The sequence below is a fragment of the Cohnella endophytica genome (assembly GCF_003628305.1).
In the GTDB taxonomy this organism is placed as follows: domain Bacteria; phylum Bacillota; class Bacilli; order Paenibacillales; family Paenibacillaceae; genus Cohnella; species Cohnella endophytica.
This window is the reverse complement of record NZ_RBZM01000002.1, coordinates 403,136-633,821: the sequence shown is the minus strand read 5'-3', so window position 1 is coordinate 633,821 and position 230,686 is coordinate 403,136. Positions and strand designations below refer to the sequence as shown.

General features: G+C 53.0%; 195 protein-coding genes (1 of these 195 only partly in view). 157 read left to right on the top strand and 38 right to left on the bottom strand.

Going from position 1 to position 230,686, the window contains the following annotated elements; all coding sequences use genetic code 11:
* Positions 1-570 carry the 5' portion of an AraC family transcriptional regulator gene (locus D7Z26_RS04990; protein ID WP_120974947.1) on the bottom strand. Its footprint begins 315 nt before the window's first position, so 570 of the gene's 885 nt are visible here — the first part of the coding sequence; it begins with the start codon at positions 568-570; the stop codon falls past the left edge of the window.
* An 88-nt stretch (positions 571-658) separates the two neighbouring features.
* Here D7Z26_RS04990 and D7Z26_RS04985 point away from each other — a divergent pair, with 88 nt between their 5' ends.
* The 9 genes from D7Z26_RS04985 to D7Z26_RS04945 all read left to right on the top strand — a co-directional run bounded on the left by D7Z26_RS04985 (position 659) and on the right by D7Z26_RS04945 (position 14,840).
* Positions 659-2,485 carry a sensor histidine kinase gene (locus D7Z26_RS04985; RefSeq protein WP_120974946.1) on the top strand — a complete coding sequence of 609 codons (1,827 nt, stop codon included), beginning with the start codon at positions 659-661 and terminating at the stop codon, positions 2,483-2,485.
* Positions 2,478-4,073, top strand: coding sequence for a response regulator (locus D7Z26_RS04980; RefSeq protein WP_120974945.1), 1,596 nt, complete (start codon positions 2,478-2,480; stop codon positions 4,071-4,073). The genes D7Z26_RS04985 and D7Z26_RS04980 overlap by 8 nt, the downstream gene beginning before the upstream one ends.
* Positions 4,074-4,102: 29 nt before the next feature.
* A complete protein-coding gene (locus tag D7Z26_RS04975; protein ID WP_120974944.1) occupies positions 4,103-6,487 on the top strand; it encodes a glycoside hydrolase family 95 protein in 2,385 nt (794 codons plus the stop codon).
* A 225-nt stretch (positions 6,488-6,712) separates the two neighbouring features.
* Entirely contained in the window at positions 6,713-8,095 is a 1,383-nt protein-coding gene (locus tag D7Z26_RS04970; protein ID WP_158602196.1) for an ABC transporter substrate-binding protein, read from the top strand.
* 91 nt (positions 8,096-8,186) lie between these two features.
* Entirely contained in the window at positions 8,187-9,071 is an 885-nt protein-coding gene (locus D7Z26_RS04965; protein WP_120975035.1) for a carbohydrate ABC transporter permease, read from the top strand.
* A 6-nt stretch (positions 9,072-9,077) separates the two neighbouring features.
* Complete coding sequence (locus D7Z26_RS04960; RefSeq protein ID WP_407643485.1) at positions 9,078-9,923, top strand: carbohydrate ABC transporter permease; 846 nt, start codon at positions 9,078-9,080, stop codon at positions 9,921-9,923.
* Between the two features lie 23 nt (positions 9,924-9,946).
* A complete protein-coding gene (locus tag D7Z26_RS04955) occupies positions 9,947-11,995 on the top strand; it encodes a methyl-accepting chemotaxis protein (protein ID WP_158602195.1) in 2,049 nt (682 codons plus the stop codon).
* A 70-nt stretch (positions 11,996-12,065) separates the two neighbouring features.
* Entirely contained in the window at positions 12,066-13,007 is a 942-nt protein-coding gene (locus tag D7Z26_RS04950; RefSeq protein ID WP_158602194.1) for a peptidylprolyl isomerase, read from the top strand.
* A 93-nt stretch (positions 13,008-13,100) separates the two neighbouring features.
* The gene (locus tag D7Z26_RS04945) at positions 13,101-14,840 is read left to right on the top strand and encodes an RICIN domain-containing protein (RefSeq protein ID WP_120974939.1); all 1,740 of its coding nucleotides are present in this window, start codon (positions 13,101-13,103) and stop codon (positions 14,838-14,840) included.
* A 69-nt stretch (positions 14,841-14,909) separates the two neighbouring features.
* Here the strand turns inward: D7Z26_RS04945 and D7Z26_RS04940 are convergent, their stop codons facing one another.
* Both D7Z26_RS04940 and D7Z26_RS04935 read right to left on the bottom strand, forming a co-directional pair.
* Positions 14,910-15,362, bottom strand: coding sequence for a hypothetical protein (locus tag D7Z26_RS04940; protein WP_120974938.1), 453 nt, complete (start codon positions 15,360-15,362; stop codon positions 14,910-14,912).
* A gap of 189 nt (positions 15,363-15,551) precedes the next feature.
* Positions 15,552-16,229: a CAP domain-containing protein gene (locus D7Z26_RS04935; protein ID WP_120974937.1), complete on the bottom strand. Its 678-nt coding sequence runs from the start codon at positions 16,227-16,229 to the stop codon at positions 15,552-15,554.
* A gap of 193 nt (positions 16,230-16,422) precedes the next feature.
* Here D7Z26_RS04935 and D7Z26_RS04930 point away from each other — a divergent pair, with 193 nt between their 5' ends.
* The 4 genes from D7Z26_RS04930 (at position 16,423) to D7Z26_RS27675 (ending at position 23,542) form a co-directional block, all read left to right on the top strand.
* The gene (locus tag D7Z26_RS04930; protein ID WP_120975034.1) at positions 16,423-16,719 is read left to right on the top strand and encodes a transposase; all 297 of its coding nucleotides are present in this window, start codon (positions 16,423-16,425) and stop codon (positions 16,717-16,719) included.
* 172 nt (positions 16,720-16,891) lie between these two features.
* A complete protein-coding gene (locus D7Z26_RS04925) occupies positions 16,892-18,784 on the top strand; it encodes a StlD/DarB family beta-ketosynthase (RefSeq protein WP_120974936.1) in 1,893 nt (630 codons plus the stop codon).
* A gap of 32 nt (positions 18,785-18,816) precedes the next feature.
* Positions 18,817-19,698 (top strand): DUF6999 family protein, encoded by an 882-nt coding sequence (locus D7Z26_RS04920; protein WP_120974935.1) that lies wholly within the window; start codon positions 18,817-18,819, stop codon positions 19,696-19,698.
* A gap of 439 nt (positions 19,699-20,137) precedes the next feature.
* Positions 20,138-23,542, top strand: a complete 3,405-nt coding sequence (locus D7Z26_RS27675) for a fibronectin type III domain-containing protein (protein WP_233566620.1) — start codon at positions 20,138-20,140, stop codon at positions 23,540-23,542.
* A 64-nt stretch (positions 23,543-23,606) separates the two neighbouring features.
* On the opposite strand, the gene D7Z26_RS04900 is transcribed toward D7Z26_RS27675, so the two are convergent.
* Positions 23,607-24,461 carry an AraC family transcriptional regulator gene (locus tag D7Z26_RS04900; protein WP_120974934.1) on the bottom strand — a complete coding sequence of 285 codons (855 nt, stop codon included), beginning with the start codon at positions 24,459-24,461 and terminating at the stop codon, positions 23,607-23,609.
* A gap of 123 nt (positions 24,462-24,584) precedes the next feature.
* Between D7Z26_RS04900 and uxaC the strand changes: the two genes are divergently transcribed.
* The 10 genes from uxaC to D7Z26_RS04850 all read left to right on the top strand — a co-directional run bounded on the left by uxaC (position 24,585) and on the right by D7Z26_RS04850 (position 38,263).
* Positions 24,585-26,021, top strand: a complete 1,437-nt coding sequence (gene uxaC / locus D7Z26_RS04895; RefSeq protein WP_120974933.1) for a glucuronate isomerase — start codon at positions 24,585-24,587, stop codon at positions 26,019-26,021.
* Positions 26,018-27,538, top strand: coding sequence for a tagaturonate reductase (locus tag D7Z26_RS04890; RefSeq protein WP_158602193.1), 1,521 nt, complete (start codon positions 26,018-26,020; stop codon positions 27,536-27,538). The genes uxaC and D7Z26_RS04890 overlap by 4 nt, the downstream gene beginning before the upstream one ends.
* Positions 27,539-27,607: 69 nt before the next feature.
* Positions 27,608-28,900, top strand: coding sequence for a Gfo/Idh/MocA family oxidoreductase (locus D7Z26_RS04885; protein ID WP_120974931.1), 1,293 nt, complete (start codon positions 27,608-27,610; stop codon positions 28,898-28,900).
* A 224-nt stretch (positions 28,901-29,124) separates the two neighbouring features.
* On the top strand, positions 29,125-30,459 hold the full coding sequence (locus tag D7Z26_RS04880; RefSeq protein WP_158602192.1) for an ABC transporter substrate-binding protein: 1,335 nt from the start codon (positions 29,125-29,127) through the stop codon (positions 30,457-30,459).
* A 75-nt stretch (positions 30,460-30,534) separates the two neighbouring features.
* Positions 30,535-31,425, top strand: coding sequence for a carbohydrate ABC transporter permease (locus tag D7Z26_RS04875; protein WP_120974929.1), 891 nt, complete (start codon positions 30,535-30,537; stop codon positions 31,423-31,425).
* Positions 31,426-31,428: 3 nt separating this feature from the next.
* Positions 31,429-32,271 (top strand): carbohydrate ABC transporter permease, encoded by an 843-nt coding sequence (locus tag D7Z26_RS04870; RefSeq protein ID WP_120974928.1) that lies wholly within the window; start codon positions 31,429-31,431, stop codon positions 32,269-32,271.
* A 40-nt stretch (positions 32,272-32,311) separates the two neighbouring features.
* Positions 32,312-34,084: a cache domain-containing sensor histidine kinase gene (locus D7Z26_RS04865; protein ID WP_120974927.1), complete on the top strand. Its 1,773-nt coding sequence runs from the start codon at positions 32,312-32,314 to the stop codon at positions 34,082-34,084.
* Complete coding sequence (locus D7Z26_RS04860) at positions 34,059-35,681, top strand: response regulator transcription factor (RefSeq protein WP_120974926.1); 1,623 nt, start codon at positions 34,059-34,061, stop codon at positions 35,679-35,681. Before D7Z26_RS04865 ends, D7Z26_RS04860 begins: the two co-directional genes overlap by 26 nt.
* Before the next feature lie 26 nt (positions 35,682-35,707).
* Positions 35,708-37,360, top strand: a complete 1,653-nt coding sequence (locus D7Z26_RS04855; RefSeq protein ID WP_199731652.1) for an MGH1-like glycoside hydrolase domain-containing protein — start codon at positions 35,708-35,710, stop codon at positions 37,358-37,360.
* A 27-nt stretch (positions 37,361-37,387) separates the two neighbouring features.
* A complete protein-coding gene (locus D7Z26_RS04850; RefSeq protein ID WP_120974925.1) occupies positions 37,388-38,263 on the top strand; it encodes a glycoside hydrolase family 43 protein in 876 nt (291 codons plus the stop codon).
* A 69-nt stretch (positions 38,264-38,332) separates the two neighbouring features.
* Here D7Z26_RS04850 and D7Z26_RS04845 read toward each other — a convergent pair whose 3' ends face one another.
* Complete coding sequence (locus D7Z26_RS04845; RefSeq protein ID WP_120974924.1) at positions 38,333-39,262, bottom strand: DMT family transporter; 930 nt, start codon at positions 39,260-39,262, stop codon at positions 38,333-38,335.
* Positions 39,263-39,378: 116 nt separating this feature from the next.
* Here D7Z26_RS04845 and D7Z26_RS04840 point away from each other — a divergent pair, with 116 nt between their 5' ends.
* Positions 39,379-40,809: an aminotransferase-like domain-containing protein gene (locus tag D7Z26_RS04840; protein ID WP_120974923.1), complete on the top strand. Its 1,431-nt coding sequence runs from the start codon at positions 39,379-39,381 to the stop codon at positions 40,807-40,809.
* A gap of 6 nt (positions 40,810-40,815) precedes the next feature.
* Here the strand turns inward: D7Z26_RS04840 and D7Z26_RS04835 are convergent, their stop codons facing one another.
* Complete coding sequence (locus D7Z26_RS04835) at positions 40,816-41,520, bottom strand: FadR/GntR family transcriptional regulator (RefSeq protein WP_120974922.1); 705 nt, start codon at positions 41,518-41,520, stop codon at positions 40,816-40,818.
* 116 nt (positions 41,521-41,636) lie between these two features.
* Between D7Z26_RS04835 and D7Z26_RS04830 the strand changes: the two genes are divergently transcribed.
* The gene (locus D7Z26_RS04830; protein ID WP_120974921.1) at positions 41,637-43,052 is read left to right on the top strand and encodes an FAD-binding oxidoreductase; all 1,416 of its coding nucleotides are present in this window, start codon (positions 41,637-41,639) and stop codon (positions 43,050-43,052) included.
* A gap of 67 nt (positions 43,053-43,119) precedes the next feature.
* Positions 43,120-44,430 (top strand): (Fe-S)-binding protein, encoded by a 1,311-nt coding sequence (locus D7Z26_RS04825; RefSeq protein WP_120975033.1) that lies wholly within the window; start codon positions 43,120-43,122, stop codon positions 44,428-44,430.
* A 74-nt stretch (positions 44,431-44,504) separates the two neighbouring features.
* On the opposite strand, the gene D7Z26_RS04820 is transcribed toward D7Z26_RS04825, so the two are convergent.
* Positions 44,505-44,900 carry a DUF2500 domain-containing protein gene (locus D7Z26_RS04820; RefSeq protein ID WP_120974920.1) on the bottom strand — a complete coding sequence of 132 codons (396 nt, stop codon included), beginning with the start codon at positions 44,898-44,900 and terminating at the stop codon, positions 44,505-44,507.
* A gap of 219 nt (positions 44,901-45,119) precedes the next feature.
* On the opposite strand from D7Z26_RS04820, the gene D7Z26_RS04815 reads away from it, so the two are divergent.
* The 3 genes from D7Z26_RS04815 (at position 45,120) to D7Z26_RS04805 (ending at position 49,995) form a co-directional block, all read left to right on the top strand.
* Positions 45,120-45,746 carry a thioredoxin family protein gene (locus D7Z26_RS04815; protein WP_120974919.1) on the top strand — a complete coding sequence of 209 codons (627 nt, stop codon included), beginning with the start codon at positions 45,120-45,122 and terminating at the stop codon, positions 45,744-45,746.
* 27 nt (positions 45,747-45,773) lie between these two features.
* Positions 45,774-46,832: an LLM class flavin-dependent oxidoreductase gene (locus D7Z26_RS04810; protein ID WP_120974918.1), complete on the top strand. Its 1,059-nt coding sequence runs from the start codon at positions 45,774-45,776 to the stop codon at positions 46,830-46,832.
* A 259-nt stretch (positions 46,833-47,091) separates the two neighbouring features.
* A complete protein-coding gene (locus D7Z26_RS04805) occupies positions 47,092-49,995 on the top strand; it encodes a discoidin domain-containing protein (RefSeq protein WP_120974917.1) in 2,904 nt (967 codons plus the stop codon).
* A 64-nt stretch (positions 49,996-50,059) separates the two neighbouring features.
* Here the strand turns inward: D7Z26_RS04805 and D7Z26_RS04800 are convergent, their stop codons facing one another.
* Together D7Z26_RS04800 and D7Z26_RS04795 are read right to left on the bottom strand one after the other, a co-directional pair.
* A complete protein-coding gene (locus tag D7Z26_RS04800; RefSeq protein ID WP_120974916.1) occupies positions 50,060-51,640 on the bottom strand; it encodes a response regulator transcription factor in 1,581 nt (526 codons plus the stop codon).
* A complete protein-coding gene (locus tag D7Z26_RS04795; RefSeq protein ID WP_158602191.1) occupies positions 51,637-53,412 on the bottom strand; it encodes a cache domain-containing sensor histidine kinase in 1,776 nt (591 codons plus the stop codon). The genes D7Z26_RS04800 and D7Z26_RS04795 overlap by 4 nt, the downstream gene beginning before the upstream one ends.
* Positions 53,413-53,528: 116 nt before the next feature.
* Between D7Z26_RS04795 and D7Z26_RS04790 the strand changes: the two genes are divergently transcribed.
* Positions 53,529-54,857: an ABC transporter substrate-binding protein gene (locus tag D7Z26_RS04790; protein ID WP_120974914.1), complete on the top strand. Its 1,329-nt coding sequence runs from the start codon at positions 53,529-53,531 to the stop codon at positions 54,855-54,857.
* A 22-nt stretch (positions 54,858-54,879) separates the two neighbouring features.
* Positions 54,880-55,392, top strand: coding sequence for a hypothetical protein (locus D7Z26_RS04785; RefSeq protein WP_120974913.1), 513 nt, complete (start codon positions 54,880-54,882; stop codon positions 55,390-55,392).
* Positions 55,393-55,407: 15 nt separating this feature from the next.
* On the opposite strand, the gene D7Z26_RS04780 is transcribed toward D7Z26_RS04785, so the two are convergent.
* Positions 55,408-56,616 (bottom strand): MFS transporter, encoded by a 1,209-nt coding sequence (locus D7Z26_RS04780; protein WP_120974912.1) that lies wholly within the window; start codon positions 56,614-56,616, stop codon positions 55,408-55,410.
* 195 nt (positions 56,617-56,811) lie between these two features.
* Between D7Z26_RS04780 and D7Z26_RS04775 the strand changes: the two genes are divergently transcribed.
* The 9 genes from D7Z26_RS04775 to D7Z26_RS04735 all read left to right on the top strand — a co-directional run bounded on the left by D7Z26_RS04775 (position 56,812) and on the right by D7Z26_RS04735 (position 66,610).
* Positions 56,812-57,129, top strand: coding sequence for a winged helix-turn-helix transcriptional regulator (locus D7Z26_RS04775; protein ID WP_120974911.1), 318 nt, complete (start codon positions 56,812-56,814; stop codon positions 57,127-57,129).
* Positions 57,130-57,303: 174 nt separating this feature from the next.
* The gene (locus D7Z26_RS04770) at positions 57,304-58,146 is read left to right on the top strand and encodes an aldo/keto reductase (RefSeq protein ID WP_120974910.1); all 843 of its coding nucleotides are present in this window, start codon (positions 57,304-57,306) and stop codon (positions 58,144-58,146) included.
* Positions 58,147-58,303: 157 nt separating this feature from the next.
* Positions 58,304-58,999 (top strand): TerC family protein, encoded by a 696-nt coding sequence (locus D7Z26_RS04765; RefSeq protein WP_120974909.1) that lies wholly within the window; start codon positions 58,304-58,306, stop codon positions 58,997-58,999.
* 190 nt (positions 59,000-59,189) lie between these two features.
* Entirely contained in the window at positions 59,190-60,707 is a 1,518-nt protein-coding gene (locus D7Z26_RS04760; protein WP_158602190.1) for an FTR1 family iron permease, read from the top strand.
* 27 nt (positions 60,708-60,734) lie between these two features.
* Positions 60,735-61,934: an iron uptake system protein EfeO gene (gene efeO / locus D7Z26_RS04755; RefSeq protein WP_120974907.1), complete on the top strand. Its 1,200-nt coding sequence runs from the start codon at positions 60,735-60,737 to the stop codon at positions 61,932-61,934.
* 23 nt (positions 61,935-61,957) lie between these two features.
* A complete protein-coding gene (gene efeB / locus D7Z26_RS04750) occupies positions 61,958-63,193 on the top strand; it encodes an iron uptake transporter deferrochelatase/peroxidase subunit (RefSeq protein ID WP_120974906.1) in 1,236 nt (411 codons plus the stop codon).
* Positions 63,194-63,348: 155 nt separating this feature from the next.
* The gene (gene nadE, locus D7Z26_RS04745; RefSeq protein WP_120974905.1) at positions 63,349-64,188 is read left to right on the top strand and encodes an ammonia-dependent NAD(+) synthetase; all 840 of its coding nucleotides are present in this window, start codon (positions 63,349-63,351) and stop codon (positions 64,186-64,188) included.
* The gene (locus tag D7Z26_RS04740; RefSeq protein WP_233566615.1) at positions 64,185-65,624 is read left to right on the top strand and encodes a nicotinate phosphoribosyltransferase; all 1,440 of its coding nucleotides are present in this window, start codon (positions 64,185-64,187) and stop codon (positions 65,622-65,624) included. The genes nadE and D7Z26_RS04740 overlap by 4 nt, the downstream gene beginning before the upstream one ends.
* Positions 65,625-65,767: 143 nt before the next feature.
* Complete coding sequence (locus D7Z26_RS04735; protein ID WP_120974903.1) at positions 65,768-66,610, top strand: DegV family protein; 843 nt, start codon at positions 65,768-65,770, stop codon at positions 66,608-66,610.
* Positions 66,611-66,695: 85 nt separating this feature from the next.
* On the opposite strand, the gene D7Z26_RS04730 is transcribed toward D7Z26_RS04735, so the two are convergent.
* The 3 genes from D7Z26_RS04730 to D7Z26_RS04720 all read right to left on the bottom strand — a co-directional run bounded on the left by D7Z26_RS04730 (position 66,696) and on the right by D7Z26_RS04720 (position 70,763).
* Positions 66,696-67,178 carry a hypothetical protein gene (locus D7Z26_RS04730; protein WP_120974902.1) on the bottom strand — a complete coding sequence of 161 codons (483 nt, stop codon included), beginning with the start codon at positions 67,176-67,178 and terminating at the stop codon, positions 66,696-66,698.
* A gap of 143 nt (positions 67,179-67,321) precedes the next feature.
* On the bottom strand, positions 67,322-68,977 hold the full coding sequence (locus D7Z26_RS04725; RefSeq protein WP_120974901.1) for a response regulator: 1,656 nt from the start codon (positions 68,975-68,977) through the stop codon (positions 67,322-67,324).
* A gap of 4 nt (positions 68,978-68,981) precedes the next feature.
* Positions 68,982-70,763 (bottom strand): sensor histidine kinase, encoded by a 1,782-nt coding sequence (locus D7Z26_RS04720; protein ID WP_120974900.1) that lies wholly within the window; start codon positions 70,761-70,763, stop codon positions 68,982-68,984.
* A 289-nt stretch (positions 70,764-71,052) separates the two neighbouring features.
* Here D7Z26_RS04720 and D7Z26_RS04715 point away from each other — a divergent pair, with 289 nt between their 5' ends.
* From D7Z26_RS04715 to D7Z26_RS04695, 5 genes are all read left to right on the top strand, one after another.
* Positions 71,053-72,468: an ABC transporter substrate-binding protein gene (locus tag D7Z26_RS04715; protein WP_120974899.1), complete on the top strand. Its 1,416-nt coding sequence runs from the start codon at positions 71,053-71,055 to the stop codon at positions 72,466-72,468.
* Between the two features lie 69 nt (positions 72,469-72,537).
* Positions 72,538-73,422: a carbohydrate ABC transporter permease gene (locus tag D7Z26_RS04710; RefSeq protein WP_120974898.1), complete on the top strand. Its 885-nt coding sequence runs from the start codon at positions 72,538-72,540 to the stop codon at positions 73,420-73,422.
* Complete coding sequence (locus D7Z26_RS04705; protein ID WP_233566613.1) at positions 73,412-74,260, top strand: carbohydrate ABC transporter permease; 849 nt, start codon at positions 73,412-73,414, stop codon at positions 74,258-74,260. Before D7Z26_RS04710 ends, D7Z26_RS04705 begins: the two co-directional genes overlap by 11 nt.
* A 256-nt stretch (positions 74,261-74,516) precedes the next feature.
* Entirely contained in the window at positions 74,517-75,617 is a 1,101-nt protein-coding gene (locus tag D7Z26_RS04700; protein ID WP_120974897.1) for a Gfo/Idh/MocA family protein, read from the top strand.
* Between the two features lie 139 nt (positions 75,618-75,756).
* Positions 75,757-76,422: an SOS response-associated peptidase gene (locus D7Z26_RS04695; protein WP_158602189.1), complete on the top strand. Its 666-nt coding sequence runs from the start codon at positions 75,757-75,759 to the stop codon at positions 76,420-76,422.
* Between the two features lie 300 nt (positions 76,423-76,722).
* Here the strand turns inward: D7Z26_RS04695 and D7Z26_RS04690 are convergent, their stop codons facing one another.
* Entirely contained in the window at positions 76,723-77,322 is a 600-nt protein-coding gene (locus D7Z26_RS04690) for a hypothetical protein (RefSeq protein WP_147423826.1), read from the bottom strand.
* Between the two features lie 209 nt (positions 77,323-77,531).
* On the opposite strand from D7Z26_RS04690, the gene D7Z26_RS04685 reads away from it, so the two are divergent.
* From D7Z26_RS04685 to D7Z26_RS04645, 8 genes are all read left to right on the top strand, one after another.
* Positions 77,532-78,527, top strand: a complete 996-nt coding sequence (locus tag D7Z26_RS04685) for a Gfo/Idh/MocA family protein (RefSeq protein ID WP_407643484.1) — start codon at positions 77,532-77,534, stop codon at positions 78,525-78,527.
* A 96-nt stretch (positions 78,528-78,623) separates the two neighbouring features.
* Entirely contained in the window at positions 78,624-79,208 is a 585-nt protein-coding gene (locus D7Z26_RS04680; RefSeq protein ID WP_120974893.1) for a thymidine kinase, read from the top strand.
* A 669-nt stretch (positions 79,209-79,877) separates the two neighbouring features.
* Positions 79,878-80,684 carry an alpha/beta hydrolase gene (locus D7Z26_RS04670; protein ID WP_120974891.1) on the top strand — a complete coding sequence of 269 codons (807 nt, stop codon included), beginning with the start codon at positions 79,878-79,880 and terminating at the stop codon, positions 80,682-80,684.
* Positions 80,685-80,699: 15 nt separating this feature from the next.
* Positions 80,700-82,109: a sensor histidine kinase gene (locus D7Z26_RS04665; RefSeq protein ID WP_120974890.1), complete on the top strand. Its 1,410-nt coding sequence runs from the start codon at positions 80,700-80,702 to the stop codon at positions 82,107-82,109.
* The gene (locus tag D7Z26_RS04660; RefSeq protein ID WP_120974889.1) at positions 82,102-82,761 is read left to right on the top strand and encodes a response regulator transcription factor; all 660 of its coding nucleotides are present in this window, start codon (positions 82,102-82,104) and stop codon (positions 82,759-82,761) included. The genes D7Z26_RS04665 and D7Z26_RS04660 overlap by 8 nt, the downstream gene beginning before the upstream one ends.
* A gap of 184 nt (positions 82,762-82,945) precedes the next feature.
* Positions 82,946-83,668 (top strand): YwaF family protein, encoded by a 723-nt coding sequence (locus tag D7Z26_RS04655; protein WP_120974888.1) that lies wholly within the window; start codon positions 82,946-82,948, stop codon positions 83,666-83,668.
* Between the two features lie 6 nt (positions 83,669-83,674).
* Positions 83,675-85,297 (top strand): DUF2339 domain-containing protein, encoded by a 1,623-nt coding sequence (locus D7Z26_RS04650; protein WP_120974887.1) that lies wholly within the window; start codon positions 83,675-83,677, stop codon positions 85,295-85,297.
* A gap of 92 nt (positions 85,298-85,389) precedes the next feature.
* Positions 85,390-86,046, top strand: a complete 657-nt coding sequence (locus tag D7Z26_RS04645) for an SGNH/GDSL hydrolase family protein (protein WP_120974886.1) — start codon at positions 85,390-85,392, stop codon at positions 86,044-86,046.
* Between the two features lie 88 nt (positions 86,047-86,134).
* Here D7Z26_RS04645 and D7Z26_RS04640 read toward each other — a convergent pair whose 3' ends face one another.
* The gene (locus D7Z26_RS04640) at positions 86,135-86,440 is read right to left on the bottom strand and encodes a hypothetical protein (protein WP_120974885.1); all 306 of its coding nucleotides are present in this window, start codon (positions 86,438-86,440) and stop codon (positions 86,135-86,137) included.
* A gap of 128 nt (positions 86,441-86,568) precedes the next feature.
* Between D7Z26_RS04640 and D7Z26_RS04635 the strand changes: the two genes are divergently transcribed.
* From D7Z26_RS04635 to D7Z26_RS04610, 6 genes are all read left to right on the top strand, one after another.
* Positions 86,569-87,498: an AEC family transporter gene (locus tag D7Z26_RS04635; RefSeq protein ID WP_120975031.1), complete on the top strand. Its 930-nt coding sequence runs from the start codon at positions 86,569-86,571 to the stop codon at positions 87,496-87,498.
* Between the two features lie 261 nt (positions 87,499-87,759).
* A complete protein-coding gene (locus D7Z26_RS04630; protein ID WP_120974884.1) occupies positions 87,760-88,890 on the top strand; it encodes a Gfo/Idh/MocA family protein in 1,131 nt (376 codons plus the stop codon).
* Positions 88,891-88,904: 14 nt separating this feature from the next.
* Positions 88,905-89,777 carry a sugar phosphate isomerase/epimerase family protein gene (locus D7Z26_RS04625; protein WP_120974883.1) on the top strand — a complete coding sequence of 291 codons (873 nt, stop codon included), beginning with the start codon at positions 88,905-88,907 and terminating at the stop codon, positions 89,775-89,777.
* The gene (locus tag D7Z26_RS04620) at positions 89,770-90,606 is read left to right on the top strand and encodes an AraC family transcriptional regulator (protein WP_120974882.1); all 837 of its coding nucleotides are present in this window, start codon (positions 89,770-89,772) and stop codon (positions 90,604-90,606) included. The genes D7Z26_RS04625 and D7Z26_RS04620 overlap by 8 nt, the downstream gene beginning before the upstream one ends.
* A 145-nt stretch (positions 90,607-90,751) precedes the next feature.
* Positions 90,752-91,396: a bifunctional 4-hydroxy-2-oxoglutarate aldolase/2-dehydro-3-deoxy-phosphogluconate aldolase gene (locus tag D7Z26_RS04615; RefSeq protein WP_120974881.1), complete on the top strand. Its 645-nt coding sequence runs from the start codon at positions 90,752-90,754 to the stop codon at positions 91,394-91,396.
* Positions 91,393-92,376 (top strand): sugar kinase, encoded by a 984-nt coding sequence (locus tag D7Z26_RS04610; protein ID WP_120974880.1) that lies wholly within the window; start codon positions 91,393-91,395, stop codon positions 92,374-92,376. Before D7Z26_RS04615 ends, D7Z26_RS04610 begins: the two co-directional genes overlap by 4 nt.
* A 94-nt stretch (positions 92,377-92,470) precedes the next feature.
* Here the strand turns inward: D7Z26_RS04610 and D7Z26_RS04605 are convergent, their stop codons facing one another.
* A complete protein-coding gene (locus D7Z26_RS04605) occupies positions 92,471-93,700 on the bottom strand; it encodes an aminopeptidase (RefSeq protein ID WP_120975030.1) in 1,230 nt (409 codons plus the stop codon).
* Positions 93,701-93,829: 129 nt separating this feature from the next.
* Complete coding sequence (add, locus tag D7Z26_RS04600) at positions 93,830-94,885, bottom strand: adenosine deaminase (RefSeq protein WP_120974879.1); 1,056 nt, start codon at positions 94,883-94,885, stop codon at positions 93,830-93,832.
* 230 nt (positions 94,886-95,115) lie between these two features.
* Here add and D7Z26_RS04595 point away from each other — a divergent pair, with 230 nt between their 5' ends.
* From D7Z26_RS04595 to D7Z26_RS04560, 8 genes are all read left to right on the top strand, one after another.
* Positions 95,116-96,036, top strand: a complete 921-nt coding sequence (locus D7Z26_RS04595) for an AraC family transcriptional regulator (protein ID WP_120974878.1) — start codon at positions 95,116-95,118, stop codon at positions 96,034-96,036.
* 118 nt (positions 96,037-96,154) lie between these two features.
* The gene (gene melA, locus D7Z26_RS04590) at positions 96,155-97,663 is read left to right on the top strand and encodes an alpha-glucosidase/alpha-galactosidase (protein WP_120974877.1); all 1,509 of its coding nucleotides are present in this window, start codon (positions 96,155-96,157) and stop codon (positions 97,661-97,663) included.
* 213 nt (positions 97,664-97,876) lie between these two features.
* The gene (locus D7Z26_RS04585) at positions 97,877-98,500 is read left to right on the top strand and encodes a helix-turn-helix transcriptional regulator (protein WP_120974876.1); all 624 of its coding nucleotides are present in this window, start codon (positions 97,877-97,879) and stop codon (positions 98,498-98,500) included.
* Positions 98,501-98,511: 11 nt separating this feature from the next.
* A complete protein-coding gene (locus tag D7Z26_RS04580) occupies positions 98,512-99,321 on the top strand; it encodes a pyruvate, water dikinase regulatory protein (protein WP_120974875.1) in 810 nt (269 codons plus the stop codon).
* 243 nt (positions 99,322-99,564) lie between these two features.
* The gene (locus D7Z26_RS04575; protein ID WP_120975029.1) at positions 99,565-100,587 is read left to right on the top strand and encodes a LacI family DNA-binding transcriptional regulator; all 1,023 of its coding nucleotides are present in this window, start codon (positions 99,565-99,567) and stop codon (positions 100,585-100,587) included.
* A gap of 177 nt (positions 100,588-100,764) precedes the next feature.
* On the top strand, positions 100,765-102,168 hold the full coding sequence (locus tag D7Z26_RS04570; protein ID WP_120975028.1) for an ABC transporter substrate-binding protein: 1,404 nt from the start codon (positions 100,765-100,767) through the stop codon (positions 102,166-102,168).
* A gap of 36 nt (positions 102,169-102,204) precedes the next feature.
* Positions 102,205-103,317, top strand: a complete 1,113-nt coding sequence (locus D7Z26_RS04565) for a carbohydrate ABC transporter permease (RefSeq protein ID WP_120974874.1) — start codon at positions 102,205-102,207, stop codon at positions 103,315-103,317.
* The gene (locus D7Z26_RS04560) at positions 103,317-104,411 is read left to right on the top strand and encodes a carbohydrate ABC transporter permease (RefSeq protein ID WP_120974873.1); all 1,095 of its coding nucleotides are present in this window, start codon (positions 103,317-103,319) and stop codon (positions 104,409-104,411) included. The genes D7Z26_RS04565 and D7Z26_RS04560 overlap by 1 nt, the downstream gene beginning before the upstream one ends.
* Before the next feature lie 98 nt (positions 104,412-104,509).
* Here D7Z26_RS04560 and D7Z26_RS04555 read toward each other — a convergent pair whose 3' ends face one another.
* Both D7Z26_RS04555 and arfA read right to left on the bottom strand, forming a co-directional pair.
* Positions 104,510-104,830, bottom strand: a complete 321-nt coding sequence (locus tag D7Z26_RS04555; protein WP_120974872.1) for a hypothetical protein — start codon at positions 104,828-104,830, stop codon at positions 104,510-104,512.
* A 178-nt stretch (positions 104,831-105,008) separates the two neighbouring features.
* Positions 105,009-106,499, bottom strand: coding sequence for an arabinosylfuranosidase ArfA (arfA, locus tag D7Z26_RS04550; RefSeq protein WP_120975027.1), 1,491 nt, complete (start codon positions 106,497-106,499; stop codon positions 105,009-105,011).
* 193 nt (positions 106,500-106,692) lie between these two features.
* Here arfA and D7Z26_RS04545 point away from each other — a divergent pair, with 193 nt between their 5' ends.
* From D7Z26_RS04545 to D7Z26_RS04500, 10 genes are all read left to right on the top strand, one after another.
* Complete coding sequence (locus D7Z26_RS04545; protein ID WP_120974871.1) at positions 106,693-107,610, top strand: ArsR/SmtB family transcription factor; 918 nt, start codon at positions 106,693-106,695, stop codon at positions 107,608-107,610.
* Positions 107,611-107,616: 6 nt separating this feature from the next.
* Positions 107,617-108,573: an RluA family pseudouridine synthase gene (locus D7Z26_RS04540; RefSeq protein WP_120974870.1), complete on the top strand. Its 957-nt coding sequence runs from the start codon at positions 107,617-107,619 to the stop codon at positions 108,571-108,573.
* 10 nt (positions 108,574-108,583) lie between these two features.
* Positions 108,584-109,267 (top strand): DNA alkylation repair protein, encoded by a 684-nt coding sequence (locus D7Z26_RS04535; protein ID WP_233566611.1) that lies wholly within the window; start codon positions 108,584-108,586, stop codon positions 109,265-109,267.
* Between the two features lie 102 nt (positions 109,268-109,369).
* Positions 109,370-111,133 (top strand): ABC transporter ATP-binding protein, encoded by a 1,764-nt coding sequence (locus D7Z26_RS04530; RefSeq protein ID WP_120974869.1) that lies wholly within the window; start codon positions 109,370-109,372, stop codon positions 111,131-111,133.
* Complete coding sequence (locus D7Z26_RS04525; protein WP_120974868.1) at positions 111,130-113,049, top strand: ABC transporter ATP-binding protein; 1,920 nt, start codon at positions 111,130-111,132, stop codon at positions 113,047-113,049. Before D7Z26_RS04530 ends, D7Z26_RS04525 begins: the two co-directional genes overlap by 4 nt.
* 33 nt (positions 113,050-113,082) lie before the next feature.
* Positions 113,083-113,661 carry a nitroreductase family protein gene (locus D7Z26_RS04520; protein WP_120974867.1) on the top strand — a complete coding sequence of 193 codons (579 nt, stop codon included), beginning with the start codon at positions 113,083-113,085 and terminating at the stop codon, positions 113,659-113,661.
* Between the two features lie 1,740 nt (positions 113,662-115,401).
* Positions 115,402-116,898: an amidase family protein gene (locus D7Z26_RS04515; protein ID WP_120975025.1), complete on the top strand. Its 1,497-nt coding sequence runs from the start codon at positions 115,402-115,404 to the stop codon at positions 116,896-116,898.
* 64 nt (positions 116,899-116,962) lie between these two features.
* Positions 116,963-117,535, top strand: coding sequence for a hypothetical protein (locus tag D7Z26_RS04510; protein ID WP_120974866.1), 573 nt, complete (start codon positions 116,963-116,965; stop codon positions 117,533-117,535).
* Between the two features lie 14 nt (positions 117,536-117,549).
* A complete protein-coding gene (locus D7Z26_RS04505; RefSeq protein WP_120974865.1) occupies positions 117,550-118,311 on the top strand; it encodes an AAA family ATPase in 762 nt (253 codons plus the stop codon).
* A gap of 96 nt (positions 118,312-118,407) precedes the next feature.
* Positions 118,408-119,232: a hypothetical protein gene (locus D7Z26_RS04500; protein ID WP_147423825.1), complete on the top strand. Its 825-nt coding sequence runs from the start codon at positions 118,408-118,410 to the stop codon at positions 119,230-119,232.
* A 71-nt stretch (positions 119,233-119,303) separates the two neighbouring features.
* Here the strand turns inward: D7Z26_RS04500 and D7Z26_RS04495 are convergent, their stop codons facing one another.
* Positions 119,304-120,320, bottom strand: a complete 1,017-nt coding sequence (locus D7Z26_RS04495) for a LacI family DNA-binding transcriptional regulator (RefSeq protein ID WP_120974863.1) — start codon at positions 120,318-120,320, stop codon at positions 119,304-119,306.
* A gap of 126 nt (positions 120,321-120,446) precedes the next feature.
* Here D7Z26_RS04495 and D7Z26_RS04490 point away from each other — a divergent pair, with 126 nt between their 5' ends.
* The 14 genes from D7Z26_RS04490 (at position 120,447) to D7Z26_RS04420 (ending at position 143,920) form a co-directional block, all read left to right on the top strand.
* Complete coding sequence (locus D7Z26_RS04490; protein WP_120974862.1) at positions 120,447-122,237, top strand: L-fucose isomerase; 1,791 nt, start codon at positions 120,447-120,449, stop codon at positions 122,235-122,237.
* Between the two features lie 78 nt (positions 122,238-122,315).
* On the top strand, positions 122,316-122,972 hold the full coding sequence (locus D7Z26_RS04485; protein ID WP_120974861.1) for a class II aldolase/adducin family protein: 657 nt from the start codon (positions 122,316-122,318) through the stop codon (positions 122,970-122,972).
* A gap of 33 nt (positions 122,973-123,005) precedes the next feature.
* The gene (locus tag D7Z26_RS04480) at positions 123,006-124,499 is read left to right on the top strand and encodes a rhamnulokinase (RefSeq protein ID WP_120974860.1); all 1,494 of its coding nucleotides are present in this window, start codon (positions 123,006-123,008) and stop codon (positions 124,497-124,499) included.
* Positions 124,500-124,553: 54 nt separating this feature from the next.
* Positions 124,554-124,988 (top strand): L-fucose mutarotase, encoded by a 435-nt coding sequence (gene fucU, locus D7Z26_RS04475; protein ID WP_120974859.1) that lies wholly within the window; start codon positions 124,554-124,556, stop codon positions 124,986-124,988.
* Positions 124,989-125,700: 712 nt separating this feature from the next.
* On the top strand, positions 125,701-128,004 hold the full coding sequence (locus D7Z26_RS27980) for a beta-1,3-glucanase family protein (protein ID WP_120974858.1): 2,304 nt from the start codon (positions 125,701-125,703) through the stop codon (positions 128,002-128,004).
* A gap of 54 nt (positions 128,005-128,058) precedes the next feature.
* A complete protein-coding gene (locus tag D7Z26_RS04465; RefSeq protein WP_120974857.1) occupies positions 128,059-132,489 on the top strand; it encodes a chitobiase/beta-hexosaminidase C-terminal domain-containing protein in 4,431 nt (1,476 codons plus the stop codon).
* A 106-nt stretch (positions 132,490-132,595) separates the two neighbouring features.
* On the top strand, positions 132,596-134,665 hold the full coding sequence (locus D7Z26_RS04460) for a methyl-accepting chemotaxis protein (protein WP_120974856.1): 2,070 nt from the start codon (positions 132,596-132,598) through the stop codon (positions 134,663-134,665).
* A 19-nt stretch (positions 134,666-134,684) separates the two neighbouring features.
* The gene (locus D7Z26_RS04455) at positions 134,685-136,304 is read left to right on the top strand and encodes a response regulator (RefSeq protein ID WP_120974855.1); all 1,620 of its coding nucleotides are present in this window, start codon (positions 134,685-134,687) and stop codon (positions 136,302-136,304) included.
* Positions 136,305-136,314: 10 nt separating this feature from the next.
* Complete coding sequence (locus tag D7Z26_RS04450) at positions 136,315-138,093, top strand: cache domain-containing sensor histidine kinase (RefSeq protein ID WP_120974854.1); 1,779 nt, start codon at positions 136,315-136,317, stop codon at positions 138,091-138,093.
* Positions 138,090-139,076, top strand: a complete 987-nt coding sequence (locus tag D7Z26_RS04445; protein ID WP_120974853.1) for a substrate-binding domain-containing protein — start codon at positions 138,090-138,092, stop codon at positions 139,074-139,076. Before D7Z26_RS04450 ends, D7Z26_RS04445 begins: the two co-directional genes overlap by 4 nt.
* Positions 139,077-139,707: 631 nt before the next feature.
* A complete protein-coding gene (locus D7Z26_RS04435) occupies positions 139,708-141,216 on the top strand; it encodes a sugar ABC transporter ATP-binding protein (protein WP_120974851.1) in 1,509 nt (502 codons plus the stop codon).
* A 28-nt stretch (positions 141,217-141,244) separates the two neighbouring features.
* Complete coding sequence (locus D7Z26_RS04430; protein WP_120974850.1) at positions 141,245-142,258, top strand: ABC transporter permease; 1,014 nt, start codon at positions 141,245-141,247, stop codon at positions 142,256-142,258.
* A gap of 66 nt (positions 142,259-142,324) precedes the next feature.
* A complete protein-coding gene (locus D7Z26_RS04425) occupies positions 142,325-143,329 on the top strand; it encodes an ABC transporter substrate-binding protein (RefSeq protein WP_120974849.1) in 1,005 nt (334 codons plus the stop codon).
* A gap of 177 nt (positions 143,330-143,506) precedes the next feature.
* Entirely contained in the window at positions 143,507-143,920 is a 414-nt protein-coding gene (locus D7Z26_RS04420) for a DUF6232 family protein (protein WP_120974848.1), read from the top strand.
* Here D7Z26_RS04420 and D7Z26_RS04415 read toward each other — a convergent pair.
* The 4 genes from D7Z26_RS04415 to D7Z26_RS04400 all read right to left on the bottom strand — a co-directional run bounded on the left by D7Z26_RS04415 (position 143,913) and on the right by D7Z26_RS04400 (position 147,521).
* Entirely contained in the window at positions 143,913-144,959 is a 1,047-nt protein-coding gene (locus D7Z26_RS04415; protein WP_120974847.1) for an LLM class flavin-dependent oxidoreductase, read from the bottom strand. The two genes, D7Z26_RS04420 and D7Z26_RS04415, sit on opposite strands and share 8 nt — an antisense overlap.
* 80 nt (positions 144,960-145,039) lie before the next feature.
* Positions 145,040-145,477: a MarR family winged helix-turn-helix transcriptional regulator gene (locus D7Z26_RS04410; protein ID WP_158602188.1), complete on the bottom strand. Its 438-nt coding sequence runs from the start codon at positions 145,475-145,477 to the stop codon at positions 145,040-145,042.
* A 110-nt stretch (positions 145,478-145,587) separates the two neighbouring features.
* Positions 145,588-146,625, bottom strand: coding sequence for a hypothetical protein (locus D7Z26_RS04405; RefSeq protein WP_120974845.1), 1,038 nt, complete (start codon positions 146,623-146,625; stop codon positions 145,588-145,590).
* Positions 146,626-146,690: 65 nt separating this feature from the next.
* Positions 146,691-147,521, bottom strand: a complete 831-nt coding sequence (locus D7Z26_RS04400) for a helix-turn-helix transcriptional regulator (RefSeq protein WP_120974844.1) — start codon at positions 147,519-147,521, stop codon at positions 146,691-146,693.
* Between the two features lie 113 nt (positions 147,522-147,634).
* On the opposite strand from D7Z26_RS04400, the gene D7Z26_RS04395 reads away from it, so the two are divergent.
* The 4 genes from D7Z26_RS04395 (at position 147,635) to araA (ending at position 156,163) form a co-directional block, all read left to right on the top strand.
* Positions 147,635-150,760, top strand: coding sequence for a glycoside hydrolase family 2 TIM barrel-domain containing protein (locus D7Z26_RS04395; protein ID WP_233566609.1), 3,126 nt, complete (start codon positions 147,635-147,637; stop codon positions 150,758-150,760).
* A 40-nt stretch (positions 150,761-150,800) separates the two neighbouring features.
* On the top strand, positions 150,801-152,990 hold the full coding sequence (locus D7Z26_RS04390) for an alpha-galactosidase (protein ID WP_120974842.1): 2,190 nt from the start codon (positions 150,801-150,803) through the stop codon (positions 152,988-152,990).
* Positions 152,991-153,135: 145 nt separating this feature from the next.
* Positions 153,136-153,375, top strand: coding sequence for a DUF3892 domain-containing protein (locus D7Z26_RS04385; RefSeq protein ID WP_120974841.1), 240 nt, complete (start codon positions 153,136-153,138; stop codon positions 153,373-153,375).
* A 1,303-nt stretch (positions 153,376-154,678) separates the two neighbouring features.
* Positions 154,679-156,163: an L-arabinose isomerase gene (gene araA / locus D7Z26_RS04380; RefSeq protein WP_120974840.1), complete on the top strand. Its 1,485-nt coding sequence runs from the start codon at positions 154,679-154,681 to the stop codon at positions 156,161-156,163.
* Between the two features lie 267 nt (positions 156,164-156,430).
* On the opposite strand, the gene D7Z26_RS04375 is transcribed toward araA, so the two are convergent.
* Positions 156,431-157,543: an AI-2E family transporter gene (locus tag D7Z26_RS04375; RefSeq protein WP_158602187.1), complete on the bottom strand. Its 1,113-nt coding sequence runs from the start codon at positions 157,541-157,543 to the stop codon at positions 156,431-156,433.
* A gap of 333 nt (positions 157,544-157,876) precedes the next feature.
* Between D7Z26_RS04375 and glgB the strand changes: the two genes are divergently transcribed.
* The 9 genes from glgB to D7Z26_RS04330 all read left to right on the top strand — a co-directional run bounded on the left by glgB (position 157,877) and on the right by D7Z26_RS04330 (position 169,977).
* Entirely contained in the window at positions 157,877-159,790 is a 1,914-nt protein-coding gene (gene glgB, locus D7Z26_RS04370; RefSeq protein ID WP_120974838.1) for a 1,4-alpha-glucan branching protein GlgB, read from the top strand.
* A 60-nt stretch (positions 159,791-159,850) separates the two neighbouring features.
* Positions 159,851-161,017 carry a glucose-1-phosphate adenylyltransferase gene (locus tag D7Z26_RS04365; RefSeq protein ID WP_120974837.1) on the top strand — a complete coding sequence of 389 codons (1,167 nt, stop codon included), beginning with the start codon at positions 159,851-159,853 and terminating at the stop codon, positions 161,015-161,017.
* On the top strand, positions 161,014-162,126 hold the full coding sequence (glgD, locus tag D7Z26_RS04360) for a glucose-1-phosphate adenylyltransferase subunit GlgD (RefSeq protein WP_120974836.1): 1,113 nt from the start codon (positions 161,014-161,016) through the stop codon (positions 162,124-162,126). The genes D7Z26_RS04365 and glgD overlap by 4 nt, the downstream gene beginning before the upstream one ends.
* 13 nt (positions 162,127-162,139) lie before the next feature.
* Entirely contained in the window at positions 162,140-163,567 is a 1,428-nt protein-coding gene (glgA, locus tag D7Z26_RS04355) for a glycogen synthase GlgA (protein WP_120974835.1), read from the top strand.
* A 17-nt stretch (positions 163,568-163,584) separates the two neighbouring features.
* On the top strand, positions 163,585-165,594 hold the full coding sequence (locus D7Z26_RS04350) for a glycoside hydrolase family 15 protein (protein ID WP_120974834.1): 2,010 nt from the start codon (positions 163,585-163,587) through the stop codon (positions 165,592-165,594).
* A gap of 170 nt (positions 165,595-165,764) precedes the next feature.
* Positions 165,765-166,748: an aldo/keto reductase gene (locus D7Z26_RS04345; protein WP_120975024.1), complete on the top strand. Its 984-nt coding sequence runs from the start codon at positions 165,765-165,767 to the stop codon at positions 166,746-166,748.
* A gap of 304 nt (positions 166,749-167,052) precedes the next feature.
* Positions 167,053-167,655 carry a type II secretion system protein gene (locus D7Z26_RS04340; RefSeq protein ID WP_120974833.1) on the top strand — a complete coding sequence of 201 codons (603 nt, stop codon included), beginning with the start codon at positions 167,053-167,055 and terminating at the stop codon, positions 167,653-167,655.
* Positions 167,624-168,139, top strand: coding sequence for a PulJ/GspJ family protein (locus tag D7Z26_RS04335; protein ID WP_120974832.1), 516 nt, complete (start codon positions 167,624-167,626; stop codon positions 168,137-168,139). Before D7Z26_RS04340 ends, D7Z26_RS04335 begins: the two co-directional genes overlap by 32 nt.
* Before the next feature lie 11 nt (positions 168,140-168,150).
* Entirely contained in the window at positions 168,151-169,977 is a 1,827-nt protein-coding gene (locus D7Z26_RS04330; protein WP_120974831.1) for a hypothetical protein, read from the top strand.
* Between the two features lie 77 nt (positions 169,978-170,054).
* Here D7Z26_RS04330 and D7Z26_RS04325 read toward each other — a convergent pair whose 3' ends face one another.
* Positions 170,055-174,014 (bottom strand): DUF5057 domain-containing protein, encoded by a 3,960-nt coding sequence (locus tag D7Z26_RS04325; RefSeq protein ID WP_158602186.1) that lies wholly within the window; start codon positions 174,012-174,014, stop codon positions 170,055-170,057.
* 329 nt (positions 174,015-174,343) lie between these two features.
* Here D7Z26_RS04325 and D7Z26_RS04320 point away from each other — a divergent pair, with 329 nt between their 5' ends.
* From D7Z26_RS04320 to D7Z26_RS04285, 8 genes are all read left to right on the top strand, one after another.
* A complete protein-coding gene (locus D7Z26_RS04320) occupies positions 174,344-176,008 on the top strand; it encodes a GspE/PulE family protein (RefSeq protein ID WP_120974829.1) in 1,665 nt (554 codons plus the stop codon).
* A gap of 16 nt (positions 176,009-176,024) precedes the next feature.
* Positions 176,025-177,074 (top strand): type IV pilus twitching motility protein PilT, encoded by a 1,050-nt coding sequence (locus D7Z26_RS04315; RefSeq protein ID WP_120974828.1) that lies wholly within the window; start codon positions 176,025-176,027, stop codon positions 177,072-177,074.
* Positions 177,074-178,282, top strand: coding sequence for a type II secretion system F family protein (locus tag D7Z26_RS04310; protein ID WP_120974827.1), 1,209 nt, complete (start codon positions 177,074-177,076; stop codon positions 178,280-178,282). The genes D7Z26_RS04315 and D7Z26_RS04310 overlap by 1 nt, the downstream gene beginning before the upstream one ends.
* Before the next feature lie 32 nt (positions 178,283-178,314).
* Positions 178,315-178,803 (top strand): type II secretion system protein, encoded by a 489-nt coding sequence (locus D7Z26_RS04305; protein ID WP_120974826.1) that lies wholly within the window; start codon positions 178,315-178,317, stop codon positions 178,801-178,803.
* 70 nt (positions 178,804-178,873) lie between these two features.
* Positions 178,874-179,638: a prepilin peptidase gene (locus tag D7Z26_RS04300; protein WP_120974825.1), complete on the top strand. Its 765-nt coding sequence runs from the start codon at positions 178,874-178,876 to the stop codon at positions 179,636-179,638.
* Between the two features lie 7 nt (positions 179,639-179,645).
* Positions 179,646-181,208: a pilus assembly protein PilM gene (gene pilM, locus D7Z26_RS04295; RefSeq protein WP_120974824.1), complete on the top strand. Its 1,563-nt coding sequence runs from the start codon at positions 179,646-179,648 to the stop codon at positions 181,206-181,208.
* Positions 181,192-181,824 (top strand): type II secretion system protein GspM, encoded by a 633-nt coding sequence (gene gspM / locus D7Z26_RS04290; protein WP_120974823.1) that lies wholly within the window; start codon positions 181,192-181,194, stop codon positions 181,822-181,824. The genes pilM and gspM overlap by 17 nt, the downstream gene beginning before the upstream one ends.
* A gap of 151 nt (positions 181,825-181,975) precedes the next feature.
* The gene (locus D7Z26_RS04285; RefSeq protein ID WP_158602185.1) at positions 181,976-182,728 is read left to right on the top strand and encodes a DUF1361 domain-containing protein; all 753 of its coding nucleotides are present in this window, start codon (positions 181,976-181,978) and stop codon (positions 182,726-182,728) included.
* Here D7Z26_RS04285 and D7Z26_RS04280 read toward each other — a convergent pair.
* Entirely contained in the window at positions 182,707-183,543 is an 837-nt protein-coding gene (locus tag D7Z26_RS04280) for an AraC family transcriptional regulator (protein ID WP_120974821.1), read from the bottom strand. The two genes, D7Z26_RS04285 and D7Z26_RS04280, sit on opposite strands and share 22 nt — an antisense overlap.
* A gap of 129 nt (positions 183,544-183,672) precedes the next feature.
* Between D7Z26_RS04280 and D7Z26_RS04275 the strand changes: the two genes are divergently transcribed.
* From D7Z26_RS04275 to D7Z26_RS04265, 3 genes are all read left to right on the top strand, one after another.
* Complete coding sequence (locus D7Z26_RS04275; protein ID WP_120974820.1) at positions 183,673-185,718, top strand: beta-galactosidase; 2,046 nt, start codon at positions 183,673-183,675, stop codon at positions 185,716-185,718.
* A gap of 128 nt (positions 185,719-185,846) precedes the next feature.
* The gene (locus tag D7Z26_RS04270) at positions 185,847-186,398 is read left to right on the top strand and encodes a double zinc ribbon domain-containing protein (protein WP_120974819.1); all 552 of its coding nucleotides are present in this window, start codon (positions 185,847-185,849) and stop codon (positions 186,396-186,398) included.
* A gap of 274 nt (positions 186,399-186,672) precedes the next feature.
* Positions 186,673-188,337, top strand: coding sequence for a PucR family transcriptional regulator (locus D7Z26_RS04265; RefSeq protein ID WP_120974818.1), 1,665 nt, complete (start codon positions 186,673-186,675; stop codon positions 188,335-188,337).
* Between the two features lie 23 nt (positions 188,338-188,360).
* Here D7Z26_RS04265 and D7Z26_RS04260 read toward each other — a convergent pair whose 3' ends face one another.
* From D7Z26_RS04260 to D7Z26_RS04240, 5 genes are read right to left on the bottom strand one after another with little or no spacing between them, the layout of a single operon-like run.
* Positions 188,361-188,744, bottom strand: a complete 384-nt coding sequence (locus tag D7Z26_RS04260; protein WP_120974817.1) for a spore germination protein GerPE — start codon at positions 188,742-188,744, stop codon at positions 188,361-188,363.
* Positions 188,741-188,947: a spore gernimation protein GerPD gene (locus D7Z26_RS04255; RefSeq protein WP_120974816.1), complete on the bottom strand. Its 207-nt coding sequence runs from the start codon at positions 188,945-188,947 to the stop codon at positions 188,741-188,743. The genes D7Z26_RS04260 and D7Z26_RS04255 overlap by 4 nt, the downstream gene beginning before the upstream one ends.
* A gap of 9 nt (positions 188,948-188,956) precedes the next feature.
* Positions 188,957-189,634 (bottom strand): spore germination protein GerPC, encoded by a 678-nt coding sequence (gene gerPC / locus D7Z26_RS04250; protein ID WP_158602184.1) that lies wholly within the window; start codon positions 189,632-189,634, stop codon positions 188,957-188,959.
* Between the two features lie 14 nt (positions 189,635-189,648).
* Positions 189,649-189,864 (bottom strand): spore germination protein GerPB, encoded by a 216-nt coding sequence (locus D7Z26_RS04245; RefSeq protein ID WP_120974814.1) that lies wholly within the window; start codon positions 189,862-189,864, stop codon positions 189,649-189,651.
* Positions 189,861-190,100, bottom strand: a complete 240-nt coding sequence (locus D7Z26_RS04240) for a spore germination protein (protein WP_120974813.1) — start codon at positions 190,098-190,100, stop codon at positions 189,861-189,863. The genes D7Z26_RS04245 and D7Z26_RS04240 overlap by 4 nt, the downstream gene beginning before the upstream one ends.
* Positions 190,101-190,303: 203 nt before the next feature.
* Between D7Z26_RS04240 and D7Z26_RS04235 the strand changes: the two genes are divergently transcribed.
* Together D7Z26_RS04235 and D7Z26_RS04230 are read left to right on the top strand one after the other, a co-directional pair.
* Complete coding sequence (locus D7Z26_RS04235) at positions 190,304-190,765, top strand: hypothetical protein (protein WP_120974812.1); 462 nt, start codon at positions 190,304-190,306, stop codon at positions 190,763-190,765.
* A 73-nt stretch (positions 190,766-190,838) separates the two neighbouring features.
* Positions 190,839-191,039, top strand: a complete 201-nt coding sequence (locus D7Z26_RS04230) for a hypothetical protein (protein ID WP_120974811.1) — start codon at positions 190,839-190,841, stop codon at positions 191,037-191,039.
* A 149-nt stretch (positions 191,040-191,188) separates the two neighbouring features.
* Here D7Z26_RS04230 and D7Z26_RS04225 read toward each other — a convergent pair whose 3' ends face one another.
* A complete protein-coding gene (locus D7Z26_RS04225) occupies positions 191,189-191,437 on the bottom strand; it encodes a hypothetical protein (RefSeq protein WP_120974810.1) in 249 nt (82 codons plus the stop codon).
* A 178-nt stretch (positions 191,438-191,615) separates the two neighbouring features.
* On the opposite strand from D7Z26_RS04225, the gene yidD reads away from it, so the two are divergent.
* The 6 genes from yidD (at position 191,616) to D7Z26_RS04195 (ending at position 197,791) form a co-directional block, all read left to right on the top strand.
* Positions 191,616-191,852, top strand: a complete 237-nt coding sequence (yidD, locus tag D7Z26_RS27660; protein ID WP_233566607.1) for a membrane protein insertion efficiency factor YidD — start codon at positions 191,616-191,618, stop codon at positions 191,850-191,852.
* A gap of 378 nt (positions 191,853-192,230) precedes the next feature.
* Complete coding sequence (gene metG / locus D7Z26_RS04215; RefSeq protein ID WP_120975023.1) at positions 192,231-194,252, top strand: methionine--tRNA ligase; 2,022 nt, start codon at positions 192,231-192,233, stop codon at positions 194,250-194,252.
* 225 nt (positions 194,253-194,477) lie between these two features.
* Positions 194,478-195,428 (top strand): metal ABC transporter substrate-binding protein, encoded by a 951-nt coding sequence (locus D7Z26_RS04210; RefSeq protein WP_120974808.1) that lies wholly within the window; start codon positions 194,478-194,480, stop codon positions 195,426-195,428.
* Positions 195,429-195,479: 51 nt separating this feature from the next.
* Positions 195,480-196,250 (top strand): metal ABC transporter ATP-binding protein, encoded by a 771-nt coding sequence (locus tag D7Z26_RS04205; RefSeq protein WP_120974807.1) that lies wholly within the window; start codon positions 195,480-195,482, stop codon positions 196,248-196,250.
* 5 nt (positions 196,251-196,255) lie between these two features.
* Positions 196,256-197,059 (top strand): metal ABC transporter permease, encoded by an 804-nt coding sequence (locus tag D7Z26_RS04200; protein ID WP_120974806.1) that lies wholly within the window; start codon positions 196,256-196,258, stop codon positions 197,057-197,059.
* A gap of 21 nt (positions 197,060-197,080) precedes the next feature.
* Positions 197,081-197,791 carry a cytochrome c biogenesis CcdA family protein gene (locus tag D7Z26_RS04195; protein ID WP_120974805.1) on the top strand — a complete coding sequence of 237 codons (711 nt, stop codon included), beginning with the start codon at positions 197,081-197,083 and terminating at the stop codon, positions 197,789-197,791.
* A gap of 9 nt (positions 197,792-197,800) precedes the next feature.
* On the opposite strand, the gene splB is transcribed toward D7Z26_RS04195, so the two are convergent.
* Positions 197,801-198,871 (bottom strand): spore photoproduct lyase, encoded by a 1,071-nt coding sequence (gene splB / locus D7Z26_RS04190; protein ID WP_199731651.1) that lies wholly within the window; start codon positions 198,869-198,871, stop codon positions 197,801-197,803.
* Positions 198,872-199,020: 149 nt separating this feature from the next.
* Here splB and mntR point away from each other — a divergent pair, with 149 nt between their 5' ends.
* Complete coding sequence (gene mntR / locus D7Z26_RS04185; protein WP_120974803.1) at positions 199,021-199,443, top strand: transcriptional regulator MntR; 423 nt, start codon at positions 199,021-199,023, stop codon at positions 199,441-199,443.
* A gap of 154 nt (positions 199,444-199,597) precedes the next feature.
* On the top strand, positions 199,598-200,560 hold the full coding sequence (locus D7Z26_RS04180; RefSeq protein ID WP_120974802.1) for a patatin-like phospholipase family protein: 963 nt from the start codon (positions 199,598-199,600) through the stop codon (positions 200,558-200,560).
* 67 nt (positions 200,561-200,627) lie between these two features.
* Here the strand turns inward: D7Z26_RS04180 and D7Z26_RS04175 are convergent, their stop codons facing one another.
* Positions 200,628-200,942 carry a cation:proton antiporter gene (locus D7Z26_RS04175; RefSeq protein WP_233566605.1) on the bottom strand — a complete coding sequence of 105 codons (315 nt, stop codon included), beginning with the start codon at positions 200,940-200,942 and terminating at the stop codon, positions 200,628-200,630.
* Between the two features lie 26 nt (positions 200,943-200,968).
* Entirely contained in the window at positions 200,969-201,901 is a 933-nt protein-coding gene (locus D7Z26_RS04170) for a DUF1385 domain-containing protein (protein WP_120974801.1), read from the bottom strand.
* Positions 201,902-202,087: 186 nt separating this feature from the next.
* On the opposite strand from D7Z26_RS04170, the gene D7Z26_RS04165 reads away from it, so the two are divergent.
* The 5 genes from D7Z26_RS04165 (at position 202,088) to D7Z26_RS04145 (ending at position 206,308) form a co-directional block, all read left to right on the top strand.
* A complete protein-coding gene (locus tag D7Z26_RS04165) occupies positions 202,088-202,633 on the top strand; it encodes a YqhR family membrane protein (RefSeq protein WP_158602183.1) in 546 nt (181 codons plus the stop codon).
* Positions 202,634-202,756: 123 nt separating this feature from the next.
* The gene (aroQ, locus tag D7Z26_RS04160; RefSeq protein WP_120974799.1) at positions 202,757-203,209 is read left to right on the top strand and encodes a type II 3-dehydroquinate dehydratase; all 453 of its coding nucleotides are present in this window, start codon (positions 202,757-202,759) and stop codon (positions 203,207-203,209) included.
* A gap of 46 nt (positions 203,210-203,255) precedes the next feature.
* Positions 203,256-204,329 (top strand): M24 family metallopeptidase, encoded by a 1,074-nt coding sequence (locus tag D7Z26_RS04155; RefSeq protein WP_120974798.1) that lies wholly within the window; start codon positions 203,256-203,258, stop codon positions 204,327-204,329.
* A 35-nt stretch (positions 204,330-204,364) separates the two neighbouring features.
* The gene (gene efp, locus D7Z26_RS04150) at positions 204,365-204,922 is read left to right on the top strand and encodes an elongation factor P (RefSeq protein WP_120974797.1); all 558 of its coding nucleotides are present in this window, start codon (positions 204,365-204,367) and stop codon (positions 204,920-204,922) included.
* Between the two features lie 132 nt (positions 204,923-205,054).
* Positions 205,055-206,308, top strand: coding sequence for an aspartate kinase (locus tag D7Z26_RS04145; RefSeq protein WP_120974796.1), 1,254 nt, complete (start codon positions 205,055-205,057; stop codon positions 206,306-206,308).
* Between the two features lie 85 nt (positions 206,309-206,393).
* Here D7Z26_RS04145 and D7Z26_RS04140 read toward each other — a convergent pair whose 3' ends face one another.
* Positions 206,394-206,852 carry a DUF441 domain-containing protein gene (locus D7Z26_RS04140; protein WP_120974795.1) on the bottom strand — a complete coding sequence of 153 codons (459 nt, stop codon included), beginning with the start codon at positions 206,850-206,852 and terminating at the stop codon, positions 206,394-206,396.
* 116 nt (positions 206,853-206,968) lie between these two features.
* On the bottom strand, positions 206,969-207,793 hold the full coding sequence (gene comA / locus D7Z26_RS04135; RefSeq protein ID WP_120974794.1) for a phosphosulfolactate synthase: 825 nt from the start codon (positions 207,791-207,793) through the stop codon (positions 206,969-206,971).
* Between the two features lie 180 nt (positions 207,794-207,973).
* On the opposite strand from comA, the gene D7Z26_RS04130 reads away from it, so the two are divergent.
* From D7Z26_RS04130 to D7Z26_RS04000, 27 genes are all read left to right on the top strand, one after another.
* Positions 207,974-208,237: a YqhV family protein gene (locus D7Z26_RS04130; RefSeq protein WP_120974793.1), complete on the top strand. Its 264-nt coding sequence runs from the start codon at positions 207,974-207,976 to the stop codon at positions 208,235-208,237.
* 98 nt (positions 208,238-208,335) lie between these two features.
* On the top strand, positions 208,336-209,493 hold the full coding sequence (gene spoIIIAA, locus D7Z26_RS04125; protein ID WP_325050421.1) for a stage III sporulation protein AA: 1,158 nt from the start codon (positions 208,336-208,338) through the stop codon (positions 209,491-209,493).
* Positions 209,486-210,013 (top strand): stage III sporulation protein SpoIIIAB, encoded by a 528-nt coding sequence (gene spoIIIAB, locus D7Z26_RS04120; RefSeq protein WP_120974791.1) that lies wholly within the window; start codon positions 209,486-209,488, stop codon positions 210,011-210,013. The genes spoIIIAA and spoIIIAB overlap by 8 nt, the downstream gene beginning before the upstream one ends.
* Positions 210,014-210,077: 64 nt before the next feature.
* Entirely contained in the window at positions 210,078-210,281 is a 204-nt protein-coding gene (gene spoIIIAC / locus D7Z26_RS04115; protein WP_120974790.1) for a stage III sporulation protein AC, read from the top strand.
* Between the two features lie 9 nt (positions 210,282-210,290).
* Positions 210,291-210,680, top strand: coding sequence for a stage III sporulation protein AD (spoIIIAD, locus tag D7Z26_RS04110; RefSeq protein ID WP_120975021.1), 390 nt, complete (start codon positions 210,291-210,293; stop codon positions 210,678-210,680).
* A gap of 24 nt (positions 210,681-210,704) precedes the next feature.
* Positions 210,705-211,976: a stage III sporulation protein AE gene (gene spoIIIAE, locus D7Z26_RS04105; RefSeq protein WP_120974789.1), complete on the top strand. Its 1,272-nt coding sequence runs from the start codon at positions 210,705-210,707 to the stop codon at positions 211,974-211,976.
* A gap of 18 nt (positions 211,977-211,994) precedes the next feature.
* Complete coding sequence (gene spoIIIAF, locus D7Z26_RS04100; RefSeq protein ID WP_120974788.1) at positions 211,995-212,753, top strand: stage III sporulation protein AF; 759 nt, start codon at positions 211,995-211,997, stop codon at positions 212,751-212,753.
* A gap of 22 nt (positions 212,754-212,775) precedes the next feature.
* Entirely contained in the window at positions 212,776-213,426 is a 651-nt protein-coding gene (spoIIIAG, locus tag D7Z26_RS04095; protein WP_120974787.1) for a stage III sporulation protein AG, read from the top strand.
* A gap of 39 nt (positions 213,427-213,465) precedes the next feature.
* Complete coding sequence (locus D7Z26_RS04090) at positions 213,466-214,155, top strand: SpoIIIAH-like family protein (protein WP_158602182.1); 690 nt, start codon at positions 213,466-213,468, stop codon at positions 214,153-214,155.
* 219 nt (positions 214,156-214,374) lie between these two features.
* Positions 214,375-214,857 carry an acetyl-CoA carboxylase biotin carboxyl carrier protein gene (accB, locus tag D7Z26_RS04085; RefSeq protein WP_120974785.1) on the top strand — a complete coding sequence of 161 codons (483 nt, stop codon included), beginning with the start codon at positions 214,375-214,377 and terminating at the stop codon, positions 214,855-214,857.
* Positions 214,858-214,876: 19 nt separating this feature from the next.
* The gene (gene accC, locus D7Z26_RS04080; RefSeq protein ID WP_120974784.1) at positions 214,877-216,232 is read left to right on the top strand and encodes an acetyl-CoA carboxylase biotin carboxylase subunit; all 1,356 of its coding nucleotides are present in this window, start codon (positions 214,877-214,879) and stop codon (positions 216,230-216,232) included.
* Between the two features lie 143 nt (positions 216,233-216,375).
* Complete coding sequence (locus D7Z26_RS04075) at positions 216,376-216,783, top strand: Asp23/Gls24 family envelope stress response protein (RefSeq protein ID WP_120974783.1); 408 nt, start codon at positions 216,376-216,378, stop codon at positions 216,781-216,783.
* Between the two features lie 155 nt (positions 216,784-216,938).
* Positions 216,939-217,502, top strand: a complete 564-nt coding sequence (gene amaP / locus D7Z26_RS04070) for an alkaline shock response membrane anchor protein AmaP (RefSeq protein WP_120974782.1) — start codon at positions 216,939-216,941, stop codon at positions 217,500-217,502.
* A 14-nt stretch (positions 217,503-217,516) separates the two neighbouring features.
* Entirely contained in the window at positions 217,517-217,747 is a 231-nt protein-coding gene (locus tag D7Z26_RS04065; RefSeq protein ID WP_120974781.1) for a DUF2273 domain-containing protein, read from the top strand.
* A 150-nt stretch (positions 217,748-217,897) separates the two neighbouring features.
* Positions 217,898-218,359, top strand: a complete 462-nt coding sequence (gene nusB, locus D7Z26_RS04060; RefSeq protein WP_120974780.1) for a transcription antitermination factor NusB — start codon at positions 217,898-217,900, stop codon at positions 218,357-218,359.
* The gene (gene folD, locus D7Z26_RS04055; protein WP_120974779.1) at positions 218,356-219,207 is read left to right on the top strand and encodes a bifunctional methylenetetrahydrofolate dehydrogenase/methenyltetrahydrofolate cyclohydrolase FolD; all 852 of its coding nucleotides are present in this window, start codon (positions 218,356-218,358) and stop codon (positions 219,205-219,207) included. Before nusB ends, folD begins: the two co-directional genes overlap by 4 nt.
* Before the next feature lie 14 nt (positions 219,208-219,221).
* Complete coding sequence (gene xseA, locus D7Z26_RS04050) at positions 219,222-220,583, top strand: exodeoxyribonuclease VII large subunit (protein WP_120974778.1); 1,362 nt, start codon at positions 219,222-219,224, stop codon at positions 220,581-220,583.
* The gene (gene xseB / locus D7Z26_RS04045) at positions 220,576-220,857 is read left to right on the top strand and encodes an exodeoxyribonuclease VII small subunit (RefSeq protein WP_120974777.1); all 282 of its coding nucleotides are present in this window, start codon (positions 220,576-220,578) and stop codon (positions 220,855-220,857) included. Before xseA ends, xseB begins: the two co-directional genes overlap by 8 nt.
* Positions 220,858-220,918: 61 nt before the next feature.
* Entirely contained in the window at positions 220,919-221,833 is a 915-nt protein-coding gene (locus D7Z26_RS04040) for a polyprenyl synthetase family protein (RefSeq protein WP_233566603.1), read from the top strand.
* Positions 221,834-222,043: 210 nt separating this feature from the next.
* Positions 222,044-223,939, top strand: coding sequence for a 1-deoxy-D-xylulose-5-phosphate synthase (gene dxs / locus D7Z26_RS04035; protein ID WP_120974775.1), 1,896 nt, complete (start codon positions 222,044-222,046; stop codon positions 223,937-223,939).
* On the top strand, positions 223,939-224,808 hold the full coding sequence (locus tag D7Z26_RS04030; RefSeq protein ID WP_120974774.1) for a TlyA family RNA methyltransferase: 870 nt from the start codon (positions 223,939-223,941) through the stop codon (positions 224,806-224,808). Before dxs ends, D7Z26_RS04030 begins: the two co-directional genes overlap by 1 nt.
* Before the next feature lie 210 nt (positions 224,809-225,018).
* Positions 225,019-225,486 carry a hypothetical protein gene (locus tag D7Z26_RS04025; protein ID WP_120974773.1) on the top strand — a complete coding sequence of 156 codons (468 nt, stop codon included), beginning with the start codon at positions 225,019-225,021 and terminating at the stop codon, positions 225,484-225,486.
* Positions 225,483-225,932 carry a transcriptional regulator AhrC/ArgR gene (ahrC, locus tag D7Z26_RS04020; protein WP_120974772.1) on the top strand — a complete coding sequence of 150 codons (450 nt, stop codon included), beginning with the start codon at positions 225,483-225,485 and terminating at the stop codon, positions 225,930-225,932. The genes D7Z26_RS04025 and ahrC overlap by 4 nt, the downstream gene beginning before the upstream one ends.
* 36 nt (positions 225,933-225,968) lie before the next feature.
* Positions 225,969-227,654 (top strand): DNA repair protein RecN, encoded by a 1,686-nt coding sequence (gene recN / locus D7Z26_RS04015; RefSeq protein ID WP_120974771.1) that lies wholly within the window; start codon positions 225,969-225,971, stop codon positions 227,652-227,654.
* 127 nt (positions 227,655-227,781) lie between these two features.
* Entirely contained in the window at positions 227,782-229,110 is a 1,329-nt protein-coding gene (gene spoIVB, locus D7Z26_RS04010; RefSeq protein ID WP_120974770.1) for a SpoIVB peptidase, read from the top strand.
* Positions 229,111-229,350: 240 nt separating this feature from the next.
* Complete coding sequence (gene spo0A / locus D7Z26_RS04005; protein WP_120974769.1) at positions 229,351-230,157, top strand: sporulation transcription factor Spo0A; 807 nt, start codon at positions 229,351-229,353, stop codon at positions 230,155-230,157.
* A gap of 158 nt (positions 230,158-230,315) precedes the next feature.
* Entirely contained in the window at positions 230,316-230,570 is a 255-nt protein-coding gene (locus D7Z26_RS04000) for a hypothetical protein (RefSeq protein ID WP_120974768.1), read from the top strand.
* Positions 230,571-230,686: the final 116 nt, after the last annotated feature.

Here is a 230,686-nt window from a genome sequence, read left to right as displayed (position 1 = left end):
CATGAATTGCACGGCTTCTTGGATGGAGTCGGGCCATCCATCCTTGTTTCTGTTCGTTGTCGCGGACGCTCTACTGAGCTCCGTAATGAATTGATAGACGTAAGAGGATGCGAGATAAGGATCCGTGATCCTTCCGGCTTGGGCTTCGGCGAATATATCACGCAGCATGCGAATGGGAATGCTTCCGGAATCCAAGAAAGGGACAGGTCCCTTGCTTGCTTTAATTTGCTCCCATAACGGAAGGATTAACCCGGGTCGAATGAGCAAGAAATAAAACTCCCAAGGCTGCTTGCCTCCCGGATGATAATAGCGATGGTTGTCGGGGATTTCCGCTAAGAATGCTCTCCCCTGAGGAACCCGATAGCTGTCTTCCCCCGTTTCAAAAACGCCTTCGCCGCTCGTCGTGTATTGAAAGAGCAAGAGAGGACCATCCGAACGGACGAGGCCATCCCAGTGATAGGAGCAGTCATGGACGCATTCGTTCCCTACGGCGAATAAATAGCATAACGGAAGATGGGGCTGCTCGTTAAATCGAAAGCCGAAGGTTCCTCTATTCTGGTCGGTTTTCATAGGGTCAACTCCTAATCGCTAGCCATTCAACTCATAAGTCTATGTTAATCTCAAAACGGCAAACCGCATAGAGGAAGAGGTGGCAAGCATGAACAGATTTTTCGAGAAGTACCGGAACATGCTCATACGCAAAAAGATCAACGTTGTATTCATTCCCATCGTGATATTGCCTCTCTTGGTCGTCATATTTACGTCGAACTCTATTTTCACGCAATCGTCGATGCAAAGAACGGAAGATAATATCGCAGGCGAGTCGAGCATTATCGCGACGCGAATTCAAAGCATACTCAAGACGGGGGAAACCAGTACGTTATTGCTGGTTAAGAACATTAATTTGATCTACGAGGACCTTGGAATCGGGGAGCCCCGATCGGAGGAACCGGGAAGTGGCTCCCAAGAAGCTTATCCGAACGTAAGGTTAGGAAATAAGCTGGTCTACGAGTTCGACTACAATCTAAGGGCGTTTAAGGATATCGAGTCCATCGCCTACATCGATAATCAGAATAATGTATACGTTTCCAACACCCGGCTCGGTGACAATTTCGACAAAGCGTTGGAAAGCGATATGGTTCGAAAACTGCAGGGTCCGGGCATTCCCGATACGATGTGGTTTCCGATGACGACGAGGGATTACTTGGTTACTGGCCCTAATCCGGTATTAACCGTTGGCAAACGAGTCGTGGACTTCCAGACGGGGCAGACCCTAGGGGTTCTGATCATGAATATTAAGGAAAGCACGATATCCTCGATCTTCCCGGAAGAGAGAAAACAAGGCAAGGGCGGATTTTATATCGCCGACCGGACGGGGAAAATCATTGCCACGAAAAACGCAGCGAAGTTGCTAAAGCAGATATCGGAACCTCGAATGAGCGACTGGATTCTGGGCAAGGATCAGTCTACCTCCGTTCGATTGAACGAGGGCGGCGACGATTACTTGATCATGAAGAAGGAAATTCCCGAGCGGGATTGGATCTTGTATAAGCAAGTGCTTGTAAACGACATCACGAAAGACAAATACACGAACTCCATCACGATCATTATCGTCGGCTTGATCTGCATCGCGATTGCTTTGATTGTTTCGAATTTTCTATCCAGGCATATCGCCAAGCCGATCGTGCAGTTGACCAAAGTGGCCAAGCAAATTCGCGAAGGCAATTTGAATACGTCGAGCCAGATCAGATCCAATGACGAAGCGGGTATTCTTTCCGTTACCTTTAACGAAATGATCGGGAAAATCAAAAATCTATTACATGAAGTTACGGCCGAGCAGAAAAAGAAGAGAGAGTACGAGCTTGCGTTAATTCAAGCCCAGATCAAGCCTCACTTTTTCTACAATACGCTGGATCTGATTTTCGTTCTATGCGAACAAGGCAAGACTTCCTTGGCGGCCGATACGACCAAAGCGCTGGCCGATTATTATCGGATATCCCTGAGTAACGGCAAGGAAATCATAAGCATCCGGGAGGAACTGAAAAACGCCGAAGACTATTTGTTTATCCAGAAAACCCGTTACTCGGATATCTTAGATTTCCGCATCGAGGCGGATAACGATATTCTGGATTATTCCATCATGAAGCTAACGCTTCAGCCTCTCGTCGAGAATTCGATTTACCACGGTCTTAAGCCGCGCATGCGTTCGGGCCAAATCGTAATTAAAGGTTATTTGGAAGAAGGCAACGTCATTCTGAAAGTCATCGATAACGGCGTAGGCTTCCAGAGAGAGAAACTGGAGCAGATGGGGAACGATCCGGCGAGCGTTACGTCGGAACGATCATTCGGCCTTAGAAGCGTGAGCGAGAGGATCAAGCTTTATTACGGAGACCAATTCGGCATTCATATTCGCAGCCAGCCGGACGTAAGCACGGAAATTACGCTTACGATCCCTCAGAAGGAAGGAGCGGTGGACCATGATTAAAGTATTGATCGCAGATGACGAGCCGGTTTTCCGGGATTATCTCTACCATCTCGTGGACTGGGGGGAGCATGGCTTCGAAATTTGCGGGCAAGCCAGGAACGGAGAGGAAGCGCTGGAGTTAGCCGACTCCTTGCGTCCTCAAATTGCGCTCCTCGACATCAATATGCCGATTATGGACGGAATTCGCGTCGCCGAGCAATTAAAGATGAAGTACCCGGAGATGATGATCGCGCTCGTCACGGGGTACGGCGAATTCGAATATGCGCGCAAGGCCATTAGGCTAGGGGTCGAAGACTATGTTCTGAAGCCGTTCAAGAAAGAAGAAATGCTGTCGACCTTGCTGAAATTCAAATTCATCTTGCAGAAGAAACAAGAGGAAACCGCCAGGGCTAAGGACGATTCCTTCTATGCGCAGGAACGGCTGCTTAACGCGTTGCTGGAAGGGGAGTTCGAAGCGAAGGAAGAAGAATTCGTCCGGCATTTCCAGGGACAGGGAACGCTGCTTAACGAGCAATATTATTCGGTGGCGTCCATCGACATCGATCATCTTTATCAGCTTTGGACGAAGCATCGGGAAATTTCCCTATGGAAATTCGCTGTGGCCAACGTGATGGGCGATATCCTGCAGGACAAAAGCGACAAATGGATTTTTAACGGTCCGGAAGGCCGCATCGTTTGCATTCAAAGATTCAATCGCGCGGACGAGGCTGAGGAGTTCGATCATTCTAGTTACGCTACGCTTTGCGATTACGTGGCGAAGTATTTCCGGTTTACGGTATCCGTAGGTGTCTCCCGGATCGTTCACCGGCTTGCGGAAATCAGAGACGCGTATTCGGAGTCGGCGATCGCGCTGCAGAACAAGCTCATCCTTGGTAACGGAAGGGTCATCGAATACGGCGCGATTATGGAGAGCAATAAGGGATCGGGCTTTTACCCGATGATCTTGAACGAGCAACTGTTGTCGGCGCTTCGCAGGCATGAGCACGACGAAGCTCATCAGGCGTTATATCGAATGAAGGCGCACATCCAATCCCATCAGCTTCCGGTCGATTTCACGTATGCGATCATTATGAGCGTGGTTTCCATGTGTTTGTCGTACATTACGGAAATGGGCGGCAATATCGAAACGATTCTGGGGGACGATTTCCGCCCCTACCAGCAGATCAAGAAAATCGCGTCGTTGGACGAATCTTTCCAATGGCTGTCGCAGCTCTTCGGACAAACGATAAGCCATTACCGGGAGCAGAAAGTATCGAGGGTACAGAAGATCGCCCGCAACGTCCAAGAATTCATCGAAGAACATTATGTGGATAGCGAGCTTAGCGTCGAGAATATCGCCAAACATTTGCATCTGGATTCCAGTTATATTCGTAAAGTTTTTTCCAAGGAATTCAACATGAATATCGCCGAGTTCATTACGCAAGTGAGGATGAAGCAAGCAAAGCTGCTCATGGATACGGACAACATGAAAATGCAGGAACTGTCCGAGAGGGTCGGTTACAGCGACGCGGGCTACTTCAGTAAAGTATTCAAAAAATACTGCGGAATTCTTCCTAGCGAGTACGTGGCCAAAAAAGTAAAACATTGAACGATATCCACTCCAAAGGAGAGATTACATTGAAATTGCAATATGATCGGCCGTCGCGCCGATGGACGGAAGCATTGCCGGTCGGTAACGGTCGCTTAGGGGCTATGGTCTTCGGGGGTCCGGAAGTCGAGCGCATTCAATTGAACGAAGATACGTTATGGTCCGGATCGCCCCATAACCGCGACAACGTTAACGCGCTGGAAGTTCTCCCTGAGGTCCGACGGTTGCTGGCAGAAGGGAAATTCGCGGAGGCCGATCAAGCAAGCAAAAAAATGATGGGCCCTTATACGCAGTCTTATATGCCGCTTGGAGATTTGTTCTTGAAGTTCGACCATGGCGGACTGGTTAAGTCTTATCGCAGGTCGCTACATCTTGACGAGGCGATCGCCAGAGTTGAATATCGAGTCGGAAACGTGACCTATACGCGGGAACTGTTCGCCTCGTTTCCCGATCAAGCGATCGTGCTACGGCTTGAGGCAAGCCAACCCGGCATGTTGAACCTACATGCCAGGCTGGAAAGTCCGCTGCGTTATGAAACCGGAGTCGAGCTCGATCAGATCGTCTTAAAGGGCTTCGCGCCGGAACGAGTCGATCCCAATTATTATGAAACCGATCGTCCGATCGTCTACGGCAATCCCGAGACGACGGAAACGATGAGATTCGAAGGGAGATTGGGGGCAAGGTTAGAGGGTGGCCGTATCGAATGTAACCGGGACGGAATGCATATCTTGGGAGCTACGGCCGTAACCTTGTGTTTCAGCGCGGCAACGAGCTTCAACGGTTACGATCGCTCTCCGGGGAGAGAAGGCAAGAATCCGACCATCGAAGCCGCCTCTCACCTGGAGAAAGCGTTGCGCCTTCCCTATGAGGTTTTGCTTCAACGGCATGTTCAAGATCATCAGGCGCTATTTAATCGCATGGAGCTTCGCTTGGGAAAGGCAATAGCTCCTTCGGATTTGTCTACGGACACGCGTATTCGAGAATTCGGCGCTCGTGATCCCGGTCTCGTGGAGCTGCTTTTTCATTACGGCCGTTATCTGATGATCGGCAGTTCGCGACCCGGAACTCAACCCGCGAATCTGCAGGGCATATGGAACCAAGAAACGCGCCCGCCTTGGAGCAGCAATTGGACGTTGAATATTAACGCGGAAATGAACTATTGGCCGGCCGAAACTTGTAATCTCGCGGAATGTCATACGCCGTTACTAGATTTAATCGGAAGGCTGGCGATCAACGGCAAGAAAACCGCGGAAGTCCATTACGGAGCCAAGGGATGGACGGCGCACCACAACTCCGATATTTGGTGTCAGACATCGCCAGTCGGAGACTACGGGCACGGCGATGCGGTTTGGGCGCTTTGGCCGATGGGCGGAGTATGGTTATGTCAGCATCTCTGGGAACATTACGCCTTCGGCAGGAACGAGACGTTCTTGCGCGAGCAGGCTTATCCGGTTATGAAAGAAGCTGCGTTATTTTGCCTGGATTGGTTGCACGACGACGGTACGGGACGGTTGATCACGTCGCCTTCCACGTCTCCGGAGCATAAATTCCGTACGGCCGACGGCTTGTCGGGAGTCAGTATCGCTTCGACGATGGACATGTCCTTGATGTGGGATTTATTCACCAATCTGATCGAAGCCGGAGGCATTCTCGGCGTAGATGAAAGTTTCCGAGAGGAATTGGAGAGTACGCGTAGCCGATTATATCCGATGCAGATCGGAAGCTACGGACAATTGCAGGAATGGTCCGAGGATTTCGAGGATGAAGACCGGCACCATCGGCATGTCTCCCATCTTTTCGGCGTATATCCCGGCCGTCAATTGACCCGGCGGCAAACGCCCGAGCTCATGGCCGCTGCCGAAAGCTCGCTTGACCGTCGCGGAGACGGAGGGACGGGCTGGAGCCTCGGATGGAAAGTCGGACTATGGGCTCGTTTCGGCAACGGCAACCGGGCGCTTGGGCTCCTATCCAACCTGCTCCAACTGGTGGAAGACGATACGGAAGAAAACTATCATATGGGAGGCGTTTATGCCAATCTTTTCGATGCGCATCCTCCATTCCAGATCGACGGTAATTTTGCCGCGACTTCAGGGATCGCGGAACTTCTCTTGCAATCGCATCAAGGATACATTCATTTGCTTCCTGCTTTGCCGGAACAGTGGTCGACCGGTTTCGTTAAAGGCGCTCGTGCTAGGGGCGGATTCGAGGTTTCGATCGTTTGGGAACATGGCAAGGTGAAGGAGGCGGAAGTAGAGGCGAGTTCAGGAGGCTTATGCCAAGTTCTGGCGGACTCTCCTTTGGAGGTAGAGATTGAGGGTCGACTTGTCCAGACGCATACGGACTCTAGCGGTATCATTCGATTCGATACCGTCCGGGGCGGCATATATAAGCTAAGGAGCAAGGAACAACCATAAGCTTGATGGAATAACGGGCGCCGACCAGCTCCTCCGCGAAGGGGGCGGCATGGTCGGCGTTCTCTTATGAGGGGAGTTTCGATGTCTTTGCGGGACCGTTTTGCGCCGTTTTGTCCTGAAAAGTGCCTGCTAATGCCCGGATATTACCTTCAAGGCGATAAATTCAAAATCTATAATGAAAACAGATTCAAAATAACCTTACCAAATCAAGGGGGAAGTCAGAACATGTCGAAAAACGTTAAAAAATCGATTTCCGCAATTCTTTCCGTCATGCTTGTTGTCCTGTTAGCGGCTTGCGGAAGCAATAAGAACAATGCTTCTTCTCCGCCTGCGCAATCCAGCGAACCTCCGGCAAGCTCGGCATCCGCCAAGCCATCCGAATCCGCTTCCCCGGAAGCCGAGCCGATCACTTATTCTCTTCAAATCCATTACTCGACGGATGACGAGAAAGCTCCTGCGGATTGGGCGATCGCGGAGTTGAAAAAGCTTTATCCGAACGTTACTTTCGAAATCACGCCGCAATTGAACGATAACGGCGAAGCTTTGAAAGCTCGAATCGCAACCGGCGACTTGCCCGATTTCTTCAACATCCAGCCGCAGCATTTCGACTCCGCTATCCAGACGGGTTCGATTCTGGATTTAACGTCGGCATGGGAGGCGTCTGATTCGAAAACTAAAATGACGCAGAATGCGATCGACACGCAATTGAAATATACGGACGGCAAAATCTGGGCCATTCCATACAATGGCGCCGGTATCGATCCGCTCTACTATAACAAAAAAGTATTCCAGGATAACGGAGTGAAAATTCCGACGAACTATCCGGAATTGCTCGAAGCCGTTAAAGCGTTCAAAGCGAAAGGCATCGTGACGATTCCGATCTTCGCCAAAGAAGCTTGGCCGATCGGCGCGTTCTTCGATATGTTCGCCATGAGAGCTCATCCGAAAGGCATGCTCGCTCTGAGCAACGGAGAGATCAAGGCATCCGATCCGGCGATGGCTGACGCCATAGGCAAAATGGCGGAGCTCATCAAAGCGGGTATTTTCCAAAAAGGCGCGACATCCGCCGACTACGATACTGCCCGCGCCATGTTCCATCAAGGGAAAACGGCCATGCTGATTAACGGTGAATGGGATATCGGCGAAATGGTCAAAGATTTCGGAGCCGATATCGGCAATATCGATTTCATGGACGTGTATCCGACTACAGATGCCGGCAAGGAAGATATGAACAAAGACTACAGACCGGGCGCAGCCGAGATGGGCGGTATCGCCGTATCCGCAAAAGTGAAAAATCCGGAGCTCGCAGGTCAAATCGCGATCGCTCTTACCGAGAAAATCGCTCAAGGCAACTTCGTCAAAGCGGGACGCATCGACTCGACGTTCAGCGTGGAAGGGTTGACTTCGGAAATTGAAATGCCCGAAATGACGAAGAAGCTGCTGGCTAACAAACCAAGCTACAAAGTGGAAGGCACGGTAGAACATTCCTTGCCTAACAAGAAATTCGCGACGGGCTTCGGCGAATTGCTGCAGAAGCTGGTTGCAGGGGAAAGCGCTGCCGACTTCATTAAAGAAGTAGATAAGCTCCAAGCAGAGACGAAGCAATAACATAGTGGGTTTGCATGAAGGGGACGCGCTCAGTTCGTTTATCGGGCGCGTTCCCTAATCAGCTAGAAGACGATTTGAGGTGTATGGCGAGATGAGAAACTTTAAGAATAACCCTGTAGCTACATCTATCTTCGTACTGCCGGCCGTACTTACTTTCAGCATGATCGTTGCTTACCCGCTCATCAGCACGTTGCTTAAGAGCTTCTATGAATGGGATGGCATAACGGCCGGAACGTTTATCGGCTTTGGAAACTTCTCGCGACTGTTTAAGGACGATTTGTTCTATACCTCGTTGCGTAACGGATTTATTTTCGCGCTAATATTGACCGTATTTCAGCTAGGATTGGGAACGGTAATGGCGTTAACGATTCTTAACGGTAAGACCTTCGGCAGAAATACCCTACGCAGAGCGTATTTTATTCCCGTCGTATTATCGGTAACCGTCGTGTGCCAGTTGTGGCTGTCGATGTATAACCCGGAATACGGTCTGTTTAACAAATTATTCGAGTTGCTGGGCATTTCTTATCGGCAAGACTGGTTATCCAGCATGAGCGTCACCTCGATTATAGCCGTGACGATGGTTTCTTCCTGGCAATCGATGGGCTATCAGATGGCGTTGATCTATGCGGGCGCCAAGTCCATTCCTGAACACTTCTACGAAGCGGCCAAAATCGACGGGGCTACGACTTTCCAAACCCATATGAAAATAACGATTCCTCTTCTTGCGGAAACCTATAAAATATGTCTGATCTTCTGCATTAACGCCGGATTAAACGCCTTTGCCCACATGCAAATCATGACGAAGGGCGGACCGGGGACGTCAACCTACACATTGACATACATGATGACCCGTTCGGCATTCCGATTGGACGAGTATGGTTACGGGTGCGCGATCGCCGTTACTCTCGTCTTGCAATGTCTTCTGGTTACGCTGATCATCAACAAATTTATCGCCCGCGAACGACTCACTTATTGATTGAAGGTGGACGTATTGAAAATACTAGGCAAATCTAGAAGCGTACTGTTCCAGTCGTTCCTATGGATTTATTTCCTTATCTCTCTGTACCCGTTGGTGTATCTATTATTTTTCTCGCTGAAGAATAACGACGAAATCTTCTATACGAATCCGCTAGGCTTTCCCATGCACCTGCGTTTCCATAACTACGTTCAAGCCATTACGCAATTCGATATCGCGCGTTATTTCAAGAACAGCCTTATCGTTTCCGTCGCCTCGATCGTTTTCATTCTGGCGTTCTCACTCATGTTCGCTTATGCGGCAGCCCGATTGGAATGGCGCTTAAAAGGCGCGACGTATTCATATTTGTTGCTCGGTCTTTTCATTCCTACGCAAGTCATTTTGATCCCGCTAGCCGTCCTGATGAGGGATATCGGGATCGCGAATAGCTATAGCGCTTTGATTGTACCTTACGTTGCGTTTAATTTGAGCTTCTCTAGCTTAATTTTCTACGGCTTCTTTCGGACGATTCCGGTGGAAATCGAGGAATCGGCTTATATGGACGGCGCGAATATTTATCGCATATTCATGCAAATCATGCTGCCCTTGGTCAAGCCTGCAGTTGCGACCGTTACGATCTTCGCTTTCTTGAGCGTGTGGAACGAATTTCCGCTGGCGTTAATCTTGATTACCGATCAGGCGCACAAAACTTTGCCGACAGGCTTATTATCCTTCTCGGGACAGTTTTCGACGGAATGGGGCCCTATGGGTGCCGCGATGGTTCTATCGAGTATTCCGATGATTGTCCTTTATCTTGTACTCGGCGATCAAGTAGAGAAAGCCTTGACCGTAGGCTCTGCCGTGAAAGGTTAAGTATGCTCAGGGGGTATGACGACGTGAACTTTCTAAGACTCGTTAGCATTCGGACGCGGCTCATCGTATCCTTCATGTGCATTGCATTAATTCCTCTCGTGTTTACCGGTTATCTTTCCATTCACAAGTCAAGCGCCGCGATCAAGTCGAAAATGACCTCTTATTCTTTGGAGCTGGTCAATCAAATCGGTAACAATTTGAGCTCGGAAGTGCTTAAATTCGACTCGATTATGAAAGAGATCTATATTTCCAACGACGTTCAGAAGGGAATCGGACAATCCGCCGATGTCGACGAGCTTAAGCAGTTGGAACGGAATAAGCGGATCGCAGGTTTACTGTCGGAGAAAATGACCGCTAGTCCCTATATTTCAAATATTCTCATTGCGATCAGCGACGGCGAGACCATCGGGCAGACGCAAGCCCGGTCGCAGACGATATCGGAAGAAGGCGCCGCGACGATCAAGTCCCGGCTGGACGATTCCAAGGGACAAATGATTATGGCGCTCATTAAAGCCGCGGATGGATCCGACCAGTTGGTATCAGCCAGAAATATCGTATCTTTGGATGACGGAAGCAAGCTTGGACAAGTCATCTTATTCATTAATCCGGGACTTTTCTCGGAAGCGATCCGCGACGTGAGCATCGGCGAGGGATCGTCCATGATCCTATTGGACGGGCAAGGGATCGTCATTGCGAGCAATGATTCGGAATCGCTGTTCGGACAAATCTTCAGAAGCGACGAGCTCGTTGGCAAGCTTAAGGACTCCGAGCTTTTATTCGATTCTTTGATCGATCATCGTAAGCAGCTCGTAGCCGCGGCCGCGATCACGGGCTCTGATTGGAAAATCGTAGCCGCTATTCCATACTCTTTTCTTCAATCGGAATCCAACAGTATTCGGAACGCAATCGTATGGAGCGTTGCGATCTGCGCCGTTATTGCGGTGTTATTGGCGTTCGCCATAACGAATAGCCTTTCGTCTCCGTTAGGGAAATTGGTGAGGCTGATGAAAGGGGCGAAGGGCGGCAACTTAGCCCTCAGGGTAGCGGACTCCGGCAAAGACGAGATCGCCGACGTGATCTCGAATTTCAACGATATGCTCGGGAATATTAGCGTGCTCGTTAGGCAAGTCAATGCGTCCGCCTCGAACGTGCTACATAGCTCGGAAGAAATCGCGACTTCGGTCAAGCGTTCCCATGCAAGCTCCTTGCAACTAGGGGAGACCATTCAAGACATCGCCATCGGCTCGACGAAACAAGCGGACGACATATCCGAAGGCGTCCAATTATTAGAGCTGCTATCCGACAATATTACCAGGGTCGAGGAACAGAATGTCCAAGTAGACCATATCGTGGCGGACACGAAGCAGCTTAGCGAAGAAGCGCTCGTATCCGTAAATACGTTAAACGAGAAAACGAAAGAAACGTACGCGGTATCTTCGAAGATCATTGCGGACATTAATGATCTCGATCAAGACATGAACGAGATCCAGAAGATCACGAAAATCATGTTCGAGATATCCGCTCAGACGAATATTCTGGCGCTCAATGCTTCGATCGAGGCAGCTCGGGCAGGGCAGGCAGGCAAGGGGTTCGCGGTCGTCGCGAACGAAGTGAAGAGATTGGCGCAACAGTCGATCGAATCCGCCAAAATGATTAACGATATCGTAAACGCCATAAAAGGAAAAACGGAAGCTACCGTAAGAGACGCGAACGATGCGAGCGCGATTCTCGCGCAGCAACTAGAAGCCGTCCGGAATACGGAACAATCTTTCAAGACGATCTTTCATTCGATGGCCAACGTATCCGAAAGCTTAGGGGGCGTAAACGAATCGCTAAGGCGCGTGCTGCGCTCCAAGGAGGACACGATTTCGACGATCGGGAATATATCCGCGATCGCGGAAGAGACGGCGGCGACGACCGAAGAAGTATCGGCTAACATCGATGAACAAGTATCGGAATCGGGCCGACTTCAAGAGCTGGCGGTAAGATTGCAACGTTTAGCGTCCGACTTGGATGCGGAAATCTCCGAATTTACGATCGAGGACGAGGTGCAGTCTCGTTCTCGTAGGTAGAATAGCAAATAACAGAGAAGCTAACTATTGTACGAATATAATAAATGCTTTCCTGAAGGGGGAGGATTCAGTGAAGCTACGGCAAGTCGGAATCGTTGTCGGTTTTTGCGCGATAGCGGTAGTCGGGATTTTTTCTCTTTCGATAGGGTTGCCCAAGGATGACAAGACGATAGCCGAATATGAAGGGGGCACGATCGGGAAGAAGGAGCATGATGCTTACCTCAGGATCATGCAGCTCTATACGCCGGGGATTGCCGGTCAACTCGAAGATCCCAAATTCAATAGGACGGCAGTGCTTCAAAATATCGCATTCGAGATACTGGCGGCACGGGGCAGAAACATGGAGAGGGGGGACCAACGAGCGAATGCGGAAAAACAATGGGAAGAGTTCAAAAAGCAATATGCGTCAATCTTCAGTTCGAACGGAGAAAGCTTGCAAGATCGTATGCTTGCTTTACGCCTGACGGAAGCCGAGGCGATCCGATTTTACGAGAATCAAATTTATGGAGATCTGTATTTGAAAAGCACCTTAAAAATCGAGGATCTGAAGCGGGATTATAAGTTGAACGCCGACCGGCATTACTTCGATAGATTCGATCTGAACCGAATCTTCATTGCAAATGTGCCGAAAGATTCGCAAATCCGTACGAAAGCGGAAGCCTTGGCGCGTGCGGAAGAAGTCGCCGAGAAGTTGAGGGACGGAGGAAGCTTCGCGGATCTCGCCGCAGAATATTCGGATCTGCCCGTAACCCGTGGTGAAAAAGGACTCCTTACCGATGTTCCCCTATATGAGATCGACTCGGATATTCACGACGACATTCTTATGCTGCCCTTGAATGAAATAAGCAAGCCTCTCGAAGCGGAAGGGGGCTATTACGTGATTAGGATTAACCGAAAATCCACGATTACTTATGACGAAGCCACAGAAATGCTCAAGGAAAGTTACGTCCGGAGCATAGAGGCCAAGTTTATGTCCGAAGAGCTGCCCGGCTTGATTATTAATCTCGATTAATAAGAGAGTTTGAAAGGGGGTGAGGCATGGGAGAGGAGCGTTGATAGGCTTCGACGAAAGGCAATTCATTAATTAAGAAGCGGAGGTTTTCTAATGAAGAAAAGATTGTTGGTATTTACGCTGGCGCTTTTCACCTGTTTGTTGTTTGTATTGCCGTCGGCAAGCTTCGCGGCTAATCCCGTCATGACCGCCGATCTAGGCTCGTCCACCGGTGCCCCGCTCCATGGCGCAACCGGCTTCCTCTATGGGCTCGCTGACAATTCGACCCCTTCGGATTCCAACTTGACCGGGCTTAATTCACTTGACATGACCGGACAGATGGCTCCCGGAGGCTTGCAGCATTCCGGAGGCGATGCGTTCGTCGTGGCAGACAAATGGTTCAGAACGGGCGGTAAATACGTTCAGATTTACATGCAGGATATTTATGCGCAGTGGCCTTATCCGAATACTTTCTCGGATTACTTGAACAAAGTGACGACGATCGCCAATCAAGTGAAAAATAACGCGAACAGGACGAAATTTCTCTACGTGCCGTTTAACGAACCGGATTGGATCTGGTATGGCAACTCCGGTACCAAGCTTACGAATTTCCAGAACGACTGGAAGACGGTATTTCAATTGATTCGTTCGATCGATCCCAGTGCGAAGATCGTAGGTCCGAACTTCGAACATTACAATAGCGCGGCTTACCGTTCTTTCTTCACGTTCGCCAAAGCGAATAACGTGCTACCGGATTATACGAGTTGGCACGAACTGGACGATACGACGAGCACCTGGTATTACAGCTACAATGATTATCGGAGCATCGAGAACTCCCTTGGCATCTCCGCCCGCCCGATTACGATTAACGAATACGGGAAAAGCACCGAGCTCGGCAACCCGGGAAAAATGACGCAATACATGGCGCGGTTCGAGAACAGCAAAGTTCACGCCGGCCTAGCCTATTGGTTCATGGAAGGGCAACTGGACGAATTGCTGACACCTTCCCAGACGAGATCGGGCGCTTGGTACCTGTACCAATGGTACGGAGGATTCTCCGGGAATACGATCAACGTCACGCCTCCTTCGGAGAACGGAGCCATGCAAGGGCTAGGTTATTATGATAGCGGCAAGAAGCTATCCGCGGTCATCTTCGGAGGCGGAAGCGGTAGCTTGGACTTTAACCTCACAAGAATTCCTTCCGCGTTGCAGACGAGCGGAGTTACCAAGGTTGAAGTATGGGGCGTAGATAATTCGAACAAAACTACGTCCTCCGGAACTTATTTGATCTCGAGCAACAACTACACGGTATCGGGCGGCTCCGTTCAATTAACGGTGAATAACTTAAATGCGAATTCCGCATATCAGCTGGTAATCAAACCTGGAGATGGCTCGGGTGGCAGCGGCGGCAGTTGGGATCCGAATACTTATTACAAGATCATCGCCCGCCACAGCGGCAAAGCGCTTGACGTAAGCGGAGGTTCGACCGCGGACGGAGGCGATGTCATCCAATGGACGACGAGCGGAAACGCGAATCAGCAATGGAAAATAGAATCGGTAGGAAGCGGTTATTACAAGATCACGAATCGAAACAGCGGAAAAGTGTTGGACGTCTACCAAGCTTCCACCGCTGATGGAGGAGATGTCGTGCAATGGACGGCATCGGGGTCTTCCGGCAGTTCGAACCAGCAATGGAGCATCGAACAGGTCGGTAGCTACTATAAGATCGTTAACCGCAACAGCGGTAAGGCGTTAGACGTCTATCAAGCCTCGACCGCGGATGGGGCGAACGTCGTGCAATGGATGACTTCGAGCAGTCCCGCCACCAATCAGCAGTGGACGATAACGCCATAAGCAAGCACATGGGAAAGGCTGTCTCAAAAGTGAATACTTTTGAGACAGCCTCTTCGTTCTATTATATGATTAAGCTTCTATTAGCTCTTTGGATTCTCTGGACTCTGAGTTCCACTCTAACGATTGATGCAAGACTTGGGTGAATATCGGTTCGTACGATGTCGGGAGTACCCAGATCGGTTTCTCTTGAATAGTAGACCGCGGGAGCCGATAGGCGGTTTTCGTGAGGTTGCCCTTATTTGTATCCTTACGGAGCATTAAGCGAATCGACCCGGCCACCTTGAATTGATTGCTATATTCGGTAGAATAAACTTGAGTCCAAAGGATAGATTCAATGCATTCGACTTTAAGTATTTCTTTAATGCCTTGGATGTTCTCCAACTGAATCCAATCCAAAAGAATATTCTCCTTATTAACTTGGAATGCCGCCATCTCCAAAGCGTGCGTTTTACTTCTGGCCGTAATCCGGAAAGAAACATTCAATGTCAGCGTTGCTTGCGCATAAATATCGTTTTTAATCATTCCGCGGATAACATACTCCTTCAGGTTCCTTTATTTTGATCCGGTATCCATTCTAAATAAAGTGTATTGAAAAGTTTGTTATACTATGAGTGATTTTTATGAGTGTTTTTGTAAAAAAAATGTGCGATACTCGAAAAAAAGGGAAGCCTTCATCTCCAAGTTGGAACCGGGGAGAGAAGGCTTCTTTGTTTATCCGATGAATTCTTGTACCCATTCGCCTTTATAGTAGGCGACGCCGATGGCGGTGTAATTTGCGTTCAGGATGTTCGCACGGTGTCCCGAGCTGTTCATCCAAGCGTTCATAACCTCTTGCGCCGTCTTCTGGCCCATAGCGATATTTTCGCCCGCGTAGCCGTAAGAGATTTTGTAAGATTTCATCATCTGGAACGGAGAGCCGTACGTCGGCGAGGTGTGGTCAAAGTAATTATTCGTGTACATATCGATCGCTTTGTCCTTGGCCATGGCCGCAAGCGGTGCCGAAACCTTAAGCGTCGTTAATCCGTTTTTGACGCGGTATTGGTTAACCAGGTTGACGACTTGTTGTTCAAAGCTGCTCTTCGCTGGAGTGGCAGGTTTGGCAGCAGGTTTGACAGCCCCATTCCCCGTGCTTTTCAGCTTGATGACTTGGCCTACATATAGTTTATTAGGGTTGATCCCCGGGTTTAAGTGTATGAGCGTATTAACGGTTACTCCGTATCTTTTGCCGATGAAGTAAAGGGTGTCACCCGCGCTGGCTTTATAAAAGGTGAAGGGAGGCGACGAATAGGTTTTGATCGGCTGCGCAGCTGCGTGAGCTTGTCCTCCTGCCGCAAAACCAATCGACAATGACAACGATAACGCCATAGTGGCTAATAACGATTTCCTCATGATGTCCTCCTTGCCGTGATGTGCGCAATCCGTACGGATTGCTTACCTGCATGGTAACAGCAAATTATGACGAGGTGTCGTTTATGAAGGAAACCTAATGTTCAAGCTTAGGCTTCTTGCTATTAGGACGGAAAAACGAATTTTTCCGCGATAAGAAGTCAAGACTGGGGAAGAGGTGAATTCCGTGTCGGTCATGATATTTCTAGCGAGCATAGCGGTTCCAGTGCTGATGATTTACGTACAAAACAAATGGGCTCATTATCGTGCGGCGTTTAATGCTGCCGCTCTTATTGCCGGGCTTATATTCGGGAATATCGCCGCGATATCCGTGTATAAGATCATCAGGGACCACATCGTATTCATGACGACGATCCATGCTGTCTTTCTTAATCCGTTCTTTCTAGCAACGGGCGCTTACCTTGGCGTATTTTTCCTTTATCGGCTTCTGTTGCTGACAATTCCCGAGTTTGCGGAGGAAAAGGTGAAGTAAAAACTCCATTATTAGACGCATTTGCCGATCCGGCGAGTCGTCTTTTTTTTTGGAACGAATAGCTGTCACGCCACGGTACTATAAATTGTTGGTACTTTTCGCATCGTTCCGCTCGCCCTATGATGACTCTAAAGTCGGAAACAAATCATCGAGGGTGAGAGGAAGGGTTGAAATGTCGGAAGAAAGCTGCAAGCAAGCATACATTACGGCGGCAGGGGCGTTCCTCCCGGGAGAACCGATCGGGAACGACGAGATGGAGGAATACCTCGGTTATGTTGGGGGCAAACCTTCGAGAACGAAAACGAGAATTTTAAGGGAGAACGGGATCAAGACTCGGCATTACGCGATCGATCGCGGGCAGAATACTACGTATAGCAATACGCAGATGGCCGCGTTAGCCATTCGCGACGCGATCGGCCATTCCGGCGTTAACGCAGAGGACATCGACTATTTGTCCACCGCCACCACGCATGGCGACGTCATTATTCCGGGCTTCTCCAGCATGGTGCAAGCGGAAGCGAAGCTGCCGGCGATGGAAATCGCAAGCCTTCACGGTGTATGCGGAAGCGGCGTCGCGGCGATTCAGTCGGCGTTCCTACAGATTAAAGCGGGAGGCAAGAAAAACGCGATCGCATGCGCCAGCGAATTCCCGAGCCGGATTTTCAAAAGCAGCCGCTACGAGAGCCAACGGGCGTGGCAGGAGAGAGGAGCCTTGCCTTTCGACACGGACTTCCTTCGCTTCATGCTATCGGACGGTGCGGGCGCTTTCCTTATTCAAGATAAGCCGGCGCCGAACGGGCTATCCCTTCGTATCGAGTGGATCGAGATCAAGTCTTATGCCAATCAATACGAGACTTGCATGTATGCCGGCGCGAACAAGGAAGTCGGCGAGCCGATAGAGAAATCTTGGCTGGATTACGCGACTTACCAGGAAGCCGCAGACGACGGCGCGATTAATATGAAGCAGGATATCCGTCTCGTGAAAGAGATGCCCAAGCTCGGCGTGAACGACTTCTTTAAGCTAGTGGACGAAGGGAAAGTGAAAGCATCGGACGTCGATTGGATGGCTTGCCACTATTCCTCGCATTTTTTCCGGGACGAAGTTTTTCGGTTGCTTGAGCTGGGAGGCGCATCTATTCCGGAAGAGAAGTGGTTCACGAATCTCTATGAGAAAGGAAATACCGGATCCGCATCGATTTTCATCCTGCTTGAGGAGCTGCTGAACGGAGGGCGGCTAAAGGAAAACGAGAAAATCCTCTGCATGGTACCGGAAAGCGGCAGGTTCCTGACTACGTTCATGTATTTAACGGTCGTTCGAGGCGGATCGGACACTGGCCATAGAGCGCATGCGGCGGCAATCAGGCAGCCGAAAGCTCCGGCATTAGCCTACGACGAGGCGAATTCGCTGCAGGAATGGCTTGTCCGCCAGCTCGTGCAGGTTTGGTTGGATTTCGAGAACCGGTTAAACCATGTACCGCTCATCGAGAAGCTGAACCGTGGCAGGTTTACGTTAGAGGACTACAAGCGACTTCTGTTTAATCTCCGGCAGCAGGTGGTGGACGGCTCGCAATGGATCGCGCGGGCGGCTTCCAACATCTCGATCGACCGAATCGACCTTCGTTCGGCTTTTATCGCCCACGCGAGCGACGAACACAAGGATTATCAGATTCTGGAGCGAGACTATCTCGCGATCGGGGGGACGAAGGAACGTATTCAATCCGGTTCGAAAAATATCGGAAGCGAGGCGTTATCCGCCTACATGTTCCAACGGGCAAGCCGGGAAAATCCATTCGACTTGCTCGGCGCGATGTGGATCATCGAAGGACTCGGCTGTCGGATGGCTCGGCATTGGGGCGAACTTATCCGGGACCAATTAAGGCTGCCTGACGAGAAAGTGTCGTTCCTGCTCTACCATAGCGAAAGCGACGTGAATCATTTCGAGAGGCTGGAAAAGGGGATACGATCGGAGATGTTAACGGAGGAGATCGCCCGGAGCGTCGTCAAAACCGCCAAAGTAACGGCCAGACTATACCTCTTGCAGCTCGAGGAACTTGAAAATGAGTAGGCAGCGTTCAAGGAAGGAGGTCGGCAAGTCTTATGAGCACGCCTGAATACTTCTATGACATGGAACATAATCCGAAGGATCCCAACCCGTTCCTTGCGATTTTCCTGGATCGGAGCATTCCGTTCGACGAGTCGGCCAAAGCGGCGTTCCTCAAAGATTCGTCGACGAAGTCCAGGCAATTTTTACTTCCTTTGCTTCGCCCTTTTGCCCGTTTGTCCATCATACTGATCAAGTTGATCCGAACCGCGTTGCCGAATGCTTTTGCCTCATCGAAGTTATTGCACCGAATATTATATCGTGGCTTAAAAACGTTCGTCAGCCCGGAAGCGAACACGATGATTCTTAGGCATTTCACGCTCGGCTCGGAAATCCTTCAATTCATCCGCGACAACGTGCCCGGTGCCGACGTGAAGCTCAACCCGTTGCGTCCTTACAATTTGGAAGCGGTGAAGGATGATTTATTCCTCATTCACGATATTAATATTTACAACTTTATCATCAACCTGAACAAAGAGCTGCAAAGCAAAGATCTGACCATTTCCCATCTGGAAAAGCCGAACATGGACGCGATCACGATTGGCCCGCAACCGATCGAGCGGATGCCTCGTCGATGGACGAACAAGATCGATTTGTTGACGGCTATCGAATGTTTTACGCCCATCTACCAGATGTTCCTCACGGACAACGACTTCTGGCGGGCATCCAATTCCTTGCAGTTGGACGAGATTATCGGCATATACGCATCGACGATCGTCAACGAACCTCAGCGGCTGGCGCTCGTCAACAACAAACACCCGATGGTTCCCATGCATACGCTGCAAGCCGGTTACCGGCTCGTTCTTCACGGGTTAGCCACCGAACAGCTTCATGCGATGCTCGTTCAGAAGAAATTGGAGATGGGGAAGTCGGAATAGATCGAAACAACGATTAATTTGGCTGATCTTACGGTGTTTCATCGTATCGTGACCGGTTTCGAAGAATGTACCAGCTGTAGTTATATTTTTCAGCAATATTTTTCGGATTTTCGTCGATTCAGCTTCGTGTCATCACTTTCCCGACAATCAAAAGACCCCTTGCGGGTCTTTTTTTATTTCTTTACTGTAAACATTCTATCAATTTTGGATTTTAATTGGGGCAACGGGTGTTGGGAGTGTAGGATTTCGCATTTATGACAGTCTTATTGTACGGTTTTTCGAATTTGTTACAGTTTACGCGGCGAAAAGCGGTGTGTCAGGATGAAGTTGAGAGGAGGCGGGTGGTTTCAATTCACGAGTTTTATTAGAGTCGATGTATGATTGGCAATTGGCGAAACATGCAGCGCAAACAACAAAAAGAAGCGAGGGAACTATGACGATGAAATTAAAAGCCACTGGAAAGCTGAAAATGAAGGTGCTTAGCCTATTCTGCGCGCTATCGGTTATTTTGCCGGTCATTCCGGCAACTACGGCATTTGCCGCGACGATTAATGTAACCGCTTTCGGGGCGAATGGAAGCGATACGACGGACGATTTGACGGCCATTCAGAACGCCGTTAACTCGGCGGCGGTCGGCGACACGGTATTGCTCCCGGCGGGAACGTATTATTTGTCCGCGAACGTCAACGGCAAGTCCGGCGTTAAGATCGCGGGCGCCGGACGCGATTCGACGACCGTGAAAATGACTTCGGGTTCGGCATCGACTATGTTCTTCTACCTTCATAACGTAAACAACGCGGAAGTATCGGATATGACGCTCGACGGTAACGGTAGCACGGTTTTATTGTCCGCCGTAACGTCTGAATCGGGAAACGGCAACAAAATGCGTCATCTCAGGGTCAAGGATTTGGCTGCCTCGGCGGGTTTCGGTCCGTTCGCGCTCTACGCTATCGGATCCACGAACCTCGAAATTTCCGACAATATCGTCAACAATAGCGGCATTAATTCCGATTGGGGCGCAGGTGTTCGAGCCGGTTGGGGATCAAGCCATGTCTTGATCGAGAACAACACGATCAGCAATACCGGACGAGGCGGTATATTCGTTAACGACGATAGTCCATACGCGATCGTTCGCGGCAATACGATTACCGGCACGGGCAAGAAAATGGAAGGTCTCGGAATAGAGCTTCACACCAATGTCGATTACTCTCTGGTCGAGAATAACAACGTCGATCACTGGATTAGCGCGGTTCGATCCAAATACATTGCCGTACGGAACAATATCGTAAAAGCAAACGACGGCTCCGTAGGCAACATGGGCCTCGAAGTCATGGTCGACCATGGCATTACGTCGGGCAACTTAGTCGATGGAGGCCAACAAGTCGGCATGCAACAGTCGCCCGGCACGGGGTATCAACTATGGAACTATAATACAGTCCAGAATATCGTCATGTGGGGCATGCAACTACAAGGGGCAGGAACTGGTTTCACCGAACAATATCAATACTTCTACAAAAACACTTGGAAGAACGGAGCATCGGGCAATCCTGCCGCGGCTTATCCGGGTTACGACGGCAACGCCGTTCGGATTCACGGCGATACGAAGAACATCATCTTCGATAGCAACCAAATTCTCAATAACGGCCGTAAAGCGATCGAGATCACGACAGCTAGCGGTACCGACAGCCTTAGCTTCGTTAATAACACGATCACCGGCAACGGCGGCCCTTCCATCGACCAGTATCCTTCCTCCGCGGCGAACTTGGAGTGGAGCGGGAATACGGTTAGCGGCAACGGCACGAACACGCAGCTGACGAGCCGCGGATTCAGCGATCCCAAACCGGTCGCGAACTTCACGGCGCCGCTCACGGTGCAACTTGGCCAGCCGGTCACTTTCACGAACACGTCGACCGACAACGGCACGATCGTGGAAACGCTTTGGGATCTTGGCGAAGGTATTCCGGTTACTACCGCAAGTCCGACGTATACGTACTTGAAGGCCGGGACCTACAAAGTCATACTGGGCGTATGGGACAACGGCGGACGAGCGAGCGTAAAGGAACAGTCGATCACCGTATTCACGGGACCGCCGGATACGACGGCGCCTACCGCTCCGACAAACCTGATTGCTTCATCGAAGTCGAACGTGACGGTAAATTTATCTTGGGCGGCATCGACGGACAACGTCGCCGTAATCGGCTATGATGTGTATAAGAACGGCACGCTGGCAGGATCTACGTCCGGGGCCAACGCAACGACGTTCACCGTCACCAGCCTAACGCCAAGCACGGCGTACAGTTTTACGGTCAAAGCAAAAGACGCCGCAGGTAACGTTTCCGCTGCTAGCAATACGTTGAACGTAACGACGGACGCGGGCGATACGCAAGCTCCGACGGCACCTTCCAACTTGATCTCTCCGGCAAAGACCGACACGAGCATAAGCCTGTCTTGGTCGGCATCTACGGACAACGTCGGCGTAACCGGTTATAACATTTATAACGGTACTACGTTGGCAGGTACGACAACGGGAGCGAACGCCACTTCCGCTACGTTAACCGGCTTGTCGGCCAATACGGCGTATACTTACACGGTCAAAGCGAAGGATGCCTCGAATAACTTGTCGGCCGCCAGCAACGCGGTGACCGTGACGACGGATCCTGCTGCGAACTGGACCAATTGCGCGGGCGAGAACAACCTGTGTTCTTTCACGGGCACCAAACAAGTGCGTTACGGCGTGACGAGCAGCTACGCGTACGGAACTTTCACGAATTCCGTCATGTGCTCGAATAATGCTTTCGGAACCGACCCGGCCGTCGGCCAATACAAAACCTGCGACGTCAACTTAGCGGGAGGCGGCGATACTCAAGCACCTACCGCGCCGACGAATTTGACTTCGCCATCGAAGACTTCTACAAGCGTCAACTTAAGCTGGACTGCGTCGACGGATAATGTAGGAGTAACAGGATATGACATCTATAAAGGAGGCGCGTTGGCCGGCTCGACGACTGGCGCGACGACCTTCACGGTAAGCGGCCTTACGGCTAACACGGTCTATACGTTCACGGTTAAGGCGAAAGACGCGGCCGGCAACGTATCGGCAGCCAGCGGCTCGCTTAATGTGACGACGAATGCGAGTACCGATACGCAAGCGCCGACCGCGCCTACGGGACTGATTTCGCCATCCAAAACGAGCAGCAGCGTGAACCTCTCTTGGACCGCTTCGACGGATAATGTCGGAGTAACGGGTTACGACATTTATAACGGAACGAATTTAGCCGGATCCACGACGGGTGCGACGACTTTCACGGTTAACGGCTTATCTGCTAGTACCGCGTATACGTTCACGGTTAAGGCGAAAGATGAGGCAGGAAACGTATCGGCTGCAAGCAATGCACTTAACTTGACGACGGACGCAGCGACAACGCCTTCGAACGGACTTAACGGTACTTATTATTCCGGAGATTTCGGAACGCTGGCATTAAGTCGCATCGATGCGACCATTGACTTCGATTGGGGCGGCGACCGGCCTACACCAGACGTTCCGGGGGAATGGTTCTCTGCGCGGTGGACAGGCAAGGTACAGTCTCAATATACAGAGACATACACTTTCTATACGCATACGGATGACGGAGTGCGCCTATGGGTAAACGGTCAGTTATTGATCAGCAACTGGGTGGCCATGAACGGCGAACTCAGCGCGACGATTTCCCTTACCGCCGGCGAGAAGTACGATATCAAAATGGAATACATCGAGCTTGGTGGCAACGCGCACGCTCAGCTTTCCTGGTCGAGCGCATCGCAGGCGAAGCAGATCGTTCCTACGGGCCGATTGTTCACGAGTTAAGCCTGAATCGAAAAGAAGAACCCGCCCTCGCAAGGCGGGTTCTTCCCTTATCCAGTCCTCGAACTTAGACGTTCCACTTCCTGTAACGGGTAGGGTTCGTTCCCGTAATCTTCTTGAACGTCCGATTGAAATGGGCGAATTGTTCGAAGCCGACACGATCGGCGATATCCGCAACTTTGGCGTCCGAATGGGCCAATAGGGACTGCGCTTCGCGCACGCGCGTCAAGTTCTGGTAACCCACGACGGTGAAGCCGGTTACTTTCTTGAACGTGCGGCTTAAATAGGATGGACTCATTCCGAAGCGTTCGGACAACTCCGCAAGCGGAAGTTTGTCCGCGTAATGCGCGTTGATGAACTTAACCACTTCTGCGATTCTGCGATGCGTCGGACTGAGCGGGTCTTCGGTAACCGGGAAGTCGTTTTCCTTCATTCGCGAGGCGAACAATAGCAACTGCGTAACAAGTAGGCGGATCGATAATTCGAATCCGTCTTCTTGGCGTTGGGACTCTTCCGCCAACTTGCGGAACAAGTCTTCGACGAACCATTGCGCTTGGGGCTTCAAGCGGTACAAATGGTTTTCCCGACTGAATATTCGCAGCAGTTCGGGCATGAAGAGAGGATGGCCGGAGCCGAGAAAGTCGTCGCTGAAGTTCATGACGATTCGTTCATGTTGAGGAGATCCGAGCACGGAAGTTTTGTGAACGTCGTATTTGTTGATGAAAACGAGATCTCCGGCAGCGACCGAATAAGCGGAATCCTTAATGAAATAATGGCGTCTTCCCGACAGTAGGTAGTAAATTTCGTAAGTACCGTGATAATGGTTATCTTGATCGAACGGACTCGAGCGCATGACTTGGTGCAAATAAAAATCGCCCTCTTCGTGACCGTAATCGACGGTAATGGTATCCTTGGCTATCATCTCGTCACCTCAGAGCAAAAAAGATCATACTTCATGCCATTATAACAAAAAAGAGCAATACAACGGATATAAATTGTCCTATGATAAGTTCATATTTAAGCTCTAGGAGGCCTTGCTAAGCTTATGAAGCCATTCATGGACGAACATTTCTTGTTGCATAACGACACCGCGATCCGGCTCTATCACGATTATGCCGCCGGTTTGCCGATTATCGACTATCATTGCCACTTGGATCCCCGGGAGATCGCCGAGAACAAAAGATTCGCGAATTTGACGGAAGCTTGGTTATATGGCGACCATTACAAATGGAGGGCTATGCGAGCTAATGGAGTAGAGGAAAAATACGTGACGGGCGGACAGGGAGCGGAAGACTACGACCGTTTTCTCGCTTGGACGCGTACGGTGCCCGCTGCCATTGGCAATCCGCTCTACCATTGGTCGCATCTGGAGCTACGCCGAATGTTCGGTGTCGATGATTTGATTCACGAAGGAAACGCCCGGATCATCTGGGACAAAACAAAAGCCTGCTTCGACGGGGAAGGTTATTCCGTTCGCGACCTGATTCGCAACAATAACGTAGCCGTTATCTGTACGACAGACGATCCGGCCGACTCTCTCGAGCACCATGAAGCGATTCGGTCAGACGAGGGCTTCGATACCCTCGTGTTGCCTTCGTTCCGTCCCGACAAAGCGCTGAATATCGGCCAAGGCACCTTTCTTCCTTGGATTCGCCGAATGGAAGAAGCGATAGGTTCGCCGATCGGCGATTACGGAGCGTTGTTGGAAGCGTTAGAATCCCGAATCTCGTATTTCCACGAGCGGGGATGTCGCATCTCGGATCACGCGTTGGACGAAGTTCCTTACGCGCCTGCAACGCTAGAAGAAGCGTCCGCGATCTTCGCTAAAGCGCTCAAAGGGGAACGCGTAAGCAAAGAAGAGGAGAACGGCTATAAGACGGCAACGTTGCTTCAGCTCGGAAGGTGGTATTCCCAGCGGGAATGGGCCATGCAATTACACCTCCATGCAAGCCGTAACAATAACGGGCGCATGTTCGCGGCACTCGGACCGGATACCGGCTACGATTCGATCGGCGACGGACGGCTGGCGGGAGCGATCGTCGGTTTGCTAGACGCTTGGGACAGAGAAGGAGCGTTGCCGCGCACGATTTTGTACTCCCTGAATCCGAAGGACAACGACGTGCTCGCTTCCATTATCGGCTCGTTCCAAGGGGGCGGTATCCCCGGGAAAATCCAGCTCGGCTCCGCTTGGTGGTTTAACGATACGAAAGACGGCATGGTCTCTCAGATGACTTCGCTTGCCAATATGGGATTGCTTGGCCGATTCGTCGGGATGCTAACGGACTCTCGCAGTTTCCTCTCTTTCACGAGGCACGAATATTTCAGAAGAATATTATGCAACATGCTCGGCGAATGGGTAGAGCGGGGCGAAGCTCCGCACGATCTCGCGTGGCTTGGCGGTATCGTGCAAGATATCGGTTACCGAAACGCGGAACGTTATTTCAGATTCGGTTCCGGATCAGCCGAAGGAAGTGCGAAATGAAGCCGGAAGCGACTGCTTCGGAGACTTTGCCGCTCATCGGTCCGGATATTCTCCAACCCGACGGCCTTGCTCGATTTCGCCGTTCGGGGGAGTTGCCCGTCAAAGTATTGCAATTCGGAGAAGGCAACTTCCTGAGAGGGTTCGCGGATTGGATGCTGGAAACCTGCAATCGCAAACAACTGTTTAACGGCGCCGTAGCCGTGACTCAACCGCGGCCGTCCGGCAAGACGAAGCTGGATCAGCTTAAAGCCCAGAACGGAATCTATACTTTGTTGGTACGCGGATTGAGGGAAGGGCAGCGACTGGAAGAAAAAGAGACCGTGACCGTGTTATCGAGAATGATCGATCCGTACGGGGAATGGGAGTCTTTCCTGGAGCTGGCCGAAGGACCGGAATTGGAGTTCGTCATCTCGAATACGACGGAAGCGGGAATCGCCTACCGGCATTCGGAATGGAATCCACGCGAACCCGTCTCCTCGTTTCCGGGCAAGCTGACTGCGTTCCTGTATCGCAGATTCGAACGATTCTCGGGGGATCCGGGCAAAGGATTGATTCACCTTCCCTGCGAACTGATCGAGCAAAATGGGGATAGGCTGTTGGAGACGGTGCTCCGACATGCGGATGATTGGCGTTTACCGGATGCTTTCAAAAGCTGGGTTCGCGAATCCAATCGTTTTCTCAATACGCTGGTCGACCGGATCGTAACCGGATTCCCCGCCGAAGAGGCGGAGGGGTTATTCTCGGAATGGGGTTATGCCGACCCGCTGCTCGTGACGTCCGAGCCCTATTATCTCTGGGCGATCCAAGCGGGGCGCGAACTAGAGGAACGTCTGCCGTTGGAGACGGCAGGCTTAAACGTCCGTTGGGTGGACGATTTGACCCCTTTCCGGATGCGTAAAGTTCGCATTTTGAACGGTACGCACACCCTAATGGCTACAATAGGCCTGATGAACGGTCTGCGGGAAGTGCGGGAGGCTCTCGAGCATCCGGCATGGGGACCCAAATTCATACAAGGGCTGTTCGATGAAATCCTGCCTGGAATACCGCTCGACCGCGGCGAGTTGCTGGCATACGCGAACGAAACGCTGGAGCGTTTCCGCAATCCGTACATTCGTCACCGTTTGGCGGATATCGCGATGAACGGCATCGCCAAATGGAAGGTACGACTACTTCCTTCCGTGAAGGCGTACATCGGCGCTACGGGGAAGACGCCTCCGATTCTCGCGGAGTCGCTCGCGTCGATGATTCGATTGTGTCTCCCGGAACCTCATTCCGAGTCGGACGACAATCAATCGCAGAAAGGGACCCCATTGCAGACGCGCGACGATCCGCTACTTCTCGATCTCATCCGGAAAACTTGGCAATCGCCCACTACCGGAGACGGTGATGGCGCCAAAGATAGTGCGAGACGTATTCTAGCGCTAACCGAGTTATGGGGCGAAGACTTGACGGAATTGCCGGGGTTGGCCGACAAGGTCTCCGGACACTTCGCTAAGTGGGAGAAGTCTAGCCGTTGAAGGAAACGGTATTGCAATAAGGTAATCATGCATTCATTAATTCATTCCAAATAAAGAGGAGAGCTTAACATGGCTAGAAAAAAATACGTATTGGTCGGAGCAGGAGGCAGAGCGGAGTTTTTCTACGGCGCGATCGCTTCGCAATTCAAGGAAACGTCGGAGTTGACCGCGATCTGCGATACGAATCAAACGAGAATGAACTATGCGAACAAGCTGCTGGAGGAGAAATACGACTATCCACGCGTCAACACTTACCGGGCGAACGAATTCGATCTCATGATCGAAAAAGAAAAGCCGGACGCGGTCATCGTAACGAGCGTCGACCGCACGCACCATACTTATATTATTCGCGCGATGGAACTCGGCTGCGACGTCATTACGGAGAAACCGATGACGGTGGACGAGAACAAATGCCAGGAAATTCTCGACGCGGTAGATCGGACGGGGCGGGAAGTACGGGTAACGTTTAACTATCGTTACGCTCCGCATCATACGAAAGCCAGGGAATTGATCATGCAAGGGGCGATCGGCCAAGTGACCTCGGTCCATTTCGAATGGCTGCTCAACACGATGCACGGAGCCGACTATTTCCGCAGGTGGCATCGCGATAAGCGCAATGGCGGCGGACTTCTCGTGCACAAGTCGACGCATCATTTCGACCTGGTCAATTATTGGATCGGCTCGCAGCCGGAGGAAGTATTCGCTTACGGCGACTTGCTTTTCTACGGAAAGGAAAACGCGGAACAACGGGGAGTCACGGATTTCTACGAACGGGCCACGGGTAATCCTCTCGCCAAAGACGATCCGTTCGCGTTGCATTTGGACGAGAACGAGCATCTTAAAGAGATGTATTTGAATGCCGAGCAAGAGGATGGATATCGCCGCGACCAAAGCGTATTCGGAGACGGCATCAGCATTGAGGACACGATGGGCGTTATCGTTAAATATCGCAACAAAGCGATTCTGACGTATTCTTTGAACGCGTACATGCCTTGGGAAGGGTATCGGATCGCTTTCAACGGGACTAAAGGGCGTCTGGAAATGACGATCGTGGAACAGTCCTACGTGAATTCCGGCGGCGATAAAGCGCTGGAGGGAGCGCTCAAGGATAAACGCATCATTCTCTTCCCGATGTGGGAACCTCCGGTAGAGATCGAACTGGAGGAAGGCGAGGGCGGTCACGGCGGCGGCGATCCGGTTCTGTTGAACGACATTTTCGGTACGCCGATCGAAGATCCTTATCAACGCAAGGCCAATCACGTAGACGGTGCACGGTCGATCTTGACCGGCATCGCGGCCAATCGCTCGATCCGTACGGGCATGCCGGTCAAGGTTGCCGACTTGGTGAAGTTTCACGATTGAACGTTAAGCTAAAGCTCTGCGAACTATTATACGATCAAGCATGACCGAAACCCTCCCTCGCTACCGCGCAGGGAGGGTTTCGGTTTACGCCGACGCGGACAAATTATCGCCATGCCGAGGCAATATCTGATTTTTGTTAACGTTTCTCTTACTTTTCTTTATGTCCTTTGTCGCACGCCTCTTCTACAATGGAAAAGCAGTCAACTTCAAGGAGGGTCAGATTCATGTTAAACAGAAAAGCAATTACTGCGTCCATGCTTTCCGCAGTCTTACTCCTTTCCGCTTGTTCCAAAGGCAATAACGATGCTGGAACCGATTCGGCTTCGCAACCGGCCGGAAACGCATCGGCGCCGGCGGGCAAAAAAGTAGAGCTTCGTATGTCGTGGTGGGGCTCCGACGAGAGACACGAGAGAACGCAAAAAGCGATCGAGCTATTCGAACAGAAAAATCCCGGCATTACGATTACGGGAGAATATTCCGGATTCGACGGATACATGGACAAGCTGAATACCCAGATCGCGGCAGGCAACGCGCCCGATTTGATCCAGATGGGCGGCAATATCAAGGAATACGTTGATAAAAACGCTTTGCTTGATCTGAAGCCTTATGTAGGCGGCATTCTGAACTTGGACGATTTTAACGAAGGTTTAGTGAAATCGGCCACGTTTAACGATAAATTGTACGGAGTTACGCTGGGCGTAAGCTCGTCCTCCTTGCTCTACAACGCAAGCATGTTCGAGAAAGCCGGCGTAGCGCTTCCGACGGATCAATGGACTTATGAAGATTTCAAATCGAGCGCCATCGAAATTGCCGCGAAGTTAGGCAAAGGCCATTACGGCTCGTATGATCTTTCCAGCGACGTAGCAACGCTAGCCTCTTATCTAGGCGGCGTGGGCAAAGAATTATACCGCGACGGAGATCGCCGTTTCGAGAAACAAGACATCGTAGGCTGGTTCGCGATTTGGGACGAGTTGCGCAAAGCCGGAGCCATCGTACCGGCGGACGTTCAAGTCGCCAACCCGCCGACGGCTGTCGACAAATCCTTGCTCGTTAATGGTCAAGTCGCGATTCAAGGTGCGTCAGCTTCCCAGATTTTCGGTTTCCAAGAACTTACGCAAGACCGTCTGGCTCTAGCCTTGTTCCCGAACGGCCCCGCTGGAAGCGGAATGGTTCAGCCGATCTCGGGTCAGTATCTCACGGCGTACGAAGGCACGGAACATCCGGAAGAAGTCGCCAAGTTCATTAACTTCTTCGTGAACGATCCGGAAGCCGGAGTTATTTTGGGCAGCACGAGAGGCGTGCCTCCGTCCGGCAAGATTCGCGACACGTTAGCCGCGCAATCCACTCCAGTCGACAAAGTGCTGTACGATTACATTTCGTTGGTCAGCGACACGGCTCCGCCGGTAGTTTATCAACAATTCCCGCTAGATAACGAATTTACGAAGCTGCTGCAAGTGACGAGCGAGAAAATCGCGTTCAAAGCCAAGTCGATCGATTCTGCAGTTGACGAATTCATGACGGAAGTGGACAAACTGCTCCTCAAAGCAAAAGCGCAATAAACGTTCACATCAAGAGAAAGCGGGATAACGGGGAGCCTTCGCGGCTCCCTTTCCCAAAGATAAGGAGCTAATCAAATGCAGAAATACAAAACCTACGCGGCCGGGTATTTGTTTCTGTTGCCATGGTTGATCGGATTTGTTTTCCTTTATTTAAGCCCGATCATTGCATCGTTATATTTGTCCTTCACGAAGTATGACTTGCTGACGGCACCGAAATGGATAGGTCTAGACAACTATAAAGCGATGTTTACCGACGATTACCGTCTTGGCGATTCGATTAAAGTGACGTTCAAATACGTATTGCTTTCCGTGCCTTTCCGCCTGGCTTTCGCGCTAGGATTAGCCATGCTGCTTAATCAGGGCATGAAGTTTCTCGGTCTCTATAGGACGATCTACTACATTCCCTCCTTGCTCGGAGGAAGCGTGGCGATTTCCGTTCTCTGGAAACAAGTTTTCGATAAAGAGGGAATATTCAACCAAGCTATCGGGTTTTTCGGAATCGAGGGTCCTAACTGGATCGCGGATCCGAGGTATGCGATTTATTCGTTGATCGGCTTATCGGTATGGCAATTCGGATCGGTCATGATCATTTTCTTGGCCGGACTCAAGCAGATTCCCCAAGAGCTGTACGAGGCGGCGACCGTAGACGGAGCCGGGATCTTCCGGAAATTCGCGCGGATCACCATGCCTTTGCTCACGCCCGTTATTTTCTTCAATTTGACAATTACGTTGATACAGTCGTTCCAAACGTTTACCAAAGCTTTCATTATCAGCGGAGGCTCGGGCGGTCCGATCAACTCGACGTTACTCTATTCCTTATACTTGTATATCAAAGGCTTCACTTTCCTTGACATGGGTTATGCTTCGGCGATGGCGTGGCTGTTGCTGATCATCGTTGCCGCCGTCACGGGGGTTATGTTCCTGACATCCCGCTACTGGGTGTATTATTCGGATGGGAGGGACTAAACGATGGTTATTAACGGCAAAATGTTTCGTTCCGTCGTCTTTCATGCGCTAGTGCTCGGATGCGGGCTCATCATGCTTTATCCCGTGTTCTGGCTGCTCAGCAGCTCGGTGAAGCCGACGACGGAAATCTTTACGTCGAAAAGCTTATGGCCCACGGAGTTTACTTTTCAGCATTATTCGAAGGGTTGGTTCGGATTGCGCAACATCCAATTCGGGCGATTTTTCCTGAATTCGATCTATTTATGTTTGGTTGCCGTTATCGGAACCGTTATCAGTTCGTCCATGGCCGCATTTGCTTTTGCCCGGATCCAATTTCCGCTGAGAAATTTGTTTTTCGCGCTGATGTTGGGTACGATCATGCTTCCCGGACACGTGACGCTCATTCCGCAATATATCATGTTCCACAAAATCGGATGGGTGGATACGTTCCTCCCGCTCATCGCTCCGAAATTCGTCGGAGACGCGTTTTTCGTATTCTTGATCGTTCAGTTTATCCGGGGCATTCCTAAGGAACTTGACGAGAGCGCGAAAATAGACGGATGCGGTTGGTTTACCTTGTTTTTCCGGATTATTTTACCGCTTAGTTTCCCCGCGCTCATTACGGCCGCTATTTTTACGTTCATGGGGACTTGGGACGATTTCTTCGGCCAGCTGATCTATTTGAGCGATATAAAGAAATTCACGGTGCCGCTCGGTTTGCGCCTATTCTTGGACTCTAGCGGAAGCTCCAACTGGGGTGCGGTATTCGCTATGTCGGTATTGTCCATTCTTCCGAGCCTAATCATTTTCTTCCTCGGACAGAAATACTTTACCCAAGGGATCGCGACAACCGGCTTGAAGGGTTAAAATGGTCAAATACGATCATTTATGAAGAGGATTGGACCCCATGCGGAAACTAGCGAAATACCCGACTAAATTATTTACGCTTATGGTGCTTTGTTTCATCGGATTCAGCAGTTTGCTCTTGCTGATCTCGGGCATCGTGTATTACGAGACTTATTCGGAGATCGCTTATCGGGAAATCCGGACGACCAAGAAGGAATTGCTCGACGAGACGTCCCGAAAGCTATCGAATTACGTGGCCGGTATTCAGGATACGGCCAAGTTTCTCGTGACGAATACGATGGTTCAGCAATACCTGTCGTCCGCGCCCGACAGCGAGTACGATTTCGTGTTCAAGAGTAGGCAACTTTTCGAGGAGTTCCGGAAGCTGGCTACTGTCAAAGAAGGATTGTTTTCGATCGAATTGTATACCGATTGGTTGATCGGGTTCCCGACGTTTCAGGATGAATTCATGCATCCGATGGCCGAAGCCCAAGCGCAAGGCTGGTTGGGAAGAATGGAGAAGGCGGACGGGTATTGGATCGAGTCCCATGAGTATCCGACTTCCGGTTCCGCGGTTCGCATGGTCAGTTACGTTCACCGGATCATCGGCAACCGCGGAGAGATTCTCGGCGTCGTAAAGATCAATATTCCCGACATTAAGCTGCTCGAAATTCTGAGCAAAGGCACGGTCGACGATAGAAAAGAAGAGTACTACGTGGTTATGGATTCCCGCGGGCATTATATCGCTTCCGTATTGCCTCCGGGCATGGAAGCGCCGAAACAAGCGGAAGATATCGCCCGGGAAGTATCGGGTACGAAGTTCAGCGTCATTCAATCGGACTCGAACTCGCAATATTGGATGCTCCAGCAGTTGATCTCCAAAGACGTGCTTAAGCAAAGCGGCAAAGAGATCCGGTTGCTGATCATCGGATTGTTATCCGCGCTCATCATCGTTTCGATACCGTTGGCGCTCTGGTTATCCCGAAAATTGACTTCACCCATTTACGGTATCGTAGAAGGAATGCGTACGGTCGAAAAAGGGGATTTCAACGTTCGGATGAAGGCGTCCAACATCCAGGAATATCTCTATCTCACGACGCATTTCAATCGTATGGTAGACCGGTTGAAGGCGTTAATCGGCCGTTTGAACCAGGAGCACCGCAATCGCAGGGAAGCGGAGATCCACTTATTGCATGCCCAGATCAAACCTCATTTTTTGTACAATACGCTGGATTTGATTCATTGGAGAGCTTTGGATTATAATGCGCAGGAAATTAGCCAAATGGTCCAGCAGTTATCCAAGCTGTTCCGGATCGGACTCAGCAACGACAATTGGTACGTTACGGTGCGGGACGAGCTTGCCCATGCCCGTTGTTATATGGCGATTCAGGAATACAGGCAAAACTTCAGCATCGAATACGTGGATAGCGTACCCAGCGATTTACTCGACGCTTTCATTCCCAAGATCATCTTGCAACCTTTTCTAGAGAATGCCGTCATGCACGGCTTCCGAAACCGGGACGACAAAGCGGTCATCACGGTAAGCTTGGCGCACCAAGAAGAGGCAGGAGACCGGCAATTGATCGTAACGATCGAAGATAACGGAAGCGGATTGCCCGAAGGCTTCGACGTCCAGAAGACGGGGGGAATCGGGATCCGCAACGTGATGGACCGAATTCACCTTTATTGCGGCCCGAAATACGGCGTGATCGTCGTTCCGCGGGAGCATGGAGGAACGAAAGTAATCGTGAAATTGCCGCTTATTCGGCACGAGGAGGAAATGGAACTACTGACGAGGAGCTTTGCCCATGAATACGATTCTTTTGGTGGATGACGACGAATATGTAATTAACGGGCTGCTCAAGCACATCCCTTGGACAGATATGGGCGTCCGTATCGTCGGTACGGCCGCGGACGGCGCGGACGGGTTGGAAAAGTATCGCGAGCTTCGGCCGGACTTCGTCATAACCGATATTTATATGCCGGTCATGGACGGATTCCAGTTAACCGAGGAGATTCACGCGATCGATCCGGGAGTACCTATCGTGATCTTGAGCGGCTACGACGATTTGGCCAACGCGAGGAAAGCCGTCTCCAAGGGCGTGCATCATTTCCTTCTCAAGCCGCCGAGCATCGTGGAAATCGAGTTCGTCGTGCGAGAAGTGTTGCAATTGTTGAACGAATCGCACGAGCGCGACGAGCTATTGGCGAGTTACTTGCAACAGCAGGATATCGTTCAGCGGTCGATGAAGGACGCGTTTTTCCGCGACTTGTTATCGACCAGTTACCGGATGGATGAGCTGCCAAGCACGCGTATCGCTTTTATGGGTTTGCCGGTAATGTCGACGGTACAGGTATTGACGCTTAGTCTCGTTCGTCCCGACGCTTCCGCTAGAAGGGAAGAACGGGATTGGCAGCTGCTTCGATTCGGAACGGGGAATATCATTCGCGAAATGCTGAGCGAGAGCTTGGGAGACGTTCCGCACCTCACAGCGGAGGTGCTGGAGTATTCGGACCAAGAATTCGTCGTCGTATTTCTGGGGGACCCCGTTCAAGGCGAGTGTTCGCAGAAATTCATCCTCGAGCTATCGGATGGAATGCTGGACAACATCCTTCAGTATATGAAGCTTTCCGTGCTGGCCGGGCTCGGCACCGTAAGAGACGGGTACGAACATTTGATGGATTCTTATTTGGAAAGCCGCAACGCGGTGGAAATCGCGGAAATGAACGGTTGGAACCGCGTGTATGCCTATTCGGGTTCCGATTCGTCGGAGCCGGAGAAAAGCGTTTCGATGGACGAAGTTCGTCATCTGCACGACGCGATCTTCCAGAAGCAATGGCAGCATGCGATCGAACTCTGGAGCCGGTTGAGAAGCGGGATGACGGGGGGTGGCGTGCCTTTTCCCGTATGTAAGGGAGTTTGCTCCGGAATCGTCAGCACGCTGTGGACCTCCTCGATGGCGTCCGATCCTCAATCGGATTCTCCTGGCTTCGGCTTGGAGGAGTCGTTGCTTCAATTGAACCGTTTCGGCTCCGTTCGGCAAATGCTGGAGTGGATGGACGATACGGTCGCACGGACAATCGCTCAAATTCGAGAGGATCAAGTCGGCAAAAAAAGCCATGCATTGGTCGATCGGGTCATCACGGAGTACATCGAGAAATGTTACCACGAGGAAATCTCGTTGGAGAAAATCGCGGCGAATCTTCACGTGAACCGTAACTATTTGAGCCAACTGTTCAAACGGGTTACCGGCGAACCTTTCGTAACTTATTTCAATAAATATCGAATCCGCAAGGCGATCGAATTGATCGGCACGGGCAAATACATGGTCTATGAAATCAGCGAGAAAGTAGGCTTTCAGAACTCGACTTATTTCAGCCAAGTATTCAAATCGATTACCGGATACAGCCCGTCCGAATACGATCGTTGATTGATCGGACAAAGGAGCGGGCACGCATGGGAACATTGTTGGACAGATTGCGGGATTTGGATGTCGGCGAAAAGGCTGCGCCAAGTACGACCGAGGCCGGACAAGCCTTGCAAGCGGAATTTGCCGGATCGGGAGTTAAGTTCGCCGCGTCTCCGAATCGCTTGGAGAACGTGTATTACAACGCGGTCGGCAAGCTGGCGGACTGCGTAAAGCCGGACGGCAAGGGCGGTTTAATCTTGCAGGAAGGCGGAGTTTACGACGGCTGCTGGCTGGAGAGCACGGGGACGATCAACGCGGAAATCTTATCGAGGTTTTGTCCGGGAACGGCGCAAACGACGTTCGGAAGATTTGCCGAACTTCAGAGGGAAGACGGATTGATTCCGTACAAGGTGACCGGAAACGGTCCCGTATTTAAGCAAATCCAGTTAGTCACGCCTCCCGCGAGAAGCGTGTGGAACCATTATCGGATGAACGGGCGCGACCGCGTCTTCCTAAGAAAGATGTACGACGCCCTGGCGGGTTACGACGAGTGGCTTGCGAAGTATCGCGATACGCGCGGGACGGGCTGCGTGGAAGCTTTCTGCGCGTTCGATACCGGGCACGACTTGTCCCCGAGATTCTGGCACGTGCCGGATACGCCGGAACAGGACGATCCGTCGCGCTACGATCCGAACAACCCGGCATTGCCGTTTCTGGCGCCGGATTTGACGGCCAGCGTCTATTGCGGGCGCGTATATTTAGCGAGAATGGCCGAAGAGCTCGGCCTGGGCGAGATGAGCTCGGAGTGGAAAAATAAAGCGGAACAGTCCATGAGCAGCTTGATCGAGCATTGTTTCTGCGAAGAGGACGGGTTTTTCTACGACTTGGATAGCGGCGGAAGGTTCAACCGCATTCAAACGGACGTCATGCTGCGGGTGCTTGCCTGCGAAGTCGGAGATGACCGGTTTTTCGCGTCGTCGCTCGAACGTTACTTGTTGAATTCTCGCAAATTTTTCTCCAAGTATCCTTTTACCTCCATTGCCATGGACGATCCGCGATTCGACCCGTTCACGAGCTATAATACGTGGGGCGGCGCGGTCAACTTCCTCAGTCTCATTCGCGCTCCGCACGCCTTCGAACGGCATGGGCGCCACGTCGAGCTGACTTGGGTTTTGCAGCCGATTGTCTCCGCGATGTCCCGGATGGAGAGATTCGGACAATGCTTGAGTCCGTGGACGGGGGAGGAAGGTTACACCGAGACGTACTCCCCGGCCATATTGGGCGTGCTCGATTATATCGAGCGGCTGTGCGGAATAGTGCCGACGCCGGAAGATGAGCTATGGTTTACCGGATTGCTTCCTCAGACATTGGACCACGGCGCGAAATTGGCGGACGAGACGGCATACGCCCGTCGGGTGGACGGTATCGAATACGAGCTTCACAATACGCGCGAGGAATGCGCGATCTATCGGGACGGACGGTTGCTTTGCGGGTTTCCCTACGGCGTTCGCGTCGTGACGGATCGTTCGGGAACTTTAACCAAGCTGGTCGGAATGTCTTTCCGGCCTTTGGAAGGGAATATTCGGCTCGACGATCGGGATATCCCTTTCCGGATCGAAGGCAACGAGACATTACGGTTGATCGGAGATCGTTTCGAAACCGAATCTTCTCCCGGTATCGTCCTTCCGGCGTATGCCTAATTCATAATCAAAGGGAGTGCCGATGCGATGTTGACCTTGGAACAAATTCAGATGCGCGACCCTTTCGTGCTCAAGCGGGAAGACGAAGACTGCTATTATTTGTACGGTTCGACCGATCCCGATATCTGGAAGAGCAAAGGGATCGGCTTCGACGTTTACCGAAGCCGGGATTTACTTGCTTGGGAGGGACCTTTTCCGGCTTTTCGTCCGGAACCGGACTTCTGGTCCGATAAGAATTACTGGGCGCCGGAAGTTCATGCCTATCTGGGCAAATTTTATATGTTCGCCACGTTTAAGGCGGACGGCGTATGCAGAGGCACGCAGATTCTCGTTGCCGACCAGCCGCTCGGGCCGTTTCGTCCTCATAGCGATGGGCCTGTAACGCCTAAAGATTGGGAATGCTTGGACGGTACGTTATGGGTAGACGCGGAAGGTGAACCTTGGATCGTGTTCTGCCACGAATGGGTGCAGATCAAGAACGGAACCGTCTGCGCTTCGAGACTGTCTCCGGAATTGGATCGAGCGATCGGAGAGCCGATATTGCTGTTCTCCGCGCAAGATGCGCCTTGGGTAGATCCGGTCAAGGGCGGCGCGGGATACGTAACGGATGGACCGTACGCGTATGTCTGCGAGAATGGCGATTTACTAATGCTATGGTCGAGCTTCAGGGAAGGGCGGTACGCGCAAGGGATCGCCCGCTCCGAGTCGGGCAACATTCTCGGTCCGTGGGTTCAGGAGTCGATGCCGATCTTCGAGAACGACGGAGGTCACGGCATGATCTTCCGCACGTTCGAAGGGAAGATATTGCTGGCGCTGCATTCTCCGAACAATACGCCGGACGAGCGTCCGTTATTTATCGAGCTTGAGGAAAAAGAGGGACGAATAAGCGCGATCGAATCGTAAAGATAGACAAAGAAGAAGCATCCTGCGGAAGGATTCCGAGGATGCTTCTTTTTTGTCGTTCCATGGAGTTTACTTAGCCGGGGCGGTATCCGTTATTGTCCGGGAACGCCTCCGGACGAGTTGCTTCAAGCTGCTATAATTGGCAACCAATGTACCCAAGATTATGGTCACGACGCCTAGGATGGATAGTGCATTGATCGATTCCCCGTAGAAGGTCGCGCCGATCGCTAGGGCGATAAGCGGCGAAACGTATAGCCACGTCGTCGGAAACACGGGATTCGTCTTGGCGACGAGCCAGTAGAACAAGCTGTGTCCGACCATCGAGCCGACGACGATTAAATAGAGCATCGAGCCGATCGCTCCCGATGTTAGCATATCGCTCGCATGGACGCGTTCGGTCGTAGCGGACAGAATGAGCAGCAACAGACCGCCGTACATCATCTGGACGGCATTAAGCGCGATGGGGGAAGTATCGGGAAGCCGTTGGACGACCCGCTTGGAGTACAACGCCCCGGACGCATAGAACAGCTCTCCGATCAGAATGACGCCGGCACCGATCAACCAATTCTGGTCTGCGGAAACGGATAGACTCGGCAGGAGCAACAGGACGACTCCGGTAAAACCGACGATACAGCCTAACGCCGAGATCGAGGACGTCCGCTGCCGCAGGAAGAGAACCTGAAGCACGAGGATCATGAGCGGGCCGGTCGCGGATAGGATGGCGGCGATGCCGGAGGAGACGTATTGTTCTCCCCAATACAATCCGGAGAAGGTGCCGAACGTGAGACATATTCCTGTCAAAAGCGTCTCTTTTCGCAATAGCAAAGCGAAGGTCGCTTTTTTCCTCCACATCATGACTGAAAACAAGATTAACCCGGCAACGAAAAATCGAACCCCCGCAGAGAAGAACGGAGGGGCCGAAGCGTCGATCCCGACCTTGATCGCGAGAAAGGTAGTTCCGAAGATCAAGCAGACGAGCAAATAGTTGATGAGAATCATATCTGTTCACTCCTTATTTGAATATCATACCGATAAGGGAATAGAACAGATATAATGGAGTAGAACAGATGGGTGAAACCTATTGTACAATGGAATCAGCGAGAGGGGAGTTTGCCATGGGGAAAACGCAGGGAATAGCGGATGGCGGCAACCCGTTATTCAAGCAAGTATACGACTATATCGTCGACCGCATCGAGCGCGGAGAGTGGAAAGCCCATGATAAGCTTCCGTCCGTACGGCTGCTGGCCGCTCAATTCAAGATGAATCGGTTAACTGTGTTTAAAGCATACGGAATGCTGAAGGAGCAGGGGATCGCCTATGTCAAAGAAAAATCCGGTTATTACGTCAGCGCCGGAAACAAGAGCAACGTTAGGCAGCTCCCGGCGTATCGTTCGGAGGACGCCCGGCTCTCCGCATCCGTTCATTTGAAAAATAGTTTAAACGACATTCAGCAAATTCCGGTCGACTATCAATTTTCCCAAGCGCTGATCGATCCGAATTTGTTGCCTAATTTATTTCTGTCGGACTACGTGAAAAGGGTGTTCGATCTTTACCCCAAACTGATGGGAACTTACTCTACTCCGCAAGGGGACGCTGAGCTTCGGCAATCGCTTAGCCGCTATTTGGGCGGGGAATTGCGCGTCGAATTGAGCGCTTCCGATCTTCTGATCACTTCGGGGTCTCAGCAAGCGATCGATTTGATCTCGCGCACGTTCGTTCGTCCGATGGACGCGATCTTGATCGAACGTCCGACTTACAGCGCGGGAATGGACATTTTCCGCCAACAGGGCGCGAGGTTCTTGCCGGTCGATATCCATCCCCACGGGTACGATCTCGAGCATGTCGAATCTTTGATGATGAACCATCGGCCGCGTCTGTTTTACTTGAATCCGACCTTTCATAATCCGACGGGATATACGGTGCCCGCGTCTCAGCGCAAACGGCTTGTCGAGCTGGCCGAACGCTATAAGTGCCTGTTGGTCGAGGACGATGCGTTTCACGATATGTATTTCGACGTTCCTCCGCCTCCGCCGTTGTTCGCGTTCGATACGGACGGATGGGTCGTCCATTTGCGAGGATTTAGCAAATACGTGGCACCGGGTTTGCGAATATGCGCGATCGCGGCACGTCCTAACGTGCTGGAACCGCTCATTACGGCCAAGTCGCTGGCCGATAACGGAACGCCGCTCGTCAATCAGAAAATTTTCCTCCACTACTTCGAATCGGTGCGAATGAGGCAGCATATCGGCAAGCTCCGGACCGCGCTTCAAATGAGAAAAGACGTTATGGAACGGGAATTGGCCGAAACCGGCTGGTCGTGGGTCAGTCCTCAAGGGGGCTTGAATTTGTGGCTTCGGTTGCCGGACACGGTAACCGCGGACGAGTTGCTGAAGTTAAGCATCCGGCAATCCGTGTCCTTCGTTCCGGGGGACATCTGCGATCCGCTCGGCGAGATGGAGTCCCGAATACGATTAAGTTATTCCTTCGTTAACGAGGCGACGATTAAAGAGGGGATTAAACGCTTGACGGACATCGCCAGAGGATAGCTGCGGCTAATCCAAGGCATTCCTTAGTACTTCGATTACTTTCGTAAGATGCAACGAGATTAAATCCTCTGCCGACTTCTTGTCTTGCCCTTCGATGGCTTCATAGATCATCCGATGTTCTTGAAGCAAACGCGTCGCGGTCGCATTCTCCCTGTAAAACCACAGCTCTCGGGTTTGACGGATGGATTCCGCGAAACGATCGGACAACGATTCCATCAGCTTCATCATCAGAGAGTTACCGGATGCGGCAACAATCTCCATATGGAAATCGGCATCGGCACGTTCCCCTACCGAAGTCTCGTTTCCGGCCAAACTCTTCTCCATAACGGATAATTGCTCCTGCATGCGGAGTAAATGCTGCGGGCCGCGTCGCTGCGCTGCAAGCGAGGCGGCGCCGACTTCCAGGGATTTGCGGACTTCCAGCAGTTCGATCAAGGAGCTCGCGTTCCGGAACAAGTCGTCCGTTCCGTTCTTCGGCTCGTTGGGAAGCTCTTTGCTGACGAATGTGCCGCCGCCATGACGCACGTCAAGCCAGCCCATCGCTTTCAGAGCGCTGGCCGCTTCCCGTATCGTGGATCGGCCGACTCCGTACGATTCCGCCAACTCCACGACGGAAGGCAGTCGGTGACCCGGACTCCATTCTCCGGACTTGATTTGTTGCAGGATATGTTCCGCCACGAGCTCGTGGCCTTTCGCGGTCGCGATTTTCATGCGTCGGCCTCCCGGGGCACGTTCATTTTTGAACTCTATACAATAAATATAGTATAGCCTATAATAGAATCAAAGTCATCAGATGACCTGACTAATTACGGGAACGAGGAATGATGATGCTGGATGCGAATCTTACGAAGCAACTCCGACAAATCGTCGGCGAGAAACATTACCGGGATGATCAAGAAGCATTGGTGTCCCATTCCTATGACGGCACTCCCATGCTCCAGAGTTTGCCGGATGGGGTAATCTATCCGGAGAATACGGATCAGGTGTCGCAAATCATGAAAGCATTGGCCGCATACAAAGTTCCTGTCGTGTCGCGCGGATCCGGATCCAACCTGTGCGGAGGCACGGTGCCCGTTCAGGGCGGAGTCGTGATGGTCATGCATCGCATGAACAAGATTATAGAAGTGGACATGGAAAATTTAACGGCGACGGTGCAGACGGGAAAGATTACGGCGGAATTCACGGCGCATATCGAGTCCCTCGGCCTTTTCTACCCGCCCGATCCGAGCAGCATGAAGATTTCCACGATCGGCGGCAATATCGCGGAATGTTCGGGCGGGTTGCGCGGTTTAAAATACGGAACGACCAAAGATTACGTCATCGGTCTGGAAGCCGTCCTCGCAAGCGGAGAAATTATCCGGACCGGCGGCAAATTGATGAAGGACGTCGCGGGTTACGACCTGACCAAGCTGCTTGTCGGCTCGGAGGGTACGCTAGCTATTATCACCGAAGCGACCCTGAAGCTGGTGCCTCCTCCGGCATTCAAGAAAACGATGCTTGCGATGTTCAAGGATCTGTACGGAGCCGCGAGAACCGTGTCGCGAATTATCGAGATGAAAATCATTCCGGCTACGCTTGAATTCATGGACAACCCGACGATTCGAGTCGTGGACGACTTCGCGAAGCTCGGATTGCCGCTCGATATGGAAGCGATATTGTTGATCGAACAAGACGGCGATCCTGAGGCGGTCGAACGGGATATCGCGAAAATCAGGGAAATTTGCGAGCTCGAGAAGGCGGATCGCGTGGAAGTCGCCGAAACGAGGGAGCACGCCGAGAAGCTGTTGACGGCAAGACGAAGCGCCTTCACCGCGCTGGCTCGCCTTCGTCCGACCACGATACTGGAGGACGCTACGGTTCCCCGTTCGCGGATCGCCGATATGGTGCTGCGGATCAACGAGATCGCTCTCAAGTATAAGGTTTCGATCGCGACGTTCGGGCATGCGGGGGACGGGAATCTTCATCCGACCGCCACGACGGACGCCAGGGATAAGGAGGAAGTTCATCGCGTCGAGCAGGCATTCGAGGAAATATTCGAAGCGGCCATCGAGCTGGGCGGAACGATTACCGGGGAGCATGGAGTCGGGCTCGTCAAAGCGCCGTTCCTGGAATGGAAAGTCGGCAGGGCGGGCATGGACGTCATGCGCGGTATCAAGCTGGCTTTCGATCCGCACAACCTGCTTAATCCGGGTAAAATGTTCGCCAAGGAAACGCGCAAAAGGGTGGTGATCGAACGTGGTTAATCCGGACACCTTGCTGACGATACCGAAGAAACCGGACATCGAGCACGCCAACCCGTTATCCAGAACGATGCTGGCTAAGCTCGATTACGATCAGCTTACGAACTGCATGCGTTGCGGTTTTTGTTTGCCGGCATGTCCTACGTTCCGGGAAACCGGACTCGAACCGGAGTCGCCTCGCGGACGCATCGCGCTCATGAAAGCCGTGGTGGACGGGGTTATGGACCCCGACCAGGCTTTCGAGGATCAAATGAATCACTGTCTCGGCTGCCGCGCATGCGAGCCGGCTTGTCCCGCGGACGTCAAATACGGACAATTGATCGAGCAAACCCGCGATGCCATCGAGGATCATGCCGAACACAGCGCTCCAGTGAAAGGGCTGCGCAAATTGTTCTTCAAAGGCGTTTTCCCGCACAGGGGCAGCCTGAAATGGATGGGAAGATCGCTGGCGCTTTATCAGAAATCAGGTTTGCGCCGCGTGGCCAGAGGTACCGGCCTCATGAAGCTGTTCCCCGAACATCTGCGCGAAATGGAAAGCATCCTTCCGGATGCGACCGGCAAGGGCGTCGTGGAACGTATCGGTACGGTATATCCAGCGAAAGGCGAGAAGATCGCCCGCGTCGCGTTGTTCCGGGGCTGCATCATGGACGTCATGTTCGCGGACACGAACGTCAATACCGTGAAGCTGCTCTCCGAAGCGGGATTCGAAGTGGTCATTCCGAATGACCAAGTGTGCTGCGGGGCTCTGCATGCTCATAGCGGAGAGATGGATCAGGCGAGGGGCCTTGCCCGCACGAATCTGAAGGTATTCAAGGAAGCCGGCGTTGAGCATATCGTCTCTAACGCAGGTGGATGCGGTGCATTATTGGTGGAATACGACCATTTGCTGCACGAGGATCCGGAGCATGCGGAGCTTGCCGTTTGGTTCGCCGAAAGCGTGATCGACGTTAGCAGGCTATTGGTCGAGCGGGGACGGTTGCCGGAGTTCGCCGACGCTGACGTACATTCAGGGCAATCCGTGAAGATTACTTACCAGGATTCCTGCCATTTGCGTAACGTTATGAAGAGCTCGGACGCGCCTAGGCGGTTGATGAAGCAAGTGGCCAACGTCAGCTTCGTCGAGATGAAGGAAGCGGATCGTTGCTGCGGCTCCGCCGGTATCTACAACGTCACGCAACCCGAGATGGCCGGACAAATTCTGGAGCATAAAATGGCGCATGCGAACGAGACCGAAGCGCGTTATTTGCTGACGAGCAATCCGGGTTGTCTGCTTCAGATGAAGTTAGGCGTCGAGAAGCACGGGGTAAGCGATCGGATGGAAGTGAAGCACGTCGTCGATTTCCTCTACGAGAGAATTGCCGGCCGAACGGACGATAAGTAAATAGCGAGAAGGCTTCCTATCAGGTCCGATAAGACCTTGTAGGAAGCCTTTTTGGGTTGCGACCTGAATCGCGCCTATTGACGCTCGAAGGCGACGATCCAATCTCCTTGAATAGCCGCATAACCCGCGTCTCCTTCGACGAGCAGACCATATAGCTTTTTCACGTCGAGAAATTCCCGGCGCGATCCGTCCTCGAACTCGAGCGTAATGTAATAATCCGTTCGGGAAGAGTGGGTATGATGCATGGCGGCGTCCCCGACATTGTGAAGGTTCGAGCTTCCGCTCACTTCCGTTCGTTTCGCGACGACTCTCGCGAATATGGATTCTTGCTGCGAGCTCGCGTTCTTAACGTAACGCGCCCCTCTAAAAATAATACTGACGATGACAATAATGAATCCGATCGCAATAATGATCGGAACGATCGTAAACATTGCGCCGAATCCTCCGCCCACATTCGGTTCGTCGAACATTCGAGTCACCCCTTTGCATCGTTTGCTAATTATATTTACGTAAATTATCCCAAATTTGTTTCTATAGTGTCAATTGAATTCGTGCAGCCTATAGAACGATTCGATTCATAAATAGAAGAAGTCGATTAGACCTTGCAAGAGTCCGGTGGTAGATTAGTTACAAACGCAATAATTCCGACAGATTTAATGTGAATTATTTGAAAATAGGGAGGAATTATCATGACGACAGCTAGACCGAATTCCCGCTTGTCTAGAGACAGAAGAGATCGCGCCTTGCGCGAAGGAGTATCGTTCCGGCAGTTCGTGGAACTCGCGGAAGTCAACCAGGAATCGTTGTCCGCGAATTACGATGCTTACGAGGTAACCGCCGACGGATTAGCGTTCCTTGAACGTCTGAGCCAACCGGTAGACGTTCTCGTATTGGTACATGATTGGTGCGGTGACGTGGTTGCGAATTTGCCCCTGTTCGGGAAAATAGCCTCGACTACGGATAAGCTGAAGCTGACCGTCTTAAACAGGGATCCGGACAACAGAGATATTGCGGACGCCTATCTTCATCCGGACGGCAAAAGCCACATTCCGACTTATATTTTCTTCGATGCGTCGGGCGAGGAATTAGGCGTGTTCATCGAACGCCCTGAGGAGATCACGGTGCGCTTCGGCGGATGGATCGACGAATTCTGGTCCGATCATCCGGAGCTGGAGGGCCGAGGGAAACCGATCGGCGAGTTGGAAGAAACGTCGAAGAAAGGGCTGCTTGCGCATCTGAAAACGAGGAGATCCGAAGTGAGAGCCCTGGAGCAGGAAGCGATTTTAAAGAAGATTAGCGAGATCGTCGGCCATTAATCGGGCTTGGGGAAGGGGATTACGGCAATGAAGTTCGCGCTCTTCAGCTTAATCATGAATATGCCGAATCCCGTTACCGGAGAAACATGGAGCGACCAACAGAAGTTTCTTAACGTGCTAAAGCAAGCGGAACTGGCCGAAGCGCTCGGCTTCGAAGCGTACGGCGTCGGAGAACGGCACGGTTCCCCGTTTCTTTCTTCGTCGCCTCCCGTTATCCTGGCGTCGATCGCGGCCCGAACGAAGAGCATTCGATTGCTCACGACCGTTACGGTGCTTAGCGTGCTCGATCCGGTAAGAGTGGCGGAAGATTACGCGACGCTGGACCATCTGTCCGGCGGCAGGCTAGAGCTCATAATCGGCAAGGGCAACGATCCTAGACATTATCCGTTATTCGGAATCCATGAGGAAGAGCAGTGGGAGTCCATGGCCGAAAGGTATGCGTTGCTCAGAAGGCTATGGGACGAGGAGAACGTGACGTGGGAAGGCCAATACCGGCCTCCGCTTCAAGATGTCACCGTATTTCCAAGACCGCTTCAGGAACGTATTCCCGTCTGGCACGGGAGCGCTTCGAGCACGCTTTCCACGGAGCTTGCCGCGAAATACGGCGATCCTCTATTCTCGTCGAACACGTTCCATCCGAAGGCGCAATATAAAGCGCTGATCGATCATTACCGGGAAAGGCTCGCCTATTACGGCCATGATCCGCGCAAAGCGCTCGTAGGGGCTGGAGCCGGAAGCCTATATTTGGCCGCTACGAAGGAAGAGGCGATCCGCAGGTTTAAGCCTTATTACGACGCCTTCTTCTCCACGCCGGCGTCGCGGCATAACCAATCTCCGTTTACCGGTCTCGAGGACCATATCGCGAGAGGCTCATTGCTCGTCGGAAGCGCGGAGAGCGTAATCGAGAAAATCCTCGATTACCATGAAGCATTCGGCAACGAAGTACTCAGCATCAGCGTGGACGGGTTGTCCGAAACGGAACAGCGGGAGCAGCTCGAACGGTTCGCCGACGAAGTCGCGCCGACGCTTCGCAAGGAAATTCCGAGTATCCTATGGGAGAAATCGATCGCGAGCACCGCGAACTAACTAAACGATTTAAAGGACGAACTAGGATGCAATGCGCCCGGTTCGTCTTTTTTGCGCGCCTTGATCTTTATTTTCGCAAAAATGACGCTATCCATCTTAATTATCAGACGTACGAAAAAGCTCCCGATTTTAATATGATTATTCCGCAAGGGTGGATTATTCCGTTCTTATCCAAGTTAGAAAGGGGCTGAGGCCGAACGTCATATACGCATGGACGAATATAAGATCGCAAATTCAACCGAATGGGAGGCAATCATTTATGTTTAGAAAAATCGGCTCGGCAGTGTCCGCGCTCGCCATCGCGTTCAGCTTGATCGCGGTTACTCCAAACTTAGCGGCAGCGGCGACGATCGGAGATGCCAATACGACGATTTTCGGTCCTAATGTATATGTATTCGATCCAACGATGCCGGCGGCGGACATTCAGAACATAACGAACTCCGTGTTCGCCTCGATGGAGAGCGCCGAGTTCAGCAGCCAACGCACCGCGCTGTTATTCAAGCCGGGCTCTTACAACGTGAACTTCAATGTCGGATTCTATACGCAAGTAGGCGGGTTGGGACAAAACCCCGGCGACGTGAATATTAACGGCGGCTTGAACGTCAACGCGAAATGGGACAACGGCAACGCGACGCGCAACTTCTGGCGGACGATCGAGAATTTGACGATAAATCCGTCCAATGGCAAAACTCAATTCGCGGTATCGCAAGCCGCGCCGATGAGACGCGTTCATATTAAAGGCGGATTGGATCTGTTCGACTTCGATTCCAACTGGAACGCCGGATGGGCAAGCGGCGGATTCCTCGCCGATTCCATCGTGGACGGCGCCGTTCTTCCCGCCTCGCAGCAACAATGGTTTTCCCGTAACAGCCAATGGGCGAGCTGGGCGAACGGCGTCTGGAATATGGTGTTCGTGGGAGACACGAATACGCCGGCGGGAGTGTTCCCCGATCCGCCATACACGGTCGTTCCCCAAACGCCGGTCATTCGCGAGAAGCCTTATCTCTACGTAGATAACGCCGGACAATATAACGTATTCGTGCCCGCGTTGCAGACGAATACGCAGGGCGCCAGTTGGGCGAACGGCCCGACTCCCGGCACCGCCATTCCGATCAGTCAATTTTACATCGCGCAACCGAATACGGCGACTTCCGCGAGCATCAACGCGGCGCTCGGCCAAGGGAAGCATCTCTTATTCACGCCGGGTATTTATCATCTGAGCAGCACGATCCAGATCAACAACCCGAACACCGTCGTGCTCGGCATCGGCTTGCCTACGTTGATTCCGGATAACGGGCAAGCGGCCATGAGCGTTGCCGACGTGGACGGCGTAAAAATCGCCGGCCTCGTGTTCGACGCCGGTCCGAACAATACGCCTTCGTTGCTCGAAGTCGGTCCGACGGGCAGCTCCGCGAGCCACGCGGCGAATCCGACTTTCTTATACGACCTGACGTTCAGAACGGGCGGCGCTACTGCTGGCAAAACGGATACTAACTTGAAGATCAACAGTAATAACGTCGTCGGCGACCAGCTGTGGATTTGGCGCGCCGACCACGGCGCGGGAGCGGGCTGGACGACCAACGTGTCCAAGAACGGACTTGTAGTCAACGGCGCTAACGTCACGATGTACGGCTTGTTCGTCGAACACCATACGGAATATCAGACGTTATGGAACGGCAACGGCGGACGGGTTTATTTCTACCAATCCGAAATTCCGTACGACGTGCCGAACCAGGCGGGCTGGATGAGTCAGAACGGCACCGTTAACGGCTACGCTTCTTATAAGGTAGCGAACAATGTGTCGAGTCACGAGCTATGGGGAAGCGGCGTATACTCCTTCTTCCGCGATGCGGCAGTCAAGCTGAACAGCGGCATCGAGGTTCCGAACAGCCAAGGAGTGAAAATTCATCACGCGACGTCGATCTGGCTCTCGGGTACGGCCGGAAGCGAGATCACCCACGTCATCAACAATACGGGCGGCCGGGTATACGCGAACTCTCCAGCGGATGCGATGCGGCAGACGGTATCCGAGTTCCAAGGCACCGGCGCCGTAGATACCCAAGCGCCGACGGCTCCCGCCGGACTGACGGCGACCGCTGCGTCTAGCAGCCAGATCAACTTGAGCTGGAGCGCTTCGACGGACAACGTGGGCGTAACCGGATACGACGTTTATCGGAACGGTTCGGTCGTCGGCACTTCGACTTCGACCGCTTACAACGATACGGGACTGACGGCATCTACGGCTTACAGCTATACGGTGAAAGCGAAGGATGCCGCGGGCAACGTTTCTGCCGCAAGCAATACGGCGACGGCGACGACGCAAGCTTCCGGCGGAGGCGGTACCGGAACGGCGCTCGATCGTACGGGATGGACGGCGACGTCGAACCCGACGAGCGGCGATGTGCCGGCGAACTTGTTGGACGGCAACATGGCGACGAGATGGAGTACCGGTACCCCGATGGCGGCCGGACAGTATTTCGTCATCGATATGAAATCGGCGAAGTCGTTCAATAAGCTGACGATGGACTCGACGGGCAGCAATAGCGATTATGCGCGCGGCTACGAAGTCTACGTGTCCAACGACGGCACGACATGGGGAAGCGCCGTGGCGAGCGGCACGGGAACGGGTCCTGTCGTTACGGCGAACTTCGCGACGCAAAGCGCGCGTTACATTAAAGTCGTGCAAACCGGAACCTCTACAAGCTGGTGGTCGATCCGCGAAGTCAACGTTTATTCGCCTAGCGGCACTGGCGGCAGCGGCGGTACGGGAGCGACGCTCGACCGGACGGGATGGACGGCAACTTCTAATCCGACGAGCGGGGACGTGCCGGCGAATTTACTGGACGGCAGCATGGTGACAAGATGGAGCACGGGAGCGGCGATGACGGCAGGTCAATATTTCATTATCGACATGAAATCGGCCAAGACGTTCAACAAGTTGACGATGGACTCGACGGGTAGCGATAGCGACTACGCGCGGGGATACGAAGTGTACGTTTCGAACGATGGAACGACCTGGGGGACCGCAGTCGCAAGCGGCGCGGGCACGGGGCCGGTCGTTACGGCGACGTTCGCCGCGCAATCCGCCCGTTACATCAAAGTCGTGCAGACGGGGACGGCTACAAGCTGGTGGTCGATCCGCGAAGTGAACGTGTTCTACTAAAAGGTTTCTCGCGCGAAAGAAGGGTCGAGCAGAAGTTATTTTCTGCTCGACCCTTTTACGTCGTTTAATGCGATTTCTGAAATTGCGTCGGCGTTAAGCCGGTCCATTTTTTGAAAGTCGCGCTGAAATGCCGTTCTTCGTGGTATCCGACCATCTTGGCGATCGCGAATATTTTGTAATTCCGTTTCAGCAGCGGCTTGGCTTGCTCGATCCGGTATTGGTGAAGGTAATCGAGAAAATTAACGCCGAGCTCTTGCTTGAACAAGGAACTGAGATACGTGTTGGAGACGTACACTTCCTTGGCTACCGCGTCCAGCGCAATATTCGTATTGTATTTGGAATGGATGACGTCGAGCGCGGCTTGAACCGTGCGGTGAATGGGCGCATGCGATCTCAGTACGGCAACTAGGCTGCGGATGAGGGTTTTGACGAGAGTAGCCACGTCCTCTAGCGTCTCCAGCGTAGGAAGCTGTTGCAGCCAGTCGATCATCCGCAGCTTCCATTCGATCGCGCCCGCATCTTGTTCTTGCGCGAGTTTCTGCAGCTCGAGCAGGAAGGCTGTCGTCTTCAGATTCGCTCCGGACTGACCGAAATGCGGATTCCCGCGTAACAGTTCCAGCCACGTTTCAGTCTGATCAAGCGCTTCTTCGAACTTTAACGTGCGCAAGTTAAGAAGGATGTCGTCTTGCAACAGTTCCATCTCATGGTCGTCCCTAAGCCCTTTCGGATAGGAGAGCTGCCCTTCGGATAATTCGGCGTGAAAGACGATGCTCCCCCTGCCTTCATAGAAACGCGCGCCTAGCGCTTCCGTGGCTTGCTCGCACGAAAGGTGGAGCAGGTCTACGGAGTCGACGAGCCTGCCGATCCCGATGCTGGCCGATACGCGCAAGTACTTATCCAGGTTATCGCGAAGCCCGAGCAGTTTCGTTCTGTGCGCCTCGTTGTCCGATAAGTTCAATCGAGTGCTTGAGGGTTCGTTCGCGACCCAGACGAAGTCGAGAGCTTGACGGATGACGATAACCGGGGTTTTATAGATTTCCTCAAGCGTTTCTTGCATGATGTTCTCCGCGGCATAACGGATCAGCTCGATCGCTTGGTCATCGAATCGGACGACTCCGACGAACAGGTTGGTCGGCCGGAGATCGCTGTTCCAGCCCGCGAGCAGATCTGCCCGTTTTTCCAACGGCTGCTTCGGGGAGCGAAGCCATCGGCCAAGGGACACTTCCATAACGGCGGCCATGCTCAGGTTATAAGTGTGTTCGGTCTCCCGGGTTTTGACGATCTTTCGTTTCGTGCGAAGCAGGATGTCGAGCAACTCTTCCGGCTTGCAGGGTTTCAACAAATAATCGTTGACGCCGAACCGAAGCGCGCTCTTCGCGTAAGAGAAGTCGTTATGCCCGGACAGGATGATGAATTCCAACTGCGGACAGGTACGTTTCGCCGATTCGATCAGATCCAATCCCGTCATGCGGGGCATTCGAATGTCCGTGATGACGATATCCGGCTTGAATCTGTCGATCAATGACAACGCCTCTAAACCGTCGCCTGCTTGACCGCATAATTCGAATCCGTAGTCTCGCCATTCGATCGCGGCGGAGATGCCTTCGCGAATCGTAATTTCGTCTTCGGCGAGTAAAATTTTCACGATTTCGCCCCCGTTCTAGGTATTCGTAACGTTACTAAAGTTCCTCTGCCTTCCGTGCTCTCGATGAGAAGGGCGGCCTCGTCGCCGTAAGCGAGCAACAGGCGCTCCTGAATGTTCTTAAGGGCGAACCCCGGTTTAGCATCTTGATTATCGCCGTTCAGTAATTGCAACCTGCGGGCAGAAATCCCCGAGCCGTTGTCAATGACTTGGATACGCAGACAAGAATCGTCCATATCGCACGCGACTTGTATTAATCCGCCTTCGTTAAGAGGCTCGATCCCGTGCAAGAACGCGTTCTCCACGAGCGGTTGGATGAGCAGTTTCGGGATGAGCAGTTCCAGTTGCTCGGGGGAGGCGCGGATTTCGTAGGCGAAGCGATCTTTGAACCGGTACCGTTGAAGATGCAAATAGTGGCGAACCAATTCCAACTCCTGTTCCAGCGTAATCATGGATTGGCCGTTGTTTAACCGCAGCCGGAACATTCTCGATAGCGCATATACCATCTCGGATAGCTCGTTTTCTTGTTGCTTGCGGGCCGACCAGTAAATCATGTCCAAAGTATTGTACAGAAAATGCGGGTTGATCTGTTCCTGCAGCGTTTTAAGCTCCGCTTCCTTCTGCTTCAGCTTGGTGTCGTAGACGTCGTTGATTAACTCTTCGATTCGTCGGACCATCACGTTATAACCGTGTCCGAGTTGTCCGATTTCATCTCTCGTGGCGAATTGTACCCGTTGGGTAAAGTCGCCGTTCTGCAGCAGGCGCATCGACTTGAGCAGCTTGCGCATCGGTTTCGTAATCAAGGTCGTGCCGAACCAAGAGAGGAAAATGGCCGCGATCAAGCATAGGCTCACGAAAGCGATCGTAATGATGCTGATCTGATCCAATTCTTTCAGCAGCAGACGCTTGGGTTGAACGACGAAGACGTGCCAGCCCGTGAAAGGGGAGAAGTCATGGGAGATGAGCCGTTTATCGGAACCGATATTCATAGGCAGCCGTTCCAGAGGGGCGTGTAGTTCCGGGTAGGGGATAGCGCCGTAAGGGCGTCCGATCCATTCGGGCTCGGTTCCGGTCATGACGGTTCCGCCCTTATCGATGACGATGATGTCCGTGTTGTCTTCCAGCGTGTCCATTAATCGGGCTCTCAGGCGTTTCTCTTGTATTCCCATGACCAGAATCGCTTGGCTGCTCAGATCGTTCGCGTTTTTGATCACTTTGACGAGCACGATTTTGTCTTCGCGATCTCCGATGAACAGCTGGTCGCGGGCATGCGAGTAGCCCCAGGCTTCTGTACCCCTGCCCTGCAAGGCGGCCGTGTAGAGAGTCGTCAATTTGAACCTTTCGAAGGGCATGGCGCTCGTCAATCCGCTCTGATCGATGGCGAACGGCTCGCCGGTGGCAACGTTGTCTTTATTCATCGGGTAGATAATCAGGGATTGGATCGTATTGCGCGTAACCATTAGGGTCGAGAGGGAGGAGAACGTCCTCCTCCATACGTTCGGGGCGGTCGGTTCTTGCAGCAGGTCTTGCACGGATTCGGAGAGAAACAGGAAGTTGGAGAAATCGAGAGCGTCTTGCGCGATATAGTTGAATTCGTCGACGATCTTGCGGGTGAAGTGTTGGTGGGTCAGACTGGCTTTGCTAAGCGCTTGTCTGGAGGCGATGTAATACGAGAACGCGCCCGTGAGGCCGATCGTGACGACGAGAAGAGGGATGATCCAGCCCATGAGCTTAATATGGATCGGCCAATTCCGATAAAATCCGGGCAGCTGCATCGGGCATCTCCCTTCATCGTTGTAAACGTTTCCTATGTCAATTAGTATAAAGGAAGACACAAATTTAGGCATCTCTTCTTTATATAAGAAATTTTATTGCGAAGGCGGTCGGTGGGATGAGGAAAATAGGCTTGCGCCTTGTCGCGGTCGCGATTGTTCTGGCATTGGCCGCTTGCAGCGGCGACGACGAATCCGGCGCGATCGGCAACCCGAAGAAAGGTTCGGCGGACATTGCCCAGAAAGCTTCGGTAACGTTGAAATTTTTCACCGCGCTTCCCGATCGTACCAACGGGGCGGGCAAGGTCGAGCAGGATCTCATAGACGCCTACATGGCCGAGAACCCGAACGTAAAAATCGAAGTCGAAACTCTCCAGGACGAGCCGTATAAGTCGAAAATCAAAATCTATGCAGCCACCAATGCGCTTCCGGATATTATGCAGACCTGGGGCCAGCCTTCATTCATAAAATCTCTCATCGATAACGACCTGCTTCTGGAATTGAATCCCGCTAGCTTCATGGAGAGCGAATTCGTGCCCGGTTCCACGGAAGGCTTCTCGAAGGACGGGAAACTCTACGGGCTGCCCAGAAGCACGGATTTTCTCGTTATCTACTACAATCGCCGGATTTTCGCCGACAGCGGGGTCCAAGTACCTCGGACGATGGAAGAGCTGAAGGCGGCGATCAAGACGTTCCGGAATCACCGAATTAATCCGATCGCGGTTAACGGAATGGATCTGTGGACGCTCCCGATCTGGTTCGAGTACGAGCAGCAACGGCAAAGCGGGGATTTCGGGAAGATGGACGAGGCTTTGGATCGCCGAATCCGCTTTACGGACGGTAATTTTCTGGCTGCGGCCGAGGGAATGCAACAGCTCGCGGCGATGGGCGCGTTCGCGGACGGATATCTGAATGCGGACTACGGCGCGGCGCGTAATCTATTCGGACAAGGTCAAGCCGCCATGTATTTAATGGGTAACTGGGAATCCGGCCTGGCCACGGACGGTAACTTCTCCGAGGACTTCCGCCGCAACGTCGGCGCATTCCCGTACCCGGCCTCCGGCAAAGGGAAGAATACGGACACGGCGCTCTGGTTCGGAGGCGGTTACTCGATTTCCAAGACGAGTAAATATCCGGATGAAGCGATCGCTTTCCTGAAATACTTCTTTAGTCCGGATCATTGGGCTAAACTGGAATGGGAGAGCGGCGCGGGAATGCCAGCCTCCAGCTTCGAGATGACAGGCAAGGAAACCAAGCTGCAGCAGCAGCTCGTCGCGATACTCCGCGCGGTTACGTCGTCCAGCGGGACGCCGATCCTCGATGAAGGTACTCCGGAGTGGAAAGACGCCATCATGAATCTTCATTCGCAGCTGTTGACGGGTCAATTGACCCCGGTACAATTCGCGGAGGCGCTTGATTCGGCGGCGGAGCGGACGAATAAACCCTAACGAAGAGGAGCAATCCAAACCTATGCAAACGCAGAACGTTCCATACGGATACGAGCCCCGCCCGGAACGGAACACGGGCACGTTGATTTATTACGATATATTCGAGGATACTTCGAATGAAGAACTGGACGCGGTCGCGGATACCGCGGATGGACGAACCTTCGCCAAGCTCGTGCTGTATCCGATCCATGAGGAAACCGCGAAACGAATGTTCAAATTTCCCGTAAGTCCCTATTATAAGCGGGAGAAGCACCTTCGGGAATGGATGTTAGATCGCGCAAGCGATAAAACGACGATCGACGGGTGGGAGGGGAAGCGGAAAAAATATACGCCGATAGATGCCGCTCTTCGCCATCTAACGGAAACTTTGCCTTCCCCCCATTTTCTGTACCTCACGCCGGAGATGGCGAATACGTTTGCTTCTTTTTCCTCCTTCGAGGAATGGATCGTCCGCATCCGCATGTTGCTGACCGCGGAGCCGGTTGCGCTCCATCCGCGTTTAGAACGTTTCCGGAACCGTTGGGACGTGCGTTGAACGACAACGCCTGTCTTATTTCCCTTCCAGCTTGGTGGATAAACCGGTAAGCCCTACGGCCACGACGACCATGAGAGCGCCGATCCAAGGCGTATGGACAAGTCCGATCGAATTGACGACGGCTCCTCCGATCAAGGCTCCGATCGCGATGCCGAGGTTAAAAGCCGCGATATTAAGCGCGGAAGCGACATCCACGGCAGCCGGCACGTATTTCTCGGCGAGCTGCACGATGTATAGTTGAAGGCCGGGAACGTTCATGAACGCGAGCAACCCCATTAAGAACACGCCGAGCAAGCCGACTGCGGGGGAAGCAAGCATGAAGGATAGGGCGAATAAGATAGCTGCCTGAAGGATGAACATGATGAATAATGCCCTTACGGGATTGCGATTCGCCCATCTTCCGCCCACTTCGTTACCGATCGCGACCGCAACTCCGTATACGAGCAGGACGATTCCAACCGTTCCTGAGCTCAGATGGACGACATCCTCGAGAATCGGAGTCAAATAGGTGAAGGCTACGAAAGTTCCGCCATAACCGAGCGCGGTTATCGACAGTCCGAGCAGTATGCGAACGTTCGTTACGAGCCGAAGCATATCGGAGAATTTGGCCGGCTGCGCTTGCTTAAGATTTCTGGGGATGAGGAATGCGATGGCGACGATCGCCACGACTCCAAGAAAAGCGACGCCCCAGAAAGTCGCCCGCCAGCCGAACGATTGACCGATGAACGTTCCCAGAGGCACGCCGGTGACTGTAGCGACGGTAAGTCCCGTGAACATGAAGGCGATGGCGCTCGCCTTCTTCTCTTGAGGGACGAGTTGGACCGCGATCGTAGCGCCGATAGAGAAGAACACGCCATGAGAAAATGCGGTAATGAACCTTGATAGCAACAGCAATTCGTAGGATGACGATAAAGCGGCGACGGAATTGCCGACAATGAAAAGCACCATCAAAGACATAAGCAAAGTCTTGCGGTTGATTCGGTTCGTAAGCGCGGTGAGCGTTGGGGCCCCTACCGCGACTCCGATCGCATAGCCGGATATCAACAAACCGGCGAGCGTAATGCGGATGTGCAGATCGTCCGCGATCGAAGAGAGCAAGCCGACGGGAACGAATTCGGTCGTACCGATACCGAAGGCGCTTATGGCAAGCGCGAGCAGCGCCCATTTTCCAGACTGTGATCTATCGTTAGATCGCGATGCCGATCCGGCAAGCGAATGATTCATATGGTAAGCCTCCCAAGAAGTTAATTGAATCCGAACGGCGATGCGGTTCGCTTTACTTTCGGTCCATGGGTGCTATTATAGAACCGTAAAGTCAAGGTTGATAAGTACGCACTTATAAGTGCTATAGGTACCTGCAGGTACGTTAGGCAGGTACAAGCCTTGACCCTGCCCAAGGAGAGGAGGCGAACGATCGCCATGCCTTATAACATTCCGGTCGAAGCTACGCTTGAAGTCATCGGCGGCAAATGGAAAGTCGTAATCCTTTGTCATCTTGATAAAGGCGAGAAGAGGACGAGCGAGCTTAAGCGATTAATGCCGGGCATCGCCCAGAAGATGCTTACGCAACAATTGCGAGAGTTGGAAGAGGCACGCGTCGTTAAGCGACACGTCTATGAACAAGTTCCGCCCAAAGTCGTTTATTCTCTAACGGAGTACGGCTGGTCGCTGAAGCCGGTTCTCGACGCCATGTGCGCATGGGGCGAGCGGCATATCGATGAAGTCGAGGAGTCTTAGGCAATGAGATCCGCGTTCTTATGACAGGTACCTGGCGGTGCCTACGGTACCGGGAAGTACGTACTATCCATTTCGGAACATCAGTTGTATCATTTGGTCTCTAGGGCCTCGCCGGTACTTAAGCCGCAATTTTTGAGGCAACCTATTGCAACAAAGGAATGGAGGAACACGGAAATGGATAATCATTTGCAAGCTACGACGACGCTAAGTAACGGCGTTCGCATGCCCTGGTTCGGACTGGGCGTTTATAAAGTCGAAGAAGGGCAGGAAGTCGAGTTCGCGGTTCGAACGGCGATCAAGCACGGCTACCGGAGCATCGACACGGCCGCAATTTATCAGAACGAGGAGGGCGTCGGACGCAGTATCCGTCAAGGCCTGGAGGAAGCGGGCATCGGACGGGACGAGCTGTTCGTCACCTCGAAAGTATGGAATGCCGACTTAGGCTACGAGTCCGCGTTAGCGGCTTACGATACAAGCTTGAAAAAGCTGGGGCTGGAATCGCTCGATCTGTATTTGATTCACTGGCCCGTCAAAGGTAAGTTCAAAGAAGCGTGGCGGGCGCTCGAGACTCTCTATAAAGAAGGCCGCGTCAAAGCGATCGGCGTCAGCAACTTCCACGTACATCACCTGGAGGAGTTGCTGAGGGATGCGGAAATCGTGCCAATGGTCAACCAAGTAGAGTTCCATCCGCGCCTGTCGCAGAAAGAGCTTCGCCAATATTGCCAAGATAAAGGCATCCAATTCGAAGCCTGGTCTCCGCTCATGCAAGGCCAATTGCTTAACGACCCGGTCCTAGAAGAAATCGCCGGCCGCCACGGCAAATCGGTCGCTCAAGTCATTTTGCGTTGGGATTTGCAGAACGGCGTAGTAACGATCCCGAAATCGATCAACGAGAATCGGATCGTCGAGAACGCTTCGATCTACGACTTTGAATTATCGGGAGAAGAGATGGCACGTATCGACGGATTAAACCTCGACCAGCGCGTCGGACCCGATCCGGATAACTTCAACTTTTAAGTTGCACATGAACACCGTTGCAGGCTGATCCTAACCGGGTCAGCCTGCTCTTTTTCGTCCGAGGTCTACATCGACTCTATATCGGGGAATACTAAATCCGTTACGATCGCGAATAGGTTCGTATAAGCGGAACATTTCGGACAATGAGGAGACGAACATGCTCGAGAGCTTGATTCTGTTGCTGGAGATTTTACTGGTCAACATCGTGTTGAGCGGAGACAATGCCGTCGTGATCGCGATGGCCAGCCGCAATTTACCCGAGAAAATGAGAAATCGCGCGGTTTGGCTGGGAGCGACGGCGGCGGTCCTGCTTCGGATTGCGCTTTCGGTAGCCGCGGTTGCGTTGCTGGAAATACCGGCCGTGCAAATCGTAAGCGGACTGCTTTTAATGTACATCGCCATCCATTTGATCCTCGATGACGGAGGTTCGAAAGAAGTGCGGGGAGTCGCTTCCCTAGGCAAGGCTATCGGGATTATCCTCGTCTCGGATTTGGTCATGAGCTTGGATAACGTGCTTGCCATCGCTTCGATCGCGCAGAACGATCTCTGGCTAATGGCCGTCGGTATCGCCCTAAGCATTCCATTGCTAGTCTGGGGGAGCCAACTGATCCTTCGGGTGATGGCCCGATTTCCCGCTCTTGTCTGGATCGGCTCCGCGATTCTTGGTTATACGGCTGGAGAAATGCTTTCCGAAGTGGAAGCCGTACGCCAAAATATTCCGGGATGGGGATCGTGGGGCTATAGTTGGTTTCCTGTATTTACGACGTTCATCGTCTTGTTATTGGCGTTTTTGTGGCGCAGAATGTCGCTTGTGTTGACCGACAAGCCCAAAGAAGAGAAAAGATTGCAATAAACCTCGAAGCAAATAAAGCCTCCCGATTACGGGAGGCTTTATTTGGCATTGCGACAGGGCTAAAGTCTGCGAATTTAGACAATTGTTTCAATTGACACCCCGGGTGGGGATGACTATAATTATTTTGAGATTGAGAATTGTTATCATCGCAATGAGAACTTATTTCACCCGCAGCAAGGAGGCAGTCAGAATGAAAAGCACGGACCGGAGCAGGCGGAACGCTTGGAATGCCCATTCGTTTCTCACCGCGGTTTGTGCGTTTATTTTGGTCGCGACATTATTGTTAACCTATTGCCCAGCTGCTTATGCAGAATCGGCTACGCCAGACAATGAAACGGGGCTTGTCCTCGCCAACGCAGAAAAAATGAACGCCCTCTTGGAAGCAGGCAATATGGAGCAAGGCTCCGAAACGTTCGGTCTCGTTAAAAGATGGTGGAACGCGAACAAAGCAACGGTCAAGCAGCAATCTCTCGACATGGCGCTTGAGATCGACAGTAAAATCGCGGATCTTTCCTTGGCAATCGTGAGCAAAGACGTCAAACTCGCGGCCGAGACTTCTTCGGCGCTTCGCTTCTCGTTACAGGTTTACGAGGAAGGCGCCTACGCGGATAACGACGGTAAACAGCAGTTAACGCTTAGCGCTTACGTAATGAAGCTCCGGAGAGCGGGCGACCTGATGGACAGGCGTAATTGGCCCGAAGCCCTGAACGAAGTGAAGCTGCTGCAACGTCAATGGTTAACCGTCGAAGGGGACATCGTAAGCCAATCCCAGACGACGTACAATAATTCGGAACGCGATCTCGTTCTGCTCGACGCTTACTTATCCAGCGATAGCGACGACAAGAAAGAACAAGCCAAACCGATCATCGATCGGATGATCGAGTCGCTTACCCCCTTGATCGACGCTCAATATTCTTGGTGGGACGCGGCCTTGATTCCGATTCGCGAAGGAATCGAAGGTTTGCTTGTCGTCGGGACTTTGTTGATGTACGCCAAAAAATCGAATTCTAGGCCGGCTAGGCGGTGGATTATCGGAGGAACTTCCGTCGGCGCGACTTTGTGCATCGTGATCGGTTTTATCGTGGCGTTCCTGTTGTCCTCCAGCGCTTTCGGGCGCAATAATTCGCTGATCAACGGCTGGACGGGCTTGTTCGCCAGCGTAATGCTGCTTTACGTTAGCTACTGGTTGCACCGTAACTCCGACGTGAAGCGCTGGAACAAGTTTCTCGAAACGAAAAGCGCAATGGCTCTCTCCGGAGGCAAAATGATCTCGATGGCGCTTATCGCTTTCTTCGCGGTCATTCGGGAAGGGCTCGAGACGGTGATCTTCCTGATCGGAATGGTCGGCAAGATGCCTGGAAGCGAATTGGCCGCGGGAATTGCCGCCGGATTCGGGGTATTGATCGCGGCGGCTTTCGTCGTCATCAAAGCGGGAACCAAGCTGCCCGTGCGTCCCGTCTTTCTAGTATCTAGCGTCATCGTTTTCTACTTATGCTTCAAATTCATGGGTTCCGGCATACACAGCCTGCAGATGGCGGGCGTCATTCCGTCCACGGTAACGGAATACTTACCGGAACGCGTGTCCTTCAGCTTGTATCCGTCGTGGTACAGCACGCTTCCGCAGCTGCTATTCCTCATCGCCGGGGTGTCTGCTATCGTTGCACAGGCGATGTTCGTTAAACGCAAAAACAAAAAAATAATGGCTTAAGGGTCTATTAATCGGGGGAACTTTGCAATGTTTAAAGGAAAATCGAAACTCGTATCCGGTATTATCGCAACATCACTTCTGTTACTCGTTCTTTCCGCATGCGGCAAAGACAACAACGAGGGGGCCGCGGCCGCTACGAGCCCGGCTTCGTCGAGCGCGGCATCGACTACCGATGCTTCTTCCGAAGGCAACAGCGCGATTCAAGAAGGAACATCCAAGCTGCAAGATGAGACGAGCAAGCTGCAGGAAGCGGTTAAGAACAAAGACGCCGCCGAAGTTAAACGTCTCGGCAAATCGGTTAACGATGCATGGCTCGCTTACGAGAACTCGGTTCGTCAATTGTTCCCGCTCGAATACACGGAAATCGAGAAGTATGTTATGCCGATTTTCTCGGCCTCGGCATTCGATAAAGTAGATTTCGAAGCGTTAACGGGTACGGCTGCCAAACTTCAGGATGCGCTGACGGCGCTTAAGAACGCCAAGCCTACGACGGGAACGACCTCCGAGCTGCTGACCAAGGCGGTTGCCAATTACAAGGTATATGTTCAAGAGCAAGCGGACGGACTAGTCAGCCATACGAAGCTGTTCGTCGATGCGGTTAAAGCGGGTAACATTGAGGAAGCAAAATCGTTATATTCGAAAGCGCGCGTGTATTTCGAGACGATCGAACCGATCGCGGAGAGCTTCGGCGATCTTGATCCAAGAATCGATGCGCGTCTGGCGGACGCAGAAGATCCGAACACTTGGGGCGGGTTCCACCGTATCGAGAAAGCGCTATGGGTAGATAACAACTTGCAGGGCATGGATGTCTACGCGGATCAACTTCTGAAAGACACGCAAGAATTAAGCGAAAAAATCAAATCGATCGAGCTCGAGCCGAAAACGGTCGTCGCGGGTGCGATAGAGCTGCTGAACGAAGCTGCGACTTCCAAGATTACGGGCGAAGAGGAACTTTATTCCCATACGGATCTCGTCGACTTCGCTGCGAACGTGAGCGGCTCCAAAAGCGTGTACTTGTCCATTATCCCAGCGCTTAACGAGAAAAATCCGGAGCTTGGCGCACAGTTGGATAAACAATTCCAACAGCTCGAGCAAACGCTTCTCGGTCATCAAGAAAACGGCCAATATATCTCTTACGATAAATTGACTACGGAACAGATCCGTAAGATCAGCGATGAGCTAAGCGTGCTTTCTAGCTTGATGACCCAGACGGCTAGCATCCTGTAAGTCAACTGGAGGGGGATCGAGCAATGGAATCGAATGAGAAAAAACAGGGGATGTCGCGCCTCGACTTTCTGAAAATGTCGGCGGTTGCCGGCGTGAGCTTAGCCATCGGAGGAGCGGGAGTCGCGGCGATCGAGAATGCGATCTCCCCTTCGAAGACGGAAGCGGCGGGCAAAGACCCTAAGGATGAGCAAATTCAGCTGTACGGCGTGCATCAACCGGGCATTATAACTCCGCAGCAGACGTATATGTACCTGGCGAGCTTCCGGATGACATCCGATAAGGCAAGCGTCGTGCGTTTGTTCAGGGATTGGACGAAGTTCGCCGATCTGAGTATGTCCGGAGGTACGATGCGTACGGGCGACAATCCACTTTTGCCGCCTAGCGATACGGGTGAAACTCTGGATCTGCCGGCATCGCGGTTAACGGTGACGTTCGGATTCGGCCCTACCTTTTTCAGGCTTGACGGAAAAGATCGTTTCGGGATCGCCAATCAGCTTCCTTCCTATTTGAAGGACATTCCCCGTATGCCTCGGGAGAACTTGGATCCTCTTCAATCGGGCGGAGACGTGTGCGTTCAAGTGTGCGCGGACGATCAGCAAGTAGCCTTTCATGCGGTACGTAACTTTATCCGGCTCTCTACCGGTTATGCCAGCGTCAATTGGATGCAGGAAGGCTTTATTAGCGGCCGACCGGGCCAGACGCCGCGCAATCTGTTCGGGTTCAAGGACGGGACGGCCAATAATCTCCATCAGACTCCGGCGGGTTATGATAGCGTCGTGTGGGCAGGAGATGGCGAACCTGCCTGGATGCAGGGCGGCAGCTATATGGCCTATCGGAAAATTCGCATGCTTCTCGAAGTGTGGGATCGATCGTCGCTCTCGGATCAGCAAGATACTTTCGGACGACATAAGGAATCCGGAGCCGCATACGGCAAGAAAGGCGAATTCGATACCGTGGATGCCGCCCAGATGCCGAATACCGCTCACGTACGACTAGCCAAGGAATCCAAGCAGATGATTCATCGCCGGGGCTATTCGTATACGGATGCCGTGGATCCGCGCACAGGCAACGTGAACGCGGGCCTTCTTTTCGTCAGCTATCAGCGCAATCCGGAAGAACAGTTTATTCCGATGCTTAAGCTCATGCAGAGCAAGGATAAGCTGAACGAGTATACTTCCCACATCGCGAGCGGAATGTTCGCTTGTCCCAGCGGAATTCGGGAAGGCGAATATATCGGCCAGAAATTATTGGAATCATAAAATCATAAGCAAGGAACGATTGAAGGGTAGCTCCATGCTTGAGCTACCCTTCAATCGTTTACATACGCACAATGCATGGGAACGCATCCGCCTTCAAATGCTAACGATGACGACGGCCGCCGGCTCGTCATTCCAAAGTCGGGAGGAGCGAGACGATGACAACGAAACAAGAGGAAATCGGGAAGCAGCTTAAGGTACGCCCGCGGATCGACGCAGAGACGGAAATACGGGCTCGAGTGAAGTTTCTAAAACGCTACCTCCTGCATACCGGCGCCAAAGGGTACGTACTGGGGCAATCGGGAGGGCAAGATTCCACGTTGGCGGGCAAACTCGCGCAGCTCGCGGTTAACGAGCTGAATAGCGAGACAAACGCCGCCGGTTACTCGTATTTGGCCGTGAGACTGCCGTACGGGATTCAATTGGACGAATCGGATGCCCAGGATGCTCTTCGGTTCATTCAGCCGACGCGTACGGTAACCGTAGACATTAAACCGGCCGTCGAGGCGTCACTTCGATCGTTCGAGACGGCTACGGGCGAGAAACTTAGCGATTTTCACAAAGGGAACGTCAAGGCGCGCGAGCGAATGAAGGCGCAATATGATCTTGGAGCGCATTACGGGCTTCTGGTGCTCGGTACCGATCACGCGGCGGAAGCGATAACGGGGTTCTATACGAAGCATGGAGACGGGGCTTGCGACGTAGCGCCGATCTACGGTCTAAATAAGCGTCAGGGCAGACAGCTTCTGCAAGCGCTCGGCTGCCCGGAGCATCTGTTCACGAAACTTCCGACTGCGGATTTGGAAGACTTGAAGCCGGGATTGCCGGATGAAGACGCGCTTGGTCTCAGCTATGAAGAGCTGGACGATTATCTGGAGGGCAAAGCCGTACAAGAAGAGACGGCCGACATGATCGTTCGGCGCTACGAGGCGACGGAGCATAAGCGGCGAGGACCGGTGACGATCTACGACGAATGGTGGAAGGCGGGATCGGAATGACCGATAGCTTGGCTCTCCATACCGACAAATATCAGATCAACATGATGTACGCGCATTGGAAGCGCGGCACCGCCGACGAGGTCGCGGTTTTCGAGGCTTACTTTCGCAAGCTGCCGTTCGGCAACGGATATGCGGTGTTCGCCGGGTTAGAACGAATAGTCGGTTACATAAAGGGTTTGGCGTTCGCGGAGGAAGATATCGCGTACTTGAGGACGCAGGAGGAAGGATACGAGGAGGCTTTTCTGGAGCGGCTTCGGGAGTTCCGTTTCACGGGCAATCTCTATTCCATGCTTGAAGGAACGCTTGTTTTTCCGAATCAGCCTCTTATCCGAGTCGAGGCTAGAATTTTCGAGGCGCAATTGGTCGAGACCGCGCTGTTGAATTTCCTGAACTATCAGACGCTAATCGCAACCAAGGCTTCGCGAATCAAACGAGTTGCGCCGGACGAGCTGTTGCTTGAATTCGGCACGAGAAGGGCGCAGGAGGCCGATGCCGCGGTTTGGGGAGCGCGCGCGACTTACATCGCGGGTTTCCACGCTACGTCGAACCTGAGGGCGGGCAAGCTTTTCGGAATACAGACTTCGGGTACGCACGCTCACTCTTGGGTTCAGGGACACGATAGCGAGGAGGATGCCTTCCGGCAGTACGCGGAGGCGCTGCCTGATCATGTTACGCTGCTCGTTGACACGTACGATACGCTCAAGAGCGGCGTTCCCAACGCGATCAAGACGGCAAGATGGCTAGCGGATCGGGGTAAACGGCTGCACGGGATCCGTCTGGATAGCGGCGATCTGGCGTACTTATCGAAGCGCGCCCGCGCGATGCTGGATGACGCCGGTTTCCCCGAAGTTCGAATCGTAGCTTCGAACGATCTGGATGAGAACATAATATCCGAGCTCAAAGCGCAAGGAGCGAGAATCGATGTCTGGGGCGTGGGCACCCAACTGATTACGGCGTTCGATCAACCGTCCTTAGGGGGCGTATACAAGCTCGTAGCCCGTCAGAAAGACGGTGAACTCATTCCGGTTATTAAGATTTCGGGAAATCCCGAGAAAATCTCGACGCCCGGCGCGAAAGACGTCTATCGCATCGTTAGCAGACGTACGGGTAAAGCGGAGGCTGATTATATTTGCCTGCCGGAAGAGCAGGAAGCCGTCGTGACAGGCGAATCGATCCGCCTGCCGGATCCGCTTCATCCTCATCAATCCAAGCTCGTTACCGATTATGAGGCGTTACCGTTACTTCATCCAATTTTCAAAGACGGGGATCTTATTCTCGAGCTTCCGACGCTTGACGGAATCAGAAGTTATCATGAAGAGCAGTTATCCCTCTTCTGGCCTGAAGTGTTACGCAAGCTGAATCCCGAGACGTATCGCGTCAACGTCAGCCAAGATTTATGGGAGCTTCGGGCAGCGCTAATCGAGCGGTATCATTAACAGGAGACCGGACGAAACGTGCGTTGATTAGCAGGATAGGCAGCTTGCAGAAGTTGAAATTCTATGGCTCGTAATGATAGACTACACAAATATGTTCAGGTTAGGTCAATACTTATCACAACACGCGAAAGCAGGATGACCCCGTGGGCTCAATTAGAATCGTGACGGACTCAACCGTCGATCTATCGGAACGAATCATAAGCGAATACGGCATCGAAATCGTTCCTTTATCCTTCAGTATCGACAATCAAACTTACGTGGATCGCGTAGACATTACACCGGTCGAGTTCATGGTGAAGATGAAACAAGCCAAGGAGCTTCCGAAGAGCTCGCAGCCTCCGGCCGGCGCGTTCCTCGAAGCGTTCGACCGACTGGGCGCGGATGGCGGGGAAGTATTGTCCATCCACATGACGGGCGGATTAAGCGGGACGGTTCGCTCCGCGGAAATGGCGGCCGAGATGACGAAGGCGAAGGTTACGGTCATCGATTCCCATTACATTACGAAGGCGCTCGGGTTTCAAGTAATTGAGGCGGCCAAAATGGCCAAGGAAGGGCGAAGCGTCGAGGAAATCGTGGAACGTCTTCAAGCGATCCGGGAGCAAACCCGGTTGTTCGTCGTCGTCGACACGTTGGATAACCTCGTTAAAGGCGGAAGAATCGGCAAAGCCCAAGCTTGGATCGGTTCTCTATTGAAGATTAAACTAATCGCCTCGCTGGAAGACGGTTCGCTTAACCCGGTCGCCAAAGTGAGAAGCCGTGCCCACGTGATCGAGTATTTGGCGAAACGCTTCGCCGAGGACACTGAGGGGAAGACGATTCGCGGCGTCGGCCTAGTGCATGCGGACGGCTTCGAGCTCGCTTCGAAGCTGAAGGACGTCATCGTCGAGAACTTCGGATATCGCGACATCGACATCGAGGATACGACGCCTATTATCAGCACGCATACCGGCGCCGGAGCAATCGGATTTACGTACTACTGCGATTGACGAACATACCATTAAAACCAATGCGTTCCTTCTTATTCGTCGAAGGAGGCATTGGTTTTTTTGATGGCATCGTATTTCTTTTAGGTTATTTCGTGTAGGAAATCGTAATGGCCGTTTCTCCCTTGACCTCGCTCGATTTGGATATGGTCAGGTAAAACATCCATGCGGGGGTGCTTCCGGAAATCGATACGCTTTCGGCAACGGGTTCATCGACGAAATCGAATTTGTCGTCCTTAAGAATCTGGCGGTAACGCGCTGCGGCATCCTGCAAGCTCGCGGACACTCGGTAAGAAAGTTGGTAGTAGCCATTGCCTTTCGTTACCCCGTCGCCCGTCTTGATCGCGGATAACGCTTTGGCGCCTTCCAAGATGCGTATATCCCTCGGTACTTCGGCGGGCAAATCGGCTTCGGTCCGCAAGGCGATGACCGCTTGGTCGGAAGGAGGAGCTCCCGAGGCGGACGACGGGTTGCCTTCCCACAGTTCGTTTAGGTCTCCGCAACCGGCTATACACAGAGTTAAGGCCGAGAAGATGAGGATTGCGAACCATCGTTTACTTGCGAATTCCATTCATTCACTCCCTCGTCCAGCAATCTTTCTGATACAATTTGGATATTTGTATACAAATTGTATCATTGCAGGCGTGACAAATCAACGTCGCGGCAGGAAGTACTAGCAGCGAACGTGATTGCCGGAACGGCCTTCCGAATAGATCAAGCTTTGCCCGCGACGTCTTTCTTGTACTGGGAAGGGAGCAGTCCAGCCCATTTCTTGAACGTTCGGGTAAAATGGGCTTCGTCGAAGTAGCCTACCTCGCGGGCGATCGTCTGGATTTTGAGATCCCCCGCCTGAAGCATGGCTTTGGCTTTCTCGATTCTGTATTGATGGATGTAGTCGAGGAAGTTGATGCCGAGTTCTTGTTTGAACAGCGTAGATAAGTAATTGCTGGAAACGAACAAGGCGCCGGATACGTCCGCCAAAGATAGCCCGGGCGTGGCGTATTGCTCGGCGATAACCTCGAGAGCCTGCTGAATCTTACGCCGCGGTTGCTTCTGGGGGTTCAGCGCGGATACGATCTGATGGAACACCCGATATACGAAGCCGGATAGTTCCTCGAGCGTATCTAAGTTGCCGACTTTTTCTTCCAATAGACCGAAGCCGATTGTCTCCGAGTTCTTCTCGAGGGCATCGGCAGCGGTATTCGCCTTTTCTTGGGCGATCGGAAGCAATCGGTTTAATAGCGCGAGCGTCCGGAGATGGATTTGGGTTTTGGATTGGTGGTAGCTCTCGTGAAAATAGGCCAACCAGTTCTCGATCCCGTTCAGAGCCTCCGCATACAAACCGCCTACGAGTGAATCGTAGATCGACTGCTCGATCTTGAGCAACTCTAAGGTGTAAGCCAATTCGGGCGTACCCGGTTTACCCGCGACATTCTCGTGATGATAGAAAAAATAATGCCCGTAACCGCGATAAAACCGCAGCTTTAATACGTCCATGGCTTCCTCGTAAGCAACGGAAAGCTGGTACATGTCCTCCTTGGAATCGCTCACCCCCACGCAGATTGATAGCTGCAAATACTGCCTAATGTTAGCGATCAGCTTCTCGAAGCCGGCGACGAGCTTGGATTCGGTCCACTCGAATAAGCCATTGCAGACTACGAGGATATCTTCCATGTCTTTGACGATTTCGACGGGCTGAAGCAAAGCTTGCTGTAAGGTTTCCTGCACGATATTCGCCGCCGCGAAATGGAGCAAATGCGCATCGGCACGCAGTTCGGTCCGTTTCTCCACGGAGCGTGGATCGATGCGGATCGCGATGACGATGACATGTCGGAAGGAGACGGAGATACCGACCTTTTTCATCTGCTCCTTGCGATCCTCTGTTTTGCGGGCAGGTTCGAACAGCCATTGATGAAGAAGCTGCGTTTTGACGAGCGGCAGATTCTCATGCAATTGAGTTCGCAATCCCGTGACGATGTCCCGTTCCTTGCGCTCCTCCAGTATGCGGTTGGCGACTTTCTCGAACAAATCGCGAATTTCCTTGGGAGAGCACGGCTTGACCAGGAAGTCGGACACGCCAAGACGAATGGCGCTCTGGGCATAACGGAAATCGTTATATCCGGACAGTAGGACGCAGGAGATCTGCATTCCTTTTTCCTTGATCTGGGCAATTAACTGCAAGCCGTCCATAAGCGGCATGTAGATGTCGGTAAGAAGCAGATCGACTCGCTCGACCGCCAAAATTTCCAATGCTTGCAGCCCGTTCTCCGCCGTTCCGCAAACCCGGATGCCGATCGACTCCCATTGTATGAGGTCGACGAGCCCTTGCCGGGTCGTTTCTTCGTCTTCCACGATAAGCAAATTCAACATCCGATCATCTCCTGACGGGTAGGGATAGCAGCACTCGGGTACCGGAGCCGACCGTGCTCTGAATCTCGATGCTCGATTGTTCACCGTACACCATTCGTAATCTGCCTGAAACGTTCATTAGCGCGAAGCTGATTCGTTGTTCGGACGTGCTAACGCTGGCAAGCTTATCGTTTAACTCCCGCAGTCTCCCCTGCGGTATTCCGACGCCGTCGTCCGTAACCTCGATCACGAGCTTGTCCTCGGCCAACGTCGCCCTGACGTGAATGAATCCGATATCCCCCGTAATCGGCTCGATGCCATGGACGACGGCATTCTCGACGAGCGGCTGGATCAACAGCTTGGGCAGCGTGAAGTCGGATAAAACTTCGTCCATCTCCAGCTCGTAAGTCAGCTTGTTCGGAAATCTCATCTGCTGCAAGAACAAATAATTGCCGATCAACGCGAACTCTTCCTTGAGGGTAACGAACTCTTTGCCCTCGCTCAAGCTGATCTTGAATATGTTGGACAGTGCGTAAATCATCTCCGCGACTTGCAAGTCCTCGTTTTTCTGGGCCGTCCAAGCGATCGTATTCAACGTGTTGTACAAGAAATGCGGGTTGATCTGGGATTGGAGTACTTTTAGTTCCGCTTCCTTCTGCTTAAGCTCGACGGAATAGACGTCGTCGATAAGCCCTTTCACGCGCTGAACCATAATGTTATAGCCTGAACCGAGTTGGCCGACTTCGTCCATGCCCAAGATCGGCACCTTCTCCGAGAAATTGCCCAATTGGAATTTCTTCATAGACTTGAGAATCGTGAGAACCGGCTTGGTGATGACTCCGGATATCGCCCAGGAAACGAACATGCTTAGAATAATCGTTACGAGAACGATGATGGCGGTAATCCATTGAATTCGGTTAAGCTGCTCGAGCAATTGCTTTTTCGGCTGCACGACGAGCACTTGCCAACCGGTCAGTTCGGAAGAGATCAGCGTCGAGACCCATTTCGTATCGTCGATCTCCTTGCCGATTCCGGATCCTTCGCCATCTTGCTTATAATAGGGCAGCTTTTCCGCCGGATAGCCGATCCATTTGCCGTCGTTCTCGGACATCACGATTCCGTCGCTATTGAGAATCGCGATCTGCGCGTCTCCGGAAACAAGCTCGTAAGCGCTCCGGATATCCTTCTCGTCGATGCCGAGGATGAGTACGCCTTCTGGAGAATACGTTCTGCTGTTTTTCATTACTTTGGTCAACAGGACCTTGTTCATTTTATCGCCTTGGAATATGGTTTTCGTTACTCCGGGAACTTCAATGGACCAAGAGGCGGTATTCGTGTTCCTCAAAATGTCGTAATAATGAAACGATTCGGAATACTCCTCGAACGGAATGGCTGCCGACAATCCCTTGTTGTTGAATTGGATCGGAGCGAAGTGGGAGGAGTAAAGCGTCAAAAATTGAAAGTAAGGGCGTGTCACCATCATCCGGCTTATCGATTGAATCGCGTCCTGGGGGATATAATTGCCGCTGTCTTTGTCCGAAAGGAGCAGCGCTTGAATCTCGGGAGTCAGGAACAAGTAATCCGATACGTCGATCGCGTCCTGCGCGATATAGTTCAAATGATCGGTAACTTGGCTCGCGACTCCGTTCTGAACGGCTTTCATCTTATTCAGGATTTCGGTCGCCGCTATTCGGTAGGAGAAAACCCCGGTGATAGTAATCGTTAAGACGAACAACGGAACGAACATGAGCAGGATTTTACTGCGGATAGGCAAATTGCGGTAACCTTGGAGCCGTCTAGTCTTCATGCGCTCATACCCTTTGGTTGTTAGATAAGCCTATCATAATTATTGGAAGCTTCATTAGGCAAGAAATTAAGTAATCTTGGCAAGAAAATCCGTAGAATATACAAACGAATAAGGAAAATGAACAAAAACGAGAGGGCTACAGCCGCCAATAGAGGAAGAAAGGACAATGTTGACGAATGTTGAAGAAGAATGTACAGAAGAAGCAATAAAATGAGATCTAATCGATCAATCCCTTAGCGCCTATAATTTGAATTGTAATCGATACCACACTTGATAAGGGGTTGTCCAAATGAAAAAGATCAGAAACAGGATGATGCTGATCGCTCTTACGCTCGCACTGGTTGCGATGGTATTGGCGGCTTGCGGCAAGAACAACGACGGAAAGTCGGCGAGCGAATCGCCATCCGCTTCGGCAAGCGACACGCCATCCGCTTCGGCGAGCGATACGCCGTCCGCTTCGGCATCCGCCGAGCCTTCCGCCGAGCCGTACACGCTGACGTTCTTCACGAACAACTCCGACCGTACCGTCGGACAAGGCAAAATGGAACAGGACCTCATCGATCAATACATGAAAGAAAATCCGAACGTGACGATCAAAGTAGAAACATTGTCTCCGGATCCGCAATTCCAAGACAAAATCAAAGTATACAACGCTTCGAATAGTTTGCCCGACATCTTCACGGCATGGGGCAACACGAACTTCTTGTCGCCACTGATCAAGAGCGGCGCATTGGCCGAGATCGATCGCAGCACGCTTTCCGAGCATGGCTTCATCGATGCCGCGCTAGACGGATTCAGCTCCGACGGCAAACTGTACGGCTTGCCTCGTAACTCCGATTTCTTCGGTCTCTACTATAATAAGAAGATTTTCGCCGACAATGGCATTGAAGTACCGACGACGGAAGCCGATCTTCTTGCCGCTTTCACTAAGCTTAAAGCGAAGAACATTGTTCCGATCGCCATGGACGGACGCGATCAATGGGTATCCGGTCTCTGGTTCGACAACATGCTCGAGCGCGCTTCCGGCACGTTCGATACGTCGAAGAACGCTATGGACCGCACGGGCAGCTTCAAGGATCCGGCCGTAATTCAAGCCGCGGCCGCCATGCAGAAATGGATCGACGCCGGCGCGTTCGGCAAAGGCTTCCTGAACCAAGACTACGGCGCTGCTCGCAACATGTTCGGTCAAGGCAAGGCGGCCATGTACATGATGGGCGAATGGGAAATGGGTATGGCGGCGGACGAGAACTTCCCGCAAGAAATCCGCGATAACATCGGTGCGTTCGCGTTCCCGACGATCGAAGGCGGCAAAGGCGTCACTACGGATCTGGCGGCTTGGTTCGGCGGCGGTTATGCCATCGCGAACAACTCTAAGCACAAAGCCGAGTCTATCGCGTTCCTGACTTGGATGTTCAAGCCGGAGAACTGGGCGAAAGGCGTCTGGCAGAACGGAATCACGTTCCCTGGCCAGAAGTACGACCAATTCATGACGGGCAACGAGACAGCCGTACAGAAAGACCTGAGCCAAATGTTCAACACCGCGACTTCTTATAGCGGTACAGTCGCGCAAGATAAATTCACGGCCGACACGCAAAAAACGTTCTACGACGCTCTCTCCCAGCTGGAGCTCAAAAAACTGACTCCGGAAGAGTTCTCGAATACGATCGACGGCGCAGCGGACAAATCCGCCAAAGCCTCGCAATAAGCAGATCAGATAAATCGTACGGGGCGTAGGTATTGTCTGCGCCCCGTATAAGCGGATAGGGTGAAGATCATGCATAAAATCATGAGCGACAGGAAAACGGTCTTCTTGCTGATGGCGCCTGGAATGGTCCTGTTCGCAATAATGATTGTCGTTCCGATCGTAATCAGTTTCTATTACAGCTTGACGAACTGGGACGGAGTGGGAGAGTATTCCTTCGTCGGGTTCAAGAACTACGCCGACATATTCGATTCGGATTCCATCTTCGGGCTGTCGCTCAGAAACTCTTTGCTGTTAGGGCTTGGACTCGTTCTGATTCAACATCCCTTCGCGATCCTGATCGCGATGCTCGTCCAGTATTGCGGACGATGGGAAAAGCTTTTGCGGGTATGTATTTTTATCCCGTCGATTATTTCCACGTTCGTAACGACGAAGCTGTGGGTGAGTATTTTCGATACGACCTTCGGTCTATTGAATCGCGTGCTTACGATCATAGGCAAGTCCGATTGGAGTCAGGATTGGCTCGGAAGTCCGGGCTATGCGATCGGCTGCGTCATCTTGGTGCTTATGTGGCAAGGGTTCGGATATGCGTTCATTTTGTATTACGCTGGAATTAAGGGCGTTCCGAAGGACTTGCAAGAAGCCGCGATGTTGGACGGCGCTTCCCAGATCCAATTCAACTTCCGGATCGTGTTGCCGCTGCTGACTCCGGTACTTAGAATCAATATGGTGCTAGCGGTCGTGTCTGCATTCAAACAGATGGAAACCGTATACTTGTTGACGAACGGCGGACCCGCGAATAGCACGCAGTTTATGTCTACCTACTTGTATTCCAAGGCGTTCAGGGAATCGATGTACGGATACGGTAACGCCATCTCGATTCTGCTCGTCGCCATTTGCCTTATCGTCACGGTTATCATGAACCGCGCGATGAAGCGGGAAGTAGGTGAATATTAAGATGCAAGCCATGGCCAAAGGTTACATTCGCTGGACTTTCGTAGTTTTCATGATCATCTTGGTATTGCTAGAGCTGTTCCCGTTATTGTGGCTGTTCGACTTCTCGTTGCTTAAGAGCGGAGATTTCTACGGTTCTCAAATTCTGAAGTGGCCAAATCCGCCGAAATGGAAAAACTATATCGACGCTTACCATAATGCGCATATTCCGAAATTGTTCATGAATAGCATAATCGTCTCGGCCGTATCGATCTTCGCCATTATCGGTTGCTCGGTAGCGATGGGATACGCGGTCGTGCGAATGGAGTGGAGATTCAGGAAAGTGGCTTTTACGTTGCTGATGGCGGGGATGATCATTCCGATCTACTCGACGTTGCTGCCTACGTTCAGTCTATTTAACGAAGTCGGACTATTAAATAGCTATGCGGCTCTGATCTTGCCTTACGCGGCTTTCCAGATTCCGATCAGCATGTACATTATCACCGCGTTTCTGGAGACGATCCCTCGAGCGCTCGAAGAAGCTGCCGTCATGGACGGGGCGAGCGTTCCCGGTCTAATATTCCGGATCATTCTTCCCGTGTTGAAACCAGCGATCGCAACGATCGCCGTATTAGCTTTCCTTAGCTGTTGGAACGAATTCATTATGGCTGTTACGTATATCGATACCGACAGGTTGCGTACGTTGCCTTTCGCGGTCGTCTACTTCATGGGCCAATACTCGTCCAACTACGGCGCGCAGTTCGCTGTTCTCGCAATGATCTCGATTCCTTCGATTGTTATGTATCTCTTGTTTACCGATCAGATCAACCGCGGAATAACGGCTGGCGCGGTAAAGGGCTAACGGAGAATTGCCCGAGGATCAGTTCGGAATCGACCTTGAATATAATGGGGCTCCACGCATAGTCAGGCTAGTTTAGCGCTTATTACGATGGGGCAATAGATTGAATAAGAACGGGAAGCGAGGCTAACATCTCGCTTCCCGTATTTTAATGATGCCAATTTCCTATAATGAAATGACCAGATAGGCAAGTCCATTCAATGGTACATTATTAGGGAGCGATCAGTGAATAAGTTGAGCAGGGAGATGGCAACCGTCAATGGCGAAAATTAAAGCAGGTATGATTGGCACGGGCAACATTAGCGGTATTTATTTTCAGAACGGTAAACGGTTCGAATCGATGGACATCGTCGCATGCGCCGATATCGACGTAGAGCGCGCCAAAGCTAAAGGAGAAGAATACGGAATTCGAGGCTGTTCCGTAGAAGAAATTCTAGGCGACCCGGAAATCGAGCTCATTATAAATTTGACTATTCCGCAGGCGCACGCCAACGTATGTTTGCAGGCGCTTGAAGCCGGTAAGCACGTGTACGTGGAGAAACCGCTGGCGGTCACTCGCGAGGATGGAATAAAAGTTCTCGAGCTCGCCAGAAAGAAGGGACTTTACGTCGGATGCGCGCCGGATACGTTCTTGGGCGGCGGAATTCAAACCTGCGTAAAGTTGATCGAGGACGGTTGGATCGGGACGCCGATCGGCGCCACGGCATTTATGCTTGGCGGCGGTCCCGAGGACTGGCATCCAGCTCCGGAGTTTTTCTATCAGGTCGGCGGCGGTCCGATGTTCGATATGGGACCTTATTATTTAACGGCGCTGATCGCGCTGCTCGGGCCGATCAAACAAGTGACGGGAATGACGAGAATCTCGTTCCCGGAACGTACGATCGGAAGCCAACCGAAATTCGGACAAGTCATGAAGGTCGAGACGCCGACCCATATCGCGGGCGTGATGGAGTTCGTTTCCGGACCGATCGGAACGATCTTGACGAGCTTCGACGTGAAAGGCGGATCTCAGTTGCCGCGTATCGAAGTGTACGGAAGTCAAGGGACGCTTATCGTTCCGGATCCGAACACCTTCGGAGGACCTGTTTACATTCAGCGCGCCGGAGCCCGGGAATGGTCGGAAATTCCGTTGTCGCACGGGAAATCGGAGAACGCGCGCGGAGTGGGAGCGGCGGACATGGCAAAAGCCATTAAATCGGGACGCAAGCATCGGGCGAACGGCGAAATGGCTTTCCATGTGCTCGAAGCGATGCATGGATTCCACGACGCGTCGGCGCAAGGTACCCACTATGCGATGACAAGCACTTGCGAGAAGCCGGCGCCGTTGCCGATCGGATTAGCGGATCACGCCTTGGATTAAAAGACTTAATTGAAGATATCAGGAGCGATGGCAAGGGGATTCCTCGTGCCATCGCTCTTCGTCTTTCGCGCGATACATATTTTACCTACCCGTAGCCCACACTGAGGAGGAAGATATTAACGGAAATGGGTTGATGCGCATGTGTAATCGCTATTCGCTGACCGCGGAGTTATCCGATTTGACGGAAGATTTCCGCATTGACAGGGTTCAAGCTCCTTATTCGAGGCGTTATAATATTTCGCCTACCCAGCAGGTTCCGATCATCCAACAGATCGGAGACGAACGTTTCTTGAACCAGCACAGATGGGGATTGATGCCGTATTGGGGCAAAAATTCGATCAACGCGAACTTGGATTCGCTAGTCGATCGGAAATACTTGAACTCGATGCTGAAGAAAAAGAGATGCGTCGTCCCTTGCAGCGGATTTTACGTCTGGAGAGTGGAAGGGAAAAGCAAAAGCGCGTGGAGAGTCGTCCATCGCACGAAATCGACGTTCGCGATGCCGGGGATATTCGACGTGTGGCTGGATTCCGAGAAAAACGAGTTCCCGATGTGCACCGTCATAACGAGAGGTACATTGTTCGACACCGACCATCCCCAACCCGTAATCTTGGATGAGAAAGCGCTAGATAAATGGCTGAATCCGGACGAGACGAGACCGGAAATCTTGCAGGGCTTGTTGCAAAGGCTGCCTGAGCCCGACTTCCGGATGTATCCCGTTATGCCTTCCGTAGAGAACGTAGGCTGGGAGACGCCGGAATGCATCGCGGAAGTCCATCCATCGCTGTCTCTCGTTAAGATCTGATCGTTTGCCAGCATCGCATGCAAACTGCCGGGCGTCTCGCCGCACGGCAGTTTTTTTGAGTTGCCGGAAGGGAGGGATGACCTCTAAGATAGCTATATGCCTCTTCGCAGTAAGGTTCTGCCAGACCACTAAATGTCTCGCAGTTGCTTCTTTCGTCGAAGTAAGGCTCTGCCAGACCACTAAATGTCTCGTAGTTACTTCTTTCGGCGAAGTAAGGTTCTGTCAGACCACTAAATGTCTCGCGGTTGCTTCTTTCGGCGAACTAAGGATCTGCCAGACCACTAAATGTCTCGAAGTTGCTTATTCCGCCGAAGTAAGGTTCTGCCAGACCACTAAATGTCTCGCAGTTACTTCTTTCGGCGAAGTAAGGATCTGCCAGACCACTAAATGTCTCGCTGCCAAATGACGGAACCTGGTTCCGCTATTAATCTGCTCGCTACTCGATCTACTGAAATAACGGACCCCTGTTCCGCTAATAACCTCGCCGCCGCCCAATCCGCCACAATAACAGACCCCTGTTCCGCTAATTGCCTCCTCGCCGCCCAATCTGCCGAAATAACGGACCTCAGTTCCGCTAATAACCTCGCCACCGCCCAATCTGCCGAAATAACGGACCTCTGTTCCGCTAATAACCTCGCCGCCGCCCAATCTGCCGAAATAACGGACCCCTGTTCCGCTAATAATCTCGCCGCCGCCCAATCCGCCACAATAACGGACTACCATTCCGCTAATAACCTCGCCGCCACCCCATCCGCCGAAATAACGGACCCCTGTTCCGCTAATTGCCTCCTCGCCGCCCAATCTGCCGAAATAACGGACCCCTGTTCCGCTAATAACCTCGCCGTCGCCCAATCCGCCACAATAACGGACCCCTGTTCCGCTAATAACCTCGCCGCTCACCTTCCCAGAAACACATACAACTGAATGCCAATATAATGCTACTTAATCACAGGATTGCATAGAGAAAGTTTGTTGCGATAGCGATATAATGTTAGTGGAGAAATCGGATTACGCAAGATTAGAGTGTTATAGCCAACGCGAATGAACAATAAGGAGCTGAATTCCCGGTGGAACGCAATTACAAAATCGCGGTCGCAGGCTGCGGAGGTATGGCGAATACATGGGTACAATATGCGATCGGAAGGCCTGATGCGGAAATCGTCGCGCTGGTCGACATAAAGCAAGAGTTTGCGCAAGCGATGGCCGACCGTCATAGTCTTACTTGCCCTACATTTACGGATCTCGCCCAAGCGATCAAGGAAACCGGAGCGAATCTCGTATTCGATATTACGATCCCCGCCAGCCATTTCGCCATCAGCACGACGGCGATGAAGCTCGGCTGCGACGTGTTCTCCGAGAAGCCGCTCGCCGAGACGCTGGAGGAATGCCAAGAAGTGATCGGCGTATCCGATAGGACGGGGCGTATGCATTTCGTCATGCAGAACCGACGATTCGACAATCGGATCCGGGCTCTTCGCAATTTCATCGAAGACGGCAAGATTGGCAAGCCGGGATTCGTCGGTGCCGATTTCTTCCTGGCCCCCCACTTTGGCGGTTTCCGAGATGCGATGGATAGCCCGTTGCTGCTCGATATGGCGATTCATACATTCGATCAGGCTAGGCTTATCCTTGGGGCGGACCCGGTTACGGTATATTGCCAAGAATTTAATCCCGCCGGTTCATGGTATGCGGGGCAAGCGGCGGCCATATGCATTTTCGAAATGTCGGACGGCTCGGTGTTCTGTTATCGGGGATCCTGGTGTGCGGAAGGCGCGCCGACTTCGTGGGAAGCCGAATGGCGAGTGACGGGGGAGATAGGTACGGCGATCTGGGACGGCTCGTCCAATCCTTACGCGGAAATCGTAGCGCCGGGAGATCAACAGGGAAACTTCATGCGCGAATACGTAAGAAAAGAGGGCGAGTCAAAGGAACAGGAAAAGTCATTCCACGAGGGCTGCCTGGACGAGATGTTCGACGCGCTCGCGGAAGGCAGACGAGCGGAGACAGATTGTCGGGATAACATCAAGAGCATGGCGATGGTGCTCGGAGCGATCGAGAGCTCGAAGACGGGCACTAAAATCCGGATTTCCGATATACTCGGTTAGTCCGAGCCCAAAGTTCCGATAATGCTACCTACTGTGGCAACCGCAAGTGTTGTATAATGGTTGCATTCCATCTACATTGTTGCGGAGGGTGCACATTTGGCTCAGCTATACTTTAAATACGGAACCATGAATAGCGGTAAATCTTTCGAAATCATTAAAGTCGCCTATAATTACGAGGAGCAAGGCAAGCCGGTTCTCATCTTCACGCCGTCAATCGACACGAGGAACGGTTCGGACAAGGTAGGCTCCAGGGTCGGATTTACGCGTCCCGCGATCGCAGTCGACGAGAATACGAATTTGTTCGATTCCGTCAAAACGCAGCTATCGGGCTCGGGGCGGTTTTTCTGCGTGCTCGTGGATGAAGCGCAGTGGCTGAAGAAGCATCATATTATCGAGTTGACGCGCGTGGTCGACGAGCTCAACGTACCCGTGATGGCGTTCGGGTTGAAGAACGATTTTCAGAACGAGTTGTTCGAAGGTAGCTACAATCTGCTCGTGTACGCGGACAAGATCGAAGAAATCAAAACGATCTGCTGGTACTGCGACCGGAAAGCGACGATGGTCATCCGGTTCAAGGACGGCGTACCCGTGAATGAAGGCGATCAGATCCAGGTTGGCGGAAGCGAAGATTACAAGCCGGTGTGCCGGCGTTGCTATAACGAGGCATTTAAGCAGAAGTGACGAAGAGATCCGAACGGAAGAGCAGAGTTTTCCTGCTCTTTTTTGTTTAGCTATTTATTATTCCTTCGTTGATTAACCTTTCTTTATCCTTCAAAGGGAAATCTCCAGGCTCCCAAGTCTCTAAATGTCCGGATCCTCCAATGATATGTTCATTATATTTATAAATGTCAGCGTATATTTTCTTCCCTGTTATTTGTTTTTCTTTCAGCAAGTAGGTTGTAATATAAATTTCTTTATACGGATTCAAATCAATACCTGCGTTTTTTGCAGGTAGATAGTTTTTTGTCTCTTGCGTTCTTTCGCTAATCTTTTCCTCAATATTCCAACCAAACGACTTAAGGTATTCAACAGGGTTAACATTATTCTGCTCAGTTGTTTCTTTACTGCAACCAATCAGGAAAACAAAACAACAGAATATAAAATAAAGAATAATCTTTTTAATCTTAAAGCACCTCCATTTTCCAAATTTTACATTTCAATATTAGACGTGAAGACCCACTTGAATGTTGCAAATTTTCAACTATCCTGCAAGCGGAAGGTTAGCGCGATGAATTCGGTTTGGTCGTGGAGGACCGGCCGTAGAATTTTGTCGTATTGTCGTTTCCAGTGGTTGGGTTTACAATAAACGTTAATAGCTTAAAAGAATGGTTCATCTTGGGAGGATATGCAATGACGGCATCTAATAGAGAGTGGATTAAACTTTGGCCGGAGGGGGCGCCGCTCGCGCAAGGCAATGGAGACGAGGATACGCCAGCGATCATGGCTTATCCCGTAAACGAGACCGGAAGGGGAGCCGTCATCGTTTGTCCGGGCGGAGGTTACGGCATGCGCGCCGGGCACGAAGGGGAGCCGATCGCATTATGGCTCAATTCTATCGGAATAAATGCATACGTATTGCGTTATCGCGTGGCGCCGTACCAATACCCTTGCGCGTTATCGGACGTGCAAAGAGCTGTAAGATACGTTAGACATCATGCCGTCGATTGGGGAGTCCGAGGAGACAAGATCGCCGTGCTGGGCTTTTCCGCGGGCGGACACTTAACGGCTTCCGCAGGTACGCTTTACGACATGGGGAACCCAGAGGCGGATGATCCGATCGACAGACAGTCCTGCCGCCCGGATGCCATTTTGCCGTGTTATCCGGTCATCACCGGACAGCCGCCTTATCATCACGCGGGTTCGATGTATAATCTTCTAGGCGAGAATCCCGATCCTAAGCTCATCGAGCTCATGAGTTGCGAGCGTCAAGTGACGCCCGACACGCCGCCGACCTTCCTGTGGCATACCGCAGACGACGCGGCGGTCCCCGTTGAGAACGCCTTGTTGTTCGCATCTGCACTGAGCAAGAATAAAGTACCTTTCGACCTGCACGTGTACCAAAACGGACGACACGGACTAGGCTTGGCCGAGGAAGATCCGCACGTCGCGAATTGGACGACCGTATGCGGGTTATGGCTCGAACGACAGCAATTTTAAGTTAGGGGCTGCTCCATGCTATTCGTTTGGATCGCGTTATGGTCGGTCGCGCTCATCCTGCTGCTCGCCGATTTTCGTTCCTCCGTAAATCGCTGGCTTAGCGCCGTCGCGATATCCGGGGGTGCGGGGGCGCTCGCCGCAACGCTTGCGAACGTCATCATTCCCTATATACATGACAACCATCCAAGCGCAAGCTTGGAATCGGCTCTCTATCACGTACAAGCGACGTCTTCGATAGCTTGCTACTATGGGCTTCCTTATGCCTTTTTGTTGTTTGCGATGGCCTATCGCCCTATCTTCAGGACTGCACGGACGAGGAGGATCATCGCGACCGTATTGCTTTTACCGATTGTCTTATGCCTGCTCTTCACTCCCCCTTACAACGAGTACACGCCCATCACTTACGGAATCGTCGTCTGGTGGGCTGTTCCTTATCTCGTCGCGGGAATCTGCCTGGTGTTGCTAAGAAGTTCCCGGCTTTCTCCGGTCACGCACTCCCATTGGCTCATTTGCCTCGCGGTTTTACCGCCGGTTCTGTTTGCCATGTTCTTTAGTTACGTTCTGCCTAGCCTAGGATGGCTTGGCATGTGGAGATATAACGTCTGGTTCGTAGGTATCGGAGTCGCCGTATTCTTGATCGGGTTATTTACGTACGGTTTCCTCGGCGTAAGGGTGATGATCGACAGACGTAGACTGGATTCCACGTTGAGGGCGGTTACTTCCGGTACGGCGATTCTCCATCATGCGATCAAGAACAACGTAGGGAAAATGCGGCTTTTTACCGAGAAAATGACTTCTTACGCGGAGACGACGGGACAGACGGAATTGCTCGAGGATATTCGGGTCGTTCAGAGTGCTTCCAGTCATATTCAAGAGATGATCGCCAGAGTTCACCGCCGGACGGAAGACTTGGTCATTCAGCCTAGAGAAGTCGTGCTGGATTCGTTCATACGGGAAACATTGAAGCCCCATGAACCGAGGTTGCACAACATCCGGTTGCAGGTTAACGTTGCCGATGGGTGGATTTGCATGCTGGATCCCGCGCAAGTCGGAGAGTCGATCAACAATCTCGTCTCCAACGCCATCGATGCGATGAACGGCGAGGGGCGACTGTTCGTTTCAATGCGCGAAGGGAAAAGAGAGCTGACCCTTGAAGTAAGAGACACGGGACCGGGCATGGATAGGGCTGAGGCGGCGAAAGCGATGGAGCCGTTCTATACGACGAAGAGCGGCAAGGAAGCGAATTTCGGATTAGGTTTGCCTTACGCTTATTACGTCATGCGCAAACACGGAGGTTCTCTGCATATTCGGAGCAAACCCGGAGTCGGAACTCGGATATATATGATTTTTCCGAAAAGGACCATTAAAGCGGTGCGTAAACAACCCGTGCTAACGGCGATCGAAGGAGTTGAAGCGCATGGTTGACATCAAAGTATGGATCGTCGAAGACGATCGCGATTGGCTTCGCGGTCTCGGCGCTTATTTGAACGGTCAGCCGGATATCAAGGTCGTTCATACGTCCACGGATCCGGATGCGGTTCGTCTAACCTTACGCGAAAATGAGATCGATGCGGACGTAGTGCTGATGGACATCATGCTGGACGGAGTGCCGGCGGGAATCGTTTTGGCGGAAGAAGTGGCCGTAACGACGGGGGCCAGGGTCATCATGCTCACCTCCATGGAGGAAAAAGAGTTTATTTTTCGCTCGTTCCAAGCGGGCGCGATCGACTACCAGGTCAAATCCGATTTCGAATCGTTGCCCGAGGCTATTCGCGCCGCCTCTCGCCGGGAGTCCCCGATCAGTCCGGTCGCCGCCGAACGGATGCGAGAGGAATTCCGCCGGTTGAAACAACTCGAGCGCGATTTCGAGAAGAAGAAAATGCAGGACCTCATTACGCCTTCCGAATTAGAGCTCCTTAAGCTCATCGACAAGGGCTTAACCCAGACCGAGATCGCGGGCCGGCTCGTCGTCTCGATTCGAACGATCAAGAACCACGTCAATCACATCCTCAAGAAGCTAGGCGCGAAAGGCTCGAAAGAAGCGGCTCAGGAAGCGAAGGAGAAAGGTTTATTTTGATTGCGTGCGGGCGATAGATTGGCTTGCTTGTAGCGAGTTTAAGCGTCGATTGGCGCTTTTGCCGAATGGCTAAATAGGTTACTTAAGGGGTACCATACATAGTTGGTACTTTTTTTTATGTGCGGATTTTCTACAATGAAGTTGTAAGCGAAGGGCACAACCAATCGGAAATGAGGGGCCGCGGATGGAATTCGAAGCATTCTCGTGGGCGCATGCGTTAGGGGTAGCGATGGCGGCCGTCATCGTGATCGGCATAATCGGATTTCGCGGACGATTGAGAGTGACGCCTACCGCGAATCGCAACGTCAGGTACGCCTTGGTGGCAGTGCTCGTCGGAAGCGAGTTATCTCTGCAAACCTGGTATGGGATTACTCACAATTGGGGGCTCTATTCACTTCCTTTTCAGCTGTGCAGCATCATGATCTGGTTGTCCGCGATCGTGCTTCTGACGAGAAGCCGTAAGCTGTTCGAACTGACTTTTTTCCTCGGTATCATGGGAGCGATGCAAGCTTTGTTGACTCCGAACCTGGATGTATCCTATCCGCAGTTTCGTTTCTTTCACTTCTTTATCGCGCATGGGGCGATTATCGGAGCTAGCGTGTTTCTAGCGGCGGTGGAAGGTTATCGCCCGACGGTAGCTTCCGTATTCCGAGCGTTGGGCTGGTTGCACGTGTTGGCGATCCCTGCCGCGATTACCAACAGCCTGACGGGCAGCAACTTCATGTTCTTGGCGCGCAAGCCGGATACCGCTTCGATATTGGATCTTCTGGCGCCTTGGCCATGGTATCTGCTCGAGTTAGAGATCGTGGCGATCATTCTATGCTTCGCATTGCTTGGTCTCGTGACGCTCGTCGATCGTTTAGTTGCCCGTACCTCCCGATCAACCAAACCAATAAGAGGAGCCTGATCGCACATGGACGTTATTTTCCGCAAACATTGGACTTCCTTGCTCGGCGTATTGTTTATATTGGCCGCATTCGTCACGTTGTTCAAGTATTCGCTCGATCAAGGTTGGATTACGGAAGGAATGAAAATCGGTTTCGGATTGCTGAGCGGAACAGGGCTGTGCGTGGCCGGACTGGCTTTGACGAATAAGGGAATCAAGTGGCTTGCTAGCGTGCAGATTCTGCTTGGGCTAGGGGCGTGCATTCTGTACGCGACGTTCGCTTTTGCCGGGATCTACTTCCGATTATGGAGTCCGATGATCGTGTTGATCGGGATGACCGCGGTAACGGCCGGCGTATCCGCGTATGCCTATCGCTTCGAATCCAGGCTGCTCATGAATATCGCGCTTATCGGCGGTTTGATGTCCCCGCTCATGATGCAGCCCGAGACGGACCAAGTGTTCACGTTGTTTTTATATTTGCTGGTTATTAACTCGGCCTTTTTCTTCCTTAGCATCGTCAGAGGGTGGAGCGAGCTTCGGATCGTCGCTTTTATCGGGACGTGGCTTATCTATTCGGTGTACTACGTTAACTTCGATCCTCCGACCGATGGGCTGTGGAGCATGCCGATTCGATATGCGTTGGCCGTTTTTATATATTATCTCGTAGGGTTCCTGCTGTCTTCTTGGAAAAACAATCGCTGCTTCGACGGTTGGAACTTGTATCTAAGCTTGGCGAATGGCGTATTGTTCGGTTGCTGGTCTATTTTCATCCTGCAGGGCGATCTGGATTATTCTTTTGTTCTCCTCTTCATCGGCATTCTATATGCGAGTTCCGGATCGATCATCTATCGATTGACGCGCAAGGCAGAGACGGCATCGATTAGCCAGCTTCTAGGCGGAGCGCTCATGCTGTTACTTGCATCGACTCATCTGGGCAGCGGAATGGACTCGAAACCTCTCATTAACGTTTTCGTCTGGGGCGGCATCGCGGGATTGCTGACCGTCGTAGCTCAAATCAAACGAATCGCGGCGGCAAGCGTGATCTCCGTCTTCATTTGGTTCGGAGTCGGCTGCTATTGGTTCGCGGTAACCTGGAGCGCTCCGCGCGGGGAATGGTTCGGGACGTTTATTCCTTTCCTCAATTGGGGCGCGATGTCTTGGATGTTGCTTGCTTGGATCGGCTTTTATTATTCGGTTAAAGGAATCGTCTCCAGACGCGTAAAAGGCTCGGAAGAGCAATTGTCCAACGTATTCGCGCTTCTCGCCCATCTCATCGTCGGAGGTTTGCTGACCGTCCAGATTCAAAACGTTTTCCTTGTCTACTACGATTCGGCCTATGATCAACTGTTGCAATTGTCTTTAAGCGTATCTTGGGGCGTGTACGCGTTGCTGTTATTTCTGTGGGGGGCGTACCGGAATCAGAATCTATTCCGTATTGCGGGTAGCGCGGTGCTGCTGCTTGTCGCTTGCAAAGCGATGATCATAGACCTGGAAGGCGAGCAAATGCTCTACAAAGTGTTCGTGTTGCTTCTTCTAGGCGGCATCTCGTTCCTGATTACTTGGATTAACGGGAAATGGAAGGCGGAGCCGAAGCCGAAGTCCGATCCTGTCGAGGAGCTTCTGGAAGTGCCCGTCCGAACCGACGCATGACGTAAATTCTAACTACCCGTAGCGGAAATTCAGATGTACAATGAGTGGGAAATCATTTGTAGTACATAGGTCCAAGCGGAGGAGAGACAAACATGCAATTACGGAAAAGTCAGAAGCTGCTTTTTATCGGGGACTCGATTACGGATTGCGAAAGGCAAAGACCGGACGGGGAAGGGTTGTTCGGCGCGCTCGGCAAAGGATACGTTTCCTTGGTGGATGCTTTGCTGCAAGCCGTGTACCCTGACTTAGGCATTCGCGTCGTGAACATGGGATCCAGCGGCAATACGGTCGTCGATCTGGAAGCTAGATGGCAGGAGGATGTGCTCGATCGGAAACCGGACTGGTTATCGGTCATGGTCGGAACGAACGACGTATGGCGTCAATACGATACGCCGTTCATTACCGATTGGCACGTCTACGCGGACAAGTACGAAACGACGTTGCGTTCGTTGGTCGAACGGACGAAACCCCATGTCGGCAACATCGTGTTGATGACTCCGTTCTACTTGGAGAGCAACGAGCGGGATGCCATGCGCAGCACGATGGACGAATACGGGGCGATCGTCAAACGGATCGCCGAGGAATACGGCACGATGTTCGTCGATACGCAAGCGGCGTTTAACGTCGTTCTGAAGGATCTATACTCCGCGACGCTGGCTTGGGATCGCGTTCATCCGACGCAGGCAGGGCATGCGGTGTTGGCCAGGGCGTTCTTGAACGCGGTCGGCTTTGAATGGAATCGCGGATAGAAAAATTGTCGCATCGCGGGATTGCCGCGACTGCGAATCCGAACCGCCATCGATCGCTCCAAAGCGAATTCGTGGCGGTTCTTTATTATTATTCGCGTAGGCGGAATCGTTCGATGTGCTCGGTCAGGTTTTCCTTTAGCAGAATTTCCAGCTGCTTCTCTCCCATTAAGTCGAAATGGGGAAAAGGGGGACGATTATGAATATATCGCGGGTTCAACCCGTGCTCGGCGCACCATTGCGCGAGGCGGGCAAGATCCGCATTGCCTACTTTCGTGACGGTGCGGTATTGCGGAAAACGAGCATCGTACCAGTAGTGGGTCAGGTAGGCGGTTTCTCCGCGGCTGACCGCCGTTTTCCAAGCGTTTAATTCCGATCGTTTGATGCCGAAAGCCACCTAAAGCTCACCCTTTGCTCATGAAGTTTGGAAAGCGTAGGGAACGCTAGACTTAGTATAACATGAAGGCTAGTTTCGTTCCTTTTTCGGGATTGACGCTATGCCGCAAGGGGAGGATAATGGACGGCATGGACATTTTTCTGCATATATTATGGAACAACGTGTTGCCATTGTCGCTCATTATCGGACTCGGAATCTTGCTTCACAGAATTTTTACATTGGACATCAAAACGCTTTCCAAACTGAACTTTTATTTGTTTTCTCCTGCGATCATGTTTCAACTCTTGTACGGAACGGCGATCTCGGCCTCTCTGTTCGGCCAGGTGTTGCTATTTTTCTTGGTCTTCATGCTGGCGCAATACGCGCTGCTCGAATTGGTCATTCGACTAAGAAAATACGATGGAGGCAAAAAGGCGGCCATGCGTAATAGCGTGCTGTTCTATAATAGCGCGAATTACGGCATCCCCATTAACCAGCTTGCGTTCGCGGGCAATACGTATACGTTGTCGGTGCAAGTAATCATTATGATGATGCAGTCGCTTATCCCGAACACTTATGGAATCTATGCCGTCAACGCTCACAAAGCAGATTGGCGCCATATCCGCAAAGTCATTCTATCGATGCCGGTCATCTACGTCATTCCGATCGCTCTTGCGATGCGCGGGTTTCATGTGCCTTTGCCTGGGTTTCTCGATATTTCGGTCGGCTACTTGGCGAATGCTTTTATCGGTATGGCGTTGTTTACTCTCGGCGTGCAGCTTGGCAGCATGAAAGGCGGCATAAGCCGCCGACTGGCCGTCGACGTAAGCATCGCGACGTCTCTTCGATTGCTCGCGGGTCCGATGCTTGCTTGGGGCGTCGTGCTCCTATTCGATCTGAACGCTATGCTTTCCGCTGCGCTGATCGTTTCCTCGGCCGTACCGACCTCGCTATCGAGCGTCCTGCTCGCCGTAGAGTTCGATAACGAGCAAGACTTCGCTTCGCAATCGGTACTCGTCTCGACCGCGCTCAGTATCGTAACGGTAACGGCTGTTATTTACTTGCTACGGGTGAGCTAGGCTGCGTCATTGTCGCTTAATGCGACAATGACGAGCCCATTCCTCGTCCATATCAGCCCCAGCTATAACGCCCTCGTAAACGACTTCCTGACTTCCTCCAGCATACAACTTTTAACTATTCCGAAACGTCTTCCACGGCCAAAGTAGACTCACAGTTAAATGTAAGCGTATTTTCAAGCCTATGGATGAAGTTCATCCACAGTTAAAGATGGTACAATGGCTTTAGTAAGCCATTTAGCGGAAAAGGCAGGGTGAATTGAATTGGATAAGGTGAGAATCGGCATCGTAGGAATAGGGAACATGGGAACCGGCCATGCGAAATATTTGATTGAAGGTCAAGTAAAAGGGGCAGAATTAGCGGCGGTTAGCGACGTGCGTCCGGAGCGTCTACAACAAGCGAGGGAAGAGTGGGGCGACCGCGTCAAGACGTTCGCTTCCGCGGAAGAGATGTTCGGTTCCGGAGAGGTCGACGGAGTTCTGCTGTGCACACCGCATTACGAGCATCCGCAACAAGCGATCGCCGCGTTCGCGGCCGGACTGCACGTGCTCGTCGAGAAACCGGCGGGCGTCTACACGCGCCAAGTACGAGAGATGAACGATGCTGCCGCGGCAAGCGGCAAAGTGTACGGAATCATGTATAATCAGCGCTCGAACCCGATATACAGCAAGCTGAGGGAGCTCATCGCATCCGGCGAGTTGGGCGAAGTCCGCCGCACGAACTGGATCATCACGAACTGGTATCGCTCGCAAGCGTACTACAACTCCGGCGGATGGCGCGCCACTTGGGCGGGAGAAGGCGGCGGCGTTCTGATCAACCAAGATCCGCACCAACTCGATCTATGGCAATGGACGACGGGCCTCATGCCCACTCGCATCCGCGCGTTCTGCCAGTTCGGCAAGCACCGCGACATCGAGGTCGAGAACGACGTGACGGCGTACGTGGAATACGAGAACGGAGCGACCGGCGTATTCGTAACTTCGACTTACGAATGTCCGGGTACGAACCGCTACGAAATATCGGGCGACCGAGGCAAGATCGTCATCGAAGACGACAAAATAACGTTCTGGCGTCTGCGCGAGCTGGAATCTGAATTCAACGCGAACAATGAAGAGGCATTCAAGCAACCGGAAGTTTGGAAATTCGACGTCCCGGTAGCCTCAGGCGGAGCTCAACACCTGGAAATTACGCAGGATTGGACGAACGCGATCTTGAAAGGTACGCCTTTGCTCGCTCCAGGCGAGGATGGAATCAAGGGACTTACGCTATCCAACGCGATGTTGCTATCGACCTGGACGGACGCGTGGGTTGACCTGCCGATCGACGAAGATTTGTTCTACGAGAAGCTTCAGGAAAGAATCGAACAAGCGGCTAAAGCGAAAAAAGCTGAATAAAAGGAGGAAATACAATGAAACTTTCGATATTTACGGTAGCCTCGCCGGAGCTTGATCCGGAACGATTGGCGGAAACCGCTAAGCAAGCGGGCTTGCATGCGATAGAGTGGCGTTATACGGAAGTGCCGGCAGATGTCGCGGATCAAGCGCCGTCTTTCTGGGGCAACAACCTGTGCACGATTTCGCCTTCCGGCGGCGAAGCGGAGCTCGAACGCTTCAAGCGGGCGACGGAAGCGCACGGCTTAACGACGCTCAGCGTAACTCCGTACTTGCGCGCAGGCGATCTTGAAGCGACGGAGCAGGTGCTTAAAGCGGCTCAATACCTTGGGGCGTCCGTCATTCGTTTGGGCGTTCCCGGATACGACCGCAGTAAGCCGTTCGAACAATTGTTCAAGCAAGGAAGGGAATATTTGGAGGCTGCCGAGAAGCTATGCGTGCAATATGGCGTTAAAGGCCTGGTCGAGACTCATCACGTGACGATCGCCGCATCGGCTTCGGCCGCCCGTAGGCTGGTCGACGGCTTGAATCCGAACGCGATCGGGGTTCTATACGATCCCGGTAATCTCGTGCACGAAGGCTTCGAAAATTATCGCATGGGAATGGAAATTCTCGGGCCGTACCTGGCGCATGTTCACGTCAAAAACGCGGGCTGGTACCCTAACGGGGAAGCGGAGGACGGAAGCGCGACCTGGGCAAGCGATTGGAAAGGGCTTAAAGTAGGCAGCGTTCCATGGCGGCAAGTGATCGCGGACTTGGTGGCTGTCGGTTATGACGGCTACTTGGGAGTGGAGGATTTCAGCCGTCAGTTCACCGAAACGGCGGATATGCTCAACCATTTTGCCGACTATATCGGGGGGCTTCTCAAGGAGCTTCAACCTCATGTTTGAGTTGAACTATCGGTCGACGGGCGCTTTCGAGCCCATTTTCCATTCTCATACGTTCTATGAGGTTTATTATTTTCACGAAGGCAAATGCAATTACTTGATCGGCGATCAGATTTACAATCTCTCTCCTGGCGACCTCATTCTCATGTACGGCATGACGTTGCATTGCCCGAAGATCGACCCGACGGTACCGTATGTCCGAACGATCGTGCATTTCGATCCCGCGATTCTGCGCCCCTTTTTGGAGCTTCCGTATGTATTGCCGATCATGCAGCCGTTCGAGCAGTTCAAGAACTATCGGTTAAGCCTCCGCGGGAAAGAGAAAGAAGAACTCGAAAGAATACTTCAGCTTATGAGAGAGCACCAGCAACGGGGCGACAAGGTCGGCGAAGGACGCATGCTGCTCGGATTCGTGGATTTGTTGTATTTTGTCTACGACCGCTGCCTGCAACCGTTAAGCGAGCAACGGGAATTCGCCTCGGACAAGGAGAAGTCCGTCCAAGACGTCATTGCGTTGCTGGAGGAAAGGTATACGGACGACGAGTTGAATATGGAACGGCTGCAGCAAGAGCTTCATCTCAGCAAGTCGTATTTGGCGAAAATATTCAAGGAAGTCACCGGGGTGACGATCTTCGATTACGTATACCGCAAGCGAGTTAACGAGGCTAAAATCCAATTTTTGCTTCATCCGGAGCTGGCCGTAACCGAGGTGTCGCTCCGATTGGGGTTCAAGCATTTGGCGCACTTCAGCCGACTGTTCAAGCAACAGGTCGGAGTTACGCCCGAACGGTACAAAAAGCAGCTTAAAGAAGAGCGGGCAACCGCGAAGTAGACGGAGGCTCATCCAAGCCCGGAGAATATACGCTAAAAAAGCGCGAATTCGGTATGTTATCGGACTGGTTACGGTGGTAAAATGGGGTACGATTGGTTAATCGAGCTATCCCGAACACCATTATACGAGCCAAAGGAGCTTTCCTATGTCTTCTGAAATCATGCAAGAGTTAACTCGCGAGAAAATCGTCGCCATCATCCGGGGAATATCCGCCGAATCCGGCGATGCTACGGCCAAGGCTTTGGCCGAGGGCGGAATCGTTTTCCTGGAAGTGACGTTAAACACGGACGGGGCGCTGAACATGATCTCGCGTTTCCGCGAAACCTACGGAAGCCGCATGCGGATCGGAGCAGGTACCGTACTCGATCTGGGGCAAGCCAAGGAAGCGGTAGCGGCCGGCGCGGAATACCTCATCGCTCCCAATTTGGACGAAGAAGTCGTCCATTACGCGGTGGAAAGCGGTATCGAGGTATGGCCGGGTACGATGACCCCGACGGAAATCGTGCGCGCGTACAAATTGGGAGCTTCGGCGGTGAAGGTGTTCCCTATGGGTTCGCTTGGCATTAATTATTTAAAGGAAATCCGTGCACCTCTGAACCATATTCCGATGATCGCGACAGGCGGCGTCAACTTGCAGAACATTAACTCGGTTCTCGATGCGGGAGCTATCGCGGTAGGTCTCGGGGGTAACTTGGTCGATAAGCAGCTCGTTAAGGAAGGTAAATTCGACGAGCTTAGGAAGATTGCGCGCGCGTTTGTGAACGAGGTGCAAGGGGCGAAGACGGTATGATCGGTCAGCGAGAAGCGGATATCGTAACGATCGGAGAGAGCATGGTACTCATGCAGACGATGAGCGATGGCTCGCTAGCCTATGCGCCGTTGTTCACCCGTTCCATCGCGGGTGCCGAATCCAACGTCGCGATCGGATTGTCGCGATTGGGATTCAAAACTCGCTGGATTAGCAGGCTGGGAGCGGATCCTTTCGGTGACGCGATCATGTCTACGCTGGCGGGAGAAGGCGTCGACGTTTCATTAACGACGCGAGACAACGCATATCCAACGGCGATCTACTTCAAGGAATTCAAGGGCTACGGCGATCCGAACGTGTATTACTATCGTAAAGGTTCAGCCATGAGCCGGTTGACGCCCCGGGATGTGGAAGCTTCGTGGCTTGATAACGCGAAGCATCTTCACGTCACCGGTATCACGCCCGCCCTCGGCGACGAGACGGGAAACGCGATTCGTCTGGTGATGGGCCAAGCCCGCGAGCGGGGGATGACGATCTCGTTCGATCCGAACTTGCGCCGCAAGCTATGGAGCGAAGAGCAAGCGCGGGAGACGTTGCTGTCCATGATCCCGCTATGCGATATTTTCATGCCGGGTTTGGAAGAAGCGGAGTTTCTCGTCGGGGAGCGCTCGGAGTCGGAATACGGCGCGTTTTTCCTCGGAATGGGGGCGAAAGCCGTCATCTTGAAGCTCGGCGAACGCGGATCGATCGGTTTTGCCGGCGATCGCGCGATCCAAGCGGAGCCTTATCCCGTGAGCCGAATCGTCGATACCGTCGGCGCGGGCGATGCGTTCGCTGCCGGTTTCTTGTCCGGATTCCTGGAATACGGGGAGTTGGAGCAAGGGGACGGGTTGCGCAAGTCGCTGGAGAGAGCGAACTTCATGGGTTCTCTAGCGACGCAGTACAAGGGCGATTGGGAAGGGCTTCCGAAACGCGATGAACTGCTAAGGCTTCTGTCCGGCGGGAGAGAGGTTACGAGATAGTGTGAATAGAGGCTACGCCGCAAGGTCCGAAACGCGACCTGCGGGGTAGCCTCTTAGCATTATGGGACATTACGGCGCGAGGCGATAATTGCGGTTAAACCCAGTTCCCGCCGCGGAAAATAGGAACGATGCTGCCGTCTTCCGAGATACCGTCGATATCGAGCTCGGGTCCGCCGATCATAAAGTCTTCGTGCGCCAGGCTATCGTTCAGCCCGCGTTCGCGGAGCTGTTCCTTGCTCATCTGCAGTCCGCCCTCCAGACAGAACGGGAACCCGAAGCCGATCGCGAGATGACAGGCGGCGTTCTCGTCGAACAGCGTATTGTAGAAGATCAGATTCGTATCGGAAATCGGAGAGCGATGCGGAACGAGCGCGATCTCTCCCAAATAATGCGAGCCGTCGTCCGTCTCTACGAGCTCTTTGAGAGCTTCATAGGCTTGGTCGGCTTTGTAGTCGACGATTCGGCCGTCCTTGAACGTGAACGAGAAGCCGTCGATCAGGCTGCCGTTATAGCTGAGCGGTTTGCTGCTGGATACGGTTCCGTTCACGAGCTCGCGATGCGGCGAAGTGAACACTTCTTCGGTCGGCATGTTCGGGATGAATGCGTTCCCTGCGGCATTGCGAGCGCCTGCGCTCGTCCAGATGTGACCGTCCGTCAGGCCGATAGTCAGATCGGTACCGGGCGCGCGATAGTGCAGCTTCCGGAACCGCTGGGCGTTAAGCCATTGAGCGCGCTCATCGAGCGACGATGCGTGTTTTTTCCAAGTGTCCACCGGGGTCGGATCGTTCACGCGGGTCGCGGAAAAGATGGCCGCCCATAAGGCGTCGACGCGTTCGGTCTCGGGCATTTCCGGAAATACTTTGTTCGCCCAGGCTTCGCTCGGCACGGCAACGATCGACCATGCGACTTTATTTCCCAGCGTAAATTGCAGGAAGGGCTGCAGCGCTTCCCGCGTGGCTTTGGTAGTCGTGGCGACCCGGCTTGGGTCGATGCCTTTGAGCAAGTCCGGATTTTCCGCGACGACCCATAAGAAAGCGGCGCCCGCCTCGGCCATCTCCACTCGTCCCTTCGCATGCCATTCCGGATAATGGGCAAGTCCTTCTTCAGAGGCGAGTTCCGCGCGAGTCCGAATAATTTGTTCGTCGCTCCAGTCCACGTAAACGTATTTCGCCCCGATTTTATAGGCGTGCTTAACGGCTTCGCGTACGAATGGAGCTGCCGATATAGGCGAAATAATGCATAATTGCTGGCCTGCCTGAACGTTTACGCCGACTTCGATAGCCAGAGCCGCGTATTGTTCTAATTGTCCTTGAAATTTATCCAACTTTATCAGCTCCTCATCTTCTCCATTATAATCCTGCCGGCTTCGGACATGCAAAACGCAAGGAAGTCGGCCTTCGAGGACGAAGACCGACTTCCTTGCGCGATCCAATAACCCTATGAATCCATTCGATTAACTTGCCGTCTCCTTCAAGTCGTATACCCCGAGCCGCGATAAAATGATCTCGAATTCGTGCTTCAGATCGGCTTTCTCGCCGGGTTCGAGGAATGAGGCCTCGACGCCGTTCAAGATGAGCGTCGTAATCTCGCGCAACGTAAATCCGAACTTCTCGGCGAGCAGCCGATACTCTTTAGTAATATCCGTTCCGGATACGCCCGGGTTATCGGTATTCACCGTGAACAAAATGCCTTGTTCGAAATATTCCCTGATCGGATAGGCATCCCAACCTTCTACGGCTTTGGTTTGGATGTTGCTCGTCGGACATAATTCGAGAGGAATCCGTTGCTCTCGCACGAGGCTGAAGACGTTATCGTTCTCGTTCAGCCTTACGCCGTGCCCGATCCGACTGGCTCCAAGGCCGAGAACGGCTTCTTCGATGTTGTCCGGCCCGCCGGCTTCTCCCGCATGGATCGTAATCGGAATGCTTTTCTCCCGGGCTAGAGAGAATACCTCGCGGAACAGCGAAGCGGGATACGACGATTCGTCTCCGGCGAGATCGACCGCGACGAGACCGCGTCCGATAAATCGGGAAGCGGCATCGACGACTTCTAAGTTCGCTTCGGCGGGATGGTTTCTCATGCAGATCGCGATCGTTCGCGCTTTAACGCCGAAGCGATCCTCGCCGAGTCGCAAACCTTCGATTACTCGGCTAATCGTTTCATCCACGGACAGTCCGGCATTTCTATGCAATTGCGGAGCGAAACGGACTTCGATATATTTGATGCGGTGCTCGGCGGCTTGTTCCACGACTTCGTATGCGACTTGCTCAAGGGCTTCCCCGGTTTGCAGGAACGGCAACACGAAATCGAATTTGGCCAAGTATTCCTTTAAGTTCGTGCAGTCCTCCCCGACTTGCACGAAGGGCAGCAATTCGATCTCATCATTCGTAGGCAAGAGCATGCCTTGGCGAAGGGCTAGCCTTACTAGAGTTTCCGGTTTGATGCAGCCGTCGAGATGAACGTGAAGATCTACTTTCGGCATCTCCGATAATAGGGCGTATGCGTCCATTCCAATTTCCCCTTTCTATTTTTACTTGTCATATAATATAACATTAAACGCGGTTTAGTGAAATTATTTATTTATTATGTTATGTTAACGTAATTGTAGTTAACATAAATATCGAAAATTACGGGATTGACTGAAGGGATTGGCAAGTCCATATTGAAAGAGACGGTAAACGGAGTGACGGAAATCGGTAGTCGGTAAAAATAAAGTCGTCGGCGGATTTGGAGGTCAAGATGGCTAACGGGAGTATTTTCGACGGGAAATTATTGCAAGCCCATTATTCTCCGCGCGTATTCGCGTATTATTTCAAGCAATGGGAGCAGTTCCATATGCCGTTCCATAGACACGATTCCATGGAAATCATGTATGTGATTCAAGGCGACTGTGTCGTGGAGTGGATCGAATCGTCGACGTTTAACGGCGATGAGGAGGCGGTAGAGCAGACAAAGCTCGCTAAAGGCGAATTTATTATGCTGGACGCTAATCTTTCGCATCGGTTGATCGTGGACGATAAGTGCCGAATGCTAAACGTTGAATTCGGTTTCGAGGAACGGGAGGCCGAATATTTCCCTTCGATTAAACAAATGGCGGAAGACGAACGGTCGCTTCGCGCGTTGGTTTCGTCTCAGTCATCCTATCTTAGGTTGCGGGATTCGGACGAAGTCTATCATTGCCTTAGAAGCCTCGTGCTGGAACTGGACGGGGGAAGCGGCGGCGGGAAGCTCTTGGAGCGACTTCTGATCTCGCAATTGCTTGTTCGGATAAGCAGGCTCAAGGAAATGTCGGCTACGAGCGGGTGGAATCCGACCGAACAATACGTAAGATCATGCATGGAATTCCTGGGACAGAATTATGACCGTCCGATCGCGGTTCGCGACGTAGCGGTTCACGTCAGCTTACATCCCGGCTACCTGCAGAGGATCTTTAAGACGCATACCGGAAAAACGATCATGGAATACGTGACGGACATCCGCATGGAGAAAGCAAAGATGCTGTTGCTGCATACGGACATCCCGGTAGCGGATATTTCGGATTACGTGGGAACGGGAAGTCGGCAATATTTTCACGCGTTGTTCAAGAAACATACGGGCCGAACTCCGATCGAATACCGTCTTTCCATGGATAAAATGAAGTTCTCTGATTTAGAAAAGTGAGGATTTCTGACAGCGGTGGCCTAATGAAGTCACGATTCTGATAACGCTTCCTTTAAACGGCTTGTTACAATGGATTGAGGTATTCATTCCAACGATAACGAGCGTGGAGGCGGGTTACATGGCTTTTAAGGTTGCATTTATTGGAGCGGGCAGTATCGGATTTACGCGCGGATTGCTTCGCGATCTGTTGAGCGTGCCGGAATTCAAGGCAATCGAAGTTTCTTTTACGGACATTAATCCTCATAATCTGGATATGGTTAAGGAACTATGTCAACGTGACATCGACGAGAACGGTCTTGGCATCCGGATCCATGCGACGACGGACCGGCGCGAGGCGTTAAAAGGCGCGAAATACGTTTTCTGCACGATTCGGGTCGGAGGCCTGGAAGCGTTCGCCACGGACGTGGATATTCCGTTGAAATACGGCGTGGATCAATGCGTGGGAGATACGTTGTCCGCGGGAGGCATTATGTACGGGCAACGCGGAATCGCGGAGATGATGAACATCTGCAACGATATTCGCGAAGTCGCGGCGGACGACGTGCTCCTGCTCAACTACGCGAATCCGATGGCTATGCTGACTTGGGCATGCAACCAGTACGGCGGCGTGCGCACGATCGGACTATGCCATGGAGTGCAAGGCGGGCATCGGCAAATCGCGGAAGCATTCGGCTTGGACAAGAAGGAAGTCGATATTATTTGCGCCGGGATTAACCATCAGACGTGGTACGTGCAAATTCGGCACGATGGCGAGGACTTAACCGGCAAACTTCTGGAAGCTTTCGAGAAGCATCCGGATTTCAGCCGCACGGAAAAGGTCCGGATCGATATGCTCCGCAGATTCGGGTATTACAGTACGGAATCGAACGGTCATCTAAGCGAATACGTGCCATGGTATCGGAAACGTCCGGATGAGATCGCCGACTGGATCGACCTTGGCAGTTGGATCAACGGCGAGACCGGCGGTTATTTGCGCGTCTGCACGGAAGGACGCAATTGGTTCGAGACCGATTTCCCGAATTGGATGCGCGAGCCTGCCATGAAATACGCGCCCGAGGAGCGCGGCGAGGAGCATGGTTCTTATATTATCGAAGGGTTGGAAACCGGCAGAACGTATCGCGGTCATTTCAATGTCGTGAACGGAGGAGTGATCGCGAATTTGCCGGACGACGCGATTATCGAAGCCCCTGGATACGCCGATCGCAACGGAATTTCCATGCCGCAAGTAGGTAAATTGCCTCTCGGCCCGGCCGCAGTATGCAACGTGAGCATTTCCGTTCAACGGTTGGCGGTAGAAGCGGCGATTCATGGAGACGACCGGCTTCTCCGCCAAGCGTTCATGATGGATCCGCTTGTCGGCGCCGTGTGTAATCCGAAAGAAATATGGCAGATGGTCGACGAAATGCTCGTTGCGCAAGCGCAATGGCTGCCGCAGTACGGAGCATCGATCGCCGAAGCTCGATCGCGCTTGGATTCAGGCAACTTGATCCCGACGCGTGAAGAGTATCAGGGAGCCGCGCGCTTAAAAATCAAAACGGTGGAAGAGATGCAGCAGGATCGCGATGCCGCTAACCGTAACGCCGGCGAGTCCGACAAAGGCAAGGAGCGGACTTCGGTGAGTCATTAAAACCGAATAGGATGCACGAGACGCGCGAGTAAAGAAATTTTACTGTGCGTCTCTTCGTTATATCTGACAACATACCGAATTTTTTTAGTTAAATATTGTATCACATATAGGTTTGTGATATACCATACATAACAACAAGAGCAGATTTCAGGAATAATACGTGCCAATGGGCGATTAAGGAGCGAGATCGCTATCGAACTTACCGCAAGACAGTTGACAATCATCGAGCTCGTCAAGAAACAAGCTCCCATTACAGGCGAACAGATCGCCGAAAGCTTGGGCATAAGCCGTCCGACAATCCGGTCGGACTTGTCGGTGCTCGTTATGCTCGGGTACATCGACGCGAAGCCCAAGGTCGGTTATTTTCTAGGCAAGGTGATGACATCCGAAGGACAGCAGCAGGAGAAGTTCCTCAATCTGAAAGTCAAGGACGTGATGAACAGGCCTGTCGTCATCTTGGAGAATGCTACTGTTAACGATGCGGTAATCTCTCTGTTCGTGGAGAACACCGGATTTTTGACAGTAACGGATGACCAAGGCGCAATGACCGGGATGGTTTCTTTGAAGGACCTGCTGAAAGTGACGCTAGGTAATCCGAATGCGGCGGCCATACCGATTAGCATGGTCATGACGAGGGTGCCTCGCCTCGCGTACGTATATCCCGAAGATTCCGTATTGGAAGCCGGCAAGAAGATGCTTGACCATCAAGTCGGCGGAATGCCGGTCGTACAAGCGTCCGGGGAACGCAATAATCGTTTGGAAGTGGTCGGAAGGATTACGAAAACCAACATGACGCAAGCATTGGTGGACTTGGCTTCGGGGTTTATCGTTGAGTAGGGGGAGAACGAATGTCGGAGACAAAACAGAAAACTATTTTCGTCTGTTCGGATGCGGTCGGGGAAACAGCCGAAGCCGTCGCGAAAGCAACGGCTCGCCAATTCGCCACCGAGCAGGTGAAAATTCGCCGATACGGTAACATTAAGCACGAAGATGAGATCAAAGCCATCATTCATGAAGCCTTGCAAGCCGGGGCGTTCATCGCCTATACGCTCGTTCAACCGGAGCTTCGCGAGACGATGAGAGAGGAATCGATCCGCAGCGGCGTGCGCTCGGTCGACGTAATGGGACCGATGATGCAAGCTTTCATCGATACGTTCAACGACTCGCCGAAGTACAAGCCCGGTTTGTTGCATGAGATGGACGAGAATTATTACCGTAAAATCGAGGCCATCGAGTTCGCGGTCAAATACGACGACGGCAAAGATTCTCGCGGACTCTTGCAAGCCCAAGTCGTACTTGTAGGCGTGTCGCGCACGTCCAAGACGCCGCTAAGCATCTATCTGGCGCATAAAGGAATCAAGACGGCCAACTATCCGCTTACGATCGAAGTGAGGCCTCCGCAAGAATTATTCAGCGCAGCCAATCGTCTGATCGTCGGCTTGACCATGCACCCCGAGAGGTTGCTCCGGATTCGCACCGAACGCCTGAAGGCGCTAGGCTTGCCCAGTCAGGCTAACTACGCTTCGATGGAGCGCATCGACAAGGAGCTGCGGTTCGCCGCGGAGATCATGGAGCGGCTGAATTGTCCGATCATCGACGTATCCGAGAAAGCGATCGAAGAGACGGCCGGTCTGATCATGGAACTGCTGACGCCTTAACCAAATCGTCCCTTACTTAGTCTTTCGAGACTATGCGGGGGACGATTTTTTTTCGCGGAGGAGCAACGACACGTTTCAGTATCTTGCGATTTTTTGAAGCGCGGAAAACAAAAGGTTCGACAAAATTGATTTTATTGTAAAATTAAGTCATTTAATGTTTATATTGACATCTAAATTAGTGGGCGTTACCATCTGATTGCGAACGATTTGAAAAGCTTTTCAGAAGAGGATAGGGACATGAAAATGAAACCTACGATCAAAGATGTCGCCAAGCTGGCTAACGTCTCCATCAGTACCGTATCCCGAGTGATGAACGCTCCGGAAACCGTCGTCGAAACTAAGAAGCTACGGGTTTTGGACGCCATCGAGAGGCTGAAGTACAAACCCAACGCGCTGGCAAGAGGCTTGATTTACAAGAAAACGAATACTCTCGGCGTCGTCATTCCGGACATTCGCAATCCATACTATGCGGATATTATCCGCGGGATGGAGGATGCCTCGAAGATGCTCGGCTATAACCTGATCATTTGCAACACGGACCGGGACAGAGCGCGGTTGTTCTCCTACTTAAACAATTTCTACGAGAAACAAGTGGACGGCATTCTCTATACGAGCGACCCCGTGTATCCCGACTACTATAAGGCGTTGCAGCGTCTGCAAATGCCCGTTGTCCTCGTCTCCACGCATTCGATGGAGTATCGTTTGCCTTCCGTTAAGATCAACGACGAACAAGCCGCATACGACGCGGTCAAATATTTGATCGATTCCGGGCACACGAGCATCGGAATGATCGGATTTCACCTTAGCGACAGCATTGCCGGATTACCGCGTTACGAAGGCTTCGCCCGGGCTCTCCGGGAACACGATCTCGATGACTCCAAGGATAATGTCGTATTCGTGAACGGGTGGTCCTATGACACGCCCGACGCCGCAGCCCAACTGATTGCTAGATTTCCGTCCGTGACGGCCGTATTCACCTCCTCCGACGAGCTCGCTATCGGACTGATCGCCTATTTGCACGAGCAAGGCATTCGCGTTCCCGAGCAGATCTCGGTCATGGGCTTCGATAATATTCGCTGGGGAAATCTATCGATCCCGAAGCTTACGACGGTTGCCCAACCGACCTACGAGATCGGATTCCGATCGGTAATGAAACTGAATGCAATTATCAAGGAGCAAGACGACTCCGAGCTTCGAGAATATTTACCTCACACCATCATCGAACGCGCATCGGCAAAAATACTGAAAAGCTTTTCATCACCATGAATCCCATATTTTTTTATTTTTAAGGGGGTGATGCCTCGTCAATCAGGTATGTTTTGGGTAAAAAGAATCGATAGAGAAGAAGGAGTCATCAGGATTATGCGCAGGAACGATGGAAATACGTTTTTACATTTTATCTCAAGGGGCTGAATTGAATTGAGAAAAACAAACAAAACGAGCATGATCATCGCGGCAATTATCCTTGTTTTTACTTTACTGGTCGCGGCTTGCGGCAAGAACAACAATGCCGCGAACTCGGAATCGCCTTCGCAATCGACCGACCCTTCTCCAAGCGTATCGGCTAGCCCGTCCGCTTCCCCAAGCGAGTCCGGCGATGCCGGCGCGGGAGCGTCGGCTCTCGACGATGCGCTCGCCGGCAAGTTCAAAGGCACGAAGGTCACGATGTTCGGTCCATTTACCGACGCGGACCAAGTCAAATTCGAAGACGCGATCAAGGATTTCGAAACGAAAACCGGTATCGATATTCAATATGAAGGTTCCAAGGAGTTCGAAGCGACGATCTCCATCCGCGTCGACGGCGGCAACGCGCCGGATATCGCGGATTTCCCGCAGCCCGGATTGCTCGGCAACTTCGCCAAGAGCGGCAAAGTCATCGACGTTGCCTCGTTCATGGACGGGGATAAGCTGAAAGCGAATTACAACAAAAGCTGGCTCGACATGGCGACCATGGCAGGACCTAGCGGAAATATCATGGCGGGGATCTGGGCGCGTAGCAGCGTGAAGAGCTTGGTTTGGTATCCGAAAAAAGCGTTCGACGAAGCGGGCTACAAAGTGCCTCAGACTTGGGATGAGATGATGGCGCTGACCGAGCAAATCGCCAAGGACGGCGACCCGGCTTGGGCGATCGGAATCGAGAGCGGAGCCGCTACCGGTTGGCCTGCAACCGACTGGATCGAGGATATTATGCTCCGTACGACGACTCCGGAAAATTACGATAAATGGGTCAAAGGCGAGCTTCCTTTTACCGACGATATCGTGAAAAACGCGGTAAAGAAAATGTCGGAGATATGGTTGAATAAGGACTATGTTTACGGAGGCAAGAAATCGATCGTGACTACCGCGTTCGGAGACGCGCCTAAGGTCATGTTCGACAATCCGCCTAAAGCATGGCTGCACCGCCAAGCCAGCTTCATTACGAGCTTCTTCCCGCAGGATCTGAAGTCTGGCGTCGACTATGACTGGTTCTATTTGCCGCCGATCGATCCGCAATACGGCAACCCCGTTCTCGTCGCGGGCGATATCTACGCGATGTTCAACGATCGTCCGGAAGTTCGCGCGGTCATGGAGTTTTTCACGACGGGTGAATCGATCAAGACTTGGATTCAATCCGGCGGAGTAATCGCGCCAATGAACGACGCGAAGCCGGAGTGGTATACGAGCGACGTCGAACGGCGCATGGCCGAACTGGCCAAGAACGCAACGACATTGCGTTTCGACGGCTCCGACTTGATGCCGGGCTCCGTAGGCGCGGGTACGTTCTGGAAAGGCATGACCGATTATGTCAGCGGAACGGTCGATTTGGATGGCGCTATGAAGGAGATTCAGGCCGGTTGGAATAAATAGCGAAGGTTTATCAATTGAAGGAGGAAGAAGCTAGCGATGATAACATCCACGGCCAAACCGAATTCAGCCCGACCGAACGCGAAAAAACCGAAACTCGCCATAACGGCCGCGTTGACGCTCTTGGTCACGGCGATAAATCTGCTTCTTCACGGGGGAATGTTCTTTTTCCTAAGGGACGCGGATTTGAATCCGGTCGTCTACGCGGCGTTGGCGATCGTATGGGGAGTCGGCGGCGTTTATTTCATCTATTGGTCGTTCAATTGGGTCATCGAGCAATATTCCGATGCATGGAAACGAAGGATCCAGCCTTATTTGTTCGTCGGACCCGCTTTTTTGCTCTTAGGCTGGTTATTGCTGCTACCTACCGTTCGCACGCTCTATATGAGCTTCTTGGACGCGAGCTCGGAGAAATTCGTAGGATTTGCGAACTATGGGGCTATTTTCACGAACAGGCTGCTTCTAACGGCGCTGCGCAATAATCTGCTTTGGGTAGCATTCGGTGCGACGGCGTGCATCGTGCTGGGCTTGCTGATCGCCGTTCTCGCCGATCGTAGCAGCTTCGAGCGCACCGCCAAGGCTATTATCTTCTTGCCTATGGCGATCTCTTTCGTCGCCGCCGGCGTTATCTGGAAATTCATGTATTATTATCAACCCGGAGACGAACAGGTAGGGTTTCTCAATGCGATCGTAGTGGCGTTTGGCGGGGAGCCGCAGGCTTGGACGAGTATGGTGCAGCCATGGAATAATTTGTTCCTTATCGTGATCTTGGTATGGATGCAAACGGGCTTCGCCATGGTTATTTTCTCGGCGGCGTTAAAGGGAGTTCCCGAAGATATGCTCGAAGCCGCGAGGATGGACGGGGCAGGCGAGGTGCGGGTGTTTTTCCGGATTATCATCCCGTTCATCTCGACGACGATTCTTAGCGTCACGACAACAATCATCGTGTTTACGCTGAAAATTTTCGACGTGGTCATGATCATGACGGGCGGGCAGTACGATACGGAAGTCGTAGCTACGCAATTTTACCGGCAGTTCTTCATGTTCCGCAACTTCGGCTACGGTTCGACGCTCGCGATCGTTCTGCTCGTCGCGGTAATTCCGGTCATCGTTTTCAACCTGCGGCAGTTCCGCAGACAGGGGGGATTCTAATGCGTCGCAAATCGCGGAGAACAGGCTCCAAAACAGTCGTTAACCTCGTGCTTGCGCTCATCTGCCTTGTCTGGCTGGTCCCGGCGTTCGGGTTGTTCGTCTCCTCTTTCCGTCCGGCGACGGAAATTCTGAAGAGCGGTTGGTGGACGGTATTCCCGCACAAAGAGAACGTCACGAAGGATCAAATCCAGTTGCCTAAGGATACCGACCTGCGCCAACCGATCGAAGTGAACGGCAACAAGTATTCGGACGACGAGCTTCGAAGCGGAGTGAAGGCTCCGGATGGTTCCCGATTGATTTGGGAGAATCGTCGGGCTCGGACGATCGACGTTCAAGGTTCAGGCTGGAAGATGAACACGACGTTCACGATCGAGAACTACAAAGGCGTGTTGACGGGTAAGCAATACAAGATCACCGATTCGGACGGAACCGTCAAAACGAAAAAAGGAAACGGCCTGTCCAGGGCGTTCTTGAACACGCTAACGGTTTCCATTCCGGCTACCCTTATTCCGATTCTGATCGCGACGTTCGCCGCTTACGCATTCGCTTGGCTCCGTTTTCCGTTCCGCAAGACGATGTTCGTCACGGTCATCATGCTTCTTGTCGTACCGCTCCAAGTGGCCATGATTCCGATCTTGAAAGATTATACGTCGCTTGGACTGAACGGAACGTTTCTAGGCGTTTGGATCGCGCATGCCGGGTTCGGTCTTCCTTTGGCTACCTATTTCATGTACTCGTACATCAGTCAATTGCCTAAAGATTTGTTCGAATCCGCCTTCATGGACGGGGCTTCGAACTTCACGATTTTTACGAGGCTGATTCTTCCGCTCGCCGTACCGTCCATCGCATCGATCAGCATCTTTCAATTTCTATGGGTATGGAACGACTACTTGGTCTCGCTCGTGTTCATCGGCAGCCAGCCTAACGTTCAAGTGCTGTCGATGAAAATCGCCGACATGGTCGGCACGCGCGGAAACGACTGGCATTTGTTGACCGCCGCCGCGTTTATTTCGATGCTCATGCCGCTGGCCGTATTTTTCGGATTGCAGAAATATTTCGTTAGAGGACTGATGGGCGGTTCCGTTAAAGGTTAGCCCCTATCCGTAAAGCGGAAACAACAACAACAAAGCCTGGGTCAACCGAGGGATTTACTCCCTGGGTTGACACAGGCTTTGTTTCGTATCTTCGGGAGTTACTGTCCCATTAACTGGCGAATCATAAGTTGCTTTCGTTGGGAGCAGGGGAGCCGTTTGGCGGTGTCGCCGAAAAAAAGATGGTGTTCGCCGATTACGGAAATGTTCCGTACATTAACGTAACAATCGGACGAGACTCGGAAGAAGGTTGCGGAATCCGTAATGAGGCGGTTTCTTTCGTCGGAGGACATTCTCTTTTTGATATTATAATTCCGTCCGTGAAAGCTGATTAACCCATGCGCTCCGACCTTAAAGAACAACGTGTCTTGCCTTGGATCGAAATCCTCGTACACATTTTTCTCCTGCAGCGCTACATTCATCGTTCCAATTCCCCCTTAGAATGATGTTGCTATGGTAGCGCTTTCAGTATAACACAACTTCCAGCATTTTGGGTATCCTTCCTATAAAAATTATAAATAATCACAATGAATAAGCCATTAGCATGCGGCAAAGGCAAGGAAAAGATCACCTATGCCGCATGCTAATGGCGAAAGCGAATTAATTAAGACTGAGGCGGATAACGTTCCAAGAAGCTTTGGTTAAGCTCGCGCTAATCTTGGATCCGTCAACGATCGCATTGCCGTGCGAATGCGGAGCGACGCGCTCCGGCTGACGGGCGGTGTTCGTCGATTTAAGATCGTCGTTCTCGAGTACGAGATGTTCCAGTACGCGGCAACCTCCGAAGCTGCGCAGATCCACTTCAAGCGGCAAGGAATGTTTCAAGTCCCGGTTTACCGCGAATATCGTCACCTCGTTCGCTTCTTCGTTGTAAACCGCGATCGACTCCAAGTAGGGAATATCCGTAATTTCCTTCGTATCGTACTTCGGCGACTGTACGAGAGGCACGAGCGCTTGCCCCCGTCCATAGACGGAAGCATGCATATACGGATAGAAAATCGTCTGCGCCCAGGCGTCTCCGCCGTTCTCGGTCATGATCGGAGCAATGACGTTCACGAGCTGAGCAAGACAGGCCATTCTGACGCGGTCGGAATGCTTCAGCAGGGCAATGAGCAGACAGCCGACGACGAGAGCATCTTCCATCGTATAGACGTCTTCCAGTTGCGGAGGCGCTACTTGCCAAGGTTCGATTTTCTTGTCGGCATCGTTCGAGTGGAACCAGACGTTCCATTCGTCGAAGCTGAGATGCATCGTCTTCTTGCTGCGTTTCTTCGCTTTGATGTAATCGCAAGTCGCAGTGACGCTGCGAATAAAGTCTTCCATCTCGAGCGAACGACCGAGGAAAGTTTCCGTATCGTTGTCCGCGTTCCCGTAATAACTATGCAAGGACAAGAACTCGACATGATCGTAAGTGTGGTCGAGGACGGTGGCTTCCCATTCGGGATAGGATGCCATGAATTTACCGGAGCTGCCGCAGGCGACGAGCTCGATGGAGGGATCCACCAATTTCATCACTTTCGCCGATTCGGCGGCGACTCGGCCGTACTCCGTCGCCGTTTTTTGGCCGATTTGCCAAGGTCCGTCCATCTCGTTGCCGAGACACCAGGTTTTGATCGCGTGGGGGGCTTTGTAGCCGTGACTGATTCGCAGGTCGCTCCAATAAGAACCGGAAGCATGGTTAGCGTATTCGACGATCTGGCGGGCTTCCTCCACGCCATGCGTGCCCAGATTGATTGCCCACATGACGTCCGTTCCGGCGGCTTTCGACCAGTCGACGAACTCGTTCATACCGAACCGATTCGGCTCGATCGTTCTCCATGCCAGCTCCAAGCGGCTTGGCCGCAGCTCCAGGGGACCGACTCCGTCTTTCCAGTCGTAGCCGGAGACGAAGTTGCCGCCCGGATACCGAATGATCGGCACTCTAAGCTTCCGGATCAGCGAGAGGACATCTTTGCGAAATCCCCGTTCGTCCGCGGAAGGATGCCCGGGTTCGTAGATGCCTCCGTATACGGCGCGACCTAAATGTTCGATGAAAGAACCATACAACCGTTCGTCGATCGTGGCGATTACAAAATCTTTGTCGACAATCATAGTAGCTTTTTGGCTCACAGTAAAACCTCCATGAAGTAATAAAAATGTTAATTGCTTAATGTGTTTAGACCTTCAACTTCATTAAACCCGATCGGTGCCGGTTTGGCAACATGAACTTTTACCTGATTTCGTTTGCGAAATTCAGAATTTATATCTATATTAATTGAGTAGAGATAAGGAAGGATGGGCTACGATGATCAAAGCGAATACGGACCGCAAGTGGCTGCCTCTCTATGAGGCGCTCGCTAGCGAGGTTCGCCTCAAAATAATAGAACTCCTAGCGGAGAAGCCGATGAACCTGAAGGAAATCGCCGAGCGGCTTGCGCTCAGCAGCGCGATTCTGACGATGCATGTTCGTAAGCTAGAGCTTGCCGGGCTCATCGCGACGAAAATGGTTCGCAAGGAAGGCGGCACGCACAAAATATGTACCTTGGCCGAATCGACGGTGGAAATCGCGTTGCCACACGCGGAAGCCGAGGAAAAGCTGTTTTATGAGCAAAATATCCCGGTCGGGCATTACACGTCGTTCGAGGTATTCCCGACATGCGGGCTGGCCACTCGAGAGAAGATGGTCGGACAATTCGACGATCCTCGCTATTTCCTCGATCCGGAGCGCGTGAACGCCGCTATCGTATGGTTCGGCAAAGGATACGTGGAATACAAGCTGCCTAATTATTTGCGACCCAGCCAATTGGCGGAAGAGCTTGAAATTTCGTTCGAGATCGGATCAGAGGCGCCGGGCTCCAACGACCATTGGCCCTCCGATATTCGATTTTACTTGAACGGCGTCCGATTGGGAGAATGGACGAGCCCGGGCGATTTCGGAATGCATTCGCGCGGCAGATTCACGCCCGAATGGTGGCATATCCCGTTAAACCAATTCGGGTTGTGGAAAGCGTTGAGGGTTAACCGGGAAGGGACTTACATGGACGGCCAACGAATTTCCGATACGACGCTAGACGACCTCCGGCTGGACAATGCCTTCTGGACGTTAAGGTTCGCGGTCGAAGACGATGCGACCCATATCGGGGGCTTGACTTTGTACGGAGCGGGATTCGGCAACTATAATCAAGATATCATGTTTAGGATGTATTACAGCCAGAGGAGATAAGAGACGATGATTAACCGTAAAATAACGAATTCCGAGGGCGGCAAGAGGCTGCACCGTTTTCTGAGAAACTTGATGCCGAACATACCGTTGGGTCAAATCTATAAGATGATCGATACCGGCAAAGTTAAAGTGAACGGTAAACGCAAAAAGCAAGATTACGAGCTGGTGGCCGGGGACGAGCTCGTTCTATACGTAGAGGAATCCGCGTATCAAGAAGCAAGCATCGGCCAGAAGAAAACGAAGTACGTCGGCGTGAACGCCAACGTCGACGTCATCTACGAGGACGCCGAGCTCATGGTCGTCAACAAGCCGGTCGGCATGCTGACGCATCCCGATCAAGCCGATCAGAAGGACACGCTCGTCAATCGCGTTCACGCTTACTTGTATCGCAAGGGCGAGCTCGACAGTCCGCTGTTCATGCCGGCGACGGCCAATCGGCTTGACCGCAACACGAGCGGCATCGTGCTCGTAGGAAAGACGGCGGGCATGCTCCATCAATTAAATCAATGGATTCAGAAGCATGAGCTGCAGAAATATTACGTGACGATCGCCGAAGGTCGCTTGGCCGGCGAAGGAACGCTGTCCGGCGATCTGATCCGCGACGAGAAGATGAATCGGACGCATGTTGTCGGCGCGAAGACGAACGTCGACAAGCATGGAGGTGCCGAGCAAGTGAAAACGGCGGAAACGCGATATCGCGTACTGCAGACGGGTGCCTCGTATTCGCTTGTGGAGATCGAGCTGATCAGCGGACGCACGCATCAAATCCGTACCCATTTTCAAGATATCGGACATTCCCTGCTAGGAGATATCAAATACGGAGGTAAACGGTTCGGCGACGTGAATCATCAGTTGCTGCATGCATGGCGGATCGTTCTCCCGGACGGACGGGAATTCAAGGCTCCGTTGCCCGTTCAGATGAGGACGGTCGCCGACCGGGTCGGTTTGAATCCGAATTTCTAGAGAAGGCGAGATGATCGCGATGACGGCGTACGTTGATCAATTGGCGGAATGGTTCAGGAAACATGGGGACAAGACTAAAGCGATTCCGATGGAAAACTACATGAGGAATCAGTATCCGTTCCTCGGCATCAAGTCGCCTGAGCGGACGGCTCTGACCAAGACGTTCTGGGCCGAGCATGGCATTCCCGCGGGAGAGGAACTCCTCGATGTGGTGCGGCAGCTTTGGTTATTGCCCGAACGCGAGTTCCAGAACGTGGGGATGGCCTATTTGGAGAAGTATGCGAAGAAAGCAAAGCCGGCCGACATCGACGCGTTCGAGGAACTCGTTACGACGAAATCTTGGTGGGATACGGTAGATTACTTGGCTTCGCATACGATGGGCGATCATCTAACGAAGTATCCGGAGCTCATTCCCGAATATACGGAACGCTGGATTCGCTCCGACAATATGTGGCTGCGCCGTACCGCTATCCTCTACCAGCTTCGATATAAACAACGGACGGATGTAGAGCGGCTGTTCGAGTATCTGTTGCTTTGCAAAGACGAGAACGAGTTTTTCATTCGCAAAGCGATCGGTTGGGCACTACGCGAATATGCCAAGACCGACGCCGAGGCTGTTCGCCGTTTCGTTGCCGGCAATCGGCTTTCTCCGTTAAGCGAACGCGAAGCGCTCAAAGGAATCGGGAAATCATAAGTGTGAACGGATAACGATTGTTTTCCGTTCATATTGAGTTCATAATCATAGCATATTATCATTTTTACATATGAATGTTAGGTGAAGAGGAGTTGAAGAACGTTGCTTAAGCTGTTCAGGTTTCTCAAGCCTTATCGCTGGGCTGTGGTCGTCGTAATGGCGCTAATTCTCCTGCAATCGCTTAGCGAGCTGTATTTGCCGACCTTGATGGCGGATATCATTAACGACGGCGTCGTTAAAGGAGACATCCCTTACATTTGGAAAATCGGGGGCTTCATGCTAGGAGTTACCGCTATCGGTACCGTCGTATCGATCGCGTCGAGTTTCCTGGCGTCGCGGATTTCATCCGGTTTCGGACGCGATGTCCGCAGCAAGACTTTCCGTCACGTAGAGAACTTCTCCTTGCAAGAGTTCGATAAGATCGGGACGGCTTCGCTCATTACCCGCACGACCAACGACATCACGCAAGTCCAAGGCGTTCTCATGATGATGATGCGGCTAATGATCTCGGCGCCCATGATGTGCATCGGCGGTTTGATCATGGCGGTGTCCAAGGACGCGCATCTTTCGCTCGTATTCGTGGGCGCGTTGCCGATACTCGCGTTGACGATCTACCTCATTGCGAGCAAAGGCATTCCTTACTTCAAAGTGATGCAGAAGAAAATCGACAAGCTTAATCTCGTGCTGCGCGAAGGTCTGACGGGCATGCGCGTCATCCGTTCGTTTAATCGCTTTGATCACGAGACGAAACGGTTCAAGGAAGCGAACCAGGATCTCACGCAAACCGCAATTAAAGTCAATCAGATTATGGCGTTCATGTGGCCGATGATGATGCTCATCCTGAACTTCTCCTCGATCGCGATCATTTGGTTCGGGGGATTGCGGGTTAGCGAAGGCAACATGCAAGTCGGAGATCTGATGGCGTTCTTGCAATACGCGATGCAGATCATGTTCTCGCTCCTCATGGTATCGATGATGTTCGTCATGCTGCCGCGCGCTTCGGCTTCCGCCGTGAGGATCAACGAAGTGCTGAACATGCAGCCGGTTATCGTGGAAAAAGAAAAGCTAAGCGACGATACTTCCGAAGAGGAAGTCGACGAAGCGGTCGAACGTCTGGGTACGGGCGGAGTGGTCGAATTCGATAACGTGAGCTTCCGTTACCCGGGCGCGGAGAATCCGGCCATCTCGGGAATATCGTTCCAAGCTCTGCCCGGAGAAGTGACAGCCATCATCGGAGGAACCGGATCCGGTAAGTCGACGATGATCAGCTTGATTCCGAGATTTTACGATATCGAAGACGGCGCGATTCGCATCGACGGCACCGATGTCCGGGATCTGACTTTGGAAGAGCTTCGGTTGAAGATCGGTTTAGTGCCGCAGAAAGCTTTGCTGTTCACGGGATCGGTATCCGATAATATCCGCTATGGGAAAACGGACGCCACCGACGAGGAAGTTACCCATGCGGCAGTAACCGCGCAAGCCAGCGAATTCATCGAGGCGTTGCCGGAAGGTTATGCGGCGCCGATCGCGCAGGGCGGGACGAATTTATCCGGCGGCCAGAAACAGCGGCTTTCCATCGCGCGCGCGCTCGTCCGCAAGCCTCAAATCTACGTGTTCGACGATAGCTTCTCCGCGCTCGATTTCAAGACCGACGCCAAGCTGCGCGCGGCATTGAAGAGCGAGACGACGGAAGCGACCGTAATCATCGTCGCCCAACGGGTAAGCACGGTCATGGACGCGAACCGGATCATCGTATTGGACGAAGGTAAAATCGTCGGTATCGGCAACCATCGGGAGCTAATGGAAAGTAGCGACGTGTATCGGGAAATCGTATCGTCGCAGCTTTCGGAGGAGGAGATCGCATGAGCGAACAACGCGGTAATGGCAACGGACCTGCTCGGACGGGACCTCCTCCGGGTAGAGGCCCAATGGGCCCGGGCGGCATGGGAGGCATGGGCGGCATGGGCATGCCCGTGCAGAAGGCCAAAAATTTTAAGGGCACGTTACGCAGGCTTGCGGGGTATTTGAAGCCGCAGCGAATGAAGCTGTTGGCGGTACTGGTTACGGCGATATTAAGTACTGCGTTCTCGATCTACAGTCCGAAAGTGCTCGGCCAAGCGACGACGAAATTGTTCGCGGGCATGATGGGCAGGATAAACGGCGATCCGAACGCGAATTTCGATCTGCCTGGCATCTGGAAGATCGTCGTCTTCCTTGCTTCTCTGTACGTCGTCAGTTCCGTCTTCAGTTACATTCAACAGTTCCTGATGGCGGGCGTCGCGCAGAAAACGGTATACGGCATGCGCAACGAAGTAAACGAGAAGCTTGGCAAGCTACCTTTGAAATATTACGACAGCCGAACGCACGGCGAAATTCTGAGCCGCGCGGTGAACGACGTAGACAATATCAGCAATACGCTGCAGCAAAGCTTGACCCAACTCATCACTTCCGTCATTACGATTCTGGGCGTCATCGTCATGATGCTTACGATCAGCCCGTGGCTGACGCTGATCTTGCTGCTGACATTGCCGTTATCCATGGTCGTGATCCGGGGGGCGGCGAAACGGTCGCAGAAGCATTTCAAAACCCAGCAGATGGAGCTCGGCATGTTGAACGGCCACGTGGAAGAAATGTACTCGGGCCATAAGATCGTTAAGGCTTACGGGCAAGAAGAGATCAGCGTGGAGAAGTTCGACAAGATCAACGAACGGCTCTACGAAGCGGGCTGGCGAGCGCAGTTCGTCTCGGGCAATATTATGCCGCTCATGAACATGGTCAGCAACATCGGGTATATGTTCATTAGTGTCGTCGGCGGTATCATGGTCACGAGGGGCTCGATCTCGATCGGTAACATTCAGGCATTCATCCAGTACGCCCGGCAATTTTCCATGCCGCTCGTCCAAACGGCGAATATCGCGAACATTATTCAATCGACGATCGCTTCGGCGGAGCGCGTGTTCGAGCTGTTAGACGAAGAGGAGGAAGTTCCGGATGCGGCGGAAGGTTCGGACGCGAAGTTGGCTTCTCCGAAAGGCGACGTCGCGCTGAAGGGCGTGAACTTCGGCTACAAAGAAGACGCCATGCTCATCGAGAACATGGACATCGACGTTCGCAGCGGGCAGACGGTCGCGATCGTAGGGCCGACGGGGGCCGGCAAGACGACGCTGGTCAATCTGCTCATGCGGTTCTACGAGGTGAACGGGGGCAGCATAACCGTGGACGGCGTGGATATTACCCGGATGCAACGCGGGCATCTGCGCAGCTTGTTCGGCATGGTGCTTCAGGATACATGGCTGTTTAACGGAACGATTCGCGATAATATCGCATACGGCCGTCTTGGCGTGACCGAAGAGGAGATCGTCGAAGCGGCGCGTGCGGCGCATGCGGATCATTTTATCCGGACGTTGCCGGAAGGTTACGATACCGTGTTGAACGAAGAAGCCTCCAACCTGTCGCAAGGGCAAAGGCAGCTTCTGACGATCGCGCGGGCCATACTGGCCGATCCCGCGATTCTTATTCTCGACGAAGCGACGAGCAGCGTCGACACGCGGACGGAAGTTCATATCCAGAAGGCAATGAACCAATTGATGCAAGGCAGAACGAGTTTCGTCATCGCCCATCGCCTATCGACGATACGCGACGCGGATTTGATCCTCGTCATGAACCATGGTAGCATTATCGAGAAAGGCACTCACAATGAATTGCTTGCGCAAGGCGGATTCTACGCCGACCTGTACAATAGCCAATTCGTTGGCGGGGGCATGAAACAGATCGTGAGTTAAACGCAACCGGATGAGAGATGAGGGTATTCGTTCATGAAGAGCTTTGAAGATATCGTTAAAGGGCGCAGAAGCATCGGGAAGGTCAAGGATGAACCCGTGCCGAAAGAGCTCGTGGAAAAACTGATCGAAGCGGCTACTTGGGCGCCGAACCATTTCGGCACCGAGCCTTGGAAGTTTTTCGTCATGACAGGGGAAGGCCGTCGCGTGTTGGGTCAGGCTTATGCGGATATCGCGGCGGAAGGTTATCCGGCCGATTTGTCCGAGGATGAGCGGCAAGAACGTCAAGTCAAAGAAATCGCGAAAGCTTACCGCGCTCCCGTCGTTATCGCGGCCGTGTACGCGCCTACGGATTCCCCGCGGGCGATTCCGGCCGAGGATCTGGCAGCGACGCATGCCGCGGTACAGAATTTGCTGCTTGCCGTCCACGCGAACGATCTCGGAGCGGTATGGCGCACGGGCGATCCTGCTTACCATCCGAAGATGAAGCAAGCGTTCGGTCTTACCGGTAACGAACAAGTAGTAGGACTTATCTATGTTGGATACCCGGACATGAACGCTCCGGTCGGCAAGCGCGCTCCCGCCGCCGAGAAAATCGTGTGGCTGGAAGGGTAACGTGAAATAGTTTCAAGGGAAAGAGTCAATCTACAGCTCAGCTGGAGGTTGGCTCTTTTTGTTGGTTTTGAAGGCTTTCGGGGGGCGGTGGAGTTAAGGGGGACTCGAAAAAAACGTACTACTCGTGGATGAAGGGGGCTTCTAGCAGGTAGTTACTCGAAATAATCGAACAATTAGTGTTTGAAGGGGGCAATCAGAAGGGAGTTACTCGAAAAAAACGAACAACTCGCGGGTAAAAGGTCCAGAGCGATTCCCAGCAGGTAGTTACTTTCTCCGACAAACTAACTCGCGCTCCTGAGCGACTTCCAGCAGGCAGTTACTTGCCCTGACAAACTAACTCCCACTCCAGAACGGCTCCCAGCAGATAGTTACTATCTCCAACGAACTAACTCGCCCTCCAGAGCGGCTCCCAACAGGCAGTTACTTTCTCCGAAAACTAACTCGCGCTCCTGAGCGACTCCCAGCAGGCAGTTACTTGCCCTGACAAACTAACTCGCGTTCCAGAGCAGCTCCCAACAGGTAGTTACTTGCTCCGACGAACTAACTCGCACTCAAGAGCGACTCTCAGCAGGCAGTTACTTGCTCTGACAAACTAACTCGCGCTCCAGAGCGACTCCTAGCAGATAGTTACTATCTCCGACAAACTAACTCGCGCTCTAGAGCGACTCCCAGCAGGGAATTACTTGCTCCAACGAACTAACTCACGCTTCAGAGCGACTCCCAACAGGTAGTTACTTGCTCCGACGAACTAACTCGCACTCAAGAGCGACTCTCAGCAGGCAGTTACTTGCTCTGACAAACTAACTCGCGCTCCAGAGCGACTCCTAGCAGATAGTTACTATCTCCGACAAACTAACTCGCGCTCTAGAGCGACTCCCAGCAGGGAATTACTTGCTCCGGCGAACTAACTCGCTCTCCAGAGCGACTCCCAGCAGGCAGTTACTTGCTCCGGCGAACTAACTCGCGCTCCAGAATGATTCCTTGCAGGCAGTTACTTGCTCAGACAAGCTAACTCGCGCACGTTTCGAATTAGAAAATATTAGGTGCTGGCAGAGCACTCGTAGTGTATCATTTTACTCACGGACGAGGTTACTTTATTTGCCGGAGGTCATCATGAAAATCCTGATTATGCAACCCAAACTCGAGAAGACGATCGCGCAGCTAGAGGCGGAGCTCCTGAGCAATCCAGCGGTGGACGTGGTTATTTTTCCCGAAGGGTATTTGAACGAGAACGTGGAGCAGGCGCGTGCGCTTGCCAAAAGCTACGGAAAAATATTAATCGGCGGATACCGCAGGATGAACGAAAGTCCGAAAGACCGTGCCATCCTGATCGATCGTAACGGACAAGTCGTCATCGACCGCGCGAAATATAGCTCGTCCGCATGCGCAGAGGTAGAGGGTCTTCATATTTGTCATATTCTTTGCGATGAAATGATCGTCCAAGGACTCAAGCAAGATGCGAAGTCGGCCGACCGGATAGACTTGATCGTCCACCCGATCGGAGTCGGCATGTTTAGCGACGAACAATTCGACGAATGGATCGGCGAAGCGAGGAAAATCGCCATCCGGAATCGCTCGACGATCATCGGCGCAAGCCATGCGGACGGTTCGTATCGAGGCTTCGAGACCTCCATCCCGATCGCATACTGCATCGATTCTAGCGGCAAGACGGTGTTCATCTCCCGTAATGACGTTAACGCAACGATAATCGATTTACCCCTAAAAAAGGAGTTGGTAAAGATGTTGGATTTTACTCGCGAAGATTGGATCGCGGAAGCGGATATTGCCTCGTTGCAAACTGCAATGGAAGCCGATGAGATAAGCTCCGTGGATTTGGTGAAGGCTTACTTAAAGCGGATAGAAAAGTACGATCCCCGAATCAACTCGATTCTGGAGCTGAACCCGGAAGCGCTCGAGATCGCGAAGCGGCTTGACCAAGAACGTCGCGAGAAGGGAATCCGCGGACCGCTGCATGGAATTCCGATTCTATTAAAAGACAATATCGATACGAATGACCGAATGCATACGAGCGCGGGTTCGATTACGTTAGCCGAGTCGATCGCAACTCGCGACTCGTTCGTCGCCGAGAAGCTTCGCTCTGCCGGCGCCGTTCTGCTGGGCAAGACGAACATGACCGAATGGGCCAATTTCATGTCGAGCACGATGTGGTCGGGATATAGTTCGAGGGGCGGGCAAGTGCTGAATCCATACGGTCCTGGCGAGCTATTCGTCGGCGGTTCGAGCTCGGGGTCTGGCGCGGCAATAGCAGCTAGCTTCGCCGCGGCAGCCGTCGGAACGGAGACGTCGGGTTCGATTATTAGCCCTTCCTGTCAGCATTTATTGGTCGGAATTAAGCCGACAATCGGATTAATAAGCCGTTCGGGGATCATTCCGATAACGATCAGCCAGGATACCGCAGGCCCGATGGCTAGAACCGTGTCGGATGCGGCGATCTTGCTGGGCGCGATGACGGGAAAGGACGAAAAGGATCCCGCGACGATATCCGACGAGCGCTCGCTTCGAGATTATACCCCTTTCTTAGATGCCGACTACCTGAAGCAGGCCACGATCGGAATTCCGAGATACGACATGAAAGACTTGGACGAAGCTCGGCTCGAGATCGTGGAAGCCGCGATCCGGATCCTGCGGGAGCAAGGCGCGACGATCGTCGATCCGGTAAGCTTGCCCTGCGACGGGACGGAATGGCGTTGGGACGTTCTTCGTTGCGAGTTCAAGAAAGCTCTTAACGATTACTTGGGCGCATTGCCGGATGAGGTGCCTGTTCATTCGCTGGGCGAGGTTGTCGCGTATAACGAGCGACACTCGGATAAAGCCTTGAAGTACGGACAAGATACGCTGATCTCCTCCGAGGAAACGAGCGGCACGTTAACCGAACAAGCCTACCTGGACGCCGTGGAGCAAAATAAAACGATGGCTGGCGAAAAAGGGATAGATTATGCTCTAAAAGAACATAAGTTGGACGCCTTGCTATTCTTGGGCGCGGAATACGGAGCGGACTTGGCGGCGAGAGCCGGTTATCCGAGCATTACCGTGCCTGGAGGCTTTGCGGAAACCGGAGTTATCGAACCGGGAGGTTACACTTCCAAAGGTCCGCAAGGAATTACTTTCGTAGGTAAAGCGTTTAGCGAGCCGACGTTGATCAAGATCGCTTACGGCTTCGAACAGGCGACGAAACATCGTTTTCCTCCGCGCTTAAAGGAAGATGAGCGAACTTAAGAAACGGGTAATTCGTCTATAGGGTATGTCGATTACGACTCTATAGGGGAGAGTGAATCCAGTCATGAACAAAATGTCCGCCGCGGCGCTCGCGCTCGTTTGCGCATTTGGTTTAACCTCTTGCGCGGAGTCCGCCCGCTCGATCATCCCGGAGACAGCGACTTCTTCGACCGAAACGCCGCTCGAGTCAACGATGCCGGAACGACCGCTCGCGACGACGATAAACGCGACGGGTAAAGATGAACAAAAGCAACGCGACCTGTTGGAACAGCAGATTCGGATGTTAGAGAAGGCGGTCGCCGCGAAGACTCCGGAGAAAGCCGTACAATCTTGGGCCGAAGCGGTGTTTACGCGCAACGGCGCTTGGGAATACGCGATGACCGATCCCGCGACTCGGGCTTCCCACCGAAAGATCTTCACAGATGGCAACTGGGTGACCGGAACGTCCAGTCCATGGATGAAAAGATATCGCATCGGCAAAGGAACGAAACGAACGGACGGTACTTACGTCTTCAAGGTTCAATTCGACTATCGTACTTCGGACGACGCGGATCGCCAGATCGCATGGTCGGATATCGAACCCTTTGATGTGAGGGTACGGAAGAGCAATGATTTCTGGTACGTCGTCAAGAAATAAGGAGGCGGAATGTCATGGATGCCCGAGACGCATTCCTTAGAAGCATCGGAATAGACAGGGAGCGAATTCCTTCTAGCGACAGGTATCCATTCGACTTGGAAGCGATCCGAAGTCTCGGTAAACTGGATTTTCACCCGAAGGTGACCTATATCGTCGGGGAGAACGGGATGGGCAAATCGACGCTTATGGAAGCGATAGCCGTAGCTTGGGGGTTTAATCCGGAAGGCGGGACGCGCAATTTCTCCTTTTCTACGCAATCCACGCATTCGGATCTGTACGAATACATCCATCTGACTCGCGGAGTTCGCAAGCCTCGGGACGGCTTCTTTTTCCGGGCGGAAAGTTATTATAACTTGGCTTCGAACATCGATCAATTGAATCGCGAGCCAGGCTATGGCTCTTCAATCATCGATTCCTACGGCGGAAAATCCCTTCATGAGCAATCCCATGGCGAGTCGTTCTTCGCAACGTTCGTTAACCGGTTCGGCGGGCAAGGCCTGTATATTCTGGACGAGCCGGAGGCGGCCTTGTCGCCTCTTCGTCAGATGTCCATGTTAGCGAGAATCCATGAACTGGTCCAAAGAAACTCCCAATTCATCATCGCTACCCATTCTCCGATTCTGATGGCCTTTCCGGATTCGACGATGTACGAAATCTCCTCGGACGGCATCGGAACGACAACGCTTGAGGAGACCGATCATTATCTCATTACGAAACGCTTTTTGAACGACAAAGAGAGGATGCTGGCGGAGTTGTTCGATGACGAGGACGACTAGTTCTTCCGACGAATGCAACGTTCTCAAGCGATCGTATTTCGAAACAATTACCGGTTGAATCCCGTCTATGATTTATACAAGAACGGAGGGACCGACTTGAGAAAAATAGTATGCGCGTTAATGGGCTTGATGCTAGTAGCGGGAGTCTTTGGCTCATCCGCATCCGCTGGTTCTACTGCTTCCGCGACGGGGGAGCTAAAGAGCGAGAAGCTTGCCTTTGGTTATACGGACGCATCGGGAAAGCGACTGTTAGGGTTCGAAAGCGTAAAGCCGGGCAGATTTACCCAAGCCATCTATGCGCCCGGAGCCATTTTATCCGTTAAATTTCAGAAGCATCAAAAGCTATCGTCCAAAAGCACGGGAAGACAAAACGAGTGGAACTTCGAGCGAGACCAAGGAGAAATCTATCAAGTCGTTCAAGGAAAAATCGAGCGCAATTCTACCGTGCTGCTTGCGGAGAAGGATGCCTTCATCGGGCATGAATTTCTTAAATTCAAGCCTTTGAGCAAAGGAACGTTCTCCAAAAACGCGATCGGCCAAATCGAAAAGACGAAAAAACGCAAGGTGCTGCATCAAGGGTTGATCGGTCAAGTTAATCATGACAATCAGATCGGAATCGTGGAATACGCGAGAGTGAAAGGGAAAAAGCCGCTGGCCAGTCTCGTCATGACGACGCCTTCGGGTCCGATTTTCGAGGATTTCGAAGGGAACGACGATCCGCAATCCACATGGCGGGTGTCGGATGGAGGGAAGATCGAGGCAGATTGGTTCGGCGTTCTGTTCGTTACCAAGTCGAAGGCAGGCTATTCAATCGGTTACGAATGGTACGGGGACGAAGGGTCTTCCTTAAAAGTCGTCCAACAGAAAGGGACGAAATTCCGTTTAGTCGAGCAGGGGTATAGGTATACCGCAGGAATTTAATGATTAAAAGCATGGCAATCAACGCGAATGCGTTCAGGTGCCATGCTTTTTTTGTTGTTCGCGAGGGAGGCTCAGCGAATGGAGGAGACCGACCGACGAACGATCATATCGGCGGGAAGAACGACTTTCCGCCAAGGCAATCCGGCTTCACCGCGTTCTTGAATGCGTTCGATCAGCATCTGCATGCCGAGATAACCGAATTGATAAGCTTGTTGGGAGATAACCGTCAAGAAAGGGTCGATCTCCGAATAGGGACCGAGGTCGTCGAAGCAGACGAGCGAGACCTGGTCGGGGACGCGGATGCCGCGGGCGTGCAAAGTGCGGATGACTTCGACGGCAAGCACGTTGTTGCCCGCTACGATCGCGGTAGGCGGAGGATCCATCCGGTCTAGCCAACTTTCGATATCCGACAAGTCGCTACGCGGTTCGAACGCCGTCTCTAATACGTAATCGTCGTCGTAGGCGAGGTCGTTCAGCTTGAGCGCTTCCCGATAACCTTCTAGTCGCAGTCTCGCGCTCGATATCGAAGGCGAGCCGTTAATGAGCGCGATCCTCTTGTGACCAAGTGAGGTTAAGTGGTCGACGAGCTTACGCGCGCCCTCCTTGCTATCGCCGAGAACGACGTCGCTATCCAGACCCGGCACTTCGCGGTCTAACAGTACGAACGGGACTTGATGCTTTCTCAGCGTTTCCAAGTGGGGGAGCGAAGGATCTCCGGCGGGCGCGACCAATACTCCGTCCGCTCTCGTAGCCAGAATCGTATCTACGTAGTCCTTTTCCTTGTCCACGCTCTCGTCCGAATTGCCGAACAGCAAACGGTAGCCGTGTTTCTTGGCGGCGTCTTCCGCGCCTCGCGCCAATGTCGTATAGAAAGGGTTCGTAATATCAGTAATAAGCAAGAACAGCAAATTGCTTTGCTGCAGGACTAGGCTGCGGGCCATATGGTTAGGCACGTAGTTCAACTCTTCCATGACGCGGCGTACTTTGGCCCTCGTTTTATCGCTGATTTTACCAGTGTTATTGATAACTCTGGACACCGTCATGGCGGAGACGCCCGCTTTGGCTGCAATATCGTAAATCGTAACCATGGGTGAAGCTCCTTCTCGTCAATATCTACTTTTATCTTACAAAATTAAAGAATTGACAGCAAGCGCTTTCCTTGATAATTTAATGTTATCGGTAACATTATTTATACCCAATGGAGGTTTCAATCGATGGCAGAGCAAAACTTCAGGTGGAACGGCGGGTTTCCGAAAATCGGAATTCGCCCTACGATCGACGGCAGACGCAACGGAGTTCGCGAGTCGTTAGAAGATCAAACGATGAACATGGCTATCGGCGTTGCCAAGCTATTCTCGGAACATTTGCGTTATCCGGACGGTTCACCGGTCGAATGCGTCATCGCCGACACGACCATCGGCGGAGTCTCCGAGTCCGCGGCGGCGGCAGCGAAATTCGCGCGCGAGAACGTAGGGGTATCGATAACGGTCACGCCTTGCTGGTGTTACGGTACGGAAACGATGGATATGGATCCTTCGATTCCCAAAGCGGTCTGGGGTTTTAACGGAACGGAGCGTCCGGGCGCGGTATATTTGGCGGCGGTATTGTCCGCTTACGCGCAAAAAGGATTACCGGCATTCGGCATCTACGGGAACGACGTACAAGATGCGGGAACGACGGACGTACCGGAAGACGTGAAGGGCAAACTGCTCGGATTCGCTAGAGCGGGTCTCGCGGTAGCGTTAATGAAAGGCAAATCGTACTTGTCGATGGGCTCCGTATCGATGGGAATCGCGGGTTCGATCGTGAACGACGCGTTTTTCCAAGAATATTTGGGCTTGCGTACCGAGTATGTCGATATGAGCGAATTCGTTCGCCGCATGGACGAGAATATCTACGATCCGGCGGAATACGAGAAAGCATTCGCATGGGTGAAAGAAAACTGCGTCGAAGGCCCGGACAACAATCCGGAGCGGCTTCAATTCACGCGGGACAAGAAAGACAAGGATTGGGAAACAGTCGTCAAAATGACGATCATCGCCCGAGATCTGATGATCGGCAATCCTCGCTTGGCCGAGCTCGGCTTCGGCGAAGAAGCGCAGGGACACAATGCGATCGTCTCCGGTTTCCAAGGACAACGCCAATGGACGGATCATTTCCCGAATGGCGACTTCATGGAAACGATTCTGAACTCTTCGTTCGACTGGAACGGCATTCGAGCGCCTTACATGGTGGCGACCGAGAACGACAGCTTAAACGGCGCGGTTATGCTTTTCGGCAACCTGCTGACGAACACGGCGCAAATTTTCGCCGACGTGCGTACTTACTGGAGCCCGGATTCGGTAGAACGGGTGACGGGACACAAGCTGGCGGGTGCCGCTGAGAACGGAATCCTGCACTTGATCAACTCCGGTTCCGCGACGATGGACGGTACGGGCGAGCAATCGAAAGACGGCAAGCCTGCGATGAAGCCGTTCTGGGAAATCTCCCAAGACGAAGCGCAGAAATGTCTCGACGCGACTTCCTGGCGTCCGGCGTCGGTCGAATATTTCCGCGGGGGCGGATATTCCTCCGACTTCCTTACTCGCGGCGGCATGCCGATGACGATGTCCCGTCTGAACCTTGTAAAAGGAATCGGACCCGTGCTGCAAATCGCGGAAGGTTATTCTGTGGAATTGCCCGCGAACGTTCACGATACGCTCGACAAACGGACGGACTCGACGTGGCCGACGACTTGGTTCGCGCCGATTCTGAACGGCAAAGGTTCATTCAAAACCGTGTACGACGTCATGGACAATTGGGGCGCGAACCACGGCTCCATCAGCTTCGGTCACATCGGCGCCGACCTGATCACGCTCGCTTCGATGCTGCGTATCCCGGTCAGCATGCACAACGTGCCGGAAGAAAATATTTTCCGTCCGCGCGTATGGGGCCTGTTCGGCACGGACAACACGGAGAGCGCCGATTATCGCGCTTGCGACAATTTCGGACCGCTGTACAAATAAAATAAACCGACTAAAGCTCTCGCCTGTTTCTTGACCGAGACAGGCGGCGGTTGTCTGTCCATACGAGGAGAAACGAACATGAGCAGCCAAGCCATTCGCGAGGAATTGTGCAAATACGCGCAGAAAACCGTCAGCAACAAACTGGTCGTAGGTCCCGGAGGCAATATCAGCGCCCGATTCGAAGGGAAAATGTATTTGTCTCCGAGCGGTTTCGCATTGGATGAAATCAAGCCAGAGCAATGGGTAGAGGTAGACATCGAGACGGGAGATATCACGGACATCGGATTGCGTCCATCGTCAGAGGTATTGATGCACCTGTACGCTTATCGCCAGAATCCGAACATTGGAGCTATGGTGCACACGCACCCGCCTTATTGCATCGCTTTTACGCTCGTGGAAAAAGACTTGCCGATCATGTTCCCGGACCAAGCGGCGCTCGTCGGCAAAACCGTCTACGTGGACTATGTCCTGCCAACGACGGATAAGCTGGCGGACGCGGTAGTCGCCAAGATCGAGCATTCCTCGATTCTGCTCGGCAACCATGGCCTAGTCACGACGGGCCGTAACCTGCGCGAAGCTTATTACCGTACGGAAGTCGTCGAAGAGAGCGCGAAGATTTTCCTGATCGCGACGGCGATCAAGGAGCCGAAGGTTCTGACGAAAGAAGAATTCGAAGAAATCGCATCGCTGGAGAGCGAAGCCTATCGCATCCAGTTGCTTCAGAAAATGAAATGATCAGCTTCCGTTTCTAGGGATAGGAGGGGCAACATGACGACGGGAACAACGGTGCTCGCGTTCGATATGGGCGCTAGCAGCGGAAGGGCGTTAATCGGACGTTTAGCTTCGGACGGCCAAGGAAACCGCAAGCTGGAAGTAACGGAAATCCATCGTTTTCCGAACCACGCCGTTCAGGTAGGCGCCCATCTGCACTGGGATATTTTGCGTTTGCTGCGCGAGATGAAGAAAAGCATTCGATTCGCCTTCCAGAAAGGCTACGAGCCGGTTACTTTCGGCGTCGACACCTGGGGCGTCGACTTCGGCCTGCTGGACGCGAACGGAGAACTGCTAGGCAATCCCTATCATTATCGCGACCCGCATACGGAAGGTTTAATCGAAGAAGTAGGCGCGATGTTCGGGCAAGAAACGTTGTTCCGCCATAGCGGCCTTCAATTCATGCCTTTTAATACTTTGTATCAGCTGTACGCGATGAAGAAAGCGGGTTCGCCGAAGCTTGATGTTGCCGAGACTTTGCTGCTGACGCCCGATTTGCTCACTTATCTGCTTACCGGAGTCAAATCGTGCGAGTTTACGATGGCAACGACGACTCAGTTGTTCGATCCGGGTACCCAAGCATGGAACAAGGATTTCATGGAGCGACTTGGAATCCCTTCGCATTTATTCCTCGATCCCGTTCATCCGGGCACGATTGTCGGACCTTTATCTTCCGAAGTGATGGATGAGCTCGGCGTACCGGCGATGAAAGCGGTAGCCGTTGGAACGCACGACACGGAATCCGCGATCGCGGCCGTTCCCGCGGGAGACGATCCGTTCGCGTACCTCGTATGCGGAACATGGTCGTTGCTGGGCACGGAGATGGCGGGGCCTTTGCTGACCGAAGAGACGATGAACCTGGAGTTTTCCAACGAAGGCGGAGTCGGCGGAACTTATCAGTTGCTAAAGAACATCATGGGGTTGTGGTTGTTGCAGGAATGCAAGCGGGAGTGGGACGAGGAAGGCAACGAGATCGACTTCCCCGAACTGGTTCGCATGGCAGAACAAGCCGCGCCCTTCCGCAGCCTCGTCCATCCGGACGATCCGCGGTTCTTCGCGCATGGAGGGATGGTCGATAAGATCCGCGCCTTCTGCGAAGAGACCGGGCAGCCGGTTCCGCAATCCGAAGGCGAGATCGTTCGCTGCATCTTGGAAAGCTTGGCGCTCCGTTACCGGCAAGCGCTGGAGCAAGCGGAGCGTCTGACGGAACGCGTCTATAGTGGGCTTCATATGGTCGGAGGCGGCATCCAGAACAAGCTTCTGTGCCGGTTTACTGCCAATGCTTTGGGCAAGCCGGTGTGGGCGGGGCCGATCGAAGCGAGCGCCATCGGCAATATGTTACTGCAACTCGTGGCATTGGGCGAATGCAAAGATTTGCGCGAAGCTCGCAGGCTCGTCGCGGACTCGTTCCCGGTCGAAGTCTATGAGCCTGAAACGAGCGCGGAATGGACGGCGGCATACGAGAGGTTTATTGGCTTCGGACGAGTATAGGGTACGGTAGGACGGTCAAACATCGATAGGTCAGGAAAGGCAGGCGAGTTCCCTATGTTAAAAGGAATTTCGAGTCTCATCTCTCCGGAGCTGCTTAAAGTATTGATGGAAATGGGACACAGCGACGAAATCGTGCTCGGAGACGGCAATTTCCCCGCGGCTAGCCATGCGCAAAGGCTGATCCGTGCCGATGGGCATGGCATTCCGGAATTGCTTGACGCGATTCTAAGGTTATTTCCGCTCGATCCTTACGTGGCGAAGCCTGCGGCATTGATGCAAGTCGTGCCGGGAGACACGGCGGAGACGCCGATCTGGAAAACTTACGGCGAGATCATCGAGGCGCGTTCCGGCTTCGCCGAGCCGTTCGAAGAAGTCGAGCGGTTCGCTTTCTATGAGCGCGCGAAAAAAGCATACGCCATCGTGGCCACGGGTGAAGGCGCTTTATACGCGAACCTAATTCTCAAAAAGGGCGTTATTACCGGGGAATAAGAGATATCGAATTCCATACGGCTGACAAGGGGCCGTCCAAGAAGTAAGTTCGTTCGCATGGCGGACAGCTCGCATGAACCGTATATGCGTTGAAAGGCGTAAGTGGCGACGTGAAGGGAGATAATCCCTGCGTCGCCATTTTTCGATTTGACCTAGTAAACAACGTAACAACGACGATAGGAGTCTGTGAGGTCCGATTTGGTGTCTCTTGCGATGAAAAACATCGTAACTGCGTCGAAATGAGACTATTAGGTCCGATTTGGGTGCCTCATACGATGAAAAGCATCGTAACAGTGCTCAGTATCCATGAAATGGGGTTGCATGCGATGAAAAACAACTTAACAACGACGATCTATCCGACCCTATGATTTATGTGGACGTTTTTCAGATAAAGTGCTGAATTATTCACCATTTTCGTTTAACCGATTGTAATGCCCGTAGCTTTCATGAATAATGGGGTCGTTCGCGACATTCGTCGGCTGCCGGCCGGCTTCTCCTCCACGGCTATTTCACTCAGCTAAGCACTCTCTTCACGTCATTTCTCACGCTACGATCGTTACTTTCCAAGTTTCTCCCACATTTCAATCGATTAAGAAATGAGACTTAAAGGAGGTGATGCCCTTGAGCGTATCACTCGATCACGCACAATGAAATCGTTTTCCTCTTGGTTTTAACATTCCGCTCGCAGAGCGCATGAAAGGATGGATCATTAATGAAACTCAGGAAAGTACCCGCTTATTTGCTGATCGTATTTTTGCTGACCGGAATGATAACGATTACGTCGACGGCGGTAGCCGCGCCCGGAGATCCGGGCAAAATCGAAGCGGAAAATTACTCGGCGATGAGCGGAATCCAGACGGAAGCGTGCTTGGAAGGCGGCTTAAACGTCGCTTATATCGACGCGGGCGACTGGATGGACTATGCGGTCAACATTCCGACCGCCGGAGCGTACAACGTCGATTTCCGCGTATCTAGCCCTTACGCGGGAACGCAACTGCAGCTACGAAGCGGTGCGACGACGCTTGCCACGGTCACGGTGCCGAACACGGGCGGTTATCAGACTTGGCAGACGGTCACGGCCAACGTGAATTTGGCCGCCGGCAATCAGACGTTGCGCGTCTACGCGGTTACGAACGGCTGGAACTTTAACTGGATGAACATCGCGTCTTCGGCGCCCGCGCAGCAAGCGGCCGCGCCAACGTTTACGCCCGCGGCAGGCACGTATGCTTCCGCGCAGAACTTGACGCTGACAAGCGCGACTTCTGGCGCGACGATCAAATACACGACCGACGGCTCGACGCCGACTGCTGCCTCCCCGACCTACACGGGGGCGATTAACGTGTCGATAACGACGACGGTCAAAGCGATCGCGACGAAATCGGGAATGACTGATTCGGCGGCGTCTTCGGCGACGTATACGATCAATATCGCTAACGGCAAAGCGATTCCGGGCAAGATCGAAGCGGAAAGCTACGACGCGATGAGCGGAGTGGCGACGGAAGCGTGCTCGGAGGGCGGCTTGAACGTCGGCTGGATCGATACGGGAGATTCAATGAGCTACAACGTGAACGTAGCGACGGCCGGCGTTTATACGGTGCAGTACCGCGTAGCGAGTCCGAACGCGACCGGGCAAATTCAATTGAGGAAAGGGTCGACGGTACTCGGGACGGCCGCCGTGCCGAACACGGGCGGCTGGCAGAGCTGGACGACGATCACATCGACCGTGACGTTGGCCGCCGGCAGTCAAACGCTTACCCTGTACGCGAACGTCGGCGGATACAACGTTAATTGGATCCAATTCGCGTCCGGTTCGCAACCGGCCAAAGTCGCGACGCCGACATTCTCGCCGGCCGGCGGAACGTACGCGACTGCACAGAATGTTACGCTAGCCACAGCGACGGCTGGCGCGACGATCAAGTATACGACGGACGGTTCTACCCCGACGGCGTCTTCAGCGACATACACTGCCCCGTTTTTGGTCGCGTCCACGACGTCGGTGAAGGCGATCGCTCTAAAAACCGGCATGACGGACTCCGATGCGGCGAGCGCGACTTACAAAATATCGACGGGCGGCGGCGTCATGGATTTTCAAATCCGGAACGGAACGAGAGGGAATTACGCTGACAATCAGATCTATTGGGCCGTCCTGGGATTGAATTCGTCCAACCAGCTCTGCTATTTGGACGCGAACGGACACTTGGTGCCGACTTCGACCGCGCTGAACGACGCGGCCGGCCATTTGACGAAGAACGGCAATAACTACGCGAACATTTACCACAAGCTGAGCGACGTGCCGCTCGTATCGACGCCGGCCATCTCTTCCGGCAGGATGTATTTGAGCGTCGGCTCTCCGCTGTATATCAAGCTGTATAACGACGGATACGCGGGTCCGGACGTAAACAACCCTACCGATCCGAACAACGACGTGTATTGGGACTTCATTGAATTTACGCTGGACGCCGGGGGATATCACGGCAATACGACGCGGGTCGACGCGTTCGGATTCCCGATCACGCACCGTCTTATCTGCGCGGACGGTTTCGACCGGACCGTAGGCGAGACCGAGACGCGAGCGGCATTGTTCTCCGCCTATACGAACGAAGTACCCTCCGAGTTCAAGACGCTCGTGCAAGCGCCGTACCGGATTTTGGCGCCGGCCAAAGGCGGATTCAAGGCGGGCGGTCCATACGCTAATTATTTCGATAGCTACGTGAACCAAGTGTGGAATCGACCGGGCGCCAAGCCGACGACGCAGGAAATTTTGCTCGGCACCGGAGCCGCTTCCGATCCCGAGGTTTGCGCGGCCTTGAACAGAGGCGTGTTCGCGACTCCCGCGGATTGGACCAACACGAGCAAGTTTTACAAAACGGCGCCAAGCAACTTCTACGCGAAATTCTGGCACGACCATAGCATTGACGGATTATCCTACGGCTTCTGTTACGATGACGTTTATACCCAAGCCGCATATCTGGAGCACAACAATCCGTCGGCATTAATCGTAACGGTCGGATGGTAATCTTTCGCCGTTTAGCGTTAGGTCAAAGTCAGCGAAATTAAAGGAGGCATCCCAATGTTCGCAAAGAAAACGTCCGCCCTATTGCTGATCGTCGCTATGATCGCGGGACTTCTGGCATCCATGGCGCCGACTTCGGCCGCGCCCGGCGATCCGGGCAAAATCGAGGCGGAAAATTACTCGGCAATGAGCGGGATCCAGACGGAGGTTTGCTCGGAAGGCGGTTTGAACGTTTCTTATATCGACGCGGGAGACTGGATGGATTATGCGGTCAATATCCCAGTCGCCGGTGCCTACAACGTCGATTTCCGGGTATCCAGCCCTTACGCGGGAACGCAGTTGCAGCTACGGAGCGGCGCGACGACGCTTACTACGGTCACGGTACCGAACACGGGGGGTTATCAGACTTGGCAGACGGTCACGGCCAACGTGAATTTGTCCGCGGGCAATCAAACGCTGCGCGTCTATGCGGTCACGAACGGCTGGAACTTTAACTGGATGAACATCGCGTCTTCGACGCCCGCGCAGCAAGCGTCCGCGCCGACGTTTACGCCCGCGGCAGGCACGTATGCTTCCGCGCAGAGCGTAACGCTGACAAGCGGGACGGCGGGCGCGACGATCAAGTACACGATCGACGGCTCGACGCCGACTGCCGCTTCCCTGACTTATTCGGGGGCGATCAACGTTACGGCGACTACGACGGTTAAAGCGATCGCTCTGAAATCGGGAATGACCGACTCGGCTGCGTCTTCGGCGACGTACATGATTAGCGCGGGGGGAAATATTAACCTTGCTTTGAACAAACCCGCCTACGCATCGTCCTACGAAGGAGCTTTTACGCCTTCGTCTGCCGTCGACGGCAATGCCGGAACGCGTTGGTCGTCTCAATTCGCCGATCCGCAGTGGATATACGTGGATTTGGGCAGTCCTCAAACGGTCGGCTCGGTTCGGCTGAATTGGGAAACGGCGAGCGCCAAAGCATATAAAATCCAAGTATCAGCCAACGCTACCGCATGGACGGACGTGTACACCCAAACGAACGGAGCGGGGAACATCGAGAACGTCAACTTCGCCGCCACGACTGCCCGTTACGTTAGAATGTACGGCACGGCTAGGAACACAGGGTACGGTTACTCTTTGTGGGAATTCGAAGTGTACGGCCAGTCGACTCCGCAACCTCAGGCGGTCGATATCCCGGTAACCGGACCTTATGCGCAATATTTAGAGATGGGTCTCTCTCCGGCCGATCTCAACCAAACGACGACGTTAAAATCGCAAAACGCGACGATCGGCCATACGATCAAGTACAACGTCGGTACGGCGGTCACTATTGGAGTCAATTATATGGTAGAGCAGAAGCAGGTGACGTTCCGCACGACGGATGCGAACGGCAACGTCGCGCAAGGGAACCCGCTTACGTTTACCGTCCATCCGAGTTCGGCGGTTACCGTCGTCTTGACGGATCGGGCGGAATCTCCGGCGTTCTCGCCTTCCGCGGGAACGTACGCTTCGGCGCAGAGCGTCACGCTGACAAGCGCGACGTCGGGCGCGACGATCAAATATACGACCGACGGCTCGACGCCGACGGCGGCATCCGCTACGTATAGCGGCGTCATTAACGTCGCCGCGACGACGACGATCAAGGCGATCGCGACGAAATCGGGGCTCGCGGATTCGGCAGTGTCTTCGGCGACGTATACGATTACGACCGCAAACGTTAATCTCGCCCTGAACAAATCGGCGACGGCTTCGTCGTCGCTTACCGGCAATACGGCGAACGCGGCCACGGACGGCAACGCCGGAACGCGCTGGGAGTCGGAGTTTAGCGATCCGCAATGGATTTACGTCGACCTCGGTTCGAACAATACGGTGGCCGGCGTGAAGCTGAACTGGGAAACGGCAAGCGCGAAGTCATACAAAATCCAAGTGTCGACGAACGCTACGGCTTGGACGGACGTCTATACCCAAACTTACGGCGCAGGCGGCGTCGAGAATATTTCCATTACCCCCGTGACTGCCCGCTACGTGAGAATGTACGGTACGACAAGGAATACGGGTTACGGTTATTCGTTATGGGAGTTCGAAGTGTACGGCCAGACGACGCCGTTGCCTCCGGAAGCGGCGGCGCCTACCTTCTCGCCTGCCGGAGGAAACTATACGACCGCCCAAAGCGTGACGTTATCGAGCGCGACGGCGGGCGCGACGATCAAGTATACGACCGACGGCTCGACGCCGACGGCATCTTCCCCGACGTACACGGGTGCGATCAACATCGCGGCGACGACGACGGTCAAAGCGATCGCAACCAAAGCGGGCATGACGGATTCGGCGGTATCTAGCGCGACGTATACCATTACCGCTTTTAAGGTGCTCGCTCCGGTAAACGGTCAAATGGTCACGAACACGAGAACGCCGACGCTCTCGTGGGAAGCCAAAGCGGGGACGGTCAAATACGAAGTGTGGGTGAACTTATCCAGAACCGATTACGACTGGAACGCATCCGGTAACTTGCTCGATCGTTATACGAAAATCGGAGAAACGACGGGGACGACGATCGTCGCGCCATCGCTCGTCGACCGATGGACTTACAAATGGTACGTTATCGGCATCGACGGGAGCGGAAACCGCAGTCCGTCGTCCGTCGGTCAGTTCAGCGTATATCTCCCGTACATCGAACAAGTGGCAGACGGAATCAACGTGGTCAACGGAAGCAGAGACCTGAACAAAAACGGTACGATCGAGCCGTACGAAGATTGGCATAATCCCATTTCCGTTCGCGTGGACGATCTGATGTCGCGGATGACGAACGAAGAGAAGATCAATCAGCTCTTCTTCTCCCCGGAATCGCTCGACGGGTTGAATCAGATGGCCGGTTTCGTCTTTTCCTACGGAGTAACCGGATTTATTACGGACGCTCAGAAGAAGGTGTCCGCATCGCAGCGCCTCGGCATTCCGATCGCTTTTACGGGCGACAAGATCGACGGCTGGCAGACGGCTTTCCCGACCGAACTCGGACTTGCGGCGACCCGCAACTTGAACATCGCCTGGCAGGTCGGCGATCTTCAGCGCAGGGAGCAGAAGGCATGGGGTTTCACGGGTTCGCTCTCTCCGCTCGCGGAAGTCGATACGAAAGTGTTGTACCCTCGCTTCCAGGAAGGAACGGGCGAGAACGCGGATTATTCGGCCGCGATGGTCCGGGCGATCATTACCGGCATGCAAGGCGGTCCGGAGGTCAATCCGAAATCGATGATGATCACGGTTAAGCACTGGCCCAGCCAAGGCGCGGGCGGGGAGCAATCCATCGTCTACGACAGCGCGACGATCAAGTGGCACATGAAGCCATGGTACGCGGCGATGGACGCGAACGCCGCGACCGTCATGCCGGGGTACGGCGGCTCGCCATACCTCGATCCGGCCAACAACGGAGCTGGAACGAGCAAACCTACGCTCGATTTCTTGCGCAACGTGATCGGATTCAACGGCATCGTCATGACCGACTGGCTCGCGGCCTCGACGGACATTTCCGTCAAGAGCATCGGCGCGGGCAGCGACGTCATGGGCGGGGCGGTAGCTTCCGGCACGGACTTCAACGCGCTGATCGCCTCCGTTGGCTGGCCAAGACTTAACGAAGCGGTAAGAAGGGTGCTCGATCTCAAGTTCAGATTGGGCATGTTCGAGAATCCGTACGGAGATCCGGACTACCCGACGACGATCTGGCACAGCGTCGAAAGCAACAATATCGTGAACGAAGCGGCGCGCCAATCGCTGACGTTGCTCAAGAACAACGGCGTATTGCCGCTCAAGGCCAACGCGGGCGACACGATCGTCGTCGCCGGTCCGCGCGCGACGAGCGACGACAACGCGAACGATAATATCGCCAACGTGATCTGGCAATCGATCTATCACGACAATCCGGCGGCAAAATCCTATTACCAAGGGATCAAAGATCGGGCCGGAACAGGGGTTAACGTCGTATTGAACGACGCGACCGCCGCCAAAGCGGCCGTCGTCGTCATCGGCGAGAGAAGTTATACGCACGGAACCGAATGGGCAGACAAAAATCCGACGATTCCCGCCGATCAGATCGCCCAGATCGATAAGTTCTACAATCGGGGTATCCCGGTCGTCTGCGCCATCGTCATGCCTCGGCCTTACGTGCTTACGGACATCATGAATAAGTGCGGAGCGGTCGTTGTTTTGTACCGTCCCGGCAACGGCGGAGGCGTCGCGACGGCGGGACTGCTGTTCGGCGATTACTTGCCGAAAGGCAAATTGCCGTTCCAATTGCCGCGCTCGCTCGATCAGATCGGCACGGACGACGTCAACAATCAGCTCGAGAAATGGGATCTTCCGTACGATCTTGGCGCGACCGAGGCGGAACGGGCGCAAATCCGAAGTTTGATCAACAACAACCAGCCAGTGCCGACGACGTTCGGCAATCCTTTGTTCCCTTACGGATACGGGCTGCAGAGCTTTACGCCGGGTTAAGCGGAACTACGCCGAAAGATTTTCGACTATTTTCGTTGATTTTCGCATTGGCAGAACGACTGGCGCTCCTTACGATGAGGTTACCTAATCGTTAGGAGGGTCTGCCATGGACGATACGAAGCCTACCGCCAAATTCTCGGAGCGCATCGCCAATCTTAAGGCGGTGCGCTTTTCGACGATCCAGACGCGGCTAACCATTTTTTTCGCATCGCTGCTGTTCCTATCCGTCGGATTGTCCGGCTATGTCGGTTACCGGCAGTCAAGCGCGGCGTTAAACGCCAAAATCGAATTGTACGCCAAACAAGTGACGGATCAGGTCGCGGCCAACATCCGCCTGGAGCTGGAACATCTGCAGACCGCGATGGAAGACGTTTCGACTAGCGACAGCATCCAGTCGGGCTTAAGCGAATGGAATAAGGGAACGGATCGCCATAATCAAATCTCTTCCCTCATCGACAAGACGATTTCCCACAAGCTGTCGTTGCTGAATTATTTGTCAAGCGTTGCCGTCTACGCGGACGGAGATACGAAGTTCGGTAGCTATAGCACGCTGGACAAACGGCAGATCGGCGACATCGTGACGAAGGCAAAGGCGAGCGCGGGAACGCATTACGATCTGGTCGACGATCCCGTGACGGGCAAAGCGTTCATCGCCGTAAGCAAACAACTGAAGTCCGCGGAAAACGGCAGCGTGCTCGGCGTAATCGTCATGACGCTGGAGGAAAAAAGAATCGCCTCCTTGTACGATGGCATCCGGCTTGGCGCTGCCGCCAAGCTCTTCGTGATGGACGCGAAAGGGGATGTCGTCTCCAGCACGGATAAAGACGCCCTGCCGATTCACGAGCCGATCCCCGATGCAAGCTTGACGGAATGGGCAGGAAACGAACGGACGCAACAAGGGGCGACGGGAAGCGCTGACGCGTTCGGAGAAACCTCGCTCGTCGTAAGCGCGCCGATCGGAACGAACGATTGGACGGCCGTCGCCGTCGTACCGAAATCGTTCATCCTCGCCGACATCGCGGATTTGAAGCGGAAGACGATTCTGATCGGCATCGTTTGCCTTTTCGCTTCGGTGGTCATCGCATACGTGTTATCTCTTGGGATTTCGGTGCCAAGCCGCAAGTTATTGGCACGAATGAGGCAAGTCAACGAGGGGAAGCTGAACGTCGATATCCGCGACGGCAACAACGACGAGATGGGCACGATCGCCAAACGACTGCAAGAAACGCTCGACTCGATCCGCGAACTGATCGTGCAAGCCGGCTCTTCGTCCGACAGCATGAGAGGACAATCCCGCGTCGTAGCCGAGGTGTCCGATCGTTTTCGCGAACATCACCTGCTTCTCGCGGAGGCTATCAAACAAATCGCGAGCGGATCTTCCAGCCAAGCAAACGAGGCGATAGTCGGCCAAGACAGCATGACGGAGCTGTCGGAGAGAATCCAACGGATGCTCGAAGATATCGTAACGGTATCCGATGCGATTGCGAGCATAGGTGAAGCCTGCGACGGCACCCAGCTCGCAGTGAAGCATTTGAACGAGAAGACGTCGTCGGCGAACGCGGTTTCGAGGTCCGTAAACCAAGAGATCGTCTCCTTGAACGTCGAACTGCATGCGATCTCGGATATCGTTCATTCGATCTCGAACGTAGCGAAGCAAACGAACATTCTGGCGTTAAACGCTTCGATCGAGGCCGCGAGAGCGGGACAGGCGGGTAAGGGTTTCGCCGTTGTCGCCGAAGAAGTGAAGAAGCTCGCATTGAGGTCGGGCCGGGCTTCCGAGGAGATCGGGCGGAAGATCGCGGACGTGATCGGCAGGTCGGTTGCCGCCGTGCAGGAGGCGGAACGTTCCATCGCGCTATTGGAGCAACAGAACGACGCGGTTGCGGAGGCGGACAGAAGTTTCGTGGGCATTAAGATGAGGATCGATCGCATTAAGGTCAACGTTTCCGGCATGCGCGCGATGTCCGAAAATATGGTAGACTCGAAAGAGAAAACGAAGAAAGCGATTTCATGCATCGCTTCGGCAGCGCAGCAAATCGCCGCGTCGGCGGAAGAAGCTTACGCGGGAGCGGAGGAGCAACTGAAGGAGACGGGCCGGCTGGCCGAGATGGGACGGGAGCTTAACGGCACGTCCGCGACGTTGGCGGAGACGATCGGCAAGTTCGAAGTGAACTAGCGGGCGAGGTGGGGAAACGGTGTATAAGCTTCTGATCGTGGACGATGAAGCGCTCGTTCGCGAAGCGATCAAGGAACAGATGGATTGGGCGAAGCTCGGCTTCGAATGCGTCGGAGATTGCGAAGACGGGCTGGAAGCGCTGGAATTCATAAGGCGCGAGACACCCGACGTCGTGCTGACCGATATCGGCATGCCATTCATGGACGGGCTCGAGCTAACGCGCGAGTTGGCCGCCCATTATCCCGACGTCAAAGTTATTATCCTTACCGGGTACGACGATTTCGACTTTGCGCAGCAAGCGCTTAAGCTTCAAGCCGTGGATTATGTACTGAAACCGATTACGGCCGCGGAACTGGAAACGATCCTAAAGAAGCTGGCGTCGGAACTCGACCTGGTCAGAAGTCGCGCGCAAGATCACGAAAAGCTGAAACGGCAGTTGACGGAAAGTTTGCCGCTTCTGAAAGAGAGATTCCTGGAACGACTGGTGACGTCCCCGATGACGGAGCGCCAGATCAAGGAGTCCTGCGAGTATTTCGAGCTGCGATGGAAGGGACCGTTCTTGATCGAGCTCGCGGCGGACGTGGACAAATGGGAGCTGCAAGCTCCGTCCACGTTGTTCGATCGGGAATTGATCCGGTTCGGGCTGTACAACATCGCGCAAGAGATCGCGGGGAAGTACGAGGGTTCCGAGTCGTTCCGCGACCGGGAAAACCGCGTCCTGGTGCTCCTTTCCGGAGAAGAAGAGAACGAGCTGCAAGAGAGGGCGATTCAACTGGCGGAACAACTCCACGAAGCGGCCACCTCCTATTTGCCGATTCAGTTATCGATCGGAATCGGGCACGCTTGCCGCTGGTCGGACAACGCGCCGCTTGCTCATCGATCCGCGATGTCCGCGTTGGAATACAGCTATGTCATCGGCTCGAACGCCGTTATTCCGATCTCGGACATGGAAAGCCGCGAGCGGCCCGAACTGCTGTCGGTCGTCGGTTGGGACGGAGAGCTGATTACGAAGCTGAAGACGGGAACCCCGCAGGAAATGGAAGATTGGGTGACGCGATTGTTCTCATCGTTCCGGGAACACGTCTTTCCCTTCGGAGTGTGCACGATTTATCTGCAACGCCTCGCGGTGACGATGATGCACGCTTTGTACGAGATGAACTATGACAGCGCGCAAGTGTTCGGCGAATCGACGAATCTCGTGACCGAGCTCGGGCGGTTCGGCTCTCTCGACGAAATCGAGGACTGGATGAAGGAGGCTTGCGTCAAGGCGGTTACCGTCATTCGCGGCAAACGCGAAGACCAGACGCTCGGCCAGATTACCAAGGCGATCGAGTACGTAAAGCGCAATTACATGGACCCCGAGCTTTCTCTTAAAACCGTCTGCCGACACGTTTCCATGAGCGGCAGCTATTTCAGCAGCATTTTCAAACAGCATAACGGCAGATCTTTCGTGGAATACGTTACGCACGAGCGGATGGAGAAAGCGAGAGAGCTTCTGAGCTTAACCGGCATGAAAAGCTACGAGGTCGCTTATGCGGTTGGGTATAGCGATCCTCATTATTTTAGCGGAGCTTTCAAGAAGCATTTCGGCGAAACGCCGATGGATTACCGCAACAAAACGATGACTTGGAAAGCGTGAGGCGGCAGCCATGGGGATATTCAAGAGATTGCGGAGCATTCAGACGAACATGGTACTGGCTTCGGTGTTCCTGATCGTACTGACGATCTTTATCATGAGCATCATCTCGTACTACTTGACGAAGGATGCCGTTCAGTCCAAGGCGCAAGCCTATACGACGGAACTCGTGAAACAGGTTAACAATAACATCAAATCCTACGTAAACGGCATGAAGTACATGTCGGATCTCGCGGCGGGCAACCATTCCGTGCAAGAGTATTTATCGAATTCCACTTTCTCTAGCTTAAAGGAAGAAAAAGGATACAAGGAAGCGATCTCCGACATGCTGGAGTCGATGCTCGCGTCCCGTACCGACATCGCGTCCGCCAATGTTTTCGGCTACGGAGGGCAGTTCGTCAGCGGTCGGAAGGAGCTGGAGTTGAATCCGTACATCGACATCAAGACGCTAGGCTGGTACAAGAACGCGCAAGCGGCCGAGGGACAGAACGTGCTGTCGCCATCCCATGTGCAGCCCGTCTTCAAGGGGCGTTATCCTTGGGTCGTTTCGCTTAGCCGGGAGTTGATCAGCAAGGATGGGAAAAAGCTGGGCGTGTTCCTCGTAGATCTGAACTTCAGCGTCATGAACGATATGTTCAAGGATATCCGGTTAGGTCAGCGAGGCTACTTGTTCATCGTCGATTCCGATGGGAAAATCGTCTACCATCCCCAGCAACAGCTCGTCTATAGCAACCTGAAATCCGAGAAGATCGAAGAGGTTCTCGCCATTAAGAGCGGTACGTTCACGAGCGACGAGGGACGCGACAGCCGGATGTATACGGTGCAAGATTCGGATTTCGGCTGGAAAATCGTCGGCGTTTCGTACGTGAACGAGCTAGTCGGCAACCAGAACGAGATTCGGCTCTCTTTCGTCCTCTGGGGCTTGGTCTGCGTGTTGATCGCGATCGTGCTTTCGTTCTTTCTCTCCCAGCGCGTAAGCAAGCCGATCAAACGGCTTCAGGATTCGATGAAGGAAGTGGAAAAGGGCAATTTCGACATTCACGTCATGGTTCCGAAATCGATCGAGATCGGCAGGCTAGCGAGAGCGTTCAACATTATGGTCGGAAAAATCAAGGAGCTGATGTCCCAGGTCGTGCATGATCAGGAGCAGAAGCGCAAGAGCGAGATTAATGCGTTGCAAGCCCAGATTAATCCTCACTTCCTGTATAACACGCTGGATTCGATCGTCTGGATGGCCGAGAGCAACAAATCGAAAGAGGTCGTCTTGATGACGTCGGCGCTTGCCAAGCTGTTCCGGGCTTCGATCAGCAAAGGGGAGGAGCTCGTATCGATCCGGACGGAGATGGAGCACATCGCCAACTACCTCATGATCCAGAAGATGCGTTACAAGAATAAGCTGGACTATGAGATCGATATCGGCGATACCGTATACGACTACAAGACGATCAAGGTCATTTTACAACCGATCGTGGAAAATGCGATCTATCACGGAATTAAGAAGAAACATGGTCCCGGCCTCATCCGGATAACGGCGGAGGAAACCGCTGCGGATATTCATATCCATATCGAGGATAACGGAAACGGCATGGACGAGGAAAAGCTGAAGTCGCTGCTGCTCCCGGCCCGAGACGCGGAAGAAGGCAGAGGGGTAGGCGTGCGAAACGTCCACGAGCGGCTGATGCTCTATTTCGGTCCGGAATACGGGTTGTCTTATAACAGTAAGCTCGGGGAAGGCACGAAGGTCACTTTCCGCATACCGAAATCCCTTCGCGAGACGGAGGTAGAACAATGATAGGATCGAAGCACAAAATATGGGTAGGGTCGATCGTGGCTCTCTTGCTTATCGGCGGCGCTTTAGTATACGGCTTCGGCGGATTATCAAAGCAGAAAACGATCGACGTGAAAGTTATCATTAAGTCGATGGATGCTTCCGTAGAGTTCTGGCAGGTATTGATCGACGGCGTTCAAGAAGCCGCTCAGGAATTCGACGCGAACGTGCAAGTATGGGGCTCCGATAGCGAGACGGACGTCGACGGGCAGATCGCCCTCGTCGAGAAGGCGATCGAACAACATCCGGATGCGATCGTGCTCGCGGCGAACGATTACGACCGCCTAGTCCCCGTCGCCGAAAAGGCGGAGAAGAAAGGCATCAAACTCATCATCGTCGATTCCGGCATCCGCTCGGAGAAGCCCCGGAGCGTCGTAGCGACGGATAACGTCAAAGCCGGACGGGAAGCTGGACAGGCCATGCTTCAGCAATTGAGCGGCAAAGGGAAGGTCGCTATTATCAGCTACGTGAAGAACGCCGCTTCACATATCGATCGGGAGAAAGGGGTCCGCAGCGTGCTTGCTTCCAGTCCTGACATCGAGTTGCTCGACACGTCGTATGCCGAGAGCTCCGAGCAGAATGCCTATTTGATGGCCAAGGAACTGTTGCTGAAGCATTCCGACGTCATCGGCATCGTCGGCTTGAACGAGCCGACATCCGTGGGAGCGGGAAGGGCGATTCGCGAGCTGAATCTGAAGGACAAAGTGATGCTGATCGGCTTCGACAGCTCCTTTAACGAAATTACGCTTCTTGACGAAGGCGTCATGAAAGCAACGGTTATCCAGCGCCCGTTTCAGATGGGCTACCTTAGCGTCAAGACGGCGGTGGAAGCCGTCGAAGGCAAGAAGGTGCTCAAGGTCGTCGACACCGGATCGCTCGTCATTACGAAAAAAAATATGTACGAGGAAGAGAATCAAAAGCTACTGTTCCCGTTCGTAGGCAATTAGGCCAATAGAAGCGACAAGACTATCCGCAGTCATCGATGATGACTGCGGATAGTCTTTTTATTTCGTCTCGGGGCTTGCTATCGCAGGAGTGTATGTAATTTGTAGTTCCTCGAAAGGGTGCGAAGAGGCGCGCAAGTAAAGAAATGTTACTTACAGACCCTCGAGAGGGTGCGTAGAGGTGCGCAAGTAAAGAAATGTTACTTACAGACCCTCTTGAGGGTGCGTAGAGGCGCGCAAGTAAAGAAATGTTACTTACAGACCCTCGAGAGGTGCGTAGAGGCGCGCAAGTAAAGAAATGTTACTTACAGACCCTCGAGAGGGTGCGAAGAGGCGCGCAAGTAAAGAAATGTTACTTACAGGCCCTCGAGAAAGTGAGGAGAGGCATGCAAGTAAAGAATGGTTACTTGCAGTTCTTCGAAAAAAGCAACAATGAGCAAGCATCCCCACCAACCAATCTCCACCACTACCCAATCCCCCACCACCACAAATACGGCATTCCGCGACTCACTCGCCGATCGAGAACTCCCAAAATTATTCGACTACTACAGAAAGAAATCACATGTAAGCCCCAAAGCCGAGCGTGTAAAGTTAACATCAAGATCGCGACAAGGCACTTGGAAGAGGTGGAACGATGAGTCAGATCGTCGTGAAGATGGAAGGGATCGAGAAGCATTTCTCCGGCGTTCATGCGCTTAAGGATTGCAGATTCGAATTGCGGGCGGGCGAGGTTCACGCGCTCGTGGGAGAGAACGGCGCCGGCAAATCGACGATGATGAAAGTGTTGACGGGCGTGTACCAGAAAGACCGAGGCCGGATTACTTATCAAGGCGAGGAAGTCCAAATACCCGACACGAGAGCGGCGCAGAAGCTGGGGATCAGCATGATCCATCAGGAGATGAATCTGGCGCCCGATCTTACGGTAGCTCAGAACATATTCATCGGGAAAGAGCCGCGGAAGTTCATGGGGATCATCCTCGACGACAAGTCGATGAACAAGCAAGCCGCGGTGCTTCTAAAGCAGATGAACTTGGACATCGATCCTACAGTCGCGGTGTCGAAGCTCACGGTGGCAAAGCAGCAAATGGTCGAGATTATCAAAGCGATTTCCTACGACTCCCAAGTGCTCATCATGGACGAACCGACGGCGGCTTTAAGCGACGTTGAGATCGAGGACTTGTTTCGCATGATCCAGCAGCTTCGAGCCAAAGGAGTCGGAATCGTCTACATCTCCCACCGGATGGCGGAACTGAAGCAGATTACCGACCGGGTCACGGTCATGCGCGACGGAAGCTATATCGACACGGTGCAGACGGCGGAAATAAGCATCGACCGAATTATCGCGATGATGGTTGGCAGGGAAATCTATCAGCCCGCGAAGCCGGACAGACAATCGGATAGAGAGAGGGAAACGGTTCTCGAGGTAAAAGGGCTAAATCGTAAAAACGTCTTACGAGCCGTGAGCTTCTCGCTCAAAAAAGGCGAAATTCTCGGAGTAGCCGGATTAGTAGGCGCGGGAAGGACGGAAACCGCCAGAGCGATTTTCGGAGCGGATCCGATCGATTCGGGCGAGATATATGTACGGGGAAACAAGGTCCGCATCGCGGGTCCCCATGAAGCCGTCAAGCACGGGATCGGTTATTTGACGGAAGACCGGAAAAATTTCGGATGCCTGCTCGATATGGACTTGAAGATGAACGTAGCCCTTGCGGACTTAGGGAAATTCAAGAATCGGGCTGGATGGATGAATGATAGGCGCATGGCGGAAACGTCCGAAAGGATCGTCGAGGAGCTGAAGGTAAAAACGCCGGGCATTCGGCAACATGTCAGGTACTTGTCCGGCGGCAATCAACAGAAGGTGATCATCGGCAAATGGCTGACGAGAGACTGCGACATTCTTATATTCGACGAGCCGACGCGGGGGATCGACATCGGGGCCAAGAGCGAGATCTATAAGCTGCTCGACAACTTGGCCGCTTCCGGCAAATCGATCATTATGATCAGTTCGGAGCTGCCCGAAATCCTGCGTCTTAGCCATCGTATTCTCGTTATGTGCGAGGGACGGATTACCGGAGAACTCTTGAACGACGATACCGTAACACAGCAACGAATCATGACATACGCGACGGACCGGATCGGCTGACCTCCGGCGAAGAAAGGGAGACAATCACATGAAAGAAGCAACGGCAACAACGGTCGAACACGGGGCGACCAAGAAACCTACGATCGCCTTTAAGTCGGGCCTGCAACAGCTGCTCGCCTTCGGGAGTCTTATTCTGTTGCTCATCATTTTCTCGATAGCTTCCAGCAACTTTTTCCACTTCTCGAATATCGTCGGCATCCTGCTATCAACCGCGGTTATCGGCGTACTCGCGTTAGGCTCGACGTTCGTTATCATCACCGGCGGGATCGATCTCTCCGTAGGCACGGTGATGACGCTCAGCGCGGTCATGACCGGAGTGTTCATAACGATGTGGGGATTGCCGATTCCGGTCGGCATCATCGGCGGATTGATGACGGGAGCGTTATGCGGTTTCCTGTCGGGGTTCACGATATCCCGCATGGGTATTCCGCCGTTTATCGCGACGCTGGCGATGATGCTGATCGCCAAAGGGCTTGCGCTCGTCATCTCGGATTCCAAGCCGATCTATTTCACGGATTACGAGGTGTTCATCAAGATTTCGTTAGGTTCGTTCCTAGGCGATCTCATCCCGGGCTTCGACATTCCGAACGCCGTCGTGATCTTCTTCCTGGCAGCCTTGATCGGAGCTTTGCTACTCTCCAAGACGATTATCGGCCGCTATAATTTCGCGATCGGCAGCAACGAAGAAGCGACGCGCCTTTCGGGCGTTAATGTCCGCAATTGGAAAATCGTCATCTATACGATCACGGGTTTGTTCACGGGACTCGCCGGTGTCTTGATGGCTTCCCGCCTCAACTCCGCACAGCCGGCTCTTGGCTCCGGATACGAGCTCGAAGCGATCGCGGCGGTCGTTATCGGAGGCACATCCCTTAGCGGCGGCAAAGGAACGATCGTCGGTACCGTCATCGGAGCGCTGATCATGAGCGTGCTCACGAACGGGCTGCGCATTCTATCCGTCAAGCCGGAGTGGCAGACGGTCGTCGTCGGCTTGGTTATTCTCGTAGCCGTCTACGCCGACAATCTTCGTCGTCGCAAAGCTTAACCACGGTATGGTCTCCTTCGGAGATTATATATAGCACTCCACATTCAATTAAAGGGGTTATGGGAAATGAAAAAAGCTTGGCTGATTGCCTTGGTTGCGCTCGTACTGATCGTTAGCGCTTGCGGATCGAACAAGAATAAGGACGGCAACGCGTCTCCGGCCGCGGCTTCGCCATCCAAAGCTGCTGCGGCGCCGGAAGGCAAAATGTACATTCCGATCATCTCGAAAGGTTTCCAGCATCAATTCTGGCAGGCGGTTAAGATCGGGGCGGAGAAAGCCGCAGCCGAGCTTAACGTAGATATTACGTTCGAGGGACCGGAGACGGAAGCCCAAGTCGACAAACAATTGGAAATGCTTCAGGTCGCTCTCGATAAAAAGCCTGCGGCAATCGGGTTCGCGGCGCTCGACAGCCAAGCTTCGATCCCGCTTCTCAAGAAAGCGCAAGAAGGCAAAATTCCGGTCGTCGCGTTCGACTCCGGCGTGGACAGCGACATTCCGGTGAGCGCGGTCGCTACCGACAATGCGGTTGCGGCGGGAGTCGCGGCTGACAAAATGGCGGAATTGATCGGCGGAGCGGGCGAAGTCGCGATCATCGCGCATGACCAAACGAGCCGTACCGGCGTAGATCGGCGCGACGGTTTCAAGAAACGCATCGAAGAAAAATATCCGAACATCAAAATCGTAGACATTCAGTACGGCGGCGGCGACCACCTCAAATCGACGGATTTGGCCAAAGCGATCATGCAAGCCCACCCGAATCTTAAAGGCATCTTCGGAACGAACGAAGGCTCGGCGATCGGCGTTATCAATGCGGTCTCGGAAGCGAAAATGCAAGGCAAGATCACCGTTATCGGGTACGATTCCGGTAAAGCGCAGATCGATGCCATCAAATCCGGATTAATGGCGGGCGCGGTTTCCCAGAACCCCGTAGGCATCGGTTACGAAACGGTCAAAGCCGCCGTAGCCGCAGCCAAAGGCGAGACGGTTCAACCGAAAATCGATAGCGGATTCGTCTGGTACGACAAAACGAATATCGACAGCGACGAAGTGAAAGCGGTACTTTACGAATAATTAATCACGAGCGCCAATCAAAGCCAGCCACTCTCCGACCGGGAGCGTGGCTGGCTTTTGCGTCGCGAAGCGATTACCTCCGCGCAAAACTTATGAAATTTACCGTCAATAGGTAGGGGTTTCCAGACGCGCGTCGAAATGATTAAGTGAAACCATCTATATAGAGGAGGAAGCAAGATGGATACCCAGCAACCGATATTCAAGGATCAGAATTTTACGATTACGAGGGAATTGTTCATAAGCGGCAACGCCCGCTACGCGATACAGCACTTATGTTCCATCAAGCTTATCAGAACGAGAAGAACGATCCCTTATACGTTGCTTTTCCTGGAATTATTGCTTATGGTAGGCGGCTTCGGCTGGAATTACAAATTCCATTCCCTCGTCGCGTTGCTCGGAATCCTTGGCTTCGTAGCCAATGCTCTCGTTTATAGTCTCGTTAAGCCGGTACATAAGCTCTGGCTCGTCTTCTCTTCGGGGGAGAAGGAAATGATAGGCGTCACGGATTACGATTACCTCGAAGGCTTGGCGAACGCGTTCAGCCGATCGATCGTAGAGACGAGGCAACAACGGAACTTGATGATCAGCTAATCGCGCGAAGCTCGTTTCCGATCTCCGCGATAATCTCGAACGATCTTAACCGATCTTGATGGTCGTAGATTTGCGATGCGATGATCAGTTCGTCCGCTCCGGTCTCCGAAATGATTTCCTGCAACCTGCTTTTGACTTGGGCTTTGTCTCCGACGACCGCGAATCCGAACTGTTTGTTCAGCGCAGCTTTTTCATAAGGAGTCCATAATTCGTCCATATTGTCTACCGGAGGCGGCAATTGCCCGAACCGTCCCCTGATCATATTCAAGAAGGCTTGCTGCTGCGAAGTGGCGAGTCTTTTTGCTTTCTCTTCCGTATCGGCCGCGGTCACGCTCACTCCGATCATTGCATAAGGACGCTCAAGCGCTCCGGAAGGCTTAAAGTTGCCGCGGTACAATTCAAGGGCGGCATGCAAGTAGTCCGGGGCGAAATGGCTGGCGAAAGAGAACGGCAGACCTAGTTGACCGGCTAATTGGGCGCTGAATCCGCTCGAACCGAGCAACCAAATCGGGATGTCCAAGCCTTCGCCGGGAATGGCGCGAACGATGCTGTTCGCGGAGCCCGATTGCGGATTGAAGAAGGAACGCAGCTCGCTTAACAGTTCGGGGAAATCTTCTCCGCCTGCGCCGAGCCCGCGCCGCAACACGCGCGAAGCGGCTTGGTCGGAGCCGGGCGCCCTGCCGAGACCCAAGTCGATTCTTCCCGGATACAGAGACTCCAACGTGCCGAATTGTTCCGCGATCGCGAGCGGAGCATGGTTCGGCAACATAATGCCGCCTGAACCTACGCGAATCGAGTTCGTGCCCGCGGCGACGTGGCCGATCAAGACGGAGGTCGCGGAGCTGGCGATGCCCGGCATATTATGATGCTCGGCGAGCCAGAAACGGTTATAGCCCCATTTCTCGGCGTTGCGGGCAAGCTCGAGCGTATGGCGGAAAGATACGGCGGGCGTACTGCCTTCGACGATCGAAGCCAAATCCAACAGGGAGAAGGGAACTGGACGGAGAGAAGAAGCCGAACTTGCTGCTTGGGATGACATTAGGGTAATTTCCTCCTCATAATGGTCAATATATTGACTATAATTCAATGATATAAAAAGATAACACGAATTAACACGCGTCATTCGTCGTTCATGTTTTCGATGAGCTGGAGCAGGCAACGGTTAAAGGAAGCAAGCTCCTCGAGCCGCAGACGATCGAACGAAGACCGATTGCTTAGATTGCCGAAGCGATCCAAATGCGCCAATGCCGCCCTGCCTTGATCGGTAAGCTTCACCAATGTGATGCGGCGATCATCCCGAGCTTCGTAGGTTACGACGAAGTTGCCTTGCTTCAAGCGCTCGATCATGCCCGTCATGTTCTGCTTCGTCACGAGCGTGTTTTTCCCCAATTGTTTCAAGGACAAGTCGCCGTCGGCCAAGGCGGACAAAATAAACCATTGGTGGACGCTCGAAAGCCCGACCTCGGACACGAGCTTGCGCCCGATCCGCTCAAGCAGATTGGAGCATCGGAATAAATTAACGACTATACTTCCATGCAATTGTCCATCGTTGTCCAAGAGGGTTGCTCCAAAAGTCAATTTGTTGACCTTTATATTAAAGAATAAGGACGCCGATGTCAAACGGAGCACTAGCTCCGCGCGATATCGGCATCCCGTCGTAACCCTCTTTAATCTTTTGCCTCGAACGTGCTCGTGGCGTTCGCGAATAGGTCGCGCTTGCCGTCCATCCGGTTCTGCAGTGTCCAGAACAAAACTTGGTTATAATGTCCCTCGGACGAAACGACCGTCACGAGATAGACGATTTTCAATTTATCGATTTCACCGGAAATCTCGTATTGCAACGCCCGATTGCCATTGATAAGCGTTTCCTTGGAGTCGGTCACTTCGGCGTTCTCAAGCATCGCATCCATATTATCGGAAACCGCCTTCGAGTAATCCTCCAAGGTCGTCCCCGCCGCTAAATCCGTTTTGTTCTCTCGAATGACGACCATGTATTCTTCCTTGAACGCGTTCATAGCCTGAAGGGTCGCATCCTCCGACAGTTTTTGAGCATCGGTCCAGCCTTTCGGAATTTTGATCCGAACGTTGCCGTCTTCGCTTTTCTTCCATACGGTTGCCGTCGCGTCGCCTTCGGCTTTCGCGCTAGCCGATGCGTCGGCTTCCTTCAGCAGCTTAAAGGCGTGTATGACTTCCAGCATGGAAGCCTTGTTCGCCTCGAAATTGTCGGCGAGAGTCCAGGTCACGACTTGATAGTACGTCTCGTCCTTCTCCAGAATGGCGGCGATATAATGCACGTCGATCTCTGATGTGCGACCGGTCACTTCGAATAGCAGGGCAGGCGAGGAATCGACCGTCGTTTGTTGCAAATTGGATTCCTCGTAGCCTTCCAGTAAAGTCCGCGTGTTTTCGGTAAATACTTTTTTGTAATCATCCAACGTAGAATCGGCGGCCATGTCCGATTTGGGCGTTCGGTTGACCATCGCGTATTTCTGTTGCTTGCGATTCGCGATCCCGAGAATCGATAGCTTGCTGACCTGGGGATCTCTTTTCCACTCGTTGGATAACGAGAGTTGAACTTCTCCGTTGTCGGATACGAGCACGGAAGTCGTCGCTTCGTTCTCGCCGGTCGCGCAACCGGACAATAACACGAGTGCGAAGAGTGCGATAACGGTCACGAATAAAACGGGTTTGCGAGGCATGATCAATTTTTCCACTCCTAGAAAATAATACGAATATCTTACCTTATTTTCCCATGGAGGGCGACCTATTTTTATCCGTTCCGTCCGTGCGATCCCTTGAATTGTTCTGGGCTCAAGCCTTCCAGCTTGCGGAAAACGGAGCTGAAATAGCTCGGGTTATCGAATCCGACGCGCTCCGCGATATCCCTGATTTTCGCGTCGGGCTCGCGGAACATCCATTGCTTGCTTTTGTTGATTCTCTCCCGGTTAACGTATTCCATGGGGCGCATTTTCAAGCCGGTCTTGAATAGATGGCACAGATGTTGGACGCTGACGTCGATCGTATCCGCCATTTCGTCGATCGTGAGCGGGCGATGGCAGTTCGATTCGATGAAACGGATAACCGGGTGTAGTTTCGTTAAGTTGTGATCCGCGGACGGAGAGTCCGTCCATACGCTTTTCATCAGATCGAGGAGGAACGCGTATAACAGCTTGGAGCATTCCATGCCGAGAAATGGATTTCGCGCGAGGGACATCGTATGAATCCGCTCGAGATGGGCGATCATCCGTTCCGGATTCGAGAGGGTGAATACGCCAGATCTTGCGATACCGGCTTGCTGCAGCAAAGACGGAACAAGTCCTCCGTTAAACGACATCCAATGAACGCCCCAGTTCTCGCCGACGGGTTGATACAAATGTACTTCGCGGGGAAACAGGAAGAAGCCTTGCCCGGGTTTGACGGGTGAACGCTTGTCGCCTACGATCAGTTCGCCGCCGCCCGAATCGGCTTGTAGCCATTGATAATCCGGGAAACCCTCCGGCCGTCGCGTACGTTCCTGATGATCCCAATGGCCAATGCTGGTCAAATATAACGGAAGGTGAACGTCCTTCTCCGTAACGTTAGGAAACGATAGCTTATTCATAGATCATCGTCGCTTTCATATTTTGATAGTCATGCGAAAATATTTAAATATATTAAGAGATCAATCGAATTTATAATACGAATATAGTTACATTATGAATGGGAGTGTGCAACTTGTCCAAGTCAAAATGGGTTTATACGCCGCCGGCTAACGGCTATCCGGAATGGAACAACAATCCGACTATTTTTCAGCTTAACCGCATGGACGCTCACGCGACGCTGATCTCGCATCATTCATTGGAAGAAGCGCTGCGAGGCGATCGCAAGTCGTCCCAAAGCTATAAGTCTTTGAACGGCAAATGGAAGTTCTCTTTCGCCGAGAATCCGGACAAACGGATCGCGAATTTCTACGAACAACAATTCGATGCCAGCGGTTGGGACGAGATCGCGGTTCCCGCCCATTGGCAGCTGCAAGGATACGATTACCCGCAATATACGAACATCAGATACCCCTGGATCGACTCGGAGTCGTTAAAGCCTCCGTTCGCGCCGACGAAATACAACCCGGTAGGTTCCTATATTCGCACGTTCGAGGTGCCTGAGGGTTGGGAAGATCAATCCTTATTCATTAGCTTCCAAGGCGTTGAATCCGCGTTCTACGTATGGGTCAACGGAGAGCTGGTCGGATATAGCGAAGATACGTTCACTCCGGCCGAATTCGACCTGACGCCTTACGTCGTCGCGGGAGAGAACAAGCTGGCCGTGGAAGTGTATCGATGGTGCGATGCCAGTTGGCTCGAGGATCAAGATTTTTGGCGGATGAGCGGAATTTTCCGGGACGTTTATTTGTTTACGGCTCCTAGCGCGCATGTTTACGATTTCTTCGCTCATACGGATCTGGACGACGATTATCGGGATGCCCGATTCTCTATAGAAGCCAAGGTCGTGGATGAATCCGGCGCGGACACTGCGGGATGGACTGTGAATGCGGAATTGTTCGATGCCGATGGCAAGACAGTGCTCCCATTGCCTCTTAAGCTGGAAATCGTCAAGGGAACGAACGGCAAGTTCGAATTGAACGGTTCCGCGGAAGTTAAGAATCCGCTCAAGTGGAGCGCGGAACAACCGAATTTGTATACGCTCGTACTCGGATTGACGAACGCGGAAGGCGTAACGGTTCAATACGTAAGCTGCAAGATCGGTTTCCGTTCATTCGAGATCAAGGACGGGTTAATGCGAATCAACGGCAAACGCATCGAGATCAAAGGGGTTAACCGTCACGAATTTTCCTGCGATACCGGACGCGCGCTAGGCGAAGAGGACATGATCCGCGATATTTTGTTAATGAAAAGAAACAATATCAACGCCGTACGTACTTCCCATTATCCGAACAATCCGAGATGGTACGAGCTATGCGACGAATACGGATTATACGTGATCGACGAAACGAATTTGGAGACGCACGGTTCATGGATTTACGGACAACAGGAAGAATTCGACACGGTGCCTGCCAGCAAACCGGAGTGGAAGGATAACGTTATCGACCGATGCAATTCGATGATGGAACGCGACAAAAACCATCCATCCGTCATTATCTGGTCGTTAGGCAACGAAGCATGGGGCGGAGATAACTTCGTGCATATGCACGATCATCTGCGAGCGAAGGACCCTTCCCGCGTCGTCCATTACGAAGGCGTGTTTAACTGCCGCAAGTCGGAAGCGGCTTCCGACGTCGAAAGCCAGATGTATACGAAGCCATGGGATATCGAAGCGTACGCGCTTAAGATTCCCGCTCCAACGAAACCGTTCATCCTTTGCGAATATAGCCACGCGATGGGCAATTCTTGCGGCGGGCTGCATCGATATACCGAGCTGTTCGAGAAACATCCCATTCTGCAAGGCGGTTTTATCTGGGACTGGGTCGATCAAGCGATCCGCGTACAAGACGCGGACGGTACCTCGCATATGGCCTACGGAGGCGACTTTGGAGAGTCTCCGCATGACGGCAATTTCTGCGGCAACGGGCTTATTTTCGCCGATCGTACCGAATCGCCGAAGCTGCAAGAGGTCAAGGCGTGTTATCAGAACGTGAAGGTGTCGGCGGCGGATCTGGGCCAAGGTCGCTTTACCGTGACGAATCGTTTTCTGTTTACCGATTTGAATACGTACGATCTGAATTGGAAAATCGAGAATAACAGTGTAATCGTCAAAGAAGGCAAGACGGAAGTTCAAGCGGCACCCGGCGAAACGGCGACCTTGGATATCTTCCATGCCTATCCCGAACTTGCGAGTAGCACGGATGAGTATGTGCTGACGCTCAGCTTCGTTCTGAAATCCGCGACGCTTTGGGCGGACGAAGGGCATGAAGTTGCGTTCGCGCAATTCGTTCTTCCGATAGTAGCGCAAGCAAGCATAGCGGAATCCCCGGTATTCGAAGCCGTACGGACAGAACGGACAGGCGATCTCTTGGCGGCCAGCGGGTCGGGCTTCTCGGCGCGTTTCGACCTGACGACGGGAGATCTGGTATCCTATGCGGTCGGCGGAACGGAGCTGTTGCGAGGACCGCTAACGCCGAACTTCTGGCGCGCGTACACGGATAACGATAGAGGCAACGGACATCACGAGCGCAGCGCGATTTGGCGCGATGCGGGACTGAATCGGAAACTGGTGAAATGCACGGTCGGGCAAAATGGCGCCTCCGGGCTCGAAGTAATCGCCGAGTTCGTTCTGCCGACCGTACCGGCCTCCCATTGCCAAGTCGCTTATTCGCTTCGCGGCGATGGACGTCTCGGAATTCGATTCGATTTGGAACCGGGGAGCGGTTTGCCGGAAATTCCGGAAACGGGTATCCTGTTCGAGATGGACGGTTCATTCGATACGATTGCATGGTACGGCAGAGGTCCCCACGAGAACTATTGGGACCGTCGCGAAGGCGCGCGGTTAGGACTTTTCTCAGGCAAAGTGAGCGATCAAGTCGCTCCTTACTTACGACCGCAGGAGACCGGTAACAAAACCGACGTGCGTTACGCTACGGTAACGAATAAAGACGGCGCGGGCATTAGGATCGAGGGAGCGCCGGTATTCGAGCTTAACGCGCTTCCGTATTCTCCTACTGAGCTTGAGAACTATACTCACAACCACCTGTTGCCTGCTTCGGATAAAACCGTCGTCAGAGTCAATTACAAGCAAATGGGCGTAGGGGGAGACGATAGCTGGGGCGCGCGAACGCATCCGGATTATACGTTGCATGCTAACCGGACTTACAGCTATGCTTTTTCGTTACGGGGTATTCAAGGATAAAATAGGCTGAACATTTTCGCCGGAAGGAATTTGGTTCACGATGGGAATTCATTATAATGCCGAACATCGGCTGTTTCATTTGCAGAGTCCGAATACGAGCTATATTTTGCAACTAAACGAGAAAGGCGTTCCTATGCACGTTTATTGGGGGCGTAGGGTCGCGGAGGCTCCGTGGGACGGAATGATGGTTTTCCGTGAACGAGCGTCTTTCTCGCCGAATCCTTATCCGGAGGACCGCTCGATTTCCTTCGATACGCTGCCTCAAGAATATCCGTCCTACGGAACGAGCGACTTCCGTCATCCCGCCTACCAGGTTCAGCTCGAGGACGGTACGACGATTACGGAGTTGGCTTACGTTGGCCACCGGATATTGGCCGGAAAGCCGAAGCTGGACGGATTGCCATCCACTTACGCGGAAAAAGACGAAGAAGCGCAGACGCTGGAGCTGGAATTGGCGGATGCGGTTACGGGGTTAAAGGTCGTCTTGAGCTATACCGTGTTCGAGGAGCACGATGCGATCGCCCGGTCCGTTAACTTGACGAACGGCGGAGCAAAGACGCTTCGCTTGCTTCGCGCATTGAGCGGCAGCGTGGATTTCCGTCATGATCGTTATCACCTCTTGCAGTTGTCAGGGGCATGGGTTAGGGAGCGGGATATTATAAGAAGGCAAGTCGTTCCCGGCATGCAGTCCGTCGAGAGCCGCAGGGGCTCAAGCAGCCATCAGCAAAATCCGTTCATCGCGCTCGTCTCGCCGAACGCGGACGAAGACCAAGGCGATGCATATGGATTCAGTCTCGTGTATAGCGGGAACTTCGTCGCCCAAGCGGAAGTCGACCAATTCCGCACGACGCGGGTGTCGATGGGCATTAACCCGTTCGATTTCGAATGGAGATTGGAGTCCGGCGAGCAGTTCCAGACTCCCGAGTTGGTCATGGTTTATTCTTCCGAAGGAATCGGGGCCATGTCGCGTACTTACCACCGCTTATATCGGAATCGCTTGACCCGCGGAACTCATCGCGACCGGACGAGACCGGTACTCGTGAACAATTGGGAAGCGACTTACTTCCAATTCGACGCGGACAAGATTGAAGCGATCGCCAATGTAGGGCAAGATCTCGGAATAGAGCTATTCGTCTTGGACGACGGTTGGTTCGGATATCGGGATAGCGACGATTCGTCATTAGGCGATTGGAAGGTGGATTATCGCAAGCTGCCTGGCGGCTTGGCGGATTTGGCATCTCGCGTCAATCGGCTGGACATGCAATTCGGCTTATGGTTCGAACCCGAGATGGTTTCTCCGGATAGCGACTTGTATCGCGCCCATCCGGATTGGTGCTTGCACGTACCGGGCAGACGCAGAACGGAAGGGCGCAAGCAGCTTATTCTGGATCTATCCCGTCGGGACGTTTGCGATTACTTGATCGAATCGGTCGGATCCGTGCTGCGATCCGCTCCGATCGCATACGTGAAGTGGGATATGAACCGCAACATGTCGGAGATCGGCTCGGCCCTGGCCTCTCCGCAACGTCAGCGCGAAACCGCGCATCGCTATATGCTCGGGCTGTATCGCGTGATGGAGTCGATTACTTCGGAGTTCCCGCATATTTTGTTCGAAAGCTGCTCCGGAGGGGGCGGCCGTTTCGATCCGGGCATGCTTCATTACATGCCTCAGACGTGGACGAGTGATAATTCGGATGCGGTCAGCCGTCTGCGCATTCAGTACGGCACGAGCATCGTGTATCCGGTGAGCGCGATGGGCGCGCACGTATCCGCCGTACCGAATCATCAGGTGCATCGGATAACGTCGCTCCAGACGCGAGGAAACGTCGCTATGTCCGGCAACTTCGGGTATGAGTTGGATTTAACTCAAATGTCCGAAGAAGAGAAGAGCGAGGTTAAAGACCAGGTGAAGCAATACAAAGAAATTCGCCACCTGGTTCAATTCGGCGAGTTCTACCGGCTGCGTAGTCCGTTCGAAGGAAACGACACCGCATGGATCATGGTGTCCGAGGATCGTTCCGAAGCTTTCGCGGTTTACGTGAAAGTGCTGGCGGAACCGAATCCGCCTCTCGATTGGCTTTGCTTTAAAGGCTTGGATCCGAGCGCCAAGTATCGGTTATCCGGCAGCGATACGGTCTACGGCGGAGACCAGCTTATGTACGCGGGCGTTCCGATTCCCGATCTTCACGGGGATTACCAGAGCTGCGTTTGGCGGTTTGTGCGAGTATAACAGAGAATCCCTCGTCTTCGGCGGGGGATTTTTTTGTTGTCGCGGTTGGCCGTTATGCGGGATATTGCAAAACAAATGCGAGGATTTTTGTTTTGGCGTATTAATGATTGGGAAACTGCCCAGACTATGGTCGGAGGTGGTTGGTATGGAACAACAAAACGGCAAACAACAAATCGTCGCAGTCCGCAAAAACGGCGATGGAGACATCGTCGAGCTGCAGCTTTCCTCAGGCCAAGTCGTAGGTTACCAAGAAGCTCAGCGGATGGCCAAGAACGATGAAATCGAAAACGTCAACGTGTTCAAAGGAAGGGATGGAGACGAACACCTTCGCTCCGATCCGGACGGCCGCACGGACAATAACCTAGACAATCTGCCGACTTTCTAACGAAACGTCGCGCAACGACTCTAAACCGCCTTCGGGCGGTTTTTTGCATTCTTGCTGCGAGTTGAGGGAAGCTGTCGACTTTGCCAAAGCAGCTCACAGCACCCGAGTTACACGGTTTCGTCGACTAACTCCTTGCCAAAGCAGCTCATAGCACATGAGTTACACGGTTTCGTCGACTAACTCCTTGCCAAAGCAGCTCTAAGCACCAGAGTTCTCGATTTCGTCGACTAACTCCTTGCCAAAGTAGCTCTAAGCACCAGAGTTACTCGATTTCGTCGACTAACTCCTTGCCAAATCAGCTCTTAGCACCCGAGTTACTCGGTTTCGTCGACTAACTCCTTGCCAAAGAAGCTTACAGCACCCGAGTTACTCGGTTTCGTCGACTAACTCTTTGCCAAAGCAGCTCACAGCACCTGAGTTACACGGATTCGTCGACTAACTCTTTGACAAAGCAGCTCACAGCACCCGAGTTACACGGTTTGGTCGACTAACTCCTTGCCAAATCAGCTCTTAGCACCTGAGTTACACAGTTTGGTCGACTAACTCCTTGCCAAATCAGCTCTTAGCACCCGAGTTACTCGGTTTCGTCGACTAACTCCTTGCCAAAGAAGCTTACAGCACCCGAGTTACTCGGTTTCGTCGACTAACTCTTTGCCAAAGCAGCTCACAGCACCCGAGTTACTCGGTTTCGTCGACTAACTCTTTGCCAAAGCAGCTCACAGCACCTGAGTTACACGGATTCGTCGACTAACTCTTTGACAAAGCAGCTCACAGCACCCGAGTTACACGGTTTGGTCGACAAACTCCTTGCCAAATCAGCTCTTAGCACCTGAGTTACACGGTTTCGTCGACTAACTCTTTGCCAAAGCAGCTCACAGCACCCGAGTTACTCGGTTTCGTCGACTAACTCCTTGCCAAAGAAGCTTACAGCACCCGAGTTACTCGGTTTCGTCGACTAACTCCTAGCCAAAGTACCTCACAGCACCCGAGTTACACGGATTCGTCGACTAACATTTCCTCGGAGTGTAGCCTTCGCACGCAATTACTTCGTCTCAGCAACTAACTCGCCTACTAGATTATCTTTATTCCTCTGTTACCCTTACTTCGCGAAACCATTAACTTTTCCAGCGTCCACCCAAGTGGTGGTACGTACAACATGAGGTGCATATTTGCCAACCTCACCGAATTCCTCGCCTTATTAAAACATTCTCTTGCGATGACAGCGACACCACTGTAAAATAAACTTGTAAGCATGTACGTACAAGTTGAACTTATCATTCATTCATTTAGGAGGAACTTCCCTATGTTGCAATTGAAGCCTTATACGTTCTGGTTCGTCACGGGTAGCCAACACTTGTATGGACCTGAGACGCTGGAGGAAGTCGCGCTTCACTCTAAGGAGATCGCTGAAGGGTTGTCCCGGGATGAGCGAATTTCGTTCCCGATCGTATTCAAGCCTGTCGTGAAGACGCCGGAAGAAATCCGGGCGATCTGTATCGCGGCGAATTCAGACGAATCCTGCGCGGGTATCATCACTTGGATGCACACTTTTTCTCCGGCCAAAATGTGGATCGCAGGACTGTCCGAGCTTCGCAAACCGTTGCTGCATTTGCATACGCAATATAATCGCGACATCCCGTGGGATTCGATCGATATGGACTTCATGAATACGAACCAAGCCGCTCACGGCGACCGGGAATTCGGTTTTATCGGCGCGCGGATGGGTATCGCCCGTAAAGTCGTCGTCGGTCACTGGCAAGACCCGCAGGTTCTCTCCCGCGTCGGCGGTTGGGCAAGGACTGCCGTTGCATATGCGGAGAGCCGTCAATTAAAAGTGGCTCGCTTCGGAGACAATATGCGCCAAGTGGCTGTGACCGAAGGCGATAAAGTCGAGGCGCAGATCAAATTCGGCTGGGCGGTAAACGGATACGGCGTAGGCGATTTAGTCGAGCGGGTGAACGCGGTGACGGACGAAGCCGTCAACAAGCTGATGGATGAATATGAAGCACAGTACGAGATCGCGGAGGAAGGACGCAACCCCGGAGCTGTTCGGGACGCCATAGCTTACCAAGCCCGCATCGAGTTGGCGTTAAAGTCGTTTTTGGAGGAAGGCGGGTTTACCGCGTTTACGACGACGTTCGAGGATCTTCATGGGCTGGAGCAATTGCCGGGTCTCGCCGTTCAGCGCTTAATGGAGCAAGGTTACGGATTTGCGGGCGAAGGCGACTGGAAGACGGCCGCGCTCACGCGCCTCGTGAAAATCATCGCGGGCGGGGTGGATACTTCGTTCATGGAGGATTACACCTACCATTTCGAACCGGGTAATGAGCTCGTTCTCGGCGCTCATATGCTGGAAATTTGTCCAACGCTAGCCGCCTCCAAACCGCGCATCGAAGTGCATCCGCTCGGTATCGGCGGCAAGGCCGATCCGGCTCGCATCGTATTCGACGGCAAAGGCGGCTCTGCCATCAACGTGTCCGTCGTGGATATGGGCAATCGCTTCCGCATGATCGTAAACGAGGTGGAAGGCGTAAAGGTCGATCGCGAGATGCCGAGGCTTCCTGTCGCCCGCGTGCTCTGGAAACCGCAACCTTCGTTGCAACTCGGAGCAGAAGCTTGGATTCTGGCCGGCGGGGCGCATCACACCGTCTATTCCTTCGCGGTAACGACTGAACAAATGCAGGATTTCGCCGAAATCGTTGGCATCGAGTGCGTCGTCATCGACAAGAACACGACGCCTGTCCATTTCCGTAACGAGCTGCGTTGGAGTAGCATCGCTTGGAAGTAATCAGTAAGCGCCAGAAGAACGGAACGATGGCAGCGATAACGGTAAAAATTGCCGCTATTCTTACGTGCATTACCCATTTCAGGCGGGAAATGAAATATTAACGGCAAAAAATGCCGCTATCGACCTTTTGCAGATGAAAAGGGGGCGATTAGCGGCATTTTTTGCCGTTAAGATTTACTGCTCCAAGTTAACACGTTCCGCACGCCAACAAGTTACTCCCACACGCCTGCAGTTTAATTCCGAACGCCTGCAAGTTTAGCCCCCAGCCTACTTCCGAGGGGGAGACAGCAGATCCGGCTGCTTCGGAATGCGGTTGTTTTTGTTGAATTGGTAAATGCGGATGACTATGATCTTCAAAATGGCGTACAACGGTACGACGATGATCATACCGAGCGGTCCAATAATGGCACCGACGCCCAGAACGAGCAACATGATCGTCAGCGGATGGACTTTCAGTTGCTTGCCCATGATGCGCGGAGAGACGATATTAGATTCGATCTGGTTGGCGACGACGATAACCACGCACACCCATACAGCGTCGATCGGCGATACCGTCAATGCGACGATAATCGCGGGTACGGAGGCGAATACGGGACCGAGGTAAGGAATTACATTAGTGATCGCGGCAATTAACCCGAGCAGCAGCGGATAAGGCAAGTCGATGATTAAGTATCCGATGAACGCCAGCGTACCCATGACGAGCGAGGTGATGAGCTTACCCATAATAAAGGAGCCCATCGACAGGTCGATTTCTTTCATCGCCGCATGCGTTTCCTCTCGCAAGTGAGAGGGTACCAACTTTAAAACGGCGCTAGGGAATTTGTCCCCTTCGCTAAGCATGTAATAGATGATGAACGGCACGAGCCCTAACATGAGGAAGAAGCTCATCATGATATTGATCAAGCTGCGTACGCTGCCTACGACGGAATTCAGAACATCTCCGAGCGTCGTCGATAGCTGGGATGCCAGGTTCTGGGACGAGAATGTTTCGTCGGTGCTGATGCTGCGTACCCATTCGTGCTTCTGGAGGTTGAGCAGCCATTGGCGGACCGTCTCCACGATGTCCGGGAAGTTCTCGACGAGGTTCATAGACTGTACGCGAATCGGCGGCCAGATGAGCCAGGAGAACAAGTACATAAACCCAAGCATGACCAAGTAAACAATGACGATCGATAGGGATAGGGGCAGCCACTTAGACAACAACCGGACGGGCGGACGCAAAATGTAGTAGAACATCCCCGATACGAGAACCGGAATGAACAGGGCCGCGAACACGGCGCCGATCGGGTTGAACAAGTAATCCACTCGTTTCGCCAAGTAGGCGATCAGCAAGATGACGATAATTCCGTAGCCGATGCGAAACCATTTTCCTTGCGGCATATGTATTCCTCTTTCCATAACGAGAGTTATTAACCTAATTATATTACTACAATTGTAACTCTGTCAGGCTATGATGAAACGTTGGAACGCCGAATCAAACGTGAATATCGCAAGTTAACGCCGCATAAACATAGTTCGTCGCGGACGGGGAGCCCGCCAACTTTCTTACGACTTTTTTGAAAATGAGGTGAATCTTTTCATTGTTTTCGTTATAATAAGTGTAAGTTTCATGTAATTTGTTAGAAATGTTAACAGGCAGTTAACGTTGTTAACATTCCGTTAATCATTCTTCTCGTTTCGCAGCAAGCCCTATCCGTCGGGAGGTGACTTTGCATGCAGGCTTCGCCGGTTTTGGTTTCTTCCGACGACCTGTACCTGTTCAATACCGGGCAACTATTCCGCGCCTATCGCACTTTCGGGGCACATCTGGCAGAAAGAGAAGGTCAGTCGGGCGTGCGTTTCGTCGTATGGGCGCCGAACGCCCGAGAAGTGAACGTCGTCGGAGATTTTAACGGTTGGAACAGCGACTACAGAATCGTCGACTTGGCACAGATCGGAACGACCGGCGTATGGGCCGGATTCGGTCCGGGCCTGGGCGAAGGTGCCCGCTACAAGTACGAGGTCGCGAGCGCAAACGGCGAGAAGATGCTGAAGTCCGATCCGTTCGGCTTTCAAAGCGAACTTCGGCCTAGCACCGCTTCCATCGTGACTTCGCTCCATCACTACGAATGGCACGATCAGGACTGGCAATCGTCCGGCAAGAGTCGTGCTCCCTATGAGAAACCGATGCTTATCTATGAGGTACATCTGGCTTCGTGGCGCATGGATGGCCCCGAGCAATTCCGCGATTACGGCAGGTTAGCGGATGAGCTTGTCGATTATGTATGCGGTCTAGGGTACACCCACATTGAATTGCTGCCGATTACCGAGCACCCGCTCGATCGTTCTTGGGGTTACCAGGCAACCGGATATTACGCGGCAACGAGTCGCTACGGTCCGCCCGAAGGCTTGCAGAAGCTCATCGATCGTTGTCACGGACGCGGTATCGGAGTACTTCTGGATTGGGTATGCGGCCATTTCTGCAAGGACGACCACGGCTTAAGATTATTCGACGGCTCGCCATTGTACGAAAACGCGGATTACCGCCGGGCGGAGAAACCGCTGTGGGGTACGCTGGCTTTCGACTTCGGCAAGCCGCAAGTACTCAGTTTCCTCCTCTCCAACGCGTTATTCTGGTTGGACGTCTATCATATCGACGGACTTCGGGTTGACGCCGTTGCGAGCATGATCGATATGAATTTCGATAAACCCGATTCGATGCGAACGGTGAACCGTTACGGCGGAACCGAAGACATCGAGGCGCTTCATTTTCTGCGCAAGCTGAACGAAACCGTATTCCGCTACTATCCCGAAAGCCTCATGATGGCCGAAGATTCATCCTCCTATCCCGCAGTTACATCGCCTACGTATGTCGGGGGTCTCGGCTTTAACTACAAATGGAACATGGGTTGGATGAACGATATGCTCCGCTATATGGAGACCGACCCTGCACACCGATCTTCCCGCCATTCTCTCATCACTTTTTCTCTACATTATGCATTCTCCGAAAACTACGTTTTACCTCTATCGCACGACGAAGTCGTACACGGCAAACGCTCAATGCTCAACAAGATGCCCGGAGCGTATCCCGAGAAATTCGCCAATCTGCGGTTGTTTTACGGTTATTGGATGACCCATCCCGGCAAGAAACTGCTCTTCATGGGCGGCGAATTCGGTCAATTCGACGAATGGAAGGACTACGCCGGCTTGGATTGGGATCTTCTGCGATATCCGCTGCACGACAGCATGCTCCGTTACATGGAGAGATTAAACCAAACCTATCGGCACTATCCGGCCCTATGGGAATCGGATCACAAACCGGAAGGTTTCGAATGGATCGACGTGAACAATGCGTCGCAATGCATGCTTACTTTTCAAAGAAACGGCAATTCATCGGAGTCATCGCAACCGATCGTCACGGTATGCAATTTCTCGCGGGAAGCCTATTCCGTCTATCGGATCGGAGTCGCCCGTCCGGGTTGCTACAATCTCGTATTGAACAGCGACGAAGCCGACTTCGGGGGCTCGGGCTCGGCCATGCCATCCCGCGTATCGTCGACGGACGTTCCCTTGCATGGCAAACCGTATAGCATCGAAGTTCCCGTTCCCGCTTTATCCATCCAGCTATGGCAGTCAGAGACAGCATGATCAGGCTCGAAGATCAGCAAGCTTATCACACGGCACGTAACTTGGAGAGGAGTGAAGTTCATGCGCAAGAATGAGTGCATCGCGATGCTGCTTGCGGGCGGGGAAGGTCGCCGTTTGGGCGTACTAACGAAGGATTTAGCCAAACCCGCTGTTCATTTCGGAGGAAAATATCGCATTATAGACTTCACCTTGAGCAATTGCGTGCATTCCGGAATCGAAACCGTGGGCGTACTCACCCAATACCAACCGCTCGTCTTGACGCAGCATCTCGGCATCGGAACGCCATGGGGACTCGACCGGCGCGAAGGCGGGATGCACGTGCTTCCTCCATACGTTCGCCAGAAGGGCGGCACTTGGTACAAAGGCACGGCCAATGCCATCTATCAGAATCTCGGCTTCATTGAACGCTACGACCCCGAATACGTCCTCATTATTTCCGGAGATCATATTTATAAAATGAACTACGACCTCTTGCTTGAAGCCCATAAGAAAAATAAAGCGGACGCGACGATAGCCGTTATTAGCGTGCCTTGGGCGGACGCAAGCCGGTTCGGTATCCTTAGTGTCGATGAAGAAGGGCGAGTTGTCGAATTCGCGGAGAAACCGAAAAAACCGACGAGCAATCTCGCTTCCATGGGCGTCTATATGTTCAACTGGAAGGTACTGAAAGAAGCGTTAGTCCGGGACGAGTCCGATCGCCAGTCCTCCAACGACTTCGGTAAAGACATTATTCCGACGTTGCTAGGCGATGGAGCGCGCTTGTTCTCCTATCAATTCAACGACTATTGGAAAGACGTCGGAACGATCGATAGTCTATGGGAAGCGAATATGGATTTGCTAGAAGACCAACCGTCGTTGCAGTTAAACGATCGTTCCTGGCGGATCTTCTCGGCGAGTCCTAACCAGCCCGCCCAATATGTGGCGCCTACGGCGAAGATTCAAGGCTCGCTCGTGAACGAAGGCTGCGTCGTGGAAGGGCAAGTGAATCGATCCGTGTTGTTCTATGGAGCGCGCGTCGGCGAAGGCAGCGTGGTCGAAGATTCGATTCTGATGCCGGGCGCCAGCATCGGTCGCGATTGCCGCATCATTCGCGCGATCGTCGGCGAAGGCGCGGTCGTCGGGGACGGTTGCCGCGTCGGCAGCTTGGAAGCGGAAGATATCGCGGTCGTCGGAAGCGGAGAAACGATCCGCCCGGAGGCGGAGCTTAAGGAGGCGGAGCCGGTATGAAGTTGTCGATGATGGGTGTTATTAATTTAATTCACGAGGCGGACGAGATGGAGGCCCTGACCGCTAACCGTTGCTTGGCGACGGTTCCGTTCGGGGGACGTTACCGGCTCATCGATTTCGTTCTCTCTTCGATGGTCAACTCGGGCATACCGAGAGTCGCCGTATTCGCGCATCGGAAGTTTCGTTCGCTCATGGACCATCTGGGGTCGGGCAGCAACTGGGATCTTCACCGCAAGCAAAGCGGGTTGTTCGTAATTCCTCCCTCGATGGAGGACCAGACGGATTTCGGCAAAGGGGATCTCTATCATTTCTACCGGAACCGCGATTACTTCGCTAGAAGCACGGTCGATTACGTCGTTATCGCACGCAGTCACATGGTATGCAACGTGGATTTCGCGAAAGTGCTGGAGCAGCATAGGGAAACGGGCGCGGACGTAACGGTCGTCTGCAAGAACAGTCCCGAAGGAATGCCGGGCCTTGCCCGCAAAGCGAAAGTAAACGGAGCAGGCAGAATCGTCGAGATGCAGGATCACTTCGGCAGGCTGGATAGCGACATCGTGTCGATGGAGATGTACGTCCTTAACAAGGAATTGCTTCTAGATCTGGTTGATACGTCCTTGGCGCAAGGCAGGGATCATTTCGTCCGACATTCGATTTTGTCCCGTCTCGAACAATTGCAGGTTCACGCCTACATGCACGAGGGAGTGCTCGGCGTCGTCAATAACATCGCGGCCTATTATCGGCATAGTATGGAGCTTCTGCAGCCGGACATCTGGCGCGAGCTGTTCTTCAAGCCGGGCTCGATCTACACGAAGGTTAAAGACGAACCTCCGACGCATTACCGCAGCGGGGCGGACGTCTCCCATTCGCTGATCGCGAACGGCTGCGATATCGAGGGCACCGTGACGAACAGTATTTTGTTCCGCGGCGTTAAGGTAGCTAAGGGGGCGGTCGTTCGCAATAGCATCGTCATGCAGAACGGCGTAGTCGGCGAGAACGGCTCCTTGGAAAATTGCATCTTGGATAAAGAAGTCGAGATCCGTCCGATGCAGCAGCTCAAAGGTTCGATCGAGATGCCGTTCATCGCGCTGAAGCGCAAAGTCATATAATCCGGAGGGACACATGCGGGTAATGTTCGCGGCATCCGAAGCGATGCCGCTGGTAAAAACGGGAGGGCTGGCCGACGTCGTCGGCGCCCTTCCCAAGGCGCTGGCCAAGTGCGGCGTCGACGTAACCGTCGTATTGCCGAAATACGGCGAAATTCCGAAAGCGATCGCGGATGCCGTGACCACGATCGCGATCATGGAAGTCCAGCTTGGATGGCGCAGGCAGTATTGCGGCATTCAGGAAGTGACGGTCGACGGCGTTCGGTTCTTGCTCATCGATAACGAGTTTTATTTTAAGCGGGGCTACTTGTACGGATACGGCGACGAAGCGGAGAGGTTCGCCTTCTTCAGCTTCGCGGTGCTCGAAATGTTGGACAAGCTAGAAGTTATGCCAGATATTATCCATTGCCACGACTGGCAAACCGGGTTGATCCCTTTCCTATTGAAGACGAGGTACGCGAATCGGCCGGGTTATCGGGACATACGTACGGTGTATACGATCCATAACCTGCAATACCAAGGCGTCTTCTCGCGGGAATTATTGCAGGATTTGCTGGCGACCGGAGACGATTCCTTCACGGAAGACAGCCTCGAATTCTACGGGGCGGCGAGTTGCATGAAAGCGGGCATCCGGTTCGCGGATAAGCTGTCGACCGTCAGCAACACCTATGCATACGAGATTCAGACCGAAGCCTACGGTGAGAAGCTGGACGGCGTTCTCCGGCAACGCTCCCACGACCTATGGGGAATTATCAACGGGATCGATACGGAAGTATACGACCCGATGAACGATCCGCACATCGCCGTTCCGTACCGGGATTCATTGGCCAAGAAAAGTCAAAACAAAACCGCTTTGCAGCAAGAGCTCGGATTGCCCGTCGATGCTAGCGTCCCGATGATCGGAATCGTCTCGAGACTTACGGGTCAAAAGGGTTTCGACTTGATCGCGGACATCCTTCCGACCTTGTTGAAGGACAATCTTCAACTCGTCGTACTCGGTTCCGGAGAACCCGGCATCGAGGACATGCTAAGGGAGGCACTGCGCATTCATCCGCGCAAGGTGGCTTTATGGTTCGGGTTTAACGAGGGATTGGCGAGGCGCATCTACGCGGCTTCTGACATGTACTTGATGCCGTCGAGATTCGAACCGTGCGGATTAAGCCAACTGATCGCGCTGCGGTATCGGTCCGTACCGATCGTCCGGGAAACAGGCGGTCTGGTCGATACGGTGGAGCCGTACAACGAATTTACCGGAACGGGCACGGGATTTACGTTCGGGCCTCCGACCTCGCACGATCTGTTGTTCACGGTCCGCCGGGCTTTATCTTTCTACGGCAAACCCGAACAGTGGGCGACTATCGTGGCCAATGGCGGAAAACAGGATTATGGGTGGGACGCTTCAGCCCGTCTCTACAATAAACTATATAGAGAAGTTGTCAGCTAAGAAGGAGAGGGATCGTAATGGCTCGTCATCTAGTCATCGGAAATGGAAAAATGCTCGTTAACTTAGACAACAATTGTTATATTCGCGATGTTTATTTTCCCTTCGTCGGGCAGTTGAACCACGTCGGCGGGCATGCTTGCCGTGTCGGGGTATGGTGCGACGGCGCGTTCGCATGGCTGGAAGACCCGGAATGGATCTTCGATCTCGGATACATCGAAGATTCTCTCGTCACGAACGTGACCGCTCGCCATGAGCGCCTTGGGATCGAGTTGCAGTTAAACGACGGAATCCATCAGAGGGAATGCATTTATCTGAAACGAGTCGTCGTCCGCAACTTAGGCGATACGGAGAAGGACGTCCGGATATTTTTCCATCATGACCTGATGATCGACGGCAACGAAGTGGGCGACACGGCCGCGTTCTATCCCGGTAACCGCACGTTGTTCCATTTCAAACGCTCCTCCTATTTCATGTTTAACGGCAAGTCGGAGATGGGCGGCATCTACCAATTCTCGACCGGGATCAAGCGATTCCATTCGGCCGAGGGAACTTGGCGGGACGCGGAGGACGGGGATCTCATGGGCAATGCCATCGCTCAAGGCTCCGTCGACAGCACGATCAGCTTCCGTACGAACGTCCCTCCGGGCAACGAGAGGACGGTTTATTATTGGATGTCCGTCGGCTCCGACATGGAAGAAGTCAAACGATTAGATCAATACGTGCAAGAAAGCCATCCGGAGAAACTGCTCAGCCGGATCGTCATTTACTGGAATCATTGGTTGTCGCGCGTAGGGGATAGCTTCGGGGATTTGCCGGCTCAAGTCGTTCGCCAGTTTAAGCACAGCTTGCTCATCGTTAGAACTCAGATCGACGAGCGCGGTGCCATCTTGGCCGCGAACGATACGGATATTCTTCAGTATAACCGGGACCACTACAGCTACATGTGGCCGCGAGACGGCGCGCTGATCGCCGACGCGATGTCGTTGGCGGGGTATCACGGGACGATCTCTCCTTTCTTCCATTTCTGCGGGAAGTACCTATCGCCGGAAGGTTATTTGCACCATAAGTACAATCCGGACGGTACGGTCGGCTCCAGTTGGCATCCCTATGTCGTGAACGGAGTTCCCCGCTTGCCGATCCAAGAGGACGAAACGGCGCTCGTCCTGTACGCATTGTGGAAGGATTACGCGCGTCATGGGGAAATCGAGTTGCCTCAAGCGTTGTACGGAGCCTTGATTCGCAAAGCTTCCGAGTTTCTGTGCTCATACATGGAACCGGATTTGGGGCTACCTAAGCCGAGTTACGATCTGTGGGAAGAACGTTACGGTATTTGGACGTATACGGTCGCTTCCGTGTATGGGGGCTTGATGTCTGCGGCTTACTTCGCCGATCTGTTCGGCGATTACGACCGCAGCGATCAGTACCGCGCCGTCGCGGAGCAGATCAAGCAAGGGATCGTCACGCATCTATGGGACGAAGAAGCGGGACGTTATGCGCGCGGCATCGTTTTCCAGGATGGAAAATGGGAGAAGGACATGACGCTGGAGAGCAGCTTGTTCGGACTTTTCGAGTTCGGCGTGTTCCCGGCGGAAGACGATCGGGTGTCTCGGACGATGTGGGCGATCTCCGATCAATTGCGAATTCACACGGACGTAGGCGGCATCGCAAGATATACGAACGATTACTACTTCCGCCAATCCGAGGATATCGCCAAAGTGCCGGGAAACCCTTGGATCATCTGCACGCTATGGGTCGCCAACTTTCAGATCGAGATCGCCAAAACGGTCGAGGATTTGGAAGAACCCAGAAAAACGTTGGAGAAAGTTACGACATTCGCCTTGCCCGGCGGGAATCTTCCGGAGCAGGTGCACCCGGAGACGGGCGAGCCTCTCTCCGTCGCGCCGCTCACTTGGTCCCATGCGACGTACGTGTCGACGGTGTGCAAGTACGTGCGCAAGCAGGAGCAGTTGACGTCCCCAGCGGGGGCGGTTGTCGGCTCGAATAAGCCTAATGTTGGCTGGGTGTAAGTCGTAACTTGAAGTATGCTTCAAGTCAAAGAGCCGCTATCGTGAATTCCATACGTTGAGCGGCTCTTCTTTGCGTGCGGTAAAGCCCCTTCGGATGTTACAATGGAGAGGATGAGTTTGGATTTATTTAGTAGCGGGATTGGCTTACATAGAAGGGAGATAGAATGGGAATGGACTATCGGCCGTTAGGAAAGACGGGAATAAACGTAAGCGAGATCAGCTTCGGTACGTGGGCGATCGGGGGCTCTTGGGGACAAACGGACGAGAGCGAGTCGCTTCGCGCATTGGATAAAGCGATGGACGAAGGCGTCAACTTCTTCGATACCGCGGACGTCTACGGGGACGGCAAAAGCGAGCGCTTGCTGGCGCAAGCGACGAAAGGCAAGACCGACCGCATCGCCGTCGCTACGAAGTTCTGCCGCGCCGGAGATATTCACGATCCGGCAACGTATTCCGAAGCGCGCGTAAGGGAATGGTGCGAAGCCAGCTTGAATCGTCTTGGACGCGAGACGATCGATCTGTATCAGATCCATTGTCCGCCGCTCGCAATCTTGAAGGAAGGATCCGTGTTCGGCGTTCTGGACAAGCTTCAAGCCGAAGGCAAGATCCGCGCTTACGGGGTAAGCGTGGAAAGCGTGGAAGAAGGGCTGTATTGCCTGGAACAGCCGGGCGTTCAAGCGCTTCAGATTATTTTTAACCTTTTCCGTCAGAAGCCTATGGCGGAGTTGCTGCCCAAGGCGCAAGAACGCGGCGTAGGTTTGCTTGTTCGTCTGCCGCTCGCGAGCGGTTTGCTTACGGGCAAGTTCTCGGCGGATGCTGCCTTCGAAGCGGAAGACCATCGGAACTTTAACCGCGACGGCCAGCATTTTAACGTCGGCGAGACGTTCGCGGGTTTGCCGTTCGTCAAGGGCGTCGAGCTGGCGCGAGAACTTGCTTGGATCGCCGATGGACGCGATAGCATGACGCGCGCTTCGTTGCGGTGGATTCTTGATCAACCGGAGATTACATGCGTAATTCCAGGCTTCAAGAACGCCCGTCAAGTCGAAGACAATCTCGCGGCGCAAGGCGTACCGTCGTTTACCGAGGAAGAGAAGACTCGGCTAAGAACATTCTATGAAACGCAAGTTCATCCGCACATTCGCGGGTCCTATTGAACTAGAGTTAGTTAATAGACTAGTTTGTTGAATTCAAATCCTCATTCCTGGTTGTCTTCCGGGGATGAGGATTTTTCTGTCGAGGCTGAGCGAGACTCGGTTAGCAAAATAGTTTGACTAACTCCAACTGCAGCGCACCCAAGCGACGCGTTTCCTTCCCATATAAGAAATAGATTCATAGATTTCAGAGCAAGCAAGTTCTCGCGTTTTATCGGGACAATCTTCCAAAATTATGATAAAATATAGTTAAAAAGTCCCTATAATCATAGTTCGATAGACGTAGGGTGGAAGAGGTAGATTTCCGATGTTTAGAAGGGTGCGCGCGGCGTTTGGCATTCGCGACGAGGAGGGCTTCACGCTTCTTGAAATCTTGGGCGCGATTACGATTCTATCCGTGGCCTCACTGGCGATGACCGGTTTTTTCGTGAACGCGATGTCGCACGCCAAAGGCAATCAGAATAAGACGGTCGTCGTTAATCTGGCCAGGAACGCGCTGGCTTTCGTAGAAAAACAAGATTTCGAGCAGTTCAAAGGTTATTTCTCCAAACACCCGTCCTTGACCACCATGGGCTGCAACAAAAACGGCGAAGGAGCGAATTCCGTCACCTGCATCGGCAAGACGGATTCGGTCGAAGCGACCGATTCGGCGGCTCTGTTTAATCGGATTCCTTATTTGCTGGATGTCCTGTCTCCTAGCGTGAACGGCAGGGATTACATGCTCGAAGTCGAGTTGGAAACGGGAATGTTCCCGGCGTCGGATGCCGCGGATAACGTCGACTTGACCAAGTATTTGATTCCGATCAAAGTCGTCGCGGCAAGCAAGGAGACGAACGGAAATAAACGGGATCGCACGGAAGTGGAGGGATACATCTCGAATGAGAAAATTCGCAAACCGATTGAAGGATGACCGGGGAATGAGCTTGATCGAGGTTATCGCTTCGCTAACGTTGCTCTCGCTTGTCATGGCGACGATCTACGGGGTCATTACATTCGGATTCAACTCGTATCATCGCGTTACGATCGAAAATTCGTTGCGAGACGAAGCGGACTTGGTCATGTCATCGATTATTACGGAAATGTATAAGTATGGTCCGGACGAAGTGTCCGTGCCCAGCAATGCTTCGGTAGGAGTGTCGCTGAGTAAGACGGTTGACGGAAGGCCGGCAGATAAGCACTCCATTCTAATCAAAGACGGAAAAGTGTATATCGGGTTGGGAGAAGGGGTGTTAGTGGAGCTGCAATCTCGAATTTCTTCCGATTCCAGTATTACAGTGGACTGCGGCGGACTTTCGAAATGCAAGACGGGTTTGGTGGACATCAAGCTCGTGCTGGAGCAATCCTACGCTAACAAGCCGCAAAAAATGAAGCTGGAAAGCAAATTCGGATTCTAGGAGTGCAGGGAATGCGGGGAATGATTCGAGAAGAACGCGGGTCGGCTTTGCTATTGGTCGTGTTCATGATGTTCGTATTCACGATGATCGGTTTAGCCATACTCAGCGCGACGGTTGGCGGCGCTCAAAGATCGGTGACGCGGGAAAAGGACGTGCAGAGCCTGGAACTGGCAGAAAAGGCGCTAACGGAAGCCGTCGCGTACATTTACGCGAAATACGATAATCGTACCGATATTTCGTTCGATCAGATTAAGAGCGATATGAGCGCGATCGAGTCGAAAATCAAAGACCGGACGATCTCGTCTAATATTAAAATTACGGATACGCTTAATGCCTTTGCGCGGATTACCGACATTAACGTCACGCTACCGCCGGGTAAACAAGAGTACGTCATCAAACTGTCCGCCCTTGCCGACGTCGACGGCGTAAAGCGAACTCTTGTTCAAGAAATAATGGTAGACGCCTTTCCCGATTTCCTGAAATACGCGATGGGCTCTCAGGATAACGTCAATCTTCACGGCGGAGCTTATATCAAAGGAAACTTATATGCGGGCAAGCAATTAAGGATCAAGAACGAAGCGGATTATAAGTACTATGGCAAACCGTTGACGAAGAGTACGTTATTCCCGAGAGTAGCGGCAGGGAAGACGACTTTCGTACAAAGTCTTGGCGATATCCGCTATTGCGATCGGGGCAATAGCTCGGACGCATGCGGTACTTACGTCGCCCTCGGCAAGGGAGACACCGATCTTGGCGAGCGAGTGCAGAAGATTCTCGGAATTCCTTTGCAGAACTTTGAACTGCAGGACAATAAGGCTTTCGTTGAGATGAATATCGGAGAAACGTTCGTTGACAAAGCGGTTGAAGCCGCAGGGGTGGACCAAACCAACCGCGGTTCGTATGCTAGCATTTTTAACAATAATGGCGGACCCGCACTCTTTCAATATTTATTGACTAACAAGATGATTGGAGTCGCTAAAGCGCCGGTAAGCCAAGATTTCTATACGGATGAGGACGACGCGGATGGGGTCGTACGGTATATCGAAGCCAGAAAAGCTTACGTCAAGATGATGAACGGGCAATGGTCGCAATCCACGCTATACAATGGCACATTGTTGTTGGACGCGGCATCGGAGTTTAAGCAATTGACGTACAGTTCTTTAGCCAAAAGCCAATATTCTCCGCTTTCTAGCGGTAAAGGGAATAAGAGTAATTGGTTTATCATTAACGGCGACTTGGCGATCAACAATCAAGTTGACGATCCGGTTCAATTGAAGGGCAACTTCCTTGTAACGGGCAATGTCACCATCAAAGGGAAATTGAATGTAGATGCTACGGTGATCGCCCTTGGAACTACTACGATCGAGGATGCCGTGATCAAAGGAATGAACGATAATGGAACCGAGAAGGAACTGGTGCTGTTGTCGAAGGGACCGATCAATATTCACCGGTTCGATTCCTTTAATCCAATCGTAACCAACTACAATGAGCTGAGCGCTGGTAATCCAGCTATCATGGATGCTTACTTCTACACCGATCAAGAAGCCTCTCTATACGGAGTGGGCTCCGCGTTCTGGATCAAGGGAGGTTTTTTCTCCAAGGGCGAGCTCACCGTAAATGCCACGATTGGGAATGCCGAGCAGAATCTTGATGAGGCTAATCCGGCAATCATTTTTTCGTCGGAGAACGCGAACCCCGATCCCAAGGAAAATAACTATGCAAGATCAAGGCTAATTATCGAGTGGAAAGAAGATCTGATTAATAATCAGAACTCCAGCTTGCCGCGGGTCAAACGAATCAACTTGTATAGCGGCAAGAAACACTTTGCGGAACAGTAAGCGAACGTGTAATCAACCCAAAAAAAACCTCCGATCCTTCTATCAGGAATCGGAGGTTTTTTGGTTGCTTTGCGGGATTAGTAACGATCTCCGCCGGTATTCGGATTCGTTCCTCCGCCTGGAGGCGAGACTTTCAAAACATCGATGATTACGGTCAATTTAACCTTCGAGTTATCGCTAAACGTATATTCGGCATACACTTCTTGTTTGCCGGCTGCTTTGGCGGTTACATTACCGCTGCTGTCGATGTCCACGAAGTTTTTGCCGTTTTCCTTGCTCCACTTTACTGCATTGCGAACCGTGTCTTTCAGTTCGCTAGGGAAGACGACTAATTCATCTTTTAATTTCAAAGAGGCAGTGTCCCCCAAGTAAAGAGGGTAACTATCTTTGTTGAACAATAGATTCACGACTTTGATCTTGATCGTTCTCGAAGCTACCTCGGGACCGCTCGGGAATTGCTTATAAGCGACGGATACATTCTCGATTCCCGGTTTTTTGGCGGATACTTTACCATTGGAGTCCATTGTTACAACCCCTTTGTTTTCCGCGCTCCAAGTCAGTTTGCTTAAGATGTCGCTCGCTCTATCCGTTGGCTGAACCTTCAACAACCTTAATGCAGGATCTATCGTTAGGTCTAACAGCTTTAGTTCGGATCCGTTTTTGATCGTGTATTCCGCCGGAGCCGAGATGTCCACGACGACGACTTGGGCGGAAGCGGTAACCGGAGTCGCGGATTCCGTACGCTTGTACGTCAACGTCACTGTCGCCGTGCCCGCGGCTTGCCCCGTCACTTGGCCGAAGGAATTGAAACGCGCCACGCTCGTATTGCTGCTAGTCCACGTGAATTTTGAAGTATTATTTTTCATTGCCGCAGGATCGACGACTAAGTCGCTGCTCCACAGGTCCCGAGTATGACCGGCGCCGATGTGGATTTCGTTAGGAAGCGTTAAGGTAACGGGCTGTACCACTTCTACGGAAAAAGGACTCGATGTTAACGTCCGATTTTTATTCGTCGTGACGCTTACGGTGAGCGTAGCGGTTCCTTCGCTAACTCCCGTTAACGTGTTGTGCGGCCCACCAGTGCTTGATGCCAACTGAGCTTTATTGGAATCGAGCGACCAAGCATAAGTTAGAATTTTCTCCCCCTGCGAGAGCTGTACAGGTACGACATCCAGCCCGATTTGTCGACCAACGTCTACTGTATTCAGTCCTAGGATATTAATACCCGGTTCGAGAACGTTGACAGTTGCCGTAGCGGAAATTAGTCTGCCATCTGTCCCCAAGCTCTCGTCCGTTACCGTAGCCGTGACACGGGCTATGCCTGCTTGCAATCCTCTAATCGTACCGTCGTTACCGACGCTGACGACCGATGGATTATCGGAAACCCAATCGTAATTCTTGTTTGTTACGTCGAACGGTGTGGGCGTAACGATGAGCTTCGATATATCATCCTTCACGATCGTGATGTCGTCCATCTTCATGCCCTTATGCTTCGTTACCGCCTCGAATGCGAGCGAAGCGAATTGAAGCGTTCGATCGATCGGCGTGCTGCTGCCGACGACAAAGTCTTTGAGGTTCAAGTTCGAGTTCGTCAGGGCATAGTTTCCGTTTGCTTTCGGCGTGGCTACGATCTGGAACGTAATCGGATTTGCGATATAGAAGTCTCCCGACCTTGTATAAGTAATCGAAGGGAGGGTTCCGTTAAGCGTATAGCCGGAAGTCAAGCTTCCGTTTAGGGTTTTATTAGTTACCGTCGAGGAAATATTGGAAGATATGATCTCCAGGTTCGCAGGGAACGTTTCCTGTATACGGATATTGTTTACCGTAAGCAAGCTGGCCGTAACGGTAGGGTCGTAAGCGATTTTCTTAGGCGTAATGGTGTAAGTCAAAGTAACGTCTTTGTTTATCTCTAATTTACCGTTCTTGACGTTATCGGACAAACTGCGGTCAACGTCCAGATTAGAGACGGCTTTAACGACTTTGACGTTAACGATCTGGGAGGTCATTGCCCCGCTCTTGTCGCGCGCGGCAATCGTGAATTTAATGTCTCCGCCGTTCTGAAGCGGATTAGCGATAGATTGGTTTATGAATTGTCCGGACATAATTTCTTGCGTAGGAATCGCCGTTACGGAACTCGACCAAGTCGAACTTCCCGTGCTTTTGGTGACGTAACTGACGGACGTGAATAGCGTTCGATCGATCAGATCGAAGTCGGTTGCCGAGTAATTGATCAAAATATCGTTGTTAGATAGAACGACGTTCTTGTTCGTTGACGTGTCATAATCGATCGGCGAAACGACGTTAAGCGTTGGCGCGTGATTCGATCCGATGAACGCCCGGTACATCGTATTAACGAATAACTGTTGTTCCCAATCGGGGAAGTTCGTATTGGTATGGCCCGTCCCCGAATACGTGACGTTTCCATAGGAGTACGTATAGTAGTGGTTCCAGCTGTCGTCGCTGTCGCGTTGATCGCTGTCGCCCGGCAAACTCGTTATGTTGTACCAAGGGACGAGCTTCTCGTCCTCGAGATTCAACCGGAAATACTGGTCATGCGTCGTGTTTACCGTAGGAGTAGTGCTCGTGATGTTAAACGGGAACCGGGTGAGCAAACCTTCGTTGACTTTTGTCGTCGTCGTCGAAGTATGCGGCGCGTTGAGTCCCATATTCGTCTTGTTCTCGCTCTGTCCGGTGGCTTTCTGGAAGTAGGTGATCCAGTTCTCGTTTCCTTGATAGATCGTATCGTGCGTAAACATGACGCTCTGTCCCGTTTTGATGAAGCTATTAACCGCGGTCGAGGCTTCTTGGTTAATGGGAGCGTTAGAGTTGTAGCTGTCCGTGAATCCGAAGATCAGCATATCGTAATTGCCGTTAAGGTTTTTGTAACCGCCGTTGTTGAAGGTGCCGATATCCGTTACCGTAATCGCGATATCGTAATCCAACGTTTTCAAATAGGCCGTTTTCATATTGTTAGTTTTGAGCAAGCTGCTAGAGTCTCCGTTATTCGGAAGCACTTGAAGCACTTTGATCGGAGTTTGCTCGTCCCGGAAGCGGATAACGCCGATGGCTACATCTCTTAAACCCGTAGTCTGATCCACTAGCTCGAGTTTCCAATAATGCAACCCGGAATATCCCTTTGGCAGACGGAAGCTAACGACGCTACCCGTTCCGGAGGTAATCTTCTGGCCGGCGACGACGAGTTGATCGGAACCGAATTTCAGAACGCTGTCGACTCCCAAGTAAAGATTGGCGACTAGATTGCCTTGGGCCAGATTCGGGGCGTTAATGACGTCGAAGGTGTAGGAGAGAGTGTCGCCTGCTTTATAGATCGCGCTTTGGTTCGCGTTGTAGTCGGTCGGCGAGCTTTTGAGGACCAGTCTTGGCTTAAGCATGCCGTTCGTGTTCAATTTCGTTTTCGTCAAAAATTTCGTTTTGTCCGATAGCTCGTCCGTGCCTATGAAACTAACGTTTTCCTTCGTGCTGACCGGCACGTATTTATTATCGACGTTAGCATTGTTAGAACCGTTCTTGGACACGTAATCTAGCAAGGAAGTACGAAGGATGCCTGCCGTGTTCTGGTAGAGGGCTCCGTTACTGTTGTTTCCGTTGGAGGTCGTTTGGCTATATACGATAACCGGCAATCCCCGATCGATATAAAACTGCTTAATCTGGTTGAATTTAAGATTCGTGATATCGTTCTCGATGCTCGAAGTATTGTGCGTATTGTTCGTCGCTTTCGTAGAGTTATATACGCCTTTGCCAATATAAACGGCATCGTAAGTACCGTCCATTTCGTCGCGCAAGGCGACGAACTTCTTCATTTTCATCGTCGTAATGACGTATTTCGGGTTCGAGTAATCTTTAAGCAAAGAGTAAATATCCGAACTTCCGTTTTCCGTAATCTCGAGGACTCGGATTTCCATTGCCGGGTCGCTAGCTGCAGCGTTCGTTTGATCGGGACGGACGGTCACCATCAGAGAGGTTAGTATCGTGACGACCAAAACCAAGGTTATGTAGGTACGCAAAGTTGTTTTCATATTCATCCTCCTCTTTTTTCACACTATTAGTTCTATGTACCTATTAATTAACTAATAAATGATACACGTTGTCACTAAACAATTTCTGAACAAAATTTCACGTATTCTCTCGAAGCGTGTCGAATTACCGCGAATCCCATATTTACAAGGATGAATCGTTCTGTGACCCGGTTTTTAACTAGCATCAATTAACAAAATACTCCAAAAAAAGTGTAGCACAAATTAAGGCTTGCGTGCTATAACTATTATTATATTATAGGAAAATAGAACCATGACTTGTCAGCGACGTTCATGATCGATAGTTTGTCGGGCAATAGGGGGTTATTAGTATGGCGATTGTCAAAAAAAGATTGGGAGATTTGCTTGTAGACAGCGGCATTATCTCGGACGAGGATTTGCAACGAGCGCTCGTGGAGCAACGTCAGACGAAGCAGAAGCTCGGCGATTTACTCATCAATCAAGGTTACATAACCGAGCAGCAGCTGATCGAAGTGTTGGAATTCCAACTCGGCATTCCTCATGTCAGCCTCTTTAAATATCAGATCGATCCTTCGGTCGCGCAGATCATTCCCGAGAGCTTGGCGAAGCGCTTCATGGCGATCCCGATCAAGAAGGAGGGCAGCAAACTTCTTGTGGCGATGGCCGACCCGCTCGATTATTTCGCGATCGAAGAAATGAGAATGACGACGGGTTTCCGCATCGAACCGGCGATATCGAGCAAAGAAGAACTGCAGCGGGCAATCGCGCGTCACTACGGCTTGCAGGATACGATGAGCCAGATGCTGGTGGAAATGCCGACGCAAGACGAGATTCGCGAGACGGAGATCATGAACGAGGATGCTCCGATCGTTCGGTTAGTGAATCAGATGATTCAACAAGCCGTTCAGCTTAAAGTGTCCGACATCCACGTCGATCCCGGAGAAAACAGCGTGGCTATCCGCTACCGGCTAGACGGAGTGCTGAGGACGGAACGGCAAATCCCCAAAGGGATGCAAGGCTTCATTACGGCAAGGCTGAAAATTATGGCCCGACTGAACATCGCCGAGAGGCGGCTGCCTCAGGATGGCAGGATGACGTTGCAATTCGATCTCAAGACGGTCGATGTTCGGGTTTCTTCGTTGCCGACGATTCACGGAGAGAAAATCGTTCTAAGGCTGCTAGATTTGAGCACGGGCGTCAAATCGATCGAAAGTCTGGGTTTTAGTGCCCGCAATGACGAGTCGTTCCGATCCATGATCGAAAAACCTTACGGCATATTGCTAATTACCGGACCGACGGGAAGCGGCAAGACGACGACGTTATATTCCGCTTTGTCACATCTGAATCAGGATCATGTCAATATCGTCACCGTCGAGGACCCGGTCGAGTACCAACTCGACGGCATTAACCAAGTGCATGTCAATCCGTCTATCGGACTTTCCTTCGCGTCGGGCCTGCGTTCAATCTTGCGGCAAGATCCGAATATCGTGATGGTCGGCGAGGTGCGGGATTCGGAGACGGCGGAGATCGCGATCCGAGCCTCCCTCACCGGTCACTTGGTGCTTACGACGCTGCATACCAACGATTCCGTCAGTTCGATAACGCGTCTTCGCGATATGGGAATCGAGCCGTATCTGATCGCTTCCTCGTTGCTAGGCATCGTTGCCCAGCGCTTGGTTAGGAGAATTTGTCCGGATTGCAAGACGGTATACAAACCAACGGAACAAGAGCGGATCATGCTCGAGAGCAGGGGGCTGAAGGTAGAAGCCTTGCATCGCGGTTCCGGTTGCGGAAGCTGTAACAAGACGGGATACCGGGGGCGCGTCGCGATTCACGAAGTGCTCGTTATCAACGACTCGTTACGTACGCTGATTAACGCTAACGGGACGATCGAGCAATTGAGGGAAGCTGCCAGGGGTCAAGGAATGATTCAGCTCATGGACGACGGACTGGCCAAAGTTACGCAAGGAATTACGACGGTTCAGGAAGTGTTGCGCGAGACGATCGCGTATTAGGCAAGGGGGAACGGACTTGGCGAAATCAGGGGAAAGCATTCTCGAGTTGCTCCGGACGGCGCATGAACGGAAAGCTTCGGATTTACATATTACGGTAGGCTCGCCGCCGATCGTACGGATAAACGGTATGCTTCAACCGGTAGGTGAGGAGAACGTATCGGGGGAACAAGCGGAAGCGATGGCATTCGCGTTGATCACGGACGAACAGAAGGAAAAATTCCGTCAAGCGGGGGAGATCGATTTCTCTTACGAGCTGGAGGAAATCTCCCGTTACCGGATCAACGCCTACCGCCAGAGAGGCAAAGTTAGCATCGCGGTTCGGACGATTCCGACCTCGATACCGACGCTGGACCAACTGCAGCTTCCCGGAATCCTTGCCTCTCTCGCGTTGAAACCTCAAGGGCTCGTACTCGTGACGGGACCGACGGGAAGTGGCAAATCTTCGACGCTTGCGGCGATGATTCAGCACATTAATCGCGTAGAGAAAAAGCATATCGTGACGCTTGAGGATCCGATCGAATATTTGCATGCGCATGGCAGTTCGATAATCGATCAACGAGAAGTCGGTAGCGACACGAGAAGCTTCTCGAATGGTTTGCGAGCTGCGCTCAGGCAAGATCCGGACGTCATTCTCGTCGGCGAGATGCGGGATCTCGAGACGATCTCCGCTGCCGTTACCGCCGCGGAGACGGGGCATCTCGTGTTCGCTACGCTGCATACGACCGATGCGCCTCAGACCATCGACAGGATTATCGACGCTTTTCCGGGGCACCAGCAAGCGCAAATTCGTTCGCAATTGGCTTCGGTTCTCGTCGCGGTTATCTCTCAGCGTTTGTTTCCACGGACGCAAGGCAAGGGCCGGGCATGCGCGACGGAAATATTGATCAATTCAACCGCGGTAGCGAACTTGATTCGCACGGAGAAAGTCCATCAGATCAAGAGCGTCATGCAGACGGGAAGGCAACTCGGCATGCATACGCTCGACATGTCGATTAAGGAATTGCTGCAGCAGGGCGCGATCGAGCCGCTGGCGGCTAAAGCCTTCTTGGCGGAAGTAGGTAGCTAATGGCGGAGTTTAATTATCATGTGAAGAGCGGTAACGGCAAGCAGCTCAAAGGAAAGCTGACGGCTTTAACCAAGTCGTCGGCGATGGAGGAATTGCGCAAGAGGGGCCTCGTCGTATTGTCGTTGGACGAGCACCGAACCTCGATTCTTTCCTCGGAGATCTACATCGGTAATCCGGTCAAGAACGAGCATTTCATCATTTATTGTCGGCAATTCGCGACATTGATCCGCGCGGGAGTTACGATCGTCGAGGCGACGGACATCCTGTCCGGCCAGACGGAGAGTAAACCGTTGCGCAAAGCTTTGCAGGACGTTCATGCCGGGCTGCTTCGGGGAGTCGCTTTCTCCCAGTCGGTACAGGAGCATAAGCGAATATTCCCGCCGATGTTCACGAACATGATTCGCGCGGGGGAGGAGTCCGGCGATCTCGAAGGAACGCTGGACAGGCTAGCTCATTTCTTCGAGAAGCAGCACGCGACGCGCGAGAAAATCAAGTCCGCGATGACGTATCCGACGATCGTCGGGATTCTGGCCATTACAGCGGTTATTTATTTACTTAAAGCCGTCGTGCCTCAATTCGAGCAAATGTTCGTGTCGATGAACGCGGATCTTCCTTTTATCACGAAGATGGTTCTCGCGATGAGCAGAAGCGTGGAGAGCCAATGGTACTTATGGCTACTAGGCGCCGTCGCTCTGATCGTCGCTTATCAAGCGATCAAGCGTACGCCGAAGGGTTCGCTGTGGATCGATTACGCCAAACTCAAAATTCCGATCTTCGGCAAGCTGAAGCAGAAAGGCGCTATCGCGCAAATGACGCGCACGTTGTCTTCCTTATACGCGAGCTCCGTGCCGGTGCTGCAATCGCTGAGCATCGTGGAAGAACTCGTTGGCAACAAGATTATCGGCGGATTCATCCGCAGCTCGGCCGATTCGCTGAGGCAAGGTAATCCGCTGTCCGAACCGCTCAAGAAGGCTTGGGTATTCCCGCCGCTCGTCACGCAGATGATCGCGATCGGGGAGGAAACGGGCTCTCTCGACCAGATGTTGGCGAAGGTCGCCGATTTCTACGAGATGGACGTCGACAACACCGTCGATCGTCTGAAGTCCCTGATCGAGCCTCTGTTGATCGTGTTCCTCGCAGGTATCGTTGGAGTCATTGTAGCAGCGATCATGCTGCCGATGTTCACCTTATATAGCAAGATGGGTTGAGAAAAAGTATAAAAAAAGTGGAGGTTTTTACGATGTTGAAAACAGCTGTATTAAGAAGATTGCGCAAGGAAGAGAAAGGCTTTACCCTCATCGAGTTGCTCGCGGTTATCGTTATTTTGGGCGTTATCGCTGCGATTGCTATTCCTTTGATTGGGAATATTATCAAGTCGTCTAAAGATGATTCCGACATTGCAACTGCGCGTCAAATCTATGATGCAGCGAGAATTTATATTACCTCTGAGGAAAATGGTGTGTTTAAGGACGCAAAGGTGTACATCGCTACTAATACCGGAGAAGGAACGGATAAAACGATTAACTTACAAGATAAGGGTTATTTGGATAAAAACATTACATTGCCGAGTGATAAGTCTACTATTTCCGGAGGCACTGTTAAATTTAACGGAACTGGTAACTTACTTTATGTTGAGATCACATCAGCTTCAGGTACGATTTATTATAAAGGTTCAGAAGTACTTGCTGGAAAAGGAAAGCCAGTTACCACAGCACCTACTTCTCCATAATCTAAATTTGAGCAAGAACCAGTCTGGTGCTGGTTCTTGCTCCATAATCACTTGAAAGAGACGCCATCAAATGACTTTTCTAATTATGTTATACATCTTCATAATCGGCCTAACCCTTGGTTCCTTCTACAACGTAGTAGCGATCCGGGTTTCGTCCGGCGTATCCCTGCTTTACCCGCCTTCGCAGTGTCCGAATTGCGGAACGCGACTGAAGGCGATCGACCTGTTTCCGGTTGCGAGCTATCTATTGGCCGGGCGGAAATGCAGATATTGCAAGACCGGAATTTCAGCCGCCTATCCGCTAGGCGAACTGGCTTCCGGAATACTATTCGCGGGCGTCTATCTTCGATTCGGATTAACTTGGAACGCGCTAATCGGATTTATTCTCGTAAGCTTATGCCTCATTGTTACGATTTCCGATTTGAGATTCATGAGAATCCCGAATCGATTGCTCTTGTTCTTCGCTCCGCTTCTCGTAGCAGCGCAATTGTTAGCAGATTGGCATTCCTTTCTGAATCACTTGCTAGGCGCGCTAGTCGGAGGGGTTATTCTTTTTCTCGTCGCATGGCTGTCTAGAGGCGGCATGGGAATGGGGGACGTAAAGCTGTTCGCCCTTTTCGGTTTTGTCGTCGGTTTCCCTCATGTACTGCTGGCGCTGATGATCGCTTGTCTCGTAGGGACGATCGTCGGAGGTTCGCTGCTGGCCCTACGACTCATACAACGCAAACAACCGATGCCCTTCGGTCCTTTCCTCGCGGGAGGGACGATAATCGCTTATGGGTACGGATCGAATATCGTAGACAAATATTTATCCATTATCGTAAGTGGGATGTGAATTCGTAATGTTTAATTCTGCCGCCCAGTCCATCGGGATTGCCTTGGACGAGTCGGGCGTAAGGTTCGTGAAGCTCAAGAAACGCAAAAAATGGGAAGTCGAACGTTCGGGTTACTTGCCGCTTCCCCCCGGAATGTTCAATGACGATCAGATCGTCGATAAGGAACAACTTCAAGAACTGCTCGCCAAATGGGTAAAATCGCAGAAATTAAAAGGCAATTCCGTTACGATCTCGATCCCGAGCTCGAAGATCATCATTCGCAGATTAACGATTCCGAGCGTTAACGCCAAAGAAATTTCCCAGCTCGTACGTTTGGAAGTAGAAACGACGCTTCACTTGCCGTTCGAGGACCCGGTATTCGACTACGTCACGATCGATAAAGACGATACGGGATCGCATATCCTTGTCTTTGCGGCGTCACGGCAGATCGTTCAAGCTTACATTCACCTGATGGAAGGCGCCGGACTTAAGGTAAAAGGCGTGGAGCTGACGGCTACGGCGCTAGCGAGAGCGATCACGACGGTCCAGAAAGAACCTTTGAGAGAGACGATGCTCGTTAATCGGGAAGCATCCAACTTAGAAATTCACATGTTCCACGAAGGCATGCCCGTATTCGTGCGCGCTATCCCTCTGAACGATCTGACGGACGAAGATGAACAGGGCTTAAATGCCGGTAAACTCGCCGAAATCATGGCGGAAATTTCTCGGATGCTGAACTTCTATCAATTCAGCATTTATGATGGCAATAGCCGAATTCAAAGAGCGTTGATCACGGGAATAGAAGAAGGATCCCTCCAGTTGCTAGCCGAACTCCAGCAAGCGCAATCGGAAATCGATATCCAACTTGTCGATTTTGGAGAATACTTCTCGAACTCCGCCGCTTCCGAAGTCGCCGCCAGCGCCATGGCGATCGGACTCGCGATTCCGCAGACGGAGCCCGAGAAGCTTAATTTGCTGCCCGGTCATGACCGCGAGGCGAAGCTCTTGCCACTGATCCTTGCGAGTGCGGTGTTCGTATGGATTCTCGGCATGGCCGCAGCGGGATATACGTATTTCGATAACAAGTCGACATTGGCCGACCAAAAGGAAAGCATTCAATCGGGCAATGAGCAGCTGTCGAGTCTAGAGAACAAGCTGATCGCGAGGAACCAGCAAGCTCAATCCTCCGTACGCAGCAATCCGATCGAGGTCATCTCGGAAGTGCAAAAGCACCGCAAAGACGCCGTCGCGATCATGGAGGAGTTAAGCAACAAGCTTCCCGAGGGCAGCGACATCGAGACGCTGCATTATAGCCAGTCCGACCAAATAACGTTGACGGTCTCGGTGAGCCGCGTCGAAGATGCCTCCCGTTATTTGTTCAGCTTAAGATCGATGTCGTTCGCTTCCGGAGCCCAGCTTCAGAGCTTGACGAAGGAAACGATCGGTCTGTTGGTTTCTAATTCCGATGATGGCGGAACCTCGGCGATAGCCCCGTCAACGGCGAGACTTCCGGGAATCGTGAAACAAACGGCGATCTATTCGGTCCAATTCAAGAAGACGGAGGCAGAGGTCAATGGAAATCATTCGTAGAAACCGCTCCGTTGCCATGGTCGGCTTTGCTTTTCTGTTTATTCTGCTGCTTCTATTCTACTTGCTGCTTATTCAGCCGACGTCCGATGAGATTTCTGCCAACCGAGAGGAGCTCGCTCGCGTTCAGGGCCAGATCGACTTGGTGCAATCGAAGGTCGAGCAGAAACAGGAGACGCGCAGCGAATACTCCCAGGATCGAGTTCAAGCCGCGCTTCCGCTAACGGACAATACCGAGCAAGTGCTATTGGATATAAATGAAATCGACAAGGCGAACGGCATCGACTTGCAGAACGTAACGTTCGCGACCGGCGGGGGAGAAGGCGGCGATAACAAAAATACGCTCTATTCGATCATCGGAGGAGAAACGAATCCTTACCCGTCGGTAAAAGAGCTTAAAGTGAATGTAGTACTTGAAGGCAAGTATTCTTCGCTCCTCGCTTGGCTAGATCAGGTGCAAAAGCTTCCGCGCTTGATCTCGATCGATACTTTCGATATTAGTAAACCGGTTGCTTCGGCGATAGACAAGCCGATCGTCGTGAACGTCGCGTTTACCGCTTTTTACGATCCGTCCTACCGCGATATGGTCGACCACGTGTTGCAGCCTTACAACGATTAACGGAAAAGCTTCGATAAGATAGGATCCCGGTAAGCCAGCCAGGCTTGCCGGGATTTTTTTGTCGAAAAGAGGGGAGGTTTGTGCGACAAGGGTTAAAATGATACAATATGTATATTGTGGAAATTTTCCGACGAGGAAGGTGATGGACCGGATGAGGGAAAAGGAAGTTCCGCTAATCGCAACGCCGATCGTAAATCCTTTATTTTACGTTCTAACCGCCACGTCCGTACTGTGCGCGTTCCTGATCGTCATCAGGGCTAATCAACTGGAGTACGTGCAGTACCGTTTTCTGTTGTGGAATCTGTTCCTTGCTTGGCTGCCTCTCGCCGTATCGATGACGGCTTTGGCTTTCATCCGAGTGACGAGACGGCGCTCCACGCTCACGGTCGGGCTTGTCGTGCTCGGAGTCGCGTGGTTGCTCCTTTATCCGAATGCACCATATTTAACGACTGACTTTATACATCTCATTTTCAGCAATCGTTATCGAATCTATAATCGCGAGGACGATCTGCTCGTTTGGTACGATCTCGTGCTCTTCTTCCTGTTCTCGTGGTGCGGGTTGCTGCTCGGTTACCTTTCCATGCGACACTTCCATGCGATCGTCAGTTACTATTCGAACGTGTTCGCGGGCTGGATTTTCATTCTCGTAGTCTCTTTCTTGGGCGGATTCGGCGTCTATCTGGGTCGGGTCGTTCGGTTGAATAGCTGGGACGTTCTCAGTCCGTTTCGGCTTATCGAGGGCGTCATCGAGGGCATCAATCGCCGCGCGTTTATTTTTACGATGTTATTCGGTATCTTTATTTTGATTATTTACTTGTCTTTATACGTGCTTGGCAATCATCGCAACCGTTACGCCATGACGAGTCGCTCCTTCGGAGAAGCCTACCCCAAGGAAGGACCGTGAAGTCTGCGGTATTGTTCAGGCGTCATGCCTTCCTTCTGGCGGAAGGTCGCGACGAAGTGGCTGGCATCGCGGAAGCCGACGGCTTCGCCGATTCTGCGTACGGTCCAGTCCGGTCGGGCGGGCAACCACTCTTTCGCCTTGCGCAGTCGCAACTGGATCAAGTAAGCGTAAGCCGTCTGCCCGAATAGCTCTCTGAAACGCTCGTTAAGCTGCCTTTCTCCGATATGTAAACGCTCGGCCATCATCGCCAACCCTACTTCGGGGTTGGCGTATTGCGTTTCCAGCCATTCGAGCAGTTGCTGGATTCGCTCCAGCCTCCGGGATATCGAAGGGAGATGGTTTTTTCTCCCGTTCGTCTTGAGTAGCGTCAGGAAACGATAAAGCTCGGCCGAGCTTTTCCAACCGGAAGGGTCCGAGCCTGATTCAGCTAGCTGTAGGATGCACTCTAGCTGAATCGTAATTTCGTCGTCGTCCCGATCCCACTGGATTTTGTCGGACGGGGCGCCGAGCAATTCAATGACGAATCGGACGGCTTGCGTTCCGGTAAAGGTAACGTAATAGGTTTTCCAATTCGAACTCTTGGCGGAGTAGGAATGCTCGACATTAGGATGTAGCAGAACGCCGGAGCGTTCGGGAAGTTTATGCAGCTTGCCTTGCACATTCAATTCGCCTTCGCCTTCGATCGTTTGCAACCAATGGAAGAGCGGGTAACCATCGGGACGTTGAATCGGTTCTTGCTCCGGATTAAGTCCGATCGTCTCCAATTGCAAGGGCAACGATTCCGCCGGCGTCGGATATACGGTTCTTCGCAACATGCGGAAAACCTCCATATTGTTATATGCGATAGCTTATTTATTATATAGGAACGGGAATTCGATACTCTTATAATAAACGGTGAAGCGACATTTTACGATATCCATATTCGATAAACGAGGTGTGCCGATATGATCAACGAACGGAAACCGAAAATATGGTACGGCGGGGATTACAATCCCGACCAATGGGAGAAGCCGGTCTGGGACGAAGACTTAAGGATGTTCAAGCTCGCGGGAATCGATGTCGCGACGCTGAACGTATTCGCATGGGCGAACAATCAACCTGACGAGCAAACGTACGAATTCGGCTGGCTCGACGAGATGATGGACAAGCTTCGCGCGGACGGGGTCGGCGTTTGCCTAGCTACGAGCACGGCGGCGCATCCGGCTTGGATGGCGAGAAAGTACCCGGACGTGCTGAGGGTCGATTTCGACGGGCGCAAGCGGAAGTTCGGAGGACGCCACAATAGTTGCCCGAATAGTCCGACGTACCGCAAGTATTCCGTTCGGATGGCGGATAAATTGGCGGAACGGTACAAGGATCATCCGGCGCTGCTGATCTGGCATATTTCCAACGAGTATGGCGGTTACTGCTATTGCGATAATTGCGCTACGGCATTTCGCGTATGGCTGCAACAACGATACGGCTCTATCGAGGCGGTGAACCAAGCTTGGAACGCGAGCTTCTGGGGGCACACGTTCTACGAATGGGAAGAGATCGTGCCGCCCAATTCGCTGAGCGAGGAATGGAGAGGTTATAACGGTCGTACGGCGACGAATTTCCAAGGCATCTCGCTAGACTATTGCCGTTTCCAATCGGATAGCCTGCTGGATTGTTATAAGCTGGAGTACGATGCGATTAAGAAGCATACGCCCGAGGTGCCGATTACGACGAACCTGATGGGCGCGTACAAAGAGCTGGATTATCAGAAGTGGGCGAAGCATCTGGACGTGGTCTCTTGGGATAACTACCCGTCGCTGGACACGCCTTATAGTTACACGGCAATGATGCACGACTTGATGCGCGGATTAAAGGATGGCCTGCCGTTCATGCTTATGGAACAGACGCCAAGTCAGCAAAATTGGCAGCCATACAATTCGTTGAAGCGTCCAGGCGTTATGCGTTTGTGGAGCTACCAAGCGGTCGCGCGCGGCGCGGATACGGTTATGTTCTTCCAATTGCGCCGCTCCGTGGGTGCGTGCGAGAAGTATCACGGCGCGGTCATCGAGCATGTCGGCCACGAACACACCCGAGTATTCCGGGAAAGCGCGGAGCTAGGGGCGGAGTTGTTCAAGCTTGGGGATTGTTTGCTGGACGCCCGGGTAAAAGCGAAAGTAGCCATTCTGTTCGACTGGGACAACTGGTGGGCGGTTGAATTGTCGAGCGGACCTACGGTCGCGTTGAAATACGTGGAAGAGCTTCATAAGTATTACGCCGCTCTCTATGGAGCCAACATTGCCGTCGACGTCGTGGGGGTGGATGCCGATCTGAGCGAATATGGCCTCGTGCTTGCCCCGGTCATGTATATGATTAAGCCCGGCGTCGCGAATCGGTTGGAACAATACGTGCAAGACGGAGGGACGTTCGTTACGACGTACTTCAGCGGGATCGTCAACGAGAACGATATCGTGACGCTCGGAGGTTATCCGGGAGAGCTGCGCAAGCTGCTCGGGATTTGGTCGGAGGAAATCGACGCGTTGTTGCCGTCCCAGAATAACCGCATTCGATTGAATTCCCCGGCTCATGGGATTAAGAATTCCTATGTCTGCGGAATGCTCTGCGATCTGATCCACTCCGAAGGCGCGGAGGTAATCGCGGAGTACGGCGAAGATTTCTATCAAGGCATGCCTGCATTAACGGTGAACAAATTCGGCAACGGTCAGGCTTGGTACGTGGCGACGAGTCCGGAAGCCGCGTTCCTCCAAGATTGGCTTCCGAGCTTGTGTGCGGCCAGCGGCATCGAACCTTTGTTGGGCGTGGCGCAGCAAGGCGTGGAAGCGTCGCTTCGCGAGAAGGATGGAGAAGGCTATTTGTTCGTTTTGAATCATAACGCGAATTCCGTTGTCGTTGATCTCGGACAACAATCCGGAACGGATATGCTAACCGGGCGCGCGCTGTCCGGTTCGGCCGAGTTAGCCGGCAGGGATCTATGGATCATAAAGACGGTAAAATAACCCAGTAACGGCTAACCGCGCTCTTCTGTCTATCCGGCAGGGGGCGCGGTTTAATTTATTGGGATTGAGGAACCATGTGTAATGACTCTTCGTATGAGATAATAAGCAAGAGAGAGGAGTGAAGTGCAATGAGTTTCTTTAAGAACTTGAAGGAAACCGTCAGCAAAGGCGTTTCGACGGCGACCGAGAAAGCGCAGCAAACGGTGGAAGTAACGAGGTTAAACGCCCAAATCTCCGGTAAACGCAAAGAAATCGAAAAATTGTTCGCGATTATCGGCGAATCCGTATACGAAGGTTATCAGGTCCAGGATTTGTCCCAAGCCGAAGCGAAGGTTCTCCCCAGATGCGCCGAAATCACGGCCATCCAAGAAGAGATCTCCGCTCTTAACGACCGGATCAAGGCGATACGCAACGAGAAGGATTGCGTTTGCGGCAATCGGGTATCCGCGGATACGAAGTTCTGCCCTTCCTGCGGCAATCGATTCCCGGATCCCGTAATCGTCAAGGATCCGATTCAAGTAGACCCTTACTTGCCGGAATCGGAACATGCGGACTATCCGGATGGCGAAGTCTCGGAAGAAGCTGTTCGCGTGGATCAACGTCAAGTGTGCAAGAGTTGCGGTACGCCGCTCTATGCGGATAGCCATTTCTGCCCGGCTTGCGGGCAAGCGACGCAATAACGAGTTCGACACGAACGAAATAAGGAACCGAGCGGATAAGTGACATCCGCTCGGTTTTTTTATTTGCGGTTATTAATGAAGTTTATTTACAGCAATCCAAGCTTTTTCTAATCGAAAGTTACGATTACTAGTGATAGTTCCTAAAGACATCGTATAAATAATGTTATATTATATAACACAAGAGTGAAAAATGAGTTAAATGGTCAAACGAACGTAACTATATCTGACGCACGCGCTCGATACAGTTAACGGTTCGCAAGAAGGAGGCAGCCTCATGGCCATGATGCCGCGCAAAGAAAAGCTTCCAGCAATTCGATCGGATAAAGTTCAGTTCACGGTGAAGGATTTACTCCATATTCCCTTTCTGAAAGACGCGCGAATCGTTACCGGAGATACGGGCATCCATCGGGCGATTACCCGGGTGAATGTATTGGAGGCGACGAATTCGCTCTCTTGGATTAGACCCGGAGAATTTCTGATGACTACGGGATATCCCTTCCGGGATGAACCCGAGAAGTTGTTGCAATTCGTGCCCGAGCTAGCGAAGCAAGGGGTTGCCGCTCTCGGCATCCGCACGAAGAGCTATTTCGAAGAGTTGGCGCCGGAGGTGGTGGCGGAGGCGGAGAAGCACGGGTTGCCCTTGCTGGAGTTGCCGGGGGACTGCGTGTTATCCGACTTGGTCCGTATCGTCATGGAGCGCGTGCTAGCGCTTGAATCTTCGCAGCTCGCGGACTTGCAGAACCGAATTCAGAGCATGACGGGCTTGCTGCTCGAGGGCAGGGGGATCTACGCGTTCTTGGACGCGCTGGAAGATTTGCTCGGCAACCCGGTCTCGATCGTTCGCGAGAACGACAAACCATGGCTATCCGCCCAATTAAGAAGTCCGGAATCGTCGGACGATTGGCCGCTCCTGCAATCTCTCACGTTCCGTCAAGTCGGAAGAGGGGTAAGCAGCGGGTTCATGCTGTTGCAGAACGCCTACCGAACCTATGTAAGCCCGGTTCTCGCGCAAAAATCGAAGCAAGCCTGCTTGGTGTTGATCGAGCGTAATCGGGAAATTCAACCGATTGATGCCATAAGCGTGGATCGGTTAGCGTCGTTAGCCGGTCTTGAGCTCGCGAACGTCGAGGCGGTTCGCGAGGTCGAAGGGAAATATCTCGATCAATTTATTCAGGACTGGTTATCGGGAAAAATCGTAACGGAGACGGATTGGAAATTACGGGCGGAAGTGTGCGGCTGCGCGATTCCGGATAAGACGCCGATGTGCGCGTTGTTAGTAGGCTGGCGCAAGCCGGAGTCGGCGGAGAAACTGAAGGAAATGGCGCGAAGACTTCGTTCGGAGAGGCTGCGTTTGGCGGACGGATTGCTCGCTGCGCACGTCGGCAATGAGCTGGCGATCATATTGCCGATCACGGGAGAATCGGCTGCGGGATCGGCATCCTCGTTGATCGCCAAGCTGCTCGAGGAGCTTCGCTTGTTATTCGGCGACCGCGAGCTAAAGCTATATGCCGGGAGAATCGTCGATCGCGCGGAAGATTTGCAAGGGAGCTGGGCACAGGCGAGAAGGGCGAGACAGGTGACGGAAGTATGCGGTTTGCCGGGAGAGATTATATCCTACGATTCTTTAGGCGTATATTCCTTGCTCTTCTTGATTCCTTCCGGCGAGGAAAGGGAGCAGTTTTTGAACCGCTACGCGTTTCCTCTCCAACAAGCGGATCGCAAAGGCGGGGGACGTCTGGTGGAGACGTTGGAAATGTTCTTTCAATGCAACGGCAATATCAAGCTAACCTCCGAGAAGCTCTTCGCCCATTATAATACGATCGTATACCGCTTGGATAAAGTGAAGTCGATTCTAGGCGTTTCCTTGGACGACCCGGAGGAACGGCTGCAGTTGCATCTTGCTTTGAAGTTGGCCCAAATAAATCCAGCCCCCTATTAATTCGCTCGTTCGCAGTTAATCATTCAACGAATGTTCAGATTGTTGAATTGACGGAAGTCCTTGATTCGGTTTTCCCCTTCCACAGGGCCGCTGCATCCGATCCGAAGTAGCGACGAAGAAGAAACGCCCAACGTCCTAATAGATCCGATCTGAATCGTGGGCCACGGAGAGCGGCTCCGGAACGTGACGGGAACGCAAGGCTTCAGCGATAGCTTGGGGAGGTAATAGAGAGGATAGGCGGCGAATTTGAATTCGTCAGCTTCGTGGGTCGGGATCGCGCTTTGAACCGCCAATGCTTTGGATTTCTGAGTCGTTCCTTCGCCGTCCCCGAGCTGTACGATTCCCGCGGAGCTTACCGTATTGACGAAGAGCCAGCCCACGTTTGCGTTCCTGCATTGTAGCGTCATTCGAGCTTTTCCTCGGGCAAGGCCGGGAGCGGGGCTAGCGAACCTATGATTACCGCTTCGGGAGGAGTATCGAAATAAGAATATAACGTGATGGATTCCGTATCTCCGATCAAGAGCGAGGAAGAACTGGAAACGCCGATGAGAGAAATGCAACCTACGCTAACCGGACCGTTCGTCACGTTGAGCACGATAGGAGTGGCCATGGGTCCGCATCATCCCCTTTCCGTATTCCGAGTTTGCTTTCGTTTGCTTAAGTAGGCCGAGAACGCGCCCTTAATGTCGCGTCTCGTTTTTTCTTTAATCGATTCCTGCCAGTTGCGGCGCTCTTCGTCAGAGCCGTCCGCAGGGTAGTCGATCGTCCTAGCATAGTAGTGCACGCGCTCGTTCAACTGCCGTTTCACGTCCGCTAACACCTTTTGACGTTCGTCGGCATCGAGCGAGACGTCGAATTGCCGCTCCATCTCGAAAAGCATGGCCGGGGACTTCGTGTCCATCTCCGCCGTCATCTCGGCCTGAAGTTCGCGAATCGGAGGCTCCTTCGCTTGATCTGGCGCGTTTATTTTGAAGCAAGATGGGTCGGGCGCCTCGAACGATTCGATACCGGGCATTCCTTGAGGGGACATGCCGACGTTAAGCGTGCCCTCCAACCGGTTAACCTTCAATTGATCGAAATGGTATTCAACGTGGAGTGGAGGCTTACTGCTTAGTTCGTCGAGCTGCTTTTGCATTCTGGTTAGCTGGTCCGTCATCTGCTGTAGCTTAAGTTCGGATTGAGAGAGCCGCTGCGTCCAAGCTTGCCATTCCGCCGAGGAAGGACCGGGCGCTTCCGGTTTCGCCTGCTGAGAGTATGCATTGTTCCAAGGAAAAGGCTGCGGCATCTGTCGCTGCATCGGAATCCCTTCTCTCATCTCGGATTGGGTAACGGGACGAGCGACAGCGTGCTCTGAGTGGCGCCGACCTCGTTCAGTTGAGGAGCAGGTTCCGTGAATCCGCCCGAATTGTAAAGCTGCGACAATGCTTGAATGCTTCCTGCGCTGCCGATTTGGAGGACGGCGGAGTTGGTGACGCTGTCTATGCGAAGCTGACCGATCGTAATCGTCTGATTAATATTCCAATTCATGCTAGAACCCCCGAATTTCCGGTGTTGTTCTCCGAAGCATCCTGAATGTCCGGGTCGTTCGTGTTGGTCGCGCTGATCGCGTTATTGCTCGTGGATAGATCCCCCGTCAAGAAAGAACCAGCTCCGGCATAGGTTTTGGAGATGCTCGACGGCGAAATTTGGATCGTATCACCGAATTGAACGACGCCGCTGCTGCCTATGCTTAGGATTTTAACGTTGCCGATAATGCAGGGCATGGGCGTAACGACTCCTTCGCAATTGGGTCATGGAACAGTGTATGAAGTCGAACGCCTAGAGGTTCTTTCGCGGATGAACATAAGCACGGGAGAGAGCGGCAGGACATAAGATGTAATCGAAGGGTATGGGGTGCGCGATCGGTCGGGTGCCCCCTATGCGCGCGGTCGATCTTATGTCTGCTTCGGGGAGGAATAAATACGAAATGAGCTCTTTTTTCGATAACGGTCCGCTTCCGGATTGGAAGGATCTTCAGAAGTGGTTAGGCAAGGATATTCCCTGGAAGCTTGCGGAGAACTGGGATCGGAAACGCGAGTCGGGTTGGCTCGACCAGTACGTCCAAAAAATGCTGCAAGGCGCCAAATCCGAAGCGGGAATCCAATCGAAGAACTTCGTGCGGACGGAAACGAGACACGATGCCAAATCCGTCATCGTGACGATTCGGCTAGCGCCCGAGACGGATATGCATAATCTGCAGCTTTTCGCGACCGCGGACAGACTGAAAATCTTGGGTTTGCCGGATGATCAGAAGTGCTCTGTGCGTTTCCCTTGTTTGGTGTATGCCCGCAGCGGGAAAGTAAGCATGGCCAAGGATCGTGTGCTCGTCGCACGCTTTAAGCGCAGACCCTCGGAAAAGTCGGAATACGAATTGTTTATCCGGACGTAAATCGGTATAATGCTAATGGAAGCAACGAGCCGGATGAAAACAAGGATGGCAAGGCTTTGAGGGGGCAAAGGTTGTGGATTTGGTAGATGTATCGGATGTATCCCCGGCGTTATTCGTTACGGGGATCGTGTTCATTATGCTGATCGGCTCATTCTTGAGCCTAGGCGTGCTGAAATTCTTTCAATTAAAGAAACGGCAAGGCGGCGTATTCATGGGCTTGTCCGCTTTATCGTTCGCCGGACTTATCATCGCGATCAATACATGGTTCTCCTAAGATGAACCTCGAACAATCAAGCGCGAATAACCGATCGATCCGTGGAGGAGCGTTCGGTTATTCGACGTATCCGAACCGGAGAACCTAATAAGACTGCCCCGGCCGCGATCGTCCCGCAGCCGAAGCAGCCTAGTCATGCTGTTGCGACATTACCGTTTTTTGCGTAAGTTTGCCGTAAGAACGCCGCCGCGATTTCCTTCGAAATCGCCGCAGTATACGTCTTTGACGGATACTGTCGTTACGTGGTGATAGACGGGGACGCAGTGATGCCTCCGGACAACCTCCACTTGATGGATAACGTCGACTTGTTGAGGATGGTAGTAATCTTCGAATACGGTTTGCGGAGGGTCGTAGATCGCCTTGCCGTTGCATTTCGGACAGTCGGACACGTCTCTCATGCTCCTTTCCTGGGATGTCGTACAGTATACGAGCGAATGCCCTATCCGAACTGTTCGAAGGCCTAGAAGGCTCGCCCACATTATAGAGGCGTTTGACGGACTCTCTAATTTCCTGCATATTAGAATTAGATTATGCCGGTACGGGAGGATATCTTGTGGGGACTATGGAAGTGTTCGGATGAAGATCGCGCGACGGACGCTGCAAGCGCCAATCCGATTTTATCGGAATTTCATCTCGCCGTTGACGCCGCCTTCCTGTCGTTTCTTGCCGACATGCTCGGCCTATGCGCTTGAGGCAATAGAGGTTCATGGCGTGGCTAAGGGGACTTATCTGGCGGTGAGAAGGATAAGCAAATGCCATCCGTTCCACAAGGGCGGTTATGATCCGGTTCCGCCCAAGAAGCCGAAGACTTAGCGCGCGTAGGCTTTCCGACTTGACAGAGGCGAAGGCTGTCGGTTATATTGTGGCGAATAGCACATATCAAGGTTTTCCCGCGAAGGGATAAGTACGAGGGAATGCGCCTATGACAGAGAGCCGGGGGAGCTGGAAACCGGCATAGGGCAGCTTCGGAAAATGGTCCTGGAGGAATCGTCTTCGAACGAGGGTGAAGCATAGTCTTCTACCGTCGCAAGAGGAGGACGCGAGTCCGGCGTTAACGGACATGTCTTAATGAGCCTTCGCGACCGAGCTTTCGCCGCGAGGGGAAATTGGGTGGTACCGCGTGAGTTACAACTCTCGTCCCATACGGACGGGAGTTTTTTGTCTTTAAACACGGTTAAGGAGCTGGAAACGATGACGGAAGCGAACAAAACGTTTTATATCACGACGCCGATCTACTACCCGAGCGACAAATTGCATATCGGCCATGCCTACACGACGGTGGCTGGGGACGCGATGTCTAGATACAAGCGTCTGCGCGGTTACGAGGTCCGTTATTTAACGGGCACGGACGAGCACGGCCAGAAAATCGAGCGAAAAGCGCTGGAAGCAGGCAAAACTCCGCAGCAGTTCATCGATGACATCGTTGTCGGCATCAAGGAATTATGGGCGAAGCTGGAAATCTCGAACGACGACTTCATCCGCACGACGGAAGCCCGGCACAAGGACGTCGTTCAAGGCATCTTCGCGAAGCTGTTGGAGCAAGGCGATATTTACAAAGGCGAGTACGAAGGCTGGTACAGCATCCCGGACGAGACCTACTACACGGAAACTCAGCTCGATGATATCGTACGCAACGAGAACGGAGACGTTATTGGCGGTAAAAGTCCGGACAGCGGCCATCCCGTCGAGCTCGTGAAGGAAGAATCGTATTTCTTCCGGATGAGCAAATACGCGGACAGACTTCTCCAATATTATGAGGAGCACCCCGATTTCATACAGCCGGAATCCCGCAAGACGGAGATGATCAACAACTTCATCAAACCCGGCTTGGAGGATTTGGCCGTGTCCCGCACGACGTTTAACTGGGGCGTTCCGGTACCGGGCGATCCGAAACACGTTATCTACGTGTGGATCGACGCTTTGTCCAACTATATTACGGCGCTTGGCTACGGCACCGACTCCGACGAGCTATACCGGAAGTTCTGGCCGGCCAGCGTACATCTCGTAGGCAAAGAAATCGTACGGTTCCATACGATCTACTGGCCGATCATGCTGATGGCGTTAGACTTGCCGTTGCCGGAGAAAGTATTCGCGCACGGATGGCTGCTCATGAAGGACGGTAAAATGTCTAAATCCAAAGGCAATGTCGTCGATCCTGTAAAGCTGATCGAACATTTCGGCTTGGACGCGGTGCGCTATTACCTGCTGCGCGAAGTTCCATTCGGCGCGGATGGCGCGTTCACTCCGGAGAACTTCGTGGAACGGATCAACTTCGATTTGGCTAACGACCTCGGCAACTTGTTGAACCGTACGATCGCCATGATCGACAAGTATTTCGACGGCGTCTTGCCAGAGTTCCGTCTAGGTGTGACGGAGTTCGACGGAGAGCTCGAACAGATGGCAATAACTACGGTTCAGAAGGTCGAAGCCGCGATGGAGAACATGGAATTCTCCGTGGCGCTGAGCGCGATCTGGGCGCTCGTCGGCCGCACGAACAAATACATCGACGAGACGAAGCCTTGGGCGTTAGCCAAGGACGAAAGTAGCGGCGAGGCGTTGGCTTCCGCGATGGGACATCTTGCCGAAAGTCTCAGAATCGTCTCGATCCTGATCCAGCCGTTCCTGACGAAGACGCCGGCTCGCATCTGGGAGCAACTTGGCATTCAGGATGGCGAGCTCACGGCATGGGACAGCATCGCAACGTTCGGAACCCGGCTTGCGGGAACGAAGACGAGCAAAGGCGACCCGATTTTCCCTCGCCTTGAATTGGCGGACGAAGTCGCTTGGATCTCGGGCACGATGTCCGGAGGGGCAGCGAAGACGGAGGATCCAGCGGCTGCATCCGTTTCCGCTCCTGCAACCGAAGAAGCGGAGGCGCCGGAGCTTGCGCCGGAAATCTCGATCGACGAGTTCATGAAGGTCGAGCTTCGGGTGGCTCAGGTTATCGCTTGCGAGCCGATTCCGAAAGCCGACAAGCTGCTGAAGCTGCAACTCGACCTCGGTTTCGAGAAACGGCAAGTCGTGTCCGGCATCGCGAAATTTTATAAGCCGGAAGAACTCGTCGGACGCAAAGTCATCTGCGTTACGAACCTCAAGCCCGTTAAGCTGCGCGGAGAGATGTCGCAAGGGATGGTGCTCGCCGCTTCGCAAGGCGATCAACTGACGCTCGCCACCGTTCCGGACGGCATGCCGAACGGCGCGATCGTGAAATAAATCGCAACTCAATCGCCTTCCGTTCAAGCCAATCCGGCTTGAACGGAAGGCGATTCGCTTGTCGGGATATTCTCGGCGGCGCTCCTCCCTACGATATTTTTTGACGGGAATATTATTGTTGCTAGTTAGACAAGAATTTGGAGAATAGCGGCATTGACACCGCCTAAGTTAGGGGGCTATAATCGATTCTGTTAATAATAATATTTACGATTAAGGAGATTCATAATGATAGAGGCTCCAAAGAAACAAATCTGGTTGGTCATTTGCCTAATGCTACTCATTGCCGTCCTTGCCGGCTGCGGCAGTAACGGCAATAGCGCCGCTAAGGACGACGGCCGCATTAACGTCGTTACCAGCTTCTATCCGCTCTATTTCTTCGCGAAAGAGATCGGGGGAGACGACGCGCATGTCGATAATCTGATCGCGGCGGGAGTGGAACCTCACGATTGGACGCCGAAAAGCCGGGACTTAAACGCCGTTTCCAAGGCGAAATTGTTTATCTACAATGGCGCCGGATTGGAAGGCTGGGTAGACGGTTTCTTGCGCGGACTCGGCTCGGATAACCAAGTCATGACGGTGGAAGCCAGCAAAGGCATCGCGCTTATCCATGGCAATCCGGAAGAGGATGCCGATCACGAGGAACACGGCGGGCTCGACGTCGATCCTCACACGTGGGTCAGTCCCCGTTCGGCGCTAGTTATGGCGACCAACATACGGGATGCGTTCATTCAAGCCGACCCGGATCGGAAAGCCGGTTACGAGGCAAGATACGTTCAACTTCAGCAACGGTTAATGCAATTGGACGAGAAATTTTCCCAAGAGCTTTCCGGTTACGAACGCCGGGATATCGTCGTTTCCCATCAAGCGTTCGGATACCTGTGCCGGGATTATGGATTGAATCAGATCGCGATCATGGGACTGTCGCCGGACGCGGAGCCGCGGGCGAAAGATTTGCTGAAAATCGCTAAATTCGTCAAGGACAACAAAATCCCGTACATTTTCTTCGAGGAGCTCGTATCCGAGCAACTGGCCGACACGCTGGCAAGCGAAGCCCACGTGAAGACTCTAGTGCTTAACCCTTTGGAAGGGTTGACCGAGGAGCAGGAGAAAGCCGGGAACGATTACTTTTCGCTCAGCGAACGTAACCTCCAAAACTTGCAGAAGGCACTGCAGTAATCTAACATAGAATGGACGAGGCTGCGATAGCCTAGAGAAAAGGAGTGCCCCATGGACAAGAGCGCAACGCTACAACAGGCAGGATGCCATAGGGAGATCATCCGATTGGATGAAGTTTCGTACGCATACGATTCCCAGACGATACTCTCCGATGTCTCCTTCAGAATCATGGAGCGCGATTTCGTAGGGTTGATCGGTTCCAACGGCGCCGGCAAAACGACGCTGCTGCGAATGATTGTCGGCTTGACGCGACCCCAGAAAGGGTCGATTTCCTTGTTCGGCACGCCCGCCGGACAATTCAAAGATTGGAACATGATCGGTTACGTTCCGCAGCGCAATCATTTTAACCCGCTTTTCCCGGCTACGGTGAGGGAAGTCGTGCTATCCGGTCTCTATGGACGGAAAAAGCTATTCAAGCGGATCTCCAAGGAAGACGTAAGCAGATGCGAAGACGCCCTAGGCGCATTGAAAATTCGCGATCTCGGCGACAAGAAGATCGGGGCGTTATCCGGCGGACAGCAGCAACGGGTATTCCTCGCGCGGGCGCTTATCAATAACCCGAAGCTGCTTATTCTAGACGAGCCGTTGTCCGGTATCGACGTCGAGACGCAACAAACCTTCTTCCATATGATCAAGCATATGCATCAACGGCATAACATCACGTTCTTGATGGTATCCCATGATATGGACATGGTTCGTTCTTACTTAGGCCAAGAGCCTAAGGAAAAGAGCGGAAAGCTTTCGTTTTACGTTCGGCATTCGCACGATTTGGAAGATTGCGACGGTACGGACTTGCTCCATTCGTTGCGGAAGGAAGGTTAGACGGCTTGGATATTTTAACTGCGGAATTTTTCCAGCGAGCCCTCATAGGCGGCGCTCTCATCGCGATTACCGCGCCGCTCATGGGGTTGTTCCTCGTGCTCCGGCGCTTAGCCATGATCGGAGATACGCTCGCTCATGTCAGTATCGCCGGGGTTGCGCTAGGCTTCCTCATCAATGTATACCCCGTAGCGGTAGGGCTGTTATTCGCCATCGTAGCCTCGTTCGCGATCGAGCTGCTGCGCAGAACTTATCGAACGTATGCCGAATTATCGATCGCCATTATTATGTCCGGCGGGATCGCCCTGGCATCGTTGTTCTTCACGATGGGCAAAGGCTTCAACATGAGCGTAAGCTCGTATTTGTTCGGCAGCATCTATACGCTCAATTATACGGATCTATGGGTCATCGCGGTCGTCACGGTTATCGTTCTGGCTACCGTAACGCTCCATAAGAAGGAATTGTTCCTGCTTACGTTCGATGAAGACGCCGCGGCCGTAAGCGGCTTGCCCGTCAAATATTTCAACATTATGCTGAGCATCTTGACGGCGCTCGTCATCAGCGCCTCGATCAAAATCGTCGGAGCGCTGCTCGTCTCCGCGTTACTCACGATTCCGGCGGCTTGCGGTCTCACGCTCGCGCGCAGCTTTAAGCAAGCCGTTGCGCTCGTCGTCATTATCGGAGAGTTAGCCGTACTGGCGGGACTGTGGATCGCGGGAGAAAGCAACGCGGCTCCCGGAGGGACGATCGTGCTGCTACTGATCGCCATCCTGATCGCATCCATCGTCGCGAAACAATTAAGAAGGGCTTAGCGCTCTCGGGAGGATTGCCTTATGGCTGACGTTAACGTCGGGATCGCGGCAGCGGCAGGGTTCGCCTCGTTTATCTCGCCTTGTTGCTTGCCGTTGTACCCCGCTTACCTTTCTTACATAACGGGCATGTCCGTCAATCAGATCAAGACGGATACGAGCCGAAGCATGCGGTTCAAGACGATGAGCCATACGTTTTTCTTCATCCTTGGCTTCTCCGCCGTATTCTTCGCGCTCGGCTACGGTTCCAATGCTTTCGCGGACGCCTTCCGTGACTACCAGGATACGATTCGCAAAATATCGGCGATCTTCATCGTACTTATGGGCTTGTTCCTAATGGGGATATTCCAACCGCAATTGCTTATGAAAGAGCGGAAGCTGAACATGAAGTGGAAACCTGCCGGTTATTTGGGCTCCTTCGTGTTCGGTATCGGCTTTTCCGCGGGCTGGTCTCCGTGCATCGGTCCGATTCTGGGTTCTATCTTGCTCTTGGCGGCGAGTCAACCCGGAACATGGGCAGGCTTAACGACGGCTTATTCGATCGGGTTCGCGGTTCCGTTTTTCGCGCTCGCATTTTTCCTCGGTACAGCGAGATGGATTCTGAAGTATTCCAACGCCTTGATGAAGATCGGCGGGGCGATGATGCTGTTGATGGGCATTTTGTTGTTTACGGACAGAATGACGTCGATCACGATCTGGCTGCAAAGCATTACGCCGGATTGGTTAAAGTTCTAAACGGTTCCGTTAGGTGAAATATTCGAGCCGGGCTTCCGGAAAATGTTCGAAGATGCGCTCCGTGATGAATTCGCGGAGCGCTTCTGCTTGTTCGTCCGGGTAGACGTACTTGTGCTGTCCCCAACGCCCCCATTTTTTCTTTCGTTTCTCTTCGTCCATCTCCAGCTTCGATTTCGGATACCTTTTCTCGATAATCGTCTTCGCGGTTTTCGTGAAGCGATGCTGGATCAGCTCGAACGTCAAGTCGCCCGTCGCATCGCGCGGCAACGTATCCGCAAGCTTCTCCAGCAGCTCGCGATAGCCTTGCTGCCAGCCTTCGTACCAGATAATCGGCGCGATGATGAAGCCGAGGGGATATCCCGCGCGGCCGATCTTGCCGGCGGCTTCGATCCGTTCATGAAAGCGCGACGTTGCCGGCTCGAAGTTGCGAATGACGTAATCCGCGTTCACGCTGAACCGGATTCGCGTATGGCCGTTGTGCCGGAGCGGAAGCAACGAGTCGACGTGATGGAATTTCGTTACGAAGCGAAGCCGACCGAGCGGCTGATCCGCCATGAACGTGATGGCGTCGGCCAACGATCCGGTCAAATGCTCCAATCCGACCGGATCGGAAGTACATGCGGCCTCGAATCTCGTGATCTCCGGAGCGCGTTCGTCGATGTAACCTTTGGCGGCGTTCAGAATATCGTCGGTGTTCACGTACACCCGGATGTAGGGCTTAGCGCCCAGCGTCGTCTGCAGGTAGCAATAATGGCAATGCCCCATGCAGCCCGTAGCGATCGGGATTGCATATTCGGCGGAAGGTTTCGACGTATCGAACTTTAACGTTTTGCGGATGCCGACGACTAACGTTCGTTTGGCGATTTTGTATTGTTCCAGCTCCGAATCCCCGGGTAGATTCGTGATTCGGTTATGCGAGGTCGTCATCTGGTAAGGCAAGTTCCTTTCCTTGACCCAAGACAGAATGCGCTGGCCTTTGGGGTAGTCGAGCGCCGCGGGTTCGAAATAGACGAGCTCGGGGACGAATAACGCGGTTTCTCTTGCCGAAGCCGTAGGTCGTTCCATAACAGTTGGGCTCATCGCGGCTATTCCTCCTTTGGAATACGTAACAATCGTGCCTTTACCCGGATATTATGCGATAAGGGTTCCAGGACGATTCTTTTCGACAGATCGGACTTGCTCCGTCCCTATGCCGCAGTGTATGATTATGAAGGAAAGGGGGATTAGCGTTGCCTACCCCAAGTATGGAAGATTATTTAGAACGGATCTACCGGCTGATCGAAGAGAAGGGTTACGCCCGCGTATCCGACATCGCCGAGGGGTTGGAAGTGCATCCCTCATCGGTAACGAAGATGATCCAGAAGCTAGATAAGGACAATTACTTAATTTATGAAAAATATCGCGGTCTCGTCCTTACGAACAAAGGGAAGAAAATCGGCAAGCGACTCGTCGACCGGCATCACCTCCTCGAGACTTTCCTGAATATCATCGGTGTGCAAGAGGACAAGATTTACGGCGACGTGGAAGGAATCGAGCATCATTTGAGCTGGGATTCCATCACTTGCATCGAGACGTTAGTCGAGTATTTCAACCGAGATCCTTCCCGCGGCGCGGAATTAAACAAGATCCGATCCGAGATGGACAGCGAGTAAGAGACGCAAACAACGAAAACTGCCGACCCTTAAGAGAAATTCTTAAGGGGGCAGTTTTTTTCATGAATAGGGTCGAACATTCGCCGCATAAGGTTGTTAGCGAGAGCGGGCGCGGGCGATCGCCGGACCGCCGGACGGAGGCGATGATCGAGCGATGCAAACGACTCCAGTAAATGCGGTGTTCGAAGGCGGAGGGGTGAAAGGAATTTCCTTGACGGGGGCCGTCAAAGCGGCGGAGCAGTGCGGCGTCGTGTTCAACAGGGTGGCTGGAACGTCATCCGGCAGCATCGTCGCGGCTCTGATCGCGGCAGGTTATACGGCGACGGAAATGAAAGAAATCATCGAGCGAACGCCTTTTCGTTCATTGCTGAAACGCAATGCCGTATTCAACGCCAAGTTTATCGGACCTGCCTTGCGGCTGCTGATACGCAAAGGATTATATTCGGGAGATGCCGTGGAGGAATGGATGGAGAGATTGCTTGCGGCCAAAGGAATTCGTTTTTTCGCCGATTTGCCTACGGGCAAGCTGCGGATCATCGCGTCGGATATTACGAACGGTCGTCTGCTCGTGCTACCGCAAGATATCGCGTTGTATGGGGTTGCTCCGGAGCAGTTAACCGTCGCGCGGGCGATTCGGATGAGCACGAGCATCCCGTATTTCTTCGATCCGGTCATCATGCGACAGCCGAACAAGGAACGCAAGAAAATGAAGGTGAACACGAAATTTTCATACGTCGTGGATGGAGGGCTGTTGAGCAATTTCCCTCTATGGCTGTTCGAGAACGACGAACTAGAGGGCGCGCGAATTCCCGTTATCGGTTTCCAGATGGTCGGACGGTCGGAGACGAATCCGCGCCGCATATCGGGACCGATCACGATGTTTCAAGCGATGTTCGAAACGATGCTAAGCGCGCATGACGAGCGTTATATCGAAGAGCATAACCTGATTCGCACGATCAAGATTCCTACGCTCGGCGTGAGCAGTACGCAATTCCAACTGACTCCGCAATTAAGCAAATCCTTATACGAATCCGGGCTTGCCGCAGGGGAGAAATTTTTTCGAAGCTGGGACCGCAAGCTCGGCACGCTCAAAGTAAACGTCACGCGTCCCAAATAGCCGAAAAAAACCGCCTCTCGCCGGAATTGAAAATTCCGGTCGGGAGGCGGTTCTGCAGTATCGGCGATCAGTGATAACGCGGCGGCTCGTCTTCCTTGTCTTTGCGTCCTTCGATGACGGTAAAAGATGAGGTTCGGCGCTTGTCGGATTTGGCGTTGGCGGAGCGGCGGAAGTCCGGCCGCGGACCGCGCGTCGTCTTTCTGCCGCGACCGGGCGGATTTCTCCATCTCGTTGGCGGGAATTTGTAGAGAACGAATACAATTGCCACCAGAACGAGCGGTATTAGCCACGATTGCATGGAGCCTTGGTACAGGCTCGTAGCCAAGCCGATGGCCATAAACACGAGAACTACGGCAAACCAAGGCTGAATTCGGTTTTTCATCCTTATCATCCTCCTTGCGAAGTCTATCAGGTCGAGCTAACCTGCCGGTCCAATTCTCTCATCCGGTTGAAGGAAGCGATGGATACGGCGACTTGATCATCGTTCGGCTCCTTGGTCGTCAACAGTTGCAGCCACAAACCCGGAAGACCGAGCCATTTTAATACCGGAATATCCCTAAGCGCGTTCGTCCATTTCAGCACTTCATACGAAACGCCGAGCACGACGGGCAACAGGATAAGACGCTGAACGATTCTCTCGCCCATAGTGTCCCATTGGAAGAAGGAATAAATAACGACGCCGACGATGACCGTGAAAATAATAAAGCTGCTTCCGCACCTGTAGTGGAGCCGAGTGAACTTCTGTACTTTGTCTACGGTAAGCTCGGAGCCGGCTTCGAAAGCGCTAATGACTTTATGCTCCGCGCCGTGGTATTGGAATAACCGCTTAATGAGCGGGGTTTGGGAGATAAACCAGAGATAGCTTAGCAAGAAGATGATTTTGATGACGCCTTCAAGCAGGTTGTGCAATATTTTATTCTCGAATGCATGTCCAAAGATCAGTCCTTCGAGTAGCGTCGGCACTAAAGTGAAAATAATTTTTCCGACGACAAACGAAAGGATCCCCACTAGCGCGACGCCGAGAATCATCGTCAGATTCCAGCGTTCTTTTTTGGGCTTGGCTGCATCTTCGGGACTCGATTCGTCTTCGGCGTAGGCTTCCGCGGAGAAAGTCAAATGCTGCGTGCCTTTGGCGGACGATTCGATGATTCCGACGATGCCGCGAACGAACGGAATTTTTTTCAGGGAGGTCAGGAGCGAATTCGGCTTCTTGGGAACTTCCAGAAAGGCGATTTCTTGGTTTTTGCGGCGTACCGCGGTAACGTGAACGTGCTTGCCCGCGAACATGACGCCTTCTATAACGGCCTGTCCGCCGTATATCGCGTTAGAATTATTCGACATGGTTGGCCACCTGCTTATCTCAGAACTCTGGGTGGTATGCTTTCTACGCCCAAGTACTCTTATTTTACTAGATTGGAGGATAGAACGCCACAAGGAATGGGCGAGGGCGATCGGAGCGCGATTAGAGGGGCGGCAAAGGGGAATAATAGACAGCAGTTTGGCGATTAAGACGCGAGGATGGATGTTATGGCGGCGGATAACGGACAAGAAAACGGTCGGGTAGTCAGCGGTCGAATACCGGAGAGAACGCAACCCGTATTATACAGCTTGAAAATCGGATTTTTCGCCGGTTTGATCTGGGGGCTGGTTCGCTGGCTCGCTACGGCTTTGAATTTCACCAACGTGAGTCAAGCATTTTTGCTTGACCCGTTCGTGCCGCGCAAAATTATGGTCGGTTTCTATTGGCAGTTATCAGGCCTAGGGATGTTCATCTTGATGTCCTTGATCGCGGCGCTCGTTTACTTGGGAATCTTAGGTCGATTAAGCGGTCCATGGCCGGGCTTGTTATTCGGAGCCGTATGGTGGGCGATGGCGTATGCATGGCTTGGCCCGCTGACCGGCGCCGTACCGCCGCTCAAAGAAATCGGTTGGAGTAGCATTGCGACCGATTTTTGTCTCTTCCTCATGTGGGGTTTGTTTATCGGGTTCAGTATTGCGTTCGAGTTGCACGACGAAGCGGGGCGCGAACCTCTGAACAAGTCGGCGAAAGGATCGCCGCAACCGAACTCATGATCCTGCAAGCGACGCTTTCTCGGCGATGGGCAATTATGTTACAATGTCTGATGAACTTTACTCGGCCAATCGTCGTCCTGGCTTGATCGGGTTATGGCCGGGAACGGGAGGAGACAATCGGACATGCTAAGCATTTTGGTCGTGAACGGCCCCAACTTAAACATGCTCGGAATTCGCGAGCCGGGCGTCTACGGAGTCGCTACGCTTGCGGAGATTCAGATGAGATTAACCGAGCTCGGCAAGCAAGTGGACGCCGAATTGCATTTCTTTCAGAGTAATCACGAAGGCGCGCTTTTGGACGAGATCCATGCGGCTTACGGGAAGCACGATGGCATCCTGATTAATCCCGGCGCATTGACCCACACGAGCTACGCATTACGGGACGGGTTAGCCGCCGTCGGGCTTCCTTTCGTGGAAGTTCATCTATCGAACATTCATAAGAGAGAAGCTTTCAGACACGTATCCGTGACGGCTGCCGTAGCGCTAGGTCAGATTTCCGGTTTCGGCCCATTGAGCTACGAGTTGGGATTGCAAGCTTTGTGCCGCCACATCCAAGACAACCGATCCAACAAGTAAGTTTGGCTAGGGAGCATCGTACAGAAGCGAAAGCGAGGAATCATTTATGCCCAATTCAAGAGTTGCGTCGCTAAGAAAACTGATCGCCAAGTCAGAAGGAAGCGCTTTGCTCGTCACCCATCCGGTAAACCGCCGGTACTTGTCCGGCTTTACAGGCTCCTCGGGCGTCGTGCTGATTACGGCCGACCATGCCGCGCTCGTAACGGATTTCCGTTATCGGGAACAAGCGCCTCAACAGGCGCCAGGCTTCCAGATCGTCGAGCATGGGGCGGATATGAACGCGACGGTAGCGGATTTGCTCCGTCAATGGAACGTAGACGCGCTCCTGATCGAAGAACAGGATGTTACCTTCGCGACATACCGGACTATGGAGTCGGCCTTTACGCCCGTCAAGCTGCTGCCTTCCGAAGGCATCGTCGAGAAATTGCGGACGATCAAGGACGAGAGCGAGCTAGCGGTCATGCAGGAAGCCGCCGATCTAGCCGATCGCGCGTTCGCGCATATTCTCGGTTTTATCAAGCCGGGAATTAGCGAGAAGGCGGTCGCCCTGGAGTTGGAAGTGTTCATGCGTTCGCAGGGAGCGACCAGCTCGTCGTTCGATACGATCGTCGCTTCCGGGGAACGTTCGGCATTGCCTCATGGCACGGCCAGCGATCGGATCATCGGGCGGGACGAATTCGTGAAATTGGACTATGGCGCTTACTACAATGGCTATTGCTCCGACATTACGCGGACGATCGTCGTCGGCAAGCCGAGCGATAAGCACCGCGAGATCTACGAGATCGTCAAAGAAGCGCAACAGCACGCACTGGATCAACTCCGTCCCGGCATGACGGGAGTCGAAGGAGATGCCTTGACGAGGGATATCATCACAAGGTATGGTTATGGAGAATATTTCGGCCATGGGACGGGCCACGGACTCGGGATGGAAGTCCACGAGGCGCCGCGGTTATCCAAGACGGGTAATACCGTTCTGGCCCCCGGAATGGTAGTTACGGTCGAGCCCGGCATTTATTTGCCCGGTTTCGGAGGAGTGCGAATCGAGGATGACGTCGTCATTACCGAGAGAGGCATTCGGATTCTGACCAGCTCGCCTAAACATCTGATCACGCTGGACTAATTATGGAGCAAAGTCTCCGCAGGAGGAGTAAATAAGTGATTTCCGTTAACGAATTCAAAACAGGCTTGACCATCGAAGTGGAAGGCGGACTCTATACGGTCCTTGATTTCCAACACGTAAAACCAGGCAAAGGCGCGGCGTTCGTTCGCTCCAAGCTCAAAAACCTGAAGAACGGCAACGTCGTGGAGAAAACGTTCCGCGCGGGCGAGAACGTCGTTCGCGCCCACGTCGAGAACCGCGCGGTTCAATACCTCTACAATTCCGGTTCGGAATATACGTTCATGGATAACGAAACGTTCGATCAATTCGAACTGACGAAAGACCAACTGGAATGGGAAGTTAACTTCCTTACGGAGAACATGACCGTTAACATCTCCAGCTACCAAGGCGAGATGATCGGAATTACGATTCCGAACAGCGTCGATCTGAAAGTCGTTGAAGCCGAACCGGGAATCAAGGGCAGCACGGCGACCGGCGCGACGAAATCCGCCAAGCTCGAAACGGGCTTCTCGGTACAAGTTCCGCTCTTCATCAACGAAGGCGACGTCTTGTCCATCGATACGCGCGAAGGCAAATACATTTCCCGCGCTTAATCCGATACGGAAGATGAATTCCCGTTAATCGTAATTTATTGCGATGACGGGAATTTTTTTTATTTTTGGGCCAATATAATTGTGCTATAATATAATGCTGTATGCAGATGTTCACTTGGGGAGTGACTACCGGTGTCTTTAATAGTAATGAAATTCGGCGGGAGTTCCGTCGGAACGACCGAACGGATGAGTCGAGTCGCGCAGCGCATTATCGAGAAAAAGCTGCAAGGCGACCGCGTGGTCGTCGTCGTATCCGCTATGGGCGATACGACGGATGATCTCATCGACAAAGCGAACGAAATTAACGATAAACCGCCCGCGCGCGAGATGGATATGCTGCTCACGACCGGCGAACAAATATCGGTCGCCTTGCTGTCGATGGCGATCCATAAGCATGGGCACGAAGCAAGATCCTACACGGGATGGCAAGCCGGAATCGTCACGGAATCGGTGCACGCCAAAGCTCGGATCAGCGACATCTCTCCCGAGCGGATTTTCAGTGCGCTGGACGAAGGCAACATTGTCATCGTGGCAGGCTTCCAAGGCATGACGGAGAGCGGCGAGATCACGACGTTGGGACGCGGAGGCTCCGATACGACGGCAGTAGCGCTTGCGGCGGCGATCAAAGCGGACGTATGCGAGATCTATACCGACGTGGACGGGATTTATTCGACCGATCCGCGAGTCGTGAAATGCGCAAGGAAACTAAACGAAATTTCGTACGACGAAATGCTGGAATTGGCGCACTTGGGCGCCGCGGTGCTGCACCCGCGCGCGGTCGAATACGCGAAGCATAATAATGTGAACTTGGTCGTTCGTTCGAGCTTTACGCATAATGAAGGCACGTTGGTGAGGGAGGCCGCGGAAATGGAACAAGGCGTAGTCGTAAGAGGAATCGCATCCGATAAAAATGTAGCCCGCATTAGCGTGTTGGGCGTGGTTGATCAGCCGGGAACGCTGGCGAAAATGTTCGGAGCGCTTGCAAGTAACGGTATCGACGTCGATATTATCGTGCAAAGCGGCGTACAGGATGGCAAAGCCGACTTTTCGTTTACCGTCTCGCTGTCCGACCGCCAACGCGCGCTAGACGTAATTGCCGGCATTCAGTCGGAAGTTCCGTATCGCGAAGCGACATATGAAGAAGGTTTAGTAAAAGTGTCGATTGTAGGCGCGGGCATGGTGTCGAACCCAGGCGTGGCCGCGACGATGTTCAAGGCGATCTCGAGCGTCGGCGTTAGCATCAAGATGGTCAGCACTTCGGAGATCAAAGTAAGCTGCGTAATCGCGGCAGAGCAAGTGCAAGAAGTCGTACGCGCGTTACATACGGCGTATGGGCTGGACACGGCGGAGACGGCTTACGTCGGCGGACCGCAAGATCGTCGTTAATTTTTTGCTCGTCATTGTAAAAGGGCACTTCCGGAAATCGCGTGCGTTTTCCGGGGGCGCTCTTTTTTTTTGCTGCTTCGAAGCACTATTTTCCGATGATGAGTTGAATGAGCTTGATAAGGATCGCAGTCAATCCCGCTGCCATAAGCGGACCGACAGGGATACCCCTTAGAAGCAATACGCCTACGATGGAGCCGATGACGATGCCTACGATCAGTTGTGGATCCATTCTTAGCGTATCCAACCCCCGGCTGTTCAGATAGGCTCCGATAGCTCCGCCGGCAAGCGCCACCCAGCCTGTCCAGCCCGAGAATGCGACGGCGATATCCTTAGGTTGAATTCGGCCGGAAGCGAACGGGACGAGCACGGCCAACGTCAGGAAGAGCAAGCCGAGCTCGATGCCCCGTCGCTCGATGGTCGGTAAATAGCGTTCGAGGTGCGTCAGCTTTATGATGAGCAGGATGCACGCGGCTGTCGTGATGATCGACGATCTGCCGATAAGACCGATGACGATAAGCGCGACCAGCACAAGCTCTCCGTACATGCGATGAAAACCTCCCGGCCGATGGATGGAAAAGCGGTTGGTACACGATATGGAACAAGCCCCGAGTTTAGAACGCGAGGCTTGTTCGTCGTCTCTCAAGATCGATTCGGATCAAATCAAATCATATAGTCATAACAAGGCACTTGTTGCAGTTCGAACGTGTCGGATCTCAAGCCGCGGCGCATCGTCTCCAGCGTCAGAACGTCCTGCACCGGAATGTTGCCGAGATGTACGTTGGGTCCTAGCGAACGGATCAAATAAACTTGCTGTTCCTTCAGCGGAGCTTCCCAAACCACCCGATCCAAGTTGGGGACGGCGCTCAGTATCCGGGAAAGCTCGCCGTCCCTGCATTCTCCTTGCTCGTCGAACAAGCCGACTCCTTTGCCCGACTCCCTCGCTTCCACCGTAACCAGATCGGCTCCGCAAGCCCAATCCTGTTCGGCCGTTTCCGCGAAATCCCCAATGTCGATCCGCGAGCCGAACAGTTTTTTGCCGTATTCGGTAAATACCGTCAATCCTAAGCTTTTCGCGTCCCGAATCAAATCGCTTCTCGTCGTGCGGCTGATGCTTATCGTGCCGTCTGATACTTCGATTCCCGAATATCCGAGCTCCAGCACTTGGCGGAAGAAGCCTGGGATAAGATCCAGTCTTACCGCGACTTCAAGCAAGGTCCCGCCCGGAATGACCGTGATTCCGTGTCTGTTCGCCAGTTCGATCTTGCGCCTGAGAACTTTTAAGGGATAGAGGGGGGAAGTCCCGAAGCCGAATTTGATAATGTCGATATATTCACCGGACGTCTCGAGCATATCCTCGAAAGCTTGCACCCCGATGCCTTTATCGATGATCATCGTCCGACCTTCGGTGCGAGGTTTGGATTGCCGGCGACCGCTTGGATCCGACAATCCCTCGGGCCATTTGGTTTTTGACGTCATTAATGACATGTTCAGCTCTCCTCGTTGATACAAGGTGGAATTTTACAAGTCAATATATGCGCTTGCCTATTGGAAGGTGATCTCCAGGATCGGAGACCCGGAAAGTTCTTCTATCGACGAGACAAGTTATGGGAGGCTTGCGCATAGAGTTAAGAGAGGTTCGCAGAATGAGTGACGGGAGGAATCGATATGGATAAGGCGGCGTTCAGCATGGCTTTGCTGCGAGTGCTGTCGGGGAGCATCGAGATTACCGCGGCGATCGTCATGCTGCGGCTGAACGACGTGCAGAAAGCGCTGGCGGTTAATTCCATGCTTGCGCTTGTCGGGCCGCTCGTGCTGATCTCTACGACGGCAATCGGATTGGTCGGTATCGCGGACAAGCTGTCGCCCGCGAAGTTCGTCTGGATTCTCGCAGGCGTTGGATGCCTATTAATAGGGATTCTTAGGAAGTGAGGTTGCACGGCGCGGCCGGCCAAGCAGTCATAATCCCGTCGTCCAAGCATACATATGAAACAGCAATGACGAACATCTGGCGGAAAGGGGGAGCTTGCTTGCCACAACCCTTAATGGAGCTGTTCCCGACTTCTTTGCGTCTCGTGTTGGAGCAATTGCCCGCGGTCGCCAGAGAGTCGCTGGAAGAGATTCGCATTCGCGAAAATCGGCCGCTGGAGATCAGCTACGGAAGCCGATATTCGTTCGTGCGGGAAGACGGGACGCTCACGGAACAGGATCAGGGGGCATTCGTGCCGAGTAAAGAGCAATGCAGGGCGTTACTCGAAAGAGTGACGAATCATTCCATCTATGCCGTCGAGGAAGAACTGCGCAGAGGCTACATTACGGTTTCGGGCGGGCATCGCATCGGTCTCGCCGGAAGAACGGTGCTGGACAAAGGCGCCGTATCCCACCTGCGGGATATTGCCGGTTTCAACGTCAGGATCGCGCGCGCCAAAGTCGGTTTCGGAGCGCAGGTGTTGCCGGGATTGCTGGATCTTAAGGAGAGAACGATTCGACATACGTTAATCGTATCTCCTCCGCAGCAAGGGAAAACGACGCTGATCCGGGATCTTGCCCGATGCGTAAGCTCGGGGGAATGGCATCATCCGGCGGCTCGCGATTGGGGAAGCCGCAAAGTCGGCATCGTAGACGAACGTTCGGAGATCGCGGCTAGCGATCGCGGAGTTCCGACGTTCGATCTGGGACCGAGAAGCGACGTCCTCGATGCGTGTCCGAAAGCGGAGGGGATCATGATGATGGTTCGTTCGCTCTCTCCGGAAGTCGTCGTCGTGGACGAAATCGGGCGTCCGGAGGACGCGGACGCGATCTACGAAGCGATTCATGCTGGAGTTCGGGTATTGGCGACGGCCCATGCGTCGGATATGTCAGACGTATTCGCCAGACCGGTACTGTCCAAGCTCGCTGCGGACGGCGTGTTCGGATGTTACGTATTCTTGTCGCGTTCGGGCAAGAAAGTCGAGCACCGCATCGTTACGGCGGAAGAAGCCATGAGGGAGTCTTCCCGGCGTTCGAATCGCTCGTTCGGCGCATCGCCGAGGGATGATCCGTCGGAGAAACAATTAGGTCGTTGGACGGATCATCCGGTCCCGGGTACGTCGCCGGTCGCGCAAACGCACGTCAACGTTAAAGCGCGCACGATGCCGACGATTCGATCGCCGGCGATGATCGCGCCAAGGGGAGTCGACGATGATTAAATTCGCGGGCGTGCTACTCGTCTTGTTCGCCGGGACGATGATCGGCTTCTTGCAGGGCGCTCGCTTCGCGGCCAGGCCTCGCCAGATTCGCGAGCTGCTTCATGCGCTGCAACGGTTGGAAACGGAGATCGGCTACGGACAAACCCGTCTCCCGGAAGCTTTGGCTCGCATCGGCGGAATCCTGCCGCATCCGTTGTCGGAACTCTTCTTGAACATCTCGAGATCGCTCTCGCGGGATTCCGCGGAATCGGGCGAGACCGTCAGGGAAATCTGGGAGCGGGCGGTTCGCGACCATTGGCCGTCGACGGCGATGAGGAAGGCGGAGAAGGAAGCGTTGCTTCGTCTTGGCTCTACGCTAGGCGGAAGCGGTCGGGAAGATCAGCTCAAGCATATTCGGTTGGCATCGATCCAATTGCAGGCGGAAGAAGCATCGGCGCGGGACGATCAGCAGCGGTACGAGAAATTAAGCCGCAGCTTGGGCGTGCTCGGGGCTACTTTGGTCGTCATATTGATGATATAGCCAAGCCGAATCGAGCCAAGTCGAACCCTGATCCCAGGTGCGATCAGTTTAGGAGGCCAATACGATGAACATCGACATCAGCACCATATTCCAAATCGCCGGCGTCGGCATCATCGTGGCGATGATCCATACGGTGCTGAAGCAGATGGGCAAGGAAGATATGGCGCAATGGGTGACCTTGATCGGGTTCGTCGTCGTTCTGTTCATGGTCGTGCGCATGCTTAACGATTTATTCCAGGAGATCAAAACGATTTTCCTGTTCCAGTAGGTGATGCGCGTGAGCATTCTTCAGATCGTAGGAATCGGTTTTCTGGCCACCGTGCTGATTCTCGTCATCAGGGAACAAAAGCCGATGTTCGCTTATCTCCTTTCCGCATTCGTGGGCGTGGCGATCTTCCTGGCTTTCGTCGGGAAAATCGACAACGTAATTACCGTGCTAGAGGATTTGGCGGATCGATCGGGCATACCGACGGTGTACCTGAAGACGATGCTGAAAATTATCGGGATTGCCTACATCGCCGAGTTCGGCGCCCAAATCGTAAGGGACGCAGGGCTCGAAAGCATCGCTTCGAAAATCGAGTTTGCCGGAAAAATGCTTATTCTGGTCATGGCGGTACCCATCATCAGCGTCATCGTCGAAACGGTGCTGAATCTGTTGCCGGCTTGACGAGGGGCGGACGGGAGGGAGAACATGCGCTGGGAGAACAGGCTCGGGCAGACGGGAATAGAGAAGCGGGCCATGCTCCTGCTGTTCGTGCTCATGGTTTTCCTGATCATGGGGGATACGATCGCCAGCGCGAAAGCGAGCGCTTATCCGGACAAATCGACGTCGACGAATCAAGTCGCGGAGCCTTCTCTTGACAACGGTTTGTCGGGTCAATTGGCGCAGCAGCAGAGCGAGGACGTCGAGCTTGGACAAATCCAGAAATATTGGAACGACCTGAAAGGCCAATACGGAGGTTATTTCCCCGAAGGGAAATTGCCGGAGCTAAAGGAGCTCATGTTCCCTAGCGGCAAATCGCTCAGCGCGGGACAGGCAATGCTCGGACTGGCCAAGTTTTTCCTGCACGAGGTGTTATATAGCGGCAAACTGTTGGTCACGATCGTGTTGTTGACGGTGTTCACGATGCTGCTCGAGACGATGCAAAGCGCGTTTGAACGCAATGCGGTAAGCAAGGTCGCTTACGGCATCGCGTACATGGTTCTCATTATTTTGGCGGTGAACAGCTTCAAGACGGCGACGAGCTACGCGAGCGATGCGATCGGGAACATGGTGCAATTCATGCTTGCGATGGTTCCTCTGTTACTTACCTTGCTTGCGGGAACGGGAGGCGTCACTTCGGCGGCGGTGCTGCATCCGCTTATCGTCTTCATGATCCATACGATCGGCACGTTTATTCACCTCGTCGTGTTTCCGTTATTGTTCTTCTCGGCGGTGCTTCACTTGGTGAGCGCGATCAGCGACAAGTACAAAGCGACGCAACTGGCAAACCTGCTTCGTAACGTCGGAATCGGCATAATGGGCATTCTGTTGACCGTTTTCCTGGGCGTGTTATCCGTGCAGGGGGCGACCGGCGCGGTAACGGACGGCGTAGCGCTTCGGACGGCGAAGTTCGTAACGGGCAATTTCGTGCCCGTCGTCGGGAAGATGTTCTCCGACGCGACGGATACGGTCATGTCGGCCAGTTTGCTCGTGAAGAACGCGGTAGGGCTTGCGGGTGTTATCGTTCTGCTGTTTCTTTGCGCATTCCCAGCGCTCAAAATCTTGACGCTCGCGCTGATCTATAACTTGGCGGGAGCCGTCATGCAGCCGCTCGGCGATACGCCGATCGTTCATTGCTTGCAAACGATCGGCAAGACGCTTATCTACGTGTTCGCGGCATTGGCGTCGGTCGGATTAATGTTCTTCTTGGCGGTGACGATCATATTGACCGCGGGAAATGCCACTCTCATGATTCGTTGACCGGGAGGGGATCGTTCAATGGGGTTGATGGACGGCTTGTCGCATTGGCTTCGTCAGATTATCGCGGTCATCCTGCTTGCATCGCTAATCGATTTGTTGTTGCCCAACCGTACGATGCAGCGTTATGTCAGACTGGTCGCCGGGTTGTTCATTCTGATGACGCTCGCGACTCCGATCATGCACTGGATGAAAGGCGACTTCGATAGCAAGCTGGCGGCGGGGCTTAACTCGATCGAGTTAGAGCCTCGGAGCGCTCCGGATCAGCTTGCGATGATCGAAGAAGCGGGGGCTAAGCTGCGAAATAAGCAGCAAGCCCAAGCAGCCGAGCTCGTCACCGCGAGATTGGAAGCATCGATCAGGAGCGAAGTGGAGCAAAGCGAGCATCGGGGAGTGAGCAAAGTAGACGTAAAGCTTGAGCGCCGAAACGACGGCTCGATGGATGTCGCCAAGGTCGTCGTTTCGCTCGAACCCGCGCCGGTTCAAACAACGAGTCCGGACGCAAGTTCGTCTCCCGGCGCCTCGGCTGCGAATTCCGTCCAAGAAATGCAACCGGTAACTCCGGTAGACATTCGGATCGAAGTCGAAACGTGGCCGACAGGGGATGAAGCGGGGGCCTCCGGCGGTAAGCAAGCCGATAAGGCGGCAAGCGCCGCGGTCGAGGAAGAAGCGGATCGGGTGACGAGCTCGCGCATATCCGCGCTCATCGCCAGCCGTTTCGGAATCGCGACGAACGCGGTTGAAGTGAAAACGCCGAAAACCGCCGCCGAAGCAAAATGAAGCGCAATAACGGGGGTGCGATATGGCCAAGTGGCTGCAGCAACTGGAATCTTTCATTGGCGGAGGTTCGGGAGGACCGCGCAGAGTCAAAGCGTTCCGGTGGCTCGTGCTGATCGGGTTAATCGGCGCCGCCATGCTGCTCGCGGCATCTTTCATGAACGTGAAGAAATTGGATCCCTCTCAAAATCCCGATCTGTCCCCGCCGAGGGACGAAGATATTCAGCAGCAGCCGGCCTTCATGGGCGGAGGCGACGTCAAGACGTCATCCTTCACGGACATCGAGACCGAGATCGAAGGGCGCTTGAAGGATTTGCTGGAAAAAATCGTAGGCGTCGGAACGGTGACGGTGATGGTGACGGTCGACTCGACGGAGGAAACGGTCGTGCAGTTGAACGAGAAAACGATGCAGACCCTTACCGAGGAAACCGATCGCAACGGCGCCAAGCGTCATATTACCGACATCACCAAGGACGGCCAGGTCGTGTTATATGAAGTGTCCTCGGGCATTCAAGCGCCCATCGTCGTGAAGAAGCTTAAGCCGCGCATTCGCGGCATCTCGATCGTCGCCAGCGGAGCGGAGAACGCGACCGTGCACAGGCTGATCGCCGAAACGGTGTCGCGCGGGCTGGACGTCCCGATCCACAGGATCGCCGTCGTCCCCCGCAAAAGTTGATAATCAATTCAATTCATGAAACCCGGGAGGAATCGAACGATGAACAACAAACGCCAAACCATATGGTTAGTATCGATGCTGAGCTTGATGGTGATTTTGTCGGCCTATTACTTATTTACGGAGGATGCTCCGAAGACGGGCAGCACGGCTAGCGGTCTCAACCAGTCTCAATTGACGGGCAAAGACAAGACGAACGCGGCCAATCCGGACGGCATCGCGATCACGGAAGTCGATCAAACGACAGACGAACTGACCGGCGTAACGGCAACCGGAACGGGCAAAGGAACGGATACGGGCAGCAAAGCGGCATCCGGAACCGACGATAGCGGCCTGTCACCGGAAGATCAGCAAGTGTTGAACGGGATTTCGAGCGCTACGGGGAACCAACGGCTGGAGCAAATGCTGTTGGAGCAACGCGATAAAGTAAGCGCGACCTCCGAGAAGCTGAACGCGATTATCGGCAATACGAAAGTAACCCCGGAAGAAGCGCAGAGCGCGGCCGAGCAGCTAAGCCGTCTGGAAGAAACGGACGAGCGGATCACGAGCTTGCAGACGAAGTTGCTTAAAGATTACGATAATGCCGTCGTCGACGAAGAGGATTCGAACTTCAACATTATCGTGCTCAGCGAGAAGCTCGAGAAAAAACAAGCGATCAAAATCCTCGACTTGGCTACGAAGGAACTTAACGTAACCCCGGATCGCGTATCGATTCAATACGTTCAACAATAAAAGCAACGATAGAGGCGCCGATCGTAACGCGGCCTTAACGAGGGGACCCTCGAACGTAGATGATCATCTACTTCGGGACGGTCCCCTCGCCCGTTGCCTGAAGCCAATGGGAATGCCTCCGAGCATAACTCTTTCCATTTCGGTCGATTATGGTATAATAGTTCCGTTGTGGACATGCTTTCTTCAGACGGGGAATCCCGAATCAAGGAGTGACCGAGAATGTTTAAGTTGAGCGAAATTAAAGAATTGATCAAATTAGTAGACCAAACAACCGTACATGAATTGGAAATTGAGAACGAAGGAATGCGCTTGTCGATTCGCAAACCGGGTCGCACAGAAGTGGTTAACGTGCAAACCCCACACCTTTCTCATACATACCTGCCACAAGTTGCGGCTCCGACGGCGCCTGCGGCTCCGGTCGCGGCAGCGCCTGAAGCCAAAGCGGCAGCGGACGATTCCCACCTTCATCGGATCGTATCGCCTATGGTGGGTACTTTCTACCGTTCACCGTCCCCGGACGCGTCCTCGTTCGTGAATATCGGAGACCGCGTGTCCGATAAGTCCGTCGTGTGCATCCTCGAAGCGATGAAGCTGATGAATCCGCTCGAAGCGGAAGTGAAGGGCGAGATCGTGGACATTCTCGTGGAGAACGGACAGCTTGTCGAATTCGGCCAACCGCTGTTCCTAGTGAAGCCGGAATAATCCCGAGGAGGATTTCATCTTGAAATTTAATAAGGTTTTGGTTGCCAATCGCGGAGAAATCGCGGTAAGAATCATTCGCGCATGCCGGGAGCTCGGTATTAGCACCGTTGCGGTGTATTCCGAAGCGGACCGGGAATCGTTGCACGTACGGTTGGCCGACGAAGCGTATTGCATCGGGCCGACCGCTTCCAAAGACAGTTATTTGAATTTGACGAACATTATGAGCGTCGCTACGCTGACCGACTGCGATGCCATCCATCCGGGATACGGATTCCTTTCAGAAAACGCTGATTTCGCGGATATTTGCGAAACTTGCAATATTACGTTTATCGGACCCTCTTCCGTGGCGATCAGCCGCATGGGAGACAAATCGGTCGCCAAGCAAACGATGAAAGACGCCGACGTGCCCGTTATTCCGGGATCCGACGGATTGCTCGAAGATTTGGACGACGCGATTCGCGTCGCCCGGAACATCGGCTATCCCGTCATCATCAAAGCGACGGCGGGCGGAGGCGGACGAGGCATTCGGATCGCCGAGAACGAAGAGATGCTCGTTCGCGAGATCTCGACAGCCCAGCAGGAAGCGGAGAAAGCATTCGGCAACGCGGGCGTATACCTCGAGAAATTGTTGACCGGCATGAAACACGTCGAGATCCAGATTATCGCCGACAAGCACGGCAACGTCGCGCACCTCGGCGAGCGGGATTGCTCCGTGCAACGCCGTCGCCAGAAGCTCGTCGAAGAGGCGCCATGCTCGATCATGACTCCGGAATTGCGGGAGCGGATGGGTCAGGCTTCCGTTCGGGCCGCGCGCGCGGTGAATTATTCCGGCGCCGGTACGATCGAGTACTTGCTCGGACCGGACGGACAATTCTACTTCATGGAGATGAATACCCGCATTCAGGTCGAGCATCCGGTAACCGAGATGATCACGGGCATCGACTTGATCAAGGAAATGATCGCCGTTGCAGAAGGCGCTCCGCTTTCCTTTAAGCAAGAGGACGTGAAATTGAACGGCTGGGCAATCGAATGCCGCATTAACGCGGAAGATTCCGAGCGTAATTTCATGCCGTCCGCGGGACGTATCGGTTTTTATTTGCCGCCGGGCGGACCCGGAGTGCGAGTGGATAGCGCAGCTTATCCGCAATACGTCATTTCCCCGCATTACGATTCCATGATCGCTAAGCTGATCGTATGGGCTCCAACGCGGGAAGAAGCGATCGCGCGTACGCGCAGGGCGTTAAGCGAATTCATGGTCGAAGGCGTCAAAACGACGATTCCGTTCCATCAGAAGCTCATGAATCATCCGATTTTCGCTAAAGGTACGTTCGACATTAAATTCCTGGAAGACCATGACATTAACGGCGAAGCTTAGTCGTCTCCGGGAAACGGATATTCGATTTATTTTCGGGTCAAGCGTTTGTCATAATAATCCGGGAATGCTATATTTATAAGTAGTGAAGGCGAATGCTCGGACTTACTCCGATTTGGTCCGCGCATGTGGAGGTGGAACTACGCATGGAAATGTTAGCCCCGGACTATGAGCGCACGGATATGGGCACCATCGAGATCGCCCCGGAAGTCATCGAGGTGATCGCCGGATTGGCAACGGTGGAGGTCGATGGCGTCGCGGGCATGAGCGGCGGGCTTACCTCGGGAATCGCCGAATTGTTAGGACGCAAGAATTTGTCCAAAGGCGTGAAGGTAGAGGTAGGTCAACGCGAAGCCGCAGTCGACGTATCGATCATCGTTCAGTACGGACGCAAAATACCGGAAGTATCTACTGAAATTCAACGCAACGTCAAACGCTCGATCGAGACGATGACCGGACTGAACGTAGTAGAAGTCAACGTACATATTCACGACGTTCACTTCAAGACGGGCGAGAAGCCCGATGAAGATGAAACCAATGTACGTGTCCGATAATGACGAGACCGCAACCTGATTTCCGCGGTAACGGCAAAACCCCGGTCTGCGGATGACGGCCCTCTGACGAGAATTTCCTTCAGGGAACTCTCGCAGAGGCCTTTTCGCAAGTCGGGGACATTTTCGTATAACCAGGATCGGGGAGGTTCTTAACGTTGATTAAAGTGTTGGACAGGCTGCTTCTCTTCTTGTATAGCTTTGCGATATGGGCCGCTTCCGTCGTGGTGATCGTGGCCGCAAGCGGCGGGTTTTCCGAGAAATGGATGAAAGATTTCATATCCGAGATGACGGGCGAATCCCGCGTTGTGCAAGGATCGGTGCTCGGTGTCGCCATTATCGTATTCGTAGTAAGCATAAGATTTTTGATCGTTTCCGTTAAACGCGAGAGGCACAATGGTCCGTCCATTAACCAAAGGACGGAGCACGGCGATATTCGCATCTCAGTGGAAACCGTCGAAAACTTGGCTTTGAAAGCCGCATCGCGCACTCGCGGCGTGAAGGATCTTCGGGCCCGCGTCAGAGTGTCGGAGGCTGGACTCGGCATCATGATCCGAGCTTTCGTGGACGGGGAAGGGTCGATTCCGACGTTATCCGAGGAAATGCAACGAACGGTCTCGCAGCAAATCGAAGAGGCAACGGGCATTCCGGTTGCGGAAGTGTCCGTGTTCATCGCGAACGTTACGCAATCGCCTACTACGTATAAGAGCCGTGTAGAATAGGGGGAGAACCGCCTATGTGGAGAGAATGGGCGGCAACCTACGGCGGAAGAACGCTGGGGGTTGCGGCGGGTCTCTTTTTCGGCATCATTTATTTAATCAGCGGTTTTTGGGACATGCTGTTCTGCGCTTTGCTCATTGGCATAGGTTATTGGATAGGTAAGCACAAGGACGATAGGCGGGGTCCGCTTTTTCCGTGGGAAAAACTGACGGATTGGGTGGCCGACCGCTGGCCTTGGTCGCGATAATCCCTGTGAATGTTCTTGCCCGGGCAGTGACCGCGGAGCGCTTAGCTCCGCAGGTTCCGATGGAGTAGACGCTCATGGGTTTTTTTGTTTTTACGAAGTAGCATAATATAAGGATAGGGCTTGAACGATTAGAAGCATTCGGGAGGACTCATGAAGCGCAGACTTGCTAGGGAAATCGCGGTACAAAGCCTGTACCAAGTAGAGATGAACGGCGTGACGGGCGACGAGGCCGTCAACATGGTGATGGATGAAGCGCGCCAGGAAAACGAAATCGGAACGGATGTGGCGGAGCTGGCCAACATCGATGCTTTCACGCGCGAATTGGTGCATGGCGTGCAAGAGAAGCAGGAGCTTATCGACCAGAAGCTAGTCGTGTATTTGACGGGATGGCAAGTGGACAGATTATCGCGGGTCGATCGTCAGATTTTGCGGCTTGCCGCCTATGAAATGATGTTCCGCCAAGAAGTTCCGCCTAAAGTCGTCATTAACGAAGCGATCGAGCTCGCCAAGCATTTCGGTTTGGAGGAGAACGGCAAATTCGTTAACGGCGTGCTTGGACGGATGCTAAGGGAAAGAGAAGAAGAGCAGACGCCAGAGGGGGATAAACCGTGAGCGCACAAATCATTTACGGGAAACAAATATCCGATTCGATCCGCGAAGAGTTGAAGGTGGAAGCCGAAAGCCTGAAACAAAAAGGCGTAACGCCAGGTCTTGTCGTCATTATCGTGGGGGCGGACCCGGCTTCGCAAGTGTACGTGAGGAACAAAGCGAAAGCTTGCGAGCAACTAGGTTATTACTCGGAAGTCGTGGAGCTTCCGGCGGATACGACTCAGGAGCGCTTGCTCGGACTCATTCAACAATATAACGGGAATAACGCGATTCACGGCATTCTCGTACAATTGCCGCTTCCCAAGCACATCGAAGAGAAGACGATCATCGACGCGATCGCGGTCGAGAAGGACGTCGACGGCTTCCATCCCCAAAGCGTAGGCAATCTGATGATCGGGGACGATGCCTTACTGCCTTGCACCCCGCATGGCGTTATCGAACTGCTGAAGCGCACGGGCAATCATCCGGCGGGTAAGCACGCGGTCGTTATCGGCCGAAGCAATATCGTAGGCAAACCGGTGGCTATGCTATTGCTACACGAGAACGCGACCGTAACGATCTGCCATTCCCGCACGCCGAATATCGTCGAGCTTGCCCGCCAAGCCGACATTCTGGTCGTCGGAGTCGGCGTTCCGAAGATGGTCAAGCAAGATTGGGTGAAGCCGGGAGCCGTCGTTATCGACGTCGGTATTAACCGAATGGACAACGGTAAGCTTTGCGGCGACGTGGATTACGACGACGTCGTTGACGTTGCCGGATGGATTACGCCCGTACCGGGCGGCGTTGGACCGATGACGATCACGATGCTGATGGCGAATACGCTGAAATCGGCGACTCGCACGCTTCGTTAGAGGAGGCTGGCCGAATGGAACCGGCTCGCGCGTTAAGCATTCGCGACATTAATCGCCTCATCAAGATGAAGCTCGAAGGCGATCCCGGACTCCAGGACATCTGGCTGAGAGGCGAAATCTCCAATTTTACGTTTCATTCCAGCGGCCATATGTATTTTACGCTGAAGGATGAGGGCGCACGGCTGAAATGCATCATGTTCGCCTCCTATAACCAGCGGCTTCCTTTCTCTCCCAAAGACGGAATGAAGGTGCTGACGCGCGGAGGCGTTTCCGTATACGAAAGAGACGGAGCTTACCAATTCTATGCGACCGCGATGCAGCCGGACGGAATCGGAAGCCTGTATCTCGCGTTCGAGCAATTGAAGAAAAAGCTAGAGTCGGAAGGATTGTTCGACGAGCGGGGGAAACGGCCGTTGCCTCGATATCCGCGGACGGTCGGCGTCATTACGTCTCCGACGGGCGCTGCCGTGAAAGATATACTGATTACGCTCGAACGCAGGAATCCGGGGGTAGCCGTTCTGCTGTATCCGGTGGTCGTGCAAGGGAAAAGCGCGGCTCCGGCCATCGTCAAGGCGATTCGGGAAATGAACGCGCTCGGAGAGCCGGACGTGCTCATCGTCGGACGCGGAGGCGGATCGCTCGAGGAGCTATGGGCGTTTAACGAGGAAACGGTCGCCAGGGCGATTCGAGCTTCCGCTATCCCGGTCATCTCGGCGGTGGGGCATGAGACGGACTTTACGATATCCGATTTTGCCGCGGATTTGCGGGCGCCTACGCCCACCGCCGCGGCGGAGCTTGCCGTCAGACATTCGGGAGAGCTTAAGCAAGGGCTTGTCCATCTGGAGCAGCGCATGGCGAAATCTCTGGGCGGACTGCTCGCTAGAGCGCGGGAAAGATGGCAGCATGCGGCCAGGTCCCCGTATTTCACGCAGCCCCGAAGGAGTTTGCTCGTTCAAGCCGAGCGGCTGGATCGCTTGCGGGACCGGTTGCAATATCGGATGCAAAGCGCACATGCCCGGTCGGCGGATAAGTTGTCCCGACTGAGCGGCAGACTGTCTGCGGTTAATCCTGGACGCCAGGCGGCGTTAGCGCGTCAACGGGTTGCTTCCGCGGCGCGCGGCTTGGAAATGGCGATGAACGGAATCTTGCGTCAACGTCAAAGCCAATTCGGCTCCGTCGTGCGCCATTTGGACGCGCTAAGTCCGCTTAAGATCATGGGTCGAGGATATAGCCTAGTCTATGACGAACAACAGAAGTCGTTGATTCGGTCGATCTGCGAAGTGCAGCCCGGCGATATCGTCCGCGTGCGATTGACGGACGGGAAATTGGATTGCCAAGTCTGGGGCATTCAAGGGGAGGAACAGTCGAATGGCTAAGAACGGATCGAAGACGGTATCGCAGGCAACGGACGATGCGGAAACAAGCGTTCCGGCAATCAGTTTTGAGCAAGCGATGGAGAAGCTGGAGTCGATCGTCGCGAAGCTCGAGAGCGGAGACGTGCCGCTGGAAACGGCGATCGAACTGTTTCAAGAGGGAATGAGCTTATCCAAGTTATGCGGGAATAAGCTGGAACAAGTGGAACGCCGGATCGAAATGCTGGTCGAGGGCGATGCGGGATTGCAGCGCAAGCCTTTCGCGGACCAAGCATAAACGGGCGGCAGTCGCCGTCTTATGTCGGCGCGCAACGTTTAGTAGATTGAGGGGTAATGACGTGACGACTGCCGAGAATATACATACTTATTTACAATCGCGCCGGGAATGCGTGGAGAGCGCGCTGCGGTCGGTGTTTCCTTCCGGATGGACGGTTCCCGCCACGCTGCGGGAGGCGATGGATTACTCGCTGCTCGCGGGGGGCAAGCGGCTTCGCCCGATTCTGGTGCTGGCCGCGGCCGAAGCGGTAACGGGAGACGAAGGAGGCGCGTCCGACCGGGCGATGCCGTTCGCTTGCGCGGTGGAGATGATCCATACGTATTCGCTCATCCACGATGATCTTCCGGCGATGGATAACGACGATTTCCGTCGCGGACGGTTAACGAACCACAAAGTATTCGGCGACGCGATGGCCATTCTAGCCGGCGACGGCTTGCTCACCCATGCGTTCTACGTCGCGGCTCAGGCTTCGAAATTAGGCGTGCCGGCCGATAAAGTGCTGGCTGTCACGGAAGAGCTCGCGAGGTTCGCCGGATTGCCCGGCATGGTCGGCGGTCAAGTCGCCGATATGCTGGGAGAGCAGGGAGTTACGTCTCTTGAACAGTTGGAGTACATTCACCTGCACAAGACGAGCGACTTGATCCGGTTTTCGTTGCGCGCCGGTGGTTATGCATCGGATGCGGACGAAAAGCAACTGGAAGCCTTCGGTTTGTTCGGTCGCAACGTCGGCCTTGCATTCCAGATTCAAGACGATATATTGGATTTAACAGGTACCGAGGCGAAGCTCGGCAAGCCCGTGAAGAGCGACGAACGGCAAGAGAAGGTGACGTACCCGTTCTTGCTCGGTCTCGAGGAGAGCCGGAAACGCGTGACGGAATTAACGAACGAAGCCGGCGAAGTGCTCTTGCAGGCCGGACTCGCGAACCCGGATCGCTTGATCGGTATCGCCGGATACTTGCTGAATAGAGATCACTAGACGCGTTGGCGTCGAAGCGAAGCAATCGCCGCCATGCAAACGCCTTATTGCCCCGATCGTAACGGGAGGACATAACTTCCGTCGCGGTTGGGGTTTGTCATGTTCCGGAGACCTTTCGCGGGAGAGCGCCGAAGGTGTAGAAATTTGGGCATTCATTGCGGATATGGTATAATGGCGGTATATCTTTAGGGGGAAAGCGGGGAACACCACTTGCTGCTCGAGAACATCGACAGTCCGACAGACTTAAAAAAATTAACGCTACCCGAGCTTCCGCGATTAGCAGAAGAGATCAGGCATTTTCTTATCGAGAAATTATCCGCAACGGGGGGGCATCTCGCGCCGAATCTTGGCGTCGTCGAGCTCACGTTGGCGTTGCATTATTTATATAACAGTCCGCAGGACAAATTCATCTTCGACGTAGGACACCAAGCTTACGTACACAAAATATTGACCGGCCGCCAGAACCGGTTCGACACGTTGCGCCAGAAGGACGGCTTATGCGGATTCGTGAAGCGCAACGAGAGCGAGCACGACGTCTGGGAAGCGGGTCACAGCAGCACGTCCCTCTCCGCCGCGATGGGGATGGCGCTCGCGCGCGACCTGAAGGGCGAATCCAACCGCGTAGTCGCGATAATCGGCGACGGCGCGCTTACGGGCGGCATGGCCTTGGAAGCGTTGAATCATATCGGCCACGAGAAGCGGAAGCTGATGGTCGTGCTTAACGACAACGAAATGTCGATCGCTCCTAATGTAGGCGCCATCCACAATTATTTGGGCAAAGTACGTTCGGAGAAAATTTATCGTAAAGCCAAAGACGAGTTGGATTGGTTGCTTCGCAAAGTGCCCGCGATCGGCGGCAAGCTTGCCCGTACGGCCGATCGGGTGAAAGACAGCTTGAAATATCTCGTCGCGCCGGAAGGCGTGTTATTCGAGGAGTTCGGTCTGAAATATTTCGGTCCGGTGGACGGCCATGACGTCAACAAGCTGATCGAGGCGTTCAAACAAGCCGATAGCGTCGACGGGCCGGTACTCGTTCACGTCTTGACGGTTAAAGGCAAAGGCTATTCCCCCGCGGAAGCGGATTCCCACAAATGGCACGGGATAACGGGTTCCTACAAGATCGAATCCGGCCAAGTCGTCAAACCCGTAGGTCCTCCGATGTATACCGAGGTGTTCGGAAGCACGCTGATCGAGCTCGCCGAGCAGGATAAGCGGATCGTCGCGGTAACGCCGGCGATGCCGGGCGGCTCCGGTCTGTTGAAGTTCGCGGAGCGGTTCCCGGACCGTATGTTCGACGTCGGTATAGCTGAGCAGCATGCGGCCACGATGTCCGCGGCGCTCGCGATGGAAGGAATGAAGCCCGTCTTCGCGGTTTACTCCACTTTCCTTCAGCGGGCTTACGATCAAGTCGTGCACGACATTTGCCGGCAGAACTTGAACGTTATTTTCGCGATCGATCGCGCGGGCTTCGTCGGAGCGGACGGGGAGACGCACCAAGGGGTATACGATATCGCTTTCTTGCGGCATATCCCGAACATGGTGCTTATGATGCCGAAGGACGAGAACGAGCTCAAGAACATGATGAAGACGGCAGTCGACTACGACGCCGGGCCGATTGCCGTACGTTATCCGCGGATAGCGGGTACCGGCGTTGCGCTCGACGAACGGATGTCGAGCATCGAGATCGGTACGTGGGAAACGGTGCGCGAAGGGGATTATGCGGCGGTGCTTGCCATCGGGCCGATGGTTCAAGTGGCCGAAGAAGCCGCCGAACTGTTGAAGCGCGAGGGGATCAACGTTCGCGTCGTTAATGCCCGTTTCGTCAAGCCGCTGGACGAGAAGATGCTCTTGGCATTGGCGAAAGAACGGATTCCGTTGCTCGTCGTCGAAGAAGGCTCCGTGCAAGGCGGATTGGGCAGCGCGATTCTGGAATTTTATACGTTGCAGGGCACGCAACCCGCGTCGATTCATATTGCCGGAGTTCCCGATCTATTCGTGGAACACGCGACGATCAAGGAACAACGTGCGGATAGCGGCCTGACCGCCGACGCGATCGCCAAGCAACTGGCTTCGCTCCCGGTACGCAAAAGGCAGAAGGCGACTTAATGGAGAAGACGACGATAACGAAAGAGCGGCTTGACGTACTGCTGCTCGAGCTTGGCTATTACGAAAGCCGAGAAAAAGCGAAAGCCGCGATCATGGCCGGTCTCGTGCTGGTCGGCACCGAACGCATCGATAAGGCGGGCACGAAGGTGCCCCGCGATGCGACGATCACCGTCAAAGGCGCTATCCATCCCTACGTTAGCAGGGGGGGACTTAAGCTGGAGAAGGCGATCAAGCACTTCAGCTTGGATTTGACCGATGCCGTTATGCTCGATATCGGCGCCTCGACGGGCGGCTTCACGGATTGCGCGCTCCAGAACGGCGCTTCCCGCGTGTACGCCGTAGACGTTGGCTACAATCAGCTGGACTGGTCGCTTCGCCAAGACGAACGCGTAGTCGTGCTGGAACGGACGAATTTCAGGCATATGACGTTGGAGCAGTTAGCCGGTCCTCGCCCTGGATTCGCGTCGATCGATGTTTCGTTTATCTCGCTTAGGTTGATTTTGCCTGCTCTCGCCGACATTCTTGAAGCGGGGGGCCAGACGATCGCGCTCATCAAACCCCAGTTCGAAGCGGGCAGGGAGCAAGTCGGCAAATCCGGCGTTATCCGAGATCCCGCGGTGCACGCCAAGGTGCTGCGAGACGTGTTGGTTACGGCGAACGGCCTCGGTTTCGAGCTGCAAGGCTTGACCTATTCCCCGATAACCGGCGGCGAAGGTAACATCGAATTTCTGGCGCATTGGCGATTGATCGCCGAGGCTGGGACTGCGTTGCCGGAGATGGACGAAGAAGCGCTGGCTAAACGAATCAAACAAACCGTTGACGAGGCGGGAGCGACATTCCGTCGCGGAACGGATACGAAAAATACATAAATAGTTGTCCGGAGGACCCGGAGCTGCCGAAGAACGGCCGGAGAATACCGCGGACCGGACCGTAGGCATGCTTCGGGTTTTTACTTGCGAATAATTCAGATTTTAGAGGAGATTAAGGTCCTCGTCTAGAAAAAGAAGAGAGCGTCACCGCATCATGTGCATACAGACTTATTTTTCCTCCGTTGCGGAAACGGGGTGGAGGTCAAGCGCATGGATCGATTCGGAGATTGGCTTATTATGCTAACGGCGGCAGGCCTGATGGTCTGGTGGGTAATCAGGCGCTTCGACAAATGGCTGCACGAGCCTCCGGGCTCCAGGCTGCGCAAGCTGGCTCAGGCGGGCGGCGTAGAGCAAGACGAGAACGTAACGCTCTTGGAGGAGCATGGATTCGAAGTGCTATCAGGCAAACACCGAGTTCCTCTCGGAGTTGTCGTGGACGACGGTCCGGTTATGCCGACTCGGCTCTATTTCGATTATCTGGCTTGCAGGGAACATAAATATTTCCTGGTCAAGCTGGAACGCGCAAGGCAACCGCTGGATTGGACGGCGAGCGGGTTGAGGGAGAAATTGCTCCCTTACGCTTTATTGTTCCCGGATTGCGAGGGAATCGTTATCGCTCATACCCAAGAAGCGCAAATTAAAATCGTACGATTCAAGGTGGAGGCTGGCGAGGAATGAAAGGACAACGACAACGCAAAATACGTGAACTGATCGGCTCGCGCGAAATCGAGACGCAAGAAGATCTCGTGGAAGCGCTTAGCTTGGAAGGCATGCAGATCACGCAAGCAACGGTGTCGCGCGACATCAAGGAAATGCAGTTGATCAAAGTCCCGCTCGAAGACGGACGATATAAATATTCGATGCCGCAGGATCAAAGATATAACCCCGCCCACAAGCTGAAACGGGCGCTGCTCGATCATTTCGTAAGCGCTGACGCGGCGGAAAATCTCGTCGTTCTAAAATGCCTGCCCGCTACGGCAGGCACGATCGCGGCTTTGATCGACGGCATGGACTGGCCCGAGATTATCGGGACGATCGGCGGCGACGATACGACGCTTCTGATTACGAAATCCAAGAGCCAAGGCGAAGATTTGCTTGGTCGCATCTACGATATGATGCAATAAGAGCTTCAAGTTGAGACGAGATGAAGGAGGCTTTTCATGCTTCGGGAATTATCCATCCACAACTTAGCAGTCATTGAGAATGTTTCCGTACATTTCCACGAAGGATTTCATGTGCTTACGGGCGAGACCGGAGCGGGCAAGTCGATCGTTATCGACGCTCTAACGCTAACCGCGGGAGGCCGAGGCTCGGCCGAGATGGTAAGGCACGGCTGCGACCGGGCGGATATCGAAGCCGTATTCGATCTACCGCGACAGCATCCCGTATGGGGAACGTTGCATCGGATCGGCATCGAAGCCGACCCGGATGAAACGTTGCTCATTCGCCGGGAATTGCAAGCGCAAGGCAAGTCGACGGCGAGAATTAACGGCCAAAGCGTCACGTTAACGATGCTTCGCGAAGTCGGAGAGCATCTGGTCAATATCCACGGCCAGCATGAGCATCAATCTTTGCTTCGGACGGACAAGCATTTGGAATGGCTCGATCTGTTCGCGGGAGAAGCTATCCAATCAGATAAGGCCGAGTATCGCCGGTTGTTCGCGGAATATCAGAGCGTGAGCCGCGAGCGCAGGGATCTGGAAGAAAAATCGCGTCAAGGCATGCAGATGCTCGATCTGTACCGGTTTCAGCTGGAAGAGATCGCGGCGGCGAAGCTTAAGCCGGGAGAAGACGAATCCCTAGCCGACGAACGACGCAAACTAGCCCATGCGGAGAAGCTGACGGACGCGGTATCGGAGGCTTACGACCTTCTGTACGGCTCGAAGGGTTTAACCGCGCTTTCCCGCGCGCTCACTCGCCTGCAGGATATCGTCAAAGTGGATCCGTCCATTTTGCAGCCGCTCGTCGATCAATTGCAATCTGCTTACTACGGCGTTGAAGACAGCGCGTATCAGCTGCGCGATTATAAAGAAGGCATCGAGTTCAACCCGCAACGGCTTGCGCAGATCGAACAAAGATTGGACTTGTTGCACGGAATAAAGCGCAAGTACGGAGAGACGATCGAGCACGTGCTGGAATATAAGGCGCGCATCCAAGCGGAAACCGATCAACTCGATAACCGGGACGAGTTGCTGAAGAGCTTGTCGGACAAGGAAGAAAAGTTGCAGGGAGAACTCGCCGCGAAGGCGGAGAAACTGACGTCCATTCGCAGAGCTTCCGCCCGCACGCTTGCCCGTCAGATCGAACAAGAGCTAGCACATCTGCAAATGGAGCGTTCCGTATTCGAAGTAAAGCTGGGTTCGTCAGCATTGTCGGCGACCGGTGCGGACACGGCGGAATTCATCTTGTCCACGAATCCCGGAGAGCCGCCGAAGCCGCTTGCCAAAATCGCTTCCGGAGGCGAGATGTCCAGGGTCATGCTTGCCTTGAAGGCGATTTTCGCGCAGATCGACGAGATTCCCGTGCTCGTTTTCGACGAAGTCGATACCGGAGTCAGCGGCAGGGCTGCCCAGGCGATCGCCGAGAAGCTGTCGCTGCTGTCGCGCCATTGCCAAGTATTCGCGATTACCCATCTTCCGCAAGTCGCTTGCATGGCGGACCGCCAGTACGAAATACGCAAGCAAGTGACCGAGCAGGATCGTACGCATACTTCCGTGACGGAGCTTTCGGCTTCCGAACGCGTCGAGGAGCTGGCGAGAATGTTGGGCGGAGTGGAAGTGACGGAAAAAACTCGCCATCACGCTCAAGAAATGCTTAGTTTGGCGGAGCGGCGAAAAAACGCGTAACGGCGCGAAAAATCAATCGGGTAGGAAGCATTTTGGGAACATAAAAGAAGGGTCTCGCGGTTACCTTATAGTTACGTTATCGGCGACATAAACAGAGCCGATCCAGACTGTAGGGGAGCGTGAGAACTTGTACCAGAAGCATTCAAGGAAACGCCGCATCGGTCTCGTTGTCGTTCTTATGCTGTGTTTTGCCGTTTATTCGTCGCCGTTTCAGCATTTCGCGAGCTTTCCCAGTCACCTGCGAATGTTTCAAGGGCAAGAGGTTTCCCTTCATTACGCGATGCCCGTCCATGCCCAGGGAAGCTTAAATCCCGAAGTGGCCGAAATCAACGGCAGCAATCACGCATCGGTTCGCGTCGACCTAAGCCGGCCCTTATCCATTCAACCGAAGCGCAGCGGCGTAACCGATCTGAAGCTGAAATTATTCGGCAAAATTCCATTCAAAACCGTGCGGCTTCAAGTCATTCCGGATCTGAAGGTCGTACCGGGAGGCCAGACGATCGGTGTTAAAGTCAAAGCCGCGGGAATTATGATCGTTGGTCATCATCTCGTACAAACGAAGGAAAAAGCGAAAATTTCCCCCGGCGAAGAAGCAAAGCTTCGTCTCGGAGATCTCATCGTCGAAATTAACGGCCAACCCTGCAACGATATTTCGAAAATCGCCCCGATTGCCGAAGCGGCCGGCCGTGCAGGAGACGCTTTGCAATTATTGGTTCAACGAGGTAAGGAGAGGTTTAAGACTTCATTGAAGCCTGCTTACGATGAAGAGGACAAGGCCTGGCGGCTAGGACTGTATATCCGCGACTCTGCGGCGGGCGTCGGCACTCTGACGTTCTACGCTCCGGATCAAGGCGTATACGGGGCTCTAGGGCACGTGATAACCGATATGGACACGCAGTCTCCGATCGTCGTCGGCAGCGGAGAGATCGTGCAGTCCAACGTGAATTCCATTTCCAAGAGCCAGAGCGGCGAGCCGGGCGAGAAAAGGGCGTCATTCCTCAAAGGCGGTCGCAAATTAGGCAACGTGGAACGTAATACCGCGTTCGGGATTTTCGGACAAATGAATCAGCTTCCGGAGCATGCTTACAATCCCGATCCGATGCCGGTCGCTTTCGCCGAAGAGGTAAAAGAAGGTCCGGCGCAAATCTTGACCGTCGTCGAGAAACAGAAGGTCGAGCGGTTCGATATCGAGATCGTTCACGTATCCAAACAATCGTCCCCCGCGACGAAAGGAATGGTCATCAAGATTATCGATCCGAAGTTGATCGAGCGTACCGGAGGAATCGTGCAAGGAATGAGCGGCAGTCCGATTATCCAGAACGGCAAGCTAGTCGGCGCCGTAACTCATGTTTTCGTGAACGATCCAACCTCGGGATACGGTTGCTTTATCGAATGGATGTTACAGGATGCGGGAATCATGTTGAATCCGGAGCAAGCAACGTCTAAGGCGGTTTAACGCCTTAGATTTTGCATTAGGAGCAAAACACGAACGTTTGTCGAAAATGTACGAAATAAATCATGATTTGACGTGAATTGACGTAAATTATTTATTATATTCGATTTTACAAAATAAATAAAGAAAAATTTTTTAACCTAGAAGGAATCCAGAATGAGGATGTCGAAATCGGATTAACAGAGAAACGATAAGCGTTTTTCATTCCATTTAATCTCGCACAGAGAAAGGGAGGACCAGACATTGCCACGGATTGAAGTGTTCCTTGCAGACGACAACCGAGAATTTACGAATTTACTATCAGAGTACATCCAAGAGCAGGATGATATGACGGTCATCGGAGTGGCGTACAACGGAGAAGAGGTCATCCGTCAACTTGAGGAAACACGCAGAGTGCCGGATGTCATGATCCTCGATATTATTATGCCGCATTTAGACGGACTTGGCGTTCTGGAGAAGTTGCGGGATATGAACTTATCGCCAATGCCCAAAATCATTATGTTGACGGCGTTCGGACAGGAGAACATCACGCAGCGCGCGGTACAACTCGGGGCTTCTTACTACATACTGAAACCGTTCGATATGGATGTGTTGGCTAACCGGATTCGTCAACTGGCGGGTAATTCGTCGACTTCGTCCATTACGTCTTCGCCAAGCTCCTCCAATCGTTCGAATATCGTTCAAATCGGCAAACCGAAAAATCTCGATGCGAATATTACGAGCATTATCCATGAGATTGGCGTGCCTGCACATATTAAAGGCTACCAATACTTGCGCGAAGCGATCACGATGGTGTACAACAACATCGAGATTCTCGGCGCCATTACCAAAACCTTGTATCCGGCCATCGCCGAGAAATTCAAAACGACGCCTTCCCGCGTCGAACGCGCTATCCGCCACGCAATCGAAGTCGCATGGACGCGCGGCAACATCGACAGCATCAGCCACCTGTTCGGCTACACGATCAATATCGCGAAGTCCAAGCCGACCAATAGCGAGTTCATTGCGATGGTTGCGGACAAGCTTCGGATTGAGCATAAGGTGAGCTGAGGAGGTTCGGCGTAAGGAAAATAGCAATCATCCAGAGAAACCATTCGATCACGGGCCTTCGTCCGAGAACGAATGGTTTTTTTTCTCCCGATCGTTTCTAAACTTCGCGTCTAGTGTATATAAATCAATAGAGAAAGAGAGTTATAGGAGGATACGATATGGAAATGCCAAATAGCGGATTGTTTATCGAGTACCTTTACCGGGAAGTGGGGGACATGCTCCTACGGGCCAAGAGTATGCAGCCGAACGGATCGGAGGAATTAAAGCAGCTTGATCTCGCCTATGGCGGCGTCGAAACGATCAAACACCGGTTCCCGACTTCCGAGAGTTGGTGGATGGAAGCGGCGGAAGGACTGGAGAGCATCCGTTCGAAGCTCGTAACGATGAGCGAGGATCGGCTGTATACGATGTGAAATAGACGTTGGAAAATATAGCGTCGTTAAAAAGCTTGCCGCAAACCGGAAACGGTTAGACGGCAAGCTTTTTTGCGTTTCCACGCGCGATTGTTCGCAAGAAGAGAAAACGGTTC

Coding starts and splice junctions, on each gene's coding strand:
- D7Z26_RS04985 (WP_120974946.1), top strand. CDS start 659: ATGAACAGATTTTTCGAGAAGTACCGGAACATGCTCATACGCAAAAAG.
- D7Z26_RS04980 (WP_120974945.1), top strand. CDS start 2,478: ATGATTAAAGTATTGATCGCAGATGACGAGCCGGTTTTCCGGGATTAT.
- D7Z26_RS04970 (WP_158602196.1), top strand. CDS start 6,713: ATGTCGAAAAACGTTAAAAAATCGATTTCCGCAATTCTTTCCGTCATG.
- D7Z26_RS04965 (WP_120975035.1), top strand. CDS start 8,187: ATGAGAAACTTTAAGAATAACCCTGTAGCTACATCTATCTTCGTACTG.
- D7Z26_RS04945 (WP_120974939.1), top strand. CDS start 13,101: ATGAAGAAAAGATTGTTGGTATTTACGCTGGCGCTTTTCACCTGTTTG.
- D7Z26_RS04940 (WP_120974938.1), bottom strand. CDS start 15,362: ATGATTAAAAACGATATTTATGCGCAAGCAACGCTGACATTGAATGTT.
- D7Z26_RS04935 (WP_120974937.1), bottom strand. CDS start 16,229: ATGAGGAAATCGTTATTAGCCACTATGGCGTTATCGTTGTCATTGTCG.
- D7Z26_RS04930 (WP_120975034.1), top strand. CDS start 16,423: ATGATATTTCTAGCGAGCATAGCGGTTCCAGTGCTGATGATTTACGTA.
- D7Z26_RS04925 (WP_120974936.1), top strand. CDS start 16,892: ATGTCGGAAGAAAGCTGCAAGCAAGCATACATTACGGCGGCAGGGGCG.
- D7Z26_RS04920 (WP_120974935.1), top strand. CDS start 18,817: ATGAGCACGCCTGAATACTTCTATGACATGGAACATAATCCGAAGGAT.
- D7Z26_RS27675 (WP_233566620.1), top strand. CDS start 20,138: ATGAAATTAAAAGCCACTGGAAAGCTGAAAATGAAGGTGCTTAGCCTA.
- D7Z26_RS04900 (WP_120974934.1), bottom strand. CDS start 24,461: ATGATAGCCAAGGATACCATTACCGTCGATTACGGTCACGAAGAGGGC.
- uxaC (WP_120974933.1), top strand. CDS start 24,585: ATGAAGCCATTCATGGACGAACATTTCTTGTTGCATAACGACACCGCG.
- D7Z26_RS04890 (WP_158602193.1), top strand. CDS start 26,018: ATGAAGCCGGAAGCGACTGCTTCGGAGACTTTGCCGCTCATCGGTCCG.
- D7Z26_RS04885 (WP_120974931.1), top strand. CDS start 27,608: ATGGCTAGAAAAAAATACGTATTGGTCGGAGCAGGAGGCAGAGCGGAG.
- D7Z26_RS04880 (WP_158602192.1), top strand. CDS start 29,125: ATGTTAAACAGAAAAGCAATTACTGCGTCCATGCTTTCCGCAGTCTTA.
- D7Z26_RS04875 (WP_120974929.1), top strand. CDS start 30,535: ATGCAGAAATACAAAACCTACGCGGCCGGGTATTTGTTTCTGTTGCCA.
- D7Z26_RS04870 (WP_120974928.1), top strand. CDS start 31,429: ATGGTTATTAACGGCAAAATGTTTCGTTCCGTCGTCTTTCATGCGCTA.
- D7Z26_RS04865 (WP_120974927.1), top strand. CDS start 32,312: ATGCGGAAACTAGCGAAATACCCGACTAAATTATTTACGCTTATGGTG.
- D7Z26_RS04860 (WP_120974926.1), top strand. CDS start 34,059: ATGAATACGATTCTTTTGGTGGATGACGACGAATATGTAATTAACGGG.
- D7Z26_RS04855 (WP_199731652.1), top strand. CDS start 35,708: ATGGGAACATTGTTGGACAGATTGCGGGATTTGGATGTCGGCGAAAAG.
- D7Z26_RS04850 (WP_120974925.1), top strand. CDS start 37,388: ATGTTGACCTTGGAACAAATTCAGATGCGCGACCCTTTCGTGCTCAAG.
- D7Z26_RS04845 (WP_120974924.1), bottom strand. CDS start 39,262: ATGATTCTCATCAACTATTTGCTCGTCTGCTTGATCTTCGGAACTACC.
- D7Z26_RS04840 (WP_120974923.1), top strand. CDS start 39,379: ATGGGGAAAACGCAGGGAATAGCGGATGGCGGCAACCCGTTATTCAAG.
- D7Z26_RS04835 (WP_120974922.1), bottom strand. CDS start 41,520: ATGAAAATCGCGACCGCGAAAGGCCACGAGCTCGTGGCGGAACATATC.
- D7Z26_RS04830 (WP_120974921.1), top strand. CDS start 41,637: ATGCTGGATGCGAATCTTACGAAGCAACTCCGACAAATCGTCGGCGAG.
- D7Z26_RS04825 (WP_120975033.1), top strand. CDS start 43,120: ATGCTGGCTAAGCTCGATTACGATCAGCTTACGAACTGCATGCGTTGC.
- D7Z26_RS04820 (WP_120974920.1), bottom strand. CDS start 44,900: ATGTTCGACGAACCGAATGTGGGCGGAGGATTCGGCGCAATGTTTACG.
- D7Z26_RS04815 (WP_120974919.1), top strand. CDS start 45,120: ATGACGACAGCTAGACCGAATTCCCGCTTGTCTAGAGACAGAAGAGAT.
- D7Z26_RS04810 (WP_120974918.1), top strand. CDS start 45,774: ATGAAGTTCGCGCTCTTCAGCTTAATCATGAATATGCCGAATCCCGTT.
- D7Z26_RS04805 (WP_120974917.1), top strand. CDS start 47,092: ATGTTTAGAAAAATCGGCTCGGCAGTGTCCGCGCTCGCCATCGCGTTC.
- D7Z26_RS04795 (WP_158602191.1), bottom strand. CDS start 53,412: ATGCAGCTGCCCGGATTTTATCGGAATTGGCCGATCCATATTAAGCTC.
- D7Z26_RS04790 (WP_120974914.1), top strand. CDS start 53,529: ATGAGGAAAATAGGCTTGCGCCTTGTCGCGGTCGCGATTGTTCTGGCA.
- D7Z26_RS04785 (WP_120974913.1), top strand. CDS start 54,880: ATGCAAACGCAGAACGTTCCATACGGATACGAGCCCCGCCCGGAACGG.
- D7Z26_RS04780 (WP_120974912.1), bottom strand. CDS start 56,616: ATGAATCATTCGCTTGCCGGATCGGCATCGCGATCTAACGATAGATCA.
- D7Z26_RS04775 (WP_120974911.1), top strand. CDS start 56,812: ATGCCTTATAACATTCCGGTCGAAGCTACGCTTGAAGTCATCGGCGGC.
- D7Z26_RS04770 (WP_120974910.1), top strand. CDS start 57,304: ATGGATAATCATTTGCAAGCTACGACGACGCTAAGTAACGGCGTTCGC.
- D7Z26_RS04765 (WP_120974909.1), top strand. CDS start 58,304: ATGCTCGAGAGCTTGATTCTGTTGCTGGAGATTTTACTGGTCAACATC.
- D7Z26_RS04760 (WP_158602190.1), top strand. CDS start 59,190: ATGAAAAGCACGGACCGGAGCAGGCGGAACGCTTGGAATGCCCATTCG.
- efeO (WP_120974907.1), top strand. CDS start 60,735: ATGTTTAAAGGAAAATCGAAACTCGTATCCGGTATTATCGCAACATCA.
- efeB (WP_120974906.1), top strand. CDS start 61,958: ATGGAATCGAATGAGAAAAAACAGGGGATGTCGCGCCTCGACTTTCTG.
- nadE (WP_120974905.1), top strand. CDS start 63,349: ATGACAACGAAACAAGAGGAAATCGGGAAGCAGCTTAAGGTACGCCCG.
- D7Z26_RS04740 (WP_233566615.1), top strand. CDS start 64,185: ATGACCGATAGCTTGGCTCTCCATACCGACAAATATCAGATCAACATG.
- D7Z26_RS04730 (WP_120974902.1), bottom strand. CDS start 67,178: ATGGAATTCGCAAGTAAACGATGGTTCGCAATCCTCATCTTCTCGGCC.
- D7Z26_RS04725 (WP_120974901.1), bottom strand. CDS start 68,977: ATGTTGAATTTGCTTATCGTGGAAGACGAAGAAACGACCCGGCAAGGG.
- D7Z26_RS04720 (WP_120974900.1), bottom strand. CDS start 70,763: ATGAAGACTAGACGGCTCCAAGGTTACCGCAATTTGCCTATCCGCAGT.
- D7Z26_RS04715 (WP_120974899.1), top strand. CDS start 71,053: ATGAAAAAGATCAGAAACAGGATGATGCTGATCGCTCTTACGCTCGCA.
- D7Z26_RS04710 (WP_120974898.1), top strand. CDS start 72,538: ATGCATAAAATCATGAGCGACAGGAAAACGGTCTTCTTGCTGATGGCG.
- D7Z26_RS04700 (WP_120974897.1), top strand. CDS start 74,517: ATGGCGAAAATTAAAGCAGGTATGATTGGCACGGGCAACATTAGCGGT.
- D7Z26_RS04695 (WP_158602189.1), top strand. CDS start 75,757: ATGTGTAATCGCTATTCGCTGACCGCGGAGTTATCCGATTTGACGGAA.
- D7Z26_RS04685 (WP_407643484.1), top strand. CDS start 77,532: ATGGCGAATACATGGGTACAATATGCGATCGGAAGGCCTGATGCGGAA.
- D7Z26_RS04670 (WP_120974891.1), top strand. CDS start 79,878: ATGACGGCATCTAATAGAGAGTGGATTAAACTTTGGCCGGAGGGGGCG.
- D7Z26_RS04665 (WP_120974890.1), top strand. CDS start 80,700: ATGCTATTCGTTTGGATCGCGTTATGGTCGGTCGCGCTCATCCTGCTG.
- D7Z26_RS04660 (WP_120974889.1), top strand. CDS start 82,102: ATGGTTGACATCAAAGTATGGATCGTCGAAGACGATCGCGATTGGCTT.
- D7Z26_RS04655 (WP_120974888.1), top strand. CDS start 82,946: ATGGAATTCGAAGCATTCTCGTGGGCGCATGCGTTAGGGGTAGCGATG.
- D7Z26_RS04650 (WP_120974887.1), top strand. CDS start 83,675: ATGGACGTTATTTTCCGCAAACATTGGACTTCCTTGCTCGGCGTATTG.
- D7Z26_RS04645 (WP_120974886.1), top strand. CDS start 85,390: ATGCAATTACGGAAAAGTCAGAAGCTGCTTTTTATCGGGGACTCGATT.
- D7Z26_RS04635 (WP_120975031.1), top strand. CDS start 86,569: ATGGACATTTTTCTGCATATATTATGGAACAACGTGTTGCCATTGTCG.
- D7Z26_RS04625 (WP_120974883.1), top strand. CDS start 88,905: ATGAAACTTTCGATATTTACGGTAGCCTCGCCGGAGCTTGATCCGGAA.
- D7Z26_RS04620 (WP_120974882.1), top strand. CDS start 89,770: ATGTTTGAGTTGAACTATCGGTCGACGGGCGCTTTCGAGCCCATTTTC.
- D7Z26_RS04615 (WP_120974881.1), top strand. CDS start 90,752: ATGTCTTCTGAAATCATGCAAGAGTTAACTCGCGAGAAAATCGTCGCC.
- D7Z26_RS04610 (WP_120974880.1), top strand. CDS start 91,393: ATGATCGGTCAGCGAGAAGCGGATATCGTAACGATCGGAGAGAGCATG.
- add (WP_120974879.1), bottom strand. CDS start 94,885: ATGGACGCATACGCCCTATTATCGGAGATGCCGAAAGTAGATCTTCAC.
- D7Z26_RS04595 (WP_120974878.1), top strand. CDS start 95,116: ATGGCTAACGGGAGTATTTTCGACGGGAAATTATTGCAAGCCCATTAT.
- melA (WP_120974877.1), top strand. CDS start 96,155: ATGGCTTTTAAGGTTGCATTTATTGGAGCGGGCAGTATCGGATTTACG.
- D7Z26_RS04580 (WP_120974875.1), top strand. CDS start 98,512: ATGTCGGAGACAAAACAGAAAACTATTTTCGTCTGTTCGGATGCGGTC.
- D7Z26_RS04575 (WP_120975029.1), top strand. CDS start 99,565: ATGAAACCTACGATCAAAGATGTCGCCAAGCTGGCTAACGTCTCCATC.
- D7Z26_RS04570 (WP_120975028.1), top strand. CDS start 100,765: ATGATCATCGCGGCAATTATCCTTGTTTTTACTTTACTGGTCGCGGCT.
- D7Z26_RS04565 (WP_120974874.1), top strand. CDS start 102,205: ATGATAACATCCACGGCCAAACCGAATTCAGCCCGACCGAACGCGAAA.
- D7Z26_RS04560 (WP_120974873.1), top strand. CDS start 103,317: ATGCGTCGCAAATCGCGGAGAACAGGCTCCAAAACAGTCGTTAACCTC.
- D7Z26_RS04555 (WP_120974872.1), bottom strand. CDS start 104,830: ATGAATGTAGCGCTGCAGGAGAAAAATGTGTACGAGGATTTCGATCCA.
- arfA (WP_120975027.1), bottom strand. CDS start 106,499: ATGATTGTCGACAAAGATTTTGTAATCGCCACGATCGACGAACGGTTG.
- D7Z26_RS04545 (WP_120974871.1), top strand. CDS start 106,693: ATGATCAAAGCGAATACGGACCGCAAGTGGCTGCCTCTCTATGAGGCG.
- D7Z26_RS04540 (WP_120974870.1), top strand. CDS start 107,617: ATGATTAACCGTAAAATAACGAATTCCGAGGGCGGCAAGAGGCTGCAC.
- D7Z26_RS04535 (WP_233566611.1), top strand. CDS start 108,584: ATGATCGCGATGACGGCGTACGTTGATCAATTGGCGGAATGGTTCAGG.
- D7Z26_RS04525 (WP_120974868.1), top strand. CDS start 111,130: ATGAGCGAACAACGCGGTAATGGCAACGGACCTGCTCGGACGGGACCT.
- D7Z26_RS04520 (WP_120974867.1), top strand. CDS start 113,083: ATGAAGAGCTTTGAAGATATCGTTAAAGGGCGCAGAAGCATCGGGAAG.
- D7Z26_RS04515 (WP_120975025.1), top strand. CDS start 115,402: ATGTTGGATTTTACTCGCGAAGATTGGATCGCGGAAGCGGATATTGCC.
- D7Z26_RS04510 (WP_120974866.1), top strand. CDS start 116,963: ATGAACAAAATGTCCGCCGCGGCGCTCGCGCTCGTTTGCGCATTTGGT.
- D7Z26_RS04505 (WP_120974865.1), top strand. CDS start 117,550: ATGGATGCCCGAGACGCATTCCTTAGAAGCATCGGAATAGACAGGGAG.
- D7Z26_RS04495 (WP_120974863.1), bottom strand. CDS start 120,320: ATGGTTACGATTTACGATATTGCAGCCAAAGCGGGCGTCTCCGCCATG.
- D7Z26_RS04490 (WP_120974862.1), top strand. CDS start 120,447: ATGGCAGAGCAAAACTTCAGGTGGAACGGCGGGTTTCCGAAAATCGGA.
- D7Z26_RS04485 (WP_120974861.1), top strand. CDS start 122,316: ATGAGCAGCCAAGCCATTCGCGAGGAATTGTGCAAATACGCGCAGAAA.
- D7Z26_RS04480 (WP_120974860.1), top strand. CDS start 123,006: ATGACGACGGGAACAACGGTGCTCGCGTTCGATATGGGCGCTAGCAGC.
- fucU (WP_120974859.1), top strand. CDS start 124,554: ATGTTAAAAGGAATTTCGAGTCTCATCTCTCCGGAGCTGCTTAAAGTA.
- D7Z26_RS27980 (WP_120974858.1), top strand. CDS start 125,701: ATGAAACTCAGGAAAGTACCCGCTTATTTGCTGATCGTATTTTTGCTG.
- D7Z26_RS04465 (WP_120974857.1), top strand. CDS start 128,059: ATGTTCGCAAAGAAAACGTCCGCCCTATTGCTGATCGTCGCTATGATC.
- D7Z26_RS04460 (WP_120974856.1), top strand. CDS start 132,596: ATGGACGATACGAAGCCTACCGCCAAATTCTCGGAGCGCATCGCCAAT.
- D7Z26_RS04450 (WP_120974854.1), top strand. CDS start 136,315: ATGGGGATATTCAAGAGATTGCGGAGCATTCAGACGAACATGGTACTG.
- D7Z26_RS04445 (WP_120974853.1), top strand. CDS start 138,090: ATGATAGGATCGAAGCACAAAATATGGGTAGGGTCGATCGTGGCTCTC.
- D7Z26_RS04435 (WP_120974851.1), top strand. CDS start 139,708: ATGAGTCAGATCGTCGTGAAGATGGAAGGGATCGAGAAGCATTTCTCC.
- D7Z26_RS04430 (WP_120974850.1), top strand. CDS start 141,245: ATGAAAGAAGCAACGGCAACAACGGTCGAACACGGGGCGACCAAGAAA.
- D7Z26_RS04425 (WP_120974849.1), top strand. CDS start 142,325: ATGAAAAAAGCTTGGCTGATTGCCTTGGTTGCGCTCGTACTGATCGTT.
- D7Z26_RS04420 (WP_120974848.1), top strand. CDS start 143,507: ATGGATACCCAGCAACCGATATTCAAGGATCAGAATTTTACGATTACG.
- D7Z26_RS04415 (WP_120974847.1), bottom strand. CDS start 144,959: ATGTCATCCCAAGCAGCAAGTTCGGCTTCTTCTCTCCGTCCAGTTCCC.
- D7Z26_RS04400 (WP_120974844.1), bottom strand. CDS start 147,521: ATGAATAAGCTATCGTTTCCTAACGTTACGGAGAAGGACGTTCACCTT.
- D7Z26_RS04390 (WP_120974842.1), top strand. CDS start 150,801: ATGGGAATTCATTATAATGCCGAACATCGGCTGTTTCATTTGCAGAGT.
- D7Z26_RS04385 (WP_120974841.1), top strand. CDS start 153,136: ATGGAACAACAAAACGGCAAACAACAAATCGTCGCAGTCCGCAAAAAC.
- araA (WP_120974840.1), top strand. CDS start 154,679: ATGTTGCAATTGAAGCCTTATACGTTCTGGTTCGTCACGGGTAGCCAA.
- D7Z26_RS04375 (WP_158602187.1), bottom strand. CDS start 157,543: ATGCCGCAAGGAAAATGGTTTCGCATCGGCTACGGAATTATCGTCATC.
- glgB (WP_120974838.1), top strand. CDS start 157,877: ATGCAGGCTTCGCCGGTTTTGGTTTCTTCCGACGACCTGTACCTGTTC.
- D7Z26_RS04365 (WP_120974837.1), top strand. CDS start 159,851: ATGCGCAAGAATGAGTGCATCGCGATGCTGCTTGCGGGCGGGGAAGGT.
- glgD (WP_120974836.1), top strand. CDS start 161,014: ATGAAGTTGTCGATGATGGGTGTTATTAATTTAATTCACGAGGCGGAC.
- glgA (WP_120974835.1), top strand. CDS start 162,140: ATGCGGGTAATGTTCGCGGCATCCGAAGCGATGCCGCTGGTAAAAACG.
- D7Z26_RS04350 (WP_120974834.1), top strand. CDS start 163,585: ATGGCTCGTCATCTAGTCATCGGAAATGGAAAAATGCTCGTTAACTTA.
- D7Z26_RS04345 (WP_120975024.1), top strand. CDS start 165,765: ATGGACTATCGGCCGTTAGGAAAGACGGGAATAAACGTAAGCGAGATC.
- D7Z26_RS04340 (WP_120974833.1), top strand. CDS start 167,053: ATGTTTAGAAGGGTGCGCGCGGCGTTTGGCATTCGCGACGAGGAGGGC.
- D7Z26_RS04335 (WP_120974832.1), top strand. CDS start 167,624: ATGAGAAAATTCGCAAACCGATTGAAGGATGACCGGGGAATGAGCTTG.
- D7Z26_RS04330 (WP_120974831.1), top strand. CDS start 168,151: ATGCGGGGAATGATTCGAGAAGAACGCGGGTCGGCTTTGCTATTGGTC.
- D7Z26_RS04325 (WP_158602186.1), bottom strand. CDS start 174,014: ATGAAAACAACTTTGCGTACCTACATAACCTTGGTTTTGGTCGTCACG.
- D7Z26_RS04320 (WP_120974829.1), top strand. CDS start 174,344: ATGGCGATTGTCAAAAAAAGATTGGGAGATTTGCTTGTAGACAGCGGC.
- D7Z26_RS04310 (WP_120974827.1), top strand. CDS start 177,074: ATGGCGGAGTTTAATTATCATGTGAAGAGCGGTAACGGCAAGCAGCTC.
- D7Z26_RS04305 (WP_120974826.1), top strand. CDS start 178,315: ATGTTGAAAACAGCTGTATTAAGAAGATTGCGCAAGGAAGAGAAAGGC.
- D7Z26_RS04300 (WP_120974825.1), top strand. CDS start 178,874: ATGACTTTTCTAATTATGTTATACATCTTCATAATCGGCCTAACCCTT.
- pilM (WP_120974824.1), top strand. CDS start 179,646: ATGTTTAATTCTGCCGCCCAGTCCATCGGGATTGCCTTGGACGAGTCG.
- gspM (WP_120974823.1), top strand. CDS start 181,192: ATGGAAATCATTCGTAGAAACCGCTCCGTTGCCATGGTCGGCTTTGCT.
- D7Z26_RS04285 (WP_158602185.1), top strand. CDS start 181,976: ATGAGGGAAAAGGAAGTTCCGCTAATCGCAACGCCGATCGTAAATCCT.
- D7Z26_RS04280 (WP_120974821.1), bottom strand. CDS start 183,543: ATGTTGCGAAGAACCGTATATCCGACGCCGGCGGAATCGTTGCCCTTG.
- D7Z26_RS04275 (WP_120974820.1), top strand. CDS start 183,673: ATGATCAACGAACGGAAACCGAAAATATGGTACGGCGGGGATTACAAT.
- D7Z26_RS04270 (WP_120974819.1), top strand. CDS start 185,847: ATGAGTTTCTTTAAGAACTTGAAGGAAACCGTCAGCAAAGGCGTTTCG.
- D7Z26_RS04265 (WP_120974818.1), top strand. CDS start 186,673: ATGGCCATGATGCCGCGCAAAGAAAAGCTTCCAGCAATTCGATCGGAT.
- D7Z26_RS04260 (WP_120974817.1), bottom strand. CDS start 188,744: ATGACGCTACAATGCAGGAACGCAAACGTGGGCTGGCTCTTCGTCAAT.
- D7Z26_RS04255 (WP_120974816.1), bottom strand. CDS start 188,947: ATGGCCACTCCTATCGTGCTCAACGTGACGAACGGTCCGGTTAGCGTA.
- gerPC (WP_158602184.1), bottom strand. CDS start 189,634: ATGCAGCGACAGATGCCGCAGCCTTTTCCTTGGAACAATGCATACTCT.
- D7Z26_RS04245 (WP_120974814.1), bottom strand. CDS start 189,864: ATGAATTGGAATATTAATCAGACGATTACGATCGGTCAGCTTCGCATA.
- D7Z26_RS04240 (WP_120974813.1), bottom strand. CDS start 190,100: ATGCCCTGCATTATCGGCAACGTTAAAATCCTAAGCATAGGCAGCAGC.
- D7Z26_RS04235 (WP_120974812.1), top strand. CDS start 190,304: ATGAGCTCTTTTTTCGATAACGGTCCGCTTCCGGATTGGAAGGATCTT.
- D7Z26_RS04225 (WP_120974810.1), bottom strand. CDS start 191,437: ATGAGAGACGTGTCCGACTGTCCGAAATGCAACGGCAAGGCGATCTAC.
- yidD (WP_233566607.1), top strand. CDS start 191,616: ATGAAGATCGCGCGACGGACGCTGCAAGCGCCAATCCGATTTTATCGG.
- metG (WP_120975023.1), top strand. CDS start 192,231: ATGACGGAAGCGAACAAAACGTTTTATATCACGACGCCGATCTACTAC.
- D7Z26_RS04210 (WP_120974808.1), top strand. CDS start 194,478: ATGATAGAGGCTCCAAAGAAACAAATCTGGTTGGTCATTTGCCTAATG.
- D7Z26_RS04205 (WP_120974807.1), top strand. CDS start 195,480: ATGGACAAGAGCGCAACGCTACAACAGGCAGGATGCCATAGGGAGATC.
- D7Z26_RS04195 (WP_120974805.1), top strand. CDS start 197,081: ATGGCTGACGTTAACGTCGGGATCGCGGCAGCGGCAGGGTTCGCCTCG.
- splB (WP_199731651.1), bottom strand. CDS start 198,871: ATGAGCCCAACTGTTATGGAACGACCTACGGCTTCGGCAAGAGAAACC.
- D7Z26_RS04180 (WP_120974802.1), top strand. CDS start 199,598: ATGCAAACGACTCCAGTAAATGCGGTGTTCGAAGGCGGAGGGGTGAAA.
- D7Z26_RS04175 (WP_233566605.1), bottom strand. CDS start 200,942: ATGAAAAACCGAATTCAGCCTTGGTTTGCCGTAGTTCTCGTGTTTATG.
- D7Z26_RS04170 (WP_120974801.1), bottom strand. CDS start 201,901: ATGTCGAATAATTCTAACGCGATATACGGCGGACAGGCCGTTATAGAA.
- D7Z26_RS04165 (WP_158602183.1), top strand. CDS start 202,088: ATGGCGGCGGATAACGGACAAGAAAACGGTCGGGTAGTCAGCGGTCGA.
- aroQ (WP_120974799.1), top strand. CDS start 202,757: ATGCTAAGCATTTTGGTCGTGAACGGCCCCAACTTAAACATGCTCGGA.
- D7Z26_RS04155 (WP_120974798.1), top strand. CDS start 203,256: ATGCCCAATTCAAGAGTTGCGTCGCTAAGAAAACTGATCGCCAAGTCA.
- D7Z26_RS04140 (WP_120974795.1), bottom strand. CDS start 206,852: ATGTACGGAGAGCTTGTGCTGGTCGCGCTTATCGTCATCGGTCTTATC.
- comA (WP_120974794.1), bottom strand. CDS start 207,793: ATGTCATTAATGACGTCAAAAACCAAATGGCCCGAGGGATTGTCGGAT.
- D7Z26_RS04130 (WP_120974793.1), top strand. CDS start 207,974: ATGGATAAGGCGGCGTTCAGCATGGCTTTGCTGCGAGTGCTGTCGGGG.
- spoIIIAB (WP_120974791.1), top strand. CDS start 209,486: ATGATTAAATTCGCGGGCGTGCTACTCGTCTTGTTCGCCGGGACGATG.
- spoIIIAC (WP_120974790.1), top strand. CDS start 210,078: ATGAACATCGACATCAGCACCATATTCCAAATCGCCGGCGTCGGCATC.
- spoIIIAE (WP_120974789.1), top strand. CDS start 210,705: ATGCGCTGGGAGAACAGGCTCGGGCAGACGGGAATAGAGAAGCGGGCC.
- spoIIIAF (WP_120974788.1), top strand. CDS start 211,995: ATGGGGTTGATGGACGGCTTGTCGCATTGGCTTCGTCAGATTATCGCG.
- spoIIIAG (WP_120974787.1), top strand. CDS start 212,776: ATGGCCAAGTGGCTGCAGCAACTGGAATCTTTCATTGGCGGAGGTTCG.
- D7Z26_RS04090 (WP_158602182.1), top strand. CDS start 213,466: ATGAACAACAAACGCCAAACCATATGGTTAGTATCGATGCTGAGCTTG.
- accB (WP_120974785.1), top strand. CDS start 214,375: ATGTTTAAGTTGAGCGAAATTAAAGAATTGATCAAATTAGTAGACCAA.
- D7Z26_RS04075 (WP_120974783.1), top strand. CDS start 216,376: ATGGAAATGTTAGCCCCGGACTATGAGCGCACGGATATGGGCACCATC.
- D7Z26_RS04065 (WP_120974781.1), top strand. CDS start 217,517: ATGTGGAGAGAATGGGCGGCAACCTACGGCGGAAGAACGCTGGGGGTT.
- nusB (WP_120974780.1), top strand. CDS start 217,898: ATGAAGCGCAGACTTGCTAGGGAAATCGCGGTACAAAGCCTGTACCAA.
- xseA (WP_120974778.1), top strand. CDS start 219,222: ATGGAACCGGCTCGCGCGTTAAGCATTCGCGACATTAATCGCCTCATC.
- xseB (WP_120974777.1), top strand. CDS start 220,576: ATGGCTAAGAACGGATCGAAGACGGTATCGCAGGCAACGGACGATGCG.
- D7Z26_RS04030 (WP_120974774.1), top strand. CDS start 223,939: ATGGAGAAGACGACGATAACGAAAGAGCGGCTTGACGTACTGCTGCTC.
- D7Z26_RS04025 (WP_120974773.1), top strand. CDS start 225,019: ATGGATCGATTCGGAGATTGGCTTATTATGCTAACGGCGGCAGGCCTG.
- ahrC (WP_120974772.1), top strand. CDS start 225,483: ATGAAAGGACAACGACAACGCAAAATACGTGAACTGATCGGCTCGCGC.
- recN (WP_120974771.1), top strand. CDS start 225,969: ATGCTTCGGGAATTATCCATCCACAACTTAGCAGTCATTGAGAATGTT.
- D7Z26_RS04000 (WP_120974768.1), top strand. CDS start 230,316: ATGGAAATGCCAAATAGCGGATTGTTTATCGAGTACCTTTACCGGGAA.